Raw genomic sequence first — 175,065 nt, forward strand, 5'->3', positions numbered from 1 at the left:
GGGGGTCCGCCCCGGAGGGGCTTGCAAATTGGCATACAGCTTGACGGTATCGGGTCGGGAGGGGCAGCGATGAAACGGTGGGCCTTGCTGTTCGTTGGCCTCGAGGCCTTGGCTTGCGCCTTGTTGATTCGTCGCTTTCAGGATGAGCGGTCCAGATTACTCCAGGCCCATGCTCAGACTTTGGACTGGGCATGGCGTGCCACGGAACAGGGCATGCGTAACCTTCAGGATGTGATGGGGGATCACATATTGAAGGAGCATGGGACCATCGATTTGCTCGCCCGCGCCCAAGCCTTGCCGCCGAGTGCTCGCCTGCCTCTTCGTTTGGAGTTGGCCGAAAACTTGGTTTTTTGGCGTCGCGACTTGGCGAGCAAGGGCGTAGACCGGGTGCAGATTTATCTGAAGGGAGGCATCCCTTTCGTCGATCTGGACCATCCTGACGCGCCTTCCTTATCCTTTGCCCTTCCACAAGCTGCGCAAAGGACCATGATTGATGGCGTTGCCCGAAGCGCGTTTGTTTCCGGCGACATACCAGGCATCGCCTACTATAAGGCGATCACGGAGGGGCGGCGCATTGTTGGCCTTCTGGAAACCGGCGTCACCTTGCAGGCGCTGGTCCAGGGTCTGCATGCCATCGACAACGAGGGAGCCCATGGTGTTCTCCTTCTGGATAAATCTGGCGGGCAGCCGAAGGTTCTGTTTCCCCTGGGGGATCCTCTGGCCCTAGGGACGACCAAGGAGGGCGACGCATCCCAAATACTGGCCAGGGTGGATGGCCTGGGTGAAAGCCTGGAGGCCTGGACTCCCTTCGCCCGGGCCCTGGCTTGGCAGGATTTGGATTACACCCTGGCCCTCCTGCCCTTGGGGAAAACTCAGGGGGGGGGAGCCTATTATATTCTTGGGCTCTCTCCCGAACCGGCTTTGGCAGACGGGTTGGCGGCCCTTCTGATGAATATCACCGTGACAACGGGGCTTCTGCTGGCCTCGATTCTGTTGTTTGCCCAGTTGATCGGCAATCGGGCCACTCTGATTCAGGAGCGTCGGGATATCCGGGCCATCACCGATACCATGGGGGAGGGGCTATATGTGCTGGACGAGGATGGGCGCATTGTCTTTGCGAACCAATCGGCCGCCAGTATTCTCAACTACGATCTGGAAGAGTTGATGGGCGCGCAGGCCCATTTCCTGTTCCACGCCCATGATGCCGACGGCCAAGCCGTCCCGCTTGATGCCTGCCCCATCTATCTGGCGACCCTGGATGGGCGGCTTTATGAAAGTGACGAAGAGAGGTTCATTCGGAAGGATGGTCGGACCTTTCCCGTCGAGGTCCGATGCGCACCTCTTGGGCCGAATGGCCCCCTGCATCTGTCCGGCACCCCCAACTGGGGCGCCACCCCGTTACCGGGGCGGGTGATGGAAGGCTTGACCCGATTGCTCCTTGAACCCGCCCAGGAACGGATGAAGCGGCGGGCTTCGGTCGTGACCTTCGTTGACATCACCGATCGCAAGGCCAATCAGGAAAGCCTGCGCAAGCTGTCCCAGGCTGTGGAACAAAGTCCCGCCTCGGTGATGATCACCGATGCCCAGGGCGTCATCGAATATGTGAACCCCCAGTTCGAGAAGACCGCTGGATACAAAGCCAGGGAAGTGATTGGAGGCAATCCGCGGATCCTTAAATCCGGTCACACGACCCGGGAAACCTACGTCGAGATGTGGCGGACTCTGGCTCAGGGGCGGGAATGGCGGGGAGAGTTCCACAACCGGCGCAAGGACGGTTCTCTCTATTGGGAATATGGCTCCCTTTCGCCGATCAAGGACCCCAAGGGGCGTGTCACCCATTATCTGGCGGTCAAGGAGGATATTACCGCCCGAAAGGAGGTGGAGGCGCGCCTGATCCGGCAGGCGAATTATGATGAATTGACTGACCTGCCCAACCGGTCCCTCTGTTATTCCCGCTTAAAGGAGGCCATTGCCCAGGCGAGACGCCGAGACGGTGAGGAAGGCAATCTGATCGGTGTGTTGTTTATCGATCTGGACCAGTTCAAGCATGTGAACGACAGTCTAGGTCATGCGGTGGGCGACAAGCTGCTCGCCGCCGTGGCTCGGCGTCTGCGGGGCTGTCTGCGCGAGGGGGATACCCTGTCCCGTCAGGGAGGTGACGAATTCCTGATGGTCTTGCCCAATCTGCCTTCGCCGGAAGGGGCGCGGTTGATTGCCGAATCTACCCTGACGGCCCTCCGGAAACCTTTCTCCATCGATGGGCGGGAAATTTTCGTCTCATCCAGTATTGGCATCACTGTTTATCCCAGGGATGGCCAGGACGCCGCAGAATTGTTGCGTAATGCCGATTCGGCCATGTACACCGCCAAGGCTGCGGGGAGAAATACCCACCGCTTCTTCTCCCCGGAAATGGAAGCCAAGGCGGAACGGCGCCTCGTCGTGGAGGGGAATCTTCGCCATGCCCTGGCAAAGGGTGAGCTTCACCTGGCCTTCCAGCCCCTGGTAGACGGAGCCACCTGCGAAACCGTCGGAGCAGAAGCCCTGTTGCGGTGGGATAACCCGATGCTGGGCTCTGTATCGCCAGAGGATTTCATTCCTATCGCGGAGGAAACGGGCCTGATCGTGCCAATCGGTGCTTGGGTGCTTGATCAAGCCATCGCCACGGCGGCGGCTTGGCGCAGGCGCTGGGGGGTGGATCTGGTGATTGCGGTGAATGCCTCCGTGCGCCAGTTCCAAGGGAACAGGCTGGCGAATTTGGTGGCTGATACCCTGCATGCCCACGACTTTCCGGCCCATTGCCTGGAGTTGGAATTGACCGAAAGTCTGCTTCTTGACGTCACTCCGGCGATCACCGGGACACTGGATAGCCTGGCGCGCATGGGGGTTCAATTATCCTTGGATGATTTCGGTACGGGCTACTCCGCCCTCAGCTATTTGAAGAAATTTCCCTTTGATGTCCTGAAAATCGACCGTTCCTTCATTCGGGATTGTGTTGCGGACTCCAATGACGAAGCTTTGGCCCGGGCTATCATTGCGATGGCCCGCAGCCTGGGCCTGAAGGTTATCGCCGAGGGCGTGGAAACCAGTGCCCAAAAGACCTTCGCCCAGGCCGAGGGCTGTGACATCATGCAGGGCTACCTGTTCGGTCAGCCTATGTCTGCTGACGCCTTTCAGGAGCGGTTGGACAACGCCATCCAGGACGTGAGGGAAAAGGCAAAGCAGCAGATCTAATATCCTGAGGTTACGTGTACTAGATCTTCATAAAATAGTCGGTCCAATACCTTTTTCCATCTGGACGACCACCGTTCGAAAGCGTAGTAAAAGGGTGTCCCGGTATCGGTGTCTTCGACCTCCCTTGAAGGGGCATTCGAAAGAAAAAACCGAAGCGGATGTATTTCCGACTTGCCAAACAGGCTAGGGAATTCCCACATATCTTCCCTGCGCCCAGTGGGCGGGCCGAGCCCGCAGTCCAGTGGGTGTCCGGGATTGTCAACTTTCTCCGACCTGGATGGTCCGGTGCGCCGGATACCCAGGGTGGCTGAACCCTGGTGAAGCGACCATGAGCAAGAAACCTAGCGTCCAATCCGGTGCCGTTTTCGTCAAGCACGGCAACCCCCCGTCCTATTGGGTGGTTGACCAGACTCTGGAATATTCTGATATCCCGCCCCATGTTCGCTTGATCGAACAGGGAGGGAATCATCGAACAGTTACAGTGGCCCTATCCACCTTAGTCGATGGTCGGTCCTATCAACCAGGGGATCGGGCTGCGTCATAAAGCCCCTGTGATGGCGGCTTGTGAGTGACCCGTGAGCTGGTCTTCCATGAGTCGGTCTTCATTGTCAAAAAAACTGAATATAATCTCAGGGCCGGTTGCACCTTTCTCTCAGTCAGACTACATTCGTAGGGTGATGCTGCTCCGATGGAGCGGTTCGATGGGAGAAAACCATGGCCGGTACCCCTTTGTTCGAGCTTATACTCCTCTCCACCGGCGCGGGCATTCTGTGTTATGCCGCCGCACGTGCCGCCAAGGCAGCCCGGGACGCCCGGGATGCCGCCCGTATCCGTGTTCGTGTGACGGATCGACGCCGGTAACTTTTGCTTGCGGAGCGTCTCGCGTTTTTTCCACAGTCTCGACTCAGATGGCGTGGAAAGAGGTCTGGCAGGCTAAAATGGCTTGAACAGGTGAGGGACACCCAAATGGCTCCTGGTGCGACGGTGGCTTCGCACGAATCCCGACGATGACTCGGAGAAAGAGGTCAAGCGAAACAATTTCGTTCGTTCTCTGTACACGATGCCAAGTTAAGCCGTGAATATCTGGTGCAGCACGGGGTATGATTGCATTCACGTTACGACCACTCACGTTGTGACAACGCGAGAAAGTTGTAATAACGTGAGAGAGTAATCGTTTGTCGATTGATCTGGAGCTTGCTTGGGGCCTGCTCAATTAAAGGGATGATGCCTTCAGGCCTCTTTCCTTTAATTGAGCAGGCCTTTTGTATTTTTTCGTGTCCCGGTTTGGCCCTATTGATCGCATTTTGCGCAAAGTCCAGTAGAGCAAAATCCTAGAGCGAAACGGGATCAGCTTGAGTCAAGCTGGCCCAGTTTCACTCTCGTTATATGGATTTTAGAGTGCCTTCGAGATCAAGTTGGGCCACTTTTTGGGCCAACTTGATCTCGGAGCACTCTAGGACAGCATGTCCGGACCGTCTTCATTGCTGGGGCGTCCTGCTCTGGCTTCTGCGCCGTCCAGGTCTCGCACGGGGATCATCTCGTTGGCAATGGAATCGCGGATGAGCTGAAAGGCGAGTTCCAGTTCTTCGATCTGCTCGCGCATCCAGCGCATTTCCTGGGCATCAGCCCGGCTGGGTGGCTTGCGATCGGTGGCCACGGCCAGGGAATGGGCGATGTAACGCGCTTTCATCTGTCCCAGGTGCCGGGCCATATCCACGATCTCACCGGCGCCCACAGCACCCACATAGCGGTCCAGGGCTGCCCGTGTCTGATCCTCGATCACATGAGCAATGTGACGGGTGAATTGGGCTGTGGTCAGTGGGCCTGCCGCATCCTCCTCCCCCCGAACCGCGCGAAGGCCCTGGACTGGCTGGTCCTCGCTCTTGGTGGATCCGCCCTTGCCCCCCTTGCCGGTCGCGGACCCGCGGGACGGGCGGGGTGTGGTGCGGGGGGACGAGCCGCGGCGGGCATCAAGATGGCTTGGGGCGCTCATGGCAGTCTCCAGGAAACAAAGTGAGGGGAGGGTCGAAACCCTGTGGACCCGGGCAAATCACGGACGGCTCTGCGCAATTTCTGGGCCAAAGGGCGAATCGCCTGAAACCCTGAGGAGTTCGATAGCGTTCCGGGGTTACCATAATAGACCATTACAGGGAGAAAATGCCCATCTGTTGCGAACGCATTGGTCATTTTTATCTTTAAGATCCGCGTATTTTGCATGGGTGACTTGAATTTTTGTTCTATTACCGCCACCTTTCCCCATCTCAGTCAGACCCTGGACCACAAGAAGCCGGGAGGATTGGGAAGAGGAGGGACAATGAGAAGACCACGACGTTTCGCACAGTATGCGGACGGAAGGTTGGCCCGCGTAAGGAGCCACAAAACCCCTTTCCTCCACGACAAAAGCTCCCCGCAGATCCGGAAACCGGGCGGTAGGACGGGGAGATACGAAGATGGCGCCACGCATCTCAATGGAATGGGAACGTACAAAATGATGAAGAGACTTACCAAATTGGCTTTGGCTACGGGAACCGCTGCGGCGGTCATGGCTGGAGCTTTCGCTGGGGGCGCCGATGCCCAGGATCGGGTCCGATGGAAGATGGCCAGCACCTACTCGGGATCTCTGACGCAGCTCGGGACTCTGGGCAAGCGAATCGAGGATCAGGCAGAGGCCATTTCCGGCGGCAATATCCAGATCAAGTTCTTCGAACCCGGCGCCCTGGTCCCGGCATTGGAAGTGTTTGATGCCGTATCCACTGGCGCCATCCAGGCCGCCTGGTCGACCCCGGGCTATTGGGCGGGCAAGGTCCCGGCCTTGCAGCTGTTCGCTGCGGTGCCCTTCGGCCCCCGGGCCGGAGAATACATGGCTTGGTATTACTTCGGTGGCGGAAAGGAGATGTTTGAGGAGATCTACGGACGGTCCAACATCCATTCCATCATGTGTGGCATCATCGCGCCGGAAGCGTCCGGCTGGTTTCGCAAGGAAATCAATGGGCCTGATGACCTGAAGGGCCTGAAAATGCGCTTCTTCGGCCTGGGCGCCAAGGTCATGGAAAAGATGGGCGTCTCCACCCAGTTGTTGGCCGGAGGCGACATTTTTCCGGCCCTGGAGCTCGGCACCATCGACGCCACTGAATTCTCCATGCCCGCCATCGATCTGAAGCTCGGCTTCTATCAAGTGGCCAAGCACTATTACTTCCCCGGCTGGCACCAACAGTCCACCTTCTTCGATCTGATGGTCAACAAGGATGAGTGGGAGAAGCTGGACAAGACCCAGAAGGCGCAGATCGAGACCATGTGCGGCGACAATGTGCGCTACGGTCTGGCCGAGGGTGAGGCCATCCAGTTCGCGGCCCTGAAGGAACTGAAGGAAAAAGGCGTGACCATCCACAAATGGTCTCCGGAGATGCTCGATGCCCTCAAGGCAGCCTGGATCGAAGTGGCCGCCGAGCAAGCCGCCGCAGATCCCGACTTCAAGAGGGTCTGGGAACATCTCCAGGCCTTCCGGGAGAATTATAAGGTTTGGGGCGACCTGGGTTACCTGAAGTAGGCTTTTGCCCAAAGGGTGCATTCGAACGAGACATCGCCGGGCCGATCCCGCAGGGGTGGCCCGGCTCCGTCGCTTCCGGTCCGTGCCGCCGCTCTGATCGTCCGATGGGGGAATGTCCCGCACCAGACCCTGCCCATATCATCCCCTTTCATTATCCCGGGAGTCCGTCGTGTACGCTCTCTATCGAGTCAGCCAGGGCCTGGACACCTTCACATCGAAGGTGGGGAAGGTCTTTGCTTGGGCCACTGTGCCCCTGATGCTTGTCATCATCTATGACGTCTTTACGCGAAATGTTCTGTCCAGCCTGGTTCACTCGGGCGTGATCTCGGATTCGACGGCGAGCTCCCTGACGATCATGACATCCACCAAGCTGCAGGAGCTGGAATGGCACCTGCATGGTGTTCTTCTGTTGATGACCTTTGGTCTGGCCTACATGAAGGATGCCCATGTGCGGATCGAGCTGGTCCGCGACAAGCTGCGGACCCGCACCCGTCTGTGGATCGAGCTGTTTGGTATCCTGCTGTTTCTCATCCCCTATTGCTGGATCATCATGTGGTTCGGTTGGGACTTCGCCATGCGCTCCTTTGACAGTGGCGAGGTTTCCTCAGCGCTGACGGGCCTGCCTCATCGATGGATTATCAAGTCCTTTGTGGGGCTGGGCTTCTTCATGTTGTTCATTGCCGCCCTCTCCCAATTGCTGCGGAGCTTCGTCGGTCTGTTCGGCCCCACTGACCTGCGCGACCAAGCCAGTCGTTTCGTTAATCCGGACATGGGCGATGGCGCCCCGTCCAAGGCCGAATAAGGGAGCGCGCACGGTATGTTCGGACCTGGATTTTATATCGAGGACTATTTTCCCCTGATGATGTTCGGGGTCCTGGCGGTGCTGCTGTTCAGCGGCTTCCCCGTGGCCATGATCCTGGGGGGCGTCGGCCTGGGCTTTGCGGCCCTGGGCTACATGTATGACATCTTTTCCGTCATCGAGCTGTCCAACATCGTTCTGCGGATCTTCGGTGGCATCGTCGAGAACTTGGTTTTGGTGGCGATTCCCATGTTCATTTTCATGGGCACGATGCTGGAGAAATCGGGCGTCGCGAGCGATCTGTTGCATACCTTACAGATCCTGTTGCGCCGGGTTCCCGGGGGGCTCGCCCTTGCGGTGACCCTGTTGGGGACCATTATGGCCGCGACCACGGGTATCATTGGCGCCTCCGTCGTCATGATGACCTTGATGGCCCTGCCGGTGATGATGGAGCGGGGGTACGACAAGGCCTTGGCGACCGGTACCATTGCCAGTTCGGGGACCCTGGGCATCCTTATTCCGCCGTCGATCATGCTGGTGATCATGGGGGACTTGTTGTCCATTTCCGTGGGCACCCTGTTCCTGGCGGCCATCTTTCCCGGCCTGATGCTGGCCATGTTCTACTTCATCTATATCTTCATCCGGGCTCTGACCAAGCCGGAGCTGGCCCCCCCCTTACCTGACGAGATCGGACCGGACAGCGGGCTGGAGCTGTTGATCCAAGTGATCAAGACTTTCCTTCCTCCAGTGATTCTGATCTCCATGGTGCTGGGCTCGATTTTCATGGGCTTCGCGACGCCCACGGAGGCCTCTGGCGTGGGGGCCGCCGGGGCGACCCTCATTGCTCTGATCCGGGGACGACTGTCTTTCCCCGTGCTGAAGGAGGTTGTCGAACGTTCGGCTCTGACCGGGGCCATGTTGTTCTTTATTTTTGTCGGCGCGACGGCTTTCTCCTACGTCTTCCGCTCGCTGGGTGGTGACGATCTGGTGGTGGACTTCGTCCAGAGCTTTGGTCTGGGGTCCTGGGGGCTGCTGTTTCTGCTGATGGGCATCGTCTTCTGTCTGGGCTTCTTCTTTGACTGGGTGGAAATCACACTGATCGTCTTGCCCATTTTTGCGCCCATCATCAGCGCATTGGATTTCGGGACCCATCTGGGCCATCCCAAGGAAGTCGTGCCCTGGTTTGCCATCCTGGTGGCGGTGAACCTGCAGACGTCCTTCTTGACTCCGCCCTTTGGGTTCGCCCTGTTCTACATGAAGGGGGTGGCGCCGCCGTCCATCCGTATTCAGCATATCTACAAGGGGATCGTTCCCTTTGTGGGCCTTCAGGTTCTGGGGCTGCTGTTGGTTATGGCCTTTCCGGAAATCGCCTTGTGGCTGCCCAGGACGCTACTGGATTAGAGCATCGAGCGGAAAAGTGGGCACCGGTTTGCCGCTCGATTCTCAACTTGTTGAATCGAGATCAAAGTGTCCACCTTGAATCGGCTCCGATTCAAGGTGGACACTTTGATCCAGGGGAAACACCTTTCTCCCGTTTGACTCGTGTTTTCTGCCGGATCCGGGGGGCACGGGGAGGACCAAATCTGGACGGGGGTCCCCATTGGCGATCAATAAAAAGCGGACAAGAAAAAACCCCGGAACGCGGTGCGTCCGGGGTTTTTCAGTTTCCCATCGGGATTGGGAACGATGCTGGTCGGAGTGAGAGGATTCGAACCTCCGGCCCCTGCCTCCCGAAGACAGTGCTCTACCGGGCTGAGCTACACTCCGTTCTCGCCTGAGGGACGGGGTTATAGCGTCCCCTCAGCCATCGCGCAAGCCTCTTAATAGGCCCTTTCGATACAGAAATCGATGATGCCGCTTAAGGCTGCTTTTGCCGGGCTGTCCGGGAAGGTGTCCAGGGCGTTCCTGGCCATATCCCCATAGTGCCGGGCGCGCTTCACCGTATCGCCCAGCGTGTCGTGCTTGGTCATCAGCTCCATGGCCCGGGCCAGGTCCTTGTCGGGTTCGGGCATGTCCTGGTCTTCCAGGCACCGCTTCAGGAAGGCCCGGTCCTCGTCGGTGCCCCGGCGGAAGGCCAGGATCACCGGCAGGGTGATCTTGCCGTCCATGAAGTCATCGCCGACGGTCTTGCCCAAATCCTGCTGCTTGGCCGAATAGTCCAGGAAGTCGTCCACCAGCTGGAAGGCGATGCCCAGGTTCATGCCATAGCGTTCCAGAGCCTCTTCCTCGGGCGAGGGGCGGTCGGCTACCACAGCGCCGATCTGACAGGCCGCCGCAAAAAGCTGGGCTGTCTTGGCGCGGATCACGTCGAGGTACTGCTCTTCGGTCGTGGCCGTATCGTTGGCGGTGATCAGCTGGGCCACCTCCCCCTCGGCGATGACGTTGCTGGCGTGGGACAGGATGGCCAAGACCTTCAGGGAGCCATCCTCGACCATCAGCTCGAAGGAGCGGGAGAACAGGAAGTCCCCCACCAGCACGCTGGCCTTGTTTCCCCAGACGGCGTTGGCGCTGTCTTGGCCCCGGCGCAGCAGACTTTCGTCGACCACGTCATCGTGCAGCAGGGTGGCGGTGTGGATGAACTCCACACAGGCGGCCAGTTTTGCGTGCCGCTCTCCCTGGTAACCGCAGAGCCGGGCCGAGGCCAGGGTGAGCAGGGGGCGGAGACGCTTTCCTCCGGCGGCGATGATGTGCCCCGCCAGTTGGGGGATCAGTGCTACCGGGCTGTGCATGCGCTCGACGATGATCTCGTTCACTCGGTCAAGGTCACCGCCGACGAGCTTCAGAAGAACATTCAGAGCGTTTTCTCGCCCCTCGCGCTGCGTTTCATGATTGACGACGTTGGCCAAGGCCTTACCTGTCCTTAATGATAAAGAGATGATTCGCCCTGGCGAAATCCGGCGGAGAATAGGTGTCGGCCCCCGCCTTGGTCAAGGCAGGAGACCAAAGCTATGGCGCGATGGACGCCTGAGCGAAGCAATTATATGGGGAGAGATCATGGAAGAATTAACCTTGGCGGAGGATCCGGTCTTCCTTTCCTGGCTGACCTGTCGCCTGGAGGAGGAGGGAATCCCCCATATGGTCTTCGATTCGCATACGGGGGCGGCCTTCGGGGGGGCCCTGACTGCGATCGCCAGTCGAGTGATGGTTGATGCGGAGGATTTGGCGCGGGCCAAAGTCATTTTAATGGAAGGGGAGGGGATGTCTTGAAGGTCGGATTCCCAAGGCAAGGTCCCTTGCGCAAAGCGGACCGGCGTGATGGAAAACGGGGACTTTTCTCATGAATCAAAGATCCGACGGAGGCCCAGTTGGTCAATGTGGCCTCCCAGAGCGGTCTGTACCGCAGACGAATATGCGGGAAAACACGGTGCTTGGGGGGCGGGTCCGAATCTGGCAACCGCTGGACGGGTACCGGGTCGCCATCGATCCGGTGCTGCTCGCCGCCGCCGTGGATCCGGCGGAGGGAGCGCATGTGCTGGACGCCGGGGCCGGGACGGGGGCGGCGTTGCTCTGCCTTGGAACCCGGCGGCCTGATTTGCGCATTACGGGACTGGAGCTGGATGCCTGGCATGCCGGACTCTGCCAAATGTCGATTGAAGCCAATGGGTTGGAGGCGCGGTGCCAAGTCTTTTGCGCCGATCTGGGGCATCCCCCGCCGGAGATTCCCAAGGCAGGGTATGACGCGGTGATGACCAATCCCCCCTTTGCCGATGGCGGAACCCCTCCGGAGGAGGCGCGGCGGGCGCGGGCCCATATGGAAGGGGCGGACATGCCCTTGACGGTTTGGGTGGCTCGCTGTCTGGAGCTGTTGCGTCCCAAGGGGCGGCTGACGGTCATCCACCGGGCGGACCGGCTGGACGCCCTGCTGAGGGCGTTGTCCGGTCAGGCGGGGGAGGTCACCCTATTCCCCCTTTGGCCCCGGGACGGCGTGGCGGCGGAGCGGGTGATCGTCGCGGCGCGGAAGGGGGTTCGGGGTGGAACCCGTCTGTTGCCAGGCTTGACCCTCCACGGAAAGGGTAATGATTTTGCGTCCGCTGCGGAATCCGTCCTCCGGGACGCGGGAGCGCTTGACCTGGAGCCCCGAGGGCGTCGATAACCCTTAGCATGATGGGAATCAGTCTCGGAAAATTGATCTTTACCGTGGTCGTGGTGGTGGGCGTCTGGACTCTGTTCAAGGCAATCGCCCGTCGCAACGGCAAAACGCGTGTCAATCCCGCCCAACGGGCCGCCCGCATGGCCGAAGATACCGTTCGGAACCGCATGGGGGACCGAGGGGATAAGGGGCGGAGCGGCGGTGATGCCATGGATCTGGTCCGCTGCCCGAGTTGTGGCGCTTTCACCGCGGAAGGGAGCACTTGCCAATGCGGGTGGAAAGCGCCCGGCTAAGGACAGGTCCTCTTCCGTGTTTCCCTGGTCCCTCCCTATCCGGTTGACCCTGTCAGAGGCCGGAGAGTAGCTTTCCGTACCTTTTCACCTGTCCGGATCGCGTGATCCGGGGTCAAGTCGATTAAGCGGCGGGCGGGCCGGAAAAACCGGTCCTCAGGTTATCCGCTCGCCGCTCCAACAATCAAGGTTGCCAATGGCCGATACTCCGAGCTTCCAAACGCTCATCCTTCGCCTCCAGACCTTCTGGGCCGAGAAGGGCTGCGTCATTCTCCAGCCCTACGACATGGAAGTGGGGGCGGGCACCTTTCACCCGGCGACGACCCTGCGCGCCCTGGGGCCGGAGCGGTGGAATGCCGCCTATGTCCAGCCCTCGCGCCGCCCCACCGATGGCCGCTATGGCGAGAACCCAAACCGCCTGCAGCATTATTACCAGTTTCAGGTGATCATGAAGCCCAGCCCGTCGGACCCCCAGGGCCTGTACCTGGACAGTCTGCGGGCGCTGGGCATCGATCCCATGAAGCATGACATCCGCTTTGTCGAAGACGACTGGGAAAGCCCCACCCTGGGCGCCTGGGGCCTGGGCTGGGAGGTCTGGTGCGACGGCATGGAGGTGACCCAGTTCACCTATTTCCAGCAGGTCGGTGGCTTCGATTGTGATCCGGTGCCGGTGGAATTGACCTACGGCCTGGAACGTCTGGCCATGTACATCCAGGGCGTCGAGAACGTTTATGACCTGCGCTACAACGACGACGGCGTCTCCTACGGCGATGTCTTCCTGCAGGCAGAGAAAGAATATTCCGCCCATAACTTCGAATATGCGGACACCGAGGCCCTATTGCGCCACTTCGCCGATGCGGAGAAGGAATGTCAGGCCCTGTTGGCGGTCAATCTGCCGCTGCCCGCCTATGACCAAGCCATCAAGGCCAGCCACCGCTTCAACCTGCTCGACGCCCGGGGCGTGATCTCGGTGACCGAGCGAGCGGCCTACATTGGACGTGTGCGCGCTCTCACCAAGGGCTGTTGCGAGGGGTGGTTGCGGGTCCGGGGCCATTTGCCCGAATCCCATAGCCCCCAATCCAGCGAAAAGGAGGGCTGATCCCATGGCTGACCTGCTGATCGAACTCCTGTCCGAGGAAATCCCCGCCCGCATGCAGGCCAAGGCCGCTGCGGATTTTTCCAAGCTGATGACCGATGGCCTGAAGGAGGCCGGTCTGACCCATGGCGCGGTGACCAGCTATGTCACCCCCCGCCGTCTGACCCTGGCCATTGACGGCCTGCCCCTGGCCCAGCCCGACACCCGGGAGGAACGCCGCGGTCCCAAGGCAGATGCACCGGAAAAGGCCCTGGCAGGCTTTTTGGGCTCCGTTGGCATGACCTTGGATCAGGTGGAAAAGCGCGAGACTCCCAAGGGAACCTTCCTCTTCGCCGTGATCGAGCGCAAGGGCCGGGCCACTGCCGAAGTCTTGCCGGAGCTGCTGTATAAGGCGATCCTGGCCATGCCCTGGCCCAAGTCCATGCGCTGGGCCCGGGGTCAGTTTGCCTGGGTGCGCCCCTTGCATTCCATCCTCGCCATCCTGGATGGGGCGCCCTTAAAGGGGGGGCTCGCCCTGGGAGTCAGCTTGGAGGGCAAACCGGTGAGCTTCTTGCCCGACGTGGCAGAGGCGCCCGAGGGCATCGCCACCCTGGCCTTCGGAAACACCACCCGGGGCCACCGTTTCCTGGCGCCGGACCCCTTCACCGTCACCGGCCTTGCCGACTACGTCGAAAAGCTGCGGGCCGCCCATGTGATGCTCGACCGCGAGGAGCGGAAGGCTGTCATTTCCAAGGGCATGGCGGCCATCGCCTCCGGGGAAGGGCTGGTGATCAAGGACGATCCGGGTTTGCTGGAGGAGGTCTGCGGCCTCGTGGAATGGCCGGTGCCGATGATGGGCCATATCGACAAAGCCTTCATGGACGTGCCGCCGGAGGTGCTGACCACCTCCATGCGCTCCCACCAGAAATATTTCTCGGTGGAGACAGCCGAAGGCGCGTTGAACGCCCGCTTCATCGTGGTGTCCAATATGGATGCTACGGACAGCTCCTCCCGCGTGGTTTCGGGCAACGAACGGGTGCTGCGCGCCCGCCTGTCCGACGCGAAATTCTTCTGGGACCAGGACCGTAAGGCCCCTCTGGCGTCCAAGGTTTCCTCCCTGGGAAGCCGGATTTTCCATGCCCAGTTGGGGACGGATCTGGACAAGGTGGAGCGCGTGCGCGCCCTAGCCGCCGTCATCGCTGCGTCTGTTCCCGGCGCTGACACGGCCTTGGTCGACCGCTCCGCCGAACTGGCCAAGGCCGATTTGGTCACGGGTCTGGTTGGCGAGTTCCCCGAGCTTCAGGGGGTGATGGGCCGCTATTACGCCCTGCACGATGGCGAGCCGCCCGAAGTGGCCGAGGCCATCCGCGAGCACTATTCCCCCGTCGGCCCCAACGACAGCTGCCCCTCGGCTCTCGCTTCGGTCTGTGTGGCTCTGGCCGACAAGCTCGATACCCTGGCCGGGTTCTGGTTGATCGGCGACAAGCCGACGGGCTCCAAGGATCCCTTTGCGCTTCGCCGTGCGGCGCTGGGCGTGATCCGGTTGATCGTGGAAAACGGCCTGCGGGTGTCCCTGACGGCGCTGATCGAAGCCGCAGCCCAGGGACATGCCCACCAGCGGCCCGCGTTGAAGGACCCCATCGCCGCCGACCTGATGGCCTTCATTGGGGACCGACTGAAAGTCCAGCAGCGGGAAAAGGGTGTTCGCCACGACCATATCGAGGCGGTTTTCGCGCTGGGGGGCGAGGACGATCTGGTCCGCCTGCTGGCTCGGGTGGCCGCGCTCTCCGCGCTTCTGGAGACCGAGGAGGGGGCGAACCTGCTCGCAGCCTACCGCCGGGCCATGAATATCGTGCGCATTGAGGAGAAAAAGGACGGGGCGCCCATCTCCGGCGCGCCCGATTCCACCCTGTACGCCCAGGGTGAGGAGACGGTGCTGGATGCCGCCCTTGCTGCCCTGGATGTGGCCGTTGCTCCGGCCCTGGCCGCCGAAGATTTCGCCGCCGCCATGCGGGCTCTTGCCCAGCTGCGGGCACCGGTGGACGCCTTCTTCGATCAGGTCACCGTCAACGCCGATCAGTCCGCTTTGCGGACCAACCGCCTGCGCCTTCTGGCGCGCATAGGCGCCGCCATGGGGACCTTGGCGGACTTCTCGAAAATCGAGGGATGAGAACGACAATGACCAAGTGGGTCTATACCTTCGGGAACGGCAAGGCCGAGGGCCGCGCCGATATGAAAAACCTCCTGGGCGGCAAGGGCGCCAACCTGGCGGAGATGAGCAATCTGGGTATCGCCGTGCCCGCAGGATTCACCATCACCACCGAGGTTTGTACCTACTACTACGACAACGGCAAAACCTACCCCAAGGAGCTGGTGGATCAGGTGGTCACCGCTTTGGCCGAGGTGGAGGAGAGCATGGGGGCGGGGTTCGGCCGGGCCGATAACCCCCTGCTGGTCTCGGTGCGCTCCGGCGCCCGGGCCTCCATGCCGGGGATGATGGACACGGTGCTGAACCTGGGCCTGAATGACGCGACCGTGCAGGGGCTGATCGAACGCTCCGGCGATGCGCGCTTCGCCTATGACAGCTACCGCCGCTTCATCCAGATGTATTCCGACGTGGTTTTGGGCGTGGACCACTACCATTTCGAGGAAATCCTGGAGGCCCATAAGGAAGACAAGGGCTATACCCTGGATACCGAGTTGGGCGCCGACGACTGGAAGCAGTTGGTCGTCTTGTTCAAGGCGCGGGTGCAGGAAGAGCTGGGCGAGCCCTTCCCCGAGGATCCCGAGGCCCAGCTTTGGGGGGCTGTCGGCGCGGTCTTTGGCTCTTGGATGAACCAGCGGGCCATCACCTACCGGCGTCTCCACGAGATCCCCGCCGCCTGGGGTACGGCGGTGACCGTCCAGGCCATGGTCTTCGGCAACATGGGAGAAGATTGCGCCACGGGTGTCTGTTTCTCCCGCGATCCGTCGACCGGCGAGAATGTGTTCTACGGCGAATATCTGGTGAATGCCCAGGGCGAGGACGTGGTGGCGGGCATCCGCACGCCCCAGCAGATCTCCATCGCCGGTAAGGAAAAGAACCAGTCCACTCTGCCCTCCATGGAGGAGGTCATGCCCGGCCTCTATAAGGAGTTGGTGGAGACCCGCGATAAGTTGGAAGCCCATTACAGCGACATGCAGGACATGGAGTTTACCATCCAGGGCGGCAAGCTGTGGATGCTCCAGACCCGCAACGGCAAGCGCACGGCCCCTGCGGCCCTGCGCATCGCCGTGGACATGGCCAAGCAGGGGATTATCACCACCGACGAAGCGATCCTGCGCATCGAGCCCGAGGCACTCGACCAACTGCTCCATCCGATGCTCGACCCCAAGGCCGAACGCACCGTGTTGACCCGGGGTCTGCCCGCCTCTCCGGGCGCGGCGTCGGGTGCGGTGGTCTTCAATGCCAAGACCGCCGAGGACAAGGCCAAGAACGGCCAGGCGGTGATCCTGGTCCGCATCGAGACCAGCCCGGAGGACATCGGCGGCATGCACGCGGCCCGGGGGATTCTCACGACTCGCGGTGGCATGACCAGCCACGCCGCCGTGGTGGCGCGCGGTATGGGCCGTCCCTGTGTCGCGGGCGCTGGCGAGGTGCGTGTCGACTACAAGGCCGGGACCCTGACGGTGGGTAGTACCGTGGTGAAGGAAGGAGACTGGGTCACTCTGGACGGTGCCAATGGCGAGGTCATGTTGGGCGAGGTACCGACCATCCAACCCGAGTTGACCGGTGATTTCGGCGCCCTGATGGAATGGGCCGACGCCAAGCGGACCATGAAGGTCCGGACCAATGCCGAGACGCCGGAGGATGCGGAGACCGCGCGTCGCTTCGGCTGTGAAGGCATCGGGCTGTGCCGGACGGAGCACATGTTCTTCGACGCCAAACGCATCATTAACATGCGGCGCATGATCCTGGCCCAGGACGAGGCCGGACGCCGGGCGGCGTTGGCGGATTTGCTCCCCTACCAGCGGGAGGACTTTATCTCTCTGTTCCGCATCATGGTGGGGCTGCCGGTGACCATCCGCCTACTCGACCCGCCGCTGCATGAGTTCCTGCCCCATACGGACGCGGAAATCGCCGATGTGGCCAAGGCTGCGGGGGTGGAGCCGGAGCAGGTGCGTCACCGGGCCAGCGTCCTGGCGGAAAGCAATCCCATGCTCGGCCACCGTGGTTGTCGACTGGGGATCACCTATCCGGAAATCTACGAGATGCAGGCCCGAGCCATCTTCGAGGCGGCCATCGCCGTGTCCAAGGATGAGGGGGCCGAACCGCCTCTGCCGGAAATCATGATCCCGCTGGTCGCCACCAAGCGCGAACTGGATATGCTGAAAGCGGTGATTGATGCCACTGCCAAGGCGGTCTTTGCCGAGCAGGGGACGACGGTGGAGTACATTGTCGGGACGATGATCGAACTGCCCCGCGCCGCCCTGCGTGGTGGAGCGATCGCCGAGACCGCGCATTTCTTCAGCTTCGGCACCAACGATCTGACGCAGACGACCTTGGGTATGTCCCGGGACGACAGCGGACCCTTCCTGGAGGTCTATCGGGCCAAGGGAGTCTACGAGCGCGATCCCTTCGCCAGCCTGGACGTCGAAGGCGTGGGTGAACTGGTGCAGATCGCTGCGGAACGGGGCCGGGCCACCCGCCCGGACCTCAAGCTGGGCATCTGTGGCGAGCATGGGGGCGATCCGCATTCCATCGCCTTCTGTCAATCGGTGGGGCTGGACTATGTGTCCTGCTCCCCCTACCGGGTGCCGATCGCCCGCCTCGCTGCGGCCCAGGCTGCGCTGACCCAAGCGGCCAAGTAAGGACGCGTCTTGGGCGAGGCAGAGAGCATGGACGACGGGACTGCCCGTCTTGCAGCCATCGCGGGCGGGGGGAAAGCCGCCCTCGCCCGGGCTTTGGCGTCATTGGAGACCGACCCGGATGGGCCGGTCTCCGTGGCCTTGCTCTCGGCCGCCTACGCTGCCCCCCGCGCCCATGTGGTGGGTATCACGGGGCCGCCGGGGGTGGGGAAGTCGACCCTGATCAACGGTCTGATCGGCCACTGGCGGGCGCAAGGGCGGACTGTGGGTGTGATTGCCGTGGATCCCAGTTCCCGCCGCTCGGGTGGGGCTTTGTTGGGGGACCGGACCCGCTTCACGGTGGATCCGGAAGACCGGGGCGTCTTCGTGCGCTCCATGGCCGCCCGGGACCACCTGGGCGGACTTGCGGCCCTGACAGTGGCGGGGATGGTGCTGATGCGCGCCCTCTTCGACGTGGTGTTGATCGAAACCGTGGGCGTGGGGCAGTCGGAGACGGAGGTGGTTCGGGTCGCCGATACGGTGATCTTCTGCGTCCAACCCGGGTCCGGTGACAGCTTGCAGTTCATGAAGGCGGGAATCGCAGAGATCCCCCATTTGGTTGTGGTGACCAAAGCAGATATGGAACAGCAGGCCCGCCGCGCCCGCTCTGACGTGGAGGGTGCTCTTTCGCTGGCCGAATGCGAGGGCGATTGGCACCCAAAGGTGCTGATGGTCTCGGCTCAGGCACGGCAGGGCGTGGAGGACCTCGTGGATGCGGTCGACGGTCACGCCGCCTACCTGAAAGAGGGCAGACGCTTGGTTTCAGCGAGACAGATCCAGGCTGACGAATGGCTGGAGGCGAGTCTCCGCGAACGCTTTGGCCGCGAAGGTTTGCGCAAGGCAGGACCTCAACGGCTGATGGAGGGCGAGAGCCCGTTTCGCCGGTTGGCGGTTCTGGCCCGGAAACTGGCTTGACCTAAAACGGCAGTGTCTGGAACAGTGGCGCGAGGGGTTGCCGGTCACGGTACACGACAGTCGGTGCTTTAAGGCCCCAGACCCCAGGCTGTTATTTTTAAAAGAAAAATGGGGGTTTGGGGGCATCGCCCCCAAATAGGCTTGGGCACTCACCTAAAAACACAAGACACTGTCGTGTACTGTGGCTACCGATAGCTCGCGACGGTGATATTTTTACCAAGGCAGGGAGTTCGCATGGTATCCGTCTTTTCCTCTGTGGAGCTCTGCGCAGGAGCCGGTGGACAAGCCTTGGGCCTTGAACAGGCGGGGTTTGATCATCAAGCCCTCGTGGAAATCGACAGGCATTGTCGAGAGACTCTGACTCTGAACCGTCCAGAGTGGAATGTGCTTGAGGGAGACGAGGCGGATCTCACAGCGTTTGATGGTCGGGCCTTCAAGGGGATCGACCTTCTGGCGGGGGGATTGCCCTGTCCGCCGTTTTCTGTTGCCGGAAAACAGCTTGGACACGCGGATGAGCGCAATTTGTTCCCCGCAGCGCTGCGGGTCGTCGATGAAACGCGCCCTAGGGCGATTATGATCGAGAATGTTCGAGGGTTTTTGGACGCTGTCTTTTCCGATTATCGCTTGGCGCTGAAGAAGCAGCTGCGCAAGTTGGGATATGAATCGGACTGGCGCCTGTTTAATGCTTCTGACTTTGGCGTCCCGCAATTGCGCCCCCGTGTTGCCATTGTCGCCATTCGCAAGGATCTCTCGGATCGGTTCTCTTGGCCCGTGGCCCAGGGGATGCCTCCGCCGACGGTTGGGGCGACGCTTTTGGATCTCATGGCCGCAAGGGGCTGGGGTGGCGCCGCGAAATGGGCGGCCCTGGCCGACGACATCGCCCCAACGATTGTCGGCGGATCAAAAAAACATGGGGGGCCGGATCTCGGCCCAACTCGGGCGAAAAAGGCCTGGGCCAGCCTGGGGGTTGACGGCAAGGGAATTGCGGACTTGGCGCCCGATAGGGATTTTGTTGGCATGCCCCGTTTGACGGTCCAGATGGTGGCCCGGTTGCAGGGATTTCCTGACCATTGGCGGATCGGGGGACGAAAAACCGCCGCCTATCGTCAGGTCGGGAATGCCTTTCCGCCGCCAGTTGCGGAGGCCGTGGGGCGCAAATTGGCGGAGGCTCTTTCCCAGAAGTCCGTTTATCAGGTTGTCGCGTGACGGCGGGCGCTTGGTTGACCCAGGCCCGTGCGGAATTCCATGCGACGGTCCTTGGGGGGATCCTGACGCGGAGTGCTGCAGGGATGCCGAGTAACGCGGACAAGGCCAGCAAGCCCAGTATTGCCGTGGCGAATTCCATCCTGGATCAATTGGGACCGGCGAAGACCGCTCCCAAGTTGCCTGGGCAAACTGCAGGGGCTGACTTTGAAAGCGTCTGTGCGGGATTTGTTGGCCTTTGTTTCGAGCGCCTCTCCCATTTGCGGCCTGGTACCTTCTCCGTTCACAAGGGAGGCGGAATTGCCCGCTTCGACCAATACGCTCACCTGGACCAACTAGAGGCCATCGCCAAGTCCAACAGGGAAATCGCCACGGCCATCGGGTCGGACTATCTGATCAAACCTGATATCGTGATCGGGCGGGAGGCCTTTGAGGATGGAGCCATCAACGCGACATCCCATTTGGTTGACGCTGAAACCGCGCGTCACACCAGTCTTCGGAAAAGCAATCAAAGTCTACCGACGCTCCACGCGTCCATCAGTTGCAAGTGGACCTTGAGAAGTGACCGTGCGCAGAATGCGCGTTCGGAAGGGTTGAACCTTGTGCGGAATCGCAAGGGCAGGCTTCCCCATATTGCCGTGATAACGGGCGAACCCTTGCCAGGGAGGATTTCTTCCTTGGCCCTGGGGACGGGGGATATCGATTGTGTCTACCATTTTGCCCTCTACGAGCTTCGGAGCGCATTGGTGGAACAGGGCCGAGACGAGACCCTTGAACTGCTTGACATGATGGTTGAGGGAAAGCGTCTGCGCGATATTTCCGATCTGCCCCTTGATTTGGTTTCTTAGGGTTTAGAGTGCTCCGAGATCAAGTTGGGCCATTTCATGGCCACGGTACACGACCGGGAATACTTTCCCGTCACGGGGCTTTGCCCCGTCCCCCACTGGGGCCGAAAGGCCCCAGACCCCGAGCATTTACCGGCCGAAAGGCCCCAGACCCCAGGCTGTTATTTTTAAAAGAAAAAGGGGGGGTGGGGGCATCGCCCCCAAATGGGCTTGGGCTATCGCCCAAAAAACAAGAGACACTATCGTGTCCTGTGGATCAGCTTGACTCAAGCTGATCCAGTTTTACTCTAGAGTTCATTTGAGGTTAACCCAAAAGTCATGCCGTGACTTCAAAGGTTTCCGTCATCCCCGTGAAAACGGGGATCCAGGGCTGTTGTCGCTGTCGTGGGTGAAAGGCACGTCTGTTTCGTCGAACGCATAGGTCAGTTGTCCCCACCCTGGATTCCCGCGTGCGCGGGAATGACGGATAAGCTGTTGAAATAATGAGAGCTATTTCGGGCTGGGCTCTAAAGCCCTCCCCCCAGCTCCTGGCCGTTGTTGTCGCCGGGAGCACCTTGCTCGACGGCGTTTACACCAAGCCAGCTTTCCAGGAGGGCTGGGTCGTCGATGAGGGGGCCGCTGTCACCGCTGTACACGACGCGGCCCCGTTCCAGGACCAGGGCGCTCCGCGTCAGAGGGAGGATTTGGTGGGCGTGCTGCTCCACCAGAATAACGGTCATCCCGTCGTCCTCAATCATGCGCTCAATCACAAGGAACAGGGCTTCGACGATCAGCGGGGCCAGACCCTCCATGGGTTCGTCCAGCAACAGGACCTTGGGGTCGAGCATGAGCGCCCGGGCGATCGACAGCATTTGTTGCTCTCCCCCGGAGAGCTGGTTGCCCCTGTTGGACCGCCGCTCTTTCAACCGGGGGAACAGGGTGTAGACCCGCTCCAAGGTCCAATCTCCGCCCTCTGCCACGGCGGTCAGATTTTCCTCCACGGTCAGGGACTTGAAGATATCCCGCTCCTGGGGCACCCAGCCCAGGCCCACCCGCGCGCGCTTGTGGGAGGGCATGGCGGTGATGTCCTTGCCCTCCAGGTGCAGGGTGCCTTCGGTCACGCGCGTCAGCCCCATCAAACTGCGCAACAGGGTGGTCTTGCCCATGCCGTTCCGCCCGAGTAGGGCCAAGCTTTCCCCTTGTGACAGGGTGAGGGAGATGTTTTCCAGGACTTTGGCGTCCCCATAGCCCGCGCTCAGGCCATCCACGACCAACAGTGTCTCAGACATTTTGCGCCGTCCCCAAATAGACTTGCTTGACCAAAGGGTGTCGAGCCACCTGATCGGGGCTGTCTTCCACGATCAGGGCGCCGTTCACCAGGACCGAGATGCGATCGGCGAAGCGGAAGACCAGATCCATGTCATGTTCGATCAGCAGGACTGTCGTGTCTTCGGGCAGTTGGGCCAGGATATCGAAAAGCTCTCGGCTTTCACGCGTGGGAATGCCCGCCGCCGGTTCGTCTAAAAGAAGGATCCGTGGCCGTCTGGCGAGGGCCAGCGCCAGTTCCAGGATCCGCTGCTTGCCATAGGCCAGGTCTCGGGTGGTGACCCGGGCCATGTCGGAAAGCCGCAGGCGGTGCAGCCAATCGCCTGCCTCGTCGAGCACCTCGCCATAGCGGCTCAGGGGCTTCCAGAACTGCCAGCCCAGACCCTTCCGCTCGGCGATGGCAAGGGCCAGAGAGTCCTCGACGGTCATATCGGCGAACAATCGGTTGATCTGGAAGGTGCGGGACAGTCCCCTGCGGACCCGACGGTGTTGGTTCAAATGGGTGATGTCCTGGCCGTCCAGCAGTACCGCTCCGGCATCGGCCCGGAGGACGCCGGTCAGCAAATTGACCAGGGTGGTCTTGCCAGCGCCATTGGGGCCGATCAGGGCGTGCCGCGCCCCTTGGCGGACCTTGAGGGAGACGTCCGCAGTGGCCAGGAAGGCCCCGAAGGACTTGCGTAAGTCCCGGGTTTCAAGGGCGAAGTCCGTCATACCTTGTTTCCCTTGCTTGGCGCCTTTGCGTGACGCAGACCGAGGATCCGATCCAAGGCCCCCAGGATGCCACCCCGGACAAACAGAACCAGACCGATGAAGATGATGCCGATCCAAAGCTGCCAGTATTCGGGGTCGAGTCCTGATAACGCATGATGGAGGAGCATGTAGGCTGTGGCCCCAATGATCGCGCCATAAAGCCGTCCCGCTCCGCCCAGGATGAGCATCAGGAGGACTTCGGCAGACTTGTCCAGGCCCAGGGTGCTCAGGGATACAAATTGGGTGACTTGGGTCATCAACCCGCCGGCCAGTCCTGCCATGGCTGCGGCCAGGATCCAGACCATGGTCAACCGGCCCTTGACCCCAACGCCCAGGGCGGGCATGCGCGCCGAGTTCTGGTGGATGGCGCGCAAGGAAACGCCGTAGGGGCTGGTCAGCACCATCCGGCAGATAAGGAAGACCAGGAAGAGAAGGACCATGGTGTAGACGTAGCCGGTGCGCCCCCAAAGGTCGAAATCCCAGAGGCCGAAGAGGGGAGTGAAGAAGACCCCTGACAGGCCATCCACACCGCCGGTGAAGCTGGTCGCCTTGTTTGCGGCTTCAAACAGCATGGCATTGATGCCAATGGAGACCATCAATTGGGAGAGCCCATCGCCGCGCAGGATCAGGGGGCTGGTCAGCGCGCCCGCAGCAGCGGCCAGGGCGGCGGAGGCCGCCAGCCCCACCAGGGGATCGCCAATTCCCAGATAGGCGGGAACCATTCCCGCCGTATAGGCGCCCAGGCCGAGAAAGGCCGCGTGGCCCAGGGTCAGGACTCCCGCCACCCCCAGGAGCATGTCCAGGGAGAGGGCGAAAATGGAGAAAATAGCGATCTGGCTGAGAAGGAACAGGTCCTCGGGAAACAGAAACCAGCCGAGGACCGGAAGGGTCCAGAAAAGGATCTCCCAACCCCGGATCCGGCTCGCCCGGCGCAGGTCGGATCCCGCCCGTCCATTCAGGCCCAGAAGGCGGGACAGGGCCGTTTGTCCGGTGTCGGTCATGCGCTTCTCCGTCCGAAGATGCCCTGGGGACGGATGATCAGCATCACCACCATGATGGTATAAATGATGAAGGACCCGACCTCGGGAATATAGTACTTGCCCGCCACGTCGAAGATGCCGATCGCCAGCGATGCCACCAGCGACCCTTCCAGGCTGCCCGCGCCCCCGACCACGACGATGATCAGGAAATAGACGAGGTAATGCATGGGGAAGGAGGGTTCGAGGCCAAGGATCTGGATACCGACGGCTCCGCCCAGGCCCGCCAAACCGGATCCGATGGCGAAGGTCACGATGAAGACCCGGTCGACGTCGATACCCAGACCCCTCGCCACTTCCGGATTGTCGACGGAGGCCCGCAGCCGCGCCCCAAAGCGGGTAACGCCGATGGCCCGGTGCAGGCCCAGGGCGACGGCGGCCCCGAGAAGGATCAGGAATGCCCGGTAAATGCCGATGTCGATCCCGGGAAGATTGATCTGGCCGCTCAGCCAGTCAGGCAGATGCACCGGCTGGGGTTGGGGGCCGAACAGCCAGCGGGCGGCGGCCATGGACACGAAGATCAGGCCGATGGAGAACAGCACTTGCTCCAAGGGACTGGATCGGTAGAGGCGCCGGTAGACGAAGCGTTCGAGAAGGGCTCCCACCAGGGCCGCCGCCAGGGTCGCCGCCAGAACGGCGATGGGAAAGGGAATGCCGAACCGATTCAGGGCCAAGACACAGACGTAACCGCCCAACATGGCGAAAGCGCCATGGGCAAGATTGATGAAATTCATCAACCCCAGGGTCACGGACAGACCGGAGCTGATAAGAAACAACAGCATCCCAGAGGCGATACCATCAAATAATATGGTCATGGCCACCCTCTCGGTGGAAAACGGATAGGGAGGGGAGGAGAGGCGCCGGGTGGGCACCCCTCCGGTGGACGGGCAAGGTTATTCCTTGCCGGGATCCTTGACCGCGTCGAACTTGTCGAACTCCACGTTGACCAACTCGCCGTCTACCCGTTCCACCTTGCGGATGTAAACGGTCTGGATGATGTCGCGGGTTTCGGCGTCGATTTCGATGGGGCCGCGGGGGCTTTCGAACTTCAGCCCTTTTAGGGCTTCCATGACCTTGTCCGGGTCAATGTCGCCGCCGGTCTTCTGCAAGGCCATGTCCAGGGCGGCGAGGCCGTCATAGGCGGCGACGGAGAAGTAGCCCGCAGCCAGTTCCCCGTTGTAATAGCCCTTCGTCGCCTTGACGAAAGCCTTGTTGAGTGCGGAGTCATGGGCGCGGGAATAATGGTGGCTGGTGATCAGGCCCAAGGCCACATCTCCGGTGGCTTCCAGGTAGCTGTCGTCCGTGGCCTCGCCCGTGGCAATCAGTTTGATGCCATCCTCGTCCAAGCCGCGCTCCTTCCAGGTCTTCAGGAAGGCGGGCGGCAGGACGCCGGAGGGGAAGAAGAAGAACACCGCTTCGGGCTTTTCATCCTTCACCCGCTGGATATAGGCGGAGAAATCCGGGTTGGACATGGGTGTGCGCACCTTGCCCACGATGGTGCCGCCTGCTGCGGTGAAGGCCTTTTCAAAGGCGCTTTCTGCGCTGTGCCCGGGGCCGTAGTCGGCGGCAATCAGGTAGACGGATTTGATCCCCTGATTGAAGGCCCATTTGGCCATGGGGGCCGAGACCTGCTCCACGGTGAAGGACACGCGGGCCACGTAAGGGGATTTGGTGGGAATGCCCGAGGAGGACGCATTCATGACAATGGTCGGGATCTTGGCTTGGGTGGCGATCGCCCCCACGGCATAGGCGTTGGGGCTGAAATCGAGACCGGCGAAGAAATTGACCTTTTCCTTGACCACCAATTCCTGGGCCATGCGCTTGGCCACGTCGGGGGCCGCGCCGGGCGCGTCGCGACGAATGATCTCCACCGGATGGCCGCCGATCTTGCCGTCGTGCTCCTTCAGGTAGATGTCCATGCCCATGTCAAACTGACGGCCATAATCGGCGTAGGGGCCGGAATAGGACGCGATGACACCAATTTTGATCGGGTCTGCGGCCTGGGCCGTGGATGAGAGGCCAAGACCGACGAGTAATGACGCGAGAAGGCGACCGGATTTACTCATGCTACATCTCCAGGTTATGGCCCCGTGATTGGGGACCTCTGCGTGGATTGACCCTGGTGCCCCACTGCCAGGCGGGGGACCCTGCGGGAGAAGGGGGCTGGGGTGTTGCGCCCCGAGTCAGCAGTTTGCGGGCGACTATGTGATCTTGGGTGGCGTTCACCGAGTCCACGGCGCGGAGGCAAGCGTCGCGGACATGGAACAGGGAAAAGGATCCGCAGGCGGGATCCCCCCCCCCGGGGAGGATGATCTCGCCGCCGGGATTGGTCCGACGCCGGACCTGGGCGCCGGAAACCTTGCCTTTTTCCATGGTCAGGCCTGCCGGTCCGGAACGCGGACCACCAAGCCAGCCAAGGCAGGTGAGACGGTCAACTGGCAGGCCAAGCGGCTGGTGGGCAGCCGTTCCGCCGCGACTCCCTCAAGCAAGCCGTCCTCCCCTTCGGATAAAGGAGGGAGGCCTGCCATGTCCGGCGTCTCCAGATAGACATGACAGGTGGCGCAGGAGCAGCTCCCGCCGCAGTCGCCATCGATCCCCTTGATGTCGTTCAGGATGGCGCCTTGCATGACGGACATGCCGTCGCCGATGTCCACGGTCTTCTGGGAGCCGTCGTGGAGAAGAAAAGTGACTGCGGTCATGGATCCTCGCACTACCCGATGGGGTACTTTGTCGTTAAAACAGGTCGAAATATTCCCGGTGTTCCCACTCGGTAACGTCCAATTCGAAGCGGCGGATTTCCGCTTCCTTGATCCGGGTGTAGTACTCGATAAAGCCCTCTCCAAATCCGTCCACGATGACCGGGTCGGCGCGCAGGGCGGCCACAGCCTCGGGAAGAGAATGGGGGAGAGTGGGGCAGTCGGTTTCATAGGGAACATCCGCGCCCGGTCCCGGCTCCAGCTTCCGGCGGAGTCCGTCGCGTCCGGAAATGGCCTGGGATGCCAAATAGAGGTAAGGGTTCGCTGCGGGCTCTCCCACGCGGTTCTCCAGGCGGGTGGCGGGGTCGCCCGGGCCGCCGATCAGGCGGATCATGGCCCCCCGGTTATCTCGACCCCAGACGACACGATCCGGTGCCAGGGAATAGGGGCGGTAGCGTTTGTAGGCGTTGATCGTGGGCGCCCCCATGATGGCCGCGCCCCGACCATGGGCGAGCAGGCCGCCCAGGTAATGGCGTCCGATCTCCGACAGGTCGTCCTCTCCCCCTGTCCGGGTTTCTCCGGCTTCGGTCATGAACATGTTGCGGCCGTTGGCGTCAATCAGGGACTGGTGCAAGTGCCAGCCACTGGACGCGACGTTCTCCAGCTTGGGGCGGCACATGAAGGTGACATGCAAACCTTCGCGTCGGCAGACCTCCTTCATGGCGGTGCGAAACATGACCATGTTGTCGCAGGTATCCAGACCAACGGTGGGAGCGAAGGTGAATTCAAACTGGCTGGGACCGAATTCCACTTCCATGGACACCAGGGGGAGACCCAAGGCCTCCAGATTGGCGCGTAGCTTATCCATGATCGGATCCACCGCGTCATAGGTGACTTCCGTCAGGTATTGGGCGCCGGTCGATAACAGGGTCACGTCCGGGGGGGTGCCCGGTTGTCCCGTGTGGGCGGGGGTGATGGCCCGGTCCGGGGCCCGGAACAGGTGGAATTCCACCTCCAGGCCCGCGACCATGTCGTAGCCCATCGCCTTCAGATCGCCGAGGGCCTTGCGTGCCACGCCCCGGGTGCAATAGGGCAGGGCTGTCCCGTCGGCAAAATGCAGGTCGCAGAGGACCCAAGCTGTTTTGCGCGCCCAGGGCAGAACCCGCCAAGTGGAGGGGTCGGCGACCATCAGCATGTCAGCGGCACCCCGCATCCGTGGCAGCTCCAACGCGCCGGAGCTGGTGAAGACCGGGAAGACGGTGCGGTGGGAGGTGTCCTTCAAGACCATGGTTGTGGCCATGGTCACTCCGCGCCGCAGGGCCTTCGCCGCCGCCTGGCCCACCAGGGCCTTGCCCCGGGGAAGGCCATGTTGGTCGACGAAGAGGAAGCGGACCACTTCGATGGTCCCCGCTCCGATCTCCGCCTCCAGCCGACGGGCGGCCTCCTCCTGCTCGGTGGACCAAAGGCCATGGTTTTCGACCAGGGTCTTCATGGTCATGCCTCGACCGGACCGCCCCAGGGGGCGGCGGCGCGGCGTTTGGCGTCTCCGGCGCGCCAATAGGTCTCGGTATCGCCGGAGCTGTCCACACCATCAAAGCTGACAGGGCCCTTGTAGGTGGGGGCCTCTTCGGCGGATAGGCGCATCAGGGGGGGCTCTCCCTTTTCCGCCTTGGCGATTTCTGCGGCCAGCAGACGTCGGTAGGCGATGATGCCCTTGTCGCTGGTGCCCAGGTGTTCGCGGGTGCGGTCCTGGATGGGGCCTTGGGATTCACAGGCCCATTGGTCATGGATGTTGATGTCGAAGCCCATGCCCAGGTAGGTGGCGGTGGCTTGCTCCTCCAGATCGTGCCCCCAGTTGTTGGCTCTGTTTCGCAGCGGGCGGTAATCCGGCTCTGGATAGGTTTCCAGGCGTTGGGCGCGCATGGTGGCTTTGTCGACGGGGGCGTCGAAGCTGGTGAAGAGGGTGAACCAATAATTGTTGTGGTCATCCACGGGCACGTGCCACTGGGTAATGGTCACGGTCGGGCTCATGGGGATGACGAAGGTCTGGGGGAAGACGATATTCGTGATCCGCACATGCGTATGGGTCTCGTCGATGCGGCGCAGGGTGCTCAAGCGCAGCCCATGCTTGACGGTCTCCACGGAAATCTCCGGGCGGTCGTAGTCCCGTAGAACCTTGGTGATGGGCAGGTCGCTGTCGATGGTCGTGGAGCGGAACTGTTTGCCATAGCTTTGTTCCGGATCATCATCCTCGAAGAAGCGGTGCAGGAAAGAGGCGTGAGCGGGATCCATGCCCACCTCAAGGGATTGTAGCCAGTTGCACTCCCACAGGCCCTTGAAGGCGAAGGTATGGCTGTCCGGGGCGGTAAAGCAGTCGAGCTCCGGGAACGCCGGAGGTTCGTCGGCGCCGACGTAGGCGAAAATCACGCCCGCATGGACCTCGACGGGATAGGCCTTTTGGCGGATGTTTTTGCAGAGCTGGCTGCCGATCGGCTCGGCGGGGGTCTCCAGACAGGTGCCGTCTGCGGCAAACAGCCAGCCATGGAAGGGGCACCGCAATCCGCCCTGTTCGCGTCGTCCAAAGGCGAGATCCGCCCCCCGGTGCGGGCAATCGCGGTCGAGAAGGCCGTAGCACCCGTCCTCATCTTGGAAAAGAACGAAGTTTTCGCCGAAGAGGCGGACGGCTTTGACTTTACGGGCGCCCTCGAATTCGTCGGTCAGGGCAACCGGTTGCCAATAGTGCCGCAGCAATGTGCCAGCGGGGGTCCCGGGGCCGACACGCGTGTAGAGGTCATTCTGTTTTTGGCTGATCATTGATAGCGTTCCTTGAAGGCTGCCGTGTGTCGGGCTTAACCGTCGTCCCCAATTTGCCCGATCCGCATTCAATTGCATGCCGTCGTGATAACTTTATCAACACTAAATTTTATATGGTTACTTTATAGGCAAAAAATAACACCCTCTATCTCTCGTAAAATCGTTTTGATACAGATGTATAAGGTATTCAAAAAATCTAATTCTGTTTTTTGGGTTCCTGGGGTGATATCGGTTCCAGTCGGATATTTTGGTGAATTGCATGCAACGTGTGGTCCGCGAGACCTGTTATATGATTGCCGGTACACATCATGGTCCGAAGGGGGAAAGCATGCGGTCCCAACAATCACGCATACTCGTGCAATTGCGGGATCTGATCCTGAAGGGGGAGTTCGCGCCGGGAGAGCGTCTGGCTGAGATTCCCCTCGCCGATCGACTCGGTGCGTCGCGCACGCCGGTGAAGTTGGCCCTCGCAACCTTGGAAAAGGAAGGTTTGGTGGAGGCCTCTCCCGGGGGCGGCTACGCCATGCGCACTTTCTCCCGGCGGGAATTGGATGACGCGATCGTGGTCCGCGGGGTGTTGGAGGGAACGGCTGCTCGCTTGTTGGCGGAGAATGGCATGACCCGGGATCAACGGGATGCTTTGCATGCCTGTCTGGAGCGGGGGGATCGGGCGTTGGCCGACGATGAACTGACCATTGACGGCTATGCGGACTACGTGGAGATGAATGATCGGTTTCATCAGTTGGTCGTGGAGTATTGCGGAAACCAGGCTTTGAAACGGGCGATTGATGTAAACGATGCCCTGCCTTTCGCGTCTGCCAGTGCCACCTTGCCAATGCATGCTTCGACGGGAAGCGGGCGCCGCTGGCTGCAGATCACCCATTACCAACACCACGTCATCGTGGGCGCCATCGAACAACGGGAGGGAACGCGGGCCTTGGCTGCCGCCATGGAACATATCGAAGTGGCGCGCATGAATTTACGGAGCGCCTTCGAACGGCCCGATGAGATGTCGGATATTCTGCCCGTGATCCGATTGCTCCGTCCCTAGAGTGAAACGGTTCGGGCATCCGTGTGATCAATCGGGTTTTCCGCTCCACGCAACCCCGGGCCAAAAAAAAAGGGGGTTGGGGGCATTGGCCCCCAAATGGGTTTGGGCAATCGCCCAAAATACGCGAGACATTGTCATAAACCTGATCTAAATCATATGATTAGAGTGGAATGAGACGGAAAACCGCGCACACTTTTCCTCATTCCGCTCTGGCGCCGGAACGGAGCTCACCCGATCCGTTGCTTGGCTCGCCCCAGGACATAGGCGGCGCGCGCGGTTTGCACCTCCTCTCGCTCGCTGACTTCGGGCACGGCCACGTCCCACCAGAAGCCACCGGCCTCGGTCGTGATCAGGGGGTGGGTGTCGATGAGGATGAAGGAGGGGCCTGCCGTTTCCCGCGCCCGGAGCAAGGCGGCCTCCAGATCCCCGACGGAGGAAACCTTTTCCGCCGTCGCGCCCATGGCTGCGGCATGTTGGACGAAATCGATGGTTGGAACGACTTCCTGGCGGGCGTCCTCCAGCAGGTTGTTGAAGTTGGCGCCACCGCAGGCCATCTGGAGTCGGTTGATGCAGCCAAAGCCCCGGTTGTCCAACAGGACTACGGTGATCTTCAGGTTCAGCATGGCCGCCGTCGCCAGTTCGGAATTGAGCATCATGTAGGATCCGTCACCGACCATGACGACGACCTCCTTATCGGGTTGGGCCATCTTGACCCCCATACCGCCCGCGATCTCGTACCCCATGCAGGAGAAGCCGTATTCCAGGTGATAGCCGCCGGGAATCTCGGCCCGCCATAGCTTGTGCAATTCGCCGGGAAGGCCACCGGCAGCGCAGAGGCCGATGACCTCCGTTCCAAGGGCGCGTTGGACCGCACCGATGACCTGGGCGTCGGAGGGGCGTTCCGCATTGGTGGGTGCCGTGGCGGCGTCGGCGGCCTGGATCCAGCGCGCCTTGCCTGCTTTGGCCTCCTCGCTCCAGGCGGTCGGCGCGGTCCAGTCTCCCAGGGCGGCGTCGATTTCCTCCAGTCCCATCTTGGCATCGGCCACCACCGGCAGGGCGGCCCGTTTGGTGGCGTCGAAGGGTTGGGTGTTCAGGGCGACCAGAGCCATATCCGGGTTCTCGAAGACGGACCAGGATCCGGTAGTGAAGTCCTGCAGGCGGCTTCCCACCGCGAGGACCACATCGGCCTGGACCACCAGATCGTTGGAGGCCGAGGTGCCGGTCACGCCCACCGATCCCATGTTCAGGGGGTGGGAGGCGGGAAGGGCCGATTTCCCGGCCTGGGTCTCAAGAACGGGGATCCCTCGTTTTGCGGCGAAGGCGCCCAGGGTGTCTCCGGCTTCCGAATAGAGCACGCCACCCCCACCGATGATCACCGGCTTCTCTGCGGATCGCAGGGCCTTTACCGCTGCGGAGATTTCCAGGGAGTCGGCCCGGGGGCGGCGGGGGATCCAGACCTTTTCCGCGAAGAGGGACTCCGGATAGTCGAAGGCTTCCGCTTGGACGTCCTGGCAGAGCGCCAGGGTTACCGGGCCGCAGTCTGCCGGGTCGGTGAGGACCGCCATAGCCCGCCGCAGGGCGGGAATGATCTGTTCTGGCCGGGTGATCCGGTCGAAATAGCGGGAGACCGAGCGGAAGGCGTCGTTGACCGTTGCCGTGCCGTCACCGAAATCCTCTGCCTGTTGCAGGACCGGATCGGGAATCCGGCTGGCAAAGACATCGCCGGGTAAAAGCAGCAGGGGCAGGCGGTTCACATGGGCCACGGCGGCGGCGGTGACCATATTCAACGCGCCGGGACCGATGGAGGTCGTGCAGGCCATCATGCGGCGCCGGAAGGTGGCCTTGGCATAGGCCACCGCAGCATGGGCCATGCTCTGTTCGTTGTGGGCTCGGAAGGTGGGAAGGGCATCCCGCAAGGGATAGAGGGCCTCGCCAAACCCGGAGACATTGCCATGGCCGAAGATGGCCCAAACCCCACCGAACAGGGGAAGGGTCTCGCCATCAATGACCGTCCTTTGACGGGACAGGAACAGGGCCACGGCCTGGGCCATGGTCAGTCGACGGGTTTTTTCAAAGTCAGCCATTTTTCACTCCTCCCTGTGTTCTTTTAACCCCTTGTTTTCGCGTGGCGCCGCTCACTCCAGCGGGTCCAGTTCCAGGGCCAGCCAGGCTTCCGTCAGCTCTGAAAACCGGTGGGCCATGTCGTCGATTGCGGCCTTGTCGTCCATTTCGTTCCGGAGCCATGCGCGGGCCGCCGGGCCGAAAATGCTCCGCCCCACGGCGAACCCCTTCACGCTGGGCGCGCAGCGGGCCGCCTTGAAAGCCCGTCGCAGGTCGTCCAAGGGGGCGTCGAGCCCAAGGAGCAGGATCCCCCGACACCAGGGATCATTGGCCGTGACCGTTGCGTCAATCCTGGCCCAGGCATCCTCCGAGACTTGCGGCTCCAGTTTCCACCAGTCTGGCTTGATGCCGGCAGCGTAGACCTCCTCCAAAGCCCGGGGAATGGTGGTGTCATCCAGGGGGCCCAGGGTTCCGGCGATGATTTCCACCAGGAGCTCCCGGCCCACTGCCCGCGAGGCGTCGTAGAGGCCCCGGAGCTTGTCGATCTGTTGGGCCTTCAGGTCGGCGGGGTCGTCCGGGTGGTAGAAGCAGAGGCATTTGATGCAGTGATCCACCGGCCATTCGATCAGGCGCCCCCCCGCATCCTGGGTGACCTCGAACCGCAGGGGGCGGGAGCCCGGCTCCTCCAGGGGTTTGGCGATCCAGAAGGGATGTTTTACCGTTTCAAACAGGGCCGACCGGCCATATTTGTCGTCCAGCAACAGACCATATCCTGGCCGCCCCTGGGCCACCTGGGCTGCGGCGCGTACGGCGAGCACCTTGAACGCTTCAATCCGCGCCACATCGGCCCCGGCTTCGCGGGCCATGTCCTCGAATTGCAGGCGGTGGTCACAGGCCAGGGCCATGACTCTGGGGTGCTCTTGGCGCCTTGTTGTGGACCAATGCACATGGTTGAGCCGTTTGTCTTTGCGCAGAGCCCGGTGGGGGCTGCCTTCGTCCAGGAACAGGCGCAATTCCTCGAAGGTCGGGATTTCCGGCGAGCAGAGGAGCCGCGAAACGGCGAAGGCCCCGCAGGCGTTGCCCCAGGTGGCGGCGGTTTGCAGGTCCTCGCCCCCCAACCAGCCGCGCAGGAACCCTGACAGGAAGCCGTCTCCGGCGCCAAGCGTGTTGTAGACCTCGATGGGGAAGCCTTGGCCGACGATGCCGTCTTCCAGGGTCCCGCCGATGGGACCGTCATAGACCACGCAGCCCATGGGGCCGCGCTTGAGGACGATGACACCCGGGGTCAGGGCGCGGATGGCCAAAAGGGCCTGGAGCAGGTCTTCCTCGCCGGAGGCGATGCGGATTTCCTCTTCGGTTCCGACGATCAGGTCGCAGTCGGGCAGGATCGTCCGGTAGGCCTCGGTGACTTGGGAGGAGGCAATATAGCGGCTTTCTCCCGCATCATGCCCCGCCAGTCCCCAGAGGTTGGGGCGGTAATCCACATCGAAGATCACCTTGCGTCCCAGATCCTTGGCGATCCGGATCGCCTTCTTTTGGGCCGCCGCCGCGTTCGGCTTCGAGAAATGGGTGCCAGAGACGAGAACCGACCGGGAAGTGGCGATGAAATCGGGATCCACATCCCCCTCTTCCAAGGCCATATCCGCGCAATTCTCGCGGTAGAAGATTGTGGGGAAGGCCGTATCGGACTCGACGCCCAGGACCACCAGGGCGGTCAACCGGGTCTGGTCCGTCACGATCCCCCGCTCGGAGACCCCTTCTCGCACCATTTGTTCCCGGATGAAGCGGCCCAGGCCCTCGTTGCCAACCCGGGTGATGACGCCTGACCGCAGGCCGAGGCGGGAGGTGCCGATGGCGATGTTCGAGGGGCAGCCGCCCACCGATTTGGCGAAGGATCCCACATCCTCCAGGCGGTTGCCGATCTGTTGCCCGTACAGGTCCACCGACGACCGCCCAATGGTGATGACATCCAACTCCTGGTTCGTTGAACCGGCCATGCGTGTTCCTCCCAAAACAATTCAACACAATGCGCCCCGGGTGGCTCCGCAGACGGAGCCGGGACGGTGTTTCTTTTCTTCAGATGGAACACGTATTCTATATTTTGGTCAACGGGAAATTTTGTTCTGAATTACTGCTTTCGGGCCTCTGCGACGGCGACGGTCAGGGCCATGCAAAAGGCCATGGAAGCGGAAAGGGAGCGGAATCCGGAGAAATCCTGTTCGGCGATTTCGAACCAAATCCGCGCACATTCGGCGATGGGGCTGAAGGGGCTGTCGGTGATGGAAATCAAGGGAACGCCTGCTCCGGCCACGATGCGGGCCAGGTGCACGGTGTCGCTGGAATAGGGGGTAAAGCTCATGGCGATGGCGGCATCCCGGTCCGTGGCGCTGCCAATGAGTTCCGGGTCGATGCCGGGGGCAGACCCGGCGAGGACGATGCGGAGTCCCATTTTTGCGAAGGTGTAGGCCATGGAACTGGCCAAGGGATAGGCGCGCCGCCGGGCGATCAGATAGATGCAATCCGCCTTGGCCAGAATGGCGACGGCTTCGGCAAAGCGGGCCACCTCCACCCTGCGGGACAGGGCGGCGAGGGAACCAGCCGCCGCGTCGAGGAAACCATAGAGGATCTCGGATTCGGCGGACCCCTCGGTGTCGACTCGAAGGGCGCGGATCCGATCCTGGTAGGAGCTGCGTTGCTCTTTGATGCGCGACCTGAACACGTCTTTGAGGTCAGAAAATCCAGCATATCCAAGCTGCTTGGCGAAGCGGACCAGGGTGGAGGGTTGGACGCCGATGGCTTCGGACACGCTTGCCGCTGTCCCGAAGGCAAAGTCATCGGGATTGCGAATCGCATACTCACCAACCTGTGCCAATCGCTTGGGCAGGCTGTCCTTGCGGGCAACGATCATGTCCCGGAACTGCTCGAAATCGGTTGGAGGCGGTTCGAGGTTGTTGTCGGTCATCGAGGATCTCCCTGGCTGGACCCGTGGTCCCGGCCCCTTCGGTGAAAGCGGTGTTCTCTATTTGGAATATTAATTTCGCTAAAGCCTTCCAAGGATGTCAATGGGTTATCCTCTTCTCCCCAGGCTTTGCCCTAGGCCCGGCCACTCATTTGCCGATGGCTTTGATTTATCAGAGGAACTCTGGAATGGTCCCGACCGTGAAAAAACTTGTTGCATGGGGATGAAAATGGAATAAAAATTTCGATAATCGGTGGTTGGCACTTCGACCAGTCTCTAAATACGCGGCCCCAGGATAATCAATCGGCGAAAACGTCGGACAGGGCTTCGGGACAAAAGCACCCGGGAGAAAACGAAAGGGAGAGCATGATACACTACGGGACAAATCCCATTGCCTGGTCCAATGACGACGATCAGACCCTCGGTGCCGATATCTCCCTGGAGCGTTGCCTGTCCGAGGCTGCGTCCATCGGGTTCGATGGCCTTGAAAAGGGGCACAAGATGCCCGGTGATGCGGCGGCGCTGAAAGCCGTTTTGGCGCCCCATGGATTGGCCTTCGTCTCCGGCTGGCATTCCTTGAACCTGCTGACCCAGTCGGTGGACGAGGAAAAGGCGGCGATCCAACCCCATCTGGATCTTTTGAAAGCCATGGGCTGTTCGGTCTGCATCGTCTGTGAGACCTCCAATGCGATTCACGGGCGGGATGACCGGCCCATTTCCCAAAGTCCTGCCCTGTCCGATGGGGACTGGGCACAGTTCGGGGCGGATGTGGAGGCCATCGCCACCCATTGCGCCGAACAGGGGATCCGCCTGGCGTACCACCACCACATGGGCACCGTGGTTGAGACCCCCGACGAGATCGATGCCTTCATGGCCCATACGGGCCCCCAGACCGCTCTTTTGCTGGATACGGGCCACGCCCTGTTTGGGGGAGGGGACCCGGAAGCCCTGGCTGCCAAATACATGGGCCGGATCGCCCATATCCATTGCAAGAATGTCCGGCCCGCCGTGCGTGATCAGGTTCGCGCCGAAGGTTTGAGCTTCCTGGAGGGGGTGCGCAGGGGTGTCTTCACCGTTCCTGGCGACCCCGAGGGGGTGGTCGCCTTCGAGCCCGTCCTGCGCATCGCTGCGGAGCATGGCTATGAGGGCTGGTTGGTTATCGAGGCCGAACAGGACCCTGCGGTTCGTAACCCGGTCGAATACCAGTCCCTGGGGCTGCGCTCCCTGCGGGCCATGGCCCGCGCAACGGGACTGGATACGAGCAGCCAGGAAGGAGCGGCGTGATGGCGGATCTGCTGCGCAAACCACAAGGCGAGACCGGCAAGGTCCATGACATCACCCCGGAAAATGCCCAGTGGCGCTACGTGGGATTCGGCTTGTACCACCTGAAGGCGGGGGAGCAGGCCGGGGAGGAGACCGGCGACCGTGAGTGTATTCTGGTGCTGGTTGAAGGCAAGGCCGAGGTGTCGGCGGACGATCAGGCTTTCGGAGAACTGGGCGAGCGCATGAGCGTCTTCGAAGGGACGCCGCCCCAGTCGGTCTATGTCCCCAATGGGACCCGGTGGGCGGCCAAGGCGACCACCGATTGCGTGATTGCGGTCTGCACCGCACCGGGGCATGGTGGCCATCCGGCCCGCGTCCTTCCCGTTCCCTCCTCTGAGGTTCGGGGCAAGGGAGCCAATACCCGTCATATCAACGCCATCGCCATGCCGGATGCGGATGTGGCCGACAGCCTGCTGGTGACCGAGGTTTTTACCCCCCAGGGGAACTGGTCCAGCTACCCGCCACATCGCCATGACGAGGACCGGGAGCCGGAGATCACCTATCTGGAGGAAACCTATTACCACCGGCTGAATCCCAAACAGGGGTTCGCCGTCCAGCGGGTCTTCACTGAGGACGGCGAGATTGACGAGACCATGGCCGTGTCCGACGGCGACGTGGTCCTTGTGCCCAAGGGACACCATCCCTGCGGCGTCCCCTATGGCTATGACCTGTACTACCTGAACGTCATGGCTGGACCGGTGCGCAAATGGTGCTTCCGGAATCATCCGGACCACGACTGGATTTTCCAACGGGACTCTCAGTAGCCCCCTTCCTGGCGGGAACCCGGGAACTCTCTCTCGCCCGGCCCCGCCCCTTTCCGCCTGGCGGTTCAACTGGCGCGCTCTCCTTGGACCGCCAGGCGGCTTTTCCATCGGGACCGGACCTTGGTCCGGTTGGCATGCAGCGTTCAATACACCCGGCGGCACAGGTCGGCGATTTGGCAATACGTCCGACGGGAACCGTCGGCGATTTGGGAGGTCATCACATGTTGAAGGTTGGGTTGCTGGGGGCGGGGCGTATCGGCCAGGTCCATGCGCGGACGATCGCCGCTCATCCGCGAAGCCAGCTCCATTCCATTTCCGATGTCAATGGGGAGGCCGCTGGAGCCCTGGCCGCCCCCTACGGGGCAGAGGTCCGCTCCACGGAAGCGATCCTGGCGGACAGTGCCATCGACGCAGTGCTGATCGCCACCTCGACGGACACCCATTCGGATCTGATCGAGGCCGCAGTTCGGGCGGGCAAGGCGGTGCTTTGCGAAAAACCCGTGGACCTGAGCCTGAAGCGGGCGCGGGCTTGTCTCGCTGTGGTCCGGGAGTGTGGCAAGCCGGTGATGATCGGCTTCAACCGGCGTTTCGACCCCAATTTCGCCAAGCTGAAAGCCGCCTTCGAGGCGGGGGAAATCGGCAAGGGCGAACTGCTCTCCATTACCTCCTTCGATCCGGCGCCGCCGCCGGTGTCTTACATCAAGGTCTCTGGCGGTCTGTTCCGCGATATGACTATTCACGACTTCGACATGGCCTGCTGGATCATGGGGGCTGCGCCAGAAAAGGTGAGTGCCACCGGATCTTCCATTGTGGATCCGGCCATCGGAGAGGCGGGCGACATGGATACCGCCGTCATCGTCCTGCAGTACGCCGATGGGCGCATCGTGGCCATCAAGAACAGCCGCCGGGCCGCCTACGGCTATGACCAGCGGGTGGAGCTTCTGGGGTCCGAGGGGCTGCTTTCGGCGCGCAATATGCTCGAGCATACCGTGGAGAAGCTGTCGGCGGAGGGCGCTTTGACCGCCAAGCCGGAACATTTCTTCCTGGAGCGCTATGCGCGGGCCTATGTCGCGGAATGGAACGCCTTCGTGGAGGCGATCCTGGATGGGGCGCCGATCCCGGTGAGCCTGGAAGACGGCATCAACGCCCTGGCCGTCGCGGATGCGGCGACCCAGGCGGCCCGGTCCGGACAATCGGTCGCCGTTCAGGGCGCCTGACAGACATCCCGACGGAAAGGGGGAAAAACTCCCTTCCTTCGTCCCGTGAACCGGGACGGGATGCGCGGCAAAATCGGTCGCCGCGCGTGATGAAAAACAAAAAGACAAACAAACCGAACAACAGGAACAGGAGACGGACATGAAGCTTTCAAAAATTCTCGGTGGTGTCGCCACGGCCGCAGTGATGGCCTATGGGACAAGTGCCATGGCGTCGGATATCATTGTGGTCGCCCATGGTCAGGCCAATGACCCGTTCTGGTCAGTGGTGAAGAACGGCGTGGACATGGCCGCCAAACATACGGGCGCCCATGTGGAATTCCGCTCCCCGGAGACCTTCGACATGGTGGCCATGGGCCAGATGATCGACGCCGCCGTGAACCAGGAGCCCGACGGGCTGGTGGTGTCGATCCCCGATGCAGATGCGCTTGGCCCCTCCATCAAGCGTGCGGTCGAGGCGGGCATCCCCGTGATTTCCATGAACGCCGGTTCGGATGTGTCCAAGGAGTTGGGCGCCCTGCTGCATGTGGGCCAGGATGAGTTCACAGCGGGAGAAATCGCGGGCGCGAAGCTCGCGGAAATGGGGGGCAAGAAAGGCATCTGCGTCAACCAGGAGGTGGGCAATGTCTCCCTTGACCAGCGGTGCGAGGGATTTGCCAAGGGCTTTGGCGGTTCCGTGAGCGTTCTACCGACCAGCAACGATCCCTCCGAGATTGAAGCGAAGGTGCGCGCGGCCCTGGAATCCGATCCCGATGTGGATACGGTCATGGCCCTGGGGGCCTCCACGGCCGGTGAACCCTCCGTCGCCGCCGTCAAGGCCTTGGGACGCACGGGTGACGTGAAGGTTGCGAGCTTCGACCTGTCCGCCAGCTTCCTGGAATCCGTCAAAGCGGGCGACGCGGCCTTCGCCATTGATCAGCAGCAGTTTCTGCAGGGATACCTGCCTGTGGTCTTCCTCGCCCTGAATGCCGACTATGGGCTGATGCCCGGAGGCAACGTGCCCTCTGGCCCGAACCTGATCACCGCCGATAAGGCCGGTCAGGTTGTCGAGCTGTCTGCCAAGGGCATTCGCTAACCAGGGTGGCATGCCGGGAAGGGGATGGAAAGCCCGTCCCCTTCCCGTGATCAGAGGGAGGAAGTCATGTCCGAGGAAGCGACGCCCGCCGTCGACGAGAGACTCAAGGAGGAGTCCGTTATCGCCCATGCCATGAAGCGCCCGGAACTGGGTGCGGTGGCGGGATTGATTTTGGTGACGCTGTTCTTTGCCGTCACGGCGGATGGCAGCATGTTCACCCTATCGGGAACCTTCAATTTTCTGAGTCCGGGCGCGCAATTGGGAATTCTGGCCATTGGCGCAGCGATGCTGATGATCGGTGGAGAATTCGACCTGTCCATCGGGTCCATGGTCGCCTTTGCGGGCATGGTCTTCGGCGCCTGTGTGGTCAACATGGACATGCCCCTGGCCTTGGCCATTCCACTCACCCTGGCCGCTGCCGGTCTGGTGGGCTCGGTGAACGGCTATATCGTCATGCGCACGGGATTGCCGTCCTTCATCGTCACCCTGGCTTTCCTGTTCATCCTGCGGGGGCTGTCCTTGGTCGGCTTGAAATGGGTGACCGATGGATCAACCCAATTGCGGGGCGTGCGCGACGCCGTGGAGGGGGATGCCCTCGCGTCCTTTTTCAGCGGTGACGCTTTCAGCGGTCTGTTCGGTTGGCTCGCCAAGATCGGGCTGATCGATACCTTCAAGTCCGGGTCGCCCAAGGTGCCCGGCGTCCCCATCGAGCTTCTGTGGTTCCTCATTCTGGCTCTGGCGGCCACCTATCTTCTGCTGCGGACGCCCGTCGGAAACTGGATCTTCGCCGCGGGTGGTGACGCCAATGCGGCGGCCAATTCCGGGGTTCCCGTCCGCAAGGTCAAGATTGCGCTGTTCGTCTTCACCGCCTGCTGTGCCGCCCTGCTGGCGATCATCCAGGTGCTCGATGCGGGCAGCACCGATGCCCGCCGCGGTTTCCAGAAGGAATTCGAGGCGATCATCGCCGCTGTGATCGGGGGATGTCTGCTGACCGGTGGGTATGGCTCGGCCATCGGAGCCTTCTTCGGATCCATTATCTTTGGCATGGTGGTTATCGGGCTGACCTACACCAACTTCGACCAGGACTGGTTCCAGGTCTTCCTGGGGACAATGCTGTTGCTGGCGGTGGTCTTCAACAATGCCATTCGCAAACGCGTGACGGGGGAGCGGTGAGATGGGAGATCCGATCATCGAACTCGACGGCATTGAGAAGCACTTCGGCAACGTCATTGCGCTGGCCGGTGTCAGCTTTGACGTCCGCCCCGGGGAATGTCATTGCCTGTTGGGCGATAACGGCGCGGGCAAGTCGACTTTCATCAAGGTCATGTCCGGGGTGCACAAACCCAGTCATGGGACCATGCGGTTCGAGGGAAAACCGGTAACCTTCGACACGCCGCGGGACGCCATGGAGGCGGGCGTGGCGACCGTGTTCCAGGATTTGGCCATGATCCCCTTGATGTCCGTGACCCGGAATTTCTTCATGGGTCGGGAGCCGACCAAGGGGAAGGGGCCGTTCAAGCGGTTCGATGTGGCCAAGGCCAACGCGGTGGCGGTCCAGAAAATGCGGGAGATGGGGATCAGCCTACGCGGTCCCGATCAGGCGGTGGGCACCCTGTCCGGTGGCGAGCGCCAGACCGTGGCCATTGCCCGCGCCGTGTATTTCGGCGCAAAGATCCTCATCCTTGACGAGCCGACATCGGCCTTGGGGGTGCGCCAGACCTCCAATGTCCTGGCGACCATCGACAAAGTCCGCAAGCAGGGGGTCGGCGTGGTGTTCATCAGCCACAATGTGCGCCATGCCATGGCCGTGGGGGACCGGTTCACCGTCCTGTGTCGAGGCAAGACTCTGGGAACAGCCTCGCGGGGGGAGATCTCTGCTGACGAATTGCAGGAGATGATGGCCGGGGGGCAGGAGCTGGCCGAGCTGGAAGGCTCTCTGGGTGGGACCATTTGAGATGGGGAGCCCCTTTTCCCTGGCGGCCTTGGAGCGCTCCCGCGCCGCCTTCACGCCGTGAGGTGGGGCTGGCTGCTGTAGAAACACTGTGAAATCAGGTCTTTGCGGAAAGCTAGGGCACTGAGCGGTTGGTGGAAGGGATGGGGCAACGTCCCCCTTGATCGCTTCGGGGGAGGAAAGGGAGGGGCTCATGGAAACAGCCGATCGGGCGGGCAGACCGGCGGAAACGCGGCGGCGCAGGACCGGTATCACCGATATTGCGTCCATACGCGTTTATATTTTTACCTTTTGTGGCGTCATGCTTTTGGGCGTGGCGGCCATCGGGTTGAGTTGGTGGCTGGGGGATCGGCAGGTCTCCGCCGCCTTTACGCGGAATCAGGTCTTCAACGATGCCGTTAACCGTGCCTATGACATTGAGCTGGTCGTCCGGGCCATTCCCGAGGATATGGTCCGCTACGCTCGAACGGGGGCGCCAGAGCGGCGGGATCGGGTGTGGCAGGCCCTCGACCAAGTGGGATCTTACCTGACTGAGGTGAAAGCGTCTGATCTGGCTGCGGATGTTGGCTCGGATGTGGACGGTGCCCAGGGGCCCTTGGCGGATCTGCGCGACCGTTTCCAAGCCTTGGACCAGGAGGTTGCCAAGCTGGGCCACCGTGATGGGGGCGCCGGAGGCGAGGCGCCGCCACCCGATACGCTCCTGGGAGGGATCGCTGCTTGGGGGGAGGCCATTCGAGATCAGGGGGATAAGGTGCGGGTGGCCGGAGACGCGATGGGGTCGGCCAAGCTGCTGGGGCAAATGCCGAAAATCGACAAAGCTGTGGAGGACATCCTTGCCGGAGACCCCGGCGCCGCAGAGGAAGCCTTCCAGGTCTTGACCGCCCGGTTCGAGGGCCTGCGCCGGATCATCGGGAAACTTCGGGTCGAGGACACCCGTTTGGCTCCGGCCCTGACGGAGGCGATCGACGGATACGAGACCTCGGTCAAGGGGTGGATTGCGTCCTCCCAGGCCGCCATAGGTCTGTTGGAGGACGCTCAGGGGCGCTATGAGACTCTGTCGGAGCATCTGACCCAGGCCCGGGATCACTTGTCCAAGACAGCACAGGCCGCCGGGATCCGGCTGAGAGCCGTCCGCTCCGAAACGGGGGCCTGGATCATGGCCATCGTCGCCGGGGTGGCCTTGGCGGTTCTGGGGTTCCTGGGGCTCATGACCTTTGGCGTCGTTCGGCCCCTGGAACAGGTCCGGCAGGCCATCACCGAACTGGCCAAGGGCGACCGCCATGTGGTGCTGGCCAGTCTGCCGCGTCGGCACGAATTGGGCGCCATTGTCGATACCCTGCGGGTCTTCCGTGACAATGCGGCGGAACGGGCCCGTTTGGAGCGGCAGAGGCGGGAGGAACAGGAGCAGCGGGAGCGCGGTAACCGGGATCTGAGGGAGCGGATTGCTCGGTTCGAAGGGGATATCGGCGCGGTGGTCTCCGGTATCGGTGCCGCTGCGGAGCGGATGGAGGAAACGGCAAGTGGCTTGACCGCCTTTGTTGATGGCTTTCGGAACAGCACCGCCTCGGTGACGCGCGCAACCGAGGTGGCGGCAGTGAACATCGACGGTGTCTCGGAGGCTTCGGGCGAATTGAGTTTGTCCATTTCCGGAATCGGGCAACAGGCGAGCAGCGTCATGCAAACCGTTTCCCAGGCTGTGGATCAGGCCGGACGCACTCAGGTTATCGTCGGCGACCTGGACGCCATCGCGGGTCGGATTGGCGAGGTGGTGGTTCTGATCCAGGCCATCGCCAGCCAGACTCACCTTCTCGCCCTGAACGCAACCATCGAAGCCGCCCGCGCGGGAGAGGCGGGGAAGGGCTTCGCCGTGGTTGCTGGGGAAGTGAAAAATCTGGCCGAACAGACTGCAAAGGCCACAGAGGACATTTCTGACCAGGTCTCGGGCGTTCAGAAGGCCACCTCGGAGACGGTGGAAGAAATGGACCGCTTGACCGGGACCATGCGAGAGATCGACGGCATCATTCAGGCCATTGCCGCAGCCGTGAAGGAGCAGGCTGCTGCGACCGAAACGATCTCTGGCAATGTGCGGGAGGCGGCGGTCGGGGCGGCGGATGCGGTCGGGGATGTCCAACGCATGGCCGTTGCCGTGGATGACACTTCGAGAAACGCCACGGATGTGCGAGAGGCTTCGGATGCCGTTGGCTCCTGGGCGCGGGATCTGGAGCGCCATGTGTCCGGTTTTCTGAGGGAAATTGGCACGACTTGAGAGACCGTTATACCAAGCGGCGCGGGTTGAAACCCACGCCGCTTTTCTTGCGTTCAAACGCCAGGCGGGCTTTTACGCGCCATAAGGCGCGGCGGCCAGTTGGCCGCTTCCAAGGTGCGGTGAGGCAAACGCACCGCACCTTGGTATTAGGCCCAGTCTGACTCAGTCATAGCGCTCCTTTCTCGGCGAAAAGAGCGGGGTATCGCTCATGCAGTTTTCGCACAGCTGTTTTACCGGTTTGCCGATTGTGCAGGTGCACAATCGGCGCTATCTCCTTGGCCAATGACCATGAATAAGCGCCCCGATCCGGCGCCTTATAGGAGCTAGCGAGATGGCGACGATAACCTCTGTTTCCCAAAACCGGTTCGATATCTTCGCCCTGTTTGGCCAAATGATGGCGCATGTTCGCGTCTCTCTGGCGCAGTGGCGGGCTTTCCGCCGGACCTACGACGAACTGAACTCGATGAGTGATGCGGAGCTTGACGACCTGAATATGCGCCGCTGTGATCTGCGGGATATCGCCTGGCAGGCCGTTCGCGGGAATTGACTGGCTTCCGCGTCTGTTCCGGGCGGTTGATATGACGGAAAACACGGGAGACGATAGTGTCTCGTGTTTTTTGGGCGATTGCCCAAGCCCATTTGGGGGCAAATGCCCCCAAACCCCCATTTTTCTTGTGGCCTGGGGTCCGGGGTCTGGGGCCTTTCGGCCAATAAATGCCCGGGGTCTGGGGCCTTTCGGCCAATAAATGCCTTGAGTCTGGGGCCTTTCGGCCCCAGTGGGGGACGGGGCAAAGCCCCGTGAAGGGAACACTCTTTTCTGTCGCCTCCGCGAAAGCAGGGGTCTGTATTTTGTGTTTTTGTTCTGAAACCGCCACCGCATCTGGATTTCCGCTTTCGCGGGACTGACGACTTTGGATCCTTCGCGTATTTTTCCGCAGCCTGTTATGTGTAATCCACCCAGACCCCACCGGCATCGGCGGAGCGTACGCAGGAGTCGACCCAACGGACGCCGTTGAGGCCTGCGTCGATGTCCGGATACCAGAAGTCCGCAGGCAGGGGACTGCTTGCGCCGACCATGGCGATGGCGAAGCGGTCGTACAGATTGGCCCAGGCCTCGAACAGGCCTTCGGGATGTCCGGCAGAGATCCGGTCTTCCTCCAGGGCATCGGGAGTTAGGTAGGACATGCCCCGCTCCAGGATACGGGCGGGCTCTCCCTGGACTTCGAAGGTCAACTGGTTGGGCCGCTCGTCCCACCACTCCAGGCTGGCTTTTTCCCCGACGATGCGGACTTTCTGCCCGTGCATGGCGCCCGCGTTGACGCAACTGGACCAGACCGTTCCGAAGGCACCGTTGTCGTATTCCATGAGAGTGACGGCGTTGTCTTCCAGGGGCGCGCGGCTTTTGACGAAGCTTTGCCGGGCGCAGAGCAACCGCTTGATCGTCAGGTGGGGGAGGATGACTTCGGACAGGTAGACAGGATGGGTCGCCAGATCGCCCAGGACATAGCTGGGACCGGCGAAGCGGGGATCCACCCGCCAGCGGGCGGCGGCGTCGTGCTCCTCGACGGGGGCGCTGTGGAAGCCATGGGCGAATTGTAGGTTCACCAGCCGAATGTCCCCCAGAATACCGCTGGCCACCATGGCGCGGGCTTGGCGGATTGTCTGGTATCCGGCGTACCCATAGGCGACGCCAACGACCCGGTTCTTGTCGGCGGCAAGAGCCTTGAGGTCTTCGGCCTCGGCTACCGTAAAGCAAAGGGGTTTTTCGCAAATGACATGCAGCCCATGCTCCAGGGCCCTTTTGGCGATGGCGTAATGGGTGTTGTTGGGCGTGGCGATGGAAACCGCCTCGATGCCGTCGGGCCGCTTCGCTTCCTCTGCGAACAGAGTTTGGTCATCGGCATAGCAGCGATCCGCGTCCAGACCGAGGGCGACGCCGAAGGCCCGACCGCGCTCCGGATCAATGTCGAACGCGCCCGCCATCAGATTGTACAGGCCGTCCCGCGTGGCGGCGCAGCGGTGACTATAGCCGATTTGGCTGTTCTTGCCACCTCCCACCATGGCCCAGCGAATGGGGCGGGTGGACCTCCGTTCTCCCGAAATCATGAACACCTCTCCTTGTGATTCCGCAGTCTCGGGCCTGACGCCGGATGGGCCATGGCCGGACCGTCTCTTTGGGTCTCAGGGATCGTAAGGGGGAGAGCCGGGGGCAGCTACTTCTTTTAGAGCATCGAGGTCTTCACTTTTCACAGGACACGACAGTGTCTCGTCTTTTTTGGGCGAGTGCCCAAGCCCCTTTGGGGGCGATGCCCCCAAACCCTCACTTTTCTTTTAAAAATAACAGCCTGGAGCCTTTCGGCCAGTAAATGCCGGGGGTCTGGGGCCTTTCGGCCCCAGTGGGGGACGGGGCAAAGCCCCGTGGCGGGAAAGGACCGACTGTCGTGTACCGTGATCACTTTTCCGCTCGGTATTCTAAACCTCTGACTTTGACGCAAATCGTCACGCCTACGGCGTGCGTTCCGCCCGTCGCAATCTGTTCCAGATTGCTCGGGATTTGCTCTAATCGGTGTTTCCTGCGTCGATTTCGTCGAGGAAGGCCGCGACGGTGCGCATGCAGGCATCCCGTTCCTCCACATGGGGCATGTGGCTGGAGTCCTCGAAGATGACCCAACGGGTGTTGGGAATATTGTCCGCGAAGGGCTGGACAACGGCGGGGGTGGCTTCGTCATGGCGACCGGAAATTAGCAGGGTCGGGGCTTCGATCTGATGCAGGCGGTCAATCACCGACCAATCCCTCAGGCTGCCGATGACGTGGAATTCCGTGGGCCCGTTCATTGCCCCGTAGACCGTGGAGTCCGCATCCATTAGCGCGAAGGTCCGTGCGACCTCCTCGGGCCAGGGGACGACGCGGCAGACATGCCGGTTGTAGAACACCTGGGACGCGGCCTTGTAGTCCGGATCGGTCAGCGTTCCCGCCGTTTCGTGGCGGAGCAGGGTGTCTTGGACCTCCGGCGGGAGGGCTTGGCGCAGGCGGTTGGCCTCGCTGACCCAAAGCCGCATGGAGGGAGGGGAATTGGCGAGGATCAGGCCCTTTAACCCCTTGGGTCGACGCACCGCGTGTTCGGACCCCAGCATACCGCCCCAGGATTGGCCGAGGTACATGTAGTTGTCCGCGATCTTCAGGTGCGCGAGCAGATTGTCGAGCTCCGCCAGGAACAGCGCGATCGTCCAAAAGTCCGAGGGGGCATCGGGCAGATGGGTCGAATTGCCATTGCCCAATTGGTCATAGTGAATCACCGCGCGGCCCGTGGCGGCGATATCGCGGAAGGAGTCCACATAGTCATGGGTGCATCCCGGTCCGCCATGGGCGACGACCAAAGGGGTTTTGTCCGCGTCAAGGTCGCCGGTAATACGATACCAGGTTTGGTGCTCGCCGAAGGGGGCGAAGCCCTCGAATGACATCTGGGAGGACACGGCTGGCTTCCTTTTCCGCTCGTTTGACGGGAAAAGCCTAGCCGGGAAGGGGGGGCGCCGGAACCCTCTCAAAACTAATAGGATGCTGTCCTGTGGATGGAGGTCCGACCGGTCGCCGGATCAAGGGGCTTTGCCACCTGCTCCACTGGGGCCGAAAGTCCCCAGTCCCCCAAGTCCTTAAAAACGAACAAAAGAAAGGGAGGTTTGGAGGCTTGGCCTCCAAATGGGTTCGGGCGATAGCCCGGGTTTTGGTCACAGTGTCGTGTCCTGTGTCTTAGCGGTCTGGCTGGTCGCCGGCTCAGAGATCCAGCAGGCGATAATGGTGGGCGAGGACGACCGCATGGGTCCGGTTGCGGGCGCCCAGTTTGCGGATCGCCGAATTGATATGCAGCGTGACCGTGGGAATGGACCGGTTGAGGCGATAGGCGATTTCCTTGGCGGTCAGGCCTTCGGCGGAATAGCGCAGACATTCCCGTTCCCGGGGGCTGAGGGAGACATGGGCGCATTGGCGCTCCCGATCGTCCAGCAGGGGGAAGAGGGAGTCGTGGAACATCTGCCCGGCCAGGGAACAGGCGGCCAGGGCGGAATGGGCCTCCCGTTCGAAGCCGCGTCCGGCGCCCCGCCGAATCGCCGTGAAGGTCGCCAGGTCCCCCCGACCGAGGTGGATGGGAACGGTGATCCCATGGGTGAGATCCGCGTCTTGGAGGAAGCGGGCGACCGGTGCATGTTTGTCGGTCATGTATCCGGCCAGGGCGCTGGGATTTTCGTCCTCACGGTAGGACCAGATGAAGGGGGCCGCCATGCGCGAGGCCATGGATTGAACGGGATCCCGTTGGTAATAGCCATGGTCGCACCAGAGGGTCCGCATGTCCTCAGGCACATCCCGCAGGGTCAGATGCGAGGGCGTCAGCAGGTCACCCGTCGGCGAGAAGGCCACGGGACTGTAGTCGTAAATCAGCGAGGTGAACCCCAGGGCACGAACGGCATCCAGGGCCAGATCGGCCTTCTCGTCGACCGTGGCCCCGGACGAAAAGAGGGAGTCGTAGTCGGTGATGGTGTCGAGCATCTCATGGCTCCCTGGTCGTTGGTGGAAGAGGATGGATCCAGACCCCCCCGCCTTAACGGATCCCTTCCCCTTCTGTTTGGGGGCTTGGCTGTTTGGGTGGCCGTGTCCGGACGGTCTGCACTCTGATGGCCGACGTTCGGATAGCCTGCGTTCGGATGGCGGGCCGGTGGTCCCCTCCGCGCTCACCAATTAATCACAGGTGCGGGCCACGCTCAATTCCTCGTCAAACTATTAGTTTTGATGGGTGGCGCGCAAGGAACCCGATCCACTAGGCTTTCCGTACAGTGAGCGTGGATGTTGAGGAAAGGCAGGCGGGCCATGTGGCGAGAGTTGGAACCCGATTGGCGCAAAACCGTCGAGGTGGATGGATTCGCCGTCCAAGCCTACGGTTTTGGCGAAGGGGACGAGGTTGTCTTGTGCCTGAATGGCGGGCCCGGCCTTCCCTGCGACTACCTGCGCGAGGCCCACTCCTGTCTACGGGACAAAGGCTACCAAGTGGTTGCTTTCGACCAACTGGGAACGGGCGCCTCGGACAGGCCAGAGGATCCAACCCTGTGGACGATAGAGCGCTACGTGGAGGAAGTCGAGACCCTGCGGCTGGCCCTGGGATTGGGCCGAGTCCATCTGTTGGGGCATTCCTGGGGGGGCTGGCTGGGCATTGATTACGCCCTGACCCACCCGGAGGCCCTGCGCACGCTGATCCTGGAAAACACCGTGGCGGACATGCCCCATCTGGTGTCCGAGCTGGAACGTCTGCGCGGTGCCCTGGGCTCCGAAACCCTGGCGATGATGCGCCGACACGAGGCGGAAGGCACCTTCGACCACCCGGAATATCAGGCGGCGGTGACCATTCTGAACTATCGCCATGTCTGCCGCCTCGACAGTTGGCCCGCCCCGGTCGAACGCTCCCTGGGGGACTGGAACATGGGACCCTATGTCACCATGCAGGGGCCCAACGAGTTTTTGTATACGGGCAATCTGAAGGACTGGAACCGGGTGGCGGATCTGCATCGCATCACCGTTCCCGTCCTGATCACCACCGGTCAACACGATGAGCTCACCCCGGCCTGTGCGCTGCGCATGAAGCTCCATCTGCCCGACTCGGAATTGCATGTTTTCCCCAACAGCAGTCACATGCCCTTCTATGAGGAGCCGGATGCCTATTATCCCGTGTTGCTGGATTTCCTTGAAAGGAATCGCGGCCAATGAGTGGGACCATGGCGACAACGGGCCTGCTGGCCAATGGCTTCCGGGTGTGGAGCGATCGGGCAGCCGATGAGGTGACGGATATCCCCGTCCAGGGGCATCGGGTCCGGGCCTATTCCTATGGCGATGGGGAGGAGGTCCTGTTCTGTCTGAACGGCGGGCCGGGGCTCCCCTGCGATTACCTGCGCGATCCCCATGTTCCCCTGACAGGGGCGGGCTATCGCGTCGTCTCCTACGACCAATTGGGGACGGGGGCCTCCGACCACCCCACCGATCCCGCCCTTTGGACCATCGAGCGCTATGCCGACGAGGTGGAGGCGGTGTTGCAGGCCCTGGGCCTGGAAAAGGTCCACTTCCTTGGCCATTCCTGGGGCGGCTGGTGTGGCATTGAATATGCCCATCGCTATCCCCAGCGGATCAAAAGCATGATCCTGGCCAACACCTGCGCCGATATTCCCCATTTGATGGGCGAAATCGAAGGGCTCCGGAACGCTCTGGGATCGGAGACCGTGGCGATGATGCAGCGCTACGAAGCCCTCGGCACCTATGACCATCCGGCCTACAAGGCGGCGATCACGCTGCTCGATTACCGCCATATCCGGCGTCTGCCCGAGCGCCCGATCCCGGCGGCCCGGTCGAACGACGGGTTCAACCAGGATATCTACCGGGCTGTTCAGGGGCCGAACGAATACCACTACATCGGCAACCTGATCCGGTGGAGCCGTTTGAAGGAGCTGGAGGCCTTCGACTGGCCGACCTTGATCCTCAACGGCCAGCACGATGTTCTGACGCCCGCCTGTGGTCGCCTGATGCATCAGGCCATCCCCGGGTCGGAGATCCGGATTTTCCAGAACAGCTCCCATTCGCCCTTCTTTGAGGAGCCGGAAGCCTATCGGGCGACCCTGTTGGATTTCCTTGGGCGAGCTTGCGGGCATTCCAGCGGCTTTGGGAGCTAGGTATGGGGCGGTTTTCGTTCATCCTTCGGCGTCCCCTACAGCTTCTGCCGGTGCTGTTCGGGATCAGTGTGATCACTTTCGTGTTGGTCCATTCGATTCCCGGTGATCCGGCACGGACCCTCCTTGGCCCGCGCAGCACGCCCGCAGCCATCGAGCGGATCCGGGAGCAGTTCGGCCTGAACGAGCCCCTCTGGGTGCAATACGTCTACTTCGTAAAAAACCTGGTCCATGGTGAAATGGGCAAGTCCATTCTGTACAAGGTGGATAGCCTCAAGCTGATCGCCAGCCGCATCGAACCGACTCTGTTCCTGGTTCTGGGTGCCGTCGTTTTGGCCCTGCTGATCGCCGTTCCGCTGGCGACGGCCTCGGCGCGGAACCGGGGTGGCCCCATCGACCATATCATTCGTCTGCTCAGTACCGCCGGTCTGGGGTTTCCCCCCTTCTGGCTGGGAATCATGCTGATCCTGCTGTTTAGTGTGCAGCTTGATCTGGTGCCGGTCAGTGGCTATGGGCGGACGGTCCTGGACAAGCTCCATCACCTGATTTTGCCCTGTCTGACGGCGGCGCTCGCCCTGTCTGCGGTGCTGACCCGAAACCTGCGCGCGAGCATCCTGGCTGAGTTGAATTCGGATCAGGCGATGGCGGCCCGGGCCCGTGGGCTTCCTGAATCCCAAGTTTATTGGCGCCATGTGATGCCCAATTCCCTGGTTCCCACCATCAATCTGCTCGCGGTCAATATTGGGTGGCTGATCAGCGGTTCGGTGGTCATCGAGACCGTTTTCGCCCTGCCTGGCATGGGACAGTTGCTGGTGCGCGCCATCTTCACCCGCGACTATATGATCGTGCAGGCCGTCGCCATGGTCTTTGCTTGTGCCACGGTTTGCGTCAACTTCCTGGCCGACATTCTGACCGTCGCCGTCGACCCGAGGATCAAGCTGTGAAGGCCGCGCGTTCGACCTTGGCCCGGGGGGGCTGGCGGATGTCCTTCGGCGGGGGGAATGTGCCCCTGTATCTGGGCATGGCTATTATCGGGACCTGGTTTTTGGTGGCCCTGCTGGCCCCGGTCCTGGCGCCCTATGATCCCATCTTGCAGGATGCGACGGCGCGGATCTCCCCTCCCAGCCTGGATCACCTTTTCGGAACCGATAATTTTGGGCGGGATATCCTGTCCCGGGTGATCTGGGGGGCCCGGGTGGATCTGCAGATTTGCGTCTTTGGCGTGGTCTTTCCGTTTCTGATCGGGACCTTCGCGGGAGGGCTCGCCGGGTTCTTCGGCGGATGGACGGATAGCCTGTTCATGCGTCTGATTGATATCGTCCTGGCCTTCCCCTTCCTGGTCCTGATGTTGGCAATCATCGCCATCCTTGGTCCTGGCCTGGGGAGTTTTTATCTGGCGATGGCCCTGGTGGGCTGGGTGTCCTACGCCCGATTGATCCGCGCCCAATTCCTGGTCCTCAAGAATGCCGATTTCGTCCAGGCCGCCGTCAGCCTGGGATATGGTCCGCTCCGGGTGATGGTCCGACATCTGCTGCCCAATGCGATCTTGGGATCTGTCGTCTTTTCCATGTCCGATGCCGTTCTGGTTCTGTTGAACGGGGCGGCCATCAGCTACCTGGGGCTGGGTGTGCAGCCCCCCACCGCCGAATGGGGGATCATGATCGCTGAAGGGCAAAGCTTCATCTCCAGCGCCTGGTGGATCACCGCCGTCCCCGGTTTCGCCATCGTGTCCCTGGCCATGGGCTTCAGCCTGCTCGCCGATGGCCTGGGTGAGGTTCTGGGAGTGAAGGAATGAGCGAGCCCATCCTCAGCCTGCGGGAGCTGTCGGTTTCGGCTCAGACTCCGCAGGGGCCACGCGCCATTGTCGATCGGGTCTCTTTCGATCTGGACCCGGGTGAGATCCTCGGGCTGGTCGGGGAAAGCGGGTCGGGCAAAAGCGTCACCTGTCGCGCCCTGATCCGGCTTCTGCCCAGTTCGACCCTGTCGATCACCGGTGGGTCGATCCTGTCGCAGGGCGAGGAGGTGCTGACCATGGATGATCAGCGGCTCCGGCGATTGCGCGGGGGCTCCATCGGCATGATCTTCCAGAACCCGACGAGCCATCTGGATCCGGTGATGAGCATCGGGGACCAGATCATGGAAAGCGTGCGCCACCACCGGTCCGTCGGCAAGAAGGACGCCCGGGACCGGGCCATTGAGGTCCTGACCCAAGTGGGGATCCCCGATCCGGTCCACCGACTGACCAACTATCCCCACGAGTTCTCGGGCGGCATGCGCCAAAGGGCGATGATTGCCGTTGCCCTGGCCTGTGACCCGGACGTGCTGATCGCCGACGAGCCCACCACGGCCTTGGATGTGACCGTTCAGGCCCAGATATTGCGTCTGTTGATGGACCTTCGTGATCGGAATGGCCTGTCCATCATCCTCATCACCCATGATCTGGGCATTGTCGCCCAATCCTGCGATGGGGTGGCGGTCATGTACGGGGGCCGCATTTGCGAGCGTGGTCCCATGCGCACCATTCTGAGCGACGCCAAGCATCCCTATACGGCGGGATTGATCGCCTGTCAGCCAGGGGAAGCCCCCAAGGGCCAGCCGGTTCGCACCATTCCCGGTCAGCCCCCGACCGTCGGTGCCATGCCCTCGGGATGCCGCTTCCACCCCCGCTGCGCCAAGGCCCAGGCGGATTGCGCGGTGACCCAACCGGCCATGGTGGCCCTGGCCCCGGACCATGACTTGGCGTGCCACCATCCCTTGGGTTCGAGCGAAGGGGGGCTGTCCGCATGAGCTCCCCCATCAATCATGGCCCCCCCCTTCTCGAAGTCGAGGACTTGGAAGTCCACTTCAATCGCGGTCGGAGTCTCTGGCCCGGGGCCAAGTCCAGGACCGTGCGTGCGGTCAACGGGGTCTCCCTCACCGTCCGTCCCGGGGAAACCATCGGTCTGGTGGGAGAGTCCGGTAGTGGCAAGAGCACCTTCGGCCGGGCTGTCCTGCGTCTGGAAACCCCTACGGCCGGATCGGTTCTGTTTGAGGGCGTGGATATGGCGCGGGGGACGCGCGGTGATATCGCCACCCTGCGGCGGCGAACGGCGATGATCTTCCAGGACCCCTATGGCAGCCTCAATCCCCGCATGACCATTGGCGAAGCCATCGCCGAGGTCCTTCGGGTCCACCGGCTGGTTCCTGCAGATCGGATCAATGACCGGGTGGGAGAATTGCTGACCCTGGTCGGTCTGGAGCCTGCCCAGGCCACCCGAAAGCCGGGCGATATGAGCGGCGGCCAATGCCAGCGGGCGGGGATCGCGCGGGCTCTGGCGATCGAACCCCGTTTGATCATTGCCGACGAATGCGTTGCCGCCTTGGACGTGTCCATTCAGGGACAGATCATCAATCTGTTGATGGAGCTGCGGGCCCGCATGGGGCTGGCGATGATTTTCATTGCCCATGATCTGGCCATCGTGCGGCATCTCTGCGACCGGGTGGCGGTGATGTACCTGGGCCGGATCGTGGAGGAGGGGCCGACGGAAGCTGTCTTCACCGCGCCGCGCCATCCCTATACGGCCTCTTTGATCGCGGCCATCCCCGACATCAATCCGGATAACCCCTTGCCTGCGGATCCCCCACCGGGTGATCCGCCCAGTCCGGTCCATTTGCCTCCCGGCTGTCCGTTCCATCCCCGCTGCGCCTTTGCCATCGAGGCCTGCAGCAGCGGCGGGCCGCCACCCAAAAAAGGGGATGAAAACCACTGGGGCGCTTGTCTTCACCCCCCGTCGGTTTTTGCCCCTACCGTTTCTACCCAATGATGAACCCCCGTCAGGAGATTTGTGATGCTCGGAAGAAGAAACATGTGGTTTGGCGCTGCGGCGGCGGCCTTCTTATCCTTCGCGACGGTTGCCCCCACCGTCGCCCAGGCCGACAACGTCCTGACCATCGGGCGCCGGGAAGGCAGCTCCACCTTTGATCCCATCAAGACCGCGCAGAACATCGACAACTGGGTGTTTTCCAACGTCTATGATGTGCTGGTCCGCGTGGACAAAAGCGGGACCAAGCTGGAACCGGGTCTGGCGGAAAGCTGGGAGGTCTCCGATGACGGCTCCGTCTACACGCTCCATCTGCGGGACGCGAAGTTCTCCGACGGGTCGCCGATCACCGCAGACGATGTCATCTTTACCCTGACCCGCATCCGCGATGACGAAGGGTCCCTTTGGTCCGATTCCTACAAGGTCATCAAGGATATGACCGCGCCGGATCCCAAGACCGTCGTGATTACCCTGGAGGGCCCTTCGGCGCCGTTCCTGCCTTCGCTCGCTTTGCCGGGAGTCTCCATCCTGTCCAAGGCCGGATTCGAGGAGATGGGAGCGGAGGCTTACGCCGAAAAGCCCATCGCGTCCGGGGCCTTCGTGGTGGATGAATGGCTGCGCGGCGATCGGGTGATTCTCAAGAAAAACCCCGAGTTCTGGGAGGCCGACCGGGTCAAGCTTGATGGGGTCGAATGGATTTCCGTGCCCGATGACAACACCCGTATTCTCCAGGTGCAAAGCGGTGAGTTGGACGCGGCGATCTTCGTGCCGTTTTCGCAGATCGAGGAACTCAAGAAGGATCCCAACCTGACGGTCCACCTGGATAAGTCCACCCGGGAAGACCACCTGTTGATCAACCACTCCCATGCCCCCTTGGACAACAAGCTGGTGCGCCAAGCCCTGGACTATGCCATCGACAAGAAGGCGATCGTTGATGCGGTCACGTTTGGGATTGGCACGGTGGCCAATTCCTACATCCCCGATGGGGCCCTGTACCACTATGCCGACAACCTGCAGCGTCCCCATGACGTGGCGAAGGCCAAGGCTCTGTTGGCCGAAGCGGGCGTCAAGGATCTGAAGCTGGACTATCTGCTTGCGGCGGGCAATCAAGTGCAGGAACAGACCGCCATTCTGGTCCAGCAACAGCTTGCCGAGGCGGGCATCACCGCGACCCTGCGGAAGATGGATGCCAGTCAGACCTGGGACATGTTGGTGGCCGGGGATTACGACATCTCCATGATGTATTGGACCAACGACATCCTCGATCCGGACCAGAAGACCACCTTTGTCCTGGGCCATGATTCCAACATGAACTACATGACCCGCTACGAGAACCCCAAGGTCAAGCAACTGGTCGCCGATGCCCGCGTCGAACTGGATCCGGCCAAGCGCGAACAGATGTATATCGACCTGCAGAAGATGGCCAAGGACGACGTCAACTGGATCGATCTGTACTACAGCCCCTATTGCAACGTGACGCGCAAGAATATCGAAGGGTTCTATCAGAACCCGTTGGGCCGGTTCTTCCTTGAGGACACAGTGAAGAACTGATCGCGTCCCCTATCGCGCTATCCATAAAAAAGGCCGCTGTCCCCTGGGATGGCGGCCTTTCCGTTAGAGTGCTCCGAGATCAAAATCCACTGGCGTTGCGGGATTTGCCTCCGTTGCCTGCTCAAACCCCCATTTTTTTATGGCCTGGGGTCTGGGGCCTTTCGCCCCCAGCCTCGCCAAAGAGGGGGGGACGGGGCAAAGCCCCGTGACGGGAAAAACCCCTGTCGTGTGCCGTGACGAATGGCATGGAGCCGCCGAAGGGACCAAGCAAAGCGGACGGCTCTTTGTCGTCCGGGTGGGTCAAGCCATGGGTTCCCAAAATGAGATTGCGACTGAGTATTAATGCCTGTATTCCGATTGCGGAATTGGCCGCTAAATCCGCTTATCGGGCTTCTTTGAGCGGGGGCTGTGGGCGCTCTATCGTGGGCGAGAGGCGTTTCTCGTCCGCGGAGTAAATCTATTTGGAATCTGTTGGATTTTTGGCGGTCTACCTGGCTCGACTCGGGAAGGGATGGACCTGGATTGGTCCATTGGATGGGCGGCGAGGAAGGAAGGACGTGACGATGAATAGGGAAACCATCGGCGAAATGGCGCTTCACGGAGATCGCTTTGCCGGGCTGGATGAACCGCCAGTCCAAAGGGAGGCCGTGTGATGGGCCGCCTTTGTCCTGTTCTTGCTCTTATCGGCGGTCTCTTTTTGGTCGCGGTTACAGGCTTGCCGGGTCTCGCTCAGCAGCTCGCGCCGGAGGTCTCTTCCCAGGGGGCATCCGTCGGGTCAGTGGATGGTGAGGAAACCGCTGTCCCTACGATGGGAAGCGGCCCGGATGTGTCTTTGGACGGTGTGACCGAAACTGGGGCTGGTGGGGAGGAGGGGCCGGACGCCGAGCCGATGGGTGAGGCTGAACAGGGAACCCTGCCCCATGATTTGTCTCCCCTCGGAATGTTTCTGGCGGCGGACTATGTGGTGAAGGGGGTCTTGTTGGGGCTGATGCTGGCCTCTCTCCTGACCTGGACCGTCGGGGTGACCAAGGCGCTTGAGGTCATGGTGGGGGGGCGCCGCCTGCGCCGCATGGCCCAGGATCTCAATCGGTCGGAGACGTTGGGGCAGGCCCTGTTGCTTCTGCGGGTCTCCAACGCTCCCGAAGCTGTCCTTGTCCGGGAAGCCGTCGCCGAAAGCCAAATGTCACAAAGCCGCGTCCATCAGCCGGTCAAGGGACTGGTCGAGCGGGTGTCTTCCCGCCTGTCCCGGGCGGAGGCGGCCTTGGTTCGACGCATGAACAGGGGAACGGGGGTCCTGGCTATCATCGGCTCCACGGCGCCTTTCATCGGTTTGTTCGGAACGGTCTGGGGGATCATGAACGCCTTCATCGGCATTTCCAAATCCCAGACCACGAACTTGGCCGTGGTGGCGCCGGGCATCGCCGAGGCCCTGCTCGCCACGGCGATCGGTCTGGTGGCGGCGATTCCAGCTGTGGTGCTCTACAATCTGTTCGCCCGTGCCATCGGTGGGTATCGCGCCGGTCTTTCGGACCTGGGGGCAGATGTGGAGCGCAAAGTGGGGCGCGATGCCGAATTGGGGCGTTTGACCGTTGGTTACGCCGACGTGGCGGAATAAGGGGGGCGGGGAGATGGCCGGACGATTGGATGACGGGGGGGATGAGCTGCTCGAAAGTCACGAAATCAATGTGACGCCCTTTATTGATGTGATGTTGGTCCTGCTGATCATTTTCATGGTGGCCGCCCCCCTGGCCACGGTGGATGTGCCGGTAAACCTTCCCGCCTCCACTGCCGAGCCCAAGCCCCGGCAGGAAACTCCCCTCTATCTGACGGTCCAGAAGGATTTGACCCTGTCCCTCGGGAACGAAGCCGTTGCCCGGGAGGCCTTGGCTGGAGCCTTGTTGGCCAAAACCGAGGGAGACAAACAGCAGGTGATCTATCTGCGGGCCGATAGCTCCATTGACTATGCGGCCCTGATGGAGGTGATGAATCTGCTGCGTGCGGCGGGCTATCTGAAGGTGGCCCTGATGGGGCTGGAAACCTCGGCAACCGTTCAGTGATGGTGACTCTGGACGAAAAGGGCGGCGCTACAGCGCGGCGCTGGGGTATGGGGCTGACCGTCGCTCTGGCGCTTCATGGCGCCCTCATCGCGCCCTTCTACCTGATGCCACGGAGCGCTCCTGCCGAGCCCCTGGGGGATGTCATGGTCATCGACATGTCCCAGATGACCGCCTCACCGCTCACGGTGAATCAGGATCCGGCGGCGGAGGAAATTCCCCCCACCGAGGAGCCGCCAGAAGAGAGCGTGCCTGAAGAGGTTCCCCCAGAGAACCCTCCTCTGGAAGAGGTTGTGCCAGAAGAAGTTGTTGATATGCGGCCACCCGAACCGGTGCCGCAGCCGAATGTGGAACCCCAGCCCGAACCCCAGCCCGAAGCGGAAGTAAGCCCGCCCGAGCCGAAAAGGGAGCCTCCTCCTCCGCCTCCTGCGGTGAAGCCAAAGGCGCCTCCACCGGAGGACCAGCGTCCGGTCAAGAAAACCGTGGAAAAGCCGAAACCTGTCGGCAGGCTATCCTTTGACGCGCCCGAGGCGGAGACCTTGGCCTCGAAACCCCTTGGCGCCGATGTCCCGCCATCCCCCCAGCGCATCGCGAGTTGGGGCAGCGAGGTCAAGGCCGCGCTGCTCCGTGTAAAGAGCTATCCCCAATCGGCAAGACGTCGGGGGCAGGAAGGCAGTCCCCGGGTCCAATTCTCGCTGGATGGCCAGGGAAAAGTTCTGGCGGTTGATTTGGTGAGGTCCAGCGGTGTGGATGTGCTGGATCAAGAGGCGGTGAAGATGGTGTGGCGTGTCGTTCGGTTCCCCCCGCATCCAAGCGGAAAGCCGATCACCGTCATTGTACCCATAGACTTTGATCTCAAATCCATCAGAAGATAGGAAAGGAAGGGCCTTTGGGGGCAAGGCTCCTTTCATTCCAGACGGGGGCTCTGGGATCGGGATATGGGGCCGGACCCAGCTGTAAAGATGAAGAAAAAGAAAGGGTAGCAATCACTTTCACACAAGGATTGTAGAAAAAATCTTGACAATTAGATCTTTTTCTGACAGGAACTTTGGATTGGTCTGGTCCGGTTCTCTCTTTTTCGCGACCTTGAAGAGCCGTATACTTATTTGGTAGCTTCGCTCTGTACGAATAACAGCCTTCCCAAGGGGCCCTTATTCCTACTCCAAAATCTTGGAAATCATGGAGCGAGCCGCCGATGCAAACACTGCCTAAGGGGGGACTTAGGGCGTCCTGCACGTCTCATAAGGCCGTCGAACTTAAGGTCACCGGATCGTGACGGACAGACTCCCCGCAGAGACCGCACACGCAGAGACCGCGAGGGTTGAGTTGGCGAGGGGGGCGTTGCAGGTCGAGGTTCGGCGGAGCGATCTTCCCCTAGAGCGGTTGTGCGGTTTCGCCAGTCGCAGAAACCCCAAACGTCCTTTCTTGTTTGTCAGCCGCGTCCTGGGGCGTCACCTGCCGGTGCGACCCCAAACCATGCGCATGGCCCACCGCAGGCTGGCCGCGAAGCTTCTCGCCGACCTTCCGGGGCCAGCGGTGACCATTGGTATGGCGGAAACGGCCGTCGCCTTGGGACATGGGGTGCATGAGGCCTGGCGGGGTCTGTCGGGGCGCGACGACCTGTTGTATATCCATTCCACCCGATATCGCTTGGCCGATCACAGGCTCCTCTCGACCTTCGAGGAAAGTCACAGCCATGCCACGGGGCACCTGATCCACCAACCCGCTGACCCGGTCAATGCTGAGCTGTTCGCCGCATGTCGGACCCTGGTGTTGGTGGACGACGAGGCATCGACGGGATCGACCTTCCTGGCCCTGGCGGAGGCTTGCCGAAGACATATGCCGCGCCTGTCGCGAATCATCTGCGCGACCATCACAGACTGGATGGGAGCGGACCGTCGGGAGGAGATTCGCAGCGGGATGCCAACGCGGACGGATTTTGTCTCCCTGCTCGAGGGCAGCTATGCGTTCACGCCCTCCGATGCCCCTCCGCCCAGGATGCCGGATGTCACCGGCAATGGTGGACCCAAGGACGCTCTTCTTCCCGTAAATTGGGGGCGGCTTGGCGTCCGCGCACCGCGACCACTGCCAGACCATGTGAAGGCCATTCGGGCCAAGCCTGGCGAACGCCTGCTTGTGCTCGGGACCAGCGAGTTCGTCTTCCCGCCCTTCCAACTGGCCCGCCGACTTTCGGCGATGGGAGCCGATGTGATGGTTCAGGCGACAACGCGATCCCCCATTCTCGAAGGCAACGACATATCCGGAATTTTGGAGTTCCGCGACGCCTATGCGGACGACATTCCGAACTTCCTCTACGGGGTTCCTCCGGGCCGATACGACCGTGTCCTGGTCTGTTACGAGACCCCACCGGAGACCGCCCAACAGGCGTTGCTCTCGGCCCTTGGGGCTGAGCCTGTCTTTTTCAATTTCCCAGTCTTTTTCAATTTCACTGAGGCCTGACATGCGCCGCATCGTCTTCGTTGACCTCGACGACACGCTGTTCCAGACGCAGCGGAAGAACCCGCAGGCCGACCGGCTTGCCGCCGTCGACCGGGAGGGAAACCCGCTGTCTTTCCGCGACGCGCGACAGGAGGCCTTCCTGGATTGGTTGGCTCAGGACGCCCTGGTTGTTCCTGTCACCGGTCGCAGTGTCGACGCGTTCCAGCGGGTCAGGCTTCCCTTGGGTAAGGCTGCGATTTGCTCGTTTGGCGGGGTCATCCTTGACGGTGATGGGCAGCCGGAGCGCGAATGGCACCAGAGGATGACCGAAGCGGCCCAAGGACTGGCAGACCTGATGGAGACCCTGCTCGATGTGGTCGCGACCACTGCGGCGGGCGATCAAAGGGATGTCCGCTATCGCATCATCCGAGACGCAGGGCTACCGCTCTATATTTCGGTGAAGCACAACACCAACGATGCCGAGGAGGTGGCCCGTCTGGCAACGTCGGTGGCGCCCTCCGTCCCGCAGGATTGGGTTCTCCACCTGAACGCCAACAACATGGCCCTGTTGCCTCCCTTCCTGGGGAAGGCCGCCGCCGTGGCGTATTTTTTGGAACGGTTCGCGGGCGAAGACGGAGACGGTGGTGACAGTCAGGTTCTGACCTTGGGTGTGGGTGACAGTTTCACGGACCTGGGCTTCATGGGGCTGTGTGATTTTGCTGTAACTCCATCCAAGTCCCAGATCATGTCTGCCGTCCCCTGGCAGACGCACCGTGATCTCGTCGCCGAGAGAGGTTTGCGGTAATGAGATTGGAAAACGGGTTCAGCGGCAGTTATGACCCCGCCGACGTGACCTTTCTGCTCAAGCGCGTCCAGATGGCATTTATGGACGTCGAGGCTAAGGAAGACGCGATTCAGAGCGGCCGGAAGCATTACAGCGAGATGCTCGCCCCCGAAATGGCCCCGACGGCCGAATATTTCACCGTGTTCTGGGAGGCCTTCGCGGCGAACCGAGATCGCGTGGGGCGGGACATCGCCCGGCTTGCCAAGGCCTTGGCTTTGCGGGGCGGCGCGGAAATCGTTCTGGTCAGTTTGGCGCGGGCGGGAACCCCCGTGGGCGTTCTGTTGAAGCGCACGCTTGACGTCCTGGGCCGACGGGCGGTGCACTACTCGGTCTCCATCATCCGGGACCGGGGCATTGACCTGGTGGCCATGGAAGCGATCCTTGGGCTGCACTCCCCGTCCGATGTGGTCTTTGTCGACGGTTGGACGGGAAAGGGAGCGATTGGGGGAGAGCTCGCCAAGGTCCTCTCCCGCGACCTTCCCATGCTGGCTGGGGCACCGCTCTGCGTTCTGTCCGACCTCGCGGGGGTGGCCGGTCTCGCCGCAGGTGACGAGGATTATGTCATCCCCTCGGCGATCCTCAATGGGGTCATCTCGGGCCTCGTCAGTCGCACGATCTTGAACGCCGAGGTGGTCGGCCCCGAGGACTTTCATGGTTGCGTGACCCTTGACCACTTGGCGGGGATGGACCTGAGCCGCACTTATGTGGATAAGGTGATGGAGGATGTCCTGGCTCAACTGGACGAAGCCGAACCGGCGTGCTGGGGGGAAGGGGAGCGGTCCAGGGCGGCGGCCATCTCGTCCGCCTTTGTGGACGCCATGCTTGCCAGGACCGGGACAGGGGATCGGAATCGGATCAAACCCGGGATCGGCGAAGCGACACGGGCCCTGCTCAGGCGGGTACCCGATCGGCTGTTCGTCCGCGATCCAGGAGCCCGCGACGTCAAACATCTGATGGCCCTGGCCAGCGAGCGGGGCGTTTTGGTAGAGGTTGATCCCGACCTTCCCTATGGGGCTTGCGCTGTGATCAAAACCTTGGGTGATACATGACCCTTTCCCACCTGAAACTGGGGGCCAGCTTGTATGTCCCTGCCAGCCGAAGCGACATCGTTGCCGTCGTCAATGGGGACCGGTATCCGGGGTTGCGTTCGGTGATCCTGTGCACGGAAGACAGTATCCTGCCCGGGCAGTTGGTGGGGGCGCTCGACAACCTTCGCTATGGTTTGCCCCGGATTGAGGGCGCCGGCCCCCTCGTCTTCGTCCGCCCAAGGGACCCGGAAACGCTGGCCTGCATTCTTGCCATGCGGGGTGTGGAACGGGTTGACGGATTCGTCTTGCCGAAGGCGACAGAGAAAAGCGTTGCGGCCTATGCTGCGCTTGCGCCCGAGCGCTTCCTCTTGATGCCGACCCTGGAAACGCAGGCCGTTTTCGACCCCACTGCCATGGCGGGATTGCGGGACTTCCTGTCTTCTCCTGGGCTTCGGGAGCGGATCCTGGCGCTTCGTATCGGTGGCAATGATCTTCTGAATTTCCTGGCTGTCCGGCGTCGTCCCGGACGGACCCTCTACGATACCGCCCTGGGACCGGTGATCGCTTCTTTGGTCGCCACCTTCCGCCCCCATGGGTTTCCCCTGACAGCCCCTGTGTTTGACGATTTTGGTGATTCCGAGACCTTGAAGGAAGAGGTTCTGCGCGACCTCGACCACGGGCTCATCGGCAAGACTGCGATCCATCCCCTTCAGATTGCGGGGATCGAGAAGCAGTATTGGGTCAGCCGATCGGAGCTCGAGGCGGCGGAGGCAATTCTGGCCGATGATGCCCCGGGCGTCTTCCAGATGGGGCAGATCATGTGTGAACCGGCCACCCATTCTCAGTGGGCCCGTTTGATCATCGAACGCGCCAAGATCTATGGGGTGGTAGACAACGGGGATACTTCTGTTCTGGACCGTGAGTTTGTCGCTTAGAGTGAATGGGGAAACGTGGGAATCGGGTTTCACGGTACCGGGACAATGTTTCGTGTTTTTTGGGCGATTGCCCAAGCCCATTTGGGGGCGATGCCCCCAAACCCCCATTTTTCTTTTTAAAACAACAGCCTGGGGTCTGGGGCCTTTCGGCCGGTAAATGCTTGGGGTCTGGGGCCTTTCGGCCCCAGTGGGGGACGGGGCAAAGCCCCGTGACGGGAAAACACCCCGGTCGATGCTCTAAACCTCTATGCACCCTTGAACGGGGGCCACCTTCATCCCTTGGACCGGGAGGGGGACATCCCCGGGAGTGGCCAAACCTGCTGTCAGCATGAGATTCCAATAGGGGAAGGCGACGCCAGACAGACAGGTATAGAGCAACCCCCCGGACATCCGGCTATTGACCTCCAGAAAGTATTGAACTCCATCCCGCTCCTTGGTTTGCAAATTGAAGATGCCGTCAAGTTGATATCTTTCCGTCAGGAAGGCGGCGAGGTCAATGGATGGGCCGTCCACCTCCAAAAGCTGGTGGTCGCTGAACTTGATGCGAGACACCGCCCGGACAAGCTGTCCTTTGTGGGCGAGGACGTCCACGCTCCGCTCGATCCCCGGAAGGTAGGACAGGAGCATCATGTCCCGGTCCTGTGGGGATGCGGCCAATGCTGCGCGGAAGGCGTCAATTGAAATACGGATGCTATCGCCCGCGAGCATCCACTTGAAGTCACTCTGCTCCCGCTCAAGGATCCGGAAGCCAGACCCGTAGACCCCGACACAGGGTTTTACACAAAGGCCCTCGTCAAGGCCCCCCAATGCGATGATGGCTTCGTCCAACTCGTCGAGTGTCCGGAACGTCCGGTAAGGGGGGAGGGGCACCTCCGTGCCTTCCAGGTCGTCATAGAGGGCCTGCTTCCGATCGACCATGGCCATGACATCCGGCGGCCCCATGACCGAGACCGCAACCCCGATGGCTTCGAATGCGTCGCGCCGGGCGGCGATCGCCTCGCGCCTCCTCTGGGGAACGAAAATCCCCACGCCGTGGTCCCGGCATTGAGTCAGGCACCAATCGATATAGGCAACGTCGCTCCCTCCCTGTTGTTCGATGGCAAATTCGTCCGCAGCCCGTGAGACGGGGGAATGCGGATTGACATGGGTCGCCCTAAGGACAAAATGCCCGGATCGATCGGCGGTTCTGATCGCCTGGAGCGCGTCATAGGTGTTCGATAGTCCTCGGTTGAAGAAGACTTTCACCAGGTCCATATTTATCACCATCGCCAGAGCGCCCATTCCGGCCATCCCGGTGATGATCAGCCACCTAGAGTGCTTTCGAGGCCAAGTTGGGCCAAGACGTGGCCCTATAAGTCGAGAGCGAAATTGGGCCAGCTTGACTCAAACCGATCCAGTGTCCCTCTCGCGCCGCGAAGTCCTATACCCAAGTTGGCTCCTGCGGCAAAGACCTTCTTGTTCCGGCCTTTTTTTCCCGGTCAGAAAGGGGGCCTCAAACCGATGGGAAAGGACAGGGTATAATCTGAAACCCAAGGAAGATGGGCTTTACCCTTCGGTAAGGTAAAGTTGGTGATGAATGCGGGTTGACGAGCCTCTTCATGTTCAGGACACTGTCGCCGTAAGAAAGAATTTGCATGGCTCTCCGGTTGCACTTTCATTAAATTTCCTTGAGTTACAGTCGCTTCAAAAAAAAGACACAAATCGATTGTATAACCTTATGATGTTCTCGTTTATCGCTTTACTCACCAAAAACAAACTGGAGGTTTGAACATGGCTGTTTCTCTGTCCAAGGGCGGAAACGTTTCCCTGAGCAAGGAGGCTCCGGGCCTCACCGCCATTGATGTCGGCCTTGGTTGGGATGCCCGCGTCACGGACGGATCCGCGTTCGACCTGGATGCTTCGGCGTTCCTGTGCAACGAGAGTGGAAAGGTCCGCGCAGATGCGGATTTCATCTTCTACAACAACAAGACGTCTTCCGACGGGTCAGTCGTCCACCAGGGAGACAACCAGACCGGCGCGGGCGACGGTGACGACGAAGTCCTGTCCATCGACCTGAACAAGGTCTCTGCCGATGTCCAAAAGGTCGCCTTTTCGGTCACCATCCACGAGGCCGAAGTGCGCAAGCAGAACTTCGGTCAAGTGACGAACGCCTTCATCCGTGTTGTCAACAAAGCCGATGGCAAAGAAATCACCCGCTACGATTTGTCGGAAGATTACAGTGTCGAGACGGCGATGATCTTCGGGGAACTGTACCGCCACAATGGCGAGTGGAAGTTCAAGGCCATCGGCCAGGGCTTCGCCGGCGGCCTGGGTCCTCTCGCCCAGAGTTTTGGCGTCAACATTGGCTGAGGGGCTATCCACATGTCCGTTTCCCTTTCCAAGGGTCAGAAGATCAGCTTGTCCAAGGACAATGCCTCTCTGAGCCGCATTTCCATGGGCGTCGGTTGGGATGTCGCCAAGAAGGGGGGCTTCCTGGGAGGCCTCTTTGGCGGCGGTGGCGGGGATATCGATCTCGATGCGTCCTGTCTGGTCTTCGATGATGCCGGTCAATCGGTGGACGAGATCTGGTTCCGCCAACTCAAAGGCATGAATGGGGCCATCGTCCATACGGGGGATAATCTGACCGGAGCAGGTGATGGCGATGACGAGTCGATCAAAGTTGACTTGTCAAAACTGCCCGCAACGGTCAAGTCCCTGGTCTTTACGGTCAATTCATTTCGAGGCCAGACCTTTGACAAGGTGGAAAACGCTTACTGTCGGGTCCTTGACGAGGTGTCCGGCAAGGAACTGGCGAAGTTCGTCCTGAGTGAAGCCGGGTCCCATACCGGTATGATCATGGCGAAGATCTACCGGCATAATGGCGAGTGGAAGATACATGCCATCGGCGAGAAGACGAGCGGCCGGACCTTCCATGACATGATGCCGACGATTCAAGGGGTCCTTTAGGGCTCGCGAACCGAAAAAAATGGGAGGGGGCGGTTGTCCTGGACGTGTGGCGGAAACACCGGCACTGTCAGGGCGACCGCCCCCCCCTTTCGCTTGGAGCCGGATCATCCGACAGGAAGGAAGAGGGGGGACTCTTCCTTTCCCCGCGCCCTGTTGGAACCGGCGCCAACAAACGCATCATCAAGACAACGCATCATCAAGACATAGAGGACGGATAATGGGCATGTCGTTGACGCCTGGGGCGAATCTGGGGATCGCGGCGAAACGGATCTCCGTGACCATCGGCTGGGATCTTGAGGCCGAGGGGGTCGACGCCTCCGCCTTTCTTTGCGGGACCTCTGGCACGGTCCTCTCCGACGACCATTTTGTCTTCTATAACGCCTCCCGGTCCCCTGACGGATCCGTGGGATTCACGCCGGGGGCGGGTGCCTCCCTGGAGATGCGTCAGCGCTTTGATATCGATTTGGACAAAGTCGCGGCTTTGGTCGAGAAAATCGACATTTGCCTGACCATCCATGAGGGCATAGAACGGGGTGTGAATTTTGAGTCCCTGCGGAAGGTTGCGCTTCGCGTGATGGACTTGGATGGCGGGGACGAACTCGCGCGCTTCGATGTCCCCGTGCCGGGAATGCGCGAGACCGCAGCGATCCTCGGTTCGGTCTATCGCCGAAATGGCCAATGGAAATTCCGGGCCGTGGGGCAGGGATTCATCGGCGGTTTGGCGCCATTGGCCCGCCATTACGGCGTTGATGTCGCAGAGGAGGAGGCCGCCTCGGCTCCTCCATCCCCACCTCCGGCGGCGCCAGCGGCGCCTGTCAACTTGACAAAGGTCACGCTGGAGAAACAGGGGCAATCGGTCTCCCTTGAGAAAAAGAACGACGCGGGCTTTGGCGAAATTCTGTTCAATCTGAACTGGAACCAACGGCCCGAGAAGAAGGGGGGATTTCTGGGGGGGATTCTGGGCGGATCCAAGGGGATCGACTTGGATCTCGGCTGCCTCTGGGAACTCGAGAGCGGCGATAAGGGGGCCGTTCAGGCGCTTGGAGAGAGCTGGGGGGCTTACCGCCAAGAACCCTATATTCAGCATGCGGGCGACGACCGCACCGGCGCGACCTCAGAGGGCGAGACCATACGTATCAACGGCGACAGGCTATCGAAAATCAGGCGGACCCTGGTCTATGCATTCATCTACCAAGGCGTGCCCAATTGGGCTGGTGCGGATGGTGTGGCGACCGTCAGGATTCCGGGTCAACCTGATATCGAGGTCCGGCTCGACAACCCAACCTCTGGGCAAGGCATGTGCGCCATTGCCCTTATTGAAAACGACCGGGGCAAACTCAAGGTGACCAAGGAGGAGCGATACTTCCGCAGTCACCCTGATATGGACAAGGCATACCACTGGGGTTTGCGCTGGTCCGCCGGTTCGAAGGATTGAAAGGAAAGTACAATGGCATTCACCGATTGGCTGAAAAAGAACGTGATGGAAGCCCGGGAAACGCTCGGTGCCGAGATCACCAAATTCAAGTCCAAGGATCTGCTCGAGGCGGTGGTGGCGGGATGCGCCCTGGTCGCCTATGCCGACGGGAGTGTCTCGTCGGAAGAAAAGCAGAAGATGATGGGGTATCTGAAGACATCTGATCAAATGAAGGTGTTCGATTCCGGAGATGTCATCAAAATTTTCCAGAAATATGTCGAAAAGTTCGAATTCGACGCGGCGATTGGGACCGGCGAGGTCATGCAGGCGATCGGCAAGTTTCGCGGGAAGCCGCAGGCCCAACTCGTGGTGCGGGTCTGCTGCGCTATCGGTGCTGCCGACGGCGATTTTGACGAAACGGAGCGGGCGGCCGTTCGCCGCATGTGTTCCGAACTCGGCCTGACCCCCTCCGACTTCGATCTTTAGATCACATAGGCCGAGCGATTTGTGGATTCGGATAACCGGATCCACTTTTTCGCACTTCGCTCTAACGCTTCGGCAAGGACCTCTTTATGGCCCACTTCGGTTTTCCGATCGAGACGATCGCCATCTTCTTTGGCGCCATTGCCCTTTCGGTGTTCATGGACCTCTTCGCCCATCGCAATACCAAGGAGATTTCCGTCCTTGACGCCAGTCTCTGGTCTACCTTCTGGATCGGGTTGGCGGTCGCCTTTTATGCCTATCTGTGGGTCCGGTTCGACGAAAAATGGGCAGACCTCTACCTTGCCGGAGTTGCCTTGGAGAAATCCCTCTCGGTGGATAATCTGATGGTTTTCATGGCCATCTTTTCATCCTTCGGCATCAAGGGGGCGCTTCAGCACCGTATTCTCTACTGGGGTATCATTGGTGCCCTTGTTTTTCGCGCCCTCTTTGTTGCGGCTGGAACGGGTCTGTTCCAGTTGGCCCCTTGGGTCGGCTTCGTTTTCGCCGCAGTCGTGGCGTGGTCGGGCTGGAAGATGCTTCGGTCCCGTGGTGAGGAGGAGGAGATTACCGACTACTCCGATCACTGGTCGGTTCGGCTGACCCAAAAGGTCATGCCGATCTTTCCCCGCCTGCATGCCGAGAAGTTTTTCATCACCCGGGCGGTCGTGAAGGATCTCGCCAAGACGGATGCGACCATCAAACTGGCCAAGGATGCGGCCGTCTTCGCGACCCCTGCTTTCCTCTGCCTGATGGCGATTGAGACCTCGGACATTATGTTTGCCTTTGACTCGGTGCCGGCAGTCATCGCCATTACCCAGGAGCCTTTGTTGGTCTATGCGGCGATGATCTTTGCGGTTCTTGGTTTGCGGTCCCTGTATTTCGTATTGGCGGCCCTAACCCAATACCTCGTCCACTTGGAGAAGGCCGTCATTGCCCTTTTGTTCTTCATCGCCTTCAAGCTGACTGTGCAGTCCGGCGAGCATGTCTTCGGGTGGGACTTCTTGCATATCAGTCCCAATGCGAGCCTTCTGATTGTGCTTGGTACCCTGGCCGCAGGCGTTGTTGCGTCCTTTATCTGGCCTGGGAAAAAAGTCAATGAAACGGGGTCCGCTTGATTCGAGCTGATCCAGCGCGCCTTCTGGCGCGCAAAAGCCTGGGGCCTGAGGTCTTTCGACCGTAATATCCTTGGGGTCTGGGGCTTTTCGGCCCCAGCCTCGCCAAAGAGGGGGGACGGGGCAAAGCCCCATAGGCGCTAGCATAGAGCTGGACACGGGGAATCGGATTGTGATTCATATAGGAGATGAAAAGCACAACACTTTATGAAGGGTCGAGTTGGGCGGAGATATTGAGCCGTCTTTCTGCCGATATAGACCTTGATGCCACGGCTCGTGAAAGCAAAGCTTTCATCCGGCCCCGTGGGGTACGAGATCCTGCGCCGCTCTTACGTTTGGCTCTGGCCTATGCGGTCGGAGGGATGTCCTTGCGGAGGACCGTTGCCTGGGCTGAGGCTGCAGGCGTGGCGCAGATCAGCGACGTCTTGCTACTTGATCGTTTACGCAACGCAAAGGAAAAGCATGCAGAAAAGCCAGTCGACAATGCCGGGCTATGTCACCATTAGGAGAAGTTTCTGCGGGGTGGATGATGCTTCTCACCTCTCTCGATAAAGACGCGGCAACACCTGAACAAATAGCTTCTCTCTATCGGTTACGCTGGCAAAACGAACTGGCATTCAAGCGATTGAAGAGCCTCTTATACCAAGGTGCGGTGAGTCAAACTCACCGCACCTTGGTATAAGGTATGGGCGCCTCGTATCCTTCTCGTCGCGCACCATGGCATTCAAGGTGGTCAGGAGTTTCCGGGCGACGGCGATAAGGGCGAGTTTGGCGGGTTTCCCCTTGGACCGCAGGCGTTCGTAAAGTGTCTTGAAAAGGCTGTCTTTTTTGCACCTGATAGCACCCAAGGCGGCCATGTAGAGAGCGTCCCGCACGCGCTTTCGCCCGCCCTTGATCATGCGTTTCCCACGGAACTGACCGCTATCGACGTTCATCGGCGCCAACCCGGCAAGGGCGCCGAGTGCCTTTGGGGAAAGCCTCCCCAATTCCGGCAGCGTGGCCAGGAGAAAGCAGGCCGCAACAGGGCCAATACCCGGCGCCGAACGAAGGAGTGGCGCGGCCTTTCGAAGCGCGTCATCGGCTTTCACTGTTCGCTGGATTTCCTTATCCAGGGCAACGATTTCGTCGGAAAGGAAGTCGATATGATGCCCGATATGCTCCGCCGTCCAACCATCGCTTTCACTGGCACGGGTCTTTTCCTGGGCCCTTATGGCGACCAGCTGATCCCGACGGGTGGCCACATCTCGCAACCTTTGGCGGGACGCCGAAGGGGGAACTGTCTCCTCCAGCTCCAAGGCCCGACCATAGGTCGCGAGCATACGCGCATCCAAGGCATCGGTCTTGGCGATCCGCCCACAAGCCCGGGCAAAGTCCCGGGCGCGTTGGGGATTGACCCTGGTGTACCGAATCCCCGCGTCGTGCAGGGCGCGAGCCAAGGTTTGGTCGTACACCCCCGTCGCTTCAAACACGACCAGGAGATTTCGTCCCCGCCAGGCCTCGACCAGTGGCGCGATGCTATCGGATGAATTCCCGATGCGGGCACCTTGCCCGTTTACGGTGTTCCTTCACCAGGGATCCACCGGTCTCCCTCTCGCGCCCATCATAATGGCACAGATGCTTCACACAGGGATCCAGGGTTGATTTCGGGAGCGTTAGTGAAGTGCGCTCCTGTTGCGTCAACCGCATAGGTCAGTTGCCCCCACCCTGGATTTCCGCCTGCGCGGGAATGACGAAGAAAAAAACCTTAGAGGAAAATAAAGAAACCTGTATAAATTAGTGCATTCGCGAGAATGACGCACTCTCATTCAATAAGTTTTAGAGTATCTTCTTTCCATTTGATGGAGCAGCCCATGGATGGGTGTTGCGGACCCGGTTCCTCAAGGGGATTTCGGGCAATGGCCAGCATGGCGTCCAAAAGCTCCCGGGGACTGTCCGCTGGTGGGGGCGTTTTCCGGCCCGCATCCAACCGCCCCCGGTACTTCAGGGTCAGATAGCGGTCAAAGCCGAAGAAATCCGGTGTGCAGACCGCCTCGAAAGATTCCGCTACAGCTTGTGTCTCGTCCACCAGATAGGGGAAGGGGAAGCCGTGGTCCCGAGCGAAGGTGACCATATGCTCGGGCGCGTCCGCCGGATAAGCGGCGACGTCGTTGGACATGATGGCCACCACACCGACCCCCGCTTCCTGTAGCGCCTTGGCATCCGCAACGAAGCGATCGACCATGGATTTCACATAGGGGCAGTGGTTGCAGATGAAGGCGACCAGCAGGCCGGTCTTGCCCCGCAACTCTTTCAGGCTCCAGACCCGGCCCGTGGGGTCGGGCAGGGCGAAGTCGGGGCAGAGGGCTCCGAGGTCGGCGCCGGGGGGCTGTAGGCTGACCATCAGGAGCCCTTTTCGTTCACATGGTGAAGATGAACATCCCGCTGGGGATAGGGGATGGAAATGCCCTGGGCATCCATAGTGGTCTTGATGGCCTTGGTCAGGTCGAATTTCACTGCCCAATAGTCTCCGGCTGCGCACCAGAAGCGGACCATGACATCCACGGCGCTGTCCCCCAGGTTGGTGATGGCGGTCATGGGGGCCGGGTCTTTCAGTACTCGGGCGTCGGCTTCCACCAGGGCTATCAGGGCAGCCTGAGCCTTGTCCATGTCATCGTCGTAGCCAATGCGCAGGGTCAGGTCCAGCCGCCGGGTTGGGTTGGTGCTGTAGTTATGGATGGGGACGCCCCACAGGCTCGCATTGGGAACCACCATCATCACATTGTCCGGCGTCGCCATTTCCGTGATGAACAGGGTTGTTTTCTTCACGGTTCCCGCGATGCCAGAGGCGTCGATGTAGTCTCCCACCTTGAAGGGACGGAAGAACAGCAGCATCACCCCGGCGGCCACGCTGGACAGGGTGCCCTGCAAGGCCAAGCCGATGGCCAGGCCTGCGGCGCCCATGACGGCAACGAAACTGGTGGTTTCCACGCCGAACCGGTTGAGGACGGCGATGATCGTGAAAGCCAGGACCAGATATTTCACGGAACTGGACAGAAAGCCCTTGAGGGTTTCGTCCATGCGTTTCGCCCGGGATAAACCCCTGTCGGCCAAGTCTGACAGCCAGCTCGCGGCGATCCAACCGACGACGAGTATGAAAATGGCGCCCAGGACGGAGAGGCCATAAAGGCCGACGTAACCCACGATGGTATCGAGGCTGGAGCGGAGGGTTTCTTCCATGGAGATCTCGCGAATGGGGAGAGGAAAGGCTGGTCTCCATCTTGGGACCGCTGAGCGCTGTCTTCAACCGTAGGACCGAAAAGAAAGAGCCAATAACCCTTTCTTTACGGCCTTATCCCCGTAATGGCCCCTTGGACCGGCTTTACAGTGGCGATGAGAGAGGCGAGGGACGCGATGGCGAGGGACGCGATGGCGTGGGATGCGATGGCGTGGGATGCGATGGCGTGGGACAGGGGCATGGAAGCGGTTCCTGCGGTGTCACCCAATGGGCGGCCCAATCTTCCCCAACACTCCCACCTTTCCCTCCCGCTCGCGCCCTATGATCCCACTGCCGAGATTTCGCAGGCCTTCGTGTCCTTCCTCGCTGCGATTATTCCCGGGGCGGACGACCGGGCTGTGGTCCGCGACGGCGCCACGCGGCTGGCCCGTCGCCTCGCCAGGGTTCTGTCCCTGGAGGACGGGGAGCTCGGGTCGGGCTGCTTTGTCGGTGGCGCCCTGGGGCGGCGAACGGCGATTCTCATTCGGGGAACCCTGCCAACCATTGACCTGTTCTTGACCTTGACGCCCGGCGCAGAGACGGCCACGCCCGGAGCCGCCTTGGATGCCACGGCGCGCGCGGCGCGCGCCTTGGGGCTGTCCCCCCAGGCTATCGGCCCCCGGGCTGTTACCCTGCGAGAGGAGGGATTGCGCTTCGCGCTGATCCCGACAGTGAACGAAAGCCGCAAGGGAATGGGGGGGCGCAGGGTCATCCCTGGCCGGTCAACGTCCGGGGCCAGCCGCTGGATTCCCTGGGATCCCCTGGCTGAGGCCGCAGCGCTTCGGGTTTTGGGGATGGTTCATGGGGAGCGCCCCCGGATGCTTTTGGCGATTCTCAAAGCCTGGCGGAGCCACAACCGTGTGCCCCTGTCCGGCTATGCCCTGGATGTGCTTGTCCAGGCCTTCTTTCAGGATAGGGCCGGGGCGGTGGTCCTGGGCGGGCGAGCCAAGCCCCAGGACCTGTTTGAAAGCTTCATGGCCTGGGGGCGCAACGCCACCCCGGGCGGCTTCCCACTCCCTGGGGGGGGACGGAGTCTCTCCGTGGGGGATGGCTGGCATGGTCAAGCGGCATCGGCCTATTGGCTTGCGGTCCAGACCCGGCAGCTTTGCGCCAAGGGGGATGTGCCGGGCGCGGCGTCTATTTGGCGGACCCTGCTGGGCGAGGCTTTTCCCGAAGCCTTAGGTGCCCTGGACGTCGGCTCTGGAGTCTGCTCCAGGGACTGATCGGGTTCTGGGACCTCGTTTTTCCAACCCTGACAAAGGTCATAGGGGCAGGGCGAAGATATTTTTTCGCCCTCCGACGGAGGCATTTTGATCGGTCATGCGCACAGTGTGCGGTTCTGCAAGTGCTTGCAACCATTCGATTTTGCGCGCCGCAAAAGCTACAGTAATGTGACAATTGCCACCTAATCCCTTGTATATAACGAATTTCCGATGTCACAAAACCTTGCGTCGGCGCACAATGTGCGCTACATTCTGATCATCGAAGAGGGGGCGCGCCGTTGCCCCTCTCACCATGGAGGACAGTATTATGATGAACCGTTTCTTCCTTGTGGCGAAGGCCTTGGGCCTGGCCACCTACCCGATGACTCAGGCGCACTGGTTCGAGCATTCCGCTGACGAGGAAAAGGCTTTTGATCGGGCCCTGCTCCGGACCAAACCCCAGGCTGTGACCGTCCACTAGGTGCGGTGACATGTCGGGCTCGCGACGAGCCAATTAAAAAGCCCCGGTAACGATCGTGCCGGGGCTTTTTGTCTGTCTGTCTGATGTTGTTTTCGGATTGAGATCCGAAGCCACTCTCATATGAGGAGGGGGCGTTACCGGAGGAATCGGAAGCGCAGGGTGCCTTTGACGCCGGCCAGGGCTTGGCGGAACCCCTCGCCCGCTTTCAGGTCCTTTTCCACGTCCACGACCACGTAACCGACGTTCGGGTCGGTCATCAGGTATTGGCCCCGGATGTTGATGGCGTGGGTGGAGAAGATCTCGTTCAATGCGCTCATCACACCGGGGATATTCTGGTGGATGTGCAGGAAGCGGGTGACGTTGGCCTGTTGGGGCAGGGCCACCTCCGGGAAGTTGACCGACCCCAGGGTGGAGCCGTCATCGGAGTACTTCACCAGCTTTTCAGCCACTTCACGACCGATGCCCATCTGGGCTTCTTCCGTCGAGCCGCCCACATGGGGGGTCAGCAGGACGTTGTGGCGGCCCCGAAGGGGGCTTTCGAAGGGCTCATCCTTGGAGGCGGGCTCCTTGGGGAACACGTCCAGGGCGGCGCCCTTGACCTTGCCGCTGTCCAGGGCGGTCACCAGGGCGTCGATATCGACCACCTTACCCCGGGACAGGTTGATCAGCTTGACGCCGTCGGCCATGGCGGCGAACTCGGCGGCGCCAATCATGTTTCGGGTATCGGGGGTGTCGGGGACGTGCAGGGTCACCACGTCGGACAGGGAGAGCAACTCCTCCAGGCTTGCACAGGGCTGGGCGTTCCCGATGGCCAGCTTCTCGACGACGTCGAAATAGCGCACGCTCATGCCCATGGACTCAGCAAGGACGGAGACCTGGGTCCCGATATGGCCGTAGCCGACGATGCCCAGGGTCTTGCCGCGGACCTCGTGGCAGCCAATGGCCGATTTGTCCCAGCCGCCCTGGTGCACGTCCCAGTTCCGGGTGGGAATGTCGCGCATCAGCATGACCGTCTCGGCAATCACCAGCTCGGCGACGGATCGGGTGTTGGAATAGGGGGCGTTGAAGACCGGGACACCCAGTGCTTCAGCAGCACCGGTGTCGACTTGGTTGGTGCCGATGCAGAAGCACCCGACGGCCATCAGTTTTTCGGCAGCGTCCAAGACATCCTTGGTCAGCTTGGTGCGGGAGCGGATACCGATAATATGGGCATCCTTGATTTTTTCCTTCAGCTCCTCCCCGTCAAGGGCGCCCGTCAGGTGCTCGACATTGTTGTAGCCACGGCTGTTGAAATACTCGATGGCGCTCCCGTGGATGTTCTCGAACAAAACAACCCGGATCTTGTCCTTGGGCAGCGAAAGATTGCTCACGGCGACTCCCTTCCCCTATGCGATGTCGAAGACCTTGGTTCCAATCCTCCTCCATGGGTGCCATGGGGGAGGTCCCGCAGGGACAGGTGGCTTCGTTGTGTCCGCCCGGTGGCGCCGGGACGGTCTCGGTCTGGTCTGGTCGGATCGCATCCCCTCGCAGGCCCCATGGACTTTGAAGCTGGCGAAGTTTTTTGATCCAGACACATAAAATAAGCGGCGTGAGAGGGGGAAAACCGCTATCCCCTTTCCGTCCGCCACCCGGTTTGAGCGTCGGGTCAGGCTGGAATGCCAACACCCCTTGGCCGCTCGCCCCATTGACGGCTCCCCCGGGATTCCATCCCGCGGCGGGGGGGCGCGTCGGAGCGACTGGTTAACACGGATCCCTTCGCCGCGGGAGAGGAGATTTACCCATGTCCATCGAAGCCCGCCTGGCCGAGCTTGGTATCACCCTTCCCGAAGCCGCAGCCCCCGTTGGCGCCTATGTTCCCTGGGTCATCGAAAACGGTCTGGTGATCCTGTCCGGCCAGATCACCATGCGGGATGGCGCGCCCCAATATTTGGGTAAGCTCGGCCAGGACATCGATATTGAGACCGGACAGGCTGCGGCCCGGTTGTGCGCGATCAATCTTCTGTCCCAGTTGAAGGTTGCCTGCGGTGGTGACCTGGACCGGGTGCGTCAGGTGGTGCGCTTGGGCGGTTTCGTGAACTGTATCCCCGAATTCACCGCCCATGCCCAGGTCGTCAACGGTGCCAGCGAGGTGATGGTCGAGGTGTTTGGTGACAAGGGCCGTCACGCCCGGGCCGCCGTCGGCTGCTCCAGCCTGCCCCTGGGTGTTTCCGTCGAGGTTGAGGGGCTGTTCGCCATCGATTAAGTCTTCGGGCGGAAAAGCGCGTTGCAAGACGGGGCAGGCAACCCGAGTTAAAGGGGTGTCTGTCCCTTTCCCTTCGAGCGGACCCCTGCCCATGCCCGATTCCGATGACAGCCTCGTTCTCCAGTTTCACAAGGGGATCGACGAGATCCCCGCCGAGGATTGGGACGCCTGCGCGGGGCCGGACAATCCCTTTTGCCTCCATGCTTTCCTCAGCGCTCTGGAGTCCTCTGGCGCCGTTGCCCCGGCCACGGGGTGGGGGCCGCGCCACGTCACGGTCAGAGATCGCCGGGAGCGGGTCCTGGCCTGCGCCCCCCTGTATCTGAAGGGGCATTCCTACGGCGAATATGTTTTCGATTGGGCTTGGGCGCGGGCCTATGAACAGGCGGGCGGACAATATTATCCCAAGCTCCAATGCGCCATCCCCTTTACACCGGTGACTGGGCCACGGCTGATGGTGCGCGAAGGGGCCGGGGATCCGGATCTGCTGCGCCGGACCCTGGTGGCGGGCATGGTGGAGTTGGCCCGTCGGCTCAAGGTCTCCTCCCTGCACGTCACCTTTCCCACCCAGGAGGAGCATGATCTTATGGTCAAGATGGGCCTGCTCTCCCGCCTGGGGCGGCAGTACCATTGGGAGAACGTGAGGTATGGCGGTTTTGACGACTTTTTGGCCGCCCTGTCCTCGCGCAAGCGCAAGACCATCCGCAAGGAGCGCGAAAAGGCCCAATCCCAGGGGGTGACCCTCAAGGTGTTGACGGGGGACGCCATCGAACCCCGCCATTGGGACGCCTTCCACCAGTTCTACCTGTCGACCATCGATAAAAAATGGTCTCAGGCCTATTTGAACAAGGCTTTTTTCCACCGTTTGGGGGCGACCATGGCCGACCGGGTCGCCCTGGTCATGGGCGAGGACGATGCAACCGGCGAATTGGTCTGCGGTGCCCTGAACTTGATTGGCGGAGATGCCCTCTATGGGCGAAACTGGGGAGCGGCGGAGGACTACAAATTCCTCCATTTCGAAGCCTGCTATTATCAGGCGATGGATTTCGCCATCGATCGCGGTTTGCGCTGGGTGGAGGCTGGAGCCCAGGGCGAACATAAGATCAGCCGGGGTTACCTTCCCCGCTTCACCTATTCCACCCATTGGATTGCCGACCAGGGATTCCATCGGGCGGTCGAGGATTTCCTGGATAAGGAGCGGGACGCCGTCGCAGAGGATATGGAGATGCTTGGCGAACTGGCCCCTTTTAAATGCACCGAATAACCAGAAGCACAGGATACGTCCAAGAATGATGGATCACATCAAGACGGCCATGGAGATGGATGGCGAAGCGCCCGTAGAAGATCGGGTCTTGACCCTTTGGTTCGGTGCGGAGGACGACCCCACCCGCCACGACTTCAAGCCGTGGTGGTTCCAGACATCGGACGCCTTGGACGCCACCCTGATCGCCTTGTTCACCAAAGCCGTGGGGGATGCCATCGCCGGACGGTTGGATCATCTGGCGGAAACGCCCCGGGGAACGCTGGCCTTGATCATCTTGCTCGACCAGTTCCCCCGCAACATCTGGCGGGGGCGGGACAAGGCCTTCTCTGGCGATGCAAAGGCGCGGGCGCTGGCCCAGGAGGTCATCAAGCGTGGCTATGACCGGGAGTACGCCAAGGTGGAGCGCCTCTTCTGTTACTTGCCCTTCGAGCATTCGGAGGACTTGGTGGACCAGGAACGCTCCCTGGCCTTGTTCGAGCGGCTGGAGGATAAGGACGTCTACGATTACGCCCTGCGGCACTACGAGATTATCGCCCGCTTTGGCCGCTTTCCCCACCGCAACGCCGCCCTGGGCCGCGAGACGACGGAGGAGGAAGCCAAGTTCCTGCTGGAACCGGGGTCATCGTTTTAACGGGGAGCGGAAACATTCTTTTGTCGTCATGCCCCCGCAGGCGAGGACCCAGGTTCTGTGGTCTCTTGCCGTATAAGATACCGCATCTGGATTCCCGTTTCCCCCTAGTCGATGCACCACTTCGCCATCAAGTCCGACTGGTCGAGCGAAGCGATGCTCGTTGCGGTACGGGCGATGGCCTTGCCCGCGATGACGCGACAGGGTGGCCCTCGTGCCTGGATCGTCGACGATACCGGTTCGCCCAAGAAGGGCGTCCATTCGGTGGGCGTGCCGCGGCAGTATTGCGGTCAACTGGTCAAACAGGGCAAACGCCCGTCGCCTACCGCATCTGCCAACGCGGCAGACCGGGGGTATGCAAAGAGGGAAAGAAACAGGGCAAGGCGTCCTAAAGCAAAATTGAATCCACCATTTCACAGTGCCAATATTTAAGAAACGTCTGTTTCCGCAACTTGGGAAAAGACAGGGGGGATCCCATCGGCGAAACTGCCGTTTCACATCAGGAAAGGAGCCCGGCATGGATACCTCGGATGGATCGCCCAAAAGAGCCCTTGAAATACCTAAGGGTAAATTCCGGGAAAAATCCATCGAGGCGCGAATCCACGAGCAATACGAGTCCCTGCCGGAATCGGAACGCAAGCTGGCCGAGGTCATTCTGGATTTCCCCGGTGACCTGTCGGCCTTCAAGGCCTCAGAATTGACTGCCCTGGCTGGGGTTTCCAAGGCCGCAGCCACCCGCCTGTTTCACCGCCTGGGCTTTCAGAGCTTCGATGAAGCGCGCCTTCTCTCGCGCGAGCGGCGGGAATGGGGGTCGCCTCTCTATATGGAAAGCAAGCCGGGTACTGCGACCTCCAGTGGCAGCCTCACAGCCCTGCTGAAGGACGAGACGGACCTCTTGCGAGCCTCCTTGCCCAAACTGGATGCCAACACATTGGACGAGGTGGTGGGCCAGATCGTTGGCGCCCGGCGTGTCTTCCTGATTGGCTTTCGAAACAGCCGTTTCATTGCCGAATACTTCCGCTGGCAGTTGCTGCAATTCCGGGGTGACGTCCATTTGGTCCCCGGCAATGGGGAAACCATCGGAGAGTTCCTCGCCGACCTGACCCCCACGGATGTGGTGTTCGTCGTGGCCCTGCGCCGTCGGATCAAGGAGCTGCACGCCATCCTGACCTCTGTCCGGGACCGGGGCACTCCCATCGCCCTGCTGACCGACCCCACGGCACGCCGCCTGCCTGGATTGGCCACTTGGATTCTGACCGTGGAGACAAGGGGCGCTTTCCCCTTCGACAGCTGCGGTCCGGCGCTGGCCATTTGCCGCCACCTGTCCGTTCAGGCCCTTCATAAGGCGGGACGCCGGGGTCGCGCCCATCTGGAACGAATCGAACGGCAGCACGAACGGCTCGACATCTTCAACTAACGGGCAACTAACGGGCAACTAACGGGCTGCAGAAAGCTCTTTTTCCATCCTCTCCCCTTTTACGCTAAGGGATGCACGTTTCTTTATTTGGCTATAGCGCTTTTGTACGTCGTCATCCCCGTTTTCACGGGGATGACGACCTAAAACAACGTATTATTTAACTTCGGAGCGGCACAGAGAAACGTGAATCCCTTAGCGCGTTCGCGGGAATGACGATTTTGGGGAATGGTCGGACTTTTTCCGCAGCCTGTTAATTCTGGCGCGAAGCGGGAATTTGCGCTAGAATGCACTCCGTACACGCGTGCCTTCGCAAGCTTCCAAGAATGGAAACCACGTCCCGAGAAACGGGAGACGACACCCATGGTATACGCGACGTCAACGAGCGAGACGACGAAACCGAGTGCCCTGAGTGGACTCGAATTGGCTAATTGGGTCCATAAAACGGCCAAACAAATTACTGAAGATACGGGCAAAATTCACAAGCGCATCAAAGATGACGCCAAAGCCAAAGATATTGAACTCAACCGTATGAAGATCGCCCAGGCCCGGGCCAAATTAAAAGCCATGACCGCCCAGGTGCGTGCCGCGATCGCAGCGGGGAACCTGGAGCGAGCGAAGGCGATCGCCCACCAGATTGGCATGACGGTGAAAGAAATCCGCTCGGCCCTAAGCGCGCTGAAGGATCTTGGTGCCGCCGATTCCGCCACAGCTCAAGGGACCGGAGCGAACAAAGAGGCTTCGTCAGGGGGCAATGGAAAGGCCAAGGAGGGGAGCGAATCTGAGAAGGGCACGTCTGAGCAAGGCGCGTCTGAAACAACCGACCCGTCCAACCCAGCGACCGCCAAAACGGCAGAAGAGAGAGAAGAGGCAGAGGACGCCCGCCGTCGTCGCACGCAGGAACAGGACCGGCAGAAAGGCTTGCGGGAAGGGGAAAGCGGCCTAGTGGAGGCGCGCCGTCTGCTTGATGAGCTGGAGCGTATGGCCATGGCCATCCCCGGAGACGAGTCCGACCATGCGGAGTTGCGAGCCGAAATCAACGCCGCCCGTCAGGCGATCCAGGCAGAGGGCGCGAGTAGTCTTTGGGCGTAAACGCCTTCTCCCTCTCCCTTCCATTGGTTGTCCCATGCTATAGCCAGTCACCACGCGATAGCATAGGGGACTCCTGATCCATGAAGATCCTCCATACCGGAGACCTGCACCTCGGTCGGGCCTTCAACGGCATTTCCCTGGACCAGGACCACGAAGCGATCCTGCATCAGATTCTCCAGGTGCTGGTCAACCAAGCGGTGGATGTTCTGATCATCGCCGGAGATATCTTCGACCGGGCCGCTCCCCCGGCCAGCGCCATCCGCCAGTTCAACGATTTCCTCTCCCGGGTCTCCAGGGAAACCACCGCCGCCCTGGTGATGATCGCCGGCAACCATGATTCCGGCGACCGGGTGGCGACCATGGCCGTCCTGTCTGACGGCACGCGCGCCCTGGTCCGGGGCGTGGTGACGGCGCAGGATGCCCCCCTGGTGCTGCGGGATGACCATGGCCCCGTCGCCTTCTCTGCTCTGCCCTTCGCCCATGAATACACCGCTCGGGAGTGCTTCGGCGAGGAGACCATCGCCTCTCCCGCCGATGTCTTGGCCGCACAGGTGGCTGCGGCTCGGCAGGCCCTCCCCCCGGGCATCCGCTGGGTGATCACCGCCCATGCCTTCGTCGCCGGAGGCCAGGGCAGCGAGAGCGAGCGCTCCCTGGCCCGGGTGGGCGGGATTGAGACCGTCCCCTGCGACGTCTTCGACGGCGCCCATTACGTGGCACTGGGCCACCTCCACCGGTCCCAGCGGGCGGGCGCGGACCATATTCGCTATGCGGGTGCCCCCCTGGCCTTTGGTTTCGACGAGGCGGACTCGTCCAAGTCCATGACCCTGGTGACTCTGGACGGCACCGGCGCCACAACCGTCGAGACCATTCCCTTCACCCCGACGCGCGGTATCCGAGTTCTGAAGGGGCGTCATGCGGAGGTGCTGCTGGCCCCGCCATCGGAGGATTTCATCAAGGTGGTCCTGACCGACCCCCATCCCATCATTGATCCCATGAAACCCCTGCGCGAGCGCTTCCCCAACGTCTGCATGCTCACCTACGAACGGGACGAACGGGTTCTGGAGCCCCGGGAACGGACGGCCCAATCCCTGGCCGGAATGGATCCCCTTGACGTGGTCGGCGATTTCCTGGAGCAGGTGCGCGGAGAGCCCGCGACCGAGGCCGAACGGTTGGTCCTATCCGAAACCCTCCAGGCCCTCGTCAACGAGGAGGACGCCGCGTGAGACCCGTCCTTCTGACCATGCAAGCCTTCGGCCCCTATGCGGGCCGCGAGGTCGTCGATTTCCGTGCGGCCATCGACGCCGGACTGTTCGGCATCTACGGCCAGACCGGTTCGGGCAAGTCGATGATTTTTACGGCCATGACCTTTGCCCTGTTCGGTGATGTCGCCAAGGCGGGGCAAGCGGGGGCTAACCTGCGCTCCGACCACACCAGCCCCGACCTGCCGACGGAAGTCTCTTTCCTGTTCGACCTGGGGGAGCGCCGCTACCTGATCCGCCGCAAGCCCGAACAGACCCGCCCCAAACAGCGGGGCGAGGGCGTCACCCTGATGAAGGCCGAAGCCTGGCTGTTCGACGCCACCGGGCAGAGCGTCGAGGACATCCAGGCCGACCGCCCCGGCAAGGTCCTCGCCGAGAAAAAGCTGGGCGAGGTCCGCGACGCCGTGGCCGACCTGCTGGGCTACGGTCTGGAGCAGTTCAAGCGCATCGTCCTGCTGCCCCAAAGCCAGTTCGAGGCGTTTCTCACCGCCAATACCCCGGACCGCGTGAAGATCCTGCGGGACCTGTTCGATGTCTCCCTCTATCGGCGCCTCAAGGACAAACTGAAGGCCGACGCCTCCGACGCGGAAAGGCGGGTGCGGGAGGAACGGGAGATCCAAGCCCGCCGCCTGACCGATGCCGGTTTTGACACTGTAGAGGCCTTGACCGAGGGCATCGCCACCAAAGCCGAAGCCTTCGACGCCCTGCGCGCCCAGGAAGCCCAGCGCCAGACCGAAGCGGTGGCGGCGCGGAAAACCCTGGAACAGGCCCAAGCTTTGGAGGCCCTGTTCAAAAATGCCGCGGAGACCGAGACGGCCCTGAACGGCCTGCTCGCCCAATCCCCTGCCATCGACGCCCTGGATCAACGGATCCAGCGGGCGGAGCGGGCCAAGGCCGTGGTCGATCTGGAAACCGCCCTCATCGCCGCCCAGAAAGACCTCGCCAAGGCCATGGAGAATCGGACCCAAGCCACCAAGGCGGTCCAAACTGCCGTCGAAAAAACCGCCCGGGCCAAAACCCATTGGGAGGAGGAGGAGGCCCAATCCGACGCCCTGGAGGCCCTGCGCGCCGAAGTGACGAACCTCGTGCGGCATGGGGAAACCCTGGAACAGGCCGAAGGGTTGGCCGCGACACTCAAGGGGGCGCAAGCCACCGCCCGAAAAGCCAAAGCCGCTCTCGAAACCATCGAAAAGAAGCGGGCCGAAGCCCTCAAAAAGCAGACCCTCTATGACGAGGCCCTGGCCGAAGCCCGCCGGACCGAGTCCGCCCGCCAAACCTTGTCCCTGCAACGCCAAACCCTGGAGGCGGACGCCAAGGCCGGAGAGGTCCGCCAACAGGCCGAAGCGGATCTTGCCAAATCGAAAGCCGAGGTCACCCGGCTGCAAGGCCAAAAGGACCGCGCCGCCGCCCAACTTGACGAGGCCCGGAAAGCCCTCTCCCAAGCCGAAGCCGCCCTGACTCAAGCCAAGGCCTGGCATCTGGCCTCGGACCTGAGCCCCGGAACCCCTTGCCCGGTCTGCGGCTCCGTTGAGCATCCCGCCCCCGCGACAGAGGGTCCGGAGGAAACCGGCCTCGCCGAAGCCCTGGAGAATGCGCGCGCTGTCCTGGAAGACCGTCAGACCAAGGACAACCGCGCCGCCCAGGCCCTCGCCCGGGCGGAGGCCACGCTGGAGGAACGGACAACGCGACTGGACCGGCTCGATCCCCCCTCCCGCCCCTTGGCGGAAACCTCCGCCGCCTTGGACCGCTGCCGGGCCGAAATCGAAGCCCTGGGACCGGCGCGCGACATCCCCAAGGGCGAGACGGAGCTGGCCAAAGTCACCCAGAGCATCAAAACCCTGGAGACCCAACGAGAGACCGCCCGCGACGCCCTCTCCCGGGCGGAGCGGGAGACCGACGCCGCCGCAGCCCGCCACGAACAGGCGATTTCCTCCGTCCCCGAAGCGCTCCGCGACCGCCCCACCCTGGAAAAGTGGCTCGACGAACGGACCGAGGCCCTGAAGGCCTGGGACACCCGCCTCGCCAAGCGCAAGAAAGCCCTCGAAGACGCGGAGAAAGCGCTGGGCACGGCCCAAGGGAAAGAAGACACCGCCGCCCAGATGCTCGCCGATCGACGTGACCGCCAGGACAAGGCGTGGAACGCCTTCACCGAGCGTCTCGCGGACAGCGGCCTGGACGACGCGGGATTCCAGGCGCTGAAACCCGCCATCGACACCCTGGAGGCGGATCGGACCAAGGTCACCAAACACCGGGAGGACCTGACCATCGCCCGGACCCGCCTCGACGACATCCGCGACGCCCTGGGCGACAAGGCCCGACCCGATCTCCCCGCGTGCCAAGCGGAAGCCGCCGCAGCGGAACAGGCCCTGACGGAGGCCACCAACGGTCGGGCGACGGCGGCCTCGGCCCTGGGCCAGATGGAGCGCCTGAAAACCTCCCTGGAGGACAGCCTGCGACAACTGGCCGAAGAGGAAACGCGAACGGGTCCCCTGCGGGAACTGGCCACCCTCTGCGACGCGGGCAATGACAAGAAACTGGACCTGGAGACCTTCGCCATCGGCGCCATGTTCGATCAGGTGCTGGCCTCGGCCAACCTGCGCATGGGTCCCATGACCAGCCACCGCTACACCCTGGAGCGGGAGGAGGAGGAGGGCAAACGGGGCCGACGGGGTCTGGGGATCCAGGTTTTGGACATCCACACCGGCAAGGCCCGTCCCACGGCGACCCTGTCGGGCGGCGAGACCTTCATCGCCGCGCTGGCCCTGGCCCTGGGGCTGGCCGACGTGGTCGAAAGCGCCTCGGGCAAGGTGCGCCTGGACACGATCTTCATCGACGAAGGCTTTGGCAGCCTGGATACCGAGAACGGCACCGGGACCCTGGATCAGGTGCTGCGGGTGTTGAACGATCTGGTGGGCCGGAACCGGGCCGTCGGCCTGATCTCCCACGTTCCCCTGGTGCGCGAGGCCATCCCCAACGGCTTCCATGTCCACAAGACCCTGGGCGGAAGCCAGGTGCAGGCCCGGGGATTTGACTGATGGAGATAAAATTTAACTGACCAAAAAAAATGCATATTTATTAGACCGGATGAATTCCTTGACGTTCTTTTGGATCCAAACCTATCGTATGCAGGGTGGTGAGAGGCTCGCCACCCTCTTTGGATCGAAAAGAAAGGGGTGCCCATGACAATGTCTGTCCCGCGTTCACGTCTCCGCCACACCACGTGGGGGCGTCGCGCCTTGCTTGGTGCCTCCTTGGCCCTTGGTATGAGCCTCTCCCTGACCCTGGGGGCGCCCCGGGTTTACGCGGAAACGCCCAAGGACACCCTGGTCCAGGCTTGGGCCTTCGACGACATCATCACCATGGACCCCGGCGAATCCTTCGAGATCTCCACCGCCGAGATTCTGGGCAACATCTATAACACCTTGGTTCGCCTGAACATTGACAACACTTCGGAAGTCCTGCCGTCCATCGCCGAAAGCTGGACCGTTTCCGACGATGCCTTGACCTATACCTTCAAGCTCAAGCCGGGCATCACCTTCGCCTCGGGGAACCCCATCACGGCGGACGACGTCGCCTTTTCCTTCGAGCGGGCCATCAAGCTGGATAAGGGCCCGGCCTTCATCCTCGCCCAGTTCGGCCTGACCGGCGACAACATCACCGAAAAGGCCAAGGCCCTGGACGCGGGGACCTTCCAGTTCACCGTTGACAAGCCCTATGCGCCCAGTTTCGTCCTGAACTGCCTGACCGCCACCGTGGCGATGGTCGTCGACAAGAAACTGGTCATGGAGCATGCCGAAGCTGTCACTCCCAGTGCCGACTCCCCCTATGACACCGATTTCGGCAACGGCTGGCTGAAGACCCATTACGCGGGCTCTGGCCCCTTCATCCTGCGCGATTGGCGCGCCAATGAAGTGCTGGTGCTGGAACGCAACGACAAGTACTTCGGCGAGAAGGCCAAGCTGGCCCGGGTCCTCTATCGCCACCTGAAGGAGAGCGCCGGTCAGCGTTTGGCCCTCGAAGCGGGAGACATCGACGTGGCCCGCAACCTGGAGCCCGGCGATCTGGTTTCCGTGGAAGCTGACAAGGATATCGCCATTGAGTCCCAATCCAAGGGCACGGTCTATTACTTCAGCCTGAACCAGAAGAACCCGATCCTGGCCAAGCCCAAGGTGCGGGAAGCGATCAAGTATCTGGTGGACTACAAGGCCATCGGCGCGACCCTGATCAAGGGCATCGGCACCCTCCACCAGACCTACATTCCCGCAGGCATGCTGGGCGCCATCGACGATATGCCCTATCACTTGGACGTCGCCAAGGCCAAGGCCCTGCTGGCCGAAGCGGGCTTGCCAGACGGCTTCACCGTGACCATGGATGTGCGCACCGTCCAGCCGGTCACCGGCATCGCCGAGTCCGTCCAGCAAACCTTCGCCCAGGCGGGCATCAAGCTGGAGATCATTCCCGGCGACGGCAAGCAGGTGCTGACCAAATACCGGGCGCGCAACCACGATATCTATATCGGCCAATGGGGCACCGACTACTGGGATCCCAATTCCAACGCCGAGACCTTCTCCAGCAACCCGGATAACGCGGACGATGCCTCGTCCAAGACCCTGGCTTGGCGCAACTCCTGGGACATCCCGGCCTTGACCGAAGAAACTGCGGGCGCCCTGTTGGAGCGGGACACCGCAAAACGGGCCGCGACCTACGCAGACCTGCAGCGCAAGGTGCTGGCCGATGGCCCCTTCGTCCTGCTCTACCAGCAGACGGAAGTGGGCGCCTATCGCACCAACGTGAAGGATTACCGCCTCGGCCCCTCCTTCGACTCCAACTATCTGGACAAGACCTTCAAGGAGTAAGGGCGGATGCCTCCCGCCTCTTCCTTGGCGACGGAAAATGGGGCGGGCGCGCGTCATGCGCCCGCTCCCTCTCGCGCGCTTGCCCGGGGACGGGCGGTGCTCGGCTTCCTGGTGACCGTGGCGACCACCTATCTGGGTCTTCTCGCCGTCACCTTTTTCATTGGCCGGGTGGTGCCCGTGGATCCGGTGCTGGCGATCCTCGGCGACCGGGCCTCCACCGAGGTGGTGGAGCGCACCCGCGAGGCCCTGGGCCTTAACCTTCCGCTCTATCACCAGTTCTGGATTTACCTGAAACAGGCCATGACCGGTGACTTCGGCACCTCGGTCCTGACCACCCACCCCGTGTTGGAGGACATCGCCCGGGTCTTCCCCGCCACCATGGAACTGGCCACCCTGGGAACCCTCGTCGGCTCCCTTCTGGGGGTTCCCCTGGGCGTTCTCGCCGCCGTGCGCCGGGGCGGGATCCTGGATCAGATCGTCCGGGTGGTCGGATTGATCGGCTATTCCGTGCCGATCTTTTGGCTCGGGCTGCTCTCGCTGGTCCTGTTCTACGCCCAGCTCCATTGGGTGGCCTATCCGGGGCGGCTGGACGTGGTTTACGAATACACCTTCGCACCCAAAACGGGCTTCTACCTGTTCGAAGCCCTCTGGACCGGCCAATGGGACGTACTGGGGGACCTGTTCGCCCATATCGCCCTGCCTTCCGCCCTGCTCGGCTATTTCTCTCTGGCCTATATCAGTCGCATGACCCGAGGCTTCATGCTGACCGAGATGTCTCAGGAATATATTGTGACCGCCCGAGCCAAGGGCCTGTCAGAGGCGCGGATCATCTGGTTCCACGCCCTGCGCAATGCCGCCGTGCCCCTGGTCACGGTCATCGCCCTGTCCTATGCCAGTCTGCTGGAAGGATCGGTGCTGACGGAATCCATCTTCGGCTGGCCGGGCCTGGGCCTTTACATCACCAACTCCCTGGGCAACGCGGATATGAACGCGGTGCTGGGCGGAACCCTGGTGATCGGCTCGGTCTTTATCGGCATCAACCTGCTCTCGGATCTGCTGTACCGGGTGCTCGACCCCAGGACCAAGCGCCCATGAGCGAGCCACATTCCCTTCCGTCCTCACCGGTCCTGTCCTGGAAAGACTGGCTGCTGACGGAGTTTCCCGCCTCTCCCCTCCAGGCCCGCCTGGGGCGCTTCTATGTCATCTGGCTGCGCTTCTCCGCCAACCGGCTGGCCCTGACCGGGCTGGGCGTGCTGATTGGCCTCTTGCTGATCGCCGCCTTCGCCGACGTCCTGGCCCCCCATTCCGCCGTCCAGGGCGACTTGATGAACGCCCGCCTCCTCCCCCCGGGCAGCCCGGGCTACCTGTTGGGCACGGATGGCCAGGGGCGGGACATCCTCTCCCGCCTGCTCCATGGGTCGCGCCTGACCCTCTTGGTCGTCGCCCTGGTGGCGGTGACTGCGGCTCCCATCGGCCTTTTGGTCGGCACGGTCGCAGGCTATGCCGGCGGGTGGCTGGATGCCGTTCTGATGCGCATCACCGACATCTTTCTGGCCTTCCCCAAACTGGTCCTGGCCATGGCCCTGGTCGCCGCCCTGGGACCGGGCATCGAGAACGCCATCCTGGCCATCGCCATCGTCTCCTGGCCCCCCTATGCCCGGGTAGCGCGGGCGGAGACCATGACCTTCCGGGGGTCCGACTATATCGCTGCCGTGCGCCTAATGGGCGCCTCGCCGGGACGGATCATCGTCCGCCACATCATGCCGCTCTGCCTGTCCTCGCTGATCGTGCGGGTGACCCTCGATATGGCCGGGATTATTCTGACCGCGGCGGGCCTCGGCTTTCTCGGCCTTGGTGCCCAACCGCCCCTGCCCGAATGGGGCGCCATGATCGCCACCGGGCGGCGCTTCATCCTCGACCAATGGTGGGTGGCGGCCATGCCGGGCATTGCCATCCTGATCGTGAGTCTGGGCTTCAACCTGCTCGGCGACGGCCTGCGCGATGCCCTGGATCCCAAGGAGGCGGACTCATGAGCGCCGTCCCGTTGCTTTCCGTCGAGAACCTTCGCGTCACCTTCCCCACCCGCACCGGCGTCGTGGAGGCCGTGCGCGGCGTCTCCTTCACCCTGGAACAGGAGCGCCTGGGCATCGTCGGCGAATCCGGCTCCGGCAAATCCCAGACCGGGCGGGCCATCATGGGGCTGACCCCGCCCCAAGCCCGGGTCACCGCCGACCGCCTGACCCTGGGCGACCGGAACCTCCAGACCGCCTCTCCCAAGGTCCGACGGGGGTTGCGCGGTAAAGATATGGCCATGATCCTCCAGGATCCGCGCTATTCCCTGAACCCGGTGATGCCCATTGGCCGCCAGATCATGGAGACCCTGCGCGCCCATGAACCGGTCTCCAAGGCCGAAGCTAAAACCCGTGCTCTGGCCATGCTCGAAGCCGTGCAGATCCGCGACCCGGACCGCGTCTTCGCCCTCCACCCCCACGAGGTCTCCGGCGGCATGGGCCAGCGGGTGATGATCGCCATGATGCTGATTGCCGGGCCGCGCCTGTTAATCGCCGACGAGCCCACCTCGGCTTTGGATGTGACCGTGCAATTGGAGGTCCTGGCCATCCTCGACGCCCTTGTGGCCGAGCGGGGGATGGGGCTGATCTTCATCTCCCATGACCTGCGTCTGGTCTCCACCTTCTGCGACCGAGTCTTGGTGATGTATGCGGGCCGGGTGGTGGAAGACCTGCCCTCGGCGCGGCTGGAGGAAGCCGAACACCCCTACACCCGGGGCCTCCTGAACTGCCTGCCCCGCCTGGACCAGGATCGCCATCCCCTGCCCACCCTGGACCGTCAAGTGGAGTGGCGCCAATGAGCCCCAGTCCAGCCAAAACCGGGGCGGAGGCGGCCCTCTCCCTGCGCGGGCTCTCCGTCGCGTTCAATGGCTTCCATGCCCTGGACCGGGTGGACCTGGATGTGGTCGACGGCGCCTCCTATGGTTTGGTGGGGGAATCCGGCTCGGGCAAATCCACCCTGTTGCGCGCCGTGGCCGGGCTCGAGCGCTTCCAGGAAGGGAGCCTGACGGTCACCGGCCAGCCCCAATCGGGCCTCAAGCGGGACAAGGCCTTTCGGCGGCAGGTCCAGATGGTTTTCCAGGATCCCCATGGTTCCCTTCACCCCCGCCAAACCGTGGACCGGCTGCTGATGGAGCCCCTGGCCATCCATCGCCTGCCCGACCCGGAGGTGCGGATTCGCCGGGCGCTGGACGAGGTGGGGCTGGGCTCCGGCTTCCGCTTCCGCTTTTCCCACCAGCTCTCCGGCGGCCAAAGGCAGCGGGTGGCCATCGCCCGCGCCCTGATCGTCGAGCCCCGGATCCTGCTGCTTGACGAACCCACCTCGGCGCTGGACGCGTCGATCCAGGCGGAAATCCTGAACCTGCTAGAGCAGGTCCGCCGGGACCGGGGCCTGACCTACCTGATGGTGAGCCATGACCTAGCCGTGGTGGCCCATATGTGCGAGCAGCTATCGGTGATGCGCCATGGCCGCATGGTCGAACAGCTTTCCGCCGAAGCCCTGCGCACCGGCAAGGTGGAAGAGGCCTATACGCGCACCCTGATGGACGCAAGCCGGGGGTTTGGAGGGCGGTGAGGGGATAGCCGGAATTCATGCAGGTGATGGGGCGGGAAGGCCCTGCCCAGGACGGCCCGCGCCTTATCCTTCCCGCACCCTTGTGACGAAGGTCACCGCAGCGCTATTCAGGGCTCCGGAGTCCTCGGCCAGCCGTTCCGCTGCGTTAGAAACCTCCGCTGCCGCCCCCCGCACTTGGCCCACATGGTTACTCAAGGCTTGGATGACACCGGAGGCTTTGGCCGTCCCCTCTGCGGCTTCATTGACATTCCGGGCGATCTCCCGGGTGGCTGCGGATTGCTCCTCGACTGCGGTGGCGATGCCCGCAGCCATTTCGTCCACCTGTGCGATCACCTTGGCAATAGTCCGCATGGCTTCGACCGACGCTCCGGTTTCATTCTGAATATCCTGGATTTGGCGAGCGATCTCCTCGGTCGCCTTGGCCGTTTGGCTGGCCAGGCTTTTGACTTCCCCCGCCACCACGGCGAAGCCTTTGCCCGTCTCCCCCGCCCGGGCGGCCTCGATGGTTGCGTTCAAGGCGAGCAAGTTGGTCTGTTCTGCGATGTCGGTGATCAGGGCCACCACTTCTCCAATATGTTTGGCCGCATTGGCGAGACGCTCGACCTGGACGGTAGATCGTTCCGCCTCCCGACTGGCTTCCGCAGCCACATTCCGAGATTCGCCCACTCGGCGGGTAATCTCGCCGATAGACGCCGAGAGTTCGTCCGCCGCAGACGCGACGGTTGCGACATTGGCGCAGGCCCGTTCGCTGGCGCTGACACCGTCCGCAGCGTCTCTCTCCGCCTCGCCTGCCGTATCGTCCAGGACCCGCGCGGCGTTGTCCATCAAAGTTGCTGCCTCGCCCACGCCGGAGACCACGCCACCGATCTCCTGTTCAAAGGAAGTCGCCAAATCGGCCATCAAGGTGACTCGCTCTGTGGCAATCAAGCGCTCCGCTTCCTCCCGTTCTGTCCGTAGGCCTGCGCCGTCCACCATACTGGTCCGGAAAGCCGCAACCGCCTGGGCCATCTCTCCGATTTCGTCTCTTCGCCCCATGGCCGGCACGGGGCTCTCCCAATCACCGTCCGTCACACCCTTGGCCCGATGGGCCAGGGCAATGATCGGTCCGGCGATGGACCGCTCGGCAAGCAGGGTCAAACCCAGGGCGAGGAGGATGACCAGGAGGCCCATGATCAGATAGTCAATCAGGGAGCGATGCATGGCCTGCAGGTAAGCTGTCTGGTCCTCGGCCACCACCACCGCACCGATGGCCCGGCCTGAATAGTCGGTCAAAGGGCCAGCCATGAGGGCGAACTCCCGCCCGTCCACGGTTTGGTCGGGCAGACGGCTTCGATCGGCCATGGCGGCACGCAAAACCTCCGGTCCCGGGATCATTGTCGGGTCGAGGGAGGACCCGAGAGAGGAGAAGCTGCCGTTATCGTCCGCCAACAGAACCGCGACGCCAGCACCGGAGACCTTCGAGAATGTGTCAACGAGTCCTTTCCCCAGGTTGAGGCCAAACTCAACGGAGCCAACCTGGGTTCCTTGATGGTGGACGGGCACCACAGCGCGAACACCGACCCCGGCCACCCCCTTTTCCACTCCGGAAACTGCCTTGCCGGTGGCATTCACAGCCACCACGGTTTCCCGGAACCCGGACAGGTCGTCGCCAAATTTCTCGGGCTTATGGACCCTCAGAAAGGAGGAGGCCGGGGCCTTGTGGAATTGAAACTGGGTGACCCCCCGGCGCTCAGATAGCGCTTTAAAGGACGGAACATAGGCCCGGGCAAGGGCCTCCCGGTCGCCTTCGGCCATGGCCTTCTGGACATCGGCGTTCAAGGCAACCGTCCAGGCCATGTCTGTGGCCCTTGTGGCCTGCACATTGATCCGCGTCGAAAGGCGTTCGTAGCTGGCCTGCAGGCTCCGTTCGGCAAACGCGTGAATTTGATTGGATTGTTTGATCAGGGCCGCAGCCCCCATACAAACCGTCGCCAGGACGGCCAAACCCATCAATGCCAACCCAAGTCTGGTGCCCAACCGCAGGCCCATTCCCATGGCACCTCCCCCCCTGTTCCACAATCCTCGCCAGACTTATCGTTTCCAAGGGTATGCCCAAGCCCATTAGGGATCATTGAAAACGGTCAATGACCAAAAGGTTTCATGACAGGGAGTGCTTTCCCGTCACGGGGCTTTGCCCCGTCCCCCACTGGGACCGAAAGGCCCCAGACCCCAGGCCATTAACAGAAAAATGGGCTTGGGCTATCGCCCAAAAAACACGAGACACTGTCGAGTACTGTGGAATGTTGGAAGAACTGGCCCGCATTTTTGGGACCCGCAGAAAAGGGAGATCCGGGAGGAAAATAATAAACCCTATTCACCTTCTCCTCCCCTCGCTTGCTACCTCTTATACCAAGCGGCGCGGGTTGAAACCCACGCCGCTTTTCTTGCGTTCAAACGCCAGGCGGGCTTTTACGCGCCATAAGGCGCGGCGGCCACTTGGCCGCTTCCAAGGTGCGGTGAGGCAAACTCACCGCACCTGGGTATTAGCCTTGGGTTTCGCGGAGACCAGAAAGCTGGCTAAGGCCTCGACGGAGGCGGTATCTTCGAACAGAACGGCGGCTGCGGCATGGATCCGTGTGGACAAAACCGCGCGTTTGGTCGCGTCCCGTCCGAGGCTTGTGGCGATCCGTACATAGCCATCTTCGGTCCGGGCGACCGCATCGGAGACCCCGATCATCCGGCTGAGCCCAGCGGCCCGGCGGGATCGGAGGGTATTTCCTTGAAGGGTCACCAGCGGCTTTCCCATCCCCAGGGCCTCAAAGGCGGTCAGACCTCCGCCCCAATAAAGGGTATCCAGAACCACATCTGCAGCACCCAAAGCGGCGAGGTAAATATCACGGCGGGTTCGTTTGAGCCAAAGAACCCGGTCTTCGGGCAATCCCGCCCCCTTCAGCCGCTCCATCATCCGTTCGGTCAGGGCAGGCTCGGCGTCCCTGAACAGGCAAAGGAGTCCCCTGGGATCCTCCCTCAAGATCCGGGCAAAAAGAGCATCCATATCGGGGTGGATCTTGGACAGGCGTTGGCCGCAAAGATACAGGGTCTCCCGACTGGGCAAATTCAGTTTGGCCCGGTCGGCATCGGCGGATACCGGTCTGGGCACATGGGCCAGAAAGCCGGGTAGCCGCACCAGCTCTTCCCGGTAGTGGGCCTGCGCCCCAGGTCCTTCCAGCAACTCACCCACCAGGGCATAATCAATGGAAGGCAGGCCCGTCGTCAGCGGATGCCCCAAGAGGACGCATTGGACGGGCGCATAGCGACCATGGGCCAGGATCATGGTGAAGTCATCCGTCCCCAACTCGGGATAAAGCAGGACCTCCAACCGGGCTTCGGCCAAGAGAAGATGGGCGCGCAAGACATCCCGGGGCAGGACAAGTACAGTCTCGGCTCGGGTGGACATCCGGTCCCACAGGGGACCATGGGGATGCCCAGGAACGATCAGGGTGACCTCCAGGTCAGACCGCCCCAACAGGGCTTCTACCAATCCCGCTTGCAGCCCTCCGGGTCCCGCGCCGGAAAATCGATGGAACAGAATCCCCACGCGACGGCGGCCATCCTTGGCGGGGCGGGGATCCCAAGCCTGTTCCGAAACGGTGCACAACACCGGACAAATGGCACGCAGGGTATCGGCGACCTCCGTTGCCAAATGATGGGAGTCCCCCTCATAGAGGGCAAATTCGGGATGGGCCACGCCCCCCACCAGCGCATTGGGATCGGGGATGAAGGCCGCTTTCTCCCGCAGGTCGGCAAGCCGGTGGCGCAACTGGTTCCGAGCGGTCTCGATCTCCTCCACACCAGTGGGAACGGATGGCGCCAGAGAATCCGCAAGCAGCGCAAGCGCTGGAAAATCGGTGACATTTGCCCCAAAGGCTCGGGCCGCAGCTCTCCAGTTCCCCGACCGGGCCAGGGCCGTACAGAGCCCCAGGCGGGCGGGCCAATAGGTCCCATCCAGGGCCATGGCATGGCGAAAAAGCTCCGCCGCCTCACCGGCGCGGCCCAAACCCAGGATAGCATGGCCCCGATTGACCAAGGTCACCGGGGTTGCCTCTCCCTCCAGGGTCAGACTTTGAGCGATGATTTCCAGGGCATCTCCATAGGCCCCCATGGCGTTCAGGACCGAAGCCAGTGCGCGCATCGCCTCGGCACTGTTGCGAAACGGCGTGTAGACGGCCGCAGCCTCGGCCATGGCCCCCCGACGCGTCAACAGTCCCCCCAGAGCGAGAGCCGCGCCCTGGTAGCCGGGCTGTATATCCATGGCCCGGTGCAGGGCTTCCAGGGCGCCGACTTCATCCCCCTCTTTCAGGCGGGCGGTTCCAAGATTACGCCAGATCTCCGCCGTATTGGGCGCGCGCAGGGCCGCCTCCTCCAACCGCGTCCGCCCCTCCAAGGAGCGACCAGCCATCAACGCGGCGACCCCGGACAGGTGCAAGGCTCCCGCATGCTCAGGGTCTCGAGACAGAATCCCCTCCGACAGGGATATGGCGTCGCCCACCTTGCCTTGGCGCAGGCTGTCAAAAGCCTTGTCCAGAATCTCGGCAATGTCGTCGCTCATGGTCCTAAATTCCCCTTTTTCAAGCGACGTTCAATGCGGCGCGCCATGTGTCGCTCCTCCTGCACCAACACCGGCGGCCAAAGGCCATCGGGACCCTGGCGAACCAACGTCATCGTGGGATACCAGGGCGTCCCCTTATCCGCCAGTCCCCATCGCCAGTCCGCCATGCGGGGGAGGAGGACCCGAACCGGACGACCCAGCGCTCCGGCCAGATGGGCAAAAACCGTATCGACGGAGAGAATGAGATCCAGAACTGCCATCAAACCGGCTGTTCCAACAAAGGCTTCGGTCCGCCAATCAGGATCGGGATCGGGGGTCAGAATACCCAGGCTGTCGCATAGGGCCGCCTCTTCAGACGTTACGTCCGGATGCAGGGCCACCAAGGTGACACCAGGCACCCGCGCCAGGGGGGCGAAGAGGGACAGGGGGATGGAGCGTTCCCGGTCCAAACCATGGGTGGGGCTGCCCCGCCAGGCGATGCCGACCCGAAGCCCCTCACAATCCGGGGCCAAGGTCTCCAACCGCGCTGCCCAACTGACCGCCCGCTCTGTTTCGGCCAGCAGATAGGGGACGGGAGCGCCATCCTGCGGCCCCAAACCAAGAACACCGGGCAGGTCCATCAGAGGCAGGGTTGCAGCATGGGGAGGCGGCGCAATGCCCAGGGGAATCAGGCCGTCGAGGCCTGGCGCACCGCAGAGCAGCCTCCCCATTGCCGGTCGACAGGCCAGCAGAACCGCCCCCGCCCGCTGCCGTGCCGGGGGCAGGAACCGCAGGAAATGGATGGCATCGCCCATACCCTGTTCAGTGGAGACCAGCAAAGGGCCTTCCCGCAGAGGCTGACCCATCCAGGTTGGGCTGTCCGGAAAGGGCCGTTCGAGCCCCCAGGCACGCCAGCGGGCGCGGTAGTCGGAAAACCCCTCGGCCCAACGCCCCAGGGTCAACCGCGCAAGGCCCCTGTTATACTGAGCGTCAGCGTGGTCAGGGTGCCTGTCAAGCAGATCGGAGAGAAGCGCATCGGCGCGGGCCGGATCACCCTTGCGCAGGGCGACGGCGCCCAAATTGGCCAACACCGTAGACCGATCCGGCGCCAAAGCGAGGGCACGCATCAAGGCGGTTTCCGCTTCGTCCAGATCCCCTGCCTTGGCCAATTCCCGCCCATAAAGCGACCAGGCCACGCCGTTTTCCGGCGTGGCCTCAACGGCTTTGCGCAAGGTCTGGAGGCCCATGGGGTTGGGTTGAACGGCCCCGGGGTCGTCCGAGGATCGATCCCTGTGGTTCATGCCACGTCCCCTTGGTGGATCGACGGGGAAATCCCCCGGGAGGAAGCCGTGCCAGATTCTTGAACCGCGCCCACCCAAGGAGCAGGAGACATCAGTCTTCCGCAGGGGGATCCGCAGGCTTTTCACCGGTCACCAGATGGCGAGCGGCATCAACGATATCGCTGTAGCTCGCACCCTCGGTATCGGTATTTTCCTCAAGCCAAGCCATGACATCGGCCATCTCAACGGGGTATTTCTTGGCCATTGTCGCCACCACCGCCTTGGTGCCCAGAACATGGCAGGCGAGGCCGTCCATCATGTTCAGGACATTGTTTACCTGTTCGGTGGACAGGTTACCCATGCGTTCGACGTCCCCTGACAATTTCGTCAGCAGAACCTGAATTTGATTGAGCATAAGCTCGGACATGAAGAACTCCTTTCTGGTCTCCGTCGCGTTCCGCGAGAATAATGCAATCCGCGTCCCAGGTCGCGTCTTTCCGATCGGAAAACCACCGTCGCGCCCGTTTCGAGCCCACACCATGGCCCATGGGAGTTATTAAATGCTGAATGACCACCGCCCAAAGCAAAAATCAATCCCATGGATAAAAGAGAACCCCATCCCATGAAAATCGGTATCGGCTGGCAGGTCGGCGTCCCCAGTGGGTGGGGAACCTATGGGCTCAATCTTTGTGTCAATCTGGAGCGTTTGGGCCATCGGGCCGTCCCCCTGTCCCTGGCCCACGACCTGAGTCTTGACCCCCTGACGGAGCGGTTCCTGGCCCCGGCCCTCAAGGAACACATGCTCGTCGAGAAGTTGCGAAACCTATACGACAGCCTGGACCTGCCCCACCCTGTGCTCCATGGCCTGGGCGATGGCTTGGAGGTTAGTGATTTTTCCGAAAGCAACCAGGGGGCTCCAGACATCGGGGTGGTCTTCTTCGAATCCGCCGTCGTGCCCAAACCGAATCTGGAGCGTGCCAAAGACCTGCCCCTGATCATTACCGGATCGAGCTGGAATCAGATGGTGCTGGAGGCTCACGGTCTGACCAACGCCCGTTTCTGCCCCCAGGGGATCGACCCCAGCCTGTTTCACCCCGCTCCCCCGGCGGGAAGAGCGCCGATGGGCCGCTATCTGATCTTCACGGGCGGCAAACTGGAATACAGGAAAGGCCAGGACATCGCGTTGGCCGCGTTCAAGATCTTCCACGCCCGCCACCCCGACGCCCTTCTCGTCACCGCTTGGCACAACCTGTGGCCCGAAAGCCTGTTGGGCCTATCTGCGTCTCCCCTGGTGAAGACCCTTCCCCCAGTGGACGAACAGGGGCGGATCAAGGTCGCGGACTGGGCCGCGGCGGAGCACGGTCTGCCTTCCGACGCCATTCTGGACCTGGGTCCCCAAACCAACGCCAGTGCCCCCCGGCTTCTCGGAGACATGGATCTGGCAATTTTCCCCAACCGCTGTGAGGGGGGAACGAATCTGGTCGCCATGGAGGCCATGGCCATGGGCCTGCCGGTGATCCTATCGGCCAATACGGGGCATTTCGACCTGATCCAAGGGAGCGAGACCCTGGGCGAACCGGTTTGTTGGGCGGTGAAGCACCAAGGCGCCATCGCCGAAACCACGGGGGATATCAGCCGCACGGGTTGGGGGGAAACACCCGTGGAGGCCCTGGTCGAGGCCATGGAGGAGGCCTATCAAAACCGCGCCGAAGCGAAACGCCGGGGGGCGGCTGCGGCGCGGATGATGGCCAACTGGTCCTGGGAAACCCAGGTGAAACGCCTGGTGGTGGAGGTGGAGGCCGTCGTTTAGGGTTATCCCGTTCACCCCAGGCGCAGGGACAACTCCACGTCCCCGGTCAGGGGAACGGACAGGTATCCGCCATCGGGATCCCGGACCCGGGCGAGATAGGCAGGACTATCCCCCGCATTGTCGGCGACAATCAAGGCATGAGGGGCAAGTTGTCCTTCCACCTGGGATAGGATTCGGGGATAGAGCGCCTTGGCCCCATCAAGCACCAAAAGGTCCACCCGATTGGGGAGATCCCTTGCCAAGGTTTCGAGGGCGTCCCCTTGCCGGATCTCCACCAGATCGGCGAGCCCGGCAGCCTCCATCGTTTCCCGAGCCTTGGCGGTTTTCGAGGGCTCGAATTCCGATCCGATCACCCGCCCTCCGCCATTGTCCCGCAAAGCCGCCGCAATATGAAGGGTAGACACCCCGAAGGACGTGCCGAATTCGATTACGGACCGCGCCCCAGTGGCCCGCACGAGCATGTAAAGAAGCCGTCCCGTTTCCGGGGACACCGCCAGATACAGATCCTTCGCCTGGGCATAGAGGGACCGGTAATCCTCCCCCCCAGCCAGGGCGGCGCTCTCTGCGGTGGAGCGGGACCGCAAACGGTCTCGAAGGGTGGCATCACTCTCCCGCGCCTTGGCAAGAAGATGGGTGAGAAGCGGCGCGACAGGGGATGATGTCAGGGTTGTCATGTAAAGGAACTCCTTGGAATTGAACATGTTCCAAGGATATGCGAATGTTTCATCGCATTCACAATTCGCGTTTGGACGGCCACCATGCCACGACACCCCACACCCAGGATTTCCGCGCGCAAGACCCCACGCCAAGCCCGATCGAAACGGCTTGTGGCCGACGTTCTGGAAGCCGCCATTCGCGTTTTGAAGACCGAGGGGATCCGCCGGTTCACCATGGCCCGGATCGCGGAGAAGGCGGGGGTCAGCGTGGGGTCGCTCTACCAATACTTCCCGAACAAGGAGGCCATCCTCTTCGACCTGCAAGCCCGGGAATGGGAAGAGACGGCGGCCCTGCTGTCCGGCGTTCTCGCCGACCGGTCCATTCCTCCCGACGTGAGGGTGCGGCGGGTCATAGGCCTGTTCTTCCAGTCCGAACGGGAGGAAGCGGCCCTACGGACCGCACTGGCAGAGGCCGCTCCCCTGTACCGTGACACACCGGAAGCGAAAGGGCTCCGCGCGCGAATTGAGGGCATCCTGGTCAGCTTCATGGCGGAGATTCTGCCCGCCCATTCGGAGGGTCAACGCGCCTTCGCCACGGACATGGTCAAGACAACCATTGGCGCCCTGGGGAAGCAGTTCTCCGAAGGAGATCGGTCACCGGAGGAGATCGATGCCCTCGCCAAAGCGACTGCCGATATGGTGATCGGCTGGATCAAGGGGTACCGGGCCAAGACAGAAACAATAAGACCTGGATGCCCGTTTTCACGGGCATGACGAAATAAAAATGATCAGCCCTAAATAAAAGATATGTACATCCCTTAGTGCATGCGCGGGAATGACGGAATCCTTTGATTTCACGGCATGATTTTTGGATTGGGCCCTATTTGGATTGGCCTTGAAAGGATGATGGCTCTCTGATGCTCTTATACCAAGCGGCGCGGGTTGAAACCCACGCCGCTTTTCTTGCGTTCAAACGCCAGGCGGGCTTTTACGCGCCATAAGGCGCGGCGGCCACTTGGCCGCTTCCAAGGTGCGGTGAGCCAAACTCACCGCACCTTGGTATTATTCTAGAACAACGGGCTTGTTTTTCGGAAGGCGGAGGGTCAGCGAAAGGATCAAGCCGCCCCCCATCAGGACCGCCGCAGTCAGAAAGCTGATCCGCAGACCCGCAGTGACCGCCTCTGGTGTGGCCAGGGTGACGTCGACCGTGCCAGAGGCCGCCGCGAAGAGAGCCCCCATGACCGAAGCGCCGGAAATCAGTCCGAGATTGCGCGCGAGACCGAGGAGGCCAGAGCGCACCCCCCGTTGGTCCGCTTCAACATCGGTCAGCGCCGCCGCCGTATTGGCCGCTTGGAACAGCTGATAACTGGGCGTGAGCAGACCGATCGCCGCGATATAACCGGGAAGGCCAAGGAGGGGGGGCGCGAAGGCGAGGGCCACCGACCCAAGGGCCATGCCCACCAAACCCACGTTGGCCATGGTGGTTGCGCCGAGACGATCGACGAGCCGACCCGCCGGCAGGCCGGTACAGGCCGAAAGGAGGGGGCCGAAGGACAGGACCAGGCCCGTTTGCTCTTCGGAGAGGCCCAGGGCGCGGGCCAGATAGAAAGGCCCGACGATCATGGTGGTCATGATCACCGTGGCCACCAATCCGGCTCCGGTCAGGCTGGCGACGAAGGGGCCGTCTCTCAGAAACTCCGGAGGCAGAAGGGGGGCAGTCGAGCGTTTCTCCACGACCAGGAACAAGCCGCCGCCCAGAAGGGACAGGGTGATCAGGGCCAGGGTTCTTGGGGAGAGAAGGCCATCGCCCAGGGTCATGGCCAGGGCATAGGCGGCCAGGGTCACGGCCAGCAGGGTGGTGCCAAGGAGATCCAGGGCCTTCTTTTCGGAGAGGGGCCGTTTCTCATCCTTGGGCAAGGCAGTGGCGCCGAGAAGAAGTGCCAGGAGGCCGAGGGGAACCAGGAAAAGGAAGATCGCAGGCCAGCCAAAGGCGCCGATGAGCAGGCCGCCCAAGGAGGGGCCCATGGCCGTCCCCACCGCAGACAGGGTGCCAAGCAACCCCATGGCCGCGCCGACGCGCTCCCGAGGCACGGTTCCGCGAATCAGGGCGGGGGTCAGGGCCAGAAGGCCCGCGCCTCCGATACCCTGAAGCCCCCGGGCGGCGATCAGGATCGGTAGGGTCGGAGCCAAGGCACAGAAGGCGGAGGCCAAGGTGAAGAGAACCAAGCTGATCAGCAGGATTTTTCGGTGACCGAAAAGATCGCCCAACCGCCCCGCGCCAACGATGAGAACCGTCATGGACAACAGATAGGACAGGACGACCCATTGGGTGTTGCCGAACGGCGCGTTGAGCGATTGGGCGAGCGTAGGGAGGGCGACGTTGGCGATACTGGCCGCAAGGGAGGGAAGCGCCATGGTCAGGGCGAGGGGGGCGAGGGCAAGGCGACCCATGACCCAGGGGGTTGGGCTGTCGTGGTTGGGTAAGGGCAAGGCCGGTTCTCCATCTGTATGAACAGGAGCGTCAAGGACTGTCGGTGTGCCCTGGATATTTGGACCATGTTAACGCATGGCGGAATGCGCATTGATCGAAAACAATACTTGCACCGGACGCCATACCATAACCCGTCCCTTGTGGTAGAATGGGGGATGGCTCGCCCCGATCTGAATTTGCTGGTCACCCTGGACGTCCTGCTTGCGGAAGGCAGCGTGGCAGGGGCGGCCCGGCGATTGAACCTTAGCCCCTCGGCTATGAGCCGGGCGCTTGCCCGCTTGCGGGAGGTGACCGGCGATCCCCTCTTGGTGCGCGCGGGACGGGGCTTGGTGCCCACGCCAAGGGCTTTGGTGTTGCGCGGGCGCCTTGGAGCCCTGGTCGACGAGGCCGAGGCCCTGTTGCGTCCGGTGGAGGCCCTGGATCCGGCGCGGCTGAACCGCCAGTTCACCCTGCGCAATCGGGAAGGTTTCGTGGAAACCTTCGGTGCCCCTCTTTTGGCGCGCGTCGCCCAGGAGGCGCCGGGCGTTCGGCTGCGTTTCGTGACCAAGCCGGATCGGGATAGCGCGCCCTTGCGCAGTGGTTTGGTGGATCTGGAAACGGGGGTGGTGGGGTCCAACCTTGGTCCGGAACTGCGGACCCAAGCCCTGTTCGAGGACCGTTATGTGGGCGTCGTCGCGTCAGGGCATGTCCTGGCGGATGGACCCGTGACCCCCGCCCGCCTGAAGGCCGCCCGTCATGTCGCCGTATACCGGCGCGAGGGGAAGGGGGGGCCACTCGACGACGCCTTGGAAGCCCAGGGTGCCAAGCGAGAGGTGGCGGTGATCGTTTCCAGCTTCACCGAGGCCTTGGCGCTTGTCCGAGGCACGGACCTCGTCGCCTGCGTGCCCGAGCGCTGCACCATGAAGCCCCGCGAAGGGCTGGTGACCTTTCCTCTTCCAGTGACTCTGCCGGGTCTTGTTATTTCCCTGCTCTGGCACCCCAGGCTCGACGCGGATCCGGCGCATCGGTGGTTGCGGACTATTGTCACATGCGTTGTCAAAGGGGTTTTTGTGTCTTGAGGAGGAAATTATATAAATTGTCATCCTTTAGTGGTGCTACCCTTCCGTTGGCCGGTGATGTGGCCGATAGGAATGAAAAGGGTGGATATTATGAAACTACGCGAAGTACTGGCGGCTGGGGTGGTGGCTCTGGTCGCGGGGTCCGGGGTGGCCTGGGCGGACCCATCGCCCTGTCAGGGCTCTCTGGACTACCTGGACGCTCAATATGCAGAACATAAGGTCCTGCGGGACGCCTTCCAGGCGGCCTATGATGGGCTTCAACCCCTGCCACCGGGCTACAGCTATGGCGGATCGACGGAAAACCCGTGGAAGACTTCGGCGACCAATGGCGCGGAGCTGAAGGACGCGGTCAAGGCCTTCTACGGCGAGGTTTGCGTCCTGCTGCCCCAGATCGTCGGCACCAACGACAACGCGCTCGATTCCATTCAGTATTTCGCTTGGCTCTACAACCATAACGAGGCGGGCGTCCAGCTGGTGAAGGGCGAGGGACCGGAGGAGGGCCTGGATGGCGTGAAGAAGTTCCTCATCACCTTCAATGAGGAATACAAGGCCTACATGGACAGCGCCTCGTCCACCGGAGAGGTGGCCGAATGGATCGCGGATCCCCGGCTGGAGATCGATGATTTCGTTCTGACCGATCCCAGTTCCTACAAAAGTTGGAACCAGTTTTTTGCCCGGAACCTGAAAATGGATCCGAAGACGGGCACCTATCCTTCACGTCCGGTGACCATGCCGGGGCTGGATTACGTGATCGTCTCGCCCACCGACTGCATTATGAACCCCCTGGTCCAGCCGGTGAAACTCTCGACCGGCATGGTGGTCCGCACCTTGATCGAAAACCCCCTGCAGCGGGATACGGTGCTCGACGTCAAGGGCATTCCCATGTCTGTCGAGTCCCTGTTGGCCAATGCGCCGGAGGAGCTGAAGGATCATTTCGTTGGTGCCTCGGGTCTGGCCTGCGTGTTGATGCCCAACACTTACCACCACTTCCACAGCCCGGTGGACGGGACCATTCTCTATAACGAGATCGTCGAGGCCGGGGATCCCTACGCCCATGGCACCTTCGGGTATAGCGACTGGCCCAACTGGGTGCCAGCCGATGGCAATGTGGGCCGCGCGGGCACGGATTTCAGCCAGTTCGAGGGCTTTACCCGGGGCGTGATCATCGTCGAGGTAACTTACGCCAACCTGCCCAAGGGGCAGCGGCCTCCCGGGTCCCCCGATACCCTGAAGGGCTATGTGGCCTCCATTCCCGTGGGCCTGGATACGGTGGGCTCGGTGGTGTTCAACAAACGGAATGTCGTGAACGGGGCCAAGGTGAAGAAGGGCGTGACGGAGTTCGGTAACTTCTACTTCGGCGGATCCCTGAACATCATGCTGTTCTCGCCCATCGAGGGACAGAACGGCGCCACCATGGTCAGCCCTGCGGTGCAGACCCGCATGGGGAACCAGATTGGTATTCTCAATACACCCTATGCGCCGCCCAAGACTCCTTGGACGCCGGATTGATCGATACAAGAGGCCGATGCTGATTCATGGATAAGCTCTGGGGCGCCAGATGGCGCCCCTTTCGCAGCGCTCGTCCGGACAAAATCAACGTCAAGACGGGCGAAGAACCATCGTGTTTGTCAGGTCTCAAGACAAGAAAAACAACAATTATTTAGTGGTTATTAAAGGGCGGCTCGGCAGAAAGGTGGCATTTGCGCGATATTTTAAAAAAAATTGTTAAATCTTTAGATTGAATATAACTCAAAAAAACCTAATAATTGTTTTTCTGCTAACTTTGATAGAGGGCATTACCTATGAGAGCTATACATGTCTGTGCGTTGGCGGGGGGGGTGTCGCTCCTGCTTGCGGTGGGTTCTGCGCATGCGCAGGCCAATGACTCTTTCATTGCCCCTTTGCCCGGGAGCGGGATTCCTGGCTATGTCTTCCCGGAGAAGGAGGCCACCATTCTGGAATGGCTGAAGCCAACCGATTACCAAGCGACCAAGGTGTTCCAGCATGGGTGGGGTGTATGGTGGGGCTTGACGAGCAAGAGTAAAACGACGGCCTTCGGCATCCCGGATGCTCCCGTCTACATGACCTGGGTAAGTAAGGACGAAGTGGAAAAGATAACGAAAGGGGAGCCGAAGTCGGATGGGGCCCAAAAAACGGCCAACGAGTTCATGGCGGAGGTCCAGAAGGAGGGGGAGCCACGCTTGCTCTTCTTCTCGCCGGTGACGCAGTTGAAGAACCACGGAATCGACACTATGAAGGAGATGAAGAATGAGGACGGCGCCGTCACGGGCGCGCACGCCCAATCAAAGTCCCTGACGACCGCCGTGGTGCCGGACACCCGAGTGGCCGAGACCGTGTCCTATAATTTGTCGGCGGCCTTCCACCTTGTGAAGAATAAACTGTTCGATCTCAATGCGTTGAGCGCTTTGTACAATGCAGACCTTAAGGAAGTTCCCGCCTTCCCTGTTGATTCTGTCGCGGTGAAGCCGGTGTACAAGGTCATACAGGCAAGTAATTTGTTTGACGGAAAGTACTTTGTGATGCCCGCTTGGCCCGGTACGCCGGACATGGCCAACCCCCTGGTCCGGTCCATGGTCGAGGCCAATGGGTACGGCGAAAAAGATTGGAAAGGCTGCATCTACGTGGATGCGACGAATACCGGAACGACCCAGGCGTCCGGTATCGACGAGACCTGCGATCTGTCCAACCGCGACGAAACCAATACCTACGGGCTCGGGGATTTCGTGGGGATTCCCGTGACCGAGAGCAACGTCAAGCAGCTCAAATTCGATGGGGTTGATAAGAAGAATCTGCAGCCCGGCGACCATCTTATTCTGATGGCGATGCATGTATCCACCCGGGAAATCACCCAATGGACCTGGCAGACCTTTTTCTGGACTCCGGATCCGGCCAACCCGCCGTTACCGAGTAATCCCGCAGTCGCCAAGGCGATGCAGCCGGAGATCTCCGCTCCGGCCAACCACTATGCCGCTGCCTTCGCCTATCAGATGATCAACCCGAACCAGCCGCTAAACGGTGGATCCTCCGTTGGAAACCCCATCATTGCGTACAATCCCTACTTGGAATCCGGGTTCCCCAAGAGCACGTTCTCATACTTCGTTCCCGTTGAAAGCCCCACGGGCGAAAGCTGGACCGGGACCGTTGGTGTGGATACCAATTGCATGACCTGCCATGCCCTTGCTGCTGTTGGCTGTAGCCCGGAGAATGCGACCGGCTATGCGACCGATTTCTACCTGCCACGGGATGCCGCAGTGTTCGATAAGACGCTGCAGACCGAATTCCTCTGGTCAATCGCGAATACGGCCACCGCTGTTCCGGGTCATCCAGACGAAAGCAAAACGCTAACCTGTACGCGCTGACACCGCTCTGCTTGGGCTGGAGTGCGTTGCCCAAGAGTCTTTGGACGCCGTATTGATCGTTTTGCAAGACCACGGGGGCTTTCGCCCCCGTGACCCCCAATCGGGGAGGGCCAGAGTGAAATGGGATCAGCTTGGAACAAGCTGGCCCCATTTCACTCTCATTCTATAAGTTTTAGAGTATTTTCGAGGCCAAGTTCGGTCGCGAAGCGACCCAACTTGATCTCGGAATACTCTAGCCCTCCCCGAACCCCTTTTTATCTTTTGTTGCCTTTAAACCTCTGGGATCAAAAGGTTCTGGACCTTTAGGGGACGCCGAATTGAAGGCCGTGGGGAAGGAGGGCTTGTCATCCAACAGACGCAAGCGCTCCATACGAAGGACCCGGGCTCCGTCCGCCAGGAGGAGTTTGGCTGGCGGACTGGGTCCCCGACCGGGAAGGGCGAGGACGAATCCTGGCGGGGTCCTCCATACTCTTCACAGGCCAACCAGACGATCACCAGTCGTAGCGCTCGCCTTCATCTCCCACGATTCTCGCGCCCAAGGCAGCCGCCAGAGCGCAGGCGGCCCGCCGAATGGGATGAGACGCATCATCTATGTCCCACCGTGAGGAGAACGAGACCCCACCTCGGGAGAAAAAGAACACTTTGACCCATTCTCCACCCCCCTCTCCGGGAACCAGAACAGATGCATCCCCTTGATTTCCAGCGATAAAGATTTCTTCTCCCGTGTTGGGGTTCTGCAAGACAGTTCCGGAAGACTCAATGCGAACATTGGGTGTTGCGGCGACAACGTCGACCCATTCATCCAGCCCAATGGGCGCCCCGGACCGATCCAAATGCAAGTCATACCCCATTCAGACGTCCCCTAGTTCGGTGGCGGCGCCCATCCACCCGGCCCAAAGGTCCGACGTCGAGGTGTCACGGACCATGGGGTGCGGTCAGATTAAGACTTGGAGAGATTGGGAATTCGTTACACAATCCATGGGCGATATTATTCAAAATTGAGGTTTCCATGGCAATCCCCTTTTTCCGCCCCCTGGTTTCCCTGACCTTTGGTGTTCTGGTTTCCGCTCCCCTGGCCCAGGCGCAGACGGCGACCGACGCCGTTGCCCCGGAAACGGGGTCTGCGGTTCTGACGGAGGCGGATTCGCCCGCCGTGGCCAAGGCGTTGGCCGCCAAGGTCGCAGGCGAGCCTGTGGAGTCCAAGCATTGGATGGTGGTGGCGGCCAATCCCCTGGCTACGGAAGCGGGGGCGAAAGTCCTGAGAGCCGGGGGGACGGCTGCGGATGCCATGGTCGCCGTTCAGACCGTCCTGGGTCTGGTGGAGCCCCAATCCTCGGGATTGGGCGGTGGCGCCTTTCTGGTCTGGTATGATGCGGCAAAGGGAGAGCTGACCACCCTGGATGGTCGGGAAACCGCGCCCAAGGCAGCCCGACCCACCCTGTTCCAGGATGAGTCTGGTCAGCCGCTGAAATTCTATGACGCTGTTGTCGGCGGGCGCTCCGTTGGCACACCGGGCACGCCCCGTTTGATGGAAGAGGCCCATCGGCGGTGGGGCAAGGCGCCCTGGTCGGATCTGCTGGCCGATGCCACCAGATTGGCCGAAGAGGGCTTTTCCGTCTCCCCCCGTTTGGCCGCTTTGGTGGCCAAGGATGTGGAGCGTCTGGGGCGGTTTCCCGGAACCCGGAGCTATTTCCTGCCCGGCGGTACCCCTCTCGCCGAGGGAAGTTTGCTCAAGAACCCGGGCTACGCCGCAACCCTGAAAGCCATGGCGGCGGGTGGGGCGGATGCCTTTTATAAGGGGCTTATTGCCCAGGACATTGTTCAGACGGTTCACGGGGCCGAGGGCAATCCGGGGGTGCTCGCCCTGGAGGATCTGGCAGCCTATCGGGTGGTCGAACGTCCGCCCGTCTGCTTGGCCTATCGTGAGCATGACATTTGCGGTATGGGGCCGCCGTCTTCCGGTGCGCTGACCATCGGCGAGACCCTGGGCGTCCTCCGAGGCAAGGATCTCGCCGGGTTGGGCTTTGCCAATGCGGAGAGCTGGCGCCTGATCGGTGACGCCTCCCGTCTGGCCTTCGCTGACCGGGGGCGCTATATGGCCGATACGGACTTCGTGCCCATGCCTACCAAGGGGCTGCTGGATGACGGGTATTTGGTGGAGCGCGCCAAGCTGCTCGACGGCTCCAAGGCCCTGGAGACCGTGCAGGCGGGTTCCCCCACCTGGGACCATGCCTGGCTGACGGGCCAGGACGAGTCCATCGAATTGCCCTCGACCAGCCATATCTCCATTGTCGATTCCTGGGGGAATGCGCTGTCCATGACCACGACGGTGGAAAATGGGTTCGGCAGCCGCCTCATGACCAAGGGTGGATTCCTGCTCAACAACGAGCTGACGGACTTCTCCTTCCGCACCCATGACGACGCGGGCAACCTTATCGCCAACGCTGTGGAACCGGGCAAGCGGCCCCGCTCCTCCATGGCGCCGACAATCGTGATGAAGGACGGCAAGCCGACCCTGGTGCTGGGCACGCCGGGCGGCAGTCGGATCATCGGTTTCGTGCAACAGGCGATCATCGGCTATCTGGACTGGGACATGAACGCCCAGCAGATCACTGCCATGCCCCATCTGGTGAATCGCTTTGGCACCTTCGACCTGGAAGAAGGCACGCCTGCGGCGGATCTGGCCAAGCCATTGGAAGCGATGGGTTACAAGGTGAGCGTGAGGGACTTGAATTCGGGGCTGCATGCCATTGCCCTGGAGGACGGAGTCCTCAAGGGCGGCGCCGATCCCCGGCGGGAAGGGGTGGCGATTGGCGAGTAGGGATGTTCGTCCGATGGCAGGCGGTCAGGAAGAGGTTTTTCTGCGGGTTCGAAGGACACCGGTGACCGCCACCCCAATGACACCGGGCCGGGTGAGTCTGGGGTGAGCGGCGCGTTTAGGATTTCGGGGCCTGTCGAAGTGAAAGTCATGGGCCGTCGGGAACTGCTGATTGGATTTGCTGATCCCCCGCATCAAGAACGTGATCTAAATCATCTGAATCACCAGCTTTCCAAAGGGGCCTTGATCCAAGTGGTCTAAGCCTTCCGAAAGAGCTTCCAGGGCATAGGTTGCGTCCACGACCGGCTTGATCCCCGTGCGATCCACCGCTCGGACGAGATCGTCCAACCCCCTTCGGTGTCCGACCGCAATGCCCTGGATGGTCGGGGATTTGAGCAGAAGAGGGACAACGGGGGTCGAGATCTCCACACCGTTCAGAAGGCCGATCACGGCAATATGTCCATTGGGTGCCACTGCCGTTAGGGAATGCCTCAGATTTTCTCCCCCGGCAAGCTCAAGGATCTGGTCCGCGCCCCGCCCATCCGTGATGTCCAAAACAGCCTCGGCCCAGTCGGCCTCCAACCGGTTCACCCCGTGGTCGGCTCCCAGGGTCTTCGCCCGTGCCAGTTTGTCGGCGCTGGCAGAGGTTATAATCACCTCGGCCCCTTGGGCCTTGGCGATTTGCAGCCCAAACAGCGCCACCCCCCCCGTTCCTTGGACCACCACCGTTTGACCGGCCCGAACCCGCCCGCGCTCCACCAAGGCGAACCAAGCGGTCAATCCGGCGCAAGGCAAGGTACTTGCGTCCCGATCGTCCAGCGTCTCCGGTGCGGCAACGAACCAGTCCTCGGGGAAGCACACATAATCGGCCAGGACACCGGGGTAGAGTCCCCCCAAGGTCCCTCGCGCGGGATTCCGTCCTGACCCCTGGATGCCTCCGTCCAACCAACCGGGAGCGAAGGTGGAGATCACCCGGTCTCCTTCTCCGAACCGGGTCACCCCCTCTCCCAAAGCCATCACCTGTCCTGCCAGATCGGACCCAGGGGTGAAAGGAAAGGTCAGGTCCAGCCCCATGCCCGTCTCAATCACCATTTTGTCGCGGTAGTTTAAAGAGACGGCGGAAACCTTCACCAGGACCTCCCCTGAACCTGGGTTGGGAATGGGCCGTTCCACGAGAGAAAGCCTCTCCCGACCCACAGCTTCCATCTCCCACCGTCGCATCGTCTTGGTCATCGCATTGTTCCTTATTCAGGGGCGTGATTGCCTGAAAAGGACCATACGGGAGAAATTATTCCTCCAGTTGCGACGCTTTGTCCTATGATTGGTGCGTATTCTTCTACAAAAGGACATTCCCATTGGCGACTCTGTTGAATGGCTTGGAGGCCTTCGTTTCGGCGGTGGAAGCCGGAAGCTTTTCCGGCGCGGCGGAGCGGTTGAACCTGTCCCGATCGACGGTCGGCAAGGCCATCGCCCGAATGGAGGACCGGTTGGGAACGCGGCTCTTCCACCGGACAACCCGCTCCCAAAGCCTGACCGATGACGGCCATCTCTATTACGAACGCTGCTTGAGGGCTTTGGAGGAATTGCGCGCTGCCGAACAGGCCCTGGAGGCGGGACGGCGGGAGGCCAAGGGACGCCTCCGCGTCTCCCTACCTGTGGTCTTTGGCCGGGACCAAGTGGCGCCCGTCCTTTGCCAACTAACCGAAGTTCACCCAAACTTGGATCTGGACATCACCTTCAGCGACCGTCCCATTGACTTGGTGGAAGATGGCTTCGATCTGGCCATCCGCGTGGGGACCCTCGCTGACGAGGCCGGTTTGATGAGCCGCCGGATCGCCCGGATCCGCATGACGGTCTGCGCTTCCCCCGCCTACCTGGATCGCCATGGCCGACCCCGCGGACCCGACGACCTTGCGAACCACACAGCCCTCCTTTATGCCCATGCCGGGTGGATCAAGCCCTGGCGTCTGCCGCAGCCAGAGGGCACTCCCCTTGACCTCTTACCGCGTGGGCGGATCCGCTTGGACGACCTGGGCGCCATCGCCGACGCGGCGGTGGCTGGCCTGGGGCTGGCGTGGCTTCCCTGTTGGCTGATCCGCGACCATGGCCGGGCGGGGCGGCTCGTCCCCTTGACCGAGGGCTTTCCACAACTGGTGACGGAGGTCCACGCCCTTTGGCCCCAAGCGCCCTGGATGCCCACAAGGGTGCGCGTGGCCATAGATGCCCTGGCCACTGCCCTGGCCGGAAACGAGGAGGTATAAAAGGACCTGTCCCGTTTCCCTCTCATTTTGTGAGTTTTATACCCAGGTGCGGTGAGTTTGCCTCACCGCACCTGGGAAGCGGCCAAGTGGCCGCCGCGCCTTATGGCGCGTAAAAGCCCGCCTGGCGTTTGAACGCAAGAAAAGCGACGTGGGTTTCAACCCGCGCCGCTTGGTATTAGAGGCTCTTCAAAGGCTGCCCCACGCTCATGCTTTGGGCGAGGTGGCGGCTGGCATCGGTATCACGATGGTTTCCGCCAGGGATATCAGCCTCCGTTCGATCTTCTGCAAGCCCTTGTGATCCCCGTAGGGGAGGCTGTTGCTTAAGGCATCCAAGGCTGAAAAGAGGCGTTCGATGAAGGTCATGGCCCCCTGCAAGTGGCGAGGGTCCTGGCGAACCCAATTCAGGAAGCCGTTTTCGTTGGTGACGAGCAACGCCAAGCCGGGAATGGTCTGCTCTTCCACCGGGATGCCGAGGCGTGCAAAATTATCGTGGACGGCGTTCAGGTAATCCGCCTGGCGGTCCGGATGGCTGTTGATCAGGCTTTCCGGTCGTTCCCGTCGTCGGGCCAGGGGCGATTTCAGAACCGCGCCCGGGCTCTTCCACAGGCATGCGACCATGAAAACGTAGTCTTGGACCACCTTATATACGCTGTCGAAGGGCGTGAAGCGGGCGAGATCCGTCCGGACCGAGAGGGTGGACATCAAAAAAGGGCAGGTGAGCAGACTTTCAAACAGAAGTTCTTCCGGTGTTTTCAGGTCCAGGTGGCCATATTTTTCCCCGGTGTCGGACATTACCAGAAACTCTCCGCCGAAGAGTCCGACCTCTGGATTGTCGTCGATGAAGGCGCGAATACTTCGGAAGCGACCGGGGAGGCATTCGTCATCGCTATCAAGAAAACTGACCCAGTCCCCCGAAGCCCGTGCAACCCCAAGATTTCTGGCCGCTGATGCCCCCTGGTTCTCTTCCAGGCGGAGGGAAACAAGCTTGGCTTTCAGGCGGTCCGAAGCCTCGATCGTCAGGGGAGGCTCGCTGCCGTCGTCGATCACGATCACCTCGGCGATCTCGTCGACTTCGCTTTCCAGGGATGCGAGGCAGGCGGTCAAATAGGCCTGGGTCTGATAAGCGGGTGTAATAACGGAAATGTCCACAGCCATGGGGTGGCTTTCTTCTATGGTGCTGTTATTATTATGGTATTTTAGTGGGTGCTACTCAGTCGTCCCGTCTGACGCGTCGGGGGCGATATGGATCCGTCCACCCGAGACATCCAGCAGGCGCGCGACCTCTTCCATGGACCCGAGGATCCGATCTGCTTGCCCCAGGCGTGCCCGTTCTTCTGTGGTGGCGAGCCCGACGACGGTCATTTGTGCCGCCTTGCCCGCTTGGATTCCGGGCAGGGAATCCTCGAAGACCACGCAGTCTGCCGCATCGATACCAAGCAGCTCCGCCGCCTTCAGGTAGCCGTCCGGGCTCGGTTTTCCCTGGCTCACTTCCTCGGCGCAGATGATGACCCTCGGTTTGGGTAATTCCAGATGGGTCAGCCGCGCAATGGCCAGCGTTCGGGGTGCTGACGTGACGACGGCCCAGGGGACCTCCGCCAGGGCTGTCAGGACCTCTTGGGCGCCTTCGTAGGGCGTGACCAGTTCGAGCAGCTCCTGCTCTTGCGCGATCAGGGTCTGGAGTTCCTCCTCCACATCGAGATGCGGCGTGAAGCTCCGAATGACCTCGGTCGCCTTGGTGCCGTGGATTTTGGCACGCAGCCGTCCCCAGGAAATGTTTTGCCGTTCGGCCCAGAGCGCCCAACTGCGATCAATGGCCTGGGTGGAGTCCAGCAGGACTCCGTCCATGTCGAAAAGGGCAGCGGAAAAAACCTGGTGAGAGATGTCGGTCATGTCATTGGTCGCCCGGTTGGACCGATCTTTGGTGAAGATAGGTCGTGCATTCGATGAAAGGGTTTCCCAGGGTCTGCTTCCTACGGCCAAAGATCGTCGCGCAATCCCGATGGAAGCGGTCCAGTTGATAGGCTTCTCCCGCCATACCCCAGGAGAAGGAGGGGAGGAATTTTTCGGGAGATCCTCCAAAGACATTCGATCCAGGGCCGATGACCGTGCCCGTGTTCAACATGGTTCCAATGGCGATCTTGACACAATCGGAAATGATCGAGCCGAATTTAATGAGACCGGTGTTGACTGTCACGAGCCTGTCTGCAGGGGCGGTGATCGATGTCTCGGGCAGGGTCAGACGGACCTCGCCATAGTTGTTCTTCAAGTCCGATGTGGTGACCAGCGCACCGAGGTTGACCCATTTCCCGACAATACTATGGCCGAGAAATCCCTCGTGATGCTTGTTGGAGAAGTCTCCGATGATCGAGGCCTCGATTTCACCGCCGACCCGGCAGGTCGATCCGATGCTCGTCGGGCCCAGAATCCTGCAATTGTCCACCTGGGTGCTCTGGCCGATAGAGGCCGGCCCTTGGATGAAGGAAAACGGACCAATCCGGGCGGCTGCATCGATGAGGATCGGGCCGGATTGGCTGTCGAAAACGACCCCCGGGCTCACCTGCGCCGATGGGTGGACGAGGATGTCGCGGGGATCCCCAACAATGAAGACGCCGGGCAGATGGGGTGCTATCGGAATGTACTCATCCCGTTGGGAGAGGACGCGAAAATCGTCCAGGATCGTATCGGCCAACCGGTCGAAAAGGGGGGTTGGCGCAAGTTCCTTGGAGCTGATCCTGGCGTCACAGTTCGCTTCCAGGCGCTTCAGAATGGAGCCCCCGTCGTCCCTCCCTTGGGAACCTGCGGCTTTCCTTGCCGGGGTGACGTCGAGAACGCGGGCCGCCAGGGTCTCGTATGTTTCATCGGGGTGAAAGTAGAGGACTTCAACAGGGGCCGGGGCGTATCTCTGGCGCAGGCGGTCAAGGACTGTGAAAGCGCCATTGCGAATGGAGAAAACCGTCCAGAAGGGACTGTAATAGCGAGTGTCCGGTCTGTCTTCATCAACAAGCAGGAGCTTCATGGGGTGCTTCAGTCTTCGGCGGGAGGTGTGGCTGTTCTGCGGTGCTCGGCTGGTGTCACGGGGCCAGTTTGTGGATGGCACCCCGGCTTCTGGAAAATTCCCCAAGTTCATTCAGTTCCGTTGAGAAAAAGACGCTTTTGGTTGTTTTGTCGAGTTCCGCGATTTCACCGTTGTATATTTTTTCTTCAAGGGATTTGTACTCGCGTCGCGCCGTTTCCAGGAGTCCTTCCAGCTTTGTCTTGACGCCAGAGGTCTCCAGGTGTTGCTGAACGGCATTGTAAAGGCTGCCCTCACCATGGATCAATCGAGATTCGAGAAGAATTTTCGACGCTATTTTGTCTTTTGTGGTTTCGAATTTCGTCTGCTCCAGGCAACGCCTTTTTGTTTTAACGATGAAGTCAACTTCTTGGCCAATGTTTCTATCCTGAAGGCAGTAATTCTTGAGAATGAGGAATTCCCGCTCGATCTTCGGGATGAGGTCTTCGTCTTCATCGCGGATGAGGATGATCAGGTCCACGTCGGATCCATGGACCAGAATATTCGTGGAATATTCCCGCCGGGGCGAGCTGTGGGCCATGTTGTAGACCGTATCGCCACACAACAGGACATCCACATATGGCGTTGGGGACAGGCCGGATAAATTGAGGGCGTTGTGGCAGAGGTCGATGGCGAGTTGGGCTTTTTGGGCGCTGATTTCCCGATGCTTGATTTCCAGCTTCGAGATGGCGTGATTCAAAGCTGTCTTATCCGTTGAGAACAGGGTGTAGCTGATGAACTTTCGCAGGAAGGAGGGGCTGACCCGGGCGATTTCCTGGTCGTCGCCCCCCGGCCCATTGATCCGAAGGTAGTTCGTTTCAATGGCGCGTCGGTGGATGCGTTTGTCGGCACCAATGATGGGCGCCAGCGTGAACACATCCGTTGCCGTGAGGGTGACCAGATCGATGCCCAGGGTCGGTCCGTTCTCCTTGATGTAGTCGTAAAGGGTGACGGCGAGAGCGGGATCGGCCATGGGGAGACAACATCCTGAAGGGCATCGGTCAAGGGGGGGGGACAAGAGGGGAGCGCTGTCCTATTTTTTGGTCATATCCTCGATCTCCTGGGCGTAGCGCTGGCGGAGCATGAAGCGACGGGCCTTCATGGTCGGTGTCATCTCGTTGTTCTCCACGCTGGGTGGTTCGCTCAGGATGGCAAAGCGGCGGACCTTTTCGGTCAGGCCCAGCTTGGCGTTGGCCCGGTCGAGGGCTGCGCCGATGGCCACCCGAAGGGCGGGGTCGTCGTGGACTCGGGCCAACTCGCTGGGTTTGTTGTGCGTCCGGGCCCAGGTGGTCAGGAAGTCCTGGGCGGGGACGATCAGAGCTACCAGATGGGGCATGTTGTCGCCAAAGACAATGACCATGCCGATTTCCGGCTCCAGGGCGACGATGCCTTCCACACGCTGGGGTGAGATGTTCTGGCCACCGGAATTGACGATCAGGTCCTTCTTGCGGTCGGTGATCTGGATGAAGCCGTCCTGATCAATCTTGCCCACATCGCCGGAATGGAGCCAGCCCTCGTCATCGATGGTTTGTTTGGTGGCCTCCGGGTCGTTCCAATAGCCGTCCATGAGCAGGGGGCCGCGAATCAGGATCTCGCCATCGGTCTCGGCGATCTTGACCTCCACCCCTCTCAGGGCGGGGCCGACGGTGTGCATTTTGACCTGATAGGGCAGGTTACAGGACACGACTGGGGCCGTTTCCGTCAGGCCATACCCCTGGAGGATGGGCACACCCAGGGAGCGGAAAAAATATCCGACCTCTGGGTTGAGGGGGCCTCCACCCGAGACCATGGCCTTCAGTCGCCCGCCAAATCGCTCCTGGACCTTGGCGCGCACCAGTTTGTCCAGCAGCAGGTCATACAGGCGGTCCTTGATACCCAGGGACTTGGGATCGGTCATGCGGCGGGTGCCCAGGTCCACGGCCTTGAGGAAGAAGTCTTTCTTTTTGCCCCCTTCCTTCTCGATCCCCCTCAGGATGCGCATGCGCATCATCTCGTAAAGGCGGGGCACGGCGGTCATGATGGTCGGATGGCACTCGGTCATATTGGTGGCCAGGGTCTCGACCCCCTCGGCAAAATAGACCTCCGCGCCGAGGGACAGGGGGAAGAACAAACCGGTGGTATGTTCGTAGGAATGGCAAAGTGGCAGGAAGGAGAGGAAGGTTTCCCGCTCCAGGCCGATGCTTTCCAGCAGGTGATAGGCGCCCATGCAATTGTGCAGGATGGCCCGGTGACTGAGCATGACGCCCTTGGGTGCGCCGCCCGTGCCGGAGGTGTGGATGATGGTCGCCAAATCGTCGCGTTTGATGCGCGTGGCGGAGGCGGGGAGGTCCTTGCTTTCCCCCTGGGCCATCATGGCGTTCCAGGAGGTGAGGCGGATGCCTTCGGGAGCGATCACCTCGGGGCCATGGTCCATCATGATGACCAAGGGGCGGCGCTTGGCGCGGCGGGCTGCAGCCATGATTCGGGTGCCGACGGCGGGTGAGGAGACGATCACCATGGCCGCTTCCACGTTGTCCAGGACGTGGAGGTAGTCGTGTTCGGTACTGGAGGGATAGGCCGGGGCCGGAATGGCACCGGCGGCAAGGATCGCCAGGTCGGCGATGGTCCACTCCGGCCGGTTTTCCGAGGCCAGAACCACCCGCTCTCCGGGCTGGAGGCCTTCGGCAATCAGGGCATTGGCCAGGGCTGTCATATCCTCACGGACGGAGGCCCAGGAGTGAGATTGATAGACCCCATCGACCTTGCCCCACAACAGGGGATCCTCGCCAAACCGATCGGCTTGACCGAGGAACATGGAAAGAAGGTCACTGGCCTTGCTGTAGTCGATGGCGGGGCAACGGGTGTCGCTCACGGTGAATCCTTCCCTTGATCCTGCTTCTGACGATACTCGGAGTATGCCGTTTTCCCGGTTGGAAACCGACTCTTTTCCCCCGGGCTTTCCGACCCCATATTATGGCTCGTTGTCAAAGTTCAATGGAGACCCCGTACCATGACTCATGTGGCCGCTAAGCGGAGCGCGACCCCCGACCTGCCCGAATGGGATCTGGCGGACTTGTATCCCGCGCCCGATTCGCCCGAGCTTAAGGCCGATCTGGCCGAGGCCAGCAAGGCAGCGACCGCATTCCGGGAGGCCTATCTGGGCAAGGTGGCCTCCCTCGACGGTGCGGCCCTGGGCGCCGCCATCACCGAATACGAGCGGATGTCTGAAATCCTCTACCGGGTTCTCAGCTATGCCCAGTTGCTCCATGCCGGGGATGTGACCGACGTGACCGTCGGCCAGTTTCACCAGGCCATGAGCGAAAAGGGCACGGAGATTTCCAGCCAGACCCTGTTCTTCACCCTGGAACTGAACCTGCTGGAGGAGGACCAACTGGCCGCCTGCATGGCCGATCCCGTGGTGGCGCGCTATGCCCCCTGGATCAACGATCTGCGTCTGTACCGCGATCACCAGTTGTCCGACGAGATGGAGCGGTTGCTCAATGAAAAGGACCTGGCGGGCAAGGCCGCCTGGATGCGCCTGTTTGACGAAACCATCGCCCACCTGACGTTCCCCGTCGATGGAGAGACCTTGTCCTCGACGGAAGCCCTCGACCGCCTGTCCGATCCGGATCCCGTCCGGCGGGAGGCCGCAGCCCATGCCATCGGCGGTGTCTTCGGCGACAACCTGCGTCTGTTCGCCCGCATTACCAACACGCTGGCCAAGGACAAGCAGATCGAGGACAACTGGCGCAATTACGCCCACCCCATGGCCTCCCGCAACCTGTCCAATCAGGTGGAGGACGAGGTGGTCGATGCCCTGGTCTCCGCCGTGCGCGAGAGCTACCCGGACCTGTCTCACCGATATTACGCCCTGAAGGCCAAATGGTTCGGTAAGGAGAAGCTCCAGTTCTGGGACCGCAACGCGCCCCTGCCCGATAGCGACGAGACAAAGTTCACCTGGACCCAGGCGCGGGAAACCGTGTTGGGGGCCTATGGGGCCTTCTCCCCGGATATGGCCAAGGTGGGACAGCGGTTCTTCGACAATGCCTGGATCGATGTTCCGGCCCGCCCGGGCAAGTCTCCCGGCGCCTTTGCCCATCCCACGGTGCCCTCGGCCCACCCCTATCTGCTGCTCAATTACATGGGCCGGACCCGCGATGTGATGACGCTTGCCCACGAACTGGGCCATGGCGTCCACCAGGTGCTGGCCGCCAAACAGGGCACCTTCATGTCCGACACGCCCCTGACCCTGGCGGAAACGGCGTCGGTGTTCGGCGAGATGCTGACCTTCCGGGCCATGCTGGACGCCGCCAAGGATGATCCGAAGCGCCGTCGGGCCATGCTGGCGGGCAAGGTGGAAGATATGATCAACACGGTGGTCCGCCAGATCGCTTTCCATACCTTCGAGGCCAAGGTCCATGCCGAGCGGGCGGAGGGCGAGCTGTCCCCGGATCGGATTTGCGAGATCTGGATGGAGGTGCAGGTGGAAAGCCTGGGACCCGCCTTCGAGTTCCACGAAGACTACAGGAGCTATTGGACCTATATCCCCCACTTCATCCATTCCCCCTTCTACGTCTATGCCTATGCCTTTGGGGATTGTCTGGTGAACTCGCTTTATGCGGTTTACCAGGACGGCAGCGTGAGCGATTTCCAAGGGAAGTACATGGAGATGCTCGCGGCGGGAGGGACCTTGCGTCATAAGGAGCTTTTGGCGCCCTTCGGCCTGGATGCCTCTGACCCCGATTTCTGGAAACGGGGTCTGGGTGTGCTCAAGGGCTTCATTGATGAACTGGAAACCTTGGCCTGATCGGGCCGGGGACCGTGGCGGCGAAGGGCTGAGACGCATGGCTGAAGGCAATACCATCGGTGGTCGGCTGCGCCGCTACGCGAAGGTCTCAACGGCTATGGGGGGCATTGCCGCCCGGGCCGCAGGAGAAAAATACCTGGGGATGAAGGGCGATCCGGCGCGCATGGCCGTCGACCTGCGCGAAGCTCTGGGCGGCCTCAAGGGGCCGTTGATGAAGGTCGCCCAGATCCTGTCGACCATCCCCGATGTCCTGCCGGAGGAATATACTTCGGAGTTGACTCAACTGCAGGCCGATGCGCCGCGCATGGGCTGGCCCTTCGTCAAGCGGCGGATGACCAGCGAGTTGGGGGCGGGTTGGGCGTCCAAGTTCCAATCCTTCGAAAAGGAGGCCGCAGCGGCGGCCTCCCTGGGGCAGGTCCACCGGGCGGTCCACCACGACGGGCGTAAACTGGCCTGCAAGCTCCAATACCCGGATATGGACAGTACGGTCGAGGCGGACCTGAAGCAGCTCAAGGTGATCATCGGCATCTACCGCCGCTACGACAAGGCCGTCGACCCCTCCGAAGTCCAGGCCGAGCTGGCCGAACGCCTGCGGGAGGAGTTGGATTACGGGCGAGAGGCCAAAAACATGGCCCTCTATAGTCACATGCTGCGGAAGCAAGACGGGGTTCATGTGCCCGAAAGCATCCCCGATCTGTCCTCCAGACGCCTGTTGACCATGACCTGGATGGAGGGGGAGCGGGTTCTGAACTTCGTCGACCGGGATCCAGAACAACGTCAGAAGCTGGCCATGAACATGTTTCGGGCCTGGTATGTGCCGTTCTACGAATACGGTGTCATCCATGGGGACCCGCACCTGGGCAACTATACCGTCCGCCCCGATGACCTGAGCGTGAACCTTTTGGACTTTGGCACCATCCGGGTTTTCAAGCCGTCCTTTGTGAAGGGGGTGATCGATCTCTATTTCGCTCTGGCCAATGACGATCCGGAGCGTGCGATCCACGCCTATGAAACCTGGGGCTTCCAGAACCTGTCCAAGGAGTTGATTGCCGTCCTGAACCAATGGGCGCTCTTCGTTTATGGCCCCCTCCTGGAGGACCGCCCCCGGACCATCCAGGAGGAACTCCCCACGGGCGCCAACCATGGCAAGATGATCGCGGAACAGGTGCACGCCGACCTACGCGCCATGGGTGGGGTGACGCCGCCCCGGGAATTCGTCCTGATGGACCGGGCCGCTATTGGCTTGGGCAGTGTCTTTTGGCGCCTGAAGGCCGAAATCAATTGGTACCAGTTGTTCCATGAACTGATCGGTGATTTCGACGTGGACAGGCTCGCCGCCCGTCAGGCCGAAGCGCTGAAGGTGGCGGGGTTCGAGGAGGAGCCGACTGCGGCAAACGCTCCAGGTTCGCTAGATCACGATGAAATCAGGTCTGTCTGACCTGATTTCATAAACGTGATTTAAATCATATAGTTAGAGCGGAATGAGACGGAAAACCGCACACACTTTTCCTCATTCCGCTCTCGAATCATAAATGAGACGCATCAATCAAGGGAGTGAGGCTGTGATGGCGAGCGGGCTGGGATTGGGGATGCGCTTTTGGGCTCGGGTCATGGTTGGCGCTTTTCTTCTCTGTGGTTTGGCGGCCTGTGTGCCGACGCTCAACAGCGATCAACCCATTCTCACCGCAGCGAATTCGGATCCCGTCGGTCAACTCACCGGATATTGGGTTATGGAGAACGTCCTGCCGGACGGGGGGCGGAGCCTGGGCCGGGATGTTGCGACACTTGCCCCCAACTCCCTGGCCAATGCCGCCATTTTTCGCATCGACCGGCTGGAGCCCAAATGGCGTGGTGGATTTGATAAGCGGCCCGGTGGCTTGGCCGATAACGCCTATGTGGTCACCCTGGCCGCTCTGTCGCCCATCCAGGGGGCCGTTTCCGTTGGTGGCCTGGGGCGAGATGCGCTGGAACTGCGGGCACGGGCAGGACGGCAAGCCCTGGCCATTCAACTTGGGCTCCTCGGCCAAAGGGGGGTGGCTTACGGGCTGCTTGTCGATGGGGGCGAGACCATGACCCTCTATCCCCTGTCGGGGTTTCTTCTGTCTCCCCAGGTCAAGCAGCTCATTGGACCGGATTCCTTTCGGGTGGGACGGGGAGAGGGCGGCGTTTTCCTGTCCGAGGAGGATGTGCGTTTGCGGGGGGAGGCGATCCTTTCGGCCATCACCACCACGGGGCGCCATCCCGTGCGCGGTGACTACGGCGGTGACCTGAATGCCCCGGGTATCGACTTCAAACGCGTCAATCTGTACGAGGCCCGCAGCCTCGCCAGCGCCTTCGAGGAAGAGCGGAGGCGACTGTCACGGTGATAGACCAAAGGAAGGAAACATCGCTTGTATGGCCCATGCGGGGCCTGAGGCCCGGACCTCCATTTCATTTTAATTGATTTAATCGATCGAATATCTCTGAATCTTCAATTTCTCTTTGGAACCCAATCGGATCATCTTCATTGGTGTCGCGAGCAGGGCTCGCACTGATACACCAGAGGTAAGGAGACGACCCGTGACCAGCCCCCGTATGACGACAACTGGCGGCGCCCCGATCGCCGACAATCAGAACTCCCAGACTGCGGGTCCCCGTGGTCCGGTGTTGATGCAGGACTACCAATTGATCGAGAAGCTGGCCCACCAGAACCGGGAGCGCATTCCCGAGCGGGTGGTGCACGCCAAGGGCTGGGGCGCCTTCGGAACCTTCACGGTCACCCATGACATTACCAAATACACCCGCGCCAAGATCTTCGGGGCGGTGGGCAAGAAGACCGAAATGCTGGCTCGCTTCTCCACCGTCGCCGGTGAAATGGGCGCTGCCGATGCGGAGCGGGATGTGCGCGGCTTTGCGCTCAAGTTCTATACGGAGGAGGGCAACTGGGATTTGGTTGGCAACAACACCCCAGTGTTCTTTATCCGCGATCCCCTGAAGTTCCCCGACTTCATCCATACCCAAAAGCGCCACCCCAAGACCAACCTGCGGTCCAATACGGCGGCCTGGGACTTCTGGTCCCTCTCGCCCGAAAGCCTGCACCAGGTCACCATTTTGATGAGTGATCGGGGCTTGCCCACGGATCCGATGCATATGAACGGCTACGGCAGCCACACCTATTCCTTCTGGAACGATGCGGGTGAGCGCTTCTGGGTCAAGTTCCACTTCAAGACCCGCCAGGGCCACGCCCATCTGACCAATGCCGAGGCTGCCAAGGTCGTGGGCGAGAGCCGCGAGACCTACCAGGAAGCCCTGTTCGGTGGCATCGAGGCGGGCGTGTTTCCCCAGTGGGACGTCAAGGTGCAGATCATGCCCGAAGCGGATGCGGAGAAGACCCCCTACAACCCCTTCGATCTGACGAAAGTCTGGCCGCATGGCGATTATCCGCTGATCGACGTTGGCGTCATGGAGCTGAACCGCAACGCCGAAAACTACTTCGCGGAGATCGAGCAGGCCGCCTTCTCGCCGTCGAATGTGGTACCGGGGATCGGGCATTCGCCGGATAAGATGCTGCAGGCGCGGATCTTCTCCTACGCCGATGCGCACCGCTACCGTTTGGGCACCCATTACGAGGCCCTGCCAGTGAATGCGCCCAAATGCCCGGTGCACCACTACCACAAGGATGGAGCCATGCGGTTCACGCCCAACATGCCCAGCCCCAATGCCTACTACGAGCCCAACAGCTTCGGCGGGCCCCAGGAGGATCTGTCGGTGAAGGAACCGCCCCTGCGGATCGATGGGGATGCCGACCGCTATAACCACCGCGAGGGCAACGACGATTATGGCCAGCCCGGGGACCTGTTCCGCCTGATGACCCCGGAGCAGCAACAGCGCCTGATCAGCAACATCGCCGAGCACATGGCCGGCATCCCCGAGGAGATCATGCGCCGCCAGATCGCCCATTTCTCCAAGGCCGACCCAGCCTATGGGGCGGGTGTCGCCAAAGCCTTGGGTTTGGACATGTAACTGCGGTTCGGGGGGGCGGGGCACCGCCCCCCCCGATGTTCCGTTTACCGGAGATTGTGGAATTCCGCATCTTGCGAGGGGGCTTTCCCTTGTGTAGTGTGAACAGGTCTGTTCACTTTACGAAATGGAAGCCTCGTCATGATTGCGAGAGTTGGGTTCCTGTGCCTTATTGCGGTGAGTCTTGGTGCTTGTTCTACCCCGAAGTTGCCGTTGGCGAGCATGGAGGAGGTGACCTACTTGCCGGGAGCCAAGACCCCGGACAGCACGGTCCATGGAAGCGAGATTATCGAGGTGCGGACGCTTGCCAAGAAGCCAGAGAATGGCGACCATTCGACGAGCGAGATAGAAGTGGCTGGCGCGAATTGCCTCGTCAAGAGTGATCATTATACGGCAACCTTGGTGACACCCGCAGGCTTGCGTGTTCCCCTTTACGGTTATCAAACCCCCGAGTTAAGCATTGAATGCTCCAAGAGTGGGTATAACAAGACGATAGCTGCCTGGGCGCCCTATAATAAAACCATGATGGATCGTTTGAACATGGCTCAGGGCGGTGGGTTGCTTGGTGTTCTGGTGATCGCCGCATATAATGCCGCATCCGACGAGACAAACGATGAGTTCCAATACCACGATCCGCGCGTTTTGTTGACGAGATCAGATAAGCCCGACGAGACAAAAGACCCAGCCCCGGCGCAGCCGAATGCGGCAGCGGCCAAGCCGGAGGGGCAGTCTGTGAAAGGCGAGGGGCTCGGGTTTTAATATCGAACGCCTGTTTTGGGTGATCGATGTGCGCTGTCCCTTATGGAGTGACTTGTTCGACTCAATTAGAGTGAAGCTGATCCAGCTTCACTCTAGATCACGTTTGTGGGCATGAACGAGGTTGCTGCTCTTCCCAAGAGCGGGAAAGCTCTCTGGTGAGACGTCAAAAAGGAAAGCAGCGACGAAATATTGCGTTGATTTGGATGTTCCGCTCCACGGTACAAGACAGTGTTTCACTGTTTTTTGGCAATAGCCCAAACCCCTATTTCTTTTTTGTCAATAAGAGCCTGGGGTCTGGGGCCTTTCGGCCGCAACTATCTGGGGTCTGGGGCCTTTCGGCCGCAACTGTCTGGGGTCTGGGGCCTTTCGGCCCCAGTGGGGGACGGGGCAAAGCCCCGTGACGGCCTTCGGGTCGTCAGCGAAGACCTGTTCCAAGTCACCTCCTCCCCCCCCATCTCTTGGAACACGCAGGGTGTCACCCCATATGTCCTTTCAGGCGCAACGAGAGCTTGAGTAAAGATCATGGCTGGTGGTTGGACACGCGATGGGGCGGTGCAAGAGCAGATCGACGATAGCATCGCCGATGCGGTGATGAGCGCAAGGGCGCGGTTGCCCGTTGGGCCGGGGGAGATGTATTGCGTTGAATGCGGGGAGGAGATCCCCGAGGCGCGGCGCAAGGCGCTCCAAGGCGTGAAGACCTGTGTGGCCTGTCAGAACGTGATTGACCGCCGTCCGGTGCCGGGCACAGGGATCAATCGCCGGGGAAGTAAGGACAGCCAACTCAAGTGACCGCGCTTCAGGGGGAGCGACACCCTTTGTGGGCGGGTCTGTGAGCGTTAAAAAGCCCGCTTTCTTTTTGAAGGCGGGCTTTTCGTGAAGAGTGGCCCCCTTCAGGGGACTGGCTGTCAGGGCAGGACCTTAGGCTGCCCGGATTTCCTTGATAAAGGCAGAGACATCCCGTTCCAATAGGGTGGATTGCTCGTTCAGGCTTTCCGCGTCTTGAAGGAGAGAATGGGCCGAATGCCCCGTTTTTTCCGCGGCTTGTCTGACGTCATCGATGTTATTCGATGACTCCTGAGTCACCGTTGCGGCCCGATGCACGTTGCTCGTGATTTCTCGGGTCGCTGCGGACTGTTCTTCAACGGCAGATGCCAAAGTGGCGGTGATTTCGTTGAGGCTGCGGATGGTCGCTGCGATGCCTTCAACGGAAGAGGCCGCATTTTTTGTGGCTCCTTGGATTTCCATAATTTGGTCGCTGATTTCTTCGGTCGCGCGCGCGGTTTGGTTTGCCAGGCTTTTGACTTCGTTGGCAACGACGGCAAATCCTTTTCCGGCTTCTCCGGCGCGGGCCGCTTCGATTGTTGCATTCAGGGCCAGCAGGTTCGTTTGGCTCGCAATATCTGTGATCAGTCGGATGACCTCTCCAATCCGATGGGCGGACTCCACAAGCTTCTCGATATTCTCGTGTGTGTTTCCGGCGTCCTGGACGGCCGTATCGGAGATCCGAGCCGCATTCGAGACCTGTATGCCGATTTCAGTGATTGAGGAGGACAACTGTTCCGTCGCCGCAGCCACGGCTTGCACGGTTGCCGACGTTTCTCCAGAGGCTCGGGATACGAAGTCGGATTGAGATCGGGTTTGTTCAGCGTTGGAAGCCAGGGTCTCGGACGTTTCCCGCATTTCCTCCGAAGCCGTGGAGAGGGTGCGAACGACCTGTCCAACACTGGCTTCGAAGGTGTCGGCCAGGGCCTGCATGCTTCGCCTTTTGTCCGCTTCGGCTTGTTCCCGGGCGAGCGTGTTTTCCCGCTCCATGTTTTGGACCGCGATGGCGTTTTCCTTGAACACGCGGAGGGCGTCGGCCATGGCGCCAACTTCGCCTTTCCGAGCCATATTCGGCAGGGGTACCGTTAAATCTCCCTTAGCGAGGGAGACCATGATCTCCGTCAAGGCTCGGATGGGGCGGACCATGGTCCGGTTCATTTGCCATCCGATAATCAGGGCCATGGCTGCACTGAAGCCAAGCAGAGCGAGAATGAGATTGCGGGCCTGATCATTGATGGCGTCTCCCCGTAAGCTCGCCGCGACAGCATTGTTATTGGTGTCTTCGACCATTTTTGTCAGTGTTTCCCTTAGTTTGAAAAACTCATCCAGGGATTTTGTCGTGAATAGGTGGTTTGCGTCATCTCTTTTGTTTTCTCTCGAAAGCATTATCATTTGATTGCTGAGAATATTGTACTTTTCCCAATCAAATCTCAGGGTTTTAAGGAGTTTTTCTTCTTCTTCATTCAAAGCTTGACTTGCATATTTTTGAATAGATTCTTCTATAGTTGTCTCTATTTTTTTTAAGGTCGATTCGTATTTTTTCATTGTTTCCTCGTCATTTGTAATGACGTGGGAGGCTTCCACTGTTCTGAAGTCACTTTTGGCCGTGTTGATGGTTTCGACGAGGTGAATCGCTGGGATCCATTTTTGAGTAATGATTGTTGCTTGGTTGTTGACTAGGGATAATTGTTTGACGGCGAATAATCCCTGGGCACTTGCCAAAACGAACAGGGTCAAGAGGGCTGCGATAAGCTTTGAGTTCAGAGAGTGTAGTGTCATAGGGTTTCCTGATGCTCTCAATGAATGGCGCGCTAAGCATTTCCCATTGAATAGAGACCCACCTATTCTATGGGAAATGCGATCATTTTTTTTCAATGTTAATATGGAAATCTGTGAGTCGGGTAGCCGAGTCTAAAACTAAGGCTGGAAATGTGAGGAGGGATAATCGCCTTGAAGGTCGGCTATTTTTTGAATGCTGGTGATTTCATTAAAAAAAACAAATAGGTAGCTTTATGTCGGACAGGGTTGCTATCCAATGGTGCGATCGAGACCAATTCTTGAAAGTGTTTCGATTTCTTAATAAAAGTAAGGGATATTTTAAGCAATGGCGTAGCGGGGTACGCTCAGTGCCGAGCGACGCGGCAGGAATTCGGATGACAAGGGATTGCTTTTTCCGATTCAAAGATCGGCTCTGGTTACCCCAAGGGGGCCTTTCATATAATCGGGTCAGGACAGGGCCGCGCTTTGAGTTGTTGCGAGCCGAAAGGTCATGGGGCTGGTCCGCTTTCGAGCGGGATCACAGTACAAGACAGGGGGGGAGGGGCATTTGCCGCCAAATGGGTTGGGGCAATTGCCCAAAAAAAGACGAGACACTGTCGTGTACCGTAGTCGCGAAGATACTCTAAAACTTATAGAATGAGAGTCACAAAAAAAAGCCCGCCTCCGTCCGGAAGCGGGCTTCTCCGTGAGGCGGTTTCCCCTTAGCCGACGATTTCGGTCTCGGCGAAGAAGTAGCTGATCTCAATCTTGGCATTCTCGGCTGAGTCGGAGCCATGCACGGAGTTCGCTTCGATGGATTCGGCGAAGTCCTTGCGGATGGTGCCAGCGTCGGCGTTGGCCGGGTTGGTGGCGCCCATCACTTCCCGGTTCTTCAGAACGGCGCCTTCGCCCTCCAGAACCTGAGCCACCACCGGGCCGGAGGTCATGAAGTCGCACAGGCTGCCGAAGAAGCTGCGCTCGGCGTGGACGGCGTAGAAGCCCTCGGCCTGCTCGCGGGTCAGGCGCAGGCGCTTCTGGGCGACGATGCGCAGGCCGTTTTCCTCGAACCGGGCGTTGATGGCGCCGGTCAGGTTGCGGCGGGTGGCGTCCGGCTTGATGATGGACAGGGTACGTTCGATCGCCATGTCAGGTATTCCTTGGCTTGCTCTGGGTTTTGGAGTCGGCCCATTTTGGCGCGCCTCCGTCGACTCTCCCTGTCCAGACCCAATGGGCCAGTTCAGGAGGCCGCCGGGATCGCCCGACCCCATGGTCCGTTAATAACTGAGCGCCCCACGGTGCGTGGAGCGCGAAACGGGCGCCTTGTAACCCGAACCCGGGGACGGGGCAATCCCCGTTTCATTCTTTTCATGAAATCATTGGCGAAGAGGTGACTTCGAAGGTGCGCGGAACGTCGCTTGTCGCTAGAGTGCTCCGCGATCAATTTGGGCCGATTTTCGGCCCAAATTGGCCTCGAAGGCACTCTAAACTCTATATAATTAGAGTGAAATGGGGCCTGCTTGTTCCAAGCTGATCCCATTTCACTCTAGGATCCGCCCACCATGCTGCACATCAACTCCCTGACCTATCGCATTGGCGGTCGTACCTTGCTGGACGCTGCCTCTGCCCATGTTCCCGAAGGCCAACGCGTCGGCTTGATCGGCCGCAATGGCACGGGCAAGACCACGCTGTTCCGCCTGATCCTTGGCGAAGTCGGATCCGATGGGGGCGATATCAAAATCCGCCCCCGTGCCCGCGTCGACCAAGTGGCCCAGGAGGCGCCGGAGGGGGACATCCCCCTGATCGACTGCGTACTCGCCGCAGACCACGAGCGCGCGGCCTTGCTGGCGGAGCTGGATGGGACGCCCGATCCCCATCACTTGGCCGAAATCCACGAACGCCTGAATGCCATCGGCGCCCATGCCGCCCCGGCCCGGGCGGGGGCAATCCTGTCGGGTCTGGGCTTTACCCCCGCCCAACAGACCCAACCGGTCAAGGAGTTCTCCGGTGGTTGGCGCATGCGCGTGGCCCTCGCCGCCGCCCTCTTCGCCCAACCCGAATTGCTGTTGCTCGACGAACCGACCAACCACTTGGACCTGGAGGCCACCGTCTGGCTGGAGGGTTTCCTGGCGACCTATCCGGGCACCCTGCTGATCATCAGCCATGACCGCGACCTGCTGAACCGGGCCGTGGAGCGGATCATCCATCTGGAAAATGGCAAACTTGTCTCCTACGTCGGGAACTTCGACCGGTTCGAGCGCACCCGCCGGGAGCGCATGGAGCACCAGGCAAAGGCCGTGGCCCGCCAGGAGGAGGAGCGGAAGCACATCCAGGCTTTCGTGGACCGCTTCAAGGCGAAGGCTTCCAAGGCCCGTCAGGCCCAAAGCCGCATGAAAATGCTCGAACGGATGGAACCCTTGGCCGCTGTGGTGGAAGAGCGGGCCATTCCCTTCGACTTCCCCGATCCCGATCCTCTACCGCCCCCGGTGGTGGCGCTGGACAAGGTCGTTGCCGGATATGGCGATACCGTCGTTTTGCGCGATGTCTCCGCCCGCCTGGACATGGACGACCGGGTGGCATTGCTCGGGGCGAACGGCAACGGCAAGTCGACGCTTGCGAAGATTCTTGCGGGACGCCTTGCGCCTTTGGGCGGGGAGCTGCGGATGTCGCCGAAGCTGCGGGTGGGCTACTTCGCCCAGCACCAGACCGACGAACTCCGGGCCGGAGAAAGCCCCCTGCAACACGGGCGACGGCTGATGGGGGATCTGACGGACCAGAAAATTCGCGGCCATCTGGGGCGCTTCGGTTTCGGTGAGGACCGGGTCAATACCCTCGTATCCAAGCTGTCCGGGGGCGAGAAGGCGCGGTTGCTCATTGCCTTGACCTGTCGGGAAGTGCCCCATCTGCTCATTCTCGACGAACCGACCAACCACCTGGATATCGATTCCCGGGAATCGCTGATGCGCGCCCTGAACATGTTCCAGGGCGCGGTGTTGCTGATTTCCCACGATCCGCGTCTGGTGGAGATGGTGGCCGATCGCCTTTGGCTGGTGGACGGGGGGCGGGTGACGCCCTTTGAAGGGGACATGGCCGACTACCGAAAATTCCTGCTCGACAAGGCCCGGGAGGCCCGGCGCGAGGCCCGACAGGAAGAGGCCGGCGCGGGAGCCGGGGAGGCCGATGGGGAGGATGCTGCCAAGAGGGTCCAGGCGCGCCAAGACCGCAAACGCGCCCAGGCTGAGGCCCGGACCCGACTGGCTCCCCTGCGCAAGGCCGTCGACGCGGCCGAGAAGAGGATGACCAAACTGGCGGAGGAAAAGGCGAAGGTGGAGGCCAAACTGGCCGATCCCAAGCTCTACGAAGGTCCGGCGGAGGCGGTTGCCGCCTTGCAAAAGGACCTGGGTAAGGCCGCCAAGGCACTGGAAGACGCTGAAGAGGCCTGGATGGAGGCTCACGAAGCTCTAGAGGACGCCACGGCCCAGGAACCGGCCTTGTCGGAAAGGGCTGGCGCGTGACGTTTTATGCGCGGTCCTGGGTCCGGTCGCCGTTGGCTGCCAGCCAGCGGCGCAGGTCCTGGGACGCCGCTCCCGCCCGGGGCGGAACGCCGCCACCGGTGACTTCTGGGCGGAACTGGGTTCCTTCCAGCTTGGCCGGGCACATGGCGCAGGCGGAGACCTCTTCTTCCGTGAAAAACCGGATCAGGGCGGTGTCGTCGGCCTCCAGGGGGAGGGGCTGGTAGGTGAGGTAAGGCCACCACTCCCGGACCGCAGCTAAGTTCAGCTTTGCTGCAGCCAGGGGCAGGAAGGCCAGGGGCGGGCATTTCCACAGGGCGCCGTCGCGCAGGGTCTTGCACAGCTTGTTGAAGCAGCTGGACCAACTGGCGTGGGGGGCTCCATCCGTGAAGGGGCGCATGGCTTCGCCCTCGCCCTGGTAGGTCTTGTACCAGTAGGAGTCCGAGCGGATCAGCTCCAGCCGAATCCGCCCGGCGTCGCGGGCCTCCAGAGCCAAACGGACATGGGGGGCCAGTTTGTCCAGATAGGCGGAATCATCCCGGTGAATCGTGATCCGGAGGGTGGTCTCCGTCGCCGACAGGGCGTTCAGCAGGCCCGGGTTTTGGGCAAGGCGCAGCCCATTGGAGACGAGCAGCCGTCTCGCCTCCGGCCAGAGGTGGGCCGCCTGCTCCACGTAGTCTGTCACCTCCGGGTTCAACAGGGGTTCCCCACCCAGCATGGTGAACTCCGAGGGCCGGACCCGCTCCGCCCAATCGCGCAGCCACTGACCGCCCCGCTCGAAGGGGACAATTCCGGGCAGGGTATAATTGGAATAATGCATGCACCCCTGGCATTGAAGATTGCACAGATGGGCGATGTCCATTTCCAGATAGGGAATGTCGAGGGGCATGGGGAAATCCCAGGTTGATGCCAGAGGCCATCCCCTGTTTTAACGCCCTATACGCCGTCGGTCCACACCGCCGGGGTGGGCATCTTCAGCTTGGTGAAGCAAGGTGGTCAAGGCACGCAGGGCGTTCAGGTCTCCCTTGCGGGCCGCGACATGGACTTGGTCACGAATCATCTGGCGCATGGCGGGGCCACCCCAGTCGGCCTGGAGAACCGCATGGGCCTTCTCCGCAGCAATCAAATCGGACAGATGTTCGTGGGCGGCGACAACGGCCACTTCGTCCGGCAAGGCATCGCAGAGTCCCAGGCAATCGTGCAATGTGATCATGGTGACCTCCCTTTGTAAGGGTCCCGATCTTGTTGCCAAAGGCGATCGAGTTATTTAAGGGTATTTTACACGAATTCAGAGCAACCGGGTGGTGTGACCCGAGAAGGGCAGTCCTGCGTCTGGCGCTTGGGTGCAATGCGAAATGGGCAGGTGCGATAGCCCTTTGGTCCCCTTAGCTCCCAATGGAATCCCGTCGGTCTGTACGGGGAGGGGCCAGGGGAGGAAAAATTGCTTTTAGAGAGTGTGTTTCGGGACCATTAAAGGGGGTCCCCCTTCACATAGTCCCGTCTTCTTGGATGATTGATTGAGCCATGACCTCTCCCGTTGACCCCGTTGAGTTCCACTCCCCGACAGAGCCTCATCGCTTGGTCTTTGATTTGGCGGCCATGGAGCAGTTGCGCGAGGTCCATGGTTCGCAGATCCTGGAAACGGCTTTGGGGAATTTCCGGACGCGGATGGAAGGCTTGGCTCGGCGTTTGGCGGGAACGGACATCGTTGTGGAGCCGTCGCCCGGGCGGGATCCGGCACGCCTTTGGTTCCTGTTCCAGCCGATGTCTCGACCCGACCTGCCGGGGAACGACCCCGTAGAGCGTCTGGAGGCCATGGCCGCAGCCGGGGGGCGGTTGGCCTGGGACGTGGCAGCGGAGGTCTTCGGCGTTGTCGGCGCATCCCATTTGGCGCCCGTGGCCATTGTCGCGCCGCCACCGCCGTCGGGCATGGATTTGGCCGCGTTCATTGATGAGTTGGTTCGGGATCGGCGGGGGCGTGTTCAAGAGGACGCCCGGGTTGGGGACTTGCTTGCCCTGCTGAACGGACCGGGACTCCGTGTTGTTTTACAGCCCATCGTGTCCCTGACTCGCTCCCCCTCTGTGCTGGGCTATGAGGCTTTGGCCCGGGGGCCGCAGGGGTCTGCCCTTGAAAGTGCGGGGGCGCTTTTCGAAACCGCAGACAATTGCGGACAGCGGGTGGCGTTGGAAGAGGCTTGTGCCTGGAATGCACTGGCTCTGGTCGACCGTCTGCCTGCGGGCCAGTTCTTGACGGTCAATGCCTCTTCGGACCTATTGGCGAATCCAGCTTTGGTCGCGGCCATGGCCCGGCCCGGAGTGGTGGTGGAGTTGACGGAGCACCTTCCCTTGGACAACGCGGAGGCCCTCCTGCCGATCGTCGCGGTTCTGCGACAGGGTGGGGCGCGGCTGGCTTTGGACGATGCGGGATGCGGTTTCGCCGATACGAAGGTCGCGGCGATCCTCCGGCCAGACATCGTGAAGCTCTGCATCACCGTTGTGCGAAACGCCGCCCTGGAGGAGGTGCATCGGGCGACCATCCAAGACACGGTGCGACGCCTGCAAGACTTGGGGTGTCAGGTCCTGGCCGAAGGGGTGGAGACGGAGACCCAGGCCGACCGCCTGGAATCCGTCGGGGCGACCCTGGCCCAGGGCTGGTACTTCGGACGACCCGCACCGGCGGATGAAGTTCTACCCAAGCGGTAAGGGGCCGCGAGATCCCTTTCCTTGCATTGACCCGCCTTTCCTTGCATTGACCCGAATGGGATCATAAGGGGCCGTGGAAGAGGGCATATCCCCCTTCTCAAGCCCCTTTCTCAAGCCGAGATGGGGGGATTGAGAAGGGCGGTGTCCGGCGGGTGGCTGTCGATCAGGGCGCGTCCGCTGCGGACTGTGACCCGACCTTCGGCGACCAGACGCAGGGCGAGGGGATAGATCCGGTGTTCCTGGGCCAGCACCCGGGCGCCCAGGCTGTCCGGGTCATCCTTGGGCATGACCGGCACGCAGGCCTGGGCAATGATCGGGCCGTCGTCCATTTCCGGACGGACGAAATGGACCGTACAGCCATGGAAGCGGGTCCCCGCCTCCAGCACCCGTTCGTGGGTGTGCAGCCCCTTGAAGGCGGGCAGTAGGGAGGGGTGAATGTTGATCATCCGGTCCCGCCATTTTTCCACAAATTGGCCGGTCAGCAGACGCATGAACCCGGCCAGACAAATCAGCCGGGCTCCGCTGGCCTCCAAGTGGGCCTGTAGGGCGCCTTCAAAACTCTTCCGGTCAGTAAAGTTCTTGTGGTTGATGACCTGGGTGGACAGCCCCGCCTCCCGGGCCCGGTCCAGACCCTTGGCGTCGGGGCGGTTGGAGACCACGGTGACGATTTCCGCCGGGAAGTCCCGCTGGGCGCAGGCGTCGATCAGGGCTTCCATATTGCTGCCCCGACCGCTGATCAGGACCGCGACCTTGAGGCGGGTCGGGGCCCGGTTTGGTGCTTTGGTCGGATCACTCATCGGTTCGAGCTCTCGGCAAAAATGGCTTCGAGATTGTCGATCCGCACAGGTGCCCCGTCGTCCCGGGGCACGATGGTGCCAAGGGTGAAGACGGTTTCGCCATGCTCTTCCAACAGGGCCTTGGCCTCGCCAACCCGGTCGGCGGGAACGGCGACGACCATGCCGATGCCGCAGTTGAAGGTCCGGGCCATTTCATGGGGGGCCACCTGGCCCTCGTCCATCAGCCAGGAGAAGACAGGCGGTGCGGTCCAGACGGTCCCGTCCAGGTGGGCTGCGGCGCCTTCGGGCAGGACTCGGGGGATGTTCTCCCAGAAGCCGCCCCCGGTGATGTGGGCCAGCGCGTGAACCAACCCGGCCCGATGCAGGGCCAGACAGGACTTGACGTAGATGCGGGTGGGTTCCAGCAGGGCCGCTCCCAGGGAGCGGTCCGGGGCGAAGGGAGCGGGGGCATCCCAGCCCAGGCCGGTCCGTTCGACGATGCGGCGGACCAGGGAGTAGCCATTGGAATGGACTCCGGAGCTGGCCAAGCCCAGAAGCACGTCGCCGATGGCGATTCGGTCGTCGGTCAACAGCTCGGCCCGCTCCACCGCGCCGACTGCGAATCCGGCCATGTCGTAATCATTGGCGCCATACATGCCGGGCATTTCGGCGGTCTCTCCGCCGACCAGGGCGCATCCGGCCAGGGTACAGCCCTCGGCGATTCCCTTGACGACATCGGCGGCCACGGCCACATCCAGACGGGATGTGGCGAAGTAATCCAGGAACATCAGGGGTTCGCCACCCTGGACCACCAGATCATTGACGCACATGGCCACCAAATCGATGCCCACTGTCCCATGAATGCCAGAATCGAGGGCTATCCTTAACTTGGTGCCAACACCGTCCGTAGCCGTGATAAGAAGGGGGTCCTTATATCCGGCTGCGGCGAGGTCGAAAACCGCGCCGAATCCGCCCAGAGCTGCATTCGCTCCCGGGCGTTTGGTTGACGCGGCCAGTGGTTTAATGGCTTCTACCAAGTCGTTGCCGCTGTCAATGTCGACCCCGGCATCCTTGTAGGTCAGGCCGTTGCCCTTGGCTTCGGCGTCGTCATGGGAAGTGGAAATGGTAGCCTCGTTCGTCACTGGAGTTCGCCGCGCCTTCGCTCTCCGATCCTCCGGCTGGGCCTTCGCCCTCCGATTCTTCGGCCGGGCCTTCGGTGGGGCCAGGGGAAAGGGAGCAAACATGGTTTTCCGGACCATACCCGATGCGTCGCGCATTGCAATGCCGTGGTTCAGAATCGGACCCCCAAAGTGCCGTCCTCGGCGTTTTGGGCTACTGCGTTTTGGGCTTCTGTTGGGGCTGGTGCTCGCGCCGGTGTTGGCCGCAGTTCCGGCCTCGGCCCGCGATGTCTATACGGCTCCGCCGGTGTCGGTTGATGCTACGGCGGACAGTCCGACCCTGGCCAAGGACAAAGCCATCCAGGAAGGGCAGACCAAGGCCTTGCGCGCCCTTCTGGAATCCATGACCAGCCCGGCGGACCAGGGGCGCCTTCCCCAGGTTTCCGCCGCTGATGCGCAGGCGCTGGTGACGGATTTTGGTTTGGCCGACGAACGGACCGCGGCCAAGCGTTATCTGGCCACCCTGACCGTGTCCTTCAATGCCGAAGGGGTGGACCGGTTGCTGGGATCCATGGGGGTGCAGCATATCGCCCCGCGGGAAGCGCCGGTTCTGATTCTGCCCCTTTACCAATCTGGTGCCTCCGACTCGCCCCAGTTGTGGGAGGAAACCAACCCTTGGGCCCAGGCTTGGAAGGCGGCAGAGGGGCTGTCCGAGGGTATGGTGCCCGTCGTTCTGCCCTTGGGTGACCTGGAAGACATCGCGACCCTGGACGCCCAAGGGGCCCTGGCCGGGGACCTGAGTGCAGCGGCGAATCTGAGCGGGCGGTACGGCGCGCCCGATGTGTTGATCGTCCAGGCCGTGGGGACGGAGGAAACCGGCCTGACCGTCCTGACCAAGGGGGCGGGAATCTTCGCCGGTCTGCCCCCGGTAACCCTGCCACCTGGAGCAGACATCTTCGCCAAGGCCATCGACGGGGTCCGAGAGGGCTTGGATCAAGCCTGGAAACGGGAGGCCCTGGGGGGCGGCCAAGGGTATGGTGCGTCCGGCTATGGCGCGGCGCCCACAGCAGCCGCGCCGGGGTGGGGCTATGGTGAGCAGCCCGTCGGTGCCGGGGGACCTTCCGCCTATGGAGCGGTGGGGGGAGCCGGTTCGGGTTACGGAGCGCCAGCTGGCGGCGTTGTGATGCTCGCGCGGTTCGGGTCCCTTTCCGAATGGGTCGACATGCGGCGCAAGCTGCAGGGGATTCCTGGTCTCCAGGGACTGAACCTGCAGGCTGTGACCCGCTCTCAGGCCCAGCTTCAATTGGCCTATCCAGGGTCTGTGGAGGACCTGCAACGGATTATGCTCGGACGGGGACTGCGTATGGAAAACGCCGGAAGTTTCTGGACACTGGAACGGTTGGCGGGGACGCCGGACAGTGGTATTCCCGGCATGGGCGGCGACGTCTCCGGGTCGGGGGGCGGGGCATCCTCGCCGGGCTTTCCGGAGGATCCGGCCCATCGCCGCATTCAGGGGGTGAACTGACGGCGGCGGGGGGCTTGTCCATGTCGCCCTCGGGAGGTGGATTTGCGCGGATGCGGCGGTCATCCCTGGCCCGGGGGCTGCCGAACACTCTGACTCTGACCCGCTTTGGCTTGGTTCCTCTGGCCGCCCTGTTCCTGTCCGAACGGGAATGGCGGACGGCGTTCTGGGTCTTCGTGGTCGCAGGGATCACCGATGCCCTGGACGGCTGGCTGGCCCGGCTATTGGACGCGCGGACCACCCTGGGCGCCACCATGGATCCCTTGGCCGACAAGGCCCTGTTGGTGACCACTTTCGTTTGCCTGGCTCTGGTTGGCGAGATCCCGCTTTGGCTGCTGGCGCTCGTGGTTGGCCGGGACCTGGGAATCCTGGCGGGCGCGCTCCATTTGCGCCTGCGGGCAGGACGTCCCCTCAAGATTCTTCCGAATCTGTTGGGCAAGGCCAATACTCTCGCTCAGATCGTTCTTTGCGCGATGGTCATTGGTAAGGGTGCCTTTGCCAATGACCCCATGGGGGCGACCGGCGTGGTGACGTTTGTGGTCACGGGGACCACTTTAATGATTTTCGTGGTCGCCGTGACCACTGTGGCTTCCGGATCGAGCTATCTTCACACATGGTACCGGCGGGCTTGGGATGGGCAACCGCCGCCACTCCCTTCAGCGTCAAAGTCGACGGTTGGGCGGAAACAGGAACGGGGGCCGGAAGTATGACCAAGGAAAAGCAGCTTCGCGTCTGGTTGGTCGGTTTGGTGGTCTTCGTTGCCTTGATCTATTTGCTGCGGTCGGTGTTAATGCCTTTCGCTGCGGGCATGATTGCGGCTTATTTCCTGGATCCGCTGGCCGACCGGCTGGAGAAATGGGGGGCTTCGCGCCTGTGGGCGACGATCCTGATCACCCTGGGATTCGTTCTGATCCTGGTTCTGTCTCTGCTGGTCTTGCTGCCGGTGCTGCAGGGGCAGTTGGCCGACTTTCTGACCAATGCGCCGGATTATGCCCGATCCCTGGTGGACAAGGGGCGCGTTCTGCTGGTTCACCTGTCCGATGTCCTGGGGCCGGACCGCATGGGCAAGGTGACCGGTGCCCTGGAATCCTATGCTGGAGATGCGGCCAAATGGGTCGTGGATGTGCTCAAGGGGGTGATCACGGGGGGGGCTGCCTTGATCAGTCTGCTGTCCCTGATTGTTATCACGCCGGTTATCACCTTCTACATGCTCCGTGATTGGGACCGTATGGTGGAGACCATCGATGGGTGGTTGCCCCGTCCCTACCGTTCCGTGATTCGGGCCCAGATGGCGGAAATTGACCGCACCATCGCTGGTTTCGTGCGGGGACAGGCTTCGGTTTGCTTGGCGCTGGGGACCTTTTACGCCGTCGGTCTCTCTCTGGCGGGGCTCGATTTGGGGTTGATGGTTGGCATGCTCTCCGGCTTGCTTTCCTTTATCCCTTATGTGGGCACCATCACCGGATTCGTTGCCTCCATGGGGCTGGCCCTGGCCCAGTTCTCCGACCCCTTTGATATCGGCATCGTCGCGGGGATTTTTCTCGTGGGGCAAGTGGTGGAGGGGAATTACCTGACCCCCAAGTTGGTGGGGGGGCGGGTGGGGCTTCATCCGGTGTGGGTGATCTTCGCTCTTTTGGCCGGTGGCGGACTATTTGGTTTTCTGGGGGTCCTGTTGGCGGTGCCTGTGGCCTCGGTGATCGGCGTGCTCACCCGTTTTTTCCTGAGGGAATATCTGGACAGTCCCCTGTTCAGCGGCGTACCCAGTGACACATCCCCGTCCGCCCTGCTATCCGCGCCGGACGCCCAATCCGCGACCGACGAGACCGAAGAGAGCCCATGACTCCCCCCCGGCAATTGCCCTTGAACCTGGTTTGGCGTCCGGCGCTGGGCCGGGAGGATTTCCTCGTTGCCCCCTGCAACGCCGCTGCGGTGGCGCTGGTGGATGTCTGGCCGGACTGGCCCGCGCCCACCGTCTGCCTTTATGGTCCGCCGGGGTCGGGAAAAAGCCATCTGGCCCAGGTGCTGGCCGCCCGGGCAGAGGCCTGTGTGCTGTCGCCCGGAACCTGGGAAGACAGAGATCCCTTGAGTCTGTTCGAGGGGGGGCGGGTCTTGGTCCTTGAGGATCTGGATGAGGGCCCTTTGCCCGAAACGGCCCTGTTCCATTTGCTGAATGCCTGTCGTCAGGCGGGGGGAGGGCTGTTGCTGACGTCGGCTCAGCCACCCGCCCGGTGGCCGGTGACTTTGCCGGATTTGCGCTCGCGCCTGTCGGCGCTGCCTGCCGAAGGGATGGGTGAGCCCGACGACGATTTGATGGCCATGGTCCTTCTGAAGCTCTTCGCCGATCGGAGTGTGGAGGTGGGGCCGGGGGTGATTTCCTACCTTGTGGCCCGCATGGAGCGCAGCTTCTCCGCCGTCCGGGCTCTGGTCGACCGGGCCGATGCCCTGGCGTTGAGCGAGCGGCGGCGGATCACCGTTCCGCTCGCGCGCCGGGCTCTGCAAGACTAGTGTGGTGGATTTGAAGTTCCTACGATTATATCGGCAACCGCTGGAAGGAACTTCAAATCCCTAAACCACACTAGAAATATATATTTTCTAGTGTCCTGATTGAATCCGAAGTTCGTCCAACGCTTGCCGAATTCTCCCACGAACTTCGGATTCAGGACACTAGAGCGGAATGAGGAAAAGTGTGTGCGGTTTTCCGTCTCATTCCGCTCCAACTATATGATTTAGATCACGTTTATGAAATCAGGTCGGACAGACCTGATTTCATCGTGATCTAAGGTCTCTGGGGCGGGTGAAGCCGGACAGGCGGGCCTCTCCAGGGGCAAGGGTGGACCAGGGACCATCGAAGGTCAGGTCTACCAGGGCGCCGGTGGGAAACTTCTGGCCGATCGCCGCCAAGGCCTCCGCGTCGCTGTCGGGTCCGGCAAGGGACAGGCTCAATTCTTCCAGGGCGGGATTGTGGCCGATGACCATCACCGTGTTGGCCGAGGCCTCCAGGCGCCGTAAGCGGGCCAGCAGGGGGCGGTGCTCGAAGACATAAATCTCCCGTTCGAACAGAACCGGCGCGTTGGTCAGGCTTGTCTTGACCAGATCCAGGGTTTCTCGGGTCCGGCGGGCGGCGGAGCAAAGCACCAGATCCGGCGCTACGCTCGCACGCGCGAGATGGTCGGCGATCAGGGCGCAGGCCCGGATCCCCCGATGCGCGAGGGGGCGCTCAAAATCGTCAAGACCGGGATCTCCCCAATCGGATTTCGCATGGCGCAGGAACAATAATCGTTTCATCTTCATGAAAGCTTTCCGGGGGTGGGTCACTCCCTTTGCGGAGCGTCGCATTCAGGGCATAGTATCCGGTAAGGGTCGGCAAAAAAATGCGTCGACTCATGAAATATCATCGCGACTCCGGTTTCGCGTAATAAAAGGAAAGTTCCATGAGCACCGCTGTCCCTACCTCACCCTCCTCACCCTCCTCCCGCCCTGCCCGCGCGGCGAAAGGGGCTGGGGCTGAAGGGGGCGGGGCGGGTGGCGACATCACGATGGAGATGCCCGAACGTTTCATTAATCGGGAGTTGTCTTGGCTGGGTTTCAATAAGCGGGTCATGGAGGAGGCGCGCAATGTCCGCCATCCCCTGATGGAGCGGTTGCGCTTTCTGTCCATCTCCGGCTCGAACCTGGATGAGTTCTACATGGTGCGCGTGGCTGGCCTGAAAGGGCAGGTGGAAGCGGGCGTGAACCAGGTGAGCCAGGACGGCTTGACCCCCGCGCAGCAACTGTCCGCCATCAACAGCAGCGCCCGTGACCTGCTGGAGGACCAACAGATTGCCTGGGAAATCCTGCAGAACGCGCTGGATAAGGAAGGTATCTCCGTGGTCAAGCCCGGCGGCTTGACCAAGGGGGACCGGGAGTGGCTGGAAACCTTCTTCATGAGCCAGGTCTTCCCGGTGCTGACGCCGCTGGCCATTGATCCGGCCCACCCCTTCCCCTTCATCCCCAACCTGGGTCATGCTCTGGTCTTGCAACTGATGCGCCAGCGCGATGAAACCTCCCTAAGGGCCCTGGTGCCCTTGCCGGGCCATATCCGCCGCTTCACCCGCTTGCCCGATATTGAAGGCAAAGGGGTGCGGTATCTGTTCCTGGAGGATCTCGTCGGCCTGTTCCTTGACCGCCTGTTCCCGGGATTCAAGGTGACCCAGGGCGGCCACTTCCGGGTGATCCGGGATTCGGAGATGGAAATCGACGAAGAGGCCGAAGATCTGGTGATGAGCTTCGAATCGGCCCTCAAGCGCCGTCGCCGGGGGCATTGCATTCGCCTGACCTTGAACGTGAGCATGCCCGAGGATCTGGTGAAGCTGATCTGTGACGAAATGGACGTGGCCGAGGAGGATATCTTCAAGGTGCGCGGTCCCATTGGCCTCGCCGATTTGAAGCAATTGATCAGCGACGACCGTCCGGACCTGCAGTTCACCCCCTTCACCGCCCGTTTCCCCGAGCGGATCCGCGATTTTGGCGGCGATTGCTTCGCTGCCATCCGCAAGAAGGACATTGTTGTCCACCACCCCTATGAAAGCTTTGACGTGGTGGTCCAGTTCCTGCGGCAGGCGGCCCGGGATCCCAACGTGCTGTCCATCAAGCAGACCCTCTATCGGACCTCCAACAACTCGCCCATCGTCGCCGCCCTGGTGGAGGCTGCCGAGTCGGGCAAGGCGGTGACTGCCATGGTGGAGCTGAAGGCCCGTTTTGATGAGGAGGCGAACATCCGCTGGGCGCGCGATCTGGAGCGGTCGGGGTGCAACGTGGTCTATGGTTTCATGGACCTGAAGACCCATGCCAAGATCTCGCAGGTGGTGCGGCGGGAAAGCGGCGGCGAGTTGCGCTCCTACGTCCACTTTGGAACGGGCAATTACCACCCGATCACCGCCAAGATCTACACGGACCTGTCCTATTTCACCTGTGACGAGGCCCTGTGTCAGGACGCGGCAAAGGCCTTCAACTATATGACGGGCTACGCGCGCCCCGCCGAAATGGAAAAGCTGCGCATCGCCCCGCTGGGTCTGAAAGAAACACTTCTGAAGGATATTCAGGGCGAGATCGATCATGTGAAGGCGGGCCGGGTCGGGGTCATCTGGGGCAAGATGAACTCCCTGGTGGATCCGGACGTGATCGATGCCCTGTATCAAGCCTCCCAGGCGGGGGTGCAGGTGGATCTGGTGATCCGGGGCATCTGCTGTTTGCGGCCAGGGGTGAAGGGCCTGTCCGAGAATATCCGGGTCAAGTCCATCGTCGGGCGCTTCCTGGAGCATTCTCGCATCGCCTGTTTCGGCAATGGCGCCGCCCTGCCGGGCGAAAAGTCGCGGATCTATATTTCCTCGGCGGACTGGATGCCCCGCAACCTGAACCGCCGGGTGGAAACCTTGGTGCCCATCGAAAACCCGACGGTGAAGGCCCAGATCATCGACCAGATCATGGTGGCCAACATCAATGACCGGGCCCAATCCTGGTATCTCACGGCGGGCGGAGAGTTTTTCCGCGCCAAGGTGGAGGAGGGGGAGAAGGCATTCTCTGCCCATACCTATTTCATGACCAACCCCAGCCTCTCCGGGCGGGGGTCGGCCCTGAATGATCCCCAGAAGAACATTCCGGGACTGGAAGTCTCCAGCCGAGGGTGACGGGACGGGGCGGACTTTCTTCCGCCCCAGAGCTCATGATCTTTCTTCCCCCCTTTGCTCCCGGCGTCATGGCCTTTATTGTGCGCCGGGTCACTCACGGAACCGAATGGGACCGCCTCAGATCATGTCCGCGCCCCCCACTGCGCCGCCCCTCGACCTCGACCCTGGCATTTCCGGGGATCCTATCGACCTGCGTCCCCAGGGCATCGTTGATATTGGATCGAATTCCGTGCGTTTGGTGGTTTACCGGGGGCTGGCCCGAACGCCGCTGCCGATCTTCAACGAAAAAGCCACTTGCGCCTTGGGGCAAGGCTTGGGAGAAACCGGTGTGCTCAACCCGGAGGGGGTTGAGATGGCCCTCCGCGCCGTGCGGCGCTTCAGCGAGTTGGCTGCGCGCATGGGGGTCGAAAAGCTCGATCTGGTGGCCACGGCTGCGGTGCGCGATGCCTGGGACGGCCGCAAGTTTGTGCGTGCGCTCGAACAGATCTCCGGCCATCGGGTCAGCGTACTCACCGGCGAGCAGGAGGCCAAGACGGCGGCTTTGGGTGTGCTGTGCGGTTTGCCCGACGCCGATGGCATGGTCGCCGACCTGGGCGGGGGCTCTTTGGAACTGGTGATGGTCGACCAGGGACGCTTTGGCGACTATGCCACCATGCCGTTGGGGGTGTTGCGCCTGGCGGAGGCTGCGAACAACACCCGCGCGCGGGCGGTGGAGGTCATCGATGACCATTTGTCCGGTCTGCCCTGGCTCGGCAAAGGACGGGGGCGGACTCTCTACGTCGTGGGCGGGGCTTGGCGGACCCTGGCCCGGGTCTGCATCGACCAGTTGCGCTATCCGTTGCATGTGCTCGATAATTTTTCCATCCCCCGAGGCGAAGCCCTGCGGTTGATCGATCTGCTGTCGCGCCTGTCCCGCAAGAGCCTGGAGTCCATCAGCGGCATCAGTCGCAAGCGCTTGCCCCATTTGCCCATGGCTGCGGTCCTGTTGGAACGGTTGGTGGAGGAGGTGCGGCCCGAGACCCTGGTCTTCTCCGTCTACGGCATGCGCGAGGGACGCTATTTTCAAAACCTGCCCGAAGCGGTTCAGGCGCAGGATCCCCTACTGGCCTCCTGTGCCCTGCTGGCCCGATCTGCGGGGCGCTTTCCAGCGCAGGGGGAGGAACTGATGGAGTGGATGGCGCCGCTGTTCCCCGATGAATCCCAAGCACTGGCCCGCCTGCGCAAGGCAGCCTGTCTGATCAGCGACATTTTTTGGTCAGAGCATCCGGACTATCGTGCCGAACAGGCTTTTCATCGGGTGCTGAAGTTGCCCTTTATGGGGTTGAACCATATGGACCGGGCGGGGTTGGCTCTGGCTGTCTTCCATCGCTATGCGAGCGAGGCCACGGATGATTGGGTTATTCGAGCCATGGCCCTTCTGGACGAAGATCGTCAGAAGCGGGTCAAGGCCATCGGTTATGCCCTGCGGCTGGGTCATACCGTCAGTGGGGGGGCTCCGGGGTTCTTGAAGCGCACAGCCTTGATGGCCCAGGACGGGAAGCTGATCCTGCACATTCCGCAGAGCGATCCGGTTTTCTTGCCAGAGGTTTTTGATAAGCGCTTGGATAAACTGGCCAAGGTGCTGGGCCTCTCCGCCCATGTCGAGATGTTGTGATGGGGGGGATCCGCTGTATTCTCTTTGACATGGATGGGACGCTGGTGGACAGCGAGCCCCTGATGGCGCGCGCATACACTGATTTACTGGACACAGGTGATCTGACCGCAGACCAGATCCGCGAAACCTATCGGGGGTGGAAATTGGCGGACACCTTCGCCGACCTGGAACGGGTTTTGGGGATCACCCTGCCTGAGAACTTCCTTGAGACCTACCGGGCTCGGACGGATCAGCTTTTCAGAACGGAGTTGCGGACCTTTGACGGCGTAGAGGCAGCGCTTTCCGACCTGGACATGCCGTTCTGCGTGGCCTCTAACGCGCCCGGCCGCAAGATACGGCTGGCCATGGAGGCCACCGGGTTGAATCGTCTGTTCGGTGACCGTTTGTATAGCGCCTATGACGTGGGGGTCTGGAAGCCCGATCCGGGTCTGTTCCTGGCCACAGCCGAGGCCATGGGGGTTCCCCCTGAGGCCTGCTTGGTGGTCGAGGACAGCCCCCCGGGCTTGGAAGCGGCCCGGGCTGCGGGTATGAACGCGATTCACTTTCAGCCGGAAGAGGGAGAGGATATGGGGTATCCCCGCCTGCGCCACTACCGCGATTTTTCTGGCCTTGTTCGCGAAAACCAGTTCCCACTGTTCCGCTCTAAGGCACTCTAAAATATATATATATCGTTTCCTCAAACATCCGGAAACTGTGCTTCGCAGTTTCCGGGCTCTGCCCAGACCCGCAAAGGGTCACGGACCCTTTGATCCCCAAAGAGGGGTCCGGGGCCTCAGGCCCCAGCCTCGCCAAAGAAGTGGGGGGCGGGGCAAAGCCCCGCGTTTTTCGGTTTTTCAAGGAGACAGAGCATAATTAGAGTGCTCCGGGCCGCAAGGTGGGCGATCTCGTCCGGATGGTGGATAGGGACCCCGTCCTGGTTTTACCCTCGGAGGCCCCGCATCCGCTCATTCCGCCGCCGTAGAACCTCCAACGAGACCAACAAGACCGTCGAGAAAACGATCAGGATCGTCGCGACCGCAGTAATGGTCGGGCTGATGTTCTCGCGGATGCCGCTGAACATCTCGCGGGGCAGGGTGCGCTGTTCCGGCCCGGCGACGAGCAAGACCACCACCACCTCGTCAAAGGAGGTGGCGAAGGCGAACAGCGCGCCCGAGGCCACGCCCGGGGCAATCAACGGAAGCATGACCCGCCGGAAAACCGTCATCGGATCGGCGCCCAAGCCCGCAGCCGCCCGGGCGAGGTTCATGTCGAAGCCTTGCAGGGTGGCGCTGACCGTGATCACCACGAAGGGCGAGGCGAGCGCGGTATGGGCCAGGATCAGGCCCGTATAGCTGGCGGTCAACCCAAAGGGGGCGAAGAACAGATAGAAGCCGACGGCGGTGATCACCAGGGGCACAATCATGGGCGAGAGCAGAACCGCCATGAGGAAGCCCTTGCCCCGGAAGTTGGCCTTGACCAGCCCCAGGGAAGCGAGCGTGCCCAGCACCGTGGCCAAGAGGGTCGAGGCGACGCCGATGATCACGCTGTTTTTCAGGGCGCGGAGCCAGGACTCATCGGTGAAAAAGTCCTCGTACCAGCGTAGGGAAAAGCCCGACAGGGGGTAGGTCAGGAACTGCCCTTCATTAAAAGACAGGGGGATGATGGCCAGGATTGGAGCCATCAGGAAAAACAGGACAGAGCAGGCGGAGACCCAAAGGACGACCAGCCAGATCCATTCCTCGGTCGTGCGGTTGTGGGCAGAGCGCATGGTTCGGTCTCCCTTCCAGAGCATTTTGCGCAAAAGTGGCAGCCGGTTTTGCGCTTAAAAATGGGATAAAAGAAAATCCTAGAGTGGTCCGAGATCACGTTGGGTCACGTCTTGGCCCAACTTGACCCCGAAGATACTCTAGCCGAGTTTGACTTGGTCGGTGCCGATCAGACGGTTGTAGATGGTGTAGAGGATCAGAGTTGCTGTCAGCAGAACCGCGCCCAGGGCCGAGGCCATGCCCCAGTTAACCGTGTCGGAGGTGTAGAAGGCGATGAAATAGCTGACCATCTGATCTGCCGCGCCACCAATCAGGGCCGGGGTGATGTAATACCCAAGGGCGATGATAAAGGTCAGCAAAGTGCCCGCAGCGATGCCCGGCAGGGTTTGCGGCAGGTAGACCCGCAGGAAGGCCACCGTCGGCGGGGCCCCCAGGGAGCGGGCGGCGCGCATGTAGACGGGCGGGATCCCCTTCATCACCGAATAGAGCGGCAGGATCATGAAGGGCAGAAGGACGTGGGTCATGGCAATCAGCACGCCGGCCCGGTTGAAAATCAAGCGAATGGGCGCTTCGATGATCCCCATCCATTGGAGGGCGCCATTCACCAGTCCCTGGTCCTGGAGCAGGACGACCCAGGCCGCAGTACGCACCAGAAGGGAGGTCCAGAAGGGCAGGAGTACCAGGATCATCAGGGGGTTGGCTTTGCTGGGCGGCAGGGTTGCCAGCAGATAGGCGACGGGAAATCCCAGAAGCAGACAGAGGACGGTAACCGTCAGGCTGATACCGAAGGTGCGCGAAAGCACGTTGAGGTAGATGGCTTCGTTTTCCGGCGCGGCGCGTAGGTTGCCCATGGGATCCCGCTCCAGATCAAGGGCTTGGAGGAGGAAGAAGGCCGTGGTGGGGCCGCTGGCCCGGTCGATGGCTGCCCAGATTTCCGGACTGGCCCAGGTGTTGTTGGTCTCCAGGATGGTGGTCTTCCAGGAGGGGGCGTCGTCGGGCAGGGCTCGGGCGGTGCCGAAGATCAGACTGCGCGATCCGGCGAAATCGTAATTCAAGCGGCGGGCGGCGGTCGCAAGGGTCCGGTTGGCCTTGGCCTTTTTCATGTCCTGGGCCAGGGCGGCGAAGACCGCTTCATCTGGTGCCTGGCTGTGGTCGGTCCAGGTCCGGATGGCTTGGGTGGTCAGGGGCCAGACCTCCGACAAGTCCACATCATGGACAGAGCGGCGGAGCATGTCGGCAATGGGCACCACGAAGATGACCACGAGGAATAGCAACATGGGGGCGATCAGCCCGAAGGCTCGCCATTGGCGCATGCGCTCGGCTCGGCGCAGTTTCACCTTGAGGGAAAGTCCATCTTCCATGATCGGTATGCCCTGTCGGTCGTCCGTGGGAAATGCGAAATGGAAACCATCCCAAGGAATGGGAACAGGGTGGTGGGTTCCCACTCCCCGGGGTGGTTTCCTTAAGGGACGCAGGGCCTGGATACCGGTGGGCCATGCGTTCCAAGAGAGGCCAATTAGTTGACGGCGGCCCATTTGTTGAACCGCTCGGTCAGGCGGTCGATGTTTTCCAGCCAGAACGGGGTGGAGATTTCCTGGGCGTTGGCGAGGTTCTCATCCGCCGTCGGCAGGTCCTTCAGTCGGGCCGGATCGATCAGGGCGTTGGCGCCCTTTGCGGGCACACCGTAGGCGATCTTGGCGGGCAACCGGGCCTCGACCTCGGGCTTGCCGACGTAGTCCAGGAACTTGTAGGCGTCGGCTGTGTTCTCGGACCCGGCCAGAATCACCCAGCTGTCGATGGTGAACAGGCTGCCGTCCCAAACGATGCCGAAGTGGCGCCCGTCGTTGTGGTTGGCGGCGTCGATGCGACCGTTATAGACGGAGGTCATGACCACTTCGCCGGAGGCCAGTAGCTGTGGCGGCTGGGCGCCAGCCTTCCAGAACACCAGATCGCTTTTGATGCTGTCGAGCTTCTTGAAGGCCCGGTCCACACCTTCTTCGGTGGCCAGTACCTTGTAGACGTCGGAGGGCTTCACGCCGTCGGCGATTAGGGCGATTTCCAGGGTGGTCTTGGGGCCGGCGCGCAGGGCGCGTTTGCCGGGGTATTTCTTGGTGTCGAAGAAGTCGGCCCAACCGGTCGGGGCGTCGGACAGCTTGTCCTTGTCGTAGCCGAGGACGAAGTCGTAGACGATGGCGCCCACACCGCATTCGTTTACGGCTTCCTTCATATAGGCGTCCTTGCCTCCAATCTTGGCGAAGTCCATGACTTCGAACAGGCCTTCTTCACAACCGAGGGCCAGTTCATCGCTTTCCACTTGGACCACGTCCCAGGTTGATGCCCCTCCCTCGACCTTGGCGCGCAGCACACCGATGCCACCGTCCCAGGATTCGTCGAGCATTTTGATGCCGCTTTCCTTCATGAACGGCTCGAAATAGACTTCCTTCTGGGCATCCTGGTAGGCGCCGCCCCAGGATACAACGGTCAGATCGCGGGCCTGGGCAGAGGAGGCGGCCGCGACAGCGCAAAGCGCCAATGCGGATCCGGCGAGCAGGCGGGACAGAATAGTCATGGTCTAAGGACTCCCTTTGTGAACTGGGTCCTGGGGGACCCGAGGAGAGCGAGGCCAGATCCCGGGGGGATCGATCGCTCGGAATGCAATGGTAAGGACAGGGTAGGGGAAGACTGGCGCGGGGATCAGGCTGTTGCGGTTGGGGGGACCGGGTCCAGGGCGAGGCAATCTTCAGCTGCGAAGGCGACAAACAATTGGTCGCCGGGCTTCGGTTCCTCACGGCCAGAGCGGTAACGCATCTTTACGGTGAAGTCCTCGTTGCCATCCACCTTGGCCCGGACCCGCATATGGTCCCCGTGGTAAATGGTTTCCTCCACCAAGGCGGGCAGGTGGTTCTCGGGGTTGGCGCCAATCCCTTCGATATGCACCTTCTCTGGCCGGAAGGACAGGGAGGTCCGGGCGCCAATACCGCCAACGTTCACGGCCCGGGCGCGGACCGCGCCACCGCCATCCAGGCGAACCTGGGCAAAGCCGTCGGCCAGGGCTTCCACGGTGCCGTTCAGAATGTTGTTTTCGCCGATGAATTGGGCGACGAAGCTGTTGTTCGGGTTTTCGTACAGATCGCGGGGGCTGTCGAGCTGTTGGATGATCCCGTCGTTGAACACGGCCACCCGGTCGGACATGGTCAGGGCTTCGGTTTGGTCATGGGTCACGTAGACAACGGTGATGCCCAGGCGGTCATGCAGGTGTTTGATCTCCATCTGCATATGTTCGCGCAATTGCTTGTCAAGGGCCCCCAGGGGTTCGTCCATCAGCACCAGGCGGGGCTCGAAAACCAAAGCCCGGGCGAGGGCGACGCGTTGTTGCTGGCCCCCGGACAACTGGGCCGGACGGCGTCCCCCCAGGCCGTCCAGGCGGACCATGCCCAGGGCCTTTTCGGCGCGCTCTTCCCGCTCGCTTTTGCCGATATTGCGCACGGACAGGGGAAAGGCCACATTTTCCGCGACGGTCATATGGGGGAAGAGGGCATAGTTCTGAAACACCATGCCGATGTCCCGCTTGTGGGGCGGGGTGTTCTTCAAGGAGGCACCACCCAGGAGGATCTCCCCGTGGGTGGGAACCTCGAACCCGGCGAGCATCATCAGGGAGGTGGTTTTGCCCGATCCCGAAGGACCCAGCATGGTGAGGAATTCGCCGTCACCGATATCCAGGTTCAGGTTTTTCACCACCAGGGTATCGCCGTCATAGGTCTTTCGCACGTCCTTGAACTGGACCAGAGGCTCCGTCGCGCCCATCCACGCTTGTCCCTTAACCAAGAGGTTGCAGTCGACGCCCGCCCGGCGCCCTCTTGGGTACGGACAATGGCACGTTTAAAAATATGGACAAGCGTGGATGCACAAATTTGTCATTTTTGCCTGTTCCTACGAAGAAGACGCACAAAATGGAGGCGATTTTCCTAGGCAAACCGCCTAAATAGGAGGTTGATTTCGATTTTGCTCATGGAGTTTAAAATATCGATCACACATGGGTGCCATGCACGAAATGCGAATCGGGTTGGCTTACACGGGCGATGTCACTCCATTTCCTCGGCCAGGGAGGCGATGATGGGCCAACCGACCAAACCCTCGGGGTCGAGCCCCCGTAGCACATCAAGCATCGCCCGGGCCTCGGGCACCTCCTCGCGCCGCAAGTGGATGAAGGCCAGGGCTTTGAGCGTATAGAGGGCAAAACGCGCAGCCCCCTGGGGGGGGGCCTCCGGCTTCGGCCATGCGCGCCAATCGCCGGGCCAACCGATCTGGCGGGTGGCCTCCGCCAGACCGGCTTCGGCGGCGATTCGCGCTTCTTCCAGACTGCCCTGGTAGGTGTGGATCTTATACAGGCAGTAATAGGTCGGCAGTTCCTCCGGGGCCCTGTCCAGGGCCTCGCGGAACAGGCGTTCGGCCCCTGCCCGGTCGGTGGGGTAAAGGGATACGCCGTCCTGCAGAATCGCGTTGATGGCTGGGGGCAGGTCGCCGAAGTTGATGCCATCGGTCTGTTGTAGCTTCGGCATCTCGATGGTTAGGTCCTTCACTGTGGTCGCCTTTCTTGAGTGGGTGGTGTTGGGGACACAGCAAAAAGCAGGCCGAGGCGGAAACGGCAGGGGGCCGCTGCTGTGCTGTCGTATTTGGGACAAAATTGGTCCTGATTGTCGAAAAGCCGACAGGGACGCTTGGCCTTGCGGCCATCGGGCTCCCGCCCGGACCCGGTTGGAGGCGATGCCTCCAAACCTCCCTTTTCTCTTTCTGAACAATTGCATGGGGGACGTGGATCTGCGGGCGTTCGACGCTGCGGCATGGGCTTTGCTAACCCACCGACCAGTCAAGTCAGTCTCGAAGGAGCATAGCTATGGATGCCATCGAAGATGCCGCCGCGTTCACGCTTCCCCAGGTCTACAAGCGTCATATCTTCGCCTGCTTCACCCAGCGTCCCCCCACCCATCCCCGGGGCAGTTGCGGCTCCCTCGGCGCCCAGCCCTTGTGGGAGCGTCTGAGCGCCAAGTTGGAGAGCGAGGGCCTGATGGGCGAGGTTGGATTGACCGGTTCCGGTTGTCTGGGCTTTTGCTCCGCCGGTCCGCTGATGGTGGTTTATCCGGAAGGGGTCTGGTACCGCCCCAAGTCCGCCGAGGACATTGACGACATCGTCGAAACCCATATGAAGACCGGCGCACTGGTCGAACGGCTTGTGATCGTACCTCAGCGCTGACTGACACCAAGATGCGGTGAGTTTGACACCGCGCCGCTTGGTATTAGGGTATTCCGGGATCAAGTTGGGTCGCTTCTCGACCACAGGACACGACAGTGTCTCGTCTTTTTTGGGCGATTGCCCAAGCCCATTTGGGGGCAAAGCCCCGTGATTGGAAAACACCCACTTTGGAATGCGGTTGGGGGTGCGGCATAGTGGCAGCTTGACGTCCTTCCAGTGTGAAAGCCTTTTCATGTCCACTCCTCCAATCCCGTCCTCTCCCATTCTGTTTCATGCGCCGAAGCTGTCCCAGGATCTCTGGCTGACCGCTTTGCGGGACGCCCTGTCTCCCCGGTCCGTGGTGACCTGGGAGGCGGTGGAGGATCCCGTAGCCATCGACACGTTGATCTCAGCGCGTGAGGTCGCAGAGGTCCTCCCTCATTTACCCAATTTGCGCACCCTGGTGAATTTGACCGCAGGGATTGACTATCTGGTTCCCCTGGAGATCCCTGAGTCGGTTGCCGTGCACCGGCTTATTGACGCGGGCATGGGGGCGCAGATGGCTGAATATGCGCTTCATTGGGCCATCCACTTCCAGCGGGATTTTGATCGCTACAGCGCCACGACCCGGGCCGGGGTGTGGACCCGTCTCACCTACCGTCCGCCGGGGGATCTGCACTGTGGGGTGCTCGGCCTGGGGGTCCTCGGAACCCAGGTGGCCGAGCGCTTGCGCGATGCCGGGTTCTCGGTGAGCGGCTGGTCGCGGTCTCCCCGGATCGTGTCGGGGGTGCAGTGCCTTTCCGGGGCGGAATCACTGGAGCGGTTCCTGTCGGAAACGGAAATTCTGGTGAACTTGCTTCCGGGAACGGCGGAGACCCGGGGAATCCTGAACGGTGCCCGTCTTGATGGCCTGCCCAAGGGAGCGGTCGTCATCAACTTGGGCCGTGGGTCAACCCTGCTCCTGGATGATCTGCTGAACCGCTTGGACGCGGGGCATTTGAGAGCGGCGGTTCTGGACGTGACCGATCCGGAACCGCCTCCGTCCGGACATCCGGTTTGGACCCATCCCCGGGTTTTTCTGACGCCCCATGTTTCCGCCCAGACCCAAATCGGCCCGGCCGTCGCCGTGGTGGCCGAAATCATCGCCGCCAAGGAGCGGGGTGAGGAAGGGGTGGGCAGGGTTTCAGACCTGACCCGAGGGTATTGACCCGGAGGTCTTGATGAAAGCGTTGAGCGGAAAAGCGGCCTCCTTTGCAGCGCAGGTAAAATCACGACCGTCAAAGAATGGTCCTGTCTGGCCTGTCCCTTTGATACCGATCAATGTCCTTCCGTCGAATGGGGAGAATAGTAGGAAAAGCTAAACGGTCGGGCGCGCCGGACCAGGGCCACCGACGGTGGGCGCATCGACATCTATTCGGGAATAACCGCCATGAGCACGCAAGAAGACCTGATGGACGCCTTCGCTGGGGAAAGCCAAGCCAATCGCCGGTATTTGGCCTATGGAGAGCAGGCCGCGAAAGATGGCTTCGACCAAGTGGCCAAGCTGTTCCGGGCAGTGGCTGCAGCCGAGACCATCCATGCGCTGTCCCACTTGAGGGCCGCAGATGGGGTCCAGGGAACCATCGCCAACCTGGATGACGCCATGAAGGGGGAGGAGCACGAATTCACCGAGATGTATCCGGCCATGGTCGCCAAGGCCCAGGCCGAAGGGCACAAACGGGCGGAGCGCTCGATGACCCTCGCCATGAAGGTGGAGAAGGTCCACTACGACCTGTTCAAACAGGCTGCTCAGGCAGTACGGGATGGCGTGGACCTGTTGGATATGCCGATCCGGGTCTGTCCGGTTTGCGGTCATACGGTCATGGGTGATGCACCAGACCATTGTCCGGTCTGCAATGCCAGGGGCGAGCGGTACGCGGAAATCTCCTGAATAAAGCGTTCCGAAAACAGGTGTCATACCAGGGTGCGGTGAGTTTGACTCACCGCACCCTGGAAGCGGCCAAGTGGCCGCCGCGCCTTATGACGCGTAAAAGCCCGCCTGGCGTTTGAACGCAAGAAAAACGGCGTGGGTTTCAACCCGCGCCGCTTGGTATAAGGGCAAAAAAACCGGGCCGCTCTTGGGGAGCGGCCCGGTTTCATTGGGTCATGATTTGCTTGGGGAGAGAGACTCCAGCCAAGTTTTGGCTTGTTACTCGGCGGCCTTGCGGGCCTCGTCCAGCCAGCCGTCGAAGGTGCTCTGGTTCGCCTTGATCCAGGCATCAACGTGACGGTCGATGTCTTCCGGAGAATCCTCGCCGTCGCGCATCCGCAGGTTCTGGGCGGAAATGTCGTTGGCAGACAGCTGCATCACGGAGAAGAGCTTGGCCGCAGCCGGATTGGCCTCGGCGAATTTCTTGTTGGCGAGGATACGCTGATTGTTGGCCTGGAAGCCGTAGTTGCTGCCATCGGGCAGGGAGGTGTCAACGTCCTTGCGCTCGCCGGGCAGTGAGGAGAAGGGCACCTGCAGCCAGGTCACGTCCTTGCCCGGAACCAGAACACCAGAAACCCAGTAGGGGGTCCAGGTGTAGTACAGGATGGGCTCGCCCTGTTTGTAGCGGGTGATGGTATCGGCGATGATGGCCGAGTAGGATCCCTGGTTATGGGTCACGGTGTCCCGCAGACCATAGGCATCCAGATGGTGCTCAATGACCTTTTCGCAGCCCCAGCCGGGGTTGCAGCCCGACAGGTCGGCCTTGCCGTCGCCGTTCACGTCGAACAGGGCGGCGATCTTCGGATCCTTGAGCTGATCAATGGTCTTGATGTTGTATTCGTCGGCGGTCTTTTTGTCGATCAGGTAGCCCTGCAGGGCGCCTGGGGAGTAAACCCCTTCCATGTAGAGCTTGTCGGCCCCACCGGCATTTTTATAGAAGTCAATATGCAGGGGATCCCAGTAATCGGCCATGAAGGTACCATCGCCATTGGCCAGCGCTACGATGGCCGTGGCGTATTCGATTTCCTGGATCGGCTTAACGTCGTAGCCCAGCTCCTCGAGGGCCTTGTCGACCAGTTCGGTCTGGAAGGTTTCCTCGGCAATGGAGGATTTCAAGGGCGTCACCGAGACTCCCTTACCCGGCATGTCCGCAGCCAGGGCCGTTCCCGTGACAAGGGCGGAAGACAGGGCCAGGGTGGCTGCCATACGGCGTGCCGTCTTGGTGGTGAAAGCGATGGTCATTATCCGTGCTCTCCTATTGGTTTCGCCGCTGGAGGGCGGAGGAATGGGGCAGCCCGAGGGCCATCCCGATGGGTGTAAAACGTAGACCCGAGCCGATGTAGGGGGGACCGCTATCGGCTCGGGGCAGATCAAGCCGTTGACTTGCCCGTGATCCGGCGAATAAGTCCAATCGGACCGGTCTCGTACCAATCGAGGTTCCCTCGGTCCCGCTTGGAGACGCCCAGGGCTTGAGTCAGGCGATCAATGATGATGGCGAGAAGGACGATACCAACGCCGCCGACGGTTGCAAGGCCCATGTCGAGGCGACCGATGCCCCGCAAGACCATCTGTCCCAGGCCACCCACGGCAATCATTGAGGCGATCACCACCATGGACAGGGAGAGCATCAGGGTCTGGTTGACGCCCGCCATGATCGTCGGCATCGCAAGGGGAAGTTGGACTTTGTACAGAAGCTGCCGGTCCGAGGCGCCAAAGCTGCGGGCCGCTTCGATCAGATCCCCGGGCACCTGACGGATGCCCAAGTTGGTCAGACGAATCAGCGGCGGCAAGGCGAAGATGATGGTCACCACCACACCCGGTACGTTGCCGATGCCGAACAGCATGACGATGGGCACCAGATAGACGAAGGCCGGGGTGGTCTGCATGGCGTCCAGGATCGGGCGGGTGATCTTGGTGGCCTTGTCGTTCCGGGCCAGAAAGATACCGACGGGAAGTCCAATGACCACGCAGAAGAAGACCGAGGTGAAGACGAGGGCGAGGGTCACCATGGCCTGGTCCCAGGCGCCAATCAAGCCCACGAAGGTCATCGACAGCACCGCGCCGATGGCCATTTTGCGTCCCGCAATCTGCCAGGCAATCAGACCGATCAGAATCAACATCACGGGCGCGGCAACCCAGGTCAGCGCGGATTCAATCCCCGTCAGCACCCCATCAATAGGAATGCGAACGGCTTGGAAAATGAAGCGGAAATGGTCGACAACCCACTCCAGGCCGTGCTCAACCCAGACATCAAGGGGAATGACCGATTCCTTGAACGGATCCCAGAGGTTGAAGGCATGATGGGCCGGAGGCGGAGCGACCTGACTGAGGAAGTCACTGCCGCCGGAACTCGTGGCCGCATCTGCGCCACCGCCACCGCCGCCCCAGGGATTGGCCGCCGCAGGCGCGGCGTCAGGGGCCGCAGCCGGGGCATCTGTCGGGGCTTGGGGCGTGGCCCAGGGGTTGTTGGGTTGATCAGCCATTATTCCGAGCCCTCCCGGTCCAAGGTTTTAAGGAGGACGGCCCGAGAGATCACACCCTTGTACTTGCCCTTGTCGTCGACGACGGGCAGCCCACAGGGGGCGTGGGCCACCTGGGTGATGATCTCGCCGATGGTTGTCTCTCCCGGTATGGCGGGGACGTCCGGTAGGAAGGCACCGTGGATCTCGGGCTTGGGCTTCTTCAACTCCTCCTCCAGGGAGGCGATGGAGACGACACCATGGTACCGCTGGGTTTTGTCCACCACATAGGCGTAGTCTCGGTCCGCTTGACTGAGGCGGGTCAGGGCGGCCCGGACATTGCCTTCGCGGTCGATCATGGTCACCTGCTGCTTGCTGGCCACATCTTTTGCCGACAGCACATTGGTAACGTTCACACCGCGGAAGAAGGACTTCACGTAGTCGTCCGCCGGGTTGTTCAGGATTTCATCGGGGGTGCCCACCTGCACGACGCGCCCGCCTTCCATGATGGCGATTCGATCGCCGATGCGCATGGCCTCATCAAGGTCGTGGGAAATGAAGATGATGGTCCGCTTCTGCTCTTCCTGCAGCGTCAACAGCTCATCCTGCATTTCCGTGCGGATCAGCGGATCAAGGGCACTGAAGGCTTCGTCCATTAGTAGGATGTCGGGGTCATTGGCCAACGCCCGCGCCAGACCGACGCGCTGCTGCATACCGCCGGACAGCTCGTTGGGGTAGCTGTTGGCCCAGGCAGAGAGGCCCACCTGCTCAAGGGCAGAGAGGGACCGTTTATCGCGCTCGCCCTTTTCGATGCCAGACAGTTCCAGTCCGAAACCGGTGTTTTGCAAAACAGTCAGATGGGGCATCAGTGCGAAGGACTGAAAGACCATGCTGATATGCTTGCGGCGGAAGGCGATCAGGTCATTCTCGCTCATCGCTGCGATGTCGACGCCATTGACCAGGATTTCCCCGGAACTCGGGCTGATCAGGCGGTTAAGCATGCGTACCATGGTGGACTTGCCCGACCCGGACAGGCCCATGATCACGAAAATCTCGCCCTTCATGACGGAGAAGTTAGCGTCGCATACGCCGATGGTGAGGCCGGTTTTCTCGAAAACCTCCTCCTTGCTCAGGCCTTCCCGGTAGAGGGAAATGGCCTTTTTCGGTTCGTCGCCGAATACCTTGAAAAGATTGCGGACGACGAGCTGTTCGGTTCCGCTCAAATGGATTGCCCCAGTGTTATAATGATTGATGATGATCGAAGGTGATGCGGTAGAAGGTAGGCAGGTCGTACAGACAAGTCAACCGGCTCTGAGGAATATCATGCGACACAAAGGATGGATCGTGTGAAAATAGAATGGGATAGAGGTCGATTGCGAGGCGATTGAGGATTGTGGGGCTGGTAAGAGTGTATTGTGGATTTTGATCGAGGTAGAGATTTGTTGAGTACTTGTTTGATTTTGAATTTATTGACTTTGGTGGGGTGAAGCCTGTTGGGTTTTCCGGGATCCGGTGGTCCTTCGAGGACACGGCGAGGCAATCGGTTGCCGCAGATTCCGTCCAAATTCGGCCGTGGGTTTGAATATAAAAATAAGAAAATAATAAGAATGTAGACTTTATGTTTGGGCGAATTTGGCTTTATTTACCTTGTTGTCCCAAGTTTGACGATGAAATTTATACTATTGGCCCATTGCCTGCGCAGGGTTATGGATGGATACTTGTATTTCGATGGAAGCTGCTTTGGCGGTGACCTCGACATTGATGCGGGGGCTGCCTTGCTCTGGCAAACAAAGAAAACATTGTTAGGGAGACTGTTTATGACGGGAACAAGGGTGCTGCTGTTGGCGCTTGGGGCGAGTTTGATCGCCGGTTCGGCCTCGGCCGCTCCGCTGTGTGACAAACTGGGATTCGCTGGGTTGCTGGCGAAGTGCAATCGAGGGGAAGAGGTTCACCTGACCTTGGCGTCCGGTAAGCCGGTATACGATGGGGCCGGGCCTGTGATGCTGCAGTCAGGAGCCTATTACAAGCTGATCATCACGGCGGACGGCTCGGCTGAGTTGGCGCTTACCGGTTCGAGTTTTTTTCGGGCCATTTGGATGAATGAAATCGTGATCAACGATGTTGAAATCCGTCCCATGGCCGTTGATTCCATCGAATTCGACGACGAAGGCACCGCCGAATTGTCCTTCATTGCCATTAAACCGGGGACTCATGAGCTGCGCATCCCAGGTTCCAAGGGCGAGGATCAGCGGGTGGTGTTCCAGATCCAATAAGGGGATCCCAAAAAAAGGGGACCAGAAAAAACAAGAAGGAACAGGGATGTGATGAAAACGATCATGCGAACATTGGCGGTATCTGCGGGACTCATTGCTGTGACGGCGCCTGGAGTCATGGCTGGCGAGGTGTCCGAGGAGATCGTGGCGAAGATCATGGCCAATCTCGGCAAGATGCAATGCGAGGTCGATCCCGAGAATATCGAGGCAGAGGGAGACGGCTATGAATTGGATGACGTCTTTTGCGCCGATGGACAATACGACATGGATTTGAACGCTGCCTTGGAGGTCGTTGAAAAACGGAAGGAATAAAGCATTGCATGCAAAAGTGGGGACCGGTTTTGCGCGGCAGCCATGCGACCAACCAAGACTCTGCATTGCACGCAAAAGTGGGTCCCGGTTCCATGCTGTAACCGTGTAGCCATGCGAAAGAGTAAGCCAGACCCCGCTTCCGGCGCTTTTGGGAGGCTGGGTCTGGGCATTTGGGCATGGTTAAACGGGGACATTCTCCAAAAGGATAGACTTCGCGGTTTTTCTGGCGTCGCTGAACACCTGGGGATCTCGATAGATCTGAGCCAAGAGCACGCCGCCGAGCATCAAAACGACCAGTCTATTTGCCAGATCCGGCGGTAATCCCGCGTCATGCAAGGTTTCCTCCAGGATTCCAGATAACCGTCGTACATGGTCTGCGACGGCGTCGTGGATGGGATGGTTCGGCTGTCCAAATTCGGCTGCAGCATTGGTCAGCATGCTTCCCTGGAAGGTCAACTCCCCTAGGGTTGTACCGACGAACCATGCGGATAGTTTATCGAACAAATCAAGAATACGTTTGTCCGCTGGGAGATCTGAATGGCGTAGGACCCCTTCCAACCAGGAGCGGAAAATCAACTCATAGCGGTCCAGGGTTGCCAGGATCAGTTCGTCCTTGGACCGAAAGTGGCGATACAAGGTCATCTTCGCGACGCCAGCTTCGGCGAGGATGCGATCAATTCCCGTGGCATGAAATCCATTTGTGGAAAAGAGACGGAGGGACGTCTCGATTAAGCGCTCTCTTGGTTTTGACTGCACCATGACTCTCCCTTGATCCTTGGGCGTGACACCAAGGCTCGTCTCGCCTTTTCTCGTCGTTGCCACCTGACTGCCCTTTCGTTATAGGGCATACTTTAAGCTAGAATAAACAGACAAGATTTTCTAGCACGAAGTATGGGGTATTTCGACGATTTTTGTTGAGGGGGGGGGATGTGGTGCCCCATAGAGCTGGACAAATGGCGCTAAGCGGTCAGGATGACGATGTTTTTGGGGGAGGAGAATACCACATTTCTAGGGGGCGCTCTCATGGGCGATGCCATTTTGATGTCTGCGTATATGGGGTGTAAGGTTCTTCAATATGCAAACCAGAGTGGTTATCGTTCAAGAATCGGCGGCGATGATTTGGGTTAGCCCGGCGCGATCAACGTGAACGTATCGCATGCCTTGGCCTTGGGGGCGGATGAGTCCCGACCCGCGGAAATCCCCCAAGAGGCGACTCGCGGTTTCCTTGGTAATGCCTAGGATGGCCCCCATATCGTTTCGTGACGGCAGCTCGATCCAACCTTGGGCGGGGGTCTCTTTGGCCGCCCAGCAGGCCAGGTCACTCAGAAAACAGGCCAATCGGCGTCGGCCACTTCCCATGGAATAATTTTTGAGCCATCCATCGGCCCGCTGAACGGCCTGGTGCCAGTGGTGGATCATTTGGGTGGCCATCCACTCGCGGTTTTCCATTGCCTTGCGCACCATGGGCAGGGGCACCCGGCAGACCTCGACCTCTGTCAAGGCGATGGCCGTATGGTCGCAGGGGGTGTCGAGGAGAGCTTCCAGAGCCAGAAGATCGGACCGTCTGGCAAGGCGGACAATGCGATAGGATCCATCGGGCAGGTATAGTTCTTGTTTGACGATGCCCCTGCGGATGATGAACAGGGCATTGGGGCGATCTTCAGCGTGGTACAGGGGCTGCCCGGCTGGGGCGATAAAGTCGGGAACGCTCGGGGCAATCTGGTCCAATTCCTCGGGCGAGAGGTGGACGAACAGGGCATTTTGGCGAACCACGCAGGCCCGACATCGAGCGATCCGCCCTTCGCAAACGGCCCCACCATTTTTGCTAAGAGAGTCGATCGTCCCGTCTTGCCCTGCCGGTAATCCCGTCATGGTCCCATCGCCTTTCGCCTTATCTCATGGGGTGATTTGGAATGATTTTCTCCATCAAGGTCAGGATGCCCTTTTCCTGGCGGGCCTGGATCAGGGTTTGGGGATGCCCCAGGCTTCGGCGCGGGTGTCGTCGCTGGCCTTGGCCTCGACCCAATGGGCTCCATCGGGGGTTTCCTCCCGTTTCCAGAACGGTGCCTTGGTTTTCAACCAATCCATCAGGAAGGAACAGGCTTCGAAGGCCGCATCCCGATGGCTGGACGCGGCGCAGACGAGGACGATTCGGGCCCCCGCTTCCAGGCGTCCATAGCGGTGGATGATCAAGGTGCCAGCCAGCGGCCACCGCTTCTGGGCCTCGGCCTCGATGGTCTCGAGTTGGCGTTCGGTCATGCCTGGGTAGTGTTCCAGGGTCATGGCGCCGATCGTTGCTTCGCCCGCGCCGTCCTGACCGCGCACCAATCCGGTGAAGGTTGCCACGGCTCCGGCGCCTGCCAGGGCGGCTTGCCGCTCAAAGGAAGCGATTTCCGCCCCACTGTCGAAATCCTCGGACTGAACGCGCACGACCATGGGGTCAGCCTCCGGTCATGGGGGGGAAGAACGCGACCTCGGCGGCTCCGGCAATGGGGCTGTCAGGCTGGGCCAAATCCTGGTCGACTGCAGCCCGCAAACGGCTGAGGTCGCCCAGGCCCTCCCGGTGCCCAGGGCTGCGCTCTGCGAGCCAGGCGGCCAGGGCGGAGACGGTGGTGACGTCATCGGGAGGGGAGACCGTTTCAGAGTCAATGCCCACCTTTTCTCGGACCCAGGCGAAATAGAGTACGTTCATGGGAGAAAGAGTCCTTTTTAACATATCTCACGGCAGTCTGCTGTGCGGACGGCTGATGGGACACACGCCTTCGGCGTGATGGGATGGGACACACGCCTTCGGCGTGGTGGCGCGGGCTTGGTCCGGCGCCCGGTCGGGCGCTTGGGGTGATCTATTCTCCGGTCCAGCCCAGCAGGCTGCGGAAAAGCTCCTTTGTCGTCATCCCAGCTTTCGCGCTAAGGGAATCACGTTTCTCTGTGTCGCTCCGAAGTTAAGTAATACGTTGTTTTTACTCGTTATCCCCGTGAAAACGGGATCCAGGGTTGATTTCTGTGGTATCGGTGACCTGCGCTCCTGTCGCGTCAACCGCATAGGTCCGTTGTCCCCACCCTGGATTCCCGCCTGCGCGGGGATGACGTTTTCGGAGAGTCTTGGGACGGTTTCCGCACTTTCTAGGTTTCGCCGTTGGTCCAATCGCCTGATTTTCCGCCGCTTTTGGAAACCACGCGAATATCGGTCAGGCGCATCCCCTTATCCACGGCCTTGCACATGTCATAGACGGTCAGCCCGGCCACACTCACGGCAGTCAGGGCCTCCATCTCCACCCCCGTGCGTCCCTTCAGACGGCAGGTGGCGGTGATCTCCACCCGGTTGGCTTCCGGATCCGGGAGCAGGTCCACGGTGACCTTCGTCAAGGCCAGGGGGTGGCAGAGGGGGATCAGGTCCGGGGTCCGTTTGGCGCCCATAATCCCGGCCAATTGGGCCACGGTCAACACATCCCCTTTCTTCAGGCCCCGGTCCATGATCAGTCGCAGGGTCTCCGGCGCCATTTCCACGGCACCTTTGGCCACGGCGACCCGGTCCGTTTCGTCTTTGGCCGAGACGTCGACCATGACCGCATTGCCCTGGCCATCGAAATGGGTCAACCCGTCGGCGAAGGAGGGGGTGTCGGAAGAAGGCTCAGTCATGTTTTACAGCTTTCGGGAGTCGGGGACGAGGGTGCGGGCGACCTGGGCTGTGGCCCGGGTCCGGGCCTTGGCCAGGTCGTTTGGTGTATTGACGTTCAGGAAAGGGTCTTCCGGCCCCAGATCATCGCAGTTGACCAGAAGAACACCCGTTTCCTCGAAGACGGATTTTAGGGAGGCGCCCCCCTCCCGGCAAGCGCGGGCTGCCACGGCGGCAGCGCGCCCCCCCACGGGCCATAGGGCCAACGCGTGGTGGCGTCGCTTCTTGAAGACGGGAAGGGCCACGGGCAGTTCTGCCGGATCCCTGTTCCCAAAGGTCCCGTCCAGGGCCACAGACAGGCGGTCGATGGCCTCTGGCCGGACGAAGGGGGTGTCTGCGGGCAGGGTGAGCAGGCGTTTGGCCCCTTGTCCCTCGGCCCAGTCCAGCAGGGCGGCGATGGCGGCGATGGGACCCATGCGCGGACCTGGCCAATCGATCACTTGCGGAAGACCCAAAGGCTCCCATTGGGGATCTTCGGCATGAACAGACAGGGCCCGGGGACCGACCCGCCCTTCAACCGCCGAAAGGGCCCATTGGGCCATGGGCTGTCCGGCCAGTTTCAGCAGTCCCTTGGCTGTCCCCCCCAAGCGTTTGCCTTCCCCCCCGGCGAGCAGGCCCAGGGCCACCCGGTCTGGGTCAATGGCCATCCGCGAGGAATCCCCAGAGGTCGTATTCGTCGGACTCTTCGACGGTGGCCAATACGATATCCCCAGGTGCGACGTTGGTCTCGCCGTTGAGGTAGAAGCTGCCGTCGATCTCCGGCGCGTCCCCTTGGGTGCGGCAGATGGCGCCGTCCTCGTCCACTTCGTCGACGATGATCTGCAGGGTTTTGCCGACCTTGGCGGCCAGCCGTTTTTCGCTGATGGCCTGTTGGGCGGCCATGAAGCGGTGCCAGCGCTCCTCTTTGACCTCGTCGGGAACGGGGTCGGCGAGGGCATTGGCCCGGGCGCCCTCCACGGCCTCGTACTGGAAGCAGCCCACCCGGTCGAGTTGGGCCTCCTCCAGCCAGTCGAGCAGGCGTTGGAAGTCGTCTTCCGTCTCGCCGGGGAAACCGACGATGAAGGTCGAGCGCAGGGTCAGCTCCGGAACCTGGCTGCGCCAGGAGGTGATGCGCTCCAGAACCTTCTCTTGGGCGGCGGGGCGCTTCATGGCGCGCAGCACCCTGGGGCTGGCGTGCTGGAAGGGGATATCCAGATAGGGCAAGACCTTGCCCTCGGCCATGAGCGGGAAGATCTCGTCCACATGGGGATAGGGGTAGACATAATGCAGGCGGGTCCAGATCCCCAATTCGCCCAGAGCCTCGCAGAGCTCGGTCATGCGGGCTTTCACCGGACGGCCCCGCCAGTCGCTTTCGGCGTATTTCAGGTCCACACCATAGGCGCTGGTGTCCTGGCTGATCACCAGCAGTTCCTTGACTCCGGCGGTGGCAAGGCGTTCGGCCTCGGCCAGGACGGACCCGGCGGGACGGCTGGCCAAGGGGCCGCGCAGGTCGGGAATGATGCAGAAGGAGCAGGAATGGTCGCAGCCCTCGGAAATCTTCAAATAGGCGTAATGACGCGGCGTCAGGCGGACACCCTGGGGCGGCACCAGCGACGTATGGGGGTTGTGCGACGGCGGCGCGGCGTCGTGCACGGCCTTGACCACCTGCTCGTACTGATGCGGGCCGGTGACGGCGAGCACATTGGGATGGTGGGCGCGGATATTGGCCTCGTCCCCGCCCATGCAGCCGGTGACGATCACTTTGCCGTTTTGCTCCATGGCCTCGCCGATCGCGTCCAGACTCTCGGTCTTGGCGGAATCCAGGAAGCCACAGGTGTTCACGATGACGACGTTGGCGCCCTCGTAGGTGGGGGCAACCTCGTAGCCTTCGGCGCGCAGGCGGGTGAGGATCCGTTCGGAATCCACCAGGGCCTTGGGGCAGCCCAGGCTGACGATACCGACCTTGCGGGGGTCATTCTTCATGGCGTCTCGCGAACTCAAGTGGGGATGGGGGACATATAGGCCCCCATATAGGCCCCTTGGCCCCGCCTTGACTAGATCCCGTCCGCCTTTCCCCCATCGGATTTTGGCAAGGTCATGACGGCCACTGCCAGGGCGACTGCGCCAAAGGTAGACAGGAGGCCGAGGAAAAGCAGGACCAGGAACAGCGGGCCATCCCCCGTCGACAGGGCCAGGGAGCGGATCTGTCCGACATCGAACGCGAGGAGTCCACCGCCGACAACCAGCGTGGCGGCGACTGATCCGATCAAGTGGTTGCGGAGACTCCGCAAGAAGAGGCTGCCTCCGGATTCGTTCTTAGCCTGATCCATTGGAAGTCCTTTGTTTCTCTGGATTTTCTATTCCGTCGATTGATCTGTCAAAAGGGGCCTTTTCACCCCATGGGCGTGTTTCTTCGTTGTCGTCGCGCCGCTCAAGGTGAGACAGTTTGGGCCAATCGGTTCGAGGATCAAAGGCGATGCAGGGCAGAAGCATACAGAAATCGGTACGACGTGTCGCGCGCTGGTTGACCGTTCTGGCTGTGATATCAGAGGGGGGGGGCGTTGCCTGGGCTCAGGGCGCGGCAGACGGGTCCCTTCCCCTGGTCCGGGGCGTTTTGGAGGCACCGGAGATCGCGACCCTGTCCGCCGAGGTGCCCGGGCGTCTTCTGGCCCTTGCCCCCCGGGAAGGGGATCGTTTCGCCAAGGGGGATGAGCTCGCCCGATTCGACTGTACCCCGCTGGAAGCCCAGTTGCGTTCTGCGGAGGCGACCTTGCGGCGGGCCAATCTGGAATTGGGCAGTCGGGGGCAATTGGCCAAGCTCGGATCCATGGGCAAGCTGGATGTGGGCATTGCCGCCGCCGACGCCGCAGCGGCCAAGGCCGAGGTTGCTTTGCGCCGCTTCCAAGTCGAGAAATGCGTGGTTCTCGCCCCCTTCGATGGGTGGGTGGTCGCCCGCCGGGCCAATGCCCACGAGGTCCTGTCCCCCGGGGAACCCATTCTGGATATTATCGGCGGAGGGACGCCCATCGTCCGTATGATTGTGCCTTCTGTCTGGTTGAAATGGCTGAAGCCGACTTGGCCTTTGACCTTCACCATCGACGAAACCGGCGCCTCCCTGGCCGCCAAAGTGGTCCGCCTGGGGGCCCAGGTGGATCCGGTCAGTCAGACCGTCCCCGTCTTCGCCCGGCTTCAGTTGACCGAGCGGGATCCTGTCCGCCCGGGGATGAGCGGTTCGGCTGAATTCCAACGCCCTGACGCCGGTCAAGTGGACGCGGCTCAATGACCGCCGTGACCACAAGGACCAAGGGGACCACGGGGACCAAGGGGACCACGGGGACCACAGGGAGGACAGGGACCACGGCCTCACCGGAGCTGAACGTCACGGCCTTGTTGCTCCGTCTTCTGAGCGAGGCCCGACGGGTCCCCACCCAGGATGCCCTGGCCTTCTTGATGGGCGATGACACCCGTTCCCTGATCGGCTATCGACGGCTGACTGTGCTGGTTCCTGGCTCTGCCGCCCGCCTGGGCGACCGTCCCCGGGTTCGAGCGGTTTCCGGGGTGTCGATCCTCGACCGGTCGGCCCCCTTCCTGTCCTGGGTGGAGGCGGCCGCAGCGGCCATCCGCGATCGCAAGCCAGAGGAGGGCGCCCATTTGGTGGGGGTCTCCGACTTGCCCGAAGGACTGAGGCCTGATTGGCGGGACATGGGCGCGCCGGTGGTGTGGTGGGTTCCCTTCCCTGACCTGGGAGCCGGACGGGATGCTCTGGTCGGAGGCGGACTCTGGCTGGATCGGGATGCCCCGCCAACCCAGGCGGAAATCGTGCTGATGGAGAGCCTGATAGAGGCCTATGCCCATGCCTGGCTGGCCTTGGACCAGCCCGGACGATTGGGCGGGGGCCGGAGGCGGGGTGGGGGCCGTCGTTTGGCCCGGTCCTTGGCCCGTCCCCTGGTCTTGGGTGCGGTTGTCCTGGCCTTGGCCGCCCTTTTCCTGCCCGTGCCCCAGTCGGCCCTGGTCCCCGCCCGGGTGGCGGCCCGGGATCCCTTGGTGGTTACCGCGCCCCTGGACGGGGTGGTGGCCGAGGTGCCCGTCGCCCCGAACCAAAGGGTGGAGGTGGGAGATCTGTTGGTTCGCTATGACGACACAACCCTAAAAGGGCGCCACGCCGTGGCCGAAAGGGGGGTGGACGTGGCCCGGGCCGAATTGCGCCAAGCCGAACAGCGGGCCTTTGGCGAGCGGGAAGGGGCGGCGGATGTGTCTCTGCTGCGTGCTCGTTTGGCCAAGAGCGAAGCGGAATTGGCCCTGGTGGCCGAACAGCTTTCTCGGGTGGAGGTTCGGGCGGACCGGGCCGGTGTGGTGATCCTGGAGGATCCGGATCAATGGGTTGGCCGACCCGTGGGCACGGGCGAGCGGATCCTCGACGTTGCGGATCCGGACAAGGTGCGGCTGGAAGCGGATCTGCCCGTGGACGCGGCCCTGGTGACCCGGCCCGGCGCGCCCTTGCGGTTGTTCCTGGACGGGGACCCGCTGACCCCCTTGTCCGGGGAATTGGAACGTGTGGGCTACCGTCCCCGGATCACCGATCGGGGGATCGCCGCCTATAAGGTGGTGGGCCGTCTGGAGCCGGAAGAGAACGGGACGGTCCCTCGCATCGGCCTGACGGGGACGGCTCGGATCAGTGGGGAGAAGGTGCCCCTGGTTCTCTACCTGTTCCGGCGGCCCATCGCGGTTCTGCGCCAACGCCTGGGCTTTTGAGGAGAGGGGTGATGGAAGGCACCGTGAATTTGCCGGAAGTCTTGCCGCCCCTGCGCCGGGATTTGCGCCTTTTGCCTGCGGCTCCAGAGCCGGGGGGGGCGCCCATGTGGACCATCCATGACCCGGTGCGCGACCGGTTCTTCAAGATCGGCGCCCTGGCTCGGGATCTGCTCGCCCGGTGGTCGGCGGGGAAGCCCGTGGCGTTGCTTGCAGACGTGACGCGGGCCCGCCCGGAGGACCTGTCGGCGTTGATTGGCTTTCTCTTCGCCAACGAGCTGTTGGAAATGGGTGGCGCCCAGGCCCGGAGCCAACGGCTGGAGCGCCTCGCCCGGTCCAAGCGGGGTTGGGGCGGGCGCCTGCTGCATGGCTATCTGTTCCTGAGGGTCCCCTTGGTCCGGCCCGATCGTTTCCTGAACCGGGTGGTGCCGGTGCTTCGCCCCTTGTTGACCCGGAGGACGGCTTGGCTCATCGCGCTTCTGGGGCTTTTGGGGGTGCTGCTGACCCTGCGCCAGTGGGACCTGTTTCTGACCACGGCGGTGGATACCTTCACCTTGGATGGGCTGGGGGCCTTCGGTTTGGCCCTGATCGGGGCGAAGGTGCTGCACGAGACGGGGCATGCGGTGGCGGCCAAGGCCTTGGGGTGCCGGGTGCGGGCCATGGGGGTGGCGTTTTTGGTGCTCTGGCCCGTGCTTTACACGGACACCACCGATGCCTGGCGATTGACCAACCGGCGCCATCGCTTGCTGATTGGCGCTGCGGGGATGCTGGTCGAGCTGTCCTTGGCCTGCTGCGCGACCTTGGCATGGGCGCTGCTTCCCGACGGCCCGCTGCGGGGAGGGGCCTTTGTCCTGGCCTCGGTGACCTGGATCTCCTCGCTGGCGGTCAACCTCAACCCTTTCATGCGCTTTGATGGCTATTATCTGCTGTCGGACCTGCTAGGGGTGGATAACCTGCAGCAGCGAAGCTTCGCCCTTGCCCGCTGGCGCATGCGTCGGATCCTTCTGGGGTTCCGGGATGCGGCGCCTGAGGTCATGGACCGGGGTCGCCGTCACGCCTTGATTGCCCATGCCTGGGGCACCTGGATCTATCGGTTCTTTCTGTTCCTGGGCATTGCCTTTCTGGTCTATCACCTGTTTTTCAAGGTCCTGGGGATTTTCATGATGATGGTCGAGATCGTCTGGTTCCTGGGACGCCCCATCTGGTCCGAGGTTCGGGTCTGGGCGCAGAGAAAGGACGAGGCGCGCTGGACCGTGGGCGGTCTGATAGCCCTGTTGAGTGGCCTTGGTTTGGTGGCCCTGCTGCTCTTCCCTTGGCGGGGGCAGGTGACGGCTTTCGCCCTGTTGGAGGCTCCCCGGGCCACGGAGATCCGTGCCCCCTTTGCCGCGCGCCTTGAGGCACTGGCCGTGGTGGACGGCCAAGAGGTGACCAAGGGACAGCTGTTGCTCCGCTTCGGCAATCCGGATACGGCCCACGCCCTGGCGGGAGCCGAGGCAGAGATCGCCGGTTTGCGCCTTCGCCTGGACCGGGTGGCTGCGGACGCCGACAGTCTGGCCGTCGAACCGGTCATGCGCGAAGCCCTGGCCGAGGCCCTGGCCCGAAGGGACCTGCTGGTGGAATCCGAGCAGTTGCTGACCGTGACCGCACCCCATGGAGGGATTGTCCGGGACCTGAACCCGGACCTGGAAGTGGGCCAATGGATCCGCCCGCAGGGGGATCCCTTGGCCCGAGTCGTGTCCAGCGCGGGCGGGCAGGTCGTCGCCTTCCTGGAAGCCCGGGACCTGCCCCGGCTCGAACCGGGGGTGAAGGGAACCTTCCGCTTCGATGATCCGGCCCGCGCGCCCCTGACGCTCCGCTTGAAGGAGGTCGAGCAGACAGCCATAACGACGCTGGCCGATCCGTCTCTGGCGGCGGCGCATGGGGGAAGGCTACCCACGCGGACGGCACCCGATGGGCGGTTGGTGCCGACGGAACCCTTTTACAGGGCGCGTTTGGTGGTGGAGGGGCAGGGGATAAACGTGCTACGGGAAGAGTGGGGGCGGATTGCCTTGCCTGGAGAACGGGCGAGTTTGGCTGGGCGCTTCCTGCGCCACGCCCTGGCGGTTCTTGTGCGGGAGAGTGGATTTTGACGGGAAAAGATCAGACCTTGGCCGAGCTCTTCGACCGGTCCCTAGCGGCAGCCCTGGCAAAGCGGGATCTGACGGCGGGAGAGACTCCGCCGTCGGAGGAGGAGGGGCGGGCGCTGTTCCTGGCCGGACGTGGGCGGGACCTGCTGGCCGCACCCTTGCCGCCGGAGGCCCTGGCCTATCTTGTGGAGGGTCAACGGCGGGTGGCCGACCGGGCCTTGCAGATGACCTATCCGGACGCGGAATGCCGCTGGATCCGGCGGGCGGCCGTTGAGGGGGAATCCCAAGCGGAGTCTTCCCAGCTTTCCCCTGTCCAGGCCATGCTGGTGGTCGCTCAGGGACGGGACCGCAGGGAGCTCCGTTTGGTGGATTTGGTGGTGCTGCCCGAAGCCCAGGGTCAAGGTTTGGGCCGCGCCCTGGTCGAGGCGGTCCTGGTCCTGGCCGACAGCCTGGGGGTGGAGGCCCGCTTGGACGTCCACCCCGGCAACGAAAAGGCCCGGCGCCTCTACGAAGGGCTTGGTTTTCAGGCGAATCTGGGGACCCAAGGGGACCGTGAGATGATTTCTATCCCCATGGTCCGCCCCCATGGTCCGCCCCAGGCCTGAGTTTCACTCTAGTCGTCATCCCCGTGAAAACGGGCATGACGGAAACTTGAAGTCACCGGATGAATTTCGGGTTGGGCTCTTCGTCCGGAGCCCACCCTTCGTCCGGAGCCCGCCTTTCGTCCGGAGAACTGTGTCAGCTGAACACCGCTTCGTAGTACATGGCGTGGCCCGGCGGCCCGAATTCGGGGGCCATCACCGGGGACAGGTACAGGCCGTCGATGGTGCCCAGCTTGGGATCCCGCAGCTGATAAAGGCTGGAGGGCACCTGGGCATGGGGGGCGGCCTTCATCAGAAGGCTGAAGGGCAGGCGGGTGGCTCTGGGGGAATAGGCCTGGGGCATTTCCCGCACCTGCATCAGGACTGTGCGGATCGGCCCTTGGGGGGTATTGATCTCCAGGACCGTCCCTTCCCGGCCCTTGAACATGTCGGCTTTCATTTCGGCGAGCATGGGTCTTGTCCTCGTCGTTGTCTGTACATTCAAGAGCGGAATGAGGAAAAGTGGGCACCGGTTTTCCGTCCTCATTCCGCTCTAACCATATGAATTAGCAGAAGTGGAGTTGAAAGCGGCGGGTGGGGTCGCCCGGTTGGTGGTCGCCTACTCGAAACAAGGCCAGTTGGGGCAAGATTGGACCCTCGGCCCAGCTGACCGTGGCGATGGGATCCATGGGGGGAAATTCTCCCTCGATCTCCAGCAGGACAGAGAAGGGCACGCGCTTCGGGCTCTCGACCCCGTCGATGGGATGTTCTTCCACCGAGATGATCTGGGCCTTGATGTCGCCGACGGTGGTGGTCAGGGTCAGGGAGGCCTCCTTGGCCGCCAGAAAGGTCTTTGCGTCGATGCTGTCCAACATGGTCATGGTCCTGGTTGGGGGCTCCCGCCCGCGTTGGACAAAAAGTGTCGTCCCCGCTGCGGGGTGGAGCGATGGCGGAAAGGGGCTGAGTTCAGGATCGGGACGGATAGACTCCCGCCAGGGCGATGATGTAGCTGATGGCCTGAATGGGCTGGATAATGGAAAAGTACTGGTTGCCGCCCGAGTTGCTCAGGCTGGTTGACCCCGTGACCGGTCCTTCAGCCAAGCTGGTGTTCGCCTTGGAGGCATCAGCGTAAAGGGTGCCCATGAAGATGTTGGGAGGTGGGAGGTCCGCATTGAGCTCTCCCAGGACGTTGGCTCCTGGGGTGAGAGGGTCGATCGCGGCGGTGGAAGAGGTTGTCGCCGCCGGTGTAGAGAACGCCAAATCCTCGGTCGTGGCGGAATGGGAGTGGGAGGGAAGGTCGAGGAGGGTGAGTGTTCGCCTCTCCGATCCCGTTCTTGCCCCGATCGGGTAATTCGTTAGTCCCGGCCCGTGGCCGTGGTTGACGGGCATGCGGCCCCGGAGGTCGGGAAGGGCAAAGGTGGTCCGGCCATCTCCCCCATAATTGTTTTCCAGCAGGGAAAACAAGGCGGTCATTTGCGCAATGGGGAGCAATTGACCTTCGCAGAGGGCCCAGTTTTTGGGAGCCCAAAGGGCACCCCAGCCGTAAATGGTGCTCATCAGTGGCATGCTCATGCTCTCTAGCTCCTGCTCGGGAAAATACCGTAAAGCGCGATGATCATGCTGATGGCCAAGACGGGCTGCGTGATGCTGAACGGAATGTTTCCGCCCGTATTGCCGATTGTTATGTTTCCCGAGATGGTTCCAGGGCTCAGGATTGTGTCGGCATTTGTTGCGGGGGCATAAAGGGTGCCGGTGATTTGATCGGAGGTCCCACCCAATGTTGCCGGCACCATGGTGGGACCTGGCGTGGCAGACGAGGAGGTTTCGGAGGACGCAGGAAGGGTTGCTCGCATGTTGCCGGTCATGGCGATGTGGTTGTGAGTGGGCATTTCCGCTTGGGTTAATGTGTGCTGCTCAGCACCGACCGTATCGCCAATTTCGTAAAGGCTTAACCCTGGGCCACGGCCCCATCCGATGGCTCCACGACCGCGCAGATCTGGTAAGGCGAAGGTGTTTATTCCATCGCCGCCATAAATGGTTCCGATCACCGAGAACAATGCATCATTTTGAGCAATGGACATCAGTTGGCCATTGCACAGTGACCAACTCCGGGGAGCCCAGGCAGGGCCCCAGCCCATGATGGTTGCGATCATTTGCTCCATGGCGATTGCTCCTTGGTGGTTTCCAATATGTCGCGAAAGGACTGTCCCGGACTCCAGATCGAGTGACCGCTGTTCCAAAGGCCTGAGCAAAAGATTGGCGCGGGCCAAGGAACATGGCCGGTTCCCGATTGAGGGAACAGGACGTCCAGGTCTGGGCGATGAAAGATAGAAAATATTTTTTAAATAAATTTAAGATCAGCATTTGCTCTTTTTTGTTGAAGCCAATGCAATTCCGTTACTAGAAACGGTAACTTGGGTTCGTGGAGCTGGCAAGGAAAATTTAGTGCATTTTTGGTTTTGTTACTTTCAATTCTAATTCTTTTCTACATAAATGTTCATATTTTTATAATGTAAGAAAGTATATACCTTTCTGGTTTTGATGCAGACTGGATTTGGCGGAGAAACGAAGAGAGAAGGGCTGTTGTCCATTGCCCAATCCATTGCCTTTTCGACGGAAGGATTTGGCAGCAAAGAGCTGAAAATAAAGCCAAAAACACAACCTATCCGTGGGCTTTTGTTCTCATAAACTCTTTTTTGATAGGACATTCTGTCCCTTTTTTCAGGAGAGAGAAGGGGGGGCTGCGGGGGGAGGATTGTTTCTAAAAAATGTATTTGCGATCCATTTGTATCGGTATGTATGGATATATGTCTATTTTCATAGAATAGGTTCTGCGTGTGCTTTGGAGTTCCCATCTTTCCTTGATTTAAATGAGATTCCTGTATTCACGGAATTCGAATTCATTAGAGTTATCCTTTGTTTTCTAAAATATTTCTACTTATCTCTATTCGAAATTTATGGGTTCAGATTGGATTCATGTGCTTTTTTTTACTCTGATGATGGGTTACGCTTGTAAGCTCGTTTAGCGTGTAAATGTGGCTTTTGGGGCTGCACGTAGAGAATGCGCTTGGATCGGGAGCTCCCGACCAGGATCCAGACTGGGGTAAACGTCATGAATGCATGGTTCGGTTCCTCGAAGCCTTCCGGTGAAAAGACACGTCGCGGCGCCGAAGACGGCGTGAATAAAAAGAAAGAATTCGACTATGAAAATGCGGGCATGAGCTCTGGGCTTGTTGTCATGGCCCTGGAGCCCCGGGTTCTACTGGATGCCGCCGTGGTCGACGCGGTTGCGGAAGCGACGAGTGACGCCGATGGAATGGCGGCTCCGGCGGTCCCTGACACGGCGGAGGGAACAGGTCCGGTGGTTGACGCACTGTCGGACCATGTTCCGCCGGTGACCGAAGCAGAGCGGACGACCGCTTCAGAGGGCGAGGGCCCCGCTCCAGAGATCTCCGCTTCCGAGAGCCCCACCGCAGATACCGCCGATACGGAGATTGTTTTTATCGATTCAACCGTTGCGGATCCAACCGCGATCGCCGAGACGGCGAAGCCGGGGGTGGAGGTCGTCACCATCCCCAAGGGGGCCGATACCCTGTCCTTCATGGCCGAGACCCTGGCCGACCGCACAGGGGTAAGCTCCATTCACCTGGTCAGCCATGGTGTCGAAGGGGAATTGGTGTTGGGGGGCTCCGCCCTGACCCTGGAGGATTTGGATGGCCGAGCCGCCGATTTGGCGGCCATCGGGTCTTCTCTGACAGCCGATGGGGATCTTCTGCTTTATGGGTGTGACATCGGCGCGGGAGCGGATGGGCAGGCCTATCTGGATCGGCTTGCGGTCTTGACCGGCGCGGACGTGGCCGCCTCGGATGACCCCACCGGGGCCCAGGTCTTCGGCGGGGATTGGGATCTGGAAGTGACTTCTGGTGAGGTGGAAAGCGCCGTGGCCTTTGGTTTGGGGATCAAGGCATACGACCATATCCTGGATCCACCAGTGGTATCGAACCTGGATGGGGAGAGTTTCACCTACGAAGCGGGCATCGGCGCCGTGTTGATTGACCAGGGGACGGCGGCAACGGTCACGGATGCGGATTCTACCGATTTCAATGGCGGAACCTTAACCGTTCACATTGATGGCGCGACCGCGAACGATGACCTGTCGTTCACCGGTATCATCAGCGCGCCTTCCGGGATGGTGAACGGTGGAGCGGTCCGATGGGGTGCGACGGACATCGGGACGATCACCAGCACTGGTCAGAACGGGGCGGATCTGGTGATCGCGTTTAACAGCGAGGCCACGTCACTCAACGTGGGCTTGGTGATGCACTGGCTTCAGTACAGCAATGATGCGGCCTCTCCCAGCGGCACGCGCACGATCACCTATGATCTGACCGATGGGCAGGGGAACCATGCCAATATCTCTTCGGTGTCGATAACCCTGGCGAGTACGAACTCTGAGCCGCCGGTTATCGCGAACCTGAACGGCGATGCGGTGACCTACTCCGAAGGCGCGGGCATTTCCCTGGACTCCGGGGCGGTGCTGTCGGTGACGGACGCGGATAGCACCTATCTGACCGGGGGAAGCGTGACCATCTCCGTGAGTGGCGGATCCGCCGAGGATACTCTGTATCTTCTTGAATCAGATGACGTTGATGTTACCGGCAGCTCCTATGGCGTTGGGAATACGGTTAAAGTGTTCGGTCAGACCATCGGCACGATCACGAGCGATGGGCTTGGTGGGACCAACCTGTCCTTCGACCTGACGGGATCGACGGTGACGACCACGGACATCACCGAATTGCTCAAGGCGGTCCGCTACGGCAACCTGTCCAAGGACCCGACCGGGACGAGGACCATATCCCTGTCCATCACGGACGAGGACGGGAACACCTCCAGCGCTGCGCAGGTTTCTGTCGATCTGCAGTCCGTTGCCGGATCGTTCATCGGCTTTAACCAACTGCCTACCGCAGCCAATTTCAATACAGAGACGAGTGCGGGGGTCGTCTCCACTGACATCCAGGGCTACCGGTTTTCCTTCGATGCAGACCTGGGGTCCGACACGACCGGCGCCATGTCCGTGAATCCCTTCGGAGACAGCAGTGATGGAACGGTCTCCGGTAAGACGGCCAACGGATTGCTTCTCGATGGCACGGAACCCCAATCCCTCACCTTGACCGATGCCAGCAATCCGACAGCGGAATTCGACCTGCACAGTCTCCTGGTGAATAACTTCGCGGCAAATTTGGGATATGGACTCGACTACATCAAGGGCTATCGCGACGGAGTGGAGGTTGCCACTTATGACCCCAGCACGGAAATCGGTGCCACCTTCGACACCCAAGCGACCGGAAGCTACACTCTGACCCTTGGGGCCGGTTTTGACAATGTCGACAGCGTGGTCTTCTATTCCAGAAGCCAGGGATTCAAAGTGGTTCTTGATAGTTTCGACGTCCGTGCCGCCGCCACAGCCTCCCCCGTTGTCTCTAACCTCGACGGCGATGTCCTGACCTATGCGGAAGGTGATGGTGCCCAAACCCTTGACCAGGGGGGCGACGCCGGTATCGCCGATGCAGACTCTCTCAATTTTATTGGGGGCGCGTTGACGGTGGCGGTGACCGGTGGCACCTCAGTCGAGGATCTGACCATCGATACCTCCGGCTCGATCACGGTGACGGGCGGCGATAAGGTCAGAATCAATGGCACCCACTTCGGTACGATCACCGGCACCGGCCAGGATGGCGCCAGCCTGGTGATCACCTTCAACAATGCCAATGCCACGCCTGCGGCGGTGACGACCTTGGCCCGGGCAATCCAATACACGAACAGCAGCGACAATCCCACGGGGTCCCGGTTTGTGACCTTTGAGGTGACCGATGGCGACGGGGGGACCTCGGCGACCTCAACGGTGACGGTGAATCTGACGGGTGTAAACGACGCGCCGACGATCACCAACCTGGGCGGTGATGTCCTGGACTATACGGAGGGTGATGGCGCTCAAACCCTGGACCAGGGCACGGCTGCGGCCATCGCCGACGTGGACTCCCCGGACTTCAACGGGGGAACGCTGACGGTTGCGGTGACGGGGGGGGACTCTGCTGAGGACCTGACCATCAATACCTCCGGCACGGTCAGTTTGTCGAATGGAATGAACAGCTCGAGTGCTGTGAGTGTGGCGGGAACCGGGGTGATCGGGACGATTACGGGGACCGGTCAGGACGGGGCCAGTCTGGTGATCACCTTGAACGCCAATGCCACGCCTGCGGCGGTGACGGCCTTGGCCCGGGCAATCCAATACACGAACAGCAGCGAAAACCCCACGGGGTCTCGGTCTGTGACCTTTGAAGTGACCGATGGGGATGGGGGCACTTCTGCGACGTCGACCGTCACGGTGAATCTGACGGGGGTGAATGATGTCCCGACCGTCTCTCACCTGGACGGCGATGTCCTGGCCTATACGGAGGGTGACGGCGCCCAAACCCTGGACCAGGGGACGGTTGCGGCGATCGCCGACGTGGACTCCCCGGACTTCAATGGGGGAACGCTGACGGTTGCGGTGACGGGGGGCAGTTCTGTCGAGGATCTGACCATCGGGACGGGGACGGTGACCCTGTCGTCGGGAATGACCATCGGCAGTGTGGTGAGTGTCGGTGGCAATGCGATTGGCACGATTACCTCGACCGGCCAGGATGGCGCGAGTCTGGTGATCACCTTTAACAGTGCCAATGCCACGCCCGCAGCGGT

Annotated in this window: 153 protein-coding genes, 1 tRNA gene and 2 pseudogenes; 92 read left to right on the forward strand and 64 right to left on the reverse strand. The window is 61.5% G+C overall.

What is annotated here, in order from left to right:
* The first annotated feature begins 69 nt into the window (after positions 1 to 69).
* The 3 genes from ACLIRY_RS15705 (at position 70) to ACLIRY_RS15715 (ending at position 4,092) form a co-directional block, all read left to right on the forward strand.
* On the forward strand, positions 70 to 3,231 hold the full coding sequence (locus ACLIRY_RS15705) for an EAL domain-containing protein (RefSeq protein ID WP_413206362.1): 3,162 nt from the start codon (positions 70 to 72) through the stop codon (positions 3,229 to 3,231).
* Between the two features lie 328 nt (positions 3,232 to 3,559).
* Positions 3,560 to 3,775: a hypothetical protein gene (locus tag ACLIRY_RS15710; protein WP_413206363.1), complete on the forward strand. Its 216-nt coding sequence runs from the start codon at positions 3,560 to 3,562 to the stop codon at positions 3,773 to 3,775.
* A gap of 170 nt (positions 3,776 to 3,945) precedes the next feature.
* Positions 3,946 to 4,092, forward strand: coding sequence for a hypothetical protein (locus ACLIRY_RS15715; RefSeq protein WP_413206364.1), 147 nt, complete (start codon positions 3,946 to 3,948; stop codon positions 4,090 to 4,092).
* Positions 4,093 to 4,684: 592 nt separating this feature from the next.
* Here ACLIRY_RS15715 and ACLIRY_RS15720 read toward each other — a convergent pair.
* The gene (locus ACLIRY_RS15720; RefSeq protein ID WP_413206365.1) at positions 4,685 to 5,224 is read right to left on the reverse strand and encodes a hypothetical protein; all 540 of its coding nucleotides are present in this window, start codon (positions 5,222 to 5,224) and stop codon (positions 4,685 to 4,687) included.
* Between the two features lie 495 nt (positions 5,225 to 5,719).
* Between ACLIRY_RS15720 and ACLIRY_RS15725 the strand changes: the two genes are divergently transcribed.
* From ACLIRY_RS15725 to ACLIRY_RS15735, 3 genes are all read left to right on the forward strand, one after another.
* Entirely contained in the window at positions 5,720 to 6,778 is a 1,059-nt protein-coding gene (locus ACLIRY_RS15725) for a TRAP transporter substrate-binding protein (RefSeq protein ID WP_413206366.1), read from the forward strand.
* A gap of 169 nt (positions 6,779 to 6,947) precedes the next feature.
* Positions 6,948 to 7,580: a TRAP transporter small permease subunit gene (locus ACLIRY_RS15730; RefSeq protein WP_413206367.1), complete on the forward strand. Its 633-nt coding sequence runs from the start codon at positions 6,948 to 6,950 to the stop codon at positions 7,578 to 7,580.
* A 15-nt stretch (positions 7,581 to 7,595) separates the two neighbouring features.
* Positions 7,596 to 8,978 (forward strand): TRAP transporter large permease, encoded by a 1,383-nt coding sequence (locus ACLIRY_RS15735; protein ID WP_413206368.1) that lies wholly within the window; start codon positions 7,596 to 7,598, stop codon positions 8,976 to 8,978.
* 289 nt (positions 8,979 to 9,267) lie between these two features.
* Here the strand turns inward: ACLIRY_RS15735 and ACLIRY_RS15740 are convergent.
* Together ACLIRY_RS15740 and ACLIRY_RS15745 are read right to left on the reverse strand one after the other, a co-directional pair.
* A tRNA-Pro gene (locus ACLIRY_RS15740) sits at positions 9,268 to 9,344 on the reverse strand.
* 53 nt (positions 9,345 to 9,397) lie between these two features.
* Entirely contained in the window at positions 9,398 to 10,423 is a 1,026-nt protein-coding gene (locus tag ACLIRY_RS15745; RefSeq protein ID WP_413206369.1) for a polyprenyl synthetase family protein, read from the reverse strand.
* 148 nt (positions 10,424 to 10,571) lie between these two features.
* Between ACLIRY_RS15745 and ACLIRY_RS15750 the strand changes: the two genes are divergently transcribed.
* The 9 genes from ACLIRY_RS15750 to ACLIRY_RS15790 all read left to right on the forward strand — a co-directional run bounded on the left by ACLIRY_RS15750 (position 10,572) and on the right by ACLIRY_RS15790 (position 20,885).
* Complete coding sequence (locus ACLIRY_RS15750; protein WP_413206370.1) at positions 10,572 to 10,784, forward strand: DUF2007 domain-containing protein; 213 nt, start codon at positions 10,572 to 10,574, stop codon at positions 10,782 to 10,784.
* 70 nt (positions 10,785 to 10,854) lie between these two features.
* Positions 10,855 to 11,670, forward strand: a complete 816-nt coding sequence (locus ACLIRY_RS15755) for a tRNA1(Val) (adenine(37)-N6)-methyltransferase (protein WP_413206371.1) — start codon at positions 10,855 to 10,857, stop codon at positions 11,668 to 11,670.
* An 8-nt stretch (positions 11,671 to 11,678) separates the two neighbouring features.
* On the forward strand, positions 11,679 to 11,960 hold the full coding sequence (locus ACLIRY_RS15760; RefSeq protein WP_413206372.1) for a hypothetical protein: 282 nt from the start codon (positions 11,679 to 11,681) through the stop codon (positions 11,958 to 11,960).
* Positions 11,961 to 12,153: 193 nt separating this feature from the next.
* Positions 12,154 to 13,056, forward strand: coding sequence for a glycine--tRNA ligase subunit alpha (locus ACLIRY_RS15765; protein WP_413206373.1), 903 nt, complete (start codon positions 12,154 to 12,156; stop codon positions 13,054 to 13,056).
* Positions 13,057 to 13,060: 4 nt separating this feature from the next.
* Complete coding sequence (glyS, locus tag ACLIRY_RS15770; protein WP_413206374.1) at positions 13,061 to 15,202, forward strand: glycine--tRNA ligase subunit beta; 2,142 nt, start codon at positions 13,061 to 13,063, stop codon at positions 15,200 to 15,202.
* A gap of 8 nt (positions 15,203 to 15,210) precedes the next feature.
* On the forward strand, positions 15,211 to 17,883 hold the full coding sequence (gene ppdK / locus ACLIRY_RS15775) for a pyruvate, phosphate dikinase (RefSeq protein ID WP_413206375.1): 2,673 nt from the start codon (positions 15,211 to 15,213) through the stop codon (positions 17,881 to 17,883).
* Between the two features lie 27 nt (positions 17,884 to 17,910).
* Positions 17,911 to 18,834 carry a methylmalonyl Co-A mutase-associated GTPase MeaB gene (gene meaB, locus ACLIRY_RS15780; protein ID WP_413206376.1) on the forward strand — a complete coding sequence of 308 codons (924 nt, stop codon included), beginning with the start codon at positions 17,911 to 17,913 and terminating at the stop codon, positions 18,832 to 18,834.
* 234 nt (positions 18,835 to 19,068) lie between these two features.
* Positions 19,069 to 20,040: a DNA cytosine methyltransferase gene (locus tag ACLIRY_RS15785; protein ID WP_413206377.1), complete on the forward strand. Its 972-nt coding sequence runs from the start codon at positions 19,069 to 19,071 to the stop codon at positions 20,038 to 20,040.
* Positions 20,037 to 20,885: an NgoMIV family type II restriction endonuclease gene (locus tag ACLIRY_RS15790; RefSeq protein WP_413206378.1), complete on the forward strand. Its 849-nt coding sequence runs from the start codon at positions 20,037 to 20,039 to the stop codon at positions 20,883 to 20,885. Before ACLIRY_RS15785 ends, ACLIRY_RS15790 begins: the two co-directional genes overlap by 4 nt.
* 503 nt (positions 20,886 to 21,388) lie before the next feature.
* On the opposite strand, the gene ACLIRY_RS15795 is transcribed toward ACLIRY_RS15790, so the two are convergent.
* The 9 genes from ACLIRY_RS15795 to ACLIRY_RS15835 form a co-directional block, all read right to left on the reverse strand.
* Complete coding sequence (locus ACLIRY_RS15795; RefSeq protein WP_413206379.1) at positions 21,389 to 22,150, reverse strand: ABC transporter ATP-binding protein; 762 nt, start codon at positions 22,148 to 22,150, stop codon at positions 21,389 to 21,391.
* Complete coding sequence (locus ACLIRY_RS15800) at positions 22,143 to 22,898, reverse strand: ABC transporter ATP-binding protein (protein ID WP_413206380.1); 756 nt, start codon at positions 22,896 to 22,898, stop codon at positions 22,143 to 22,145. The genes ACLIRY_RS15795 and ACLIRY_RS15800 overlap by 8 nt, the downstream gene beginning before the upstream one ends.
* Positions 22,895 to 23,938: a branched-chain amino acid ABC transporter permease gene (locus ACLIRY_RS15805; RefSeq protein ID WP_413206381.1), complete on the reverse strand. Its 1,044-nt coding sequence runs from the start codon at positions 23,936 to 23,938 to the stop codon at positions 22,895 to 22,897. Before ACLIRY_RS15805 ends, ACLIRY_RS15800 begins: the two co-directional genes overlap by 4 nt.
* Positions 23,935 to 24,789, reverse strand: a complete 855-nt coding sequence (locus tag ACLIRY_RS15810) for a branched-chain amino acid ABC transporter permease (RefSeq protein ID WP_413206382.1) — start codon at positions 24,787 to 24,789, stop codon at positions 23,935 to 23,937. Before ACLIRY_RS15810 ends, ACLIRY_RS15805 begins: the two co-directional genes overlap by 4 nt.
* Before the next feature lie 78 nt (positions 24,790 to 24,867).
* The gene (locus ACLIRY_RS15815) at positions 24,868 to 26,040 is read right to left on the reverse strand and encodes an ABC transporter substrate-binding protein (RefSeq protein WP_413206383.1); all 1,173 of its coding nucleotides are present in this window, start codon (positions 26,038 to 26,040) and stop codon (positions 24,868 to 24,870) included.
* 1 nt (position 26,041) lies between these two features.
* Positions 26,042 to 26,347: an oxidoreductase C-terminal domain-containing protein gene (locus ACLIRY_RS15820; RefSeq protein ID WP_413206384.1), complete on the reverse strand. Its 306-nt coding sequence runs from the start codon at positions 26,345 to 26,347 to the stop codon at positions 26,042 to 26,044.
* A 2-nt stretch (positions 26,348 to 26,349) separates the two neighbouring features.
* Positions 26,350 to 26,673, reverse strand: a complete 324-nt coding sequence (locus ACLIRY_RS15825; RefSeq protein WP_413206385.1) for a 2Fe-2S iron-sulfur cluster-binding protein — start codon at positions 26,671 to 26,673, stop codon at positions 26,350 to 26,352.
* Between the two features lie 34 nt (positions 26,674 to 26,707).
* Entirely contained in the window at positions 26,708 to 28,168 is a 1,461-nt protein-coding gene (locus ACLIRY_RS15830) for a glutamine synthetase family protein (protein ID WP_413206386.1), read from the reverse strand.
* On the reverse strand, positions 28,165 to 29,484 hold the full coding sequence (locus ACLIRY_RS15835; protein WP_413206387.1) for a Rieske 2Fe-2S domain-containing protein: 1,320 nt from the start codon (positions 29,482 to 29,484) through the stop codon (positions 28,165 to 28,167). The genes ACLIRY_RS15830 and ACLIRY_RS15835 overlap by 4 nt, the downstream gene beginning before the upstream one ends.
* A 328-nt stretch (positions 29,485 to 29,812) precedes the next feature.
* Between ACLIRY_RS15835 and ACLIRY_RS15840 the strand changes: the two genes are divergently transcribed.
* Positions 29,813 to 30,535, forward strand: a complete 723-nt coding sequence (locus ACLIRY_RS15840) for a GntR family transcriptional regulator (RefSeq protein ID WP_413206388.1) — start codon at positions 29,813 to 29,815, stop codon at positions 30,533 to 30,535.
* 227 nt (positions 30,536 to 30,762) lie between these two features.
* Here the strand turns inward: ACLIRY_RS15840 and iolD are convergent, their stop codons facing one another.
* The 3 genes from iolD to ACLIRY_RS15855 all read right to left on the reverse strand — a co-directional run bounded on the left by iolD (position 30,763) and on the right by ACLIRY_RS15855 (position 35,558).
* Positions 30,763 to 32,619: a 3D-(3,5/4)-trihydroxycyclohexane-1,2-dione acylhydrolase (decyclizing) gene (iolD, locus tag ACLIRY_RS15845; protein WP_413206389.1), complete on the reverse strand. Its 1,857-nt coding sequence runs from the start codon at positions 32,617 to 32,619 to the stop codon at positions 30,763 to 30,765.
* A 51-nt stretch (positions 32,620 to 32,670) separates the two neighbouring features.
* On the reverse strand, positions 32,671 to 34,593 hold the full coding sequence (locus ACLIRY_RS15850) for a bifunctional 5-dehydro-2-deoxygluconokinase/5-dehydro-2-deoxyphosphogluconate aldolase (protein WP_413206390.1): 1,923 nt from the start codon (positions 34,591 to 34,593) through the stop codon (positions 32,671 to 32,673).
* Between the two features lie 131 nt (positions 34,594 to 34,724).
* Entirely contained in the window at positions 34,725 to 35,558 is an 834-nt protein-coding gene (locus tag ACLIRY_RS15855) for a MurR/RpiR family transcriptional regulator (protein ID WP_413206391.1), read from the reverse strand.
* Positions 35,559 to 35,921: 363 nt separating this feature from the next.
* On the opposite strand from ACLIRY_RS15855, the gene iolE reads away from it, so the two are divergent.
* The 8 genes from iolE (at position 35,922) to ACLIRY_RS15895 (ending at position 44,695) form a co-directional block, all read left to right on the forward strand.
* Positions 35,922 to 36,839 (forward strand): myo-inosose-2 dehydratase, encoded by a 918-nt coding sequence (iolE, locus tag ACLIRY_RS15860; protein WP_413206392.1) that lies wholly within the window; start codon positions 35,922 to 35,924, stop codon positions 36,837 to 36,839.
* Positions 36,839 to 37,642 (forward strand): 5-deoxy-glucuronate isomerase, encoded by an 804-nt coding sequence (iolB, locus tag ACLIRY_RS15865; RefSeq protein ID WP_413206393.1) that lies wholly within the window; start codon positions 36,839 to 36,841, stop codon positions 37,640 to 37,642. Before iolE ends, iolB begins: the two co-directional genes overlap by 1 nt.
* Before the next feature lie 221 nt (positions 37,643 to 37,863).
* A complete protein-coding gene (gene iolG / locus ACLIRY_RS15870; protein WP_413206394.1) occupies positions 37,864 to 38,859 on the forward strand; it encodes an inositol 2-dehydrogenase in 996 nt (331 codons plus the stop codon).
* Between the two features lie 139 nt (positions 38,860 to 38,998).
* Positions 38,999 to 39,931, forward strand: coding sequence for a sugar ABC transporter substrate-binding protein (locus ACLIRY_RS15875; RefSeq protein WP_413206395.1), 933 nt, complete (start codon positions 38,999 to 39,001; stop codon positions 39,929 to 39,931).
* Positions 39,932 to 39,997: 66 nt separating this feature from the next.
* A complete protein-coding gene (locus ACLIRY_RS15880) occupies positions 39,998 to 41,104 on the forward strand; it encodes an ABC transporter permease (RefSeq protein WP_413206396.1) in 1,107 nt (368 codons plus the stop codon).
* A gap of 1 nt (position 41,105) precedes the next feature.
* Positions 41,106 to 41,885: an ATP-binding cassette domain-containing protein gene (locus ACLIRY_RS15885; protein ID WP_413206397.1), complete on the forward strand. Its 780-nt coding sequence runs from the start codon at positions 41,106 to 41,108 to the stop codon at positions 41,883 to 41,885.
* Between the two features lie 190 nt (positions 41,886 to 42,075).
* Positions 42,076 to 44,148: a methyl-accepting chemotaxis protein gene (locus tag ACLIRY_RS15890; RefSeq protein WP_413206398.1), complete on the forward strand. Its 2,073-nt coding sequence runs from the start codon at positions 42,076 to 42,078 to the stop codon at positions 44,146 to 44,148.
* Between the two features lie 331 nt (positions 44,149 to 44,479).
* Positions 44,480 to 44,695 carry a DUF1127 domain-containing protein gene (locus ACLIRY_RS15895; protein ID WP_413206399.1) on the forward strand — a complete coding sequence of 72 codons (216 nt, stop codon included), beginning with the start codon at positions 44,480 to 44,482 and terminating at the stop codon, positions 44,693 to 44,695.
* 395 nt (positions 44,696 to 45,090) lie between these two features.
* Here the strand turns inward: ACLIRY_RS15895 and ACLIRY_RS15900 are convergent, their stop codons facing one another.
* From ACLIRY_RS15900 to ACLIRY_RS15910, 3 genes are all read right to left on the reverse strand, one after another.
* On the reverse strand, positions 45,091 to 46,254 hold the full coding sequence (locus ACLIRY_RS15900) for a Gfo/Idh/MocA family protein (RefSeq protein WP_413206400.1): 1,164 nt from the start codon (positions 46,252 to 46,254) through the stop codon (positions 45,091 to 45,093).
* 453 nt (positions 46,255 to 46,707) lie between these two features.
* Positions 46,708 to 47,622 (reverse strand): proline iminopeptidase-family hydrolase, encoded by a 915-nt coding sequence (locus ACLIRY_RS15905; RefSeq protein ID WP_413206401.1) that lies wholly within the window; start codon positions 47,620 to 47,622, stop codon positions 46,708 to 46,710.
* A 298-nt stretch (positions 47,623 to 47,920) separates the two neighbouring features.
* Positions 47,921 to 48,688, reverse strand: coding sequence for a helix-turn-helix transcriptional regulator (locus ACLIRY_RS15910; protein ID WP_413206402.1), 768 nt, complete (start codon positions 48,686 to 48,688; stop codon positions 47,921 to 47,923).
* Positions 48,689 to 49,006: 318 nt separating this feature from the next.
* On the opposite strand from ACLIRY_RS15910, the gene ACLIRY_RS15915 reads away from it, so the two are divergent.
* The 14 genes from ACLIRY_RS15915 to ACLIRY_RS15980 all read left to right on the forward strand — a co-directional run bounded on the left by ACLIRY_RS15915 (position 49,007) and on the right by ACLIRY_RS15980 (position 63,498).
* The gene (locus ACLIRY_RS15915; RefSeq protein ID WP_413206510.1) at positions 49,007 to 49,897 is read left to right on the forward strand and encodes a proline iminopeptidase-family hydrolase; all 891 of its coding nucleotides are present in this window, start codon (positions 49,007 to 49,009) and stop codon (positions 49,895 to 49,897) included.
* Positions 49,894 to 50,850 carry a proline iminopeptidase-family hydrolase gene (locus tag ACLIRY_RS15920; protein ID WP_413206403.1) on the forward strand — a complete coding sequence of 319 codons (957 nt, stop codon included), beginning with the start codon at positions 49,894 to 49,896 and terminating at the stop codon, positions 50,848 to 50,850. The genes ACLIRY_RS15915 and ACLIRY_RS15920 overlap by 4 nt, the downstream gene beginning before the upstream one ends.
* A gap of 2 nt (positions 50,851 to 50,852) precedes the next feature.
* Positions 50,853 to 51,791 carry an ABC transporter permease gene (locus ACLIRY_RS15925; protein WP_413206404.1) on the forward strand — a complete coding sequence of 313 codons (939 nt, stop codon included), beginning with the start codon at positions 50,853 to 50,855 and terminating at the stop codon, positions 51,789 to 51,791.
* Entirely contained in the window at positions 51,788 to 52,642 is an 855-nt protein-coding gene (locus ACLIRY_RS15930; RefSeq protein ID WP_413206405.1) for an ABC transporter permease, read from the forward strand. The genes ACLIRY_RS15925 and ACLIRY_RS15930 overlap by 4 nt, the downstream gene beginning before the upstream one ends.
* Positions 52,639 to 53,634, forward strand: coding sequence for an ABC transporter ATP-binding protein (locus tag ACLIRY_RS15935; protein WP_413206406.1), 996 nt, complete (start codon positions 52,639 to 52,641; stop codon positions 53,632 to 53,634). The genes ACLIRY_RS15930 and ACLIRY_RS15935 overlap by 4 nt, the downstream gene beginning before the upstream one ends.
* Positions 53,631 to 54,650, forward strand: a complete 1,020-nt coding sequence (locus tag ACLIRY_RS15940) for an ABC transporter ATP-binding protein (protein ID WP_413206407.1) — start codon at positions 53,631 to 53,633, stop codon at positions 54,648 to 54,650. Before ACLIRY_RS15935 ends, ACLIRY_RS15940 begins: the two co-directional genes overlap by 4 nt.
* Before the next feature lie 24 nt (positions 54,651 to 54,674).
* Positions 54,675 to 56,198 carry an ABC transporter substrate-binding protein gene (locus ACLIRY_RS15945; protein ID WP_413206408.1) on the forward strand — a complete coding sequence of 508 codons (1,524 nt, stop codon included), beginning with the start codon at positions 54,675 to 54,677 and terminating at the stop codon, positions 56,196 to 56,198.
* A gap of 652 nt (positions 56,199 to 56,850) precedes the next feature.
* Positions 56,851 to 57,813 (forward strand): tonB-system energizer ExbB, encoded by a 963-nt coding sequence (exbB, locus tag ACLIRY_RS15950; RefSeq protein ID WP_413206409.1) that lies wholly within the window; start codon positions 56,851 to 56,853, stop codon positions 57,811 to 57,813.
* Between the two features lie 13 nt (positions 57,814 to 57,826).
* A complete protein-coding gene (gene exbD / locus ACLIRY_RS15955; protein WP_413206410.1) occupies positions 57,827 to 58,255 on the forward strand; it encodes a TonB system transport protein ExbD in 429 nt (142 codons plus the stop codon).
* Positions 58,255 to 59,127, forward strand: coding sequence for a TonB family protein (locus ACLIRY_RS15960; protein WP_413206411.1), 873 nt, complete (start codon positions 58,255 to 58,257; stop codon positions 59,125 to 59,127). Before exbD ends, ACLIRY_RS15960 begins: the two co-directional genes overlap by 1 nt.
* 397 nt (positions 59,128 to 59,524) lie before the next feature.
* Positions 59,525 to 60,712 (forward strand): phosphoribosyltransferase domain-containing protein, encoded by a 1,188-nt coding sequence (locus ACLIRY_RS15965; RefSeq protein WP_413206412.1) that lies wholly within the window; start codon positions 59,525 to 59,527, stop codon positions 60,710 to 60,712.
* A gap of 1 nt (position 60,713) precedes the next feature.
* A complete protein-coding gene (locus tag ACLIRY_RS15970) occupies positions 60,714 to 61,496 on the forward strand; it encodes a hypothetical protein (RefSeq protein WP_413206413.1) in 783 nt (260 codons plus the stop codon).
* Positions 61,496 to 62,584 (forward strand): cysteine protease StiP family protein, encoded by a 1,089-nt coding sequence (locus ACLIRY_RS15975; protein WP_413206414.1) that lies wholly within the window; start codon positions 61,496 to 61,498, stop codon positions 62,582 to 62,584. Before ACLIRY_RS15970 ends, ACLIRY_RS15975 begins: the two co-directional genes overlap by 1 nt.
* On the forward strand, positions 62,581 to 63,498 hold the full coding sequence (locus tag ACLIRY_RS15980) for an HpcH/HpaI aldolase/citrate lyase family protein (protein ID WP_413206415.1): 918 nt from the start codon (positions 62,581 to 62,583) through the stop codon (positions 63,496 to 63,498). The genes ACLIRY_RS15975 and ACLIRY_RS15980 overlap by 4 nt, the downstream gene beginning before the upstream one ends.
* 237 nt (positions 63,499 to 63,735) lie before the next feature.
* Here the strand turns inward: ACLIRY_RS15980 and ACLIRY_RS15985 are convergent, their stop codons facing one another.
* Positions 63,736 to 64,752, reverse strand: coding sequence for an ATP-grasp domain-containing protein (locus ACLIRY_RS15985; RefSeq protein ID WP_413206416.1), 1,017 nt, complete (start codon positions 64,750 to 64,752; stop codon positions 63,736 to 63,738).
* A 516-nt stretch (positions 64,753 to 65,268) separates the two neighbouring features.
* Here ACLIRY_RS15985 and ACLIRY_RS15990 point away from each other — a divergent pair.
* From ACLIRY_RS15990 to ACLIRY_RS16020, 7 genes and pseudogenes are all read left to right on the forward strand, one after another.
* Complete coding sequence (locus tag ACLIRY_RS15990) at positions 65,269 to 65,847, forward strand: TerD family protein (RefSeq protein WP_413206417.1); 579 nt, start codon at positions 65,269 to 65,271, stop codon at positions 65,845 to 65,847.
* Positions 65,848 to 65,859: 12 nt separating this feature from the next.
* Complete coding sequence (locus ACLIRY_RS15995) at positions 65,860 to 66,444, forward strand: TerD family protein (RefSeq protein WP_413206418.1); 585 nt, start codon at positions 65,860 to 65,862, stop codon at positions 66,442 to 66,444.
* 223 nt (positions 66,445 to 66,667) lie between these two features.
* Complete coding sequence (locus ACLIRY_RS16000) at positions 66,668 to 67,879, forward strand: TerD family protein (RefSeq protein ID WP_413206419.1); 1,212 nt, start codon at positions 66,668 to 66,670, stop codon at positions 67,877 to 67,879.
* Positions 67,880 to 67,891: 12 nt separating this feature from the next.
* Complete coding sequence (locus ACLIRY_RS16005; protein WP_413206420.1) at positions 67,892 to 68,344, forward strand: tellurite resistance TerB family protein; 453 nt, start codon at positions 67,892 to 67,894, stop codon at positions 68,342 to 68,344.
* Positions 68,345 to 68,430: 86 nt separating this feature from the next.
* A complete protein-coding gene (locus ACLIRY_RS16010; protein WP_413206421.1) occupies positions 68,431 to 69,456 on the forward strand; it encodes a TerC/Alx family metal homeostasis membrane protein in 1,026 nt (341 codons plus the stop codon).
* 185 nt (positions 69,457 to 69,641) lie between these two features.
* Positions 69,642 to 69,959, forward strand: coding sequence for a hypothetical protein (locus tag ACLIRY_RS16015; RefSeq protein WP_413206515.1), 318 nt, complete (start codon positions 69,642 to 69,644; stop codon positions 69,957 to 69,959).
* A gap of 8 nt (positions 69,960 to 69,967) precedes the next feature.
* Positions 69,968 to 70,108 (forward strand): annotated as a pseudogene (locus ACLIRY_RS16020) (transposase); the annotation flags it as partial.
* Here ACLIRY_RS16020 and ACLIRY_RS16025 read toward each other — a convergent pair.
* From ACLIRY_RS16025 to ACLIRY_RS16040, 4 genes are all read right to left on the reverse strand, one after another.
* Positions 70,071 to 70,988, reverse strand: a complete 918-nt coding sequence (locus tag ACLIRY_RS16025; protein ID WP_413206511.1) for an IS110 family transposase — start codon at positions 70,986 to 70,988, stop codon at positions 70,071 to 70,073. The pseudogene ACLIRY_RS16020 and the gene ACLIRY_RS16025 sit on opposite strands and share 38 nt — an antisense overlap.
* Positions 70,989 to 71,254: 266 nt before the next feature.
* Positions 71,255 to 71,833: a thioredoxin family protein gene (locus tag ACLIRY_RS16030; RefSeq protein WP_413206422.1), complete on the reverse strand. Its 579-nt coding sequence runs from the start codon at positions 71,831 to 71,833 to the stop codon at positions 71,255 to 71,257.
* A complete protein-coding gene (locus ACLIRY_RS16035; protein WP_413206423.1) occupies positions 71,833 to 72,669 on the reverse strand; it encodes a mechanosensitive ion channel family protein in 837 nt (278 codons plus the stop codon). Before ACLIRY_RS16035 ends, ACLIRY_RS16030 begins: the two co-directional genes overlap by 1 nt.
* A gap of 104 nt (positions 72,670 to 72,773) precedes the next feature.
* Positions 72,774 to 72,908: a hypothetical protein gene (locus tag ACLIRY_RS16040; RefSeq protein ID WP_413206424.1), complete on the reverse strand. Its 135-nt coding sequence runs from the start codon at positions 72,906 to 72,908 to the stop codon at positions 72,774 to 72,776.
* On the opposite strand from ACLIRY_RS16040, the gene ACLIRY_RS16045 reads away from it, so the two are divergent.
* Both ACLIRY_RS16045 and ACLIRY_RS16050 read left to right on the forward strand, forming a co-directional pair.
* The gene (locus tag ACLIRY_RS16045) at positions 72,907 to 73,929 is read left to right on the forward strand and encodes a hypothetical protein (protein WP_413206425.1); all 1,023 of its coding nucleotides are present in this window, start codon (positions 72,907 to 72,909) and stop codon (positions 73,927 to 73,929) included. The genes ACLIRY_RS16040 and ACLIRY_RS16045 overlap by 2 nt on opposite strands.
* Before the next feature lie 307 nt (positions 73,930 to 74,236).
* Positions 74,237 to 74,389, forward strand: a complete 153-nt coding sequence (locus ACLIRY_RS16050) for a hypothetical protein (RefSeq protein WP_413206426.1) — start codon at positions 74,237 to 74,239, stop codon at positions 74,387 to 74,389.
* A gap of 134 nt (positions 74,390 to 74,523) precedes the next feature.
* Here ACLIRY_RS16050 and serA read toward each other — a convergent pair whose 3' ends face one another.
* On the reverse strand, positions 74,524 to 75,759 hold the full coding sequence (gene serA, locus ACLIRY_RS16055) for a phosphoglycerate dehydrogenase (protein ID WP_413206427.1): 1,236 nt from the start codon (positions 75,757 to 75,759) through the stop codon (positions 74,524 to 74,526).
* Positions 75,760 to 76,169: 410 nt separating this feature from the next.
* On the opposite strand from serA, the gene ACLIRY_RS16060 reads away from it, so the two are divergent.
* The 13 genes and pseudogenes from ACLIRY_RS16060 to ACLIRY_RS16120 all read left to right on the forward strand — a co-directional run bounded on the left by ACLIRY_RS16060 (position 76,170) and on the right by ACLIRY_RS16120 (position 90,783).
* Entirely contained in the window at positions 76,170 to 76,631 is a 462-nt protein-coding gene (locus ACLIRY_RS16060; RefSeq protein ID WP_413206428.1) for a RidA family protein, read from the forward strand.
* 91 nt (positions 76,632 to 76,722) lie between these two features.
* Positions 76,723 to 77,892, forward strand: a complete 1,170-nt coding sequence (locus tag ACLIRY_RS16065) for a GNAT family N-acetyltransferase (protein ID WP_413206429.1) — start codon at positions 76,723 to 76,725, stop codon at positions 77,890 to 77,892.
* A 25-nt stretch (positions 77,893 to 77,917) separates the two neighbouring features.
* Positions 77,918 to 78,523 (forward strand): DUF924 family protein, encoded by a 606-nt coding sequence (locus tag ACLIRY_RS16070; protein ID WP_413206430.1) that lies wholly within the window; start codon positions 77,918 to 77,920, stop codon positions 78,521 to 78,523.
* A 108-nt stretch (positions 78,524 to 78,631) separates the two neighbouring features.
* Positions 78,632 to 78,826, forward strand: a pseudogene (locus ACLIRY_RS16075) (transposase); the annotation flags it as partial.
* 211 nt (positions 78,827 to 79,037) lie between these two features.
* Positions 79,038 to 79,937: a MurR/RpiR family transcriptional regulator gene (locus tag ACLIRY_RS16080; RefSeq protein ID WP_413206431.1), complete on the forward strand. Its 900-nt coding sequence runs from the start codon at positions 79,038 to 79,040 to the stop codon at positions 79,935 to 79,937.
* 360 nt (positions 79,938 to 80,297) lie between these two features.
* A complete protein-coding gene (locus ACLIRY_RS16085; RefSeq protein WP_413206432.1) occupies positions 80,298 to 81,026 on the forward strand; it encodes a hypothetical protein in 729 nt (242 codons plus the stop codon).
* Positions 81,027 to 81,106: 80 nt separating this feature from the next.
* On the forward strand, positions 81,107 to 82,249 hold the full coding sequence (locus tag ACLIRY_RS16090) for an exonuclease SbcCD subunit D (protein ID WP_413206433.1): 1,143 nt from the start codon (positions 81,107 to 81,109) through the stop codon (positions 82,247 to 82,249).
* Entirely contained in the window at positions 82,246 to 85,320 is a 3,075-nt protein-coding gene (locus tag ACLIRY_RS16095; protein ID WP_413206434.1) for an AAA family ATPase, read from the forward strand. Before ACLIRY_RS16090 ends, ACLIRY_RS16095 begins: the two co-directional genes overlap by 4 nt.
* A 144-nt stretch (positions 85,321 to 85,464) precedes the next feature.
* Entirely contained in the window at positions 85,465 to 87,141 is a 1,677-nt protein-coding gene (locus ACLIRY_RS16100) for an ABC transporter substrate-binding protein (RefSeq protein ID WP_413206435.1), read from the forward strand.
* Between the two features lie 6 nt (positions 87,142 to 87,147).
* The gene (locus ACLIRY_RS16105) at positions 87,148 to 88,236 is read left to right on the forward strand and encodes an ABC transporter permease (protein WP_413206436.1); all 1,089 of its coding nucleotides are present in this window, start codon (positions 87,148 to 87,150) and stop codon (positions 88,234 to 88,236) included.
* On the forward strand, positions 88,233 to 89,174 hold the full coding sequence (locus tag ACLIRY_RS16110; RefSeq protein ID WP_413206437.1) for an ABC transporter permease: 942 nt from the start codon (positions 88,233 to 88,235) through the stop codon (positions 89,172 to 89,174). The genes ACLIRY_RS16105 and ACLIRY_RS16110 overlap by 4 nt, the downstream gene beginning before the upstream one ends.
* On the forward strand, positions 89,171 to 90,010 hold the full coding sequence (locus ACLIRY_RS16115; protein ID WP_413206438.1) for an ABC transporter ATP-binding protein: 840 nt from the start codon (positions 89,171 to 89,173) through the stop codon (positions 90,008 to 90,010). The genes ACLIRY_RS16110 and ACLIRY_RS16115 overlap by 4 nt, the downstream gene beginning before the upstream one ends.
* A complete protein-coding gene (locus ACLIRY_RS16120; protein ID WP_413206439.1) occupies positions 90,007 to 90,783 on the forward strand; it encodes an ABC transporter ATP-binding protein in 777 nt (258 codons plus the stop codon). Before ACLIRY_RS16115 ends, ACLIRY_RS16120 begins: the two co-directional genes overlap by 4 nt.
* 63 nt (positions 90,784 to 90,846) lie before the next feature.
* Here the strand turns inward: ACLIRY_RS16120 and ACLIRY_RS16125 are convergent, their stop codons facing one another.
* From ACLIRY_RS16125 to ACLIRY_RS16140, 4 genes are all read right to left on the reverse strand, one after another.
* The gene (locus tag ACLIRY_RS16125) at positions 90,847 to 92,817 is read right to left on the reverse strand and encodes a cache domain-containing protein (protein ID WP_413206440.1); all 1,971 of its coding nucleotides are present in this window, start codon (positions 92,815 to 92,817) and stop codon (positions 90,847 to 90,849) included.
* Positions 92,818 to 93,289: 472 nt separating this feature from the next.
* Positions 93,290 to 95,371 (reverse strand): hypothetical protein, encoded by a 2,082-nt coding sequence (locus ACLIRY_RS16130; protein ID WP_413206441.1) that lies wholly within the window; start codon positions 95,369 to 95,371, stop codon positions 93,290 to 93,292.
* Complete coding sequence (locus ACLIRY_RS16135) at positions 95,368 to 96,651, reverse strand: tetratricopeptide repeat protein (protein WP_413206442.1); 1,284 nt, start codon at positions 96,649 to 96,651, stop codon at positions 95,368 to 95,370. The genes ACLIRY_RS16130 and ACLIRY_RS16135 overlap by 4 nt, the downstream gene beginning before the upstream one ends.
* A gap of 91 nt (positions 96,652 to 96,742) precedes the next feature.
* Positions 96,743 to 97,057, reverse strand: a complete 315-nt coding sequence (locus ACLIRY_RS16140; protein ID WP_413206443.1) for a hypothetical protein — start codon at positions 97,055 to 97,057, stop codon at positions 96,743 to 96,745.
* A 195-nt stretch (positions 97,058 to 97,252) separates the two neighbouring features.
* On the opposite strand from ACLIRY_RS16140, the gene ACLIRY_RS16145 reads away from it, so the two are divergent.
* A complete protein-coding gene (locus ACLIRY_RS16145) occupies positions 97,253 to 98,440 on the forward strand; it encodes a glycosyltransferase (RefSeq protein ID WP_413206444.1) in 1,188 nt (395 codons plus the stop codon).
* Between the two features lie 11 nt (positions 98,441 to 98,451).
* On the opposite strand, the gene ACLIRY_RS16150 is transcribed toward ACLIRY_RS16145, so the two are convergent.
* Positions 98,452 to 99,114, reverse strand: coding sequence for an O-methyltransferase (locus ACLIRY_RS16150; RefSeq protein ID WP_413206445.1), 663 nt, complete (start codon positions 99,112 to 99,114; stop codon positions 98,452 to 98,454).
* A gap of 153 nt (positions 99,115 to 99,267) precedes the next feature.
* Here ACLIRY_RS16150 and ACLIRY_RS16155 point away from each other — a divergent pair, with 153 nt between their 5' ends.
* A complete protein-coding gene (locus ACLIRY_RS16155) occupies positions 99,268 to 99,870 on the forward strand; it encodes a TetR family transcriptional regulator (RefSeq protein ID WP_413206446.1) in 603 nt (200 codons plus the stop codon).
* 288 nt (positions 99,871 to 100,158) lie between these two features.
* On the opposite strand, the gene ACLIRY_RS16160 is transcribed toward ACLIRY_RS16155, so the two are convergent.
* Complete coding sequence (locus ACLIRY_RS16160; RefSeq protein WP_413206447.1) at positions 100,159 to 101,586, reverse strand: MFS transporter; 1,428 nt, start codon at positions 101,584 to 101,586, stop codon at positions 100,159 to 100,161.
* A 156-nt stretch (positions 101,587 to 101,742) separates the two neighbouring features.
* Between ACLIRY_RS16160 and ACLIRY_RS16165 the strand changes: the two genes are divergently transcribed.
* From ACLIRY_RS16165 to ACLIRY_RS16175, 3 genes are all read left to right on the forward strand, one after another.
* Positions 101,743 to 102,645, forward strand: a complete 903-nt coding sequence (locus ACLIRY_RS16165) for a LysR family transcriptional regulator (RefSeq protein ID WP_413206448.1) — start codon at positions 101,743 to 101,745, stop codon at positions 102,643 to 102,645.
* Positions 102,646 to 102,735: 90 nt separating this feature from the next.
* Positions 102,736 to 104,154 (forward strand): phosphatidylserine decarboxylase, encoded by a 1,419-nt coding sequence (locus ACLIRY_RS16170; protein WP_413206449.1) that lies wholly within the window; start codon positions 102,736 to 102,738, stop codon positions 104,152 to 104,154.
* A gap of 293 nt (positions 104,155 to 104,447) precedes the next feature.
* Entirely contained in the window at positions 104,448 to 106,025 is a 1,578-nt protein-coding gene (locus ACLIRY_RS16175; protein WP_413206450.1) for a hypothetical protein, read from the forward strand.
* A 491-nt stretch (positions 106,026 to 106,516) separates the two neighbouring features.
* On the opposite strand, the gene ACLIRY_RS16180 is transcribed toward ACLIRY_RS16175, so the two are convergent.
* Complete coding sequence (locus ACLIRY_RS16180; RefSeq protein ID WP_413206451.1) at positions 106,517 to 106,876, reverse strand: hypothetical protein; 360 nt, start codon at positions 106,874 to 106,876, stop codon at positions 106,517 to 106,519.
* A 158-nt stretch (positions 106,877 to 107,034) separates the two neighbouring features.
* Here ACLIRY_RS16180 and ggt point away from each other — a divergent pair, with 158 nt between their 5' ends.
* Positions 107,035 to 108,846 (forward strand): gamma-glutamyltransferase, encoded by a 1,812-nt coding sequence (gene ggt, locus ACLIRY_RS16185; protein WP_413206452.1) that lies wholly within the window; start codon positions 107,035 to 107,037, stop codon positions 108,844 to 108,846.
* A 204-nt stretch (positions 108,847 to 109,050) separates the two neighbouring features.
* Here ggt and ACLIRY_RS16190 read toward each other — a convergent pair whose 3' ends face one another.
* The gene (locus ACLIRY_RS16190) at positions 109,051 to 110,076 is read right to left on the reverse strand and encodes a zinc-dependent alcohol dehydrogenase family protein (protein ID WP_413206453.1); all 1,026 of its coding nucleotides are present in this window, start codon (positions 110,074 to 110,076) and stop codon (positions 109,051 to 109,053) included.
* Between the two features lie 122 nt (positions 110,077 to 110,198).
* Here ACLIRY_RS16190 and ACLIRY_RS16195 point away from each other — a divergent pair, with 122 nt between their 5' ends.
* Positions 110,199 to 111,104 carry a LysR substrate-binding domain-containing protein gene (locus ACLIRY_RS16195; protein WP_413206454.1) on the forward strand — a complete coding sequence of 302 codons (906 nt, stop codon included), beginning with the start codon at positions 110,199 to 110,201 and terminating at the stop codon, positions 111,102 to 111,104.
* 204 nt (positions 111,105 to 111,308) lie between these two features.
* Here the strand turns inward: ACLIRY_RS16195 and ACLIRY_RS16200 are convergent, their stop codons facing one another.
* Genes ACLIRY_RS16200 through ACLIRY_RS16220 form a run of 5 tightly spaced genes read right to left on the reverse strand, consistent with a single transcriptional unit; the run spans position 111,309 to position 117,007 of the window.
* On the reverse strand, positions 111,309 to 112,259 hold the full coding sequence (locus tag ACLIRY_RS16200; protein WP_413206455.1) for a glycosyltransferase family 2 protein: 951 nt from the start codon (positions 112,257 to 112,259) through the stop codon (positions 111,309 to 111,311).
* A 51-nt stretch (positions 112,260 to 112,310) separates the two neighbouring features.
* Entirely contained in the window at positions 112,311 to 112,994 is a 684-nt protein-coding gene (locus ACLIRY_RS16205) for an HAD family hydrolase (RefSeq protein ID WP_413206456.1), read from the reverse strand.
* Between the two features lies 1 nt (position 112,995).
* A complete protein-coding gene (locus tag ACLIRY_RS16210) occupies positions 112,996 to 114,120 on the reverse strand; it encodes a hypothetical protein (RefSeq protein ID WP_413206457.1) in 1,125 nt (374 codons plus the stop codon).
* Positions 114,121 to 114,175: 55 nt separating this feature from the next.
* Positions 114,176 to 115,129, reverse strand: a complete 954-nt coding sequence (locus ACLIRY_RS16215) for a hypothetical protein (protein ID WP_413206458.1) — start codon at positions 115,127 to 115,129, stop codon at positions 114,176 to 114,178.
* 60 nt (positions 115,130 to 115,189) lie between these two features.
* Entirely contained in the window at positions 115,190 to 117,007 is a 1,818-nt protein-coding gene (locus ACLIRY_RS16220) for an AMP-dependent synthetase/ligase (RefSeq protein WP_413206459.1), read from the reverse strand.
* Between the two features lie 138 nt (positions 117,008 to 117,145).
* Here ACLIRY_RS16220 and ACLIRY_RS16225 point away from each other — a divergent pair, with 138 nt between their 5' ends.
* From ACLIRY_RS16225 to ACLIRY_RS16250, 6 genes are all read left to right on the forward strand, one after another.
* Complete coding sequence (locus ACLIRY_RS16225) at positions 117,146 to 118,942, forward strand: M3 family oligoendopeptidase (protein WP_413206460.1); 1,797 nt, start codon at positions 117,146 to 117,148, stop codon at positions 118,940 to 118,942.
* A gap of 37 nt (positions 118,943 to 118,979) precedes the next feature.
* A complete protein-coding gene (locus ACLIRY_RS16230) occupies positions 118,980 to 120,380 on the forward strand; it encodes an ABC1 kinase family protein (RefSeq protein ID WP_413206461.1) in 1,401 nt (466 codons plus the stop codon).
* Between the two features lie 94 nt (positions 120,381 to 120,474).
* Positions 120,475 to 121,308 (forward strand): hypothetical protein, encoded by an 834-nt coding sequence (locus ACLIRY_RS16235; RefSeq protein WP_413206462.1) that lies wholly within the window; start codon positions 120,475 to 120,477, stop codon positions 121,306 to 121,308.
* A gap of 208 nt (positions 121,309 to 121,516) precedes the next feature.
* Positions 121,517 to 122,944, forward strand: a complete 1,428-nt coding sequence (locus tag ACLIRY_RS16240) for a catalase (protein ID WP_413206512.1) — start codon at positions 121,517 to 121,519, stop codon at positions 122,942 to 122,944.
* 138 nt (positions 122,945 to 123,082) lie between these two features.
* Positions 123,083 to 123,700, forward strand: coding sequence for a hypothetical protein (locus ACLIRY_RS16245; protein ID WP_413206463.1), 618 nt, complete (start codon positions 123,083 to 123,085; stop codon positions 123,698 to 123,700).
* Positions 123,701 to 124,222: 522 nt separating this feature from the next.
* Positions 124,223 to 124,489, forward strand: coding sequence for a DksA/TraR family C4-type zinc finger protein (locus tag ACLIRY_RS16250; protein WP_413206464.1), 267 nt, complete (start codon positions 124,223 to 124,225; stop codon positions 124,487 to 124,489).
* Positions 124,490 to 124,618: 129 nt separating this feature from the next.
* Here ACLIRY_RS16250 and ACLIRY_RS16255 read toward each other — a convergent pair whose 3' ends face one another.
* The gene (locus tag ACLIRY_RS16255) at positions 124,619 to 126,301 is read right to left on the reverse strand and encodes a methyl-accepting chemotaxis protein (RefSeq protein ID WP_413206465.1); all 1,683 of its coding nucleotides are present in this window, start codon (positions 126,299 to 126,301) and stop codon (positions 124,619 to 124,621) included.
* 701 nt (positions 126,302 to 127,002) lie between these two features.
* The gene (gene ndk, locus ACLIRY_RS16260) at positions 127,003 to 127,425 is read right to left on the reverse strand and encodes a nucleoside-diphosphate kinase (protein ID WP_413206466.1); all 423 of its coding nucleotides are present in this window, start codon (positions 127,423 to 127,425) and stop codon (positions 127,003 to 127,005) included.
* A 414-nt stretch (positions 127,426 to 127,839) separates the two neighbouring features.
* Here ndk and ACLIRY_RS16265 point away from each other — a divergent pair, with 414 nt between their 5' ends.
* Positions 127,840 to 129,792 (forward strand): ATP-binding cassette domain-containing protein, encoded by a 1,953-nt coding sequence (locus tag ACLIRY_RS16265; RefSeq protein ID WP_413206467.1) that lies wholly within the window; start codon positions 127,840 to 127,842, stop codon positions 129,790 to 129,792.
* Positions 129,793 to 129,796: 4 nt separating this feature from the next.
* Here ACLIRY_RS16265 and ACLIRY_RS16270 read toward each other — a convergent pair whose 3' ends face one another.
* Positions 129,797 to 130,678 carry a hypothetical protein gene (locus ACLIRY_RS16270; protein ID WP_413206468.1) on the reverse strand — a complete coding sequence of 294 codons (882 nt, stop codon included), beginning with the start codon at positions 130,676 to 130,678 and terminating at the stop codon, positions 129,797 to 129,799.
* A 39-nt stretch (positions 130,679 to 130,717) separates the two neighbouring features.
* A complete protein-coding gene (locus tag ACLIRY_RS16275) occupies positions 130,718 to 131,002 on the reverse strand; it encodes a hypothetical protein (RefSeq protein ID WP_413206469.1) in 285 nt (94 codons plus the stop codon).
* 311 nt (positions 131,003 to 131,313) lie between these two features.
* Here ACLIRY_RS16275 and ACLIRY_RS16280 point away from each other — a divergent pair, with 311 nt between their 5' ends.
* Positions 131,314 to 132,492 carry an EAL domain-containing protein gene (locus ACLIRY_RS16280; protein ID WP_413206470.1) on the forward strand — a complete coding sequence of 393 codons (1,179 nt, stop codon included), beginning with the start codon at positions 131,314 to 131,316 and terminating at the stop codon, positions 132,490 to 132,492.
* Between the two features lie 110 nt (positions 132,493 to 132,602).
* On the opposite strand, the gene purN is transcribed toward ACLIRY_RS16280, so the two are convergent.
* Together purN and purM are read right to left on the reverse strand one after the other, a co-directional pair.
* Positions 132,603 to 133,289 (reverse strand): phosphoribosylglycinamide formyltransferase, encoded by a 687-nt coding sequence (purN, locus tag ACLIRY_RS16285; protein WP_413206471.1) that lies wholly within the window; start codon positions 133,287 to 133,289, stop codon positions 132,603 to 132,605.
* Entirely contained in the window at positions 133,286 to 134,410 is a 1,125-nt protein-coding gene (gene purM, locus ACLIRY_RS16290; protein ID WP_413206513.1) for a phosphoribosylformylglycinamidine cyclo-ligase, read from the reverse strand. The genes purN and purM overlap by 4 nt, the downstream gene beginning before the upstream one ends.
* Positions 134,411 to 134,549: 139 nt before the next feature.
* Between purM and ACLIRY_RS16295 the strand changes: the two genes are divergently transcribed.
* The 4 genes from ACLIRY_RS16295 to ACLIRY_RS16310 are packed head-to-tail and all read left to right on the forward strand — an operon-like array spanning position 134,550 to position 138,413.
* On the forward strand, positions 134,550 to 135,911 hold the full coding sequence (locus tag ACLIRY_RS16295) for a DUF2066 domain-containing protein (protein WP_413206472.1): 1,362 nt from the start codon (positions 134,550 to 134,552) through the stop codon (positions 135,909 to 135,911).
* A gap of 50 nt (positions 135,912 to 135,961) precedes the next feature.
* On the forward strand, positions 135,962 to 136,618 hold the full coding sequence (locus ACLIRY_RS16300) for a CDP-alcohol phosphatidyltransferase family protein (protein ID WP_413206473.1): 657 nt from the start codon (positions 135,962 to 135,964) through the stop codon (positions 136,616 to 136,618).
* A complete protein-coding gene (locus ACLIRY_RS16305; protein WP_413206474.1) occupies positions 136,615 to 137,748 on the forward strand; it encodes an AI-2E family transporter in 1,134 nt (377 codons plus the stop codon). Before ACLIRY_RS16300 ends, ACLIRY_RS16305 begins: the two co-directional genes overlap by 4 nt.
* Positions 137,745 to 138,413, forward strand: a complete 669-nt coding sequence (locus ACLIRY_RS16310; protein WP_413206475.1) for an HdaA/DnaA family protein — start codon at positions 137,745 to 137,747, stop codon at positions 138,411 to 138,413. The genes ACLIRY_RS16305 and ACLIRY_RS16310 overlap by 4 nt, the downstream gene beginning before the upstream one ends.
* Positions 138,414 to 138,674: 261 nt before the next feature.
* On the opposite strand, the gene ACLIRY_RS16315 is transcribed toward ACLIRY_RS16310, so the two are convergent.
* Positions 138,675 to 139,193 (reverse strand): SixA phosphatase family protein, encoded by a 519-nt coding sequence (locus ACLIRY_RS16315; protein ID WP_413206476.1) that lies wholly within the window; start codon positions 139,191 to 139,193, stop codon positions 138,675 to 138,677.
* Between the two features lie 251 nt (positions 139,194 to 139,444).
* Here ACLIRY_RS16315 and ACLIRY_RS16320 point away from each other — a divergent pair, with 251 nt between their 5' ends.
* The 3 genes from ACLIRY_RS16320 to ACLIRY_RS16330 all read left to right on the forward strand — a co-directional run bounded on the left by ACLIRY_RS16320 (position 139,445) and on the right by ACLIRY_RS16330 (position 143,884).
* The gene (locus tag ACLIRY_RS16320; RefSeq protein WP_413206514.1) at positions 139,445 to 141,574 is read left to right on the forward strand and encodes an RNA degradosome polyphosphate kinase; all 2,130 of its coding nucleotides are present in this window, start codon (positions 139,445 to 139,447) and stop codon (positions 141,572 to 141,574) included.
* Between the two features lie 124 nt (positions 141,575 to 141,698).
* On the forward strand, positions 141,699 to 143,228 hold the full coding sequence (locus ACLIRY_RS16325; protein WP_413206477.1) for a Ppx/GppA family phosphatase: 1,530 nt from the start codon (positions 141,699 to 141,701) through the stop codon (positions 143,226 to 143,228).
* Positions 143,228 to 143,884 (forward strand): HAD family hydrolase, encoded by a 657-nt coding sequence (locus tag ACLIRY_RS16330; RefSeq protein ID WP_413206478.1) that lies wholly within the window; start codon positions 143,228 to 143,230, stop codon positions 143,882 to 143,884. Before ACLIRY_RS16325 ends, ACLIRY_RS16330 begins: the two co-directional genes overlap by 1 nt.
* Positions 143,885 to 144,147: 263 nt before the next feature.
* On the opposite strand, the gene ACLIRY_RS16335 is transcribed toward ACLIRY_RS16330, so the two are convergent.
* The 5 genes from ACLIRY_RS16335 to ACLIRY_RS16355 form a co-directional block, all read right to left on the reverse strand.
* Positions 144,148 to 144,975, reverse strand: a complete 828-nt coding sequence (locus ACLIRY_RS16335) for an ABC transporter permease (RefSeq protein WP_413206479.1) — start codon at positions 144,973 to 144,975, stop codon at positions 144,148 to 144,150.
* Positions 144,976 to 145,113: 138 nt separating this feature from the next.
* The gene (locus ACLIRY_RS16340) at positions 145,114 to 146,334 is read right to left on the reverse strand and encodes an ABC transporter permease (RefSeq protein ID WP_413206480.1); all 1,221 of its coding nucleotides are present in this window, start codon (positions 146,332 to 146,334) and stop codon (positions 145,114 to 145,116) included.
* Positions 146,335 to 146,489: 155 nt separating this feature from the next.
* Positions 146,490 to 147,542 carry an ABC transporter substrate-binding protein gene (locus ACLIRY_RS16345; protein ID WP_413206481.1) on the reverse strand — a complete coding sequence of 351 codons (1,053 nt, stop codon included), beginning with the start codon at positions 147,540 to 147,542 and terminating at the stop codon, positions 146,490 to 146,492.
* Between the two features lie 125 nt (positions 147,543 to 147,667).
* Entirely contained in the window at positions 147,668 to 148,777 is a 1,110-nt protein-coding gene (locus tag ACLIRY_RS16350; RefSeq protein WP_413206482.1) for an ABC transporter ATP-binding protein, read from the reverse strand.
* 278 nt (positions 148,778 to 149,055) lie between these two features.
* Positions 149,056 to 149,532 (reverse strand): tetratricopeptide repeat protein, encoded by a 477-nt coding sequence (locus ACLIRY_RS16355; RefSeq protein WP_413206483.1) that lies wholly within the window; start codon positions 149,530 to 149,532, stop codon positions 149,056 to 149,058.
* Positions 149,533 to 149,867: 335 nt separating this feature from the next.
* Between ACLIRY_RS16355 and ACLIRY_RS16360 the strand changes: the two genes are divergently transcribed.
* From ACLIRY_RS16360 to ACLIRY_RS16370, 3 genes are all read left to right on the forward strand, one after another.
* Positions 149,868 to 150,224, forward strand: a complete 357-nt coding sequence (locus ACLIRY_RS16360) for a (2Fe-2S) ferredoxin domain-containing protein (protein ID WP_413206484.1) — start codon at positions 149,868 to 149,870, stop codon at positions 150,222 to 150,224.
* Positions 150,225 to 150,456: 232 nt separating this feature from the next.
* On the forward strand, positions 150,457 to 151,410 hold the full coding sequence (locus tag ACLIRY_RS16365) for a 2-hydroxyacid dehydrogenase (RefSeq protein ID WP_413206485.1): 954 nt from the start codon (positions 150,457 to 150,459) through the stop codon (positions 151,408 to 151,410).
* Positions 151,411 to 151,632: 222 nt separating this feature from the next.
* Positions 151,633 to 152,133 carry a rubrerythrin family protein gene (locus ACLIRY_RS16370; RefSeq protein ID WP_413206486.1) on the forward strand — a complete coding sequence of 167 codons (501 nt, stop codon included), beginning with the start codon at positions 151,633 to 151,635 and terminating at the stop codon, positions 152,131 to 152,133.
* Between the two features lie 258 nt (positions 152,134 to 152,391).
* On the opposite strand, the gene proX is transcribed toward ACLIRY_RS16370, so the two are convergent.
* The 3 genes from proX to proV all read right to left on the reverse strand — a co-directional run bounded on the left by proX (position 152,392) and on the right by proV (position 155,854).
* Positions 152,392 to 153,414 carry a glycine betaine/L-proline ABC transporter substrate-binding protein ProX gene (proX, locus tag ACLIRY_RS16375; protein WP_413206487.1) on the reverse strand — a complete coding sequence of 341 codons (1,023 nt, stop codon included), beginning with the start codon at positions 153,412 to 153,414 and terminating at the stop codon, positions 152,392 to 152,394.
* A 128-nt stretch (positions 153,415 to 153,542) separates the two neighbouring features.
* Positions 153,543 to 154,655, reverse strand: a complete 1,113-nt coding sequence (gene proW / locus ACLIRY_RS16380) for a glycine betaine/L-proline ABC transporter permease ProW (protein WP_413206488.1) — start codon at positions 154,653 to 154,655, stop codon at positions 153,543 to 153,545.
* On the reverse strand, positions 154,655 to 155,854 hold the full coding sequence (gene proV, locus ACLIRY_RS16385; RefSeq protein ID WP_413206489.1) for a glycine betaine/L-proline ABC transporter ATP-binding protein ProV: 1,200 nt from the start codon (positions 155,852 to 155,854) through the stop codon (positions 154,655 to 154,657). The genes proW and proV overlap by 1 nt, the downstream gene beginning before the upstream one ends.
* 594 nt (positions 155,855 to 156,448) lie before the next feature.
* On the opposite strand from proV, the gene ACLIRY_RS16390 reads away from it, so the two are divergent.
* Both ACLIRY_RS16390 and ACLIRY_RS16395 read left to right on the forward strand, forming a co-directional pair.
* Entirely contained in the window at positions 156,449 to 156,904 is a 456-nt protein-coding gene (locus tag ACLIRY_RS16390; RefSeq protein WP_413206490.1) for a hypothetical protein, read from the forward strand.
* 51 nt (positions 156,905 to 156,955) lie between these two features.
* A complete protein-coding gene (locus ACLIRY_RS16395; protein WP_413206491.1) occupies positions 156,956 to 157,216 on the forward strand; it encodes a hypothetical protein in 261 nt (86 codons plus the stop codon).
* A gap of 180 nt (positions 157,217 to 157,396) precedes the next feature.
* Here ACLIRY_RS16395 and ACLIRY_RS16400 read toward each other — a convergent pair whose 3' ends face one another.
* The 8 genes from ACLIRY_RS16400 to ACLIRY_RS16435 form a co-directional block, all read right to left on the reverse strand.
* Positions 157,397 to 157,975, reverse strand: coding sequence for a TetR/AcrR family transcriptional regulator (locus ACLIRY_RS16400; RefSeq protein ID WP_413206492.1), 579 nt, complete (start codon positions 157,973 to 157,975; stop codon positions 157,397 to 157,399).
* 339 nt (positions 157,976 to 158,314) lie between these two features.
* On the reverse strand, positions 158,315 to 159,088 hold the full coding sequence (locus ACLIRY_RS16405; RefSeq protein ID WP_413206493.1) for a Crp/Fnr family transcriptional regulator: 774 nt from the start codon (positions 159,086 to 159,088) through the stop codon (positions 158,315 to 158,317).
* Between the two features lie 90 nt (positions 159,089 to 159,178).
* A complete protein-coding gene (locus ACLIRY_RS16410) occupies positions 159,179 to 159,652 on the reverse strand; it encodes a molybdenum cofactor biosynthesis protein MoaE (protein WP_413206494.1) in 474 nt (157 codons plus the stop codon).
* A 4-nt stretch (positions 159,653 to 159,656) separates the two neighbouring features.
* The gene (gene moaD, locus ACLIRY_RS16415; protein WP_413206495.1) at positions 159,657 to 159,908 is read right to left on the reverse strand and encodes a molybdopterin converting factor subunit 1; all 252 of its coding nucleotides are present in this window, start codon (positions 159,906 to 159,908) and stop codon (positions 159,657 to 159,659) included.
* Between the two features lie 431 nt (positions 159,909 to 160,339).
* Entirely contained in the window at positions 160,340 to 160,855 is a 516-nt protein-coding gene (moaC, locus tag ACLIRY_RS16420; RefSeq protein ID WP_413206496.1) for a cyclic pyranopterin monophosphate synthase MoaC, read from the reverse strand.
* 3 nt (positions 160,856 to 160,858) lie between these two features.
* Positions 160,859 to 161,539, reverse strand: coding sequence for a molybdenum cofactor guanylyltransferase (locus ACLIRY_RS16425; protein WP_413206497.1), 681 nt, complete (start codon positions 161,537 to 161,539; stop codon positions 160,859 to 160,861).
* Positions 161,529 to 162,854: a 30S ribosomal protein S12 methylthiotransferase RimO gene (rimO, locus tag ACLIRY_RS16430; RefSeq protein WP_413206498.1), complete on the reverse strand. Its 1,326-nt coding sequence runs from the start codon at positions 162,852 to 162,854 to the stop codon at positions 161,529 to 161,531. The genes ACLIRY_RS16425 and rimO overlap by 11 nt, the downstream gene beginning before the upstream one ends.
* A 71-nt stretch (positions 162,855 to 162,925) precedes the next feature.
* Positions 162,926 to 163,201, reverse strand: a complete 276-nt coding sequence (locus ACLIRY_RS16435) for a hypothetical protein (protein WP_413206499.1) — start codon at positions 163,199 to 163,201, stop codon at positions 162,926 to 162,928.
* A gap of 146 nt (positions 163,202 to 163,347) precedes the next feature.
* On the opposite strand from ACLIRY_RS16435, the gene ACLIRY_RS16440 reads away from it, so the two are divergent.
* From ACLIRY_RS16440 to ACLIRY_RS16455, 4 genes are read left to right on the forward strand one after another with little or no spacing between them, the layout of a single operon-like run.
* The gene (locus ACLIRY_RS16440) at positions 163,348 to 164,154 is read left to right on the forward strand and encodes an efflux RND transporter periplasmic adaptor subunit (protein WP_413206500.1); all 807 of its coding nucleotides are present in this window, start codon (positions 163,348 to 163,350) and stop codon (positions 164,152 to 164,154) included.
* Positions 164,151 to 165,623 carry an efflux RND transporter periplasmic adaptor subunit gene (locus tag ACLIRY_RS16445; RefSeq protein ID WP_413206501.1) on the forward strand — a complete coding sequence of 491 codons (1,473 nt, stop codon included), beginning with the start codon at positions 164,151 to 164,153 and terminating at the stop codon, positions 165,621 to 165,623. The genes ACLIRY_RS16440 and ACLIRY_RS16445 overlap by 4 nt, the downstream gene beginning before the upstream one ends.
* Before the next feature lie 11 nt (positions 165,624 to 165,634).
* Positions 165,635 to 167,749, forward strand: a complete 2,115-nt coding sequence (locus ACLIRY_RS16450; RefSeq protein ID WP_413206502.1) for an HlyD family efflux transporter periplasmic adaptor subunit — start codon at positions 165,635 to 165,637, stop codon at positions 167,747 to 167,749.
* Positions 167,746 to 168,351, forward strand: coding sequence for a GNAT family N-acetyltransferase (locus ACLIRY_RS16455; RefSeq protein ID WP_413206503.1), 606 nt, complete (start codon positions 167,746 to 167,748; stop codon positions 168,349 to 168,351). Before ACLIRY_RS16450 ends, ACLIRY_RS16455 begins: the two co-directional genes overlap by 4 nt.
* A 133-nt stretch (positions 168,352 to 168,484) precedes the next feature.
* On the opposite strand, the gene ACLIRY_RS16460 is transcribed toward ACLIRY_RS16455, so the two are convergent.
* The 4 genes from ACLIRY_RS16460 to ACLIRY_RS16475 form a co-directional block, all read right to left on the reverse strand.
* Positions 168,485 to 168,799, reverse strand: coding sequence for a DUF6916 family protein (locus ACLIRY_RS16460; protein ID WP_413206504.1), 315 nt, complete (start codon positions 168,797 to 168,799; stop codon positions 168,485 to 168,487).
* Positions 168,800 to 168,893: 94 nt separating this feature from the next.
* The gene (locus ACLIRY_RS16465) at positions 168,894 to 169,202 is read right to left on the reverse strand and encodes a hypothetical protein (RefSeq protein WP_413206505.1); all 309 of its coding nucleotides are present in this window, start codon (positions 169,200 to 169,202) and stop codon (positions 168,894 to 168,896) included.
* Positions 169,203 to 169,293: 91 nt separating this feature from the next.
* The gene (locus ACLIRY_RS16470) at positions 169,294 to 169,899 is read right to left on the reverse strand and encodes a phage tail protein (RefSeq protein WP_413206506.1); all 606 of its coding nucleotides are present in this window, start codon (positions 169,897 to 169,899) and stop codon (positions 169,294 to 169,296) included.
* A 5-nt stretch (positions 169,900 to 169,904) separates the two neighbouring features.
* Positions 169,905 to 170,489, reverse strand: a complete 585-nt coding sequence (locus ACLIRY_RS16475) for a phage tail protein (RefSeq protein ID WP_413206507.1) — start codon at positions 170,487 to 170,489, stop codon at positions 169,905 to 169,907.
* 1,055 nt (positions 170,490 to 171,544) lie between these two features.
* Here ACLIRY_RS16475 and ACLIRY_RS16480 point away from each other — a divergent pair.
* Positions 171,545 to 175,065, forward strand: a 3,521-nt coding sequence (locus ACLIRY_RS16480) for a DUF4347 domain-containing protein (protein ID WP_413206508.1), incomplete at its 3' end; no start/stop codon positions are given.

The organism is Rhodospirillum sp. A1_3_36, from assembly GCF_047263945.1.
Lineage (GTDB): Bacteria > Pseudomonadota > Alphaproteobacteria > Rhodospirillales > Rhodospirillaceae > Rhodospirillum.

Coding starts and splice junctions, on each gene's coding strand:
- ACLIRY_RS15705 (WP_413206362.1), top strand. CDS start 70: ATGAAACGGTGGGCCTTGCTGTTCGTTGGCCTCGAGGCCTTGGCTTGC.
- ACLIRY_RS15710 (WP_413206363.1), top strand. CDS start 3,560: ATGAGCAAGAAACCTAGCGTCCAATCCGGTGCCGTTTTCGTCAAGCAC.
- ACLIRY_RS15715 (WP_413206364.1), top strand. CDS start 3,946: ATGGCCGGTACCCCTTTGTTCGAGCTTATACTCCTCTCCACCGGCGCG.
- ACLIRY_RS15720 (WP_413206365.1), bottom strand. CDS start 5,224: ATGAGCGCCCCAAGCCATCTTGATGCCCGCCGCGGCTCGTCCCCCCGC.
- ACLIRY_RS15725 (WP_413206366.1), top strand. CDS start 5,720: ATGATGAAGAGACTTACCAAATTGGCTTTGGCTACGGGAACCGCTGCG.
- ACLIRY_RS15735 (WP_413206368.1), top strand. CDS start 7,596: ATGTTCGGACCTGGATTTTATATCGAGGACTATTTTCCCCTGATGATG.
- ACLIRY_RS15750 (WP_413206370.1), top strand. CDS start 10,572: ATGGAAGAATTAACCTTGGCGGAGGATCCGGTCTTCCTTTCCTGGCTG.
- ACLIRY_RS15755 (WP_413206371.1), top strand. CDS start 10,855: ATGAATCAAAGATCCGACGGAGGCCCAGTTGGTCAATGTGGCCTCCCA.
- ACLIRY_RS15760 (WP_413206372.1), top strand. CDS start 11,679: ATGATGGGAATCAGTCTCGGAAAATTGATCTTTACCGTGGTCGTGGTG.
- ACLIRY_RS15765 (WP_413206373.1), top strand. CDS start 12,154: ATGGCCGATACTCCGAGCTTCCAAACGCTCATCCTTCGCCTCCAGACC.
- glyS (WP_413206374.1), top strand. CDS start 13,061: ATGGCTGACCTGCTGATCGAACTCCTGTCCGAGGAAATCCCCGCCCGC.
- ppdK (WP_413206375.1), top strand. CDS start 15,211: ATGACCAAGTGGGTCTATACCTTCGGGAACGGCAAGGCCGAGGGCCGC.
- meaB (WP_413206376.1), top strand. CDS start 17,911: ATGGACGACGGGACTGCCCGTCTTGCAGCCATCGCGGGCGGGGGGAAA.
- ACLIRY_RS15785 (WP_413206377.1), top strand. CDS start 19,069: ATGGTATCCGTCTTTTCCTCTGTGGAGCTCTGCGCAGGAGCCGGTGGA.
- ACLIRY_RS15795 (WP_413206379.1), bottom strand. CDS start 22,150: ATGTCTGAGACACTGTTGGTCGTGGATGGCCTGAGCGCGGGCTATGGG.
- ACLIRY_RS15800 (WP_413206380.1), bottom strand. CDS start 22,898: ATGACGGACTTCGCCCTTGAAACCCGGGACTTACGCAAGTCCTTCGGG.
- ACLIRY_RS15805 (WP_413206381.1), bottom strand. CDS start 23,938: ATGACCGACACCGGACAAACGGCCCTGTCCCGCCTTCTGGGCCTGAAT.
- ACLIRY_RS15810 (WP_413206382.1), bottom strand. CDS start 24,789: ATGACCATATTATTTGATGGTATCGCCTCTGGGATGCTGTTGTTTCTT.
- ACLIRY_RS15815 (WP_413206383.1), bottom strand. CDS start 26,040: ATGAGTAAATCCGGTCGCCTTCTCGCGTCATTACTCGTCGGTCTTGGC.
- ACLIRY_RS15820 (WP_413206384.1), bottom strand. CDS start 26,347: ATGGAAAAAGGCAAGGTTTCCGGCGCCCAGGTCCGGCGTCGGACCAAT.
- ACLIRY_RS15825 (WP_413206385.1), bottom strand. CDS start 26,673: ATGACCGCAGTCACTTTTCTTCTCCACGACGGCTCCCAGAAGACCGTG.
- ACLIRY_RS15830 (WP_413206386.1), bottom strand. CDS start 28,168: ATGACCATGAAGACCCTGGTCGAAAACCATGGCCTTTGGTCCACCGAG.
- ACLIRY_RS15835 (WP_413206387.1), bottom strand. CDS start 29,484: ATGATCAGCCAAAAACAGAATGACCTCTACACGCGTGTCGGCCCCGGG.
- ACLIRY_RS15840 (WP_413206388.1), top strand. CDS start 29,813: ATGCGGTCCCAACAATCACGCATACTCGTGCAATTGCGGGATCTGATC.
- iolD (WP_413206389.1), bottom strand. CDS start 32,619: ATGGCTGACTTTGAAAAAACCCGTCGACTGACCATGGCCCAGGCCGTG.
- ACLIRY_RS15850 (WP_413206390.1), bottom strand. CDS start 34,593: ATGGCCGGTTCAACGAACCAGGAGTTGGATGTCATCACCATTGGGCGG.
- ACLIRY_RS15855 (WP_413206391.1), bottom strand. CDS start 35,558: ATGACCGACAACAACCTCGAACCGCCTCCAACCGATTTCGAGCAGTTC.
- iolE (WP_413206392.1), top strand. CDS start 35,922: ATGATACACTACGGGACAAATCCCATTGCCTGGTCCAATGACGACGAT.
- iolB (WP_413206393.1), top strand. CDS start 36,839: ATGGCGGATCTGCTGCGCAAACCACAAGGCGAGACCGGCAAGGTCCAT.
- iolG (WP_413206394.1), top strand. CDS start 37,864: ATGTTGAAGGTTGGGTTGCTGGGGGCGGGGCGTATCGGCCAGGTCCAT.
- ACLIRY_RS15875 (WP_413206395.1), top strand. CDS start 38,999: ATGAAGCTTTCAAAAATTCTCGGTGGTGTCGCCACGGCCGCAGTGATG.
- ACLIRY_RS15880 (WP_413206396.1), top strand. CDS start 39,998: ATGTCCGAGGAAGCGACGCCCGCCGTCGACGAGAGACTCAAGGAGGAG.
- ACLIRY_RS15885 (WP_413206397.1), top strand. CDS start 41,106: ATGGGAGATCCGATCATCGAACTCGACGGCATTGAGAAGCACTTCGGC.
- ACLIRY_RS15890 (WP_413206398.1), top strand. CDS start 42,076: ATGGAAACAGCCGATCGGGCGGGCAGACCGGCGGAAACGCGGCGGCGC.
- ACLIRY_RS15895 (WP_413206399.1), top strand. CDS start 44,480: ATGGCGACGATAACCTCTGTTTCCCAAAACCGGTTCGATATCTTCGCC.
- ACLIRY_RS15900 (WP_413206400.1), bottom strand. CDS start 46,254: ATGATTTCGGGAGAACGGAGGTCCACCCGCCCCATTCGCTGGGCCATG.
- ACLIRY_RS15910 (WP_413206402.1), bottom strand. CDS start 48,688: ATGCTCGACACCATCACCGACTACGACTCCCTCTTTTCGTCCGGGGCC.
- ACLIRY_RS15915 (WP_413206510.1), top strand. CDS start 49,007: ATGTGGCGAGAGTTGGAACCCGATTGGCGCAAAACCGTCGAGGTGGAT.
- ACLIRY_RS15920 (WP_413206403.1), top strand. CDS start 49,894: ATGAGTGGGACCATGGCGACAACGGGCCTGCTGGCCAATGGCTTCCGG.
- ACLIRY_RS15925 (WP_413206404.1), top strand. CDS start 50,853: ATGGGGCGGTTTTCGTTCATCCTTCGGCGTCCCCTACAGCTTCTGCCG.
- ACLIRY_RS15935 (WP_413206406.1), top strand. CDS start 52,639: ATGAGCGAGCCCATCCTCAGCCTGCGGGAGCTGTCGGTTTCGGCTCAG.
- ACLIRY_RS15940 (WP_413206407.1), top strand. CDS start 53,631: ATGAGCTCCCCCATCAATCATGGCCCCCCCCTTCTCGAAGTCGAGGAC.
- ACLIRY_RS15945 (WP_413206408.1), top strand. CDS start 54,675: ATGCTCGGAAGAAGAAACATGTGGTTTGGCGCTGCGGCGGCGGCCTTC.
- exbB (WP_413206409.1), top strand. CDS start 56,851: ATGGGCCGCCTTTGTCCTGTTCTTGCTCTTATCGGCGGTCTCTTTTTG.
- exbD (WP_413206410.1), top strand. CDS start 57,827: ATGGCCGGACGATTGGATGACGGGGGGGATGAGCTGCTCGAAAGTCAC.
- ACLIRY_RS15960 (WP_413206411.1), top strand. CDS start 58,255: ATGGTGACTCTGGACGAAAAGGGCGGCGCTACAGCGCGGCGCTGGGGT.
- ACLIRY_RS15970 (WP_413206413.1), top strand. CDS start 60,714: ATGCGCCGCATCGTCTTCGTTGACCTCGACGACACGCTGTTCCAGACG.
- ACLIRY_RS15975 (WP_413206414.1), top strand. CDS start 61,496: ATGAGATTGGAAAACGGGTTCAGCGGCAGTTATGACCCCGCCGACGTG.
- ACLIRY_RS15980 (WP_413206415.1), top strand. CDS start 62,581: ATGACCCTTTCCCACCTGAAACTGGGGGCCAGCTTGTATGTCCCTGCC.
- ACLIRY_RS15985 (WP_413206416.1), bottom strand. CDS start 64,752: ATGGACCTGGTGAAAGTCTTCTTCAACCGAGGACTATCGAACACCTAT.
- ACLIRY_RS15990 (WP_413206417.1), top strand. CDS start 65,269: ATGGCTGTTTCTCTGTCCAAGGGCGGAAACGTTTCCCTGAGCAAGGAG.
- ACLIRY_RS15995 (WP_413206418.1), top strand. CDS start 65,860: ATGTCCGTTTCCCTTTCCAAGGGTCAGAAGATCAGCTTGTCCAAGGAC.
- ACLIRY_RS16000 (WP_413206419.1), top strand. CDS start 66,668: ATGTCGTTGACGCCTGGGGCGAATCTGGGGATCGCGGCGAAACGGATC.
- ACLIRY_RS16005 (WP_413206420.1), top strand. CDS start 67,892: ATGGCATTCACCGATTGGCTGAAAAAGAACGTGATGGAAGCCCGGGAA.
- ACLIRY_RS16010 (WP_413206421.1), top strand. CDS start 68,431: ATGGCCCACTTCGGTTTTCCGATCGAGACGATCGCCATCTTCTTTGGC.
- ACLIRY_RS16015 (WP_413206515.1), top strand. CDS start 69,642: ATGAAAAGCACAACACTTTATGAAGGGTCGAGTTGGGCGGAGATATTG.
- ACLIRY_RS16030 (WP_413206422.1), bottom strand. CDS start 71,833: ATGGTCAGCCTACAGCCCCCCGGCGCCGACCTCGGAGCCCTCTGCCCC.
- ACLIRY_RS16035 (WP_413206423.1), bottom strand. CDS start 72,669: ATGGAAGAAACCCTCCGCTCCAGCCTCGATACCATCGTGGGTTACGTC.
- ACLIRY_RS16045 (WP_413206425.1), top strand. CDS start 72,907: ATGGAAGCGGTTCCTGCGGTGTCACCCAATGGGCGGCCCAATCTTCCC.
- ACLIRY_RS16040 (WP_413206424.1), bottom strand. CDS start 72,908: ATGCCCCTGTCCCACGCCATCGCATCCCACGCCATCGCATCCCACGCC.
- ACLIRY_RS16050 (WP_413206426.1), top strand. CDS start 74,237: ATGATGAACCGTTTCTTCCTTGTGGCGAAGGCCTTGGGCCTGGCCACC.
- ACLIRY_RS16060 (WP_413206428.1), top strand. CDS start 76,170: ATGTCCATCGAAGCCCGCCTGGCCGAGCTTGGTATCACCCTTCCCGAA.
- ACLIRY_RS16065 (WP_413206429.1), top strand. CDS start 76,723: ATGCCCGATTCCGATGACAGCCTCGTTCTCCAGTTTCACAAGGGGATC.
- ACLIRY_RS16070 (WP_413206430.1), top strand. CDS start 77,918: ATGATGGATCACATCAAGACGGCCATGGAGATGGATGGCGAAGCGCCC.
- ACLIRY_RS16080 (WP_413206431.1), top strand. CDS start 79,038: ATGGATACCTCGGATGGATCGCCCAAAAGAGCCCTTGAAATACCTAAG.
- ACLIRY_RS16085 (WP_413206432.1), top strand. CDS start 80,298: ATGGTATACGCGACGTCAACGAGCGAGACGACGAAACCGAGTGCCCTG.
- ACLIRY_RS16090 (WP_413206433.1), top strand. CDS start 81,107: ATGAAGATCCTCCATACCGGAGACCTGCACCTCGGTCGGGCCTTCAAC.
- ACLIRY_RS16100 (WP_413206435.1), top strand. CDS start 85,465: ATGACAATGTCTGTCCCGCGTTCACGTCTCCGCCACACCACGTGGGGG.
- ACLIRY_RS16105 (WP_413206436.1), top strand. CDS start 87,148: ATGCCTCCCGCCTCTTCCTTGGCGACGGAAAATGGGGCGGGCGCGCGT.
- ACLIRY_RS16110 (WP_413206437.1), top strand. CDS start 88,233: ATGAGCGAGCCACATTCCCTTCCGTCCTCACCGGTCCTGTCCTGGAAA.
- ACLIRY_RS16115 (WP_413206438.1), top strand. CDS start 89,171: ATGAGCGCCGTCCCGTTGCTTTCCGTCGAGAACCTTCGCGTCACCTTC.
- ACLIRY_RS16120 (WP_413206439.1), top strand. CDS start 90,007: ATGAGCCCCAGTCCAGCCAAAACCGGGGCGGAGGCGGCCCTCTCCCTG.
- ACLIRY_RS16125 (WP_413206440.1), bottom strand. CDS start 92,817: ATGGGAATGGGCCTGCGGTTGGGCACCAGACTTGGGTTGGCATTGATG.
- ACLIRY_RS16130 (WP_413206441.1), bottom strand. CDS start 95,371: ATGAGCGACGACATTGCCGAGATTCTGGACAAGGCTTTTGACAGCCTG.
- ACLIRY_RS16135 (WP_413206442.1), bottom strand. CDS start 96,651: ATGAACCACAGGGATCGATCCTCGGACGACCCCGGGGCCGTTCAACCC.
- ACLIRY_RS16140 (WP_413206443.1), bottom strand. CDS start 97,057: ATGTCCGAGCTTATGCTCAATCAAATTCAGGTTCTGCTGACGAAATTG.
- ACLIRY_RS16145 (WP_413206444.1), top strand. CDS start 97,253: ATGAAAATCGGTATCGGCTGGCAGGTCGGCGTCCCCAGTGGGTGGGGA.
- ACLIRY_RS16150 (WP_413206445.1), bottom strand. CDS start 99,114: ATGACAACCCTGACATCATCCCCTGTCGCGCCGCTTCTCACCCATCTT.
- ACLIRY_RS16165 (WP_413206448.1), top strand. CDS start 101,743: ATGGCTCGCCCCGATCTGAATTTGCTGGTCACCCTGGACGTCCTGCTT.
- ACLIRY_RS16170 (WP_413206449.1), top strand. CDS start 102,736: ATGAAACTACGCGAAGTACTGGCGGCTGGGGTGGTGGCTCTGGTCGCG.
- ACLIRY_RS16175 (WP_413206450.1), top strand. CDS start 104,448: ATGAGAGCTATACATGTCTGTGCGTTGGCGGGGGGGGTGTCGCTCCTG.
- ACLIRY_RS16180 (WP_413206451.1), bottom strand. CDS start 106,876: ATGGGGTATGACTTGCATTTGGATCGGTCCGGGGCGCCCATTGGGCTG.
- ggt (WP_413206452.1), top strand. CDS start 107,035: ATGGCAATCCCCTTTTTCCGCCCCCTGGTTTCCCTGACCTTTGGTGTT.
- ACLIRY_RS16190 (WP_413206453.1), bottom strand. CDS start 110,076: ATGACCAAGACGATGCGACGGTGGGAGATGGAAGCTGTGGGTCGGGAG.
- ACLIRY_RS16200 (WP_413206455.1), bottom strand. CDS start 112,259: ATGGCTGTGGACATTTCCGTTATTACACCCGCTTATCAGACCCAGGCC.
- ACLIRY_RS16205 (WP_413206456.1), bottom strand. CDS start 112,994: ATGACCGACATCTCTCACCAGGTTTTTTCCGCTGCCCTTTTCGACATG.
- ACLIRY_RS16210 (WP_413206457.1), bottom strand. CDS start 114,120: ATGAAGCTCCTGCTTGTTGATGAAGACAGACCGGACACTCGCTATTAC.
- ACLIRY_RS16215 (WP_413206458.1), bottom strand. CDS start 115,129: ATGGCCGATCCCGCTCTCGCCGTCACCCTTTACGACTACATCAAGGAG.
- ACLIRY_RS16225 (WP_413206460.1), top strand. CDS start 117,146: ATGACTCATGTGGCCGCTAAGCGGAGCGCGACCCCCGACCTGCCCGAA.
- ACLIRY_RS16230 (WP_413206461.1), top strand. CDS start 118,980: ATGGCTGAAGGCAATACCATCGGTGGTCGGCTGCGCCGCTACGCGAAG.
- ACLIRY_RS16235 (WP_413206462.1), top strand. CDS start 120,475: ATGAGACGCATCAATCAAGGGAGTGAGGCTGTGATGGCGAGCGGGCTG.
- ACLIRY_RS16240 (WP_413206512.1), top strand. CDS start 121,517: ATGACGACAACTGGCGGCGCCCCGATCGCCGACAATCAGAACTCCCAG.
- ACLIRY_RS16245 (WP_413206463.1), top strand. CDS start 123,083: ATGATTGCGAGAGTTGGGTTCCTGTGCCTTATTGCGGTGAGTCTTGGT.
- ACLIRY_RS16250 (WP_413206464.1), top strand. CDS start 124,223: ATGGCTGGTGGTTGGACACGCGATGGGGCGGTGCAAGAGCAGATCGAC.
- ACLIRY_RS16255 (WP_413206465.1), bottom strand. CDS start 126,301: ATGACACTACACTCTCTGAACTCAAAGCTTATCGCAGCCCTCTTGACC.
- ndk (WP_413206466.1), bottom strand. CDS start 127,425: ATGGCGATCGAACGTACCCTGTCCATCATCAAGCCGGACGCCACCCGC.
- ACLIRY_RS16265 (WP_413206467.1), top strand. CDS start 127,840: ATGCTGCACATCAACTCCCTGACCTATCGCATTGGCGGTCGTACCTTG.
- ACLIRY_RS16270 (WP_413206468.1), bottom strand. CDS start 130,678: ATGCCCCTCGACATTCCCTATCTGGAAATGGACATCGCCCATCTGTGC.
- ACLIRY_RS16275 (WP_413206469.1), bottom strand. CDS start 131,002: ATGATCACATTGCACGATTGCCTGGGACTCTGCGATGCCTTGCCGGAC.
- ACLIRY_RS16280 (WP_413206470.1), top strand. CDS start 131,314: ATGACCTCTCCCGTTGACCCCGTTGAGTTCCACTCCCCGACAGAGCCT.
- purN (WP_413206471.1), bottom strand. CDS start 133,289: ATGAGTGATCCGACCAAAGCACCAAACCGGGCCCCGACCCGCCTCAAG.
- ACLIRY_RS16295 (WP_413206472.1), top strand. CDS start 134,550: ATGCCGTGGTTCAGAATCGGACCCCCAAAGTGCCGTCCTCGGCGTTTT.
- ACLIRY_RS16300 (WP_413206473.1), top strand. CDS start 135,962: ATGCGGCGGTCATCCCTGGCCCGGGGGCTGCCGAACACTCTGACTCTG.
- ACLIRY_RS16305 (WP_413206474.1), top strand. CDS start 136,615: ATGACCAAGGAAAAGCAGCTTCGCGTCTGGTTGGTCGGTTTGGTGGTC.
- ACLIRY_RS16310 (WP_413206475.1), top strand. CDS start 137,745: ATGACTCCCCCCCGGCAATTGCCCTTGAACCTGGTTTGGCGTCCGGCG.
- ACLIRY_RS16315 (WP_413206476.1), bottom strand. CDS start 139,193: ATGAAACGATTATTGTTCCTGCGCCATGCGAAATCCGATTGGGGAGAT.
- ACLIRY_RS16320 (WP_413206514.1), top strand. CDS start 139,445: ATGGAGATGCCCGAACGTTTCATTAATCGGGAGTTGTCTTGGCTGGGT.
- ACLIRY_RS16325 (WP_413206477.1), top strand. CDS start 141,699: ATGTCCGCGCCCCCCACTGCGCCGCCCCTCGACCTCGACCCTGGCATT.
- ACLIRY_RS16330 (WP_413206478.1), top strand. CDS start 143,228: ATGGGGGGGATCCGCTGTATTCTCTTTGACATGGATGGGACGCTGGTG.
- ACLIRY_RS16335 (WP_413206479.1), bottom strand. CDS start 144,975: ATGCGCTCTGCCCACAACCGCACGACCGAGGAATGGATCTGGCTGGTC.
- ACLIRY_RS16340 (WP_413206480.1), bottom strand. CDS start 146,334: ATGGAAGATGGACTTTCCCTCAAGGTGAAACTGCGCCGAGCCGAGCGC.
- ACLIRY_RS16345 (WP_413206481.1), bottom strand. CDS start 147,542: ATGACTATTCTGTCCCGCCTGCTCGCCGGATCCGCATTGGCGCTTTGC.
- ACLIRY_RS16350 (WP_413206482.1), bottom strand. CDS start 148,777: ATGGGCGCGACGGAGCCTCTGGTCCAGTTCAAGGACGTGCGAAAGACC.
- ACLIRY_RS16355 (WP_413206483.1), bottom strand. CDS start 149,532: ATGCCGAAGCTACAACAGACCGATGGCATCAACTTCGGCGACCTGCCC.
- ACLIRY_RS16360 (WP_413206484.1), top strand. CDS start 149,868: ATGGATGCCATCGAAGATGCCGCCGCGTTCACGCTTCCCCAGGTCTAC.
- ACLIRY_RS16365 (WP_413206485.1), top strand. CDS start 150,457: ATGTCCACTCCTCCAATCCCGTCCTCTCCCATTCTGTTTCATGCGCCG.
- ACLIRY_RS16370 (WP_413206486.1), top strand. CDS start 151,633: ATGAGCACGCAAGAAGACCTGATGGACGCCTTCGCTGGGGAAAGCCAA.
- proX (WP_413206487.1), bottom strand. CDS start 153,414: ATGACCATCGCTTTCACCACCAAGACGGCACGCCGTATGGCAGCCACC.
- proW (WP_413206488.1), bottom strand. CDS start 154,655: ATGGCTGATCAACCCAACAACCCCTGGGCCACGCCCCAAGCCCCGACA.
- ACLIRY_RS16390 (WP_413206490.1), top strand. CDS start 156,449: ATGACGGGAACAAGGGTGCTGCTGTTGGCGCTTGGGGCGAGTTTGATC.
- ACLIRY_RS16395 (WP_413206491.1), top strand. CDS start 156,956: ATGAAAACGATCATGCGAACATTGGCGGTATCTGCGGGACTCATTGCT.
- ACLIRY_RS16400 (WP_413206492.1), bottom strand. CDS start 157,975: ATGGTGCAGTCAAAACCAAGAGAGCGCTTAATCGAGACGTCCCTCCGT.
- ACLIRY_RS16405 (WP_413206493.1), bottom strand. CDS start 159,088: ATGACGGGATTACCGGCAGGGCAAGACGGGACGATCGACTCTCTTAGC.
- ACLIRY_RS16410 (WP_413206494.1), bottom strand. CDS start 159,652: ATGGTCGTGCGCGTTCAGTCCGAGGATTTCGACAGTGGGGCGGAAATC.
- moaD (WP_413206495.1), bottom strand. CDS start 159,908: ATGAACGTACTCTATTTCGCCTGGGTCCGAGAAAAGGTGGGCATTGAC.
- moaC (WP_413206496.1), bottom strand. CDS start 160,855: ATGACTGAGCCTTCTTCCGACACCCCCTCCTTCGCCGACGGGTTGACC.
- ACLIRY_RS16425 (WP_413206497.1), bottom strand. CDS start 161,539: ATGGCCATTGACCCAGACCGGGTGGCCCTGGGCCTGCTCGCCGGGGGG.
- rimO (WP_413206498.1), bottom strand. CDS start 162,854: ATGAAGAATGACCCCCGCAAGGTCGGTATCGTCAGCCTGGGCTGCCCC.
- ACLIRY_RS16435 (WP_413206499.1), bottom strand. CDS start 163,201: ATGGATCAGGCTAAGAACGAATCCGGAGGCAGCCTCTTCTTGCGGAGT.
- ACLIRY_RS16440 (WP_413206500.1), top strand. CDS start 163,348: ATGCAGGGCAGAAGCATACAGAAATCGGTACGACGTGTCGCGCGCTGG.
- ACLIRY_RS16445 (WP_413206501.1), top strand. CDS start 164,151: ATGACCGCCGTGACCACAAGGACCAAGGGGACCACGGGGACCAAGGGG.
- ACLIRY_RS16450 (WP_413206502.1), top strand. CDS start 165,635: ATGGAAGGCACCGTGAATTTGCCGGAAGTCTTGCCGCCCCTGCGCCGG.
- ACLIRY_RS16460 (WP_413206504.1), bottom strand. CDS start 168,799: ATGCTCGCCGAAATGAAAGCCGACATGTTCAAGGGCCGGGAAGGGACG.
- ACLIRY_RS16465 (WP_413206505.1), bottom strand. CDS start 169,202: ATGTTGGACAGCATCGACGCAAAGACCTTTCTGGCGGCCAAGGAGGCC.
- ACLIRY_RS16470 (WP_413206506.1), bottom strand. CDS start 169,899: ATGAGCATGCCACTGATGAGCACCATTTACGGCTGGGGTGCCCTTTGG.
- ACLIRY_RS16475 (WP_413206507.1), bottom strand. CDS start 170,489: ATGGAGCAAATGATCGCAACCATCATGGGCTGGGGCCCTGCCTGGGCT.